This window comes from Brucella pseudogrignonensis, from assembly GCF_032190615.1.
GTDB classification, from domain to species: domain Bacteria; phylum Pseudomonadota; class Alphaproteobacteria; order Rhizobiales; family Rhizobiaceae; genus Brucella; species Brucella pseudogrignonensis_B.
Window position 1 is genome coordinate 1,580,507 of the sequence record NZ_JAVLAT010000001.1, and the last position, 230,686, is coordinate 1,811,192.

Consider the following 230,686-nt stretch of genomic DNA (forward strand, 5'->3'; position numbering starts at 1 on the left):
GTTTGAGCCGGATATCGAGTTTCGCGGCGCTAAAATCAAGGTCTAATTTGTTAGCCTTGTTAAGTCTTACAACTTAACGCAACAATCGCGATACAATTTGCGCTGTGTAATCGACCATCGGCACGATGCGCGCATAGTTAAGTCGGGTCGGGCCGATCACGCCAAGCGCACCAACAACGCGCTGTTCACTATCGCGATAGGGCGCCACTACCAGAGAAGAGCCTGAGAGAGAGAACAATTTGTTTTCCGAACCGATAAAGATTCGCACGCCCGAACCCGATTCAGCCAGATCAAGCAGCTGAATCATGCCGTCTTTTGTTTCGAGATCATCAAACAGATGACGCAGGCGTTCAATATCTTCCTGAGCATGAATGTTCTCAAGCAGATTGGCGCGGCCACGAACAATCAAACGCGCGGGTTGGTCAGACCCCGCGCCACTCCAGACGGCGATGCCTTGCTCCACCAGTTCTTGTGAAAGCTGATCGAGTTCCTGTCTGGTTTCTTGCGAAAGCTTTTCGAGTTCCGATTTTGCTTCCGAAAGCGTATGCCCGTGAATATGCGCATTGAGAAAGTTCGATGCTTCCACCAACTGCGACGCAGAAATTCCGACTGGCAGATTGATAACGCGGTTTTCCACATCGCCATTCTGCATGACGAGAACTGCCAATGCGCGGGTGGGTTCAAGACGCACAAATTCGATATGCTTGAGCGCACCCTCTGTTTTGGTGGCAAGCACAAGGCCCGCGCCGCGCGACAGGCCAGACAGAACCTGGCTGGCTTCTGTCAAAACGCTTTCGACCGAATTGTTCATCCCCGCCGAGCGCACCTGTGCTTCAATCGATGTGCGTTCATCAGCGCGCAGATCGCCCACTTCCATAAAAGCATCGACGAAGAAACGAAGCCCTATCTGCGTTGGCAGACGCCCGGCAGAAATATGCGGAGCATAAATGAGACCGAGTTGCTCCAGATCGCTCATCACATTGCGGATGGTCGCAGGGGAAAGACTGTGCGGCAACAGGCGCGATAGATTGCGGGAGCCGACCGGATCACCATCATTGAGATAGCTGTCAACAATCAGTCGGAAAATATCGCGTGACCGCTGGTCGAGCGAATTAAGCAGCTGATGTTCCGGTGATTTGATCATGGTCTTAGAGCGAAGCCTCTGAATTGCATGCTATAAATATAAGCGCACAACCCAAGGCGTCAAAGGCTTTGCGCCAATAATGACAGTTCTCTCAACATCTCTCTTGAAGGATCATGCGAAATTCCTTTCCATTCCTGCACGACAAGCCTAAAAAGCCGCAACGAAAAACGAATTGAGGAAATACAATGCGTCCATCCAAGCGCGCTGCTGATGAAATGCGTGCCGTCTCTTTCGAGCGCGGCGTCTCCAAACATGCAGAAGGCTCATGCCTCGTAAAGTTCGGTGACACCCACGTTCTTTGCACCGCAAGCTTAGAGGAAAAGGTTCCGGGCTGGATGCGCAATTCCGGCAAAGGCTGGGTCACAGCGGAGTATGGCATGCTGCCACGCTCGACCGGCGACCGTATGCGCCGCGAAGCAGCAGCCGGCAAGCAGGGTGGCCGCACGCAGGAAATCCAGCGTCTGATCGGCCGCTCGCTGCGCGCTGTCGTCGACCTTCAGGCATTGGGCGAATACCAGATCACGGTTGACTGCGATGTCATTCAGGCTGATGGCGGTACACGGACGGCTGCGATTACCGGTGGTTTTGTCGCCTTGCATGATTGCCTGCGCTGGATGGAAGCACGTCAGATGATCCGCATCGAAAAAGTGCTCAAAGACCATATCGCGGCCATTTCGTGCGGTATCTATGAAGGCCAGCCTGTGCTTGATCTTGACTATGCTGAAGATTCGGCTGCTGAAACCGACAGCAATTTCGTGATGACCGGCAAGGGCGGCATTGTCGAAATTCAGGGCACGGCTGAAGGTGCGCCATTCTCGGAAGAAGAGTTTGCGGCTCTCATGAAGCTTGCCCGCAGCGGCATTCAACAGCTCGTCGAGTTGCAGAAGGCAGCATTTGCCTGATAGTTTGGGGCTTCTCCTGTTTGTGAGAGGCTAGACGATGCAGGCAACCCGCATTCTTGAAACCGCGCTCTATGTTCGTGATGTTGCTGAAGCGATTGCGTTTTATCGCGACATTATCGGGCTTGAGCCGGTGGGCAAGGTGAGCGAACGCAATGCATTCTTCCGCTGTGGTGACGGCATCTTGCTGTTGTTCAAAGCGGAAGAAACGCTAAAACCACCTCTGCCGGGGTCGCTGCCGGTGCCACCACATGGGGCTGCGGGTCCGGGACATATATGTTTTGCTGCCTCACATCATGAAATCGATGATTGGCGCAGCTATCTCGAAAAGCACAACATTGCTATCGAGGCCGGTTTCGAATGGCCGAATGGTGCGCGTTCGATTTATTTTCGCGATCCTTCTGGCAACTCGCTGGAATTCGCCGAGCCGAAACTTTGGAGTTAAAGCATGATCCCGAAAAGTGGGTATCGGTTTTCGGATAAGATCACGCGTAAAAAGGTAGAACTGAAATGAGACACCTTGAAAAAGGCAAACTGATCGTCGCATCGCACAATGCAGGAAAGTTGCGTGAGTTCGATGGACTGATTGCGCCCTTTGGCTTTGAGGTCAGTTTTGTTGCGGCTCTTGGCTTGCCGGAACCGGAAGAAACCGGAACGACTTTCGAGGAAAACGCTTACATCAAAGCATTCGCTGCTGCGAAGGCAACCGGCCTGCCATCTCTGTCTGATGATTCCGGCCTGATGGTTGATGCACTGGACGGCGATCCGGGCGTTTACACGGCTGACTGGGCGGAGACCGAAGACGGCACGCGTGATTTTAATATGGCGATGCAGAAGGTTGAAGATCTTTTGCAGGAAAAGGGTGCAACCACACCGGACCAGCGTAAGGCGCGTTTTGTTTCGGTCATCTGCCTTGCATGGCCGGATGGCGAAGCTCAATATTATCGCGGTGAAGTGGAAGGCACGCTGATCTGGCCTCCGCGCGGCGATATTGGTTTTGGCTATGACCCGGTTTTCAAGCCGGAAGGCTACGAAAAGACCTTTGGTGAAATGACTGCTGATGAAAAGCATGGCTGGAAGCCGGGCGATGCGTCCGCACTTTCGCATCGTGCACGTGCTTTCAAGCTGTTTGCTGAAAAGGCGCTTGGTGTTGTTTCGGATGAGCTCGAATGAACCATCACTTTTCTCCATCCGCTGATATTTTGCCGATTGCACGCGCGGACGGAGAAACCGCGTTTGGTGTTTATGTGCATTGGCCGTTTTGTTTGGCCAAATGCCCCTATTGCGACTTCAACAGCCATGTACGTCATCAACCGGTTGATCAGGATCGCTTTGCGGCCGCCTTTAATCGCGAGATGGACACACTGCGCGCCCGCACAGGTTCGCGTACTGTCACGAGTATCTTTTTGGGCGGCGGCACGCCATCGCTCATGCAGCCTTCGACGGTTGGCAGTCTGCTGGATGGCATTGCCGCGCGCTGGTCGGTTGCTCCTGATATTGAAGTGACGCTGGAAGCCAACCCGACAAGCGTGGAAGCAGATCGTTTTCGCGGCTATCGCGCGGCGGGTGTTAATCGCGTCTCGCTCGGCATTCAGGCGCTGAACGCCCCTGATCTGCGTCGTCTCGGACGCATGCATTCGGTCGATGAGGCCAAGGCCGCAATCCGGCTGGCGCGTGAGATTTTCCCACGGTTATCGTTTGATTTGATCTATGCGCGGCCCAACCAGACGATTGAGGCATGGCGCGAAGAGCTGAAAGAAGCCATTGATCTGGCTGCCGATCATCTATCGCTCTATCAATTGACGATTGAGGAAGGCACGCAGTTCTATAATCTCTGGAAGGCTGGAAAGTTGACTACGCCAGAGCCGGATCATGCTGCGGCTCTTTATGAAGAGACGCAGAAGATCACGGCAGAACACGGCCTGCCTGCCTATGAGATTTCAAATCATGCTGTGCCGGGACGCGAGTCCCAGCACAATCTGGTTTACTGGCGTTATGGGCAATATGTTGGCATCGGTCCCGGTGCGCATGGGCGTTTTGTCGAGAACGGCACGCGCACGGTTACAATGACCGAAAAGCATCCCGAAACATGGCTCGAAAAGGTCGAGACCAACGGTCACGGCATCATTGAAGAAGAATATCTCAATGGCAATCAGGAAGGCGATGAGTTCCTGATGATGGGGCTGCGGCTGCGCGAAGGCATCGATCTTGCGCGTTATCAGCGGCTGACGGGACATGATATTGATCGCAAGCGCCTTGAACGGCTGATTGCATCAGGCATGATTGAAAAGATGGATGGTACTTTCATCCGTGCAACGCCGGATGGTTCGCTGGTGCTTGATGCACTCGTGGCCGATCTGGCTGCTTAGCGCATGTCGCGGAAAAGTGGGAACCGGTTTCCCGATAACGACATGCGAAAAGAAGGAATTTAGATGAGCGAATTTTTGGACGAGCAGAAACGCGAATTTGTTGTCGGTGGCACCGCCCAGCGTGCGCGCCCAATTGAACCCGCGCTCTATATCGTCTCGACACCTATCGGCAATCTTGGCGACATGACGCTGCGCGGGCTGGAAGTGCTGGCAAGTGCCGACATTGTTGCCTGTGAAGATACCCGCGTGACCCGTGTCTTGCTGGATCGCTACGGCATTGCGCGCCGCCCGATCAGCTATCACGAGCATAATGCTGCCGAAGCAGGCGCAAAGCTGATTGCAGCCTTGCAGGCTGGCAAGAGCGTGGCGCTGGTTTCCGATGCTGGAACGCCGCTTGTGTCCGATCCCGGTTTCCGGCTTGTGGGTGAAGCGCGTGAGGCAGGTATTCGCGTAGTGCCGGTTCCGGGCGCTTCCGCACTTCTTGCAGCCCTTGCTGCTTCCGGGCTTCCGACTGATGCTTTCATGTTCTGCGGCTTTCTGCCGGTCAAACACGGCCAGAAAACCTCCAAGCTCGAAAGCCTCAAGAATATCGACGCAACGCTGGTGTTCTATGAATCACCCAATCGTGCCGCCGCGACGCTTGCCGATATGGCTGATGTGTTTGGCGATGCGCGTGAAGCAGCGCTTTGCCGCGAACTGACAAAGGCCTATGAAACTATTGTCACCGCCACTCTGGGCGAGTTGAAAAAGCAATTTGATGGCGAAGATCGTATTCGCGGTGAGGTCGTGCTGCTCGTTGGACCACCAACAGGCGAGGCTGGACCGCAGAGCGAAGAAGACATCGACAAGCTGCTGCTTTCACTCTCGCAGGAATTGTCTCCATCCAAGGCGGCAGGCGAGGCCGCAAAGATGACCGGCGGGCAAAAGTCAGTGCTCTATCAGCGTCTGATGCAGTTGAAGGCGCAAGGTTGATGAGTGATTTCCGCGAGAAAAAGCGACTTGCTTTCTTTCGCGGACACAGCGCTGAACGTCTGGCGGCTTTCGCGCTGATGCTCAAAGGTTATCGTATCGTCGCGCGCCGCTATCGCACACGGCTAGGAGAAATCGATCTCATTGCCCGACGCGGCAATCTCATTCTTATTGTTGAAGTGAAAGCGCGGACCAGTGTGGAAGCGGCACATCTGGCCGTCACCCCGCAAGCCATGCGGCGGATCGAGGCGGCGGCGGATATGTGGCTGCAACGCCAAACGGATTACGCACAATTATCACTGCGCTTTGATCTCGTGGCTGTCTTACCACGACGCTGGCCAAAGCATGTGCCAGCATTTTTTACGTCGGGCAATTATAGCTAGTTGATTGATAATCCTACAAAAATTATGGGATATAATTTGAGGCAAACAGGAATTATAATCCTCAAAATACCTTTTTAGAGGAAAAGTGATGCTCCGCGCGATTTGCGCGCGCAAGCCCGTTTCTTATAAATTTTGACCAGCCCGGGGATAATACCAGCAGCTCTAAAAAGGATACTGCTGTGGCTCTCGCGTCCCAACGACTTCTTGCTGATTTTCCTGCCTTCTTCCGTGTTTCGGGAGAGGTGGTGGTTATTGTTGGCGGTGGCGAAGAAGCGCTTAACAAGGCGCGGCTCGTGGCACAGACGTCAGCTCGTTTGCGCATCGTTGCGGAAGAGTTTGAGCCAGCCTTGGCGAGCTTCATCGAAAGCCATGGTGCAGAGCAAATCCGGCAAGCTTTTGAATCAAAACATCTTGAAGGTGCGAAGCTGGTTTTTGTTGCGACCGGCGATGAACAGACCGATCGCGCAATTGCAGCGATAGCCAAAGCGCATAAGATTCCTGTCAATGTTGTTGATCGTCCTGCACTCTGCGATTTCCTGACACCGGCTATCGTTAACCGTGCACCGATTGCAATTGCCATTGGCACGGAAGGTTCGGCGCCTGTGCTAGCACAGATGGTGCGGGCGCGTATTGATGCGGCTTTCTCACCACGTCTTGGTGAGCTTGCACATTATGCCGAAAGCTGGCGCGCGCATGTTGAAAAGCTGCTTCCAAAGGGCTTGGCGCGCCGCAGCTTCTGGCGCGGGTTTTTCTCCGGCGCCGTTGCGCGGGCTGTTGAAAACGATGACCGCGAGGAAGCCGATAGAGCAGCAAATGCATTAATTGCAGAGCCGCAGAATGCTGCCGGTTATGTCTGGCTGGTTGGCGCTGGTCCGGGTGCAGAAGATCTGCTGACCCTGCGTGCGCATCGTGTGCTGATGGAAGCCGATGTGATTGTGCATGACGCGCTGGTGCCAGAAGGCGTTATCGCCATGGGTCGCCGCGATGCGGAGCGTCTTTCGGTCGGCAAGCGCAAGGGATGCCATTCCAAAAGCCAGAACGAGATCAACGATCTCCTCGTCAGCCTTGGTCGCGAAGGCAAGCGCGTGGTGCGTCTGAAAGCGGGCGATCCGCTGGTCTTTGGCCGTGCGGGCGAAGAAATGGCGGCGCTGCGGTCGGCGGGTATCGGTTTTGAAATCGTGCCGGGCATCACCTCTGCTTTCGCTGCCGCAGCCGATATGGAACTGCCGCTGACACTGCGCGGCGTGGCGTCCTCGCTGGTGTTCACCACTGGCCACGACATGGCAGGCGATGTCTTGCCGGGCTGGGCCAAGCTTGCCGTCTCGGGCGCAACAATCGCCGTCTATATGGGCTCAAGTGTTGCTGCATCCGTTGCAAGCCGTCTGATTTCTGCGGGACTGCATGAAGATACGGCTGTCGCGGTTGTTGAAAATGCCAGCCGCAAGGACAAGCAGCTGTTTCATGGAACATTGAAAGATCTGCCATCGCTGGAAGAGCGCAAAGAGCTTGCGGGTCCGGTCATGGTCATCATCGGCGATGCTGTTGCAGGTGCCGCTATCGATAAAGCGCAAGCGCTGGCGGTTCGTCCCGTTGCAGTCGCCGCTTAAATCAGGGGTTGGAAAAATGGTTGTAAAAGTTCTCACCGCAAACCGGCTCATTGATGGTCAGGCCGTGTGGCTTGGCGCTGATGGTTCATGGCAGGAAACGATTGATGGCGCGCTGGTTGCCCGTCATGCGGAAGCCGTTAGCGCTCTCGAAAATGCTGGCAAGGTTGCTGCCAAAGCCAACCTGGTTGTCGATGTGAATGTGATTGATGTCGAAGAGCGTGACGAAGGGCTCTATCCCATTCGCCTGCGCGAGCGCATCCGGCTCTCCGGCCCCACCATCGTTACGCTTGGTCAACCGCATGGCTCCCAAAAGTGGGAACCGGTTTTGGGATAAAGCCATGCGTGAAAAAAGCCTGAAGCAAGCCTCCTGATCTGGATATCGGAAATTACCATGTATCGTTATGATGAATTTGACCGCGATTTTGTTGCGGCCCGCGTTGCACAGTTCAAGGATCAGGTTGAGCGCCGCCTTTCGGGTGAAATGACGGAAGACCAGTTCAAGCCGTTGCGCTTGATGAATGGCCTTTATCTGCAATTGCACGCCTATATGCTGCGTGTCGCAATCCCTTACGGCACATTGTCGAGCCGCCAGTTGCGCAGGCTTGGCTCTATTGCGCGCGAGTATGACCGCGGTTTTGCGCATTTCACAACGCGCCAAAATGTTCAGTATAACTGGCCAGCACTAAAAGACGTGCCACGCATTCTTGAAGAACTGGCCGAAGTCGAAATGCACGCCATTCAGACTTCGGGCAACTGCATTCGCAATGTGACCGCTGATCACTTTGCAGGGGCGGCCGCTGATGAAGTGGCCGATCCGCGCCCGCTGGCAGAAATTCTGCGTCAGTGGTCGTCGCTGCATCCCGAGTTTTCTTATCTGCCGCGCAAATTCAAGATTGCGATTGTTGGCTCAGAGCATGATCGTGCGGCCATTCAGGTGCATGATATCGGTTTGCAGCTGAAAAAGAACGAAGCAGGCGAGCTAGGCCTTGCTGTCTATATTGGCGGCGGGCAGGGGCGCACGCCGATGGTCGCCAAAAAAATCCGCGACTTCCTGCCGCTTGAGGACATGCTGACCTATGTGACAGCGATTGTCCGCGTTTATAATCTCCATGGACGCCGCGATAATAAATACAAAGCGCGTATTAAAATCCTCTTGCATGAAACTGGCATTGAGCCGCTGGTGCAGGAGATTGACGCTGAGTGGGAACAGATCCGTTACAGCGATCTGCAACTGCCGCAGCGCGATATTGATGCGATTGAAAGCTATTTCCGTATGCCGGATTTGCCGCAGCGTCCCGAAGGCTGGGAAATTCTGGCTGTCACGCAGAAGGCTGATGCCGATTTTGCCGCCTGGACGCAGCGCAATGTGACGCCGCACAAGAACCCGGATTATGCGGTCGTGACGATCTCGCTCAAACCCATTGGCGGTATTCCGGGCGATGCGAGTGCTGAACAGATGGAATTGGTAGCGGATATTGCGCAAACCTATTCTTCTGATGAAATCCGCGTCAGCCATGAGCAGAATCTGGTTCTGCCGCATGTGGCCAAGGCCGATCTTCCGGCGGTCTATGACCTGCTTCAATCGGACGGACTGGTGACGGCCAATGCGGGTCTGATCACTGATATTATCGCATGCCCCGGCCTTGATTATTGCGCGCTTGCCAATGCGCGTTCGATCCCGGTCGCGCAGCGCATTTCTGAACGCTTTGGCAATCAGCAGCGCCAGCTGGAAATTGGCGATCTCAAGATCAAAATTTCCGGCTGCATCAATGCCTGCGGCCATCACCATGTCGGTCACATTGGTATTCTTGGTGTCGAAAAGAAGGGTGAAGAACTCTACCAGATCACGCTTGGCGGTTCGGCGGATGAATATACATCCATCGGCGACATTACTGGACGCGGCTTTTCGTCAGAAGAAGTGGTTGATGCCATAGAAACGGTGGTCGATACCTATCTTGGCTTGCGTGAGCATGCGGATGAAAGTTTCATTGCTGCCTATCGCCGGGTGGGTATGGAGCCTTTCAAAAGGGCACTTTATGGCGAGGTGAACCGTGCAGCCTGACGCCGATGAACGCGCAGCCGCGCAGGCGCGGCTGTTGGAGGGAAATCATGGCGCGTCCTCTCCGCAGGACGTGATTGCGCTCAGCACCCATGAACTCTTTGATGGCCAGATTGCAGTCGTTTCGTCCTTTGGTGCTGAATCGGCTGTCCTGCTGCACATGATTTCGGAGATTGATCCGGCAACGCCGGTTCTGTTTCTTGATACAGGCAAGCATTTCCGCGCGACGCTCGATTATCGGCATGATCTTGTGGACCGGCTGGGGCTTCTCGACGTGCAGGATATTTTGCCACTTGCGGACAGCGTGAAAGCGGATGATCCGTTTGGTGCTTTGTCGATGACCGACAAGGATCGCTGCTGCTTTATCCGCAAGGTTGAGCCGATGGCGCGAGCTGTTTCTCCTTATCGTGCATGGATGACCGGTCGGAAGCAGTTTCAGGCATCGACCCGCAATGCATTGCCGGTTTTTGAATCGGTCGGCCCACGCATTCGCATCAATCCGCTGGCGCGGATGAGCGCGGATGACTTGCGAAACTACGCGCAAAAACATGATCTGCCTGTCCATCCACTGACGGTGCAGGGCTACCGTTCAATTGGCTGCATGCCTTGTACGCGACCCGTGAGCGAGGGTGAAGACCAGCGCGCCGGGCGCTGGTCGGGATCGGAAAAGACCGAATGCGGCATCCATCTGAGCGGACTTGCTGATAGTCTAAAAAATCATGGAGCTTTGGACCGGAAATGAGTGAAACAAAACTTTGGTCCGAGCAGGGCTTTCGTGAAGACGATTATATTTTTGGCGATGATCTCGAAACCGCAGGTGACGCGCCCGCGATCATCATTCCGCTGGCTGTCTGGTTGGGGCTTGATGAGGAGCTGCGCCGCGCCTCCAATCGCCGTATCGGTGTTTCGGTGACGCCGGGTGAGAAAATTGATCCGCTGTTGGATCATCTCGAAAACCTGCCAGTCATTGCTTTGGAGTTTCCGGCCTTCAATGATGGTCGCTCCTATTCTAAGGCCGAGGTTCTGCGTCGTGCGGGTTTTGTGGGCGAGCTGCGGGCGACGGGGGATGTGCTGATTGATCAGGCGGCACTGATGCTGCGCACAGGTTTTGACAGCCTGCAAGTGACCAACAAACTCGCGCAATCGCGCCTTGGCGAGCAGCGTCTTGTCGATACGCCCGGCTATTATCAACCCGGCCGTGGTTCGGTTCAGCAGGAAGGCGGGTTCGCCTGGCGGCGGGTAAAGGCCGTCTAAATATTGCTTTTAGGTATTTAGCTGTTTTGCTTCGATGGATGATAGGGTAGATACGCCGCATCAATCATTGGAGACAAGACGTGATCCGCCACATTGTTTTCTTCAGCGTCAAGCCCGATCAGGACATCGATGTCGTCCGCAAGGGCTTGGAGCAGTTGGGTACTATTCCTTATTCCGACGTGTTTGAAGTTCTGCCGAATTCCAAGGTCGACCCGATGGGCAACGCGATTGATCTTGTGGTCTATGCTGAGTTCAAGGACGAAGAAGCGCTGTTCGCATACAAAAACCATCCCACCTATGATGCGTCCACCCAGTATGTGCGCCCGATGCGTGAATTGCGTTTTTCCGCAGATGTCGTGACCGACAAAAGCTAATCAGCCTCCGGTGGAGCCTGCAACGGTAATCCACCAAACAAGTCGGGCTCCGCTGACGTTCTCGCACGTTCAATATTCAGCAGCCGCAACTTGGTGGCTGTACCACCCGCCGCCGAAAAACCTCCAACCTTGCCATTGGAACCCAAGACCCGATGGCAAGGCACGATGATCGGAAACGGGTTTTTCCCCAGTGCATAGCCCACTGCCTGCGAAAGGCTGACATCGCCAAGCCTGCGTGCGATTGCGCCATAGGTGATTGTCTCGCCCGCTTTTAAAGCGAGAAGGATTTCATAGACTTTCCGGTTGAGTTCCGGCAACGGATCAAGCGCAAGCGGTGTTTGCGAAAAATCTGGATTTCCACCCTCGAGAAGCGCGCGAACCTTATCAATCGCTGCGCTAACATAGGCGGGCGGCGCGGCTTCGTTCGCGTTTGAAAAGCGTGATCGCAGACGATAACGTGTTTCGCTTTCATCTAGGTCGCCGATTTCCACACCGATAATCTTGTCGGTGTGCCATGCAATCCCGCAAGGGCCGATAGGCGTTTCGAATATGTTGATACCAGTCGAATCCATAAACAGCGATATAGCATAATTCGCAACAATTGCTGCGGATGGTGTTGCGAAATGGTTGAAGAACGCAGCAAATAGTGATTGTGTGGAAACAACCGCCATGGGCATGACGAGGATTCATGTCTTTAAATGGCCAAATGACAGAGCGATACCTTCCGGAGCATGTTGCATGTGATCGGAACGAGGAAGTTTAAATGGACGATTACGAACGCTATGCCACAGGGCTGATGATCGTTTTTGGTGCGCTGATTGTCGGCGCGCTAATGGCAGCCAATCTTTACCATGGTGATAAGCCCGGATTTCTTTTTGCGCTGGGTGCAGCGGTGGTGGGCTGGTTTTCTGCTTTTGCCGTACTTTTCGACAAGCCTCGCGTCTATGGCGTGATGATCGCCGTGGCTATCGGCTTGGTCGCAGCCTCCATCGGCGCTTTCGTCACCTGATCTTTGACATAAATATTCTTATGAAAAGCCCCGGTTTTCCGGGGCTTTTTGCTTAAATATAAGGCGAGTAGCACTGGCGACGCGGGCCGTAATTAGGCTGGAATGTATTGTCGTAAGCCCGGTATGACCGATAGCGATTATAGCACCAGCGCACATGCGCATTCCCGCCTCCCCGGTAGACAGGTCCAGGGCGATAGCGCGGTGGGTGATGACGATAGCGTGGCGGCGGGCCCCAATTCCGATGGTGTGGTCGGTAGTGCCTGTAGCCATCGCGATAACGCGGCGGATGGTGGCGCCAGCCGCCCCGGTCTCCACGATAGTCGTAATATTGAACAGTCTCGATCGGAGCCTGTGCATCCTGGCTGACGGTGGCTGCCAGACGGGGGACTGGCTGTGCCGCATCGGCGCTTGCAGTGACGGCAGGCACGCCTAGGCCAAGTGATAGACACGCCGCGAAAAAGGAAGATGCTAATTTCTTCATTGGGGTCTCCCTATCTGAATTCTTATCTCAACGTCCCTCGTGCGATTTTGATCCTGCATTGTGGCGTGCCGGTGGCTTTGAAAGCTCACTTTTTCTTCAAACCAGCAATAGTTTAGTGAAAACGCGCGCTGCGATTAATCGAGTGGCGTCAGAATTGACATAAAGATATGTTTATGTCATTAAATCGACTTTGTGCGCTGTGCGCTCGTCTAGAGCGTCCCAGCGTGTATTCAATAAAGCAATCCAGGCATCGTCTTTTCAGAAAGTCCTTTGCGGATTTCGGGCTCTGCTGTAGCGATGAAGCGTATCAGAACACAGGCGGTAATCCCCTATGACGTCTTCCCTCGATAATCTTTTTGGTTCAACGGCAGTCAAGCCAGACGGTTCGGAAGTGCTCGCAGCACTCACCAAAGCCGCAAGTGAACGGATTCTGATTCTTGACGGTGCTATGGGGACGCAGATTCAAGGCTTGGGCTTTCACGAAGAGCATTTTCGCGGTGAGCGTTTCGGTTCCTGCGATTGCCAGCTTCAGGGCAACAACGACCTTTTGACGCTCACCCAGCCAAAGGCAATTGAAGAAATTCATTATGCCTATGCTATGGCCGGAGCTGACATTCTCGAAACCAACACATTCTCGTCGACGACGATTGCGCAGGCGGATTACGGCATGGAAGATGCCGTTTATGAGCTCAACCGTGATGGCGCGCGCTTGGCTCGTCGCGCAGCCATCCGCGCGCAGCAGAAAGATGGTCGTCGCCGTTTTGTTGCCGGCGCACTTGGCCCAACAAACCGTACCGCTTCGCTGTCGCCGGATGTCAACAATCCCGGTTATCGTGCCGTCACCTTCGATGATCTGCGCATTGCCTATGCCGACCAGATCCGTGGTCTGATCGATGGTGGCGCCGACATTATTCTCATCGAGACGATCTTCGATACGCTGAACGCCAAGGCAGCTGTCTTTGCGGCTGAAGAAGTGTTCATTGAGAAGGGCGTGCATCTGCCGGTGATGATTTCCGGCACGATCACCGATCTTTCGGGCCGCACACTTTCCGGTCAGACCCCAACGGCGTTCTGGTATTCACTGCGCCATGCTAAGCCTTTCACCATCGGGTTGAATTGCGCGCTCGGTGCCAATGCAATGCGCGAACATTTGGCCGAAATCGCTGGTATTGCCGATACATTTGTCTGCGCCTATCCCAATGCTGGCCTTCCAAATGAATTTGGCCAGTATGACGAAAGCCCGGAAGCCATGGCAGCTCAGATTGAGGATTTCGCGCGCGAAGGTCTCGTCAATGTGGTCGGCGGCTGCTGCGGTTCGACGCCAGAACATATCCGTGCGATAGCAGCTGCTGTTGCCAAGCATCCACCGCGCAAGCCCGTCAAGGTGCCGCCGCTGATGCGTCTGTCGGGTCTTGAGCCTTTCACGCTGACCAAGGATATTCCTTTCGTCAATGTCGGCGAACGCACCAATGTCACGGGTTCCGCGCGTTTCCGTAAGCTCATTAAGGCTGGTGATTATTCGACAGCGCTGGATGTGGCGCGTGATCAGGTGGAAAATGGCGCACAGATCATCGACATCAACATGGATGAAGGTCTGATCGACAGCCAGAAGATCATGGTTGAATATCTCAACCTGATCGCGGCAGAGCCGGATATTGCGCGCGTTCCGGTGATGATCGACAGCTCGAAGTGGGATGTGATCGAAGCTGGCCTGAAATGTGTTCAGGGCAAGCCGATCGTCAACTCGATTTCGCTCAAAGAAGGCGAAGAAGCCTTCCTGCATCATGCGCGGCTGGTGCGTGCCTATGGTGCGGCGGTTGTCATCATGGCATTTGACGAAACGGGGCAAGCGGACACGGAAGAGCGCAAGGTCGAAATCTGTACCCGCGCTTACAAGATCCTGACCGAGCAGGTTGGCTTCCCGCCGGAAGACATCATCTTCGATCCGAACGTCTTTGCCGTCGCAACGGGCATTGACGAGCACAATAATTATGGCGTCGATTTCATCGAAGCCACGCGCAGGATCACCCAAACACTGCCGCACGTCCATATTTCGGGTGGGGTCTCAAATCTGTCCTTCTCGTTCCGCGGCAACGAGCCGGTGCGTGAGGCGATGCACGCTGTCTTCCTCTATCATGCCATTCAGGTTGGTATGGATATGGGTATCGTCAATGCCGGGCAGTTGGCGGTCTATGACACGATTGATCCGGAACTGCGCGAAGCCTGCGAAGATGTGGTACTGAACCGTCGCGATGATGCGACCGAACGGTTGCTCGAAATTGCAGAACGTTTCCGGGACAGCGGCACCAAAGAAGCGAAAGCGCAGGATTTAAGCTGGCGCGAATGGCCGGTTGAAAAGCGCCTTGAACATGCGCTGGTCAACGGTATTACCGAATATATCGAAGCCGACACGGAAGAAGCCCGTCAAGCGGCAGCACGTCCGCTGCATGTTATTGAAGGCCCGTTGATGGCCGGTATGAATGTGGTCGGCGATCTGTTTGGCTCGGGCAAGATGTTCCTGCCGCAAGTGGTCAAGTCTGCCCGTGTGATGAAACAGGCTGTGGCGGTGCTTCTGCCCTATATGGAAGAAGAAAAGCGCCTGAGCGGTGGTGAAGGTCGCCAGAGTGCCGGTAAGGTGCTGATGGCAACCGTGAAGGGCGACGTACACGACATCGGCAAGAACATTGTCGGCGTGGTGCTGGCTTGCAACAATTACGAGATCATTGATCTTGGCGTGATGGTGCCAGCGCAAAAAATTCTGGATACGGCGAAGGCCGAAAATGTCGATGTCATCGGCCTTTCAGGCCTTATCACCCCGTCGCTCGACGAGATGGTGCATGTGGCGGCTGAAATGGAGCGTGAAGGCTTTAACGTGCCGCTTCTGATCGGTGGTGCGACGACCAGCCGTGTGCATACGGCTGTGAAAATTCATCCACGCTATGAGAAGGGGCAGGCGGTCTATGTGATCGATGCCAGTCGCGCCGTGGGTGTTGTTTCAAATCTGTTGTCGCCTGAAAACAAGGGCGCTTATGTCGAGGGCATTCGTGAGGAATATGCCAAGGTTGCGGCAGCGCATGCCCGCAACGAGGCAGAAAAGAAGCGTCTGCCCCTGGCTCGCGCGCGCGAAAACGCCCACAAGTTGGACTGGGACGCCTACACACCGCCAAAGCCAACATTTCTTGGCACAAAGACCTTTGAGAACTATGATCTGGCCGAGATTGCGCGTTACATCGACTGGACGCCCTTCTTCCAGACATGGGAGATGAAGGGGCGCTATCCAGCCATTCTCGAAGATGAAAAGCAGGGCGAAGCAGCACGCCAGCTCTGGGCGGATGCACAGGCCATGCTTGCGAAGATCATCGAAGAAAAGTGGTTTGCGCCGCGTGGCATAATTGGTTTCTGGCCTGCCAATACCGTGGGCGACGATATTCGTCTCTTCACCGATGAAAGCCGCAAGGAAGAACTCGCTACCTTTTTCACCTTGCGCCAGCAGTTGTCGAAGCGTGATGGTCGCCCGAATGTCGCTATGTCGGATTTCGTGGCACCAGCCGATAGCGGCAAACAGGACTATGTTGGCGGCTTTGTCGTCACCGCAGGTATTGAGGAAGTGGCAATTGCCGAACGCTTTGAGCGCGCAAATGACGATTACTCATCCATTCTCGTGAAGGCACTGGCTGACCGCTTCGCTGAAGCCTTTGCTGAACTAATGCATCAGCGCGTGCGCAACGAGTTCTGGGGCTATGCGCCGGGCGAAGAGCTTTCAAACGATGATCTGATCCACGAGCGTTATGCCGGTATCCGTCCGGCACCGGGCTATCCGGCGCAGCCTGATCACACCGAAAAGAAGACCTTGTTCGAGCTTCTGGATGCAACAGCGCAAACCGGCGTCGAACTGACGGAAAGCTATTCCATGTGGCCGGGCTCGTCGGTGTCTGGCCTTTATATCGGCCATCCCGAAAGCTATTATTTCGGCGTTGCCAAGGTCGAGCGTGATCAGGTCGAAGATTACGCGAACCGCAAGGGCATGAGCGTGGAGGAAGTTGAACGCTGGCTTGGGCCAGTTCTCAATTATATTCCCGGTCAGGCACCGGAGCCGGTTGAAGCTGCTGCATAACCGTAGCGCATCTGAAAATCATAAGCCCCGCATTGCGGGGCTTATTTATTTAATTTTACTTAATTTTTATCTAGCTGAAATAAGTATTATTTTTATAAAAAATATGAAAATATTGAAATCAATATGTGTAGATGACCTGTAAATCATATGGTATATAATACAGGTGGCTCACGGTCTTGTGGTCGATAATAAAAATTCGGGTTCCGGCGCCATAGAATCCTAAAAAATTAGTATTTGTTTGTCTGGTCGGTTCAATCGACACAGAATGTGTCTGTTTATCCAAATTTTATCGAATTATCTGGTTCATCGAAACAATATTGGGATTCAAGTTATGCAATGGGAAGATTTTTACGAGACCATCCAATCATCCGATAATGCCGAAACCCTGTTCGAGCAGATTAAGACCTATGCCGCAAAACTTGGATTTGCCTATGTGTCTTATTCCATGTGTGTCCCGTCGCTGGATAGTGTATCGCGCTGGATACGCTTTGAGACCACGCCTGATGCTTGGCAGAAACAATATGCGGCGAAGAAATATGTCGAAATCGACCCTGTCGTGCGGGGCGGAATAAACAGCATTGAACCGCTCGTTTGGTCGCAGAAGCTTTTTGTCGAGACGCCCCAGATATGGGCAGATGCGCAGGGTTTCGGGCTTCGTGTCGGGATCTCTCAGCCATGCTGGGCTGCACAAGGGGTCTTTGGCATTCTCACATTTTTGCGTGACAAGCCTGCTTTATCAGAAGGTGAAATCTCGATGCTGCGTCGCCAGATGCAGATTGTGACCAATCTCTTGCACCTCGCCATGTATGAACATCTTAATGTTCCAAAAATCAACTGCGTATCAGAAGTGAATCTGACTGCACGCGAGCGTGAAATCCTGCGTTGGACAAGCGAAGGCAAAACCGCCGAGATTATTGGAACCATCCTCAGCATTTCAACGCGCACTGTGAATTTCCATATTAGCAATGTTCTCACCAAACTTGTTGCCGTCAACAAGGTACAGGCCGTCGCCAAAGCGCGTACATTTGGCCTTCTCTAACGACGTTTGATCCTTTGGCGGTTTGGCCCGAAGGACATTTTACTCCTTAAAAATCGGCTTAATACCACAAATTTAGTAGTATTTTCCGCAGCTTGGCTAAAAATTGCACTTTTCGATCTGGCGCAAGTTTGTTTCCGTTATCGCGTCAAAACAGGCACGTTTTCGCTTAACCCCGTCACAATACGCGATAGCATACTTTTCCTTTTGCTCTGTCTTTCACGACAATGCGCGGAGAGTGGTTTTCCAACGCCTGCGCCGGATCAAACCTCCCGTCATTATTCTTTTCGAGCTGGTTTCCGGGAGAAACAGACGTGCATCACGCATCCCTGAGCAAGAACCTGACGCATCTTGAGCGTCTGGAAGCAGAAGCAATTCACATTTTCCGCGAGGTTGCCGCGACTTTCGAAAACCCGGTCATGCTCTATTCGGTGGGCAAAGATTCCTCAGTCATGCTGCATCTGGCGATGAAAGCATTCTATCCGGCTCCGCCGCCATTCCCGTTTCTGCATGTCGATACGACCTGGAAATTCCGCGAGATGATCGAGTTTCGCGATGCCCAGGCCCGCGAAAAGGGTTTTGAGCTGCTGGTTCATATCAATGAGGACGGCGTACGCGATGGCGTTGGTCCATTCACGCATGGCTCAAACGTCCATACCCATGTCATGAAGACAGTGGGTTTGCGGCAGGCGCTCGATAAATATAAGTTTGATGCCGCTTTCGGTGGTGCACGCAGAGATGAGGAAAAATCCCGCGCAAAAGAGCGCATTTTTTCGTTCCGCAACGCGCAGCATGGCTGGGACCCAAAGAACCAGCGTCCTGAAATGTGGAAGGTCTATAATACCCGCGTTGCAGCTGGTGAATCGATCCGCGTCTTCCCGCTCTCGAATTGGACCGAGTTGGATATCTGGCAGTATATCCTTCAGGAAAACATCCCGATTGTACCGCTTTATTTTGCAGCGCCTCGTCCGGTAGTCGAGCGCGACGGCATGTTGATCAAACTCGATGATGACCGCATGACGTTGCGTCCCGGTGAGAAGGTTGATGAGCGGATGGTGCGTTTTCGCACGCTTGGCTGCTATCCGTTGACGGGTGCAATTGAATCCAGTGCCACCAATCTCTCCGATATTGTCGAAGAAATGTTGATCGCCCGCACCTCCGAGCGTCAGGGCCGCGCCATTGATCGCGATGAAGCCGGTTCGATGGAAAAGAAGAAGCGGGAGGGCTATTTCTGATGAACGCCCTATTGAAACCCTCTGTAACAAGTGCCGCCGTCAGCGATTTTCTCGTTGATCAGGAGCGTAAGACTCTGCTCCGCTTTTTGACTTGCGGTTCGGTCGATGACGGAAAGTCCACGCTGATCGGGCGTCTTCTCTATGACACCAAACTGATCTTTGAGGATCAACTTGCGACGCTGAAGAACGACAGCCGCAAATTTGGCACCACGGATGACGATTTTGATTTCGCGCTGCTGGTCGATGGCCTTGAAGCCGAACGCGAGCAAGGCATCACCATCGATGTGGCCTATCGCTTCTTTTCAACGCCGCGTCGTAAATTTATCGTGGCCGACACACCAGGCCACGCGCAATATACGCGCAACATGGCAACAGGCGCTTCGACGGCTGATCTAGCAGTGGTGCTAATCGATGCGCGGCAGGGTGTTCTGACGCAGACTCGCCGCCATAGCTTCATCGCTTCGCTTTTGGGTATCCGGCACATTGTCGTGGCCGTCAACAAGATCGATCTGGTTGATTTTTCGCAAGATGTTTTTGATCGTATTGTTGCTGACTATATGAGCTTTGCCAAAGACTTGGGCTTCGCCAGCATTCAGACAATCCCGCTTTCTGCGCGGTTCGGCGATAATGTCAGCAGCCTTTCACCGCGTATCGGCTGGTATGAAGGCCCTTATCTGCTGGAACATCTGGAAACAGTGCGTCTTGATACGGATAGTATCGGCAAGCCATTTCGCTTTCCGGTGCAATATGTGAACCGGCCAAATCTCGATTTCCGTGGCTTCTCCGGCACTGTTGCCTCAGGGTCGATTGCAGAAGGCGATACGGTTGTTGTCGCAAAATCAGGCAAGCAATCGAAGGTGAAACGCATCGCCGCCTATGACGGCGACCTGGCCCGCGCAACCGAAGGGCAGGCGGTGACGCTCGTTCTTGAAGACGAGATTGAAGTCTCTCGTGGCAATATGCTGGTGGGTACAGAGGCGCGGCCAGAAGTGGCGGATCGCTTTAGCGCCAATATCGTCTGGTTTGGTGAAGAAGCTTTGCAGCCGGGGCGTTCTTATCTGCTGCGCACTGAAACAGATCAGACGCCGGTGACGATCAGCGAGATCAAATACCGCACCGACGTTAATACATTTGCGCGCGAAGAAGCGACACGGCTTGATCTCAATGAAGTTGGTGTTTGCCATCTTCAGACAGCGGACCAGATTGTTTTCGATTCCTATTCGGACAATCGCGTGACCGGCGCTTTCGTGCTGATTGATCGTCTCACCAATGCGACGGTTGGCGCCGGTATGATTGATAGCGCATTGCGTCAGGCAACCAATGTGCATTTGCAGGCTTTTGACCTCGACAAACAGGCACGTGCATCGCAAAAATTCCAGAAGCCGGCTGTGCTCTGGTTCACGGGCTTGTCCGCTTCGGGAAAATCTACCATCGCCAACCGGCTCGAACAGCGACTTCATGCGCTTGGCAAGCACACCTACCTGCTGGATGGCGATAATGTCCGGCATGGCCTTAACAGCGATCTTGGTTTCTCGGATCAAGACCGCGCCGAGAATATCCGCCGCGTAGGCGAGGTAGCAGGTCTTATGGCCGATGCCGGGTTGATCACGCTGGTCTCGTTCATTTCGCCATTCCGATCTGAACGCGACCGCGTGCGGTCGCGTTTGCCGGAGGGTGAATTCATCGAAATCTTCGTTGATACGCCGATTGAGGAATGCATGGCGCGTGATCCAAAGGGGCTTTATGCGCAGGCACTGCGTGGTGAGATCAAGGCGTTTACCGGCATTGATTCGCCCTATGAAGCACCGCATTCCCCGGAAGTGCATCTTCACACCGCCGGGCGTGACATTGACGAACTCGTCGCGGAAGTAGAAAAGTATCTGGCCGAGCGCGGTGTTATCGGCAGTTATGGCAGTGATTCCTGGTCGATTTGAGACATGACAGCAGTAGCCTTTCCGAAAACTGATTCCGACAGCAAAGCTTTGCTCGCTGCACTGGAGAATGCTGCGCTTGAGGCTGGTCGTGTTATCATCAAGCATTATACGCAAGGATGCGCAGTTCATTCCAAGAAAGATCAGTCGCCAGTAACCGAAGCTGATCACGCGGCTGAGGCGATTATTCTTGCGGCCCTTGCGTCGTTTGCGCCCGATATTCCGGTTGTGGCTGAGGAGGAGGCTGCCGCAGGTCGACTGCCAGCGCAATTGGGCCGACGTTTTTTTCTGATTGATCCGCTGGATGGGACGCGGGAATTTCTGCTGCGCAATGGCGATTTTACGGTGAATATTGCGCTGATTGAGGACGGAGTGCCTGTTTTGGGGCTGGTCTATGCGCCTGTGCGCAACCTACTTTATGTGGGCAGTCGTGACGGTGCGCAGGAAGTGACAACATCTGCCGACCATCAAATCATAAGCAGGCGTGCGATTACAGCTCGCATTGCACCAGATGAAAAGACCGTGGTGTGCAGCCGCTCTCATTTGACGCTAGAAACCGAGCAATTTCTGAAAAACAATCACAGTGGCAAATGTGTTTCGGTGGGGTCGTCGCTGAAATTCTGCATGATCGCGCGTGGCGATGCCGATCTTTATCCACGCTTTGGCCCGACAATGGAGTGGGATACGGCAGCGGGCGACGCGGTGTTGCGTGCAGCCGGTGGCATGACAACGACTTTTGACGGAAAGTCGATGATCTATGGTGCGCGTTCTGATGGAAGCGTGAAAGGCTTCGCCAACCCGGATTTTGTGGCTTTTGGGGCGGGAGAAGCGCCAGTTTTCAACTAAATAAGCCAGCTCATTATGCCGTTGAAAAAAATAGCTGAAAAAAAGCTGTTGCATCCCCTTGCAGGTTCAAAAGAGCGGCGCTATAAGCCGCTCACAGCAAGACGAAAGAGTCTCGCTGATATGGATACGGAGTGTAGCGCAGTCTGGTAGCGCATCTGGTTTGGGACCAGAGGGTCGGGAGTTCGAATCTCTCCACTCCGACCATTTTCCCCTCAAATAATGCTTAAATAGATTTGTCGAAAACTGACATGCGCATGAACGCGCCGTCATATTCGGCAATTTGCACCAATCTTTGCCGGTCGAGAATTTCAACTCTGTAAGATTTGAAGACCACCAGCCCTTCTTCACGCAACTCTCTCATCATGCGGTTGAGATGGATAGGGGTTAGACCCAGAGCATCGGCAAGCTGATATTGCGTAAGCGGACAGTAAAATGAATCCGGTTCGCCCATACCGCAGGATTTCACACGGTCGGACAATTCCAGCAGGAAATGCGCTGTGCGAACAAAAGCGCTGCGGCAGCCAACATTGGTTAAATGCTCAACAAGCATGGCGCGTTGTCTGGACAGCATCTCGATGAAGAGTAAGCCCAATCGGGGTGTTTGTTTGATTGTTTGTTCCAGCGACGCCAGCGGGATTTCGTAAATAGACATAGGCGTCAGTGTTTTAATCGTATTGTAGCTGTATCCGCCAGCAGTTCTTAATCCAACAAAGTCGCATCGCATTGGAAAATCGATAATCTGGCGCTCTCCACTGGAAAGATCGCGATAAACGCAGCCCCAGCCCGTGCGTACCATATGAATGCTGCGGATCGATGCACCTTGATCGATGATAATTGCATCAGCTGGGTAGCTGTTCTCGGAAATTGCCAGGGCCTGCATGGCCTCTTTTTCGCGCGAATCCAGCTTGGCAAGAATTGGAGGCGATTCCAATAAGTTGACCAAGCCGTCGATCAGTAAAGCAGTGGTGTGTTGGTTCCCACTATGCATTCGCTGCCCATGCTCAACGAAAGTTATAGAATTTATAACTTTCTGTTCCCGAAGTCGTTCTTATGGCGAGCACATTTTTTTATAAACCGCTAACATAAGTTAATGACACGTTTATTTGCTGGTATCAATATTTAGACCAGTCTTCAGCGGGGTTGGCAATGAAAATCCCAATAAAGTGCCGAAGTTTTTATCGTAACTAGTGTTTTGTATCGAGTAAAAACATGAGTAGTAGAGGAAACTAAGCAATGCTTCAAATAAGAGAGCCTCACTTATGGGCAGCATCCGATGGTAGTCGTGAGGGTGCTTTTACTTCTTTCGGGGAAAAAAAAGAGAGTGAAGAAATTGCAACGGGTTTATCTGTTCAGGATGAGCCTCATCTTATGCTCCTCTGTAAAAGTAACCTTGAACGGGAATGTCTTTTTAACGGACTGATGATGAATGGTCTGAAACTTCCCGTTGTCAGTTATGCCGCGGCCTACAAAAATATGCCGCTGAACGGCGCCATTGTTGTGCTTATGCATATCGGCTCTAAACGTCTTGCCGACCCGTTTTTTTCGGATGAAGTAGAGTCTGCCGTAAAAGCTTGGCATCCTATACCCGTGGTGTTGCTGGCAGAGCGTGAAGAGTGGTCACAGGTTTTGCGTGCAATGGAAATCGGTGTGCGTGGCTATATTCCGACATCGGTTGATGTTCGCATTTGCGTAGAAGCTATTCATCTTGCGCTCGCTGGTGGCATGTATGTGCCGGCCTCCATGCTAATGAAACCGCCGTCTGAGGAAATGACGGACGATGTGCTGGGCGAGTTGCTGACTATGCGTGAGATAGAGGTCGTTCATGCAATCAGAGTCGGTAAATCCAACAAAATTATCGCATTCGAGCTGGGAATGAGTGAAGGCACGGTCAAAGCTCATGTCCATAACATCATGCGAAAGATCGGCGCTGCCAATCGCACGGAGGTCGCTTGCAAATTACACCAGATGTACGGCAACAAGTTCGGCGAGGAATGAAGTCGGTAGCAAGATACAGTATTAATTCCGAAAACCAAGAAGCGTCGCCTGATAGTGGCAGACGACACTTCTTGGTTTTTTGCACCTCTGTTGAGTGATATTCTTTAAGAATGATATCGGTGTAGGGGCAGATTTTCACCTGCCCCTACAGAATGAGAGTGGGTATCCTTTGAGGGGCTCTCATTCTTTGCTTTGTGGAAGCCTGTCGAATATTCTTCCATCTTTATTTTTTGTGCTGGAAAAACTCTCTGTCGAGCTTTTGCGGTTTTCGTTTTTTCTCAACAGGTAACCGCTCCAGTTCCAGTTCATTTGATTTTTGTTAGCGTCGAAGGCTGATACTGCCGGATGATCCGCCGGATGTGGTGCCGAAGGCTGTGCCTGCCGAACTCCCGCCAAGAAAGCCTGTCCCAGATTGTGCCATGGCAGCGGACTGACCGCCTGAGCCCGAGGTGAAATAGCCGGAGCCTATTCCTGTGCTGCCGCCATAATGTCCGACCTTGCCGCCAATGCCGACGACTGTGCCCTTGCCTTCGGCCCAGCCGGTTGTCGCTGCCTGACCAGCTGCGGTAGAGCCAGCGCCGAACGCAAACCCGCCGGTAACAGCTGAACCCGCACCACTGGCACCGCCAAAACTGCCATTCCAGTTTACTGTTTGCGCGGCAGCTGGCAGAGCGCCTGCCGCAAGAAGTGCGATAGAAGCGATTATGATTTTCTGCATGATGAGATGTCCTCCGCGTGTTGAATGAGTTCTCAATCCGATTTCGGTAGGCATATCCGAACGATACACCCCGCTGCCCATCCGCATTCGGCCGTGCTGCATGTGTAAGGGGCTATATCGTAGGGTTGCCGGCCCAAGACTTCTCTGAAAGCCTTTTTGGGCCGGGCATATGTGCTGATGATCACATCAGAGGGCGCGAGCAGTACCAAGCCTGTCCTTTGCTTGCCGTACTGCGTAGAACACATCCCTTCGCGCGCAGCTGATCCGAACTCAGCCCGAGTGCTTTGGCAGAATACGTCCGCTTGGCCGTCATCGGTTGTGATGATGCAGTCCTCGTGTGGGCGCTGGCTGGAATTGCCGCGGGTTCCTCACTTGATACAGATGCAAAAAGCGGGGCCTGTTTTGCCGGACGCGGCGCTGCTTGTGTGCTCGCAAGCCCCTGAGAAGGGCAAACAACGCCTGTCGCGTTGAGCGATGCTCTGACTTCTTTGTTAAGACAAATCAGATCAAGTGCCGCTCTGTTTTGCCCCATGCCGAGAAGTGCTGCGGCATAAGCACGGCGGTTGCATTCGCGCATTTCGTAGGTGCTGCCAAAGCCGAGACCCCAGCCTGTTGCACCCACACCAACGCTCGTTGAACCCGCACATGAATGAACCCCTGCTGCAACAAGTCCTGGTGCAAAAGCCGGCACCGTGGTTTTGATTTTATCTGGCGAGTTTCCGCCCCCGCCGATAGAAATCGCAGTTGCTCCGGCTTGTGATGATGAATTTGTGTTGTTGTCTACGTTTACTGTTTGAGCAAATGCACTGCTTCCGATAAGAAAAAGTGCGCAGGAAGTCAAAATGATACCCAATTTAGACATAGCTAACCCCTTCCGTTAAGAAGATTTATTTCAGATTGACTGCTATGATAAAGGCGCGTCTTATCATTTATATTTAAATCCTTTTTATGAAAAAGAGGATTTATTGAATAATATTTAAATTATCGATCCGGGAAACATGTTTGTTTGGCTTAATTCTATTCGGAAGGTGTAGGAGTTCTCAAAAATCGTGAGGCTTTTTGCTATCTTTTGAACGGTATTTTTCGGAAATAAAAAACTTTAGGATTTGAAATAAACTGACGTTTATTTGGCGATACCTCTAAGGAGGGACAGAGAGGGTGAGTTTCTGCCTGTTTTGTCATCAGGTGGTTGCTTTCTTTTGCAAAACAGCGAAATTACGAATTGATTGTTAGTATAATTCCATACCGGGAACACCATGCAGCTTACCCCTCGTCACAATGCAATTTTGGATATCGCGCGCCGACAGGGGCAGGTTCTGGTGGATGATCTGGCGGTTGCTTTCGATGTCACGCCACAGACAGTGCGCAAGGATCTCAATGATCTCTGCAAGGCGCGTTTGCTGCGTCGTATCCATGGCGGTGCGCTCTATCCTTCGGGCGTGGAGAATATGGAATATGAAGCGCGGCGTCGGATAGCAGCCCATGAGAAGGAACTGATCGGGCGTGCGGCAGCCGAAATGATTCCCGATGGTGCGTCGCTTTTCATCAATATCGGCACGACCACAGAGGCCGTCAGTCATGCGCTGATTGATCATAACAACCTGATGGTCATCACCAACAATATCAATGTTGCCAATACGCTGCGGGTTTATCCCGAAATCGAAGTGGTGATTGCTGGCGGCGTGGTGCGCGCTTCCGATGGTGGCATTGTGGGTGAGGCGGCGGTGGATTTTATCCGTCAATTCAAGGTTGATTATGCAATCATCGGTGCATCGGCGATGGATGCAGATGGTGCATTGCTCGATTTTGATTTCCGCGAAGTGAAAGTCGCACACGCAATCATCGCCAACGCGCGTCATGTCATTCTGGTGAGCGACTCAACCAAGCTGGAACGCACGGCACCTGTGCGCCTTGGGCATATATCCCAAGTGCATACGTTTATCACCGATCACTGTCCGTCGCAGCAGTTGCGCGATTTATGCCGTGAAAATGAGGTTGAGTTGATTGAAACAGCCCGGCTTAACGCTTCCGAAGAGAAAGAATTGTAGTTTCGTTTCATTTTCGTTTTGCTTTCGTATTAAATAAATTATATTCGTTTTGGTGGTTGAAGATGATCTTCAGGGTTCACCATGGCGCAGCATGAAATATTCGACATTTTCGTAATCGGTGGCGGCATTAATGGCTGCGGCATTGCACGCGATGCGGTTGGCCGCGGTTTTTCCGTCGGTCTTGCCGAGATGAACGACCTCGCCAGTGGCACGTCCTCGCGTGCGACCAAGCTCATTCATGGTGGGCTGCGCTATCTGGAGCATTATGAGTTTCGTCTGGTGCGCGAAGCACTGATGGAGCGCGAAGTGCTCTGGGCCAATGCGCCGCATCTGATCCATCCGATGCGTTTTGTGCTGCCTTTTCATAAGGGCGGTGTGCGTCCAGCTTGGCTTTTACGCCTTGGTCTGTTTCTTTACGATCATCTGGGTGGCCGCAAAATGCTGCCTGCTACGCGCACGCTCGATATGCGCACAGATCCTTCGAGTGCACCGCTTAAGCCGCTTTTTACCAAGGCTTTCGAATACTCGGATTGCTGGGTGGATGATGCGCGTTTTACCACGCTCACAGCGCGTGATGCTGCTGATCGCGGTGCGATGATCCGCACGCGCACCAAGGTTGTCTCTGCACGTCGTGACCATGAAGCGTGGACGGTTACGCTCGAAAACATCGATACAGGTCTGCGGGAAGAGTTTCGTGCGCGTTTGTTGATCAATGCAGCCGGACCGTGGGCAGACAAGGTGCTGGAAGGCGTCGAAGGCGATCGGCAGCTGCATAATGTGCGGCTGGTGCAGGGCAGCCATATCATAGTGCGCCAAAAATTCTCTGATCCGCGTTCCTATTTCTTCCAGAACAATGACGGGCGCATCATTTTCGCAATCCCTTACGAGGATGATTTCACGCTGATCGGCACCACGGATCAGGATTATAAAGGTGATCCGGCGAAAGTTGCGATCAGCGATCAGGAAACCGATTATCTCTGTGCTGCCGCCAGCGAATATTTTCGCGAACCGGTGTGCAGGGAAGATATTGTCTGGACCTATTCCGGCGTCCGCCCGCTTTATGATGATGGTGCCAGCAAAGCGCAGGAAGCAACGCGTGATTATGTGCTCAAAGAAGATGCGCCGCAAGGCGTGGCACCGCTGATCAATGTGTTCGGCGGCAAGCTGACCACAGCACGTAGACTGGCCGAACATATGCTGGAAAAGATCGAGCATCACTTGGGTAAGAAAGGTGCTCCTTGGACCCACGCCGCGTCTCTGCCGGGTGGTGATTTCGAAGCGACGGCTTTTGATCGTGAATTGGAAAAGCTGAAAGCCGATTATCCGTTTTTGTCAGCGATCCATGCCCGCCGTCTGTTCAAGCTTTACGGAACGCGCGCGCGCATTTTGCTTGGCAATTCCAAGTCTCTTGCCGAGCTTGGCCAGCATTTTGGTGCCGATCTCTATGAGGCGGAAGTCCGCTATCTCATGGAGCATGAATGGGCGCATACGGCTGAAGATATCCTCTGGCGCCGGACCAAACTTGGCCTGCGGATGAATGCGATGGAAGTCGCAGCGCTTGAGACTTTCGTCGAACCTGCGAAAGTCGTGTAACGGGTCGCTTGCAACCCGTCCGATAAAAAGTCATTATCCTTCCAGAGCATAATCCGACCGGAGTGAAACGAGGATCGATAAGATTATGCTTAAGGTAAAAAGAGTTAGAGCGCCGATCTGATAAAATCAGATCGAACGCGCTCTAATAGGCGGTTTCCAGCCTTTCTGGGAGGAAAACATGGGTGCACCGCAAGACAGGATTCATGCTGAGCGTATTCAGTCCGCAATCGATACGGGCGGCGCAGCGCGGTCTGCACTTGTCGCCTCGTGGCGACGGTCTTCCCGCCTCTATGGTCTTGATCCTGCGGAAGTGGGCTCTGTTCAAACGCTTTCCGATCATGAATTGCGCACGGCCCGCCAACGTATGGAACGTGTCATCAATATTGCTCAAGCCAGCATGGACCGCCTTTATATGGCTGTCGGTGGTGTTGGCTGCTGCGTCCTTCTTGCTGATAGCGATGGCGTGCCGGTCGAGCGCCGCGGTGCTGCCGGCGATGACGATACGTTCTACGATTGGGGGTTGTGGACGGGAGCCGTTTGGAGCGAAGCCGTTGAAGGCACCAATGGTATTGGCACTTGCATTGCCGAGCAGCGCGCGCTGACGATCCATCGCGATCAGCATTTTCACACCCGCAATATCGGACTTTCCTGCACGGTTGCGCCCATTCACGATCATCAGGGGCGGCTCGTGGCAGCGCTTGATGTCTCGTCCTGCCGCAGTGATCTGACAGAAGCCTTCGTGCAATTGATTTCGGTTGCTGTCATCGACGCCGCACGGCGGATTGAGGCTGAGAATTTCCGTCAGGCGTTCCCGGATGCGCGCATCATGCTTGCGCCGAGTGCTGACAGAACAGGTGGCGCGTTGATTGCTGTCGATAAAGACGATTTGGTGATTGGTGCAACCCGTGCGGCTCGTCTCTCGCTGGATCTGACCGATGATGCTCTTTCGACTGCATTGCCTGCCGCTGATCTTCTTGGCTGGAACGCTGATCCGCGTGAAGATATGGCAGAGTCTGAGCGCAGCGTCATTCTGCGCGCCATAGCACGTGCCGAAGGCAATGTCTCCTCTGCGGCGAAGCTTCTTGGCATCAGTCGTGCAACGCTTCATCGCAAGCTTAATCGCCTCAAAATCATAAGACCCAATTAGTTTTTGAATTGTGTCGCATTATTGAGACACATTGATGCAGCATATTATCCAGCGCTGGATGACTCCTCCCAAGAGCCGCGCCACATTGTATCTGAAACGCCGTAGGAGCGGCGTTGAATTTCGGGAGGAATACCATGAACAAGGTTGAATTTCATCGCTCTGTGAAGCCTGAATTTGCCAAACGGTATGGCAATTTCATCGGCGGCAAATGGGTTGAGCCCAAGTCTGGCCGTTATTTCGAAAATACGTCTCCAGTCAACGGACAAGTGCTCTGCGAAGTCGCTCGCTCCGATGCAGCGGATGTCGATGCAGCCCTAGACGCAGCACATGCAGCGAAAGAAGCCTGGGGCAAGACCAGCCCGGCTGAACGCGCTGTGATCCTCAACAAGATCGCAGATCGGATCGAAGCAAACCTGCCAAAGCTAGCGGCGGCAGAAACATGGGATAACGGTAAACCGATCCGCGAAACCACAAACGCCGATCTGCCGTTGGCCATTGACCATTTCCGCTATTTTGCTGGCGCAATCCGTGCGCAAGAAGGCGGCATTTCTGAAATCGATCATGATACCGTTGCCTATCATTTCCACGAGCCGCTTGGCGTGGTCGGCCAGATTATTCCATGGAATTTTCCGCTGCTGATGGCTGTATGGAAGCTCGCACCAGCCCTCGCTGCCGGGAACTGCGTGGTGCTGAAGCCCGCAGAACAGACACCGGCTTCGATCCTTGTGTTGATGGAGATCATTGGCGATCTGTTGCCTGCCGGTGTGCTTAATGTGGTCAATGGCTTTGGTCTTGAAGCAGGCAAGCCGCTGGCATCAAGCCCGCGCATTGCCAAGATCGCGTTCACAGGTGAAACGACAACCGGTCGTCTCATCATGCAATATGCCAGCCAGAACCTTATTCCGGTCACGCTGGAACTCGGCGGCAAGTCGCCCAATATCTTTTTCTCGGACGTAACAGCCGAAGATGACGACTATTTTGACAAAGCGATTGAAGGCTTCGTCATGTTCGCGCTCAATCAGGGTGAAGTCTGTACCTGTCCGAGCCGTGCGCTGATCCATGAAAAGATTTATGATAAGTTCATGGAACGCGCGCTGAAGCGTGTTGAAGCCATCGTTCAGGGTGATCCGCTTGATCCGGCAACCATGATCGGTGCGCAGGCGTCCAGCGAACAGCTCGAAAAGATCCTCAGCTATATCGATATAGGCAAGCAGGAAGGCGCGGAAGTGCTAACCGGCGGCGGGCGTAATGAACTGGCAGGCGATCTTGCGGGTGGCTATTACGTCAAGCCCACTGTGTTCAAGGGCAACAACAAGATGCGGATTTTCCAGGAGGAAATCTTCGGCCCTGTTGTTTCTGTCACCACCTTTAAGGATGACGCAGAAGCGCTCGCGATTGCCAATGACACGCTTTACGGTCTTGGTGCTGGTGTCTGGACGCGTGACGGCACACGCGCCTATCGCTTTGGTCGCGCTATTCAGGCAGGCCGCGTCTGGACGAACTGCTACCACGCCTATCCGGCCCATGCGGCTTTCGGCGGTTACAAGCAGTCGGGTATCGGTCGCGAAAACCACCTCAAGATGCTCGATCATTACCAGCAGACCAAGAACATGCTGGTGAGCTACAGCCCGAAGAAGCTTGGCTTCTTCTAAAAAGAGAAAGCGGCCTGTTGCCTTGGAGCTTCGGGCCGCTAATTCATTTTTCACCGCGACTTCAATTTTGATCTGTATGAGGTCGCTTTCCCAGCCTGTTTCCTCCCAGGAAAGGGTCGGGTCGGCAGGCCTTGGTTGCCTTGCCAATCCGACCCATGACAGCGCATCCAACCAAATACCAAATAATGTTTGGTAACCATGCGCGACAAACAGAAGGATGTTTTCGTAATGGCTAAGACAATGAAAGCTGCCGTGGTTCGCGAATTCGGCAAACCATTGACCATTGATGAAGTTCCGATTCCGGTGCCGGGCGATGGCCAGATTCAGGTGGCAATTCAGGCGTCCGGTGTATGCCATACTGATCTTCATGCCGCCGAAGGTGACTGGCCCGTCAAGCCCAATCCGCCCTTTATTCCCGGACATGAGGGCGTTGGTTTCGTGTCTGCGGTTGGCAAAGGCGTCAAGCATGTGAAGGAAGGCGATCGCGTCGGCATTCCGTGGCTTTACACCGCTTGCGGTCATTGCGTGCATTGTCTGGGTGGTTGGGAAACGCTTTGCGAAGAGCAGCTCAATACCGGATATTCGGTGAATGGCGGCTTTGCAGATTATGTTGTCGCCGATCCGAATTTCGTCGGACATCTTCCGAAAAATATCGAATTCAATGAGATTGCGCCCGTTCTCTGCGCAGGCGTGACGGTTTACAAGGGCCTCAAGGTTACAGACACAAAGCCAGGCGACTGGGTTGTGATTTCCGGTATTGGTGGGCTCGGCCACATGGCCGTGCAATATGCAAAGGCCATGGGCCTCAATGTTGCAGCTGTCGATATCGACGATAAGAAACTTGATCTGGCCCGCAAGCTCGGTGCGACTGTGACGGTTAATGCCAAGACGCACAATGATCCGGCAGCCTATATCAAGAAAGAAACAGATGGCGGCGCGCAGGGCGTGCTTGTGACGGCTGTTTCACCGAAAGCCTTTGAACAGGCCATCGGCATGGCCGCACGTGGTGGAACGATTGCACTCAACGGCCTTCCCGCTGGCGAATTTCCGTTGTCGATCTTCAATATGGTGCTGAACGGCGTCACCGTGCGCGGCTCCATTGTGGGCACGCGTCTTGATTTGCAGGAGTCGATTGATTTTGCCGCAGACGGTAAGGTCAAGGCGACGATCCGCACTGACAAGATAGACAATATCAATGCGATCTTTGACGAAATGCGCGCAGGTCAGATTGAAGGCCGCGTCGTGATGGACCTGACGCAGTAATGCTGCGATATTAAAGCATGTCTCCCAAAAGTGGGAACCGGTTTTTGGGCAAAAGACATGCGCAGATACAAAGAAGTAAAGCCGCCGTAGCGATGCGGCGGCTTTGTTAGAGCATAGTCCGACCTTCGTTCAACGAGGGTCGATAAGATTATGCTTCAAGTAAAAGACTGTAGAGCGCCGATCTGATTTGATCATATCGAAACGCGCCCTAAGGGAGGAGGAACCATGCCGCAAGACTCTCAACTAGAGCAGGTCACTGCCACCGATGCAGCGCTGGAACTGATCGCCGAGTTGCAGGCTGAATATGGTCCGATCATGTTTCATCAGTCGGGCGGCTGTTGTGATGGATCATCGCCGATGTGCTATCCGCAGGGCGACTTTCTGCTGTCTGATGCCGATGTCAAGCTGGGCGAGATTGGCGGCGCGCCATTTTATATCAGTGGTTCACAATACGAAGCCTGGAAACATACAGAACTTATCATCGATGTCGTGCCGGGGCGCGGTGGTATGTTCTCGCTCGATAATGGTCGTGAAAAGCGCTTTCTCACGCGTTCCAAGATATGCTCGATTTAGCGCTTTGCGTTGATCTGCAAAGCAGATACTAAATTGGCCATATCACTGGGGAGAGTGCATAACGGCCATGGCCGCATCCAATAAGAGAGCAACGATCCACGATGTGGCGCGTCTTGCAGGCGTTTCAATCAAGACAGTTTCGCGGGTCTATAATGACGAACCCAATGTCCGCGATACGATCCGCGAAAAGGTTAAACTGGCAGGCGCTGAATTGCGCTATCGTCCCAATGCCGCGGCGCGTAATCTGGTTGAGCGCCGCTCGCATCTGATTGGGCTATTCTTTGAGAATCCGAGTCAGAGCTATGTGACCGAATTACAGATTGGTGCACTGGATCGGTTGCGTGGCACACGTTACCGGCTCTTGATCTTCCCGGTTGAAAATCGCGATGATATTCGTGGCTCATTGATTGAAACTGCCCACGCTTCGGGACTTGATGGAATTATCGTAACGCCGCCTATGTCGGATGATCCTGAAATTTTGCAGGAACTGATTGCATCTGCAATGCCCTTCACCCGCGTGGCTGGTGATTTTGGCGTGCATCCGACGGACAGTGTTGCCATTGATGACGAGAAAGCCGCCTGCCATTTGATGCAATATTTGCTCGATCTGGGGCACCGTAAGATTGCAATCGTCATTGGCGATCTGACGCATCGCTCGGCACAGCTGCGTCTTGAAGGCTATCGCAAGATGCTGGATCAGGCTGGCATCGCTCACAATCCCGATTACGAATTTGAAGGTGGCTTCAGTTTTGCAAGTGGGTTGGAAGCTGGCCGTAAACTCTTGTCGTTGAAGAACAGACCCACTGCGATTTTTGCCTCTAATGATGATATGGCGGCAGCCGTTCTGCAAATTGCCTATGATCATAAGATCGACGTGCCAAATGAGCTGACCATTGTTGGCTTTGATGATAGTGCGATTTCGAGCATGGTCTCGCCGCAAATCACTACGGTTCATCAGCCAATCCGCGAAATGACCTATGATGCGGTCGATATGTTGCTCAGCCAGATAGAAACGGGCGAGGCATCGCCTTCGCGGCATATCGATTACAAGCTGATTATTCGCCAATCATCGGGCAAAGTTTTCAAATAAAATGGGCCGGTTTCCCGGCCCACTTTTTATGGCAAATCAAGACCTTTGGTCAGTTCCAAGGCCTGCCGTTCGAACATACGGCGATAGATGCCATCAGGCTTCCGGATAAGCGCATCGTGATCGCCTTCTTCGACGATATTGCCTCTGTCAAAAACCAACAGCCGATCCAGCGCACGGACCGTTGAAAGCCTATGTGCAATGACAAGTGTGGTACGACCGATCATCAGCCGTTCCATTGCCTGCTGGATCAGTACTTCTGATTCTGAATCAAGGCTTGATGTTGCCTCGTCCAGAATAAGAATTGGTGCATCAGCCAGAAATGCACGGGCAATTGCGACACGCTGACGTTCACCACCCGAAAGCTTCACACCGCGTTCACCGACAAGCGTTGCATAGCCCTTTGGCAGACGCATGATGAAATCATGCGCGCTGGCAAGCATTGCCGCATGCTCGATCTGGGCTTGTGTTGCACCGGGGCGAGCATAGGCGATGTTTTCAGCCAGCGTGCGGTGAAACAGGATTGGCTCCTGTTGCACGATAGCAATCTGCGATCGGAGTGATGCCTGAGTGACTTCGGCAATGTTCTGTCCATCGATTTTGATCGCGCCGCCACTCACATCGTAGAGACGCTGGATCAGCTTGACGAAAGTCGTCTTGCCCGAACCTGAATGGCCGACCAGACCGACCCGCTCACCAGCCTCAATCCTGACCGAAAAGTCACGATAAAGCGCCGTGTCGTGGCTGCCATAATGGAAGGTGACGTTCTCAAACGTGATCTCGCCATTTCCGATCTGGATTGCACCTGCGCCGGGCTTGTCTGCGATGCCATAAGGCTCCGCTTCGATCTGCACCAGTTCTTCCATGTCGTTGACCGAACGTTGCAGATTGCGGATATGCATGCCCACATCACGCAAATAACCCTGCAACATGAAGAAGGCGGTCAGAACGAAGGTAATGTCACCGGCAGTTGCCTGGCCCTGGCTCCAGAGATAAAGCGCAAAGCCAATCACCACACCGCGCATGATGAGCAGGTTTGCACCCTGAATGAAACCATTGAGCGTACCGATCAGCCACGTCCGGCGCGTGCGCGAGCACCACTTGGTGACTACCTTGGCAAGACGTCCATCTTCGCGTGTTTCAGCACCGAATGCTTTCACAACGGCATTGCACGAAATGGCATCGGCCAAAGCGCCGCCCATGCGCGTGTCCCAGCTGTTAGCAAGTGTTGCGGCAGGCGCAACAAAGCCGAGTGAAATCACAATCGTGCAGACGATAAACAGCACAGAGCCGATGGCAACCAGAACGCCCATCATCGGCCAATACCAAGCGAGAAGCGCGACAGAGCCGAGCAACATCAGGATGGACGGCAGCAGCGCAAGCAGCAGCGTGTCGTTGAGCAGATCAAGCGCCCACATGCCGCGCGAGACCTTACGCACGGTCGATCCGGCGAAGGCATTGGCATGCCAGTCGGTCGAAAAGCGTTGAAGCTTGTGAAACGCACTCGATGCCATGCCGCTCATGATCTTCAGCGTGAAATCCGTGATGACATAGAAGGTAAGCTGACGCGTGATCAGCGCCAATGCGCCCAGTGCAAGCAGGATGATCAGCGCGTGAATGGCAGCATCCCATGCGCTATCCTGCCCGACCGAAAGCGCATCGACCAGCTTTCCTGAGTAGAGCGGTGTGAGGACGTCTGCGGCCGTTGCAAGCAGCATGCTGATAATGATCAGCGTCAGCCGCAGAGGCTGACATCGCCAGTGACTGAATGTGTAGCCGAGGACCTTGCGGAATACAGGCCCCCGGAAATTGATACGAAACCGAGTCATATGAATAATACCAGCCCGTATGAAAACGGATTCTGGTTCCTTTAAATTCATCTTCAGCAAAAAGTGCGGTGCGGTTTTGCGCCGACAAATGCGTGAAAACGAAGACAAAACAAACAGCTGAAAATAGCTGCGGCAAATTTGGAAGTGTTTAGGAATATGCCCTTTTGGGGAGGGCGGTCAGGCCTTAGCCTGCAACACGGGCCAAGAACTTAAAGCTTGGAAGCGCCCGCATTAACACCGGGCACCGACGGAAATGGATAGGATCGCATCTCATACCTCTTGCCAGTGTTTCAGATGTCTGCACAATAAATGAGCAAAAGCATTTGCCAAGTGGCAAAATGCAGAAATTTAATTTCAATCTATTGAGTGTGGCAAAAATGCTGTCTTACAGTTTTTTAGGCCATGCTGCCAGCTTGCGCGAAAAATGCGAGATGGTTGCATGTAAAAGCATGGTGAAGGCTGCCAGCACAAACAGGCTTGCGAACATCAGATCGACCTTGGCACGACCATTGGCGAGCAGCATCAAGTAGCCAAGCCCGCGCGACGCACCCACCCATTCGCCCACGACTGCACCAATGGGTGCATAGACGGCAGCAAGGCTTAACCCTGAAGCGAGCGAGGGGAAAGCTGCGGGAATGCGCACACGAAACAGAATTTGCGGGCGTTTTGCGCCGAGATTTTCAGCGGCATCCACCAGTGTCTGATCCGTCCTTTGCATTCCATCAAGGAAAGTGGAAGCGACCGGAAAAAAGATCATCAGAATGGTGACGGCAATTTTCGACGCCGGTCCATAACCGAGCCAGAGTGTTAAGATCGGAGCGAGCGCAAATATCGGGATCGCCTGAGAGAACACCATCATTGGCATGACAAGCCTTTGTGCCAATGGTGACATCATCAGCCCGATGGCTGTGAGTACCCCAATCGCAGAGCCCAGAAACAGCCCGCCCAGCACTTCTCCAAACGTGACGACTGCATTATCCGCAATCAGTTGCGCATTGCTGATGAGCGATTGCACCACATCGAGCGGACCCGGCAGGATGAAGCGCGGCATCTGCCAGATGCTCACCACAGCCTGCCAAAGTGCCAGCACAGCAAACGCCGACAGAAACCCGTCGGCGATGCGTTTTTTGCGCGAACGAGGAGCGATGTTCGTCATGCTCCTTTAAGGCCTCCCTTTAGGCCCATTGACCAGAAGTTCGCTTCAAGCCTGCTTGCCGTTGCAAAAATCTGGCAGAGCTTTGGCCAGCGCGGGCTGCTCTCGAAATCTGGTCCGATGCGGGCTTTTGCGGCCTGATCAAAAAGCTTGCCAACGGTGTGGCACATCTCTTGGTAGTCCGCGCCCGCATAGGTGTTGATCCACTCCTGATAGGGTGTGCCGGTATGGGCAGTGGCTGCGAGATTGACCCCGATTTCGCCATAGCCATGCGCGCAGGGAACAAGGGCTGTCAGCAGGTCGAGAAAATCGCCCGCTTGCCCGCAATCGAGCACATAGCGCGTATAGGCGAGATTTTCCGGCTCTTCTTTTGTGTTGTAAAGATCATCTTCGGTGATGCCTTCGCGTGCGCAGATGCCCACATGCAGCGGCAGTTCCGTGACAGTCAGCCCATGCATGATTTCGGCGCAAAGTCGCGTTTCCTGCAAGCTGCCTGCCTTCACGACACCCAGCGCAAAGGCGCGGGCATAGTGATGCAGATAGACGTAGTCCTGCCTGAGATAATGCAGGAATGCCGATTTCGGCAGCGTGCCATCGCCCAGTCCGCGGACGAACGCATGATCGATATAGGGATTCCAGTCATCAAGCGTCGCCGCACGCAGGCGGGTGAATAATTCGGATGAATAAAGCGTGTCACTCATGACTTATTGCCTCCCGCGTTGACGTCGATTGCAAATTTCTCGACAGGCAGGATCGAAGGCACGAGACCGTTTTCCTTGAGATAGGTCTCGTAACGGCTCCAGCGTCCATAATCGAGGCTGGCAGGGGCGCGTGAGAAACGGGCAACCGTATCTTTCCATGCAAGCTGGTTCAGCTCGTCTTTGAGTTCAGAACTATAAGACGCGAACAGGTCGTAGCTTTGCTCTGGATGATTGACGATATATTGCGCGGCTTTTTCGGTGGCTGCCAGAAAGCGCGAAATCCGTTCTTTTTCGTTCGCATCCAGCTTGTTTGAGTTGGCGACATAAACGAGCTCGTCATAGACCGGCACGCCTTCCTCTTCGACGAAGAAACATTTGCCCGCAACCCCTTCAACCGTCATCTGGTTGAGTTCGATATTGCGATAGGCACCCATTACTGCGTCAACCTGTTTCGACATCAAAGCGGGTGAAAGGGAGAAATTCACATTGATGAGTTCGACATCTGAAAGCTTTATGTCGTGGTTTTTGAGAATGGTGCCAAGCAGCGTTTCTTCAACACCAGCGACTGATAAGCCGATCTTCTTGCCTTTGAGATCGGCAATCGAATTGACCGAGCCATCATCACGCACCATCAGGCAATTAAGCGGGGAATCGACCAGAGTGCCGACGCGGATCAGCGGAATATCGGCATGAACATCGAGATGCACCTGCTGCTGATAGGAAATTGCCAGATCAGCCCGTCCAGCCGCAACCATTTTGGGTGGCACGGATGCGTCTGCAGGGGCGATGATTTCGAGATCGAGACCGGCATCCTTGAAGTAGCCGAGCTTGTCGGCCACGATGATCGGCCCATGATCCGGGTTCACATACCAGTCGAGTATGAGTTTGAATTTATCATTCGCCTGAGCTGCCTGAGCTGATATCAGGGCAAACGAAGCCGTGGCGCTGAAAAGCGCAGCAAAAATCAGTTTTTTCAATGTTTCCTCCTGAAACTAAATTACATAGGCACGCGTCATGTCGATCCATTGGCGCACGCGGCCTTCGGGATCGGGATTAAGAGTGATGTCAGTGACGACAGACACAATGTCAGCTCCGGCTTTAAAGACGCCCGGCGCGCGCTCCACATTCATGCCGCCAATGCCAACGAGCGGAATAGCGCCAAGTGTGGCTTTCCATTGGGTGACGCGGTCCAATCCTTGTTCATGCCATTTCATCTTTTTGAGAATGGTCGGATAGACAGGGCCGAGCGCGATATAGGCTGGCTTTAGCGCAAGAGCGCGATCCAGTTCGGCCTCATCATGGCTGGATACACCGAGTTTAACGCCGCTCTCGCGAATTGCATCAAGATCGGCTTCATCAAGGTCTTCCTGACCGAGATGGATAAAGTCGCAGCCTTCCTCAATTGCCAGTTTCCAGTAGTCATTGATGATGAGCTGGCAATCATATCGGGCGCAAATTGCGCGGGCTGCGCGGATTTCTGCGCGCAGTTCAGCGTCGTTCTTATCCTTGATGCGCAGTTGCATGAGTTTGATGCCAAGCGGCACCAAGCGCTCACACCAGCTGGCGCTGTCAAAGATCGGGTAGAACGGATCAAGGGCCATTACAAAAATGCCTTTCCGATGAGGGGAGTGGAGGGGGTTGCCATGTCGCGGGCTTCAATCGGATCGGCTTCATAGGCGATGCGACCAGCCTCAACAGCGAGCGCAAATGCGCGGGCAATAGCGTCTGGATCACCCGCTTTGGCAACCGCGGTGTTGATCAGCACGGCATCAAAACCCAGTTCCATGGCACTTGCAGCGTGCGATGGGACGCCAATACCGGCATCCACGACCAGTGGAATATCGGGGAAATGCGCGCGCATGGTTTTAAGCGCATAAGGATTGTTGAGGCCGCGACCTGAGCCAATCGGCGCACCCCATGGCATCAGCACTTGGCAGCCTGCCTCAATCAGTTTTTCGGCCACCACCAGATCGTCATTCATATAGGGAAAGACGTCAAAGCCTTCATCGCAGAGAATACGGGCGGCTTCGACCAGCCCGAAAGGATCGGGCTGCAATGTGTCGTGATCGCCGATGACTTCAAGCTTGATCCAGTTTGTGCCGAAAATCTCACGCGCCATTTTTGCCGTTGTCACCGCTTCGCGTGCGGTATGGCACCCGGCAGTGTTGGGCAAAACCGAAACACCGAGCTCTTTGATCAGTGTCCAGAAGTTCTGACCGGCACGCATGTTTCCGCTCTCGCGTCGCAGCGAAACCGTCACGATTTCCGTCTTTGACGAGCGGACGCTGTCAGCAAGGATGGCGGGAGATGGATATTGTGCCGTTCCCAAGAGCAGGCGGCTTTCAAAGGTTTTTCCGTAAAATTCCAGCATCTTAACCTCCCTGCATGGGTGCGAGCACTTCGATACGGTCGCCGTCTTGGATCAATGTTTCCTCGCGCTCGCTGCCTGTAATGAATTCGCCATTGAGCGCGGTAGCGACGACAGCCTCATCCAGTTCGATTTCTGTAAGCAGGGCCAAGAGATTGGTGCTCGTGGTCTCAAAGACCTCGCCGTTAAGAACAATGGTCATGCCAGTTCCTCTAAAAATTCAGGTTGTTGTTCGGCCTCGGTTGCTGCCGCAACCGCCATGCGCGCAACCGCAGGCGAGAGCAGAAAGCCGTGCCGGTAAAGCCCGTTGATATAGATGGTTTGGCCGCGTTTACGCACACGCGGCAGATTGTCGGGGAAGGCGGGGCGGGCATCGACGCCGGTTTCCAGAATTTCCGCCTCGCCAAATGCCGGATGCAGCGCGTAAGCAGCACTCAGCATTTCCAATGTCGAGCGAACGCTGATGCCGCCTCTTTCATCGCTTTCGATCATGGTTGCACCAATCATGTGGATGCCGTCGCCGCGCGGCACGATGTAGAGTGGAATGCGCGGATGCAGAAGGCGCACAGGGCGCGAAAGATTGATGTCGCGGGAGCGAACCACCAGCATTTCGCCCTTCACACCGCGCAGATCCTGCAACTGATCGCGTGCTGCAAGGCCGCGTGCATCGACGGTGATATCGGTATCGATATTTACGTCTTTCGCATCCTGCCCGAGATGAAAGACGACGCCTTTCATTTGCAGGTTTTCAGCAAGTTCGATCAGCGTCTTGCGCGGATCAAGGTGGCCTTCCTCGGCAAAGAAAAGCCCCTGCCGAAAACGGCCTGCAAGGTCCGGCTCCAGCGCATCAATGTGTTCGGAATCAATTGTTTCAAAGGCTTCCGTGCGACGGGCGAAGCGGCGCAATTCAGTCGCATCGCGTGTGTGTGAAATGACGAGCGTGCCCTTGCGGTTGACGGTTGAAACATGCCGTTCCCACCAGCCAATCGCCTCTTGTCCCAGCCTGACGACGGGTTCTTCCGCACTTTCGCCTTCGCACCATGGGGCCAGCATTCCGCCAGCAAACCACGAGCAACTGTCGGAGCCAATTGCCTTGCTTTGGGCGATCACGGTGACAGCATGGCCCTGATCATTGAATTCTGCGGCACAGGTAAGACCTGCAACACCCGCGCCGATGATGGTGACGCGCATTATGCAATCTTCCACAAGGCGTGGAAGTGATGCACGGGGCCGTGCCCGCTTCCGACCTGCAATGTGTTAGCGGAGCGGATGGCCGCTTGCAGATATGTGTGCGCTTCACGAAGGGCTTGTTCCAGCGAAAGGCCTTTGCCAAGTCCCGCCGCAATTGCGGATGAAAGCGTACAGCCGGTGCCATGGGTATTTTGCGTATCGATACGTGGCGCTGTCAGCGCAAGAGTTGGAAATTTATCGCTGATGAGGAGATCGGTACAGATGTTGCCATCGGCGTGTCCGCCTTTCATCAGCACGGCCTCAGCGCCAAGCTTGAGGAGTGCGCGCCCCTGTTCTTCAGCCTCGCCATCGGTGCACGCAACTGCACAATCGAGCAGGCAGGCTGCCTCTGGTCTATTCGGCGTCAGAAGGCTTGCAAGCGGAATCAGTTTGTCACGCAATGTCGAGATTGCGGCTTCGCTTAAAAGCCTGTCGCCAGATTTCGCCACCATCACCGGATCAAGAACCACCGGTCCCGAGAAATCGACGAGTCCTCTGGCGATTGCCTGAATGGTTTCCGGCACCGACACCATGCCGATTTTTACCGCTGCGACATTGAGATCGCTGAAGACGGTATCAATCTGTGCTGAAACGACTTCGGAAGGAATATCGTGGACTGCCGTGACCGCTAATGTGTTCTGCGCCGTGATCGCCGTAATGACGCTCGCACCATAGACGTTCAGTGCTGAAAAGGTTTTGAGGTCGGCCTGAATGCCAGCGCCACCGCCGCTGTCCGAGCCTGCAATCGTTACGCAAATCGGCACTGACGCAGCATGGCTGGCGGTTATGTTGGTTCGGGAGAGGCTTCGTCTTAAGTCCATCATGTCGTCTCTCATTCCGAACGGAAAATTGAGACGTCATGAACTTGTTTTTTGGGTTTTACCCCACGGAGGATAGATTCCTCCTTGTTCGCGACGCGCCAAACTCCGTTCCCTACGCAGGTATTACCCGGATCAGGTTCAATGGGTTAACGCGATCAGCGTCTCTCAGCCTTTTGTGTCGCAAGATAGGATGGAAAACCGCAATGCACTTTTCCTGACCTTGCTCCGAAGGCACCCCAACGAATTTTGTGCTTTAGGCATAGGCCGGAACGAAGAGCCGGTCAAGCGGTGCCGATTATTACAATTTGCGAATAAATTTATATTCTCCGCAAGTTTGTATATAATTTCTTTAAGGGGCATGCATTAATCCAGCTTGGAAAAGCTTCGTCCTGCTACAGACGAGTTATCTGATTCTTGGGGCATGGTCCTTTTTTTAAGGCATGAAATATTGGGTCAGGATCAGGCTGATGAGGGGACAATGATGAGGGATCGGAAAGCCGGTCAGGCTCATTCGGATGATGCGCGGGTGCGCACGTCCGATGCGGATTTTCGCATTCTGTTTACAACTCATCCCACACCGATGTGGGTGTACGATCCCGATACATTGCGTTTCATCGTCATGAACGAAGCAGCCCACGCGCTTTATGGCTATTCGGCTGATGAAGTGCAGGGTATGACGGTACTCGATATTCGTCCACAAACCGAGCGTGACCGTATGTCGATAGCGGTTCGCGACCGGAGTGATCTTGAGCGCCCTGAACGCTGGAAGCATCTGAAAGCCAATGATCAGACGATTGATGTTTTGACCTATGGCCGTGAGGTTGTGTTCGATGGCCGGATGGCCATATTGGCAATTGTGCGGGATATGACCGAGCTTGACGAGGCGAATCGTCAGGCCAGTCATGCGCAGACATTGCTCGATAGCCTCATCAACAATATGCCGCTTGGTGTCTTCGTCAAGGATATGCAGGACGGGGGGCGTTACCTGCTCTATAATCAGGCTGCATCAACCATCAGCGGCCACAAGATCGATCATGTTGTCGGTTCAGTGGATACGCAAATCTTTCCGGCTGAAGAAGCCAGGCTTCTGACCCAGCAAGACAGCATTGCAATGCGTCGCGGCAGCGTTTTGACAATCGAGCGCGATATTCGCTGCGCAGACGGAACACCGCGCATATTGCGGATCATCAAGCGTTCCATTCCACCGATAGAAGGCGATGAATCGCGCTATCTCATCGGGCTTGTTGAGGATATAACCGAGCGTCGTTTGATTGAGCAGCGCATGACGCATATTGCAATGCACGACAATCTCACGGACTTGCCGAACCGGGCTTACTTCTCTCAGCATATTGAAGCCGTGCTGAAAAAACGTGAAAGCGCACTGGCTTTTGCGCTTTTCTATCTCGATATTGATCACTTCAAAAACATCAATGACAGCCGCGGGCACCAGATCGGGGATCGCCTGCTGCAACAGGTTGCAAAGCGTCTTAAAACCATTGCTTGCGATCATTTTCTGGCGCGTTTGGGTGGTGATGAGTTTGCGATCATTTATCGCTGCGCTGCCGTTTCTCAGATCGCGATGTTTGCCGATCAGCTTCTTTCCCTATTTCAGGATCCGTTCGATCTTGGCGATACGCTGGAATTTGTCTCATGCAGTATCGGGATCGCGCAGGCGCCATTGCATGGCGATGATCTTGACGTGCTGATGCGCAATGTTGATCTGGCGCTTTACGCTGCCAAGGCTGATGGCCGGCGCACTTTCCGCTTTTATCAGCATTCACTGCGACTGGCTGTTGAGAAACGTCATGCCATGACCACGGATTTGCGGCTGGCTTTGACGGAACAGCAGTTCGAGCTGCATTACCAGCCAATTTTCAATCTTCAAACCGGCCACATTTCTGGCTTTGAGGCTTTGTTACGCTGGCGTCATCCCGTGCTTGGCATGGTCTCGCCGGTTGAATTCATTCCAATTGCCGAAGAGGCCGGGCTCATTGGACCGATCGGCGACTGGGTGTTGAAACACGCCTGCCTTGAAGCGGCTTCGTGGCCGCATGGCATCAAGGTCTCGGTTAATCTATCGCCCGTGCAGTTCCAGCAGACGGCTCTTCTTGATTCAGTCACCGATGCACTGGCTGTCGCGTCCTTGTCGCCTGACCGGTTGGAACTCGAAATCACGGAATCGGTCTTCCTGCAAAACAGCAAACATAATATCGAATTGCTGTTCGAGTTGCGGCGTCTGGGCGTCCGGATTGCTATGGATGATTTCGGCACAGGCTATTCATCACTGAGCTATCTGCGTTCGTTCCCCTTTGACAAAATCAAGGTGGATCGCAGTTTCGTTTCGGGCATTGAAGCCGATACGCGTGATCTCGCAATTATTCAGGCCGTCGCCACACTGGGAGCCGGTTTTCGGATTGTAACGACAGCAGAAGGTGTGGAAACAAAGCAGCAGCTTAACTGCCTGCGCGAACAGAATTTTTGCGAGGTGCAAGGCTTTTTAATGGGACGCCCCATGCCTGCTGCCGATGTGCCGGAATTCATTCGCACACGATGCGGTTCAATTCTTGAGATAATCGAGCCGGATAGCGCAATGGCCGTTTGATAACGCTTGACCTTCCAACGGTGGGAAGGACTATCTATCATGCAACTCATAAGATTGCTCGTCGAAAAGAGCGAAGTAGCATCTGGCCAAAAGTCGGAACCGATTTTTGGAAAGCAGGAGCGCTTTAGAAGGGATTGCCATGAACAAGCCTGTAAAATCCGACGCCACAAGTTTTGCCATTCCTGTTGAAGGTATGAGTTGCGCGTCCTGCGTATCATCGGTTGAAAAGGCAGTGTCAAAAGTTCCGGGCGTGGACAAAGTCTCCGTCAACCTCGCAACAGAACGCGCTGACGTCACCTTCAAGTCTGCACCTGATATGCCTGCTGTGATCGATGCAATTCGCAAAGCTGGCTATGATGTGCCGTCGGGCAGTGCCGATCTCGCCATTGAGGGTATGAGCTGCGCGTCTTGTGTGAGCAATGTCGAAAAAGCTTTAAGCGCGGTTCCGGGCGTTTCTCGTGCCAGCGTCAATCTCGCGACTGAGCGCGCGCATGTTGAGCTTGCAGGGCAGGTCGCAGTTGGTGATCTGATAAAAGCGGTTGAAAAGGCGGGCTACGAGGCGCGTTCGCTTGATGAGACACGCAGTGATGCCAAGCAGGAAACACAATCAGACAAGCGCGACGCGGAAGCGGTTGAGCTGAAAAAGAATGTCATTCTGGCAGCCGTTCTCACGCTTCCCGTGTTCATTCTGGAAATGGGCTCGCATCTCATTCCCGCTGTGCACATGTTTGTCATGGAAACAATCGGGATGCAGAACAGCTGGTATTTCCAGTTTGTGCTGACAACACTTGTCTTGTTTGGTCCGGGCATGCGCTTTTTCAAAAAAGGCATTCCCGCTCTGCTGCGTGCCGCCCCCGATATGAATTCGCTGGTTGTTGTTGGCACAACGGCTGCATGGGGCTTTTCGGTTGTTGCTACCTTCTGGCCCGACATTCTTCCCGATGGCACCGTCAACGTCTATTTCGAGGCCGCAGCCGTTATCGTGACGCTGATCCTGATTGGCCGTTATCTGGAGGCACGTGCCAAGGGGCGGACTTCGGCGGCAATCAGCCGTCTTGTCGGCCTGCAGGCAAAGTCAGCACGCGTCATGCGCAATGGTCAAGCAGTTGATGTGCCGCTTGAAGAGGTTCGCGCGGGCGACATTGTGCAGGTCCGCCCGGGTGAGAAAGTCCCCGTTGATGGCGACGTGATTGAAGGCTCATCCTATGTGGATGAATCGATGATTACCGGCGAGCCCGTGCCTGTTTCGAAGGAAGCCGGTGCGGAAGTGGTTGGTGGGACGATCAACAAGACGGGTGCTTTTACCTTCCGCGCAACCAAGGTTGGCCGCGATATGGTCATCTCGCAGATTGTGCGGATGGTTGAAGATGCGCAGGCCGACAAGCTGCCCATTCAGGCCAAGGTTGATAAGGTCACGGGCTGGTTCGTGCCCGCGGTTCTGGGTGCTGCACTCATCACCTTTATTGCATGGCTTTTAATCGGCGGTACGGCGATGATGGGCTACGCGCTGGTGAATGCGATTGCTGTCGTTATTATTGCCTGCCCATGTGCGATGGGACTTGCAACACCGACTTCAATCATGGTCGGCACAGGTCGCGCTGCCGAATTTGGCGTGTTGTTCCGCCGTGGTGATGCGCTGCAAACCTTGCGCGATGCATCGGTGATTGCGGTCGATAAGACGGGCACACTCACACAGGGCAAACCCGCTCTGGCACATTTTGCTGTCGTTGATGGTATCGACAAGGACGAAGCACTGGCGCTCATCGCTGCTGTCGAAGCCCGTTCAGAGCATCCGATTGCCGATGCGATTGTGACGGCTGCAAAGGAAAAGAACCTCAAACTTGCCGATGTTTCGGCTTTCGAATCCGTTCCGGGTTTCGGGCTCAAAGCCAATATTTCGGGTCGAGAAGTCGCTATTGGTGCAGATCGTTACATGGCAAAGCTTGGCCTCGATGTGGCAGTCTTTGCGGATGATGCAAGCCGCTTTGGCGATGAAGGGCAGACACCACTTTATGCGGCAATCGATGGTAAACTGGCTGCAATCATTACAGTAGCCGATCCAATGAAAGAGACCACACCTGCCGCCATTGCTGCCATGCATGAGCAGGGCTTGAAGGTTGCGATGATCACTGGTGATAACCGCCGTACAGCGCAGGCCATTGCCAAACGCCTTGGTATCGATGAAGTGGTTGCGGAAGTGCTGCCGGATGGCAAGGTTGAGGCCTTGAAACGCTTGTCAGCGGGCGGAAAACGCATTGCCTTTGTGGGCGACGGTATCAATGATGCACCAGCTTTGGCTTCCGCCGATGTGGGTATTGCGATTGGCACCGGAACGGATATTGCGATCGAGAGCGCCGATGTGGTGCTGATGTCGGGCGATCTGCGCGGCGTGGTTAATGCGATTGCCATCTCAAAAGCCACGATCCGCAATATCAGCGAAAACCTGTTTTGGGCTTTTGCCTATAACGTCGCGCTGATCCCTGTTGCAGCCGGCATTCTATACCCTGTGACCGGCACCCTTCTCTCGCCAGTATTGGCGGCGGGTGCTATGGCGCTTTCGAGCATTTTCGTGCTGAGCAACGCACTGCGGCTGAAAAGCTTCACGAGTCCCCTGGCTTGATCATTCAGCCGTATCGGCAATCCAGCGGGCTGCAGATACGGCTTTGATTCTTTTGCATAGTCACGACTGGATTTTTCATTTTGCCGCCTATTTGTTTGGGCAGGCAGTGTTGTGTTGTTTGCAAAGCCGTTTGCAACAATATTTCCACCAAACTCGGGAACGCCTCGATTTTTCTCTTTCCGTGCAGCTGTGCCAGCCGCATTGCAATGCACGGCAAGGTCATAGTCACTACTCGAAGGGGGTAATGTCTTGCTTGTTTCTCTCACGGCTATTTTGCTTTTATTGATTGGTGTTGGACTAGGTGCCGCGGGCACCTATCTTGTCACGCTGGGCGGCAGCTGGTTCTTCGTCATCGCTGCCATCGGCTTTCTACTGACAGCCTTTTTCCTCTTCAAAAGAAGTGCAGTTGCGCTCTGGGTTTACGCGCTCGTCATTCTTGGTTCGCTTGGTTGGGCTGTGTCAGAAGTTGGCTTCGACTGGTGGGGCCTGGGATCGACCGGCGGCGTAATCGTTCTTCTCGGCCTGTGGCTGTTGACCCCGTGGATCAGAAAGCCGCTCAATGGCGGCGGTTTGCCACTGACCGTTGCCACGCTGGCCGCTCTGGTTGTCGCGGGTTATTCGATGACGCAGGATCCTTGGAATATTTCGGGCGATCTGCCAACCGAAAAGGTGGCTGCATCTCCTGATCTGGGTGGCAATGTCCCCGATGGCGAATGGCATCAATATGGTCGCACGCCTTATGGGCAGCGTTATTCCCCGCTGACGCAAATCACACCGGAAAATGTCTCCAAGCTTCAGGTCGCATGGCAATATCAGACCGGTGATGTGAAGCAGCCGGAAGATGTCGGTGAAACGACCTATCAGGTGACGCCGCTGAAAATTGGCGATTCGCTTTATCTTTGTACACCGCATAACTGGGCTATTGCGCTCGATGCGGCAACGGGTAAGGAAAAGTGGAAGTTTGACCCAAAGGTCGGCTTTAACACCGATCGGCAGCACCAGACTTGCCGTGGTGTCAGTTACTGGAAGGACACCGCAGCAACGGCTGGTGCCAAATGTTCAGAACGGGTCTATCTGCCAACCTCGGATGCTCGCCTGATCGCGCTCGATACGCAGACAGGCGAAATCTGCACCGATTTTGCCAATGGTGGCACGCTCGATCTTGGCCATGGCATGAAATATAACCCGGCTGGTTATTATTACTCAACTTCGCCACCGGCGGTCGTCGGAGACAAGATCATTGTCGGCGGGGCAGTCAATGATAACTATTCGACTGAAGAGCAGTCGGGCGTTATTCGCGCCTTTGATATCCGCACTGGCGATTTGCTGTGGAACTGGGATTCTGGCAATCCGGATGTCACGACACCGCTGCCTGAAGGCGAGCACTACACGACCAATTCGCCAAACAGCTGGTCTGTTTTCAGTGTTGATGAAGGACTCGGCCTGGTCTTCATTCCGCTCGGCAATCAGGTTCCTGATCAGCTCGGCATGAACCGCAGCGATAATGTTGAGAAATATTCTTCCTCCATCGTAGCACTTGACGTAAACACCGGACAGCCCAAATGGGTGCGCCAGACCGTACACCACGATCTATGGGACATGGATGTGCCTGCACAGCCTGTTCTTCTGGACATTAATGGTGTGCCTGCGCTGGTTGGACCAACCAAGCAGGGCGATATTTATGTGCTTGATCGCCGGACGGGCGAGCCGATTATTCCGGTTCGTGAAATCCCCGCACCGACGGGTGCAATCCCCGAAGATCACACATCGCCGACGCAGCCGATTTCTGATCTGACATTCAGTCCCGCACCACTGACTGAAAGCAGCATGTGGGGCGTAACCCTGTTTGATCAGCTGGCATGTCGTATCGCTTTCCGCAAGCATTTCTATGAAGGCCGATACACGCCACCTTCGTTGAAGGGGACGATTGTCTATCCGGGCAATTTCGGTGTCTTCAACTGGGGTAGCGTGGCGGTCGATCCTGTTCGTCAGGTTATGTTCGGCATGCCAACCTATTTGGCTTTCACATCGCAACTTGTTCCGCGTGCCGATATCCCGCCACGTGGTCAGGATGAGAAGGGCAGCGAGCAGGGTCTGAACCGCAATGACGGCGCACCTTATGGTGTGTTCATGGGGCCATTCGTCAGCCCGCTTGGCATTCCTTGCCAGACACCGCCATGGGGCTTTGTCGCGGGTGTGGATCTGCGCACAGGCAAAATCGCCTATAAGCATCGCAATGGTACGATTGAAGACATGGCCCCTGTTCCGCTGCCGCTCAAAGTTGGCGTTCCGGGCATCGGTGGTCCAATGATCACCGCTGGTGGCGTTGTGTTCCTTGGTGCAGCGGTGGATGATTATCTGCGCGCTTATGACCTCACCAATGGCAAGGTGCTTTGGCAGGCACGCCTGCCTGCGGGCGGTCAGTCTACACCGATGACCTATACGGTTGGTGATCAGCAGTTCGTGCTGATGGTGGCCGGTGGTCATGGCTCGGTGGGCACCAAGCCCGGCGATTATGTAATCGCCTATACGCTGCCGAAATAAAGCGAACAGTAATAAAAAACGCCGGGACGTTCCCGGCGTTTTTTATGAGTGTGGATTAGATTTTGCCGTGCAGCAACTCGCCCTTTCGCGGCGATGAAGAATGATCTTTATTATTCGCAAGCTCATGAATGATGGGGCAGTCAGGGCGATTGTCGCCATGGCAATTATGGGCGAGATGGCGCAGCGTGTCAGCCATGTTCTGCAATTGCTTCATTTTCGCTTCGAGGTCTTTGACGTGTTGAAGTGCAACCTTCTTCACATCCGATGACGCCCGATTGCGATCACGCCAGAGCGTGAGCAGTGCCTTAATCTGTTCAACCTGAAAGCCAAGGTCTCGGCTGGAACGGATGAAACGCAGCGTTTCGACATCTTTTTGGGTGTAAACGCGATAGCCGGAACTAGTCCTGTCGGCAGCCTCGATAAGCCCGATGGTCTCATAATGGCGAATCATTTTCGCCGATATGCCTGATGCGGTTGCTGCCTGGCCGATATTCATGCCGTTCCTCTCAAACTATGAGCTTCGGATATAGGAACGAGACATATTCATTCAAAGAGGTTTCCGCCGGAAAATCCGGCGAAAACGGAAGCTTTTGCTCGACTCTTAAGGCCTTAGAGCGATCGTTGTGCGCCCAAGAGGGCGCATGGCGCTCTGGTTAAGCCGTAAAATCGCTCTGGGTGCCGTGTGCTTCAATGGCCTGTGCAAGTCGTTGCAGGGCGTGCACATAAGCGGCAGAGCGGACAGAAACCTTGTGCTCTTTCGCGTGGTTCCAGATTGCGCGCCCTTCACGTTCCATGATGGTCTTCAGGCGCTCATGAATTTCTTCCAGCGTCCAATAATACCCCTGACGATTTTGGACCCATTCGAAATAGGAAACCGTGACACCACCAGCATTCGCCAGAATGTCTGGCAGAACGACGACGCCGTTCTTTGCGAGGATTTCGTCAGCTTCTGGCGTCACAGGGCCATTGGCCAGTTCGACAATCAGCTTTGCATTAATAGACGCGGCATTGTTGGCATGGATCATGTTTTCCATGGCGCTTGGCACCAGAACATCGCATTCAGCTGCGATCAACTGATCCGGCGTGATCGCTTCATGACCATTCTTGCCAGCGGTGGAAACAACCGACTTGTTCTGTGCTTTGGCCTCCAGAAGCGCATCGAGATCAAGACCGTTTGCGCAGTAAACCGCGCCGGACGAATCCGAGACGGCAACAATCTTGTGACCATCGCTTGCCATCAGCTTTGCGATGAACTGGCCGGCATTGCCGAAGCCCTGAACCGTGACGCGAAGCGTTGAGGCAAGTCCGAGATCTTCCGCGAGATGACGCACGAGATAAAAGCCGCCACGTGCCGTCGCATCATTTCGGCCGAGCGAGCCGCCGAGCGCCAGAGGCTTGCCTGTGATAACAGCAGGCGAAGACTGGCCAACGATCTGCGAATATTCGTCTGCCATCCAGCCCATGATCATGGAGTTGGTATAGACGTCCGGTGCGGGAATGTCGCGATCCGGGCCAATAATGCCGGAGAAAGCTTGAATGTAAGCGCGCGAAAGGCGCTCAAGCTCAGCCTTGGAAAGCTGGCGTGGGTCAACCTGAATAGCACCCTTGCCGCCGCCATAAGGCAGATTCATAACGGCACATTTGAAAGTCATCCAGAAAGCGAGCGTTTCAACTTCTTCAGCTGTTGCTTCCGGATGGTAGCGAATGCCGCCTTTGGTTGGTCCGCGCGTGTCGTCATAACGGCAGCGCCATGCAAGAAAGGATTTGCGCGATCCGTCATCCATACGGATCATCAAGCGCACTTTCATGGTTTCACGGGCGTATTTGAGTTTTTCGATAACATCCGGGTCAATATTGATGTGGCTTGCGGCCTCGTCCAGACGAACGAGTGCGCTTTCGAGTAGATTCTCCTTAGTCATCAAATCACCTTTCTTGCTTTTGCCCCTCTTTAAACAGGGGTTTATGAACGCTTGAGTAGCGCCTCACGCAATAAAAGGAAAGAGAAAAGGACAACAATATTGTCCTATTTGGCAGCTATGTTTTGGATCTTTTCTAATATTACTTGATGCTAATATTTTATCTGTAAGGCAGCTTGACCGATCGTGAACGTGATGTCGCGAAATGGTGGCCGTGTCGTATTTATGACGTCTTATGACGCAAGCCTGCTTTCTATTATCCGCCTGAATCAATACAAATATGGTCAAAGGTTTTTCATGCGCCACAGAAGAGCATGAACCGTAAGACTGGTGGTTTGTATATGTCCCGCTTTTCGCTCGCTTCTATCGTTGGCAACGCGCTGACCGGCAACAAGAACTGGAAGCCCCAATGGCCGAATGCCGAACCCAAGGCCGAATATGATGTGATCATCGTTGGCGCCGGAGGGCATGGTCTGGGCGCTGCCTACTATCTGGCCAAGGAACATGGCATCACCAATGTCGCGGTGATTGAAAAAGGCTGGCTTGGCGGCGGCAATACCGGGCGTAACACGACCATCATCCGCTCCAACTATCTCTATGATGAGAGCGCGCATCTCTACGAACATGCGATGAAGCTGTGGGAAGGGCTGAGCCAGGACCTTAATTACAATGTCATGTTTTCGCAGCGCGGCGTGATGATGCTGGCGCATACGGTGCATGATGTGCAGAGCTTCAAGCGTCATATCCATGCCAACCGTCTCAATGGTATCGACAATGAATGGCTGACCAAAGAGCAGGCGAAGGAATATTGCCCGCCGCTCGATATTTCAGCCAATGCGCGTTATCCGGTTGTTGGTGCCACCTTGCAGCGGCGCGGCGGCGTGGCCCGTCACGATGCGGTTGCATGGGGCTATGCACGCGGTGCGACGGAGCGCGGCGTTGATATCATCCAGAATTGTCCGGTGACGGCTATCCGCCGCGATGCATCAGGTCGCGTGACCGGTGTTGATACGCCACGCGGTTTTATCAAGGCGAAGAAGGTGGCGGTGTCTGCTGCTGGCAGCACATCCATTGTCATGGATACGGCAGGCGTTCGTATGCCGCTTGAAAGTTACCCGCTACAGGCGCTTGTGTCCGAGCCGGTCAAGCCGATCTTCCCTTGCGTGGTCATGTCCAACACGGTTCATGCCTATATCAGCCAGTCCGACAAGGGCGAGCTGGTGATCGGCTCGGGTACTGACCAGTATGTGTCTTACAGCCAGCGTGGTGGCCTGCCGCTGATCGAGCATACGCTTGCGGCCATTTGCGAAGTTTTCCCGATTTTCACCCGTATGCGAATGCTGCGCAAATGGGGCGGCATCGTTGACGTCACGCCGGATCGTTCACCGATCATTGGCAAGACGCCGGTTCCGGGCCTGTTTGTGAATTGCGGCTGGGGCACGGGCGGTTTCAAGGCGACACCGGGTTCAGCGCATGTCTTTGCGCATACGATTGCCCGCGACGAACCACATTGGATCAACGCGCCGTTCACGCTGGAACGCTTCACCACGGGCCGCCTGATCGACGAAGCGGCTGCCGCCGCTGTGGCTCACTAAGGAAATAGGGGAAACAACAAATGCTTCTTATCCGTTGCCCTTATTGCGAGATGGAACGTCCAGAGCTTGAATTCGCCTATGCGGGCGAAGCGCATATTGCGCGTCCAGCCGATCCGTCGACGCTTTCCGATGATGAATGGCGTGATTTCCTCTTCACGCGCTCTAATCCACGCGGCACCCATTTTGAGCGCTGGCGGCATATCAATGGCTGCGGGCGCTTCTTCAATGCGGTGCGCGACACGGTGAGCGACAAGTTTGTCACCACCTACAAGGCCGGTGAACCCCGTCCTGCTTTGGCAGAAACTCCGGCTGCGGAGACGAAATAATGACCGATATGCGTATTCACAACAAAGGCCGTATTAACAAGGCCAAGTCCGTGCGGTTCAGCTTCAACGGCAAGACCTATTCCGGTTTTGAAGGCGATACACTGGCCTCCGCTTTGCTGGCCAATGGTGAACATCTGGCCGGTCGTTCGTTTAAATATCATCGTCCGCGCGGCATTCTTTCTGCCGGTTCCGAAGAGCCAAATGCGCTGATGGGGGTCTCGCGTGGACCGGGCCGCTATGAGCCGAACACCCGCGCAACGGTGCTGGAACTCTATGATGGTCTCAAGGCTGAAACCCAGAACCATTGGCCATCGCTCAAGCACGATGTCGGCGCGATCAATGATGCGCTCTACATGTTCTTCTCGGCAGGCTTTTACTACAAGACCTTCATGTGGCCGAAAAGCTTTTGGAACAAGGTCTACGAGCCTTTCATCCGTGGCGCTGCCGGTCTCGGCAAGTCGCCATCCGAGCCAGACCCGGACACCTATGCCAGCCGCTATGCGTTCTGTGATGTACTGGTTGCCGGTGGCGGACCTGCTGGTCTGGCTGCTGCTTTAGAGGCTGCAAAGAGTGGTGCGAAGGTTATTTTCGTTGACGAACAGGCTGAATTTGGCGGCTCGCTTCTGTCGGAACCAGAGCCGGTCATCAATGGTCGTTCTAGCTGGGACTGGCTCAATGAAACGATAGAAGCGCTCAAAGCCAATCCGAATGTCACGCTTTTGCCGCGCACAACGGCCATTGGCTATTATCATCAGAACATGGTCGGCCTTTGTGAGCGCCTGACGGATCATCAGGCAAAGCCCGGCACCAATGCGCCGCGTGAACGCATGTGGCGCGTGCGCGCAAAGCAAGTGGTGCTGGCGCAGGGCGCGATTGAAAAGCCGCTGGTCTTTGCAGGCAATGACCGTCCCGGCGTGATGCTGGCTTCCGCTGCGCGCACCTATCTCAATCGCTATGGCGTTAAGGTCGGTAATCAGGCTGTCGTCGTCACTTCGCATGACAGCGCATGGCTTGCGGCTTTTGATCTCGCGGTCGCAGGCGTAAAAATTCCGGCCATCATCGATGTGCGTTCAAGCGTTGCCGATAGCCTTATCAACCGCGCCAAAATGCTCGGCATTGAAACGCTGACCGGCTGGACTGTGACAGACACCGGCGGGCGCCATCGCGTGTCGTCGGTTCGCGCTAATCCGGTTTCTAACGGATCGGTCGGTGCTGCGCGCACGATTGCCTGCGATGTGCTGCTGATGTCTGGCGGCTGGAATCCGAGCGTGCATCTGTTCTCGCACACGAAAGGCTCTCTCGTATGGGATGAGGCGCGTCAGATCTATTTGCCGGGCGAACGAACCGAGGAAAGCCGCTGTGCTGGTGCAGGCAATGGTAATTTCGATTTGCAGGCCGCTCTTCGTGAGGGTGCACAAGCGGGTGCCGCTGCGGCCTCGGATGCCGGGCATAACGCCAAAGCATCTGAATATGCGGTTGCCGGTGATTTCATCTGCGACGGCGTAAGCTGTCGCGAACTGCCGACCGATCGCGATCCGGGCAAGGCCAAGGCTTTCATCGACTTCCAGAACGACGTGACCGCCAAGGATATTCGTCTGGCTGTGCGCGAGGGTTTCCACTCTATCGAGCACGTCAAACGCTATACCACCAATGGCATGGCGACCGATCAGGGCAAAACCTCGAACATCAATGGTCTGGCTGTTGCCGCCGACGCACTCAAGCGGCCAACGCCGCAGGTTGGTCTTACAACGTTCCGTCCGCCTTATACGCCGACGACTTTTGGTGCATTCTGCGGTTATAATCGTGGAAAGCTGTTTGATGTCACGCGCAAGACGCCAATTGATAGCTGGGCCGAGCAGCATGGCGCCGCTTTTGAGCCGGTTTCGCTGTGGCGTCGCGCATGGTATTTTCCGAAAACCGGCGAAGACATGCATCAGGCCGTGGCACGTGAATGTCGTGCTACACGTGAATCATTGGGCATGTTCGATGCCTCTACACTCGGCAAGATCGAAGTGGTCGGCCCGGATGCAGCGGAATTCATGAACCGCATGTACACCAACCCATGGACAAAGCTTGGTGTCGGGCGCTGCCGTTATGGTCTGTTGCTTGGAGAAGATGGCTTCATCCGCGATGACGGTGTTGTCGGTCGTCTGACGCAGGATCGTTTCCATGTGACGACCACAACCGGCGGTGCCGCGCGTGTTCTCAATATGATGGAAGACTATCTGCAGACCGAGTGGCCGGACCTGAAAGTGCGGCTGACCTCGACCACCGAACAGTGGGCCGTGGTCGCAATCAATGGCCCGAATGCGCGTAAGCTCATCGAGCCAATGGTTGAAGGTCTGGATATTTCTGACGAAGCTTTCCCGCATATGTCGGTTGCGGAATGCAAATTCCTGGGCGTTCCAGCGCGTCTCTTCCGCATGAGCTTTACCGGCGAGCTGGGCTATGAAATCAACGTGCCCGCCCGTTACGGTCTGTCGCTGTGGAAGGCGCTTTATGAGGCCGGTCGGCAATATGATATCACGCCTTACGGCACCGAAACCATGCACGTTCTGCGCGCGGAAAAAGGCTATATCATTGTCGGTCAGGATACGGACGGCACAGTAACGCCTGATGATGCAAGCCTTGGCTGGGCCGTCGGCAAGCAGAAGCCGGATTTCGTCGGCAAGCGTTCGCTGGCCCGTCCGGATATGCTGAAGAAGGATCGCAAACATCTGGTTGGTCTTTTGACCAACGATCCGAAGCTGGTGCTGGAAGAAGGTGCGCAGATCGTTGCCGATCCGAAGCAAGCCGTGCCAATGACCATGCTTGGCCATGTCACTTCATCTTATTGGAGCGAGGCGCTGGGCCGGTCTATTGCCATGGCCGTGGTCTCTGGCGGCAAGGATCGGTTGGGTGAAACGCTGTATATGCCGATGCCGGATGGCAGCGTGCATGAGGCTGTGGTTTCGGGCATGGTTTTCTATGACCCTGAAGGTAAGAAGCTGAACGGTAACGGATAAGGATTGAACCATGCTTGTTGAAACCAAACCTTATTCGAACCGCAAGGTCGTCATTCCCGGTCGTCTGGAAATCCACGCAGCCGATGACGCTGCCCGCTTTGTCCTACGCATTGAACCGGAAAAAATTGCACTGGCTGAAAAGGCATTGAGCGCAAAAATCCCGGCGAAGATTGGCGATCTTGTTCGCACAGGTGACATTGCCGTTGCCTGTCTTGGACCCGATGAATGGTTTATCTGGGCCGACGAAAGCAAGGGCATCGCCATCACGCAGGCTTTCGCGAAACTTTATGAAACTGAACCGCATAGCCTGACAGAAGTCAGTCACCGCGAAACCGGCATTGATATTTCCGGCCCGCAAGCAGAATGGTTATTGAATGCCGCTTCGCCGCTTGATCTTTCGCAGATGAAGGCTCCGGGTGCCGCTCGCACGATCTTTGATCACGCCCAGATTATTTTGTTGAAATGGGATGCCGATCATTATCGTATCGAAGTTTGGAATTCATTCGCTGATCATGTCTGGACATTGCTGGAGCAGGTCAGCGTTGAGGTCTGATAGTCAACTCATTTTCTTAGAAAACGCCGCCCCACCGGGCGGCGTTTTTGCGTTAGAGCGCATCCCGAAAACTGTGAAACGGTTTTCGGAAAAACATGCGCGTCAAAATAAGAGATTAGAGCGTCAATCTGATCAAATCAGATTGAAATGCGCTCTAATACACCAATTTCAGCCTTGCCTTCTATAAATCCATATGTGAAGACTATATTCACATAAGAAATTCATGAGGAGGGAATTTCCCGATGTCGGAAAGCGAACTGCCGCTGAGCGGGCTTGTCGTTGTCGATATGAGCCAGTTTCTGTCGGGGCCTTATTGCTCGTTGCGTTTGATGGATCTTGGTGCACGCGTCATCAAGATTGAACGGCCTGATGGTGGCGATCTTTCGCGTAGGCTTTATCTCAGCGACACGGAAATCGGCGGCGATTCCACGATTTTTCATGCGATCAATCGCGGCAAGGACAGCCTCGCCATTGATCTCAAAAATCCTGACGATCTGGCGGCGTTGAAGAAGCTTCTCACACAGGCTGATGTGCTGATCCAGAATTTTCGCCCTGGTGTCATCAAGCGTCTTGGTCTTGATTATGAGGCCGCCAAAGAGATTAATCCACGTCTCGTCTATGCATCGATCAGTGGTTACGGTGAAGAGGGGCCATGGGTCGGGCGTCCGGGACAGGACTTGCTCGCACAGGCGCGTTCGGGCCTCATGTGGTTGAACGGTGATGAGGGTCAGGGACCAGTGCCTTTCGGTCTGGCAGTTGCGGATATGCTGGCAGGAGCTGCGGCCGCTCAGGGCATCCTTGCAGCGCTCGTGCGCCGTGGCATCACCAATAAAGGCTCTCATGTCGAAACCAGCCTTCTTGAAGCGCTGGTTGATTTCCAGTTTGAAGTGCTGACCACGCATTTGAACGACGGCCGTCGTCTGCCAAAGCGTTCCGAGTTCCGCAGTGCGCACGCCTATCTCGCAGCACCCTATGGTGTCTATCCGGCGGCGGATGGTTATCTCGCAATCGCCATGATGCCGATCGCGAAGCTGGCACCACTGCTTGAAACAGATACGCTTGCGCCTTTCATGGCCGATGCGAAACTGGCTTTTGCCAAGCGCGATGAGATCAAGCGGCTGATTGCCGCGCGCATTGCCGAGAAAACTGTCGATGAATGGCTTGCCATTCTGGAACCGGCTGATATCTGGTGCGCGCGCGTTCTCAACTGGGAAGAACTGCTTGCAAGCGAAGGTTTTTCAACCCTCGACATGCTCCAGACGGTGACGCGTGAAGATGATGTTTCCATCACCACTACCCGTTCCCCATTGCGCATCAACGGACAGCGCCCGAAGGTGGCTCGTGCAGCACCACGCATTGGCGAGAACAGCAAAGAAATTCGCGAGGAGTTCGGTCTATGAGCACGATCAAGCTGAAAGGCATGACCTGGAGCCACCCGCGCGGCTATGATCCGATGGTTGCCGGGGCCGAGCAGTGGCTCGCGGACACGGGTGTTGAGATCGAATGGGAAAAGCGGTCGCTACAGGATTTCGAGACATTTCCAGTTGAGGAACTGGCACGCAATTTCGATATGATTGTGATTGACCATCCGCATGTGGGCCAGATCACCAAGGAGGGCTGTCTGCTGCCGCTTGATGTGGCGGGCCGCGAAACAGAATTGAAAAAGCTTGCCGATGGCTCTGTGGGGCAGTCTTTCCCAAGTTATAACTGGCAGGGGCGGCAATGGGCGTTTCCGCTCGATGCGGCAACACAGGTTCAAGCATGGCGTCCTGACCTGATGGACAACCCAGCAACCTCATGGGGCGAGGTGCTGCGTCTGGCGCGCGCCGGGAAAGTTCTGCTGCCACTGCGCTCGCCGCATTCGCTGATGTGCTTTTATACACTGGTTGCCAATGCCGGAACACCATGTTCGGTGGAAGGCGAGCTGATTTCGGTTGAAGATGGCTCACAAGCTTTCGAGCAACTGCGCGAGATTGCCTCGCTGGTAAAGCCAGAATGTTTTGGCATGGACCCGATCGCAGTGTTTGAGGAAATGGCAAAGTCCGATTCCGAGATTGCTTGTTCACCACTGATTTATGGCTATGTGAATTATGCCATGCCGGGTTTCCGTGATCGCCTGATCCGTTTTGCGGATATTCCCGCGGGTGCGGCGGGCGTTGCGGGTTCCGCATTGGGTGGCACCGGCATTGCAGTTTCTGCCTTCAGCAAGCATCCTGAAGCAGCAATTGATTTCGCCTACTGGATCGCCAGTGGGGCCTTGCAGAAAGGGCTTTACGCGGCTTCCAACGGCCAGCCCGGACATGCGGATGCGTGGGAAGACGATACCGTAAACAATGCAACTTCAGGCTTTTATCGCGATACGCGCGCGACCCTTGAAGGTGCATGGGTACGTCCGCGCCATGACGGCTATATGTCGTTTCAGGAAGCAGCTTCAGAACGGATCAACAAGGGCTTGCTGGACAAGGAGAAGGCGGAGGTCGTCGTCGCCGATCTTAACCGGCTTTTCCGCGAAAGCTTCTGATCAATACTGTTTGGCTGGCGGTTAATCCGCCAGCCTTTCGGTTTAAATCTTCCAGATGCGCTGCGCATTGTCCGCAAGAAGCAGCGCCTTTTCGTCTTCGCTGCATCCTTTAAGCAGCGCATGGGTTGTCGCCACCCATGTCGAAAGCCCGGCATCAACATTGCTTGCAAGTGTACAAACCGGCCAGTCACTGCCCCACACAATCCGCTCCCAGCCGAAGGAATGGATCACATGCTCGACATAGGGGCGCAGCGTTTCAACAGTCCAGCTTTCAGCGTCGGCATAGGCAACCACACCCGAAATCTTCGCTACGACGTTGTCGCGTTTTGAAATCTCGGTAATGCCGCGTTGCCAGTTTTCCAGAGCGCCTGATTTAATATCGGGAACGCCGCAATGATCGAGAACGAATTGCAGGTCCGGCGCGAGGTCGGCGAGTGCTACCGCTTTGTTGATCTGGTGCGGCAGCGTGCAAAGATCAAAGGTCAGGCCCGTGCCTTGCAAACGTCTGATATTTTCCCGGAACAATGCGCCCTCAGAAACGTCATCCGGCACCACATGTAGCACACGGCGAAAGCCCTTCACGAAAGGATTGCCCAAGCTCTGTTCGAGATAGTCAGCAAAGCCCGGTTCTTCCGGGCGACATGAGGCTATTGCACCTTTGATAAAGCCGCCGTTGGCAGTTGCTATCCTCTGTACATGATCAGTCTCGGTCTGAATATTATCGGCCGAAACATCCACTTCCATGTGCAATGCGGCTTTGATCCCGCAGCGCTCGGCCTGCTGTCTGTAGGTCTGAAAAAGGAAGTCGCGGTTAAGCGCCGGAACATCGCTTAGCCATGGATAATTGAGCGCGCTTTTGTCGATCAGGTGCAGATGGGTATCGATAATCATAAAAAACTCTCCTCCGATGTCATACTTTCAAAAAAGAAGAGAGTTTTCAAATAAGAATTATCAATCTTGATTAATCTGTTGTTCCAATATCGGACCCAACCAGCTTTGAGAGGTCCTTGACGGTCTTTTGCAACAGGCTAATGGTCTGTGTGATGTCGGGTGCGGAGGCTGAATTGACGAGCGTCACATAAGGGCAGGTCAGCGCTGCAATGCAGGACCCGTCAGGGCCGAGAATCGGCGCTGAAAGGTTATAGACGCCGGCGACCTGCGCACTGGGCATCATTTCATAGCCGCGCTCACGGATCTGGTCGAGCCGCTCATAGAAGCTATCATCGAGATTGCCACTTTCGCCATGTTTGACATATTCAGCAATCATCATCTTGCGCTCCTCCGGTGAGCGGAAGGCCAGCAAAGTGTGGCCGGAACCCGTATCAAACAGGCTGATATGCGAACCGACGCGGATCGAAATCCCCCAGTAATCCGGGGCTTCTTGCTGTGCAATCACCACGACAGAGCCCCGGTCAAACACAGCAAGCTGGTTGGCCTGTTTCGAGCGGTCGGCAAGTTCACGCATGAAGGGCGTGGCGAAAGACGCCAGTCTGCGCACCGGCGCATGAAGATGCGCAAGGCCGAACAGTTTTAGGGTCAGCGAATAACGGTCGCCTTCAAGCTTGGTCACGTAACCGCGCTTCACCAATCGGTCGAGCATGCGGTAAAACTCATTTGGGCTACGGTCGAGATATTTGGCGATCTCGGCCTGACTCAAGCCGCCATCGACGCTGGCCAGCAGTTCGAGAATATCCAGCCCTTTGTCCAAAGCAGGTGCGCGGTAGCGATCGTCTGTTTCCAAGTTCTGTCCCCTTATGAATATCTCATTTTATATGCGAATACCGTCGACGATGAAAGACGGGATCAAATCGAATGCGCCTTGACCGATTGTGAATATTATGTTTGCATATAAATATAGAATTCACAATTGGGGGCGGATATGGGAGTGTCCGTCATTGAGGAGGAAAGCATGAGGAATTTTACGACATCTGTGCTGGCGGGCTCAGTTCTGCTGGCGACAGGGATGATTTCTGCGGGGGCTGCAGATCTTCCGGGTAAATTTGAAGGCGTGACAATCAACGCCAAGCTGATCGGCGGTCAGCAGTATGAGGCGCTCTATTCGCGCATTGCTGAATGGGAAAAAGCGACCGGTGCGAAGGTCAATATTCTCTCCAAGAAAAACCACTTCGAGCTGGATAAGGAAATCAAGTCGGACATTGCTTCGCGTTCTATCAACTGGTGCGTCGGTTCGAACCACTCCTCATTTGCCCCACAATATCCCGACCTTTATGCAGATCTGACCGCTCTGCTGCCAAAAGAGGAACTGGAAGGTTTTGTTCCGTCCACGATCAAAGCTTCCACGCTCAACGATAAGCTGGTCATGCTGCCGCGTGCGCAGTTCGACGTGTCAGCGCTCTATTATCAAAAGAGTCTCTACGAAGACGATGCGAAGAAGGCAGCGTTTAAGGAAAAATACGGTTACGATCTCGCGCCGCCTAAGACCTGGAAGGAAGTATCCGATCAGGCTGTGTTCTTTGCTGATCCGCCGAATTTCTACGGCACGCAGTTTGCAGGTAAGGAAGAAGCCATCAATGGCCGTTTCTATGAAATGCTGGTCGCTGAAGGCGGCGAATATCTGGACGGCGAAGGCAAGCCAGCTTTCAATTCGGAAGCCGGTGTGCGAGCGCTCGACTGGTTTGTAAATCTTTACAAGGACAAGGCTGTTCCTGCTGGTACAACCAATTATCTATGGGATGAGCTGGGCGCTGGTTTTGCGTCGGGCACCATCGCGCTCAATCTCGACTGGCCAGGCTGGGCGACCTACTTCAACGATCCAAAGTCGTCGAAGGTTGCTGGCAATGTCGGTGTGGTTGTTGCGCCTGAAGGATCCGCTGGCAAGCGCACCGGCTGGTCAGGCCATCATGGTTTTTCGGTAACAGAATCCTGTGACAACAAGGACGCGGCTGCATCGCTCGTCTGGTTCCTGACCAACGAGGATTCGCAGAAGCAGGAATCGGCTGCCGGAACGCTGCCGACCCGTACCGCTGTTTGGGAGTACGTGGTCGAACAGGCAGCTTCCGATCCTTATAAGAAGGAAGTGCTTAAGGTGTTCCAAGAAACGGCAAAGACCGCATTCCCGGTTCCACAGACGCCTTCGTGGATCGAGATTTCCAACGCGGTCTATCCTGAACTTCAGGCGGCAATTTTGGGTGACAAGACCTCGCAGCAGGCCCTTGATGATGCAGCCAAGAAGGCAACGCTGATCCTTGAGGACGCAGGCGAGCTCTGATTTTGCCGCATCATATTATGGCCCGCCTTTGGGAAACCGATTGGCGGGCCGTTTTGACAGGGTTTCTCGCTGCTCCACTGCCTCGGAAGAACAATGTTTAAACGTATTTCCCCGCCGGTTCTGCTTTTGCTTCCGGCCTTCATCATTCTCGCAGCGGTGGTTCTGTTTCCCCTCGCGCTTTCGCTTTATTCGAGCTTCACGCCATTCCGGCTGACGCGCCCTGACAGTCTGTTTACCTTCATCGGTCTGCGCAATTATCAGCGCATCATGACCGACTGGGTGTTCTGGGCTGCATTCATTCGCACGGTTGTGTTCCTCACCATCGCGCTTAATCTGGAAATGCTGCTCGGCCTAGGGCTGGCGCTGCTCATCAACAAGGCCACCCATGGCCAGCGCGTTTTGCGCACGCTGATGATGTTCCCGATGATGTTTTCGCCGGTTCTCGTCGGCTTCCAGTTCAAGTTCATGTTCAACGACAATATCGGTCTTGTGAACAATGCACTGCAATCGCTCGGTATTACCAGCCAGGCTATTCCGTGGCTGATCGATGGCAATCTGGCGCTGATTGCCATCATGCTGGCAGAAGTGTGGATGTCGACTTCCGTATTTGCGATCCTTATTCTGGGTGGTCTTCTGTCGATGCCGCAGGATCCGGTTGAGGCCGCGCGCGTTGATGGTTGCACGCCATGGCAGACGTTCCGCTATGTCATCTGGCCTTATCTGATGCCATTTGCTTTCATCGCGATGACCATTCGTTCGCTTGATGTGGCGCGCGCTTATGACATCGTGAAGATCATGACCGATGGTGGCCCGGCACGACGAACTGAGCTGATCTGGACGCTGGTGGGACGCACCGCCTATTCGGATGCGCAGATGGGACTTGCCAATGCCATGGCCTATGTCGCGATCCTGCTCTCGATCCTCTTCACCGTAATGTTCTTCCGCAAGCTTGCAGCCGCACGCGCGCAAATCGGAGCGGAGTGGTAATCATGGCTTCCAAAACACTCTCTAATGATCAGCATCGCCTGCTGCGTCGCGTCAAGAAAGTCGCGTACCTCATTGGCCTGTTTCTGGCGATGGCAATCATCTGCCTGCCCGGTTTGTGGATCGTTTTGTCCTCGCTGCGTCCGCCGGTTGAAATCATGGCAAAGCCGCCGGTCTGGATACCGCAGGAAATCACGCTTGATGCTTATTATGCGATGTTTTCTGGTGCTGGCGGCGGCGGCATTCCGGTCTGGGATTATTTCCGCAACTCGCTGATTATCTCGGTCACCTCCACCATCATCGCGCTGATTGTCGGTGTTTCGGGTGGCTATGCCTTTGCGCGCTTCCGTTTCTGGGGCAAGTCAACAACCTTTCTTGGCCTCATGTTGACGCGCTCGGTGCCGGGCATTGCGCTTTCGTTGCCGCTCTTCATGCTCTATTCGCGCATTGGCATCATCGACACGCATTTCGGCCTGATCGTCACCTACGTGGCGCTCAATGTGCCGTTTACGATCTGGCTGATTGACGGCTTTTTTCGTCAGGTGCCGAAGGATCTGGCGGAAGCAGCACAGATTGACGGCTGTACGCGCTGGCAGGCTTTCTGGCAGGTGGAATTTCCGCTGGCCGGTCCCGGCATTGCGACCGCAGGCATCTTCGCCTTCCTCACGTCCTGGAACGAATATGCGCTGGCTTCCCAGCTTACACGCTCGGTCAATTCCAAGACCCTTCCAGTCGGTCTTCTCGATTACACCGCTGAATTCACCATCGACTGGCGTGGCATGTGCGCGCTGGCGGTCGTGATGATTATTCCGGCGCTGACCCTCACATTCATCGTTCAGAAGCATCTTGTTGCTGGTCTGACGTTCGGCGCGGTTAAAGGTTGATAGTACAATGGCTCAGCTTTCCATTAAAAATCTCGTTAAGCGTTATGGCACTGTTGAAGTGGTGCATGGCATCAATCTCGAAATCGCCGACAAAGAATTTGTAGCGCTTGTTGGCCCGTCCGGCTGTGGCAAGTCCACGACGCTGCGCATGATCGCAGGTCTTGAGAGCATTTCCGATGGTGCGCTCGAAATCGGCGGCAAAGTGGTCAACGATCTGCCGCCGCGTGATCGAAACATCTCCATGGTGTTCCAGTCCTATGCGCTTTATCCGCATATGTCGGTGCGTGAAAATATGGGCTTCTCGCTCAAGATCGCCAAACAGCCACAGGCGGAAATTGACCGCCGCGTTAATGAAGCCTCTGCCATTCTTGGCCTCGAAGCCTTGATGGAACGTCGTCCGGCACAGCTTTCGGGCGGTCAGCGCCAGCGCGTTGCTATGGGCCGCGCTATTGTACGCAACCCGGAAGTGTTTTTGTTCGACGAACCGCTTTCCAACCTCGATGCGAAGCTGCGCACGCAGATGCGCACGGAGATCAAGAAGCTTCATGCCAAGGTGCAGTCAACCGTGGTTTATGTGACGCATGATCAGGTTGAGGCCATGACACTGGCCGACCGCATCGTCATCATGCGCGATGGCCATATTGAGCAGGTGGGCACACCGGATGAAGTGTTCAAGCGTCCAGCCACGCAGTTTGTTGCGGGCTTTATTGGCTCGCCGCCGATGAATATGGCCGAGGCAACCGTTCAAGGCGCGGAACTGGTCTTCGCCAATGATCAGCGCTTGCCGGTGCCACAGCAGTTTAAAGCGAATGTTACCGACGGCGCGAAAGTCACATTTGGTTTGCGCCCCGACGATCTTTTCCCGACTGGCCACGGCCTGTCGTCGGGTGATGCCGGAACATCGTACGAGCAGGATTTGCGCGTATCGATCACCGAGCCGCTTGGCAATGAAACGCTGGTCTTTGTCGAATTTGCGGGCAAGGAATGGGTGGCGCGTATGCTCAACCCGCGGTACCTTAATTCCGGTGAAGTGATTTCCATGCATTTTGATCTGTCGCAGGCGCATCTGTTTGATGCGGCGAGCGGCAAGAGCTTGGCGGTTTAATCATGGCACGGATTGAAAAAGTCGAACTGCGCATGGTTGACCTTCCGCCGAAGGTCAAACGCACCGATGCGATCCAGAGCTTTGTCAGTCAGGAAACACCAATCGTCACCATCACCGACAGCGATGGGGCGGTGGGTACGGGCTATAGCTATACCATCGGCACCGGCGGCTCGTCCGTCATTCGTCTGTTGAACGACCATCTGGTACCGCTGATCATCGATGAGGATGCGGATTGCATTGAGGCGATCTGGCGCAAGCTCGAATTTGCGACCCACGCCACAACCATTGGCGCGATTACCGCTTTGGCGTTGGCTGCAATCGATACGGCCCTCTGGGATCTGCGTGCGAAGAAACAGAACCTGCCGCTGTGGAAGCTTGCAGGTGGTGCCAAAGATCGCTGTCCGCTTTACACGACCGAAGGCGGCTGGCTGCATATCGAGAAAGAAGCACTGGTCGAGGATGCATTGCAGGCCAAGGCCAAGGGTTTTTCCGGCTCGAAGGTCAAGATCGGCAAGCCGCATGGTTCGGAAGATTATGCACGTCTTTCGGCTGTTCGTGCAGCCGTGGGTGACGGCTTTGAAATCATGACCGACTGCAATCAGGGCTTTAGCGTGGATGAAGCGATCCGCCGTGCCGAGCGCCTCAAAGAACTCGATCTTGCATGGATCGAAGAACCACTTCCGGCCGATGATCTGGACGGCCATATCCGCCTGACCCGTTCCACCCCGACACCGATTGCGGTGGGTGAATCGATCTATTCGATCCGCCATTTCCGCGAATATATGCAGAAGGGCGCTTGCTCCATCGTGCAGGTGGATGTGGCGCGTATCGGTGGCATCACGCCATGGCTGAAAGTGGCGCACGCTGCTGAAGCCTTCGACATGCCGGTCTGCCCGCACTTCCTGATGGAGCTGCATGTCAGCCTCACCTGTGCCGTGCAAAACGGGCGCTACGTCGAATATATTCCGCAGCTTGATGACCTGACCACCAAGGGCATGGAAATTCGCGATGGCCACGCCATTGCGCCGTCCGAACCGGGTATTGGCATTTCGTGGGATTGGGATGCCGTGCGCGCGCGGTCGGTTGCCGAATTCACCCGCGAGATCGTGAGGTCGTAATGACGCAGCGCCAGAAGCAAAGAATGGGCATGGTTATCGGGCTAAAGCCTGAGAAGATCGCAGAATATAAGAAGCTGCACGCGAGTGTCTGGCCAGAAATTCTTGCGCTCATCTCGGAATGCAACATCACCAATTACACGATTTTTCTCAAAGAGCCGGAAAACCTGCTGTTTGGCACATGGGACTATGTCGGCACCGACTTTGATGCCGATATGAAGAAGATGGCTGCAAGTCCTAAAAATCAGGAATGGTGGTCTGTTTGTATGCCATGCCAGATGCCGCTCGAAACCCGCAAAGAGGGTGAGTGGTGGGCGATGATGGAGGAGGTGTTCCATCATGACTGAGGTCTTTGATCCGAAAACCCTGCGCCAGTGGTGGGCTAAGCCTGCTAAACCAAAACCAATCGTGATTTTCGGCGCAGGCAGCATTGTCGGCGATGCGCATCTGCCAGCCTATAAAAAGGGCAGCTTTCCGGTTGCGGGCATTTTCGATCCCAATTTCGAGAAAGCCTCAGCGCTTGCCGACAAATGGGGCGTGAAGGCTTTCGCAAATCTTGAAGAAGCACTTGCCGTGGAAGGCGCGATCTTCGATCTGGCAACGCCGCCCTCAGCCCATGCTTCGATCCTGTCGCAACTGCCGGAAGGTGCAGCGGTCCTCATTCAGAAGCCGATGGGCAGTGACTTGGATAGCGCAACGGAAATCTTGAAAGTCTGCCGTGCGCGCAATCTCAAAGCTGCGGTGAATTTCCAGCTTCGTTTCGCGCCGATGATGTTGGCACTTTACGATGCCGTTGATACGGGCTTGCTTGGCGAAGTGGTGGATTTCGACGCATGGCTGGCGCTTGCGACCCCTTGGGGTCTGTGGCCGTTCCTCAAAGGTCTGCCGCGTATTGAGATCGCCATGCATTCAATCCATTATCTGGATTTTGTGCGCGGTCTGCTCGGCAATCCGCAAGGCGTTCACGCTAAGACGCTCGGCCATCCGAACCACGAAGTCGCACAGACCCGCACAGCCGCAATCCTCGATTATGGCAACCGCGTGCGTTGCTCTTTGTCGATCAATCACGACCATGATTTTGGCCGCAAATTTCAGGCCTGCGAATTCCGCATTTGCGGGACTGAGGGTGCGGCCTATGTGAAACTCGGCGTCAATCTCGACTATCCACGCGGCGAACCGGACGAGCTTTGGATCAAGCCAAAAGGCGGCGACGATTGGGTGCAGGTAGAGCTTCAAGGCGCTTGGTTCCCGGACGCATTCTTAAACCGCATGGCGCAGTTGCAGCGCTTCGCCACTGGTGAAGATGCGGAGCTGATCGGCTCGGTCGAAGATGCATGGCACACCATGGCACTGGTTGAAGCGGCCTATCAGTCGAGCGCTGCGCCTGCGACGCCGCTTGCTGCAAAACCGGAGTTTTGATCATGTCTGAACAGGTAATCTATTTTGAAGATTATGAGCTTGAGGCTCAGCGCATAACCTATGGCCGCACGATCACCGAAACCGATTTCGTGGTTCATGCCGGTCATACGGGCGATTTCTTTCCGCACCACATGGATGCGGAATTTGCAAAAACTCTGCCTGGTGGTCAGCGCATTGCGCATGGCACGATGGTCTTTGCAATCGGCGTCGGCCTGACTGCGACGCTTATTAACCCTGTTGCGTTTTCCTATGGCTATGACCGCCTTCGGTTCGTGCGTCCGGTGCATATTGGCGATACGATCCGCACGCGCGTGACGATCAGTGCAAAGGAAGACGACCCGAAGCGGGCAAATATGGGCCGCGTGACCGAGCGGTGCGAAGTGCTTAATCAGCGGGATGAAGTGGTGCTTGCTTGCGACCACATCCTGCTTGTTGAACGGAAGGCATGACTATGACGATACGATTTGATGGAAAAACCGCACTCATCACAGCGGCTGCTCAGGGCATTGGCCGTGCGAGTGCGCTGGCATTTGCGGAAGCGGGTGCCAAGGTCTATGCGACCGACATCAACGAGAGCGCTCTCAAGGAACTCGAGGGCGTTTCGGGAATCATCACCCGTAAGCTCAACGTGCTTGATGATGCAGCCGTGAAGGCACTTGTTGCCGAGATTGGTCAGGTCGATATCCTGTTCAACTGCGCGGGCGTCGTCCATGGCGGCTCGATTTTGGAAATGAAGGACGAAGACCTCGACTTCGCGATCAATCTCAACATCAAGGCGATGATCCGCACCATTCAGGCCGTGCTGCCGGGCATGTTGGAGCGCAAGGATGGCGCCATCGTCAATATGGCGTCCGTTGCTTCGAGCGTCAAAGGCGTACCGAACCGCTTTGCCTATGGCGTCACCAAGGCAGCTGTCATTGGACTCACCAAGGCGGTTGCTGCCGACTATGTTGCCAAGGGTATCCGCTGCAACGCCATTTGCCCCGGTACGGTTGAAAGTCCGTCGCTGCAGGATCGCCTGCGTGCGCAGGGCGATTATGAAGAGCAGCGCGCGGCTTTCATCGCGCGTCAGCCTATTGGCCGTATCGGTCAGCCGGAAGAAATTGCCGATCTCGCAGTCTATCTCGCAGGTGCGACTTACACCACCGGTCAGGCCTACAACATCGACGGTGGCTGGACCATTTAGGGTGGCCGATATTCAGTCTCTGGCGGCCTGCAAATGGCGTTTTTCTACGCTTGCCTAGGCTCATGTACCTTTAAGTACACTCCGCTCCGGTTCTCGAAAAATACCATTTTCGGCACACCATAACCAGAATCTCAACCAGCCTTAGGCGCCCTATTGTTACCAATTCAGCATCCCCACAAGGAGTAAACTTATGAAATTTCTTCGCTATGGCGAAACGGGTCAGGAAAAGCCAGGCCTTCTCGATGCAGACGGAAATATCCGTGATCTTTCCGCCCATGTCAGCGATCTGTCAGGTGCGGTTCTCAGCCCTGAAACTCTTGCTAAGCTTGGTTCGCTCGATGTGAATGCACTGCCGAAGGTCGAAGGCAACCCGCGCCTCGGCCCTTGCGTTGCAGGCACCGGCAAGTTCATCTGCATCGGCCTCAACTATGCTGACCACGCAGCAGAATCCGGCATGGCTGTTCCGCCAGAACCAGTTATCTTCATGAAGGCAACTTCGGCCATCGTAGGTCCGAATGATGATCTGCTCATCCCGCGCGGTTCGGAAAAGACCGACTGGGAAGTCGAACTCGGCATCGTTATCGGCAAGACTGCGAAATACGTTTCTGAAGAGGATGCGCTTGATTATGTCGCTGGCTATTGCACGCTGCATGACGTCTCAGAACGCGCTTTCCAGATCGAACGTGCTGGTCAGTGGACCAAGGGCAAATCCTGCGACACGTTCGGCCCAACTGGCCCATGGCTGGTGACGAAGGACGAAGTTGCTGATCCGCAAAACCTCAAAATGTGGCTCACCGTCAACGGTGAAACCATGCAGGACGGCTCGACCAAGACCATGGTCTATGGCGTGCGTCATCTGGTTTCCTACCTGTCGCAGTTCATGTCGTTGCAGCCGGGTGACATCATCTCCACTGGCACGCCTCCCGGTGTTGGCATGGGCATGAAACCACCGCGCTACCTCAAGGCTGGTGACGTTGTCGAACTCGGCATCGAAGGTCTCGGCACACAGAAGCAGAACGTGCGCGCTGACGTTTAATTCTTTTGAACATGCTCCCTGAACCCGTTTCGCGGGAAGGGAGCATGCTCTGATCACGGATAAATTATGACGAAAATCACTGATCTGCGCGTCTTCGATCTCCGCTTCCCGACTTCACAAAGTCTGGACGGCTCTGACGCAATGAACCCGGACCCGGATTACTCGGCAGCTTATGTCATCCTCGATACGGATGACGAGGCACTGAAAGGCCATGGCCTCACCTTCACCATTGGTCGCGGCAATGATATCTGCTGTCAGGCCATTCTCGCCATGCGCCATCTGGTTGTCGGCTCCTCGATGGATGATTTCCTCGCGGCCCCCGGCAAGTTCTGGCGTTACCTGACTGGCGATAGCCAGCTGCGCTGGATCGGCCCGGACAAGGGCGCGATGCATCTCGCCACCGGTGCCGTCGTCAACGCCTTCTGGGACCTCGCTGCAAAGCAGGTGGGAAAGCCCGTCTGGCGGCTCGTGGCCGATATGTCGCCGGAAGAAATTGCCGATATCGTCGATTATCGCTATCTCACCGATGCGCTGACGCGCGATGAAGCGATTGAGATTCTGCGCAAAGCAGAGAGCGGCAAGGCTGAGCGTATCGCGAAGCTAGAAGCTACCGGCTATCCTTGCTACACGACCTCGGCGGGCTGGCTGGGCTATGACGACGACAAGCTGCGTCGTCTGTGTCAGGAAGCGATTGATGAAGGCTTCAACCACATCAAGATGAAGGTTGGCCGCGACCTCGAAGACGATATTCGCCGTCTTACCATCGCGCGCGAAGTGATCGGCCCGGATCGGTATCTGATGATCGATGCCAATCAGGTCTGGGAAGTCGATCAGGCGATCGAGTGGGTCAACAAGCTTGCTTTCTCGAAGCCCTTCTTTATCGAAGAACCAACCAGCCCGGATGATGTTGCAGGTCATCGCAAAATCCGCGAAGCCATTGGCGACGTGAAGGTTGCGACCGGCGAAATGTGCCAGAACCGCATCATGTTCAAGCAGTTTATCGCCGAAGGCGCCATCGACATCGTGCAGATCGACAGCTGTCGTATGGGTGGTTTGAATGAAGTTCTGGCCGTATTGCTGATTGCTGCAAAATACAACAAGCCGGTCTGGCCACATGCAGGCGGTGTTGGCCTGTGTGAATATGTGCAGCATCTATCCATGATCGATTATGTTGCCGTTTCCGGCACCATGGATGGTCGTGTCATCGAATATGTCGATCATCTTCACGAGCATTTCATCGAGCCGTGCATTATCAAGGATGCGGCTTATATGCCGCCATCGCTGCCGGGCTTCTCGATTGAAATGAAACCACAGTCGATTGCGGAATATACGTTCAAGTCGTGATCCTGTTCTTGGATGATCAAGGCCGCGCTGTCGAAGATATTTCGCAGCACGGCCTTGCCTTTTTTTATTTTTCTCTAGTCGCGCTAAGACCGGACTAACCCGCATTTTTAAGTTCTATTTTTATTATTGATCGCTTACGAATAGTCTGTTCCTCGCAAGACTGCGGAATGTGATTTGGAAAAAGGGGTCATGATGAAAAAGGCAATTTGGGCGCTTGGTGTGTCTGTTCTTCTTGCAACCGCCACTTCTGGTTATGCGCAGGTGAGTGCAGAAGTTGGTGTGCTTTCCTGCGATGTTTCTGCGGGCATTGGCCTGATCATTGAACAGAAGCAGAAGGTCAGCTGCACACTTTCCAACGGCAATGGCCTGTCACAGCAATACAAGGGTTCTATCGATCAATATGGTCTGGAGCTTGGTGAAACCACTGGCGGCCAGATGACATGGACTGTTCTGGCTGCAACGACCACCGTCGAACCGGGCGCACTGGCCGGGACCTATGCCGGCGCTGAAGCAGATGCAAGCCTTGGCCTCGGTGCAGGTGTGCAGGTTTTGGTTGGCGGAACTGGTCAGGCATTCACACTTCAGCCGCTTGCTGTAGACACCGAAAAGGGTACTGCGCTGTCAGCTGGTGTTGAAACGCTGACGCTGGAATATGTTAAGCAGTAAGCTTGTATTTTCTAAAAGACAAAAGCGCGTCAGATCAATGGCGCGCTTTTATATAAGCGCAACCCGAAAAGTTGGAAACGGCTTTCGGACAAAGTTGCGCTTAAGAATGGACGATAAAGAAAGCAGCTCATCAGAGCGCCAGCCGGAAGCACGAAAGCGCCTGCAATGCGCCCGGCAGTGATTTCACGAATAGCCATATCCGTTCGGTTGTGCGTGACGGTTTTAATCAGGGCTTCAGCAATACAACGAATCAGGCCCATTGCGCTGTGCACGGGATAGCAAGCAGGCGAACCGGATAGGCTTGGTGCGGCAATAAGGGGTCGGCTTCGGCGCCGTCCCCTTTTATCACTGGATCATAGGGCCAATGTTGAAGGGCTAACGTGATGTTTTGCCGCATATGGAGTGGTTATGCCCCCGAACTTCGTTATAAAATAGATGAAGTGAAAAGCATCGGATCGACCGCTGATCAGGGATACGTCGTGACGCTCCCATGACATTTGCATCTCATCAAGAAGCTCTTCAAAAGAGTGAGAAGGTGTTGCGGACCAAAAGCTCGCTATGCCGCCTGGTCTCAATGCATTTATAACAGTTGATAGCCCTTCTTTTGCATAGATTGCATCATTTTCATTTCTGACCAGAAAATCCGGTCCATTATCTGTATCCATCAAGATGAGATCAAAGCTTGAGCGACTTGCTTTCAGCGTTTGCATAACGTCGGCAACTTCGATGTTTACACGAGGGTCATTGAGCGGAAAATTCGCCAGATGGCCAATATTATGACGGTTCCAATCGACGATTTCAGGTACGAATTCGCACACTGTCACGCTTGTTCGTGCGGTGAGCATGTCTAAAGCTGCTCTCAGTGTGAAACCCATACCTAGGCCGCCGATCAAAACATTCTTAGGCGATGTATCCAATAATCGGATTGAACGCTCCGCCAGAACCGTTTCTGACTGGAAGTTTATATTCGACATGAGTTCGAGGCCGTTGTACCGGATTTCGAAAATATCATCCCGTTGACGCAATAAGATCTCGTCGCCAGCAATGTTGCTGGCCCGAGCAAGCTCAGTCCAGATAGCCATGATAAATCCCAACCATGGAACTACCTTAAAAAGGTAGAACTTCGATAATTCAGGGTGATTGGTTTTTGGGGTCGCTGGCCGCTTAGCGGTGCAGCAACCCGATGGCATCGTCTGAGCGAGCATCCATCATCAAAGGAAAGACGGACTGATTGTTCGAGATCGCAGACAACATTAATCTGTTCTGAAATTTTGTCGTCATGAGCTCATAAATCCCGTAGCAGGTCTACGTCCAATGGGCTCACACGTAGGAAATAGCTGGAACGAATGCAACCACTTGTTTATTGCGCTGCCGAAGTCATGGCCTTTCCAACGTGTCTAAGCAATTGCTGGAAGAGGGGCATCCTGTATGATGCTTTATTAAGGCCCTGATTCTTATGAACTCCTTCACATTGAACCGATGTAACGCGGGTATCTCACTCAAGCAACCGATACCCAAAAACGTCAAACACCAGGGAGCAATATTTTTCAACATACAAAATATTGATTTTTTTAAAAGCGATGGTGCCCGGAGACGGATTTGAACCGCCGACACGCGGATTTTCAATCCGCTGCTCTACCAACTGAGCTATCCGGGCATCCTGCAGGCGATTTCTCACCGTGTGGCGGTGTTGGTGTCCGCCGGAAGTGGGTGCGTTATAGCATTAAATTTCGCGCTGTCCAGCACCCTATCGCACTTTTTATAATATTTCTTATAAACACGCTAAAGCACCGTTTTGATTGTGGAAATTATAGCATGTCTCCCAAAAGTGGGGACCGGTTTTGGGATAGAGACATGCTTAAAAAACAAAAGGCTAATGCGTGTTGTTTGATTAAGACAAAATGCAACGCGCATTAGACACAAGAAAACGTCAGTTGTCGTTTTCTTCCTCTTCTTCAATCGTTTTTCCTGGAATGACATAGCTTCCCGAAAGCCAGCGATTGAGATCGATGCTTTTACAGCGCGGCGAGCAGAACGGATAAGAATCACGCGTCGATGGCTTGCTGCATTCAGGGCAGGGGCGTGTCGGACGCAACGGTGTGACACGTGCGTCCGGTGCTGTCGATATGTCTTTCTTGTCGCTCATAGAAATTTCAGACCTTGCCGCTTTCCCAGTTTGCATAAACCGGATAGTCACCGTCAGCCAGCAGGCTTACAACTTCCTGAAGCGGCAGCCCGACAACATTGGTGTAAGAGCCAACCAGCTTGACCACAAAGCTGCCAGCAAGGCCCTGAATGGCATAGCCACCAGCTTTGCCGCGCCATTCGCCGGAAGCGAGATAGGCATCCATTTGTTTGCGTGTCAGGCGCTCGAAACGCAAACGCGTTTCAACAAGCGTCTGGCGCAAATTGCCATTGGGCAAGATCAGGCAGACGCCGGTAAAAACCTTATGTGTGCGCCCCGACAGAAGACGCAGACATTCCCGCGCTTCGTCCGTGATTTCTGCTTTGGGCAGAATACGGCGACCAACCGCGACAACCGTATCAGCTGCCAGCACAAAAGCTTTGGCGAAATTTTCATCGCCCTGCAATTGTTCCTGTGCAGCCTTTGCCTTCTCGCGCGCAAGACGACGCGCGAGCGAACGCGGATGTTCGCTACGCTCAGGCGTCTCGTCAATATCAGCCGGCTGAATATGATCCGGCTCAATGCCGACTTGCCCCAGAAGCTCAATCCTGCGGGGAGAGCCGGAGGCAAGAACCAGCTTATGTTGCGCGCTCATAGACACCAGTTTTCCTGAAAAGCGAAGTGAGGCTTACTTGAAGCGGTAGGTAATACGGCCCTTGGTCAGGTCGTAAGGGGTCATTTCAACCAGAACCTTGTCGCCTGCGAGAACGCGGATGCGGTTTTTGCGCATACGGCCAGCAGTGTGAGCAATAATTTCGTGGTCGTTTTCGAGCTTTACGCGGAACATTGCATTTGGCAGCAGTTCCGTAACAACACCTGGAAACTCTAGGACTTCTTCTTTCGGCATACGATACCTATTTCTTTCTACGATAAATTGGCCTGAAACCGGGCCATAGCTTTAAATTTGGCCGGAACCTATATGATTAGACGGCATTTGTGAACAACGGAATTGGATTAGGCTGTGAGGCTGTTAATTTGGGGCCAAACGCTGCGTAATTTGGCGCTTTAGCCGGTCGCGCACATCACGATAAGCATCCATGATCTGCTCGCGGCTGCCTGTCACAAGCGTTGGGTCAGGTGTGGGCCAATATTCCACATCAACTGAGAAACCACGCATTTTTTCAAGCACTGTATGATGTGCAAGCGGGGTCAGTGTAATGATCAGGTCGAAATAACCATCTGCCAGTTCTTCCAGCCCGCGTGGTTGACGGTCATCAAGCGACAAGCCTTCTTCAACAAGCACAGCATCAACAAAGGGATCGCGCTCGCCGCGCTGCACGCCGGCGGAAGCAATGAACATATTGGATGGCAACAGTTTTCTGGCAAGAAGTTCGGCAATGGGTGAGCGTATCGCATTCTTTCCGCAGACAAAAAGCACAGAGGTTGGCCGTTTGGCGGCTTTCACTTCTTCTGATGGTGCAGTCACGTCCTCAATCGGCATCAAGGATCAGCCCCGCCAGTGCAGCACGCAAACAAGCGTGAAAAGACGCCGTGCGGTGGTGAAATCGACTTCGATTTTGCCGTTCAAACGGGTTTGCAGAACTTGCGATCCTTCATTATGCAAGCCACGTCGTCCCATATCGATGGCTTCGATCTTGCTGGGGCTGGCGGAGCGGATCGCTTCATAATAGCTTTCGCAGACCATGAAATAATCGCGCACCACGCGGCGCAGAGGCGTCAGCGACAGAATGTGAGTCGCAACAGTGTCGTCGTTTTCGCGCATGATCGAAAAAATCAGGCGTGATTCCATCAGCGACAGTTTGAGCTTGTAGGGACCGCCCACATCGTCGCCGACCGGGTAGAATGTGTTTTCCTCAACCAGATCAAAAATCGCGACCGCGCGTTCATGCTCGACATCAGGCGTCGAGCGTCCGATGGACTCATCCAGCTCGATGTCGATCAATCGGGCATTAGGAACGCCAGCGGTCATGATTCCTCATAGATTAAGCCGAATGGCGACGGATTGTGCGTGAGCATCAAGGCCTTCGGCACGGGCAATTTCAATGGCAGCCGGTCCGAGTGCGCGCAGCTGATCGGGGCCGAGCTTCAGAAGCGAGGTGCGCTTCATGTAATCCAGAACCGACAGGCCTGACGAGAACCGTGCCGAACGTGCCGTTGGCAAAACGTGGTTGCAGCCGCCGACATAATCGCCGATCACTTCTGGCGTATAAGCGCCGATAAACACTGAACCAGCATTGCGAATTTTTGGCAAAAGCGCTTCCGGGTCAGCGGTGGCGATTTCAAGATGTTCAGCAGCAATCCGATTGGCCAGCGGAATGGCCGCTTCAAAATCATCGACCAGAATGACTGCACCAAAATCGCGCCAGCTTGCGGCGGCTGTTTCAGCACGCGGCAAAGTTTTGAGCTGACGTTCGACGGCTTCTTCGACAGCCTTTGCGAAGGCCTCGTCATTGGTCATCAGGATCGATTGCGCAGCCGTGTCGTGTTCGGCCTGTGCTAGAATGTCTGCGGCCAGCCAGTCTGGATTGTTGTCCTTGTCGGCAATCACCAGCACTTCCGATGGTCCGGCGATCATGTCGATGCCGACCGTGCCAAACACGATGCGTTTGGCTGCGGCCACGAAAGCGTTGCCGGGGCCAACAATCTTTGCAACCGGGGCAATGGTCTCTGTGCCATAGGCGAGTGCCGCAACAGCTTGCGCACCGCCAACACGATAGATTTCCGAAACACCGGCCAGACGTGCTGCCACCAGAACCAGCGGGTTCAGCTTGCCATCGGGCGAGGGGACAACCATCACGATGCGCTCGCAGCCTGCAACCTTTGCTGGCACGGCATTCATCAGCACCGAGCTTGGATAACTTGCCGTGCCGCCCGGAACATAAAGCCCGACCGCTTCGATTGCCGTCCAGCGCGAACCGAGTTCCACACCAAGTGCATCGGTGTAGCGGTCGTCTTTTGGCAGCTGACGCGCGTGGTGCTTTTCAATGCGCTCATGGGCGAGCTTCAGTGCCTCGATGGTCGAGGCTGGTGCCTCTTCAAAAGCCGCATCGATTTCAGCTTCCGTCACACGAATGCCGGTCTTCTTCAGATCAATGCGATCAAAACGCTGCGAATATTCAATCAGTGCAGCATCGCCTTCGCGGCGCACACGATCAACGATGTCGCGCGCAGCACGATCAACATCTTCCGAAACTTCGCGCTTGCCTGTGAGGAAAGCTGCAAACGTCTGTTCAAAATCAGGATCGTTTTGTCTGAGCGTCGTGGCCACGCTGGTATTCCTTTAATTATCAGTCATTTTCAGTCTGGGCAAAGCCCCTATGGTCAAAGCGGCAATCAGGCTTCGTGTTTTGGCACGGAGGCTGTTTCCCATGCTGGACCAAGATCTGTTAGCTGCGCTTCAATGCATTCTACATCGAGACGGATAGCGGCATTTGCCGAGAAAGTCAGTTCCAAAGTTCCGGCTGGTGCTTCGCCTGCGATAAAGCGGATAGCCAGCAGCGAAAGAACTTCTTCGGTTTTCTGCCGGTCAACGCCGCTGCCTTTCACCGCCGTAACGCGATTAAAATGCAAAGCGGTGCGGCGACGCTGATATTGCGGCTTGCGGAACAGCTTTGGCTTGGCTTTTTCCCACGCGAAACGGTTGAGCGTGAGGACAAAGCGCTTATCCGTCGCCAGATATTGCAGGTCTGATACTTTCAGAACCGCATCCTGAAGATGGGCGGACAGGACCTGCAAGTCTTCCTCATCCAGCGCCACAAGCTTCAACATTTCCATATCTGGTATCATTCCCTGCTATTCTCAAAATGATGCTGGAAGTAACTTTACATGTAGCCACAAAAAAATCGACAGGCTTTTCAGCCTGTTGATGAATAAGCTAAAGCATGTCGCGGAAAAGTGGGGACCGTCTTCGCGGGGAAATCAGTCCACTGGACTGATTTCTGATCCCGCTACGATCCGATAACGACAAGCGTAAAAACAAAAAGATAAAGCGTGTCGATCGAATACGATAAATTGCGACACGCTTTAGGTGCGAAAGAAAGGCCGGAAACTGATTTCCGGCTTGTAAATGATTAACCGCTGATGCGTTCGACATTCGCTCCGCAACGCGAGAGCTTTTCTTCCAGACGTTCAAAGCCACGATCAAGGTGATAGACGCGGTTGACGATGGTTTCGCCTTCGGCTGCAAGCCCAGCGATTACCAGCGAAACTGAAGCGCGCAGATCGGTTGCCATAACCTGCGCACCCTTGAGGCGCTCGACGCCTTCGACAGTTGCAGTCTGGCCGGACAGCGAAATCTTTGCCCCAAGACGTGCCAGTTCCTGCACATGCATGAAGCGGTTTTCAAAGATTGTCTCGGTAATATGCGAGGTACCCTTGGCCATTGTCATCAAGCCCATGAACTGTGCCTGAAGATCGGTTGGGAAGCCGGGGAATGGATCCGTGGTAACATCAACCGGATGAATACCATGGCCATTGCGCACAACGCGAAGACCGCTATTGGTTTCGTTGATTTCCGCACCAGCCTTGCGCAGGACATCAAGTGCTGCGGTCAGCTGACTTGCCTCTGCACCTTCGAGCACAACATCACCGCCAGTCATTGCCACAACCATGGCATAGGTGCCGGTTTCGATGCGGTCAGGAATGACGCGAACGCGCGCGCCCGACAGACTGGTTACACCCTGAATGTGGATTGTCTCGGTGCCAGCACCCGTGATTTTTGCACCCATTGCGTTCAGGCAGTCGGCAAGATTGACGACTTCCGGTTCGCGGGCAGGATTCTCGATAATGGTTTCGCCCTTGGCAAGCACCGCTGCCATCAGCATGACATGGGTTGCACCGACCGAGACTTTCGGGAAGCGATAGCGTGCGCCAACAAGACCACCCTTGGGCGCGCGTGCTTTGGCATAACCGTTTTCAATGTCGATCTGGGCACCAAGCGCCTGAAGGCACTCAAGCAGCAAATCAACCGGGCGCGTACCAATCGCGCAACCGCCAGGCAGCGATACGGTCGCTTCGCCCATACGCGCCAGAAGCGGTCCGATAACCCAAAAGCTTGCACGCATCTTGGACACCAGTTCATAAGGCGCGACGGTATCGACAATTGTGCGGGCCGTGAAATGGATGGTGCGCGAATAGGAACCGTCCTGATGTTCGCGGCGGCCATTGACTGAATAATCAACGCCGTGATTGCCCAAAATACGGATGAGCTGCTCGACATCGGCGAGGTGTGGCACGTTTTCAAGCGTCAGCGTATCGTCGGTGAGAAGCGAAGCAATCATCAGCGGAAGTGCTGCATTTTTCGCACCAGAGATAGGAATGACGCCATTAAGCTTATTGCCGCCGACGATTTTGATGCGATCCATGCTGTTTCACCTTCTGGGCCGAAGCCGTTGCCCGGTAATCGATAATTGCAAAAACTGCGGTCTTGGGACTCGCAGTGTTGCAATATGAAATTGACTGATCCTGCGGCGAAATTACGTCGATCACGAATCATAGTCGTGCAGTGACGCCAGCAAGAGATTAATTGCGCTTTTATAACAGCTCCTCCCTATCTTCAAGGAAGGCTTCACAACATACGTATTCGCTAAAAAAACAGTTTCTAAAGTTGCAAATCCTGATTAAGCGCAACAAATCTCAATCCTGATCCTGTTTGCCGGCCGTAATGCCGTCATTACGCTCGTCTGCATCGCCCGCTCGCCGGGAGCGCGACTGCACTTTGCGGCGCATCAGATTCGCGCGCAGTTGCTCTGCGCGCCGTTTTTCACGCGGGTCCGGTTGGCGCTGCTCGTTGTTTTTGGTGTCTTTTTCACTCATGGGGTCTTTGTACTACGGCGCATTGCCCGCGAAAAGTGGGTTTTATAGCTGCCTTTGGGAGATTTCCACATTATGTCAAAATAATTGCATTTGGTTGCTTGCGATTTGTGCGATGATGTGTCAGAAGTCCGCCGCGTTCAAGAGAATGCTGCGGTAGCTCAGTGGTAGAGCACTCCATTGGTAATGGAGAGGTCGAGAGTTCAATCCTCTCTCGCAGCACCAGTTTTTCTCCTTTTTAAGTATAGAGCGCTTTTCAATAATATCTATGAATGTTTATTCGTGTCGTTTCGCGCGCGATTTTCTGGCTTTTTAAACTCGATTATTATTGCTGCCATGATATTGTGTGCAATATTCATATAGACTTACAGTAAAAATAGACCAACTTTAGACATTTTTCGTTTATAGAATAGGTTAATTTATAAAATTAACTTTAAATTTAATGATATATTTGGAGTCTTGTTGTTGATGAAATTGAATATATTTCTTGTTTGTTTTTCCGTGTTGTTTGCATCCGGTTGTGTCAGTTCAGGTTCGGCTAGATTGTCGGAGCGTGAGGTGATGGTGCAATCTAGTGCTGACCCTGTTTGTGGAGCGCACGGCGCTTTGATCGCTGCACAGAAACAGGCTGCGGTTGAGACCATTAAAGCTGGATATGACAAATACATTGTTTTGGGCGCATCGAGCTCCAACAATGTGCAAACGCACATTTTACCCGGAGCTACTAAAACGCGTGCTAAAGCTGATTTTGATGATGAGACATTGTCTTATAAAGTCACGACTCGGCATAGGTCCGACATTGTCACGACGGGCAGCTTTGATCATGAGTTCATGATACGCATGTTTAGGGAGGGGGAGCCGGGCGCATTTCAAGCAGTTTCTGCAAGAGCCATTCTCGGTCCTCAATGGATGGAGATTGTGCATACAGGCGTCTTTAACTGCATGTAGCGCTATTCATTATTCTCGTCTTCAAATGAATTGATTCTGAGCTGCTACCACATGTGATTGCATTGTAAATATTTGATCGCGTTTAGAGCATCTCCAGTTTTCATTGGATCATTAGAGATGCTCTGCCTCTTTGTTTTGCAAGCGCATCTTGTTCCGAAAACCGTTTCACACTTTTCGGGATGCGCTCTAGCAGTTTTCAGATTGGGAAAATAAACGTGGCGCTTCTAGCTTATCTATCAAACGTAAATGACGTTCAAAGCTGTTACCGATAGAAATTCAGGATGTTTTTAAGGTAAATAAAACAATCGTTTTAACTATTGAACGATATGTTTTTAAAGAGAAAATGGCGCACCCGAAAGGATTCGAACCTCTGACCCCCAGATTCGTAGTCTGGTGCTCTATCCAGCTGAGCTACGGGTGCTTGCCTGTGTGCCGCGTCGTCTGCGGCGATGGGCGGTTGATAATCGGACCCATGGCTAAATGCAAGCGCCTTCTTGGAAAAAAATGCGCTTATGTGAAGTTTTCTTTACAAGCCGCGGTTTTCCGGGCTTTTTCAAACCCTTCGCAGCTGGGGAAAACCCGTATTGCGCGCCGGAAATATTCAAATCAGCTGATGAAACCCTCTTCATTGAGGGAATCATGCTGCAAAATTTTCTAAATAGCGCCGTTTGCGTGCTGGTTAGGGCGTCTTTCGTTCATGTGCGGCAAGTCGGGGAGACGAATCTCGAAATGTGCGCCGATGGGGCGATCTTCACGTAACTCGATTGTACCGCCATGGGCGCGGACCAGTTCTTGGGCAATCGCGAGCCCCAAGCCAGTCCCGTCGCTACGTGTTGAGCCTTTGAAGGCCTTAAATAGGTGGTCGCGTGCTTTTTGTGGCAGGCCGGGGCCGGTGTCCTCAACACCGATGATCGCCGTGGTCCCGATACGACCTGCAGAAAGGGTCAGGCGCTTGACGGTGGCAACATCGCTGGTGTGGTCGCGCTCCATTGCCTGCACCGAATTGCGGCATAAATTACAAAGCACACGGAACAGCTGCTCGGAATCAGCGTCGAGTTCGAAATCCTCCGCTATCAGGTTTTCAAATTCGATTCCGGGATGCTGGCTGAGATTGAGTGTCTCCTGAACATCAAGAACAACAGCATGAAGCTGGATACGGCGCGGCGTTGGTGGCAGTTCCTGCGAGCGCCCATAAGCCATCACGCTCTCGGAATAACTGATCGCACGGCTAAGCGTGTGAATAAGCTTCGGCGCAAAACGTTTGACTGCCGGGTCTTGCGTGTCCGCGAGCCGATCAGACATCAATTGCGCTGAAGCAAGGATATTGCGCATGTCGTGGTTGATCTTGGAAACGGCGAGACCCAAATCAGCGAGATGTTTTTGTTCTTTCAACGTGCGTTGCAAATCTGCCTGAATATGGGCGATCTGACGCTGAGCCACACCGAACTCGTCTTTGCGATCTTCTGGAACCAGGATCTTGGTTGGATTGTCAGGCGATAACGCAAAGTCGATCATGTTGCGATGCATCAGGCGGACAGGCCTCAGCAGCATTTCATGGATGATGAGATAGATAAGGCTCGCCGCAATAATGGAGATGAGCAACGAGATGAGAGCGACGTTACTCGCATAACTGAGCATCGCATGGCGAAGCGGTGCGTCAGATGTGACGATTTCAATAATCTGCCCTGATGGGTCGTTGGGTGGAACCGATCCATAAATTCGTAAAGTCCGGTCGCCGCCATTAAACAGTGTGCCAAAGGCATCCCAGATGGCAGCCGCTTCGCTGATATTATTAAGATCAATCACCTGATCGATCGGGCCAGGCATGTCGCTCATAGCAAGCAGGTTAGAGGCACCAGCATTTCGCAGGGCAATCGCTTTGGTGCCGGTGGCAAGCAGAACCTTGTCCTGCACTTCACGCGGAATATCGATATTGCCGCTGGCAACCAGCACTTCGCTGACTGCTTCCACCGTATCAAGACGTGCGTTCATCCAGCGCACGCGCATGTTGGCCACAGATGGCACAAAAATCAGAACTTCGGCAATCAGAACGGCAAGTGCCGTTAAGATAAGAAGTTTGCTGGACAGGCGGTTACGCCAGCGCAGCCGGGTAAACTGTTTGGGCGATGTATTATCGTCTTGTGCTGAGGCCATAGCCGGTGCACGCGCAGCAATCTCTGCTGCAACTCCACCGGATTCCATGGTCTTTTCTATGGCCGTCATACGCACAATCCATATCGACGGATTGTTCGCAGGAGATGCAACATTCCATCAGGGGAGTTTCTGAATGAATAATATCGTTACAAATGTTGCCATCTATATATGCCTGCAAAAGATAATTCCAACGGCAATTGCGGTTCCAAGTTTAAACAATCTGGTTCTGGAGCATTGTCAGCATTACCGAAATTTAACTCGACGTGCTGAATCGCCACGTGCAAAATCACAAATGGGAAAATCCGTGATGATGCAGCTTGTGCATGGCGATGCAACCTATTGGCGTGATCATCATTTAGATACGCTTTGCGGGTATAAGCTGCGAGCATGAATATGAATATTTAATCAGATGCCTTTCGAAGCACTCGATAGCGCTCTGTCGGAGAGTTGAATGAAGTCGTGGAAGCAGATTGTTTTGTGCCTGCTTATAATCGGAGCTGCCGCAGGCGGCTGGTATCTCTATAACAACAAAGACTCTTCAACACAGACTGCTTCAGGCAACAACGCTCCCACACAGCAATCGCATGGCGGTTCCGGTGCCCGTCCGGCGCCTCTTGTTGTGGTGGAGCCAGCAGGCGAGGAAACAATCAACAGTCGCCTGACTGCGATTGGTTCGGCGCGCGCGTTGAGTACGGTTTCGGTCACGCCCTATTCCAGCGGTAATATGAAAGAACTGCTGGTCAAAGCGGGTGACGTCATCAAGGTGGATGACCCGATTGCAATTCTGGACAATGAAACAGAGACAATCGCGGTTAGCAAAGCGCAGATTGCGCTCAAAGATGCGGAAGCCGCACGGGATCGTATCACGCGATTGCGCGCTACCAACACGGCAACGGTCGTTCAGGAAGTGGAAGCGGATCTCGCTCTGGCCAATGCAAAACTGGCCCTTGAAGATGCGCAGCTGGCGTTGAACCGTCGCACGGTACGTGCGCCGATTTCCGGCGTGGTTGGCATTCTCCCGGTCAATGCAGGCAATTATGTTACGGCGCAAACGTCGATTGCGCGCATTGATGACCGTTCGAAAGTGTTGATTGATATCTGGGTACCGGAACGTTTTGCACCACAAATCAAGGTGGGTCAGCCACTGACCGCTGAGTCTACCGCTTTCCCTGGCGTGCGCTATCAGGGGACGATCAATGCGGTTGATAACATGCTTGATGAGGCAAGTCGCACACTGCATGTGCGGGCTGAAGTCAACAATGACGATGATCGACTGCGCGCAGGTATGTCGTTTACAGTGACGCTTCTCTTCCCCGGTGACAGTTATCCCGCTGTCGATCCTCTGGCCATTCAATGGGGCGCTGACGGTTCCTATGTCTGGCGTGTGGAGGATGGCAAAGCAAAGAAAGTCCCGGCTCGCATCGTGCAGCGCAACGCCGCCAGTATCCTGATCGACGGTGCGGTTAAAGAAGGCGATATGATCGTGACACAGGGTGTGCAAACCGTTCGTGACGACGCGCCGGTGCGCGTGCAGAATGCGCAAGGGACCGCTTATGCTGATCCATCCGCCAAAAGCCGCGTTGCAGGGTGAGGATAAAGCGTGAGCAATCCTAATTCGAATCCCGGAAATCAAGGCGGATCGACTGCACTTTTTATTCGACGTCCTGTTTTTGCTTTCGTCATCAACGTTTTGATTATCGTCGCAGGCCTTGCTGCCTTCACTGGCGTCGATATTCGCGAGTTGCCGGATGTTGATCGTCCGGTTATAACGATCAGTACCGATTTCAAGGGCGCGTCAGCTGAAACGATCGACCGGCAGCTGACACAGGTGCTGGAGAATGCCGTTGCACGCGTTTCAGGCGTGAAGTCGATTTCTTCTTCATCCTCGTTTGAACGCAGCCGTGTCACTGTTGAATTCAATGACGGCGTCGATCTCAACGTCGCCGCTGCGGACATGCGCGATGCAATTTCACGCGTCACCAACAATCTGCCGGACGAGGCCGATCCATCGCGCATCATCAAGGCTGACTCCAACGCCGATCCGGTGATGCGCCTCGCCGTGACGTCTGACACGATGGCTGTCGATGACATGACGGTGTTGGTGGAAGATCAGATCGAGGATGTGCTTTCGGCAGTGCCAGGCGTAGCCGATGTTCAGATCAACGGTGACCGCGATAAGATTTTCCGTATCGATATCGATCAGGCGCGCCTCGCAAGCTATGGTCTGACCATTGCCGATATCTCCAGCGCTCTTTCGTCAATGGGGCTTGATGCGCCTGCTGGTTCGTTGCGCAGTTCCGATCAGTCGATTGTTGTGCGTGCAACGGCCAATCTTGAGCGGCCCGAAGACTTTGAAAATGTCTATATTAAAGGCCGTACGCAAATTCGCGATGTGGCAACTGTAACGCTTGGGCCTGATATCGAAAGCTCTGCCGTGCGCTCCAATGGCAAGACAGCAATCGGGCTTGGCATTGTGCGTCAGGCCCAATCGAACACACTCGACATTTCCGACGGCGTTCGTGCGGCGGTTGCCAATCTTCAGGCCACTTTGCCGGCAGGGGTGAGCGTCACCGTGACCAGTGATGACGCAAACTTTATTAAGGGCGCTATCCATGAAGTGGAAATTGCGCTGATCGCTTCTGTGGTCATCGTCGTCGTTATCATCTTCATGTTTCTGTGGGATATCCGCGCAACACTTATCCCCGCATTGGCGATGCCGGTGGCCCTGATTGGTACGATTGCCGCCATTTATCTCAGCGGCTTCTCGGTCAATATTCTCACACTTCTGGCGCTTGTGCTGGCAACAGGCCTCGTGGTGGACGACGCCATTGTTGTGCTCGAAAACATTGTACGACGGCGCAATCAGGGCATGGGGCCACGCGCGGCTGCCGTGCTTGGCACGCAGGAGGTGTTCTTTGCGGTGGTCGCAACCACCCTAACCCTTGTGGCGGTTTTCGTGCCGATCTCGTTCCTGCCGGGGCAGGCGGGGGGGCTATTCCGTGAATTCGGTTTTGTGCTGGCGATTGCCATCCTGCTGTCATCGATTGTGGCATTGACGCTGTGCCCAATGCTTGCGTCGCGCTTTTTGAAAGAAGGCAGTGAAGCTGGAGAACATGGTCACGGACCGAAATTTCTGCGGCGGATCGGCGGCGGTCTGGCAAGTTTCTATCGAAGGAGCCTTCATGCCTGTCTTTCAGCGCCGTTCATTGTCGTGCTTGCAGCTGTCCTTTTTGCCGGCGCATCTTATATCGGCTTCGGACAACTCAGGCAGGAACTGACACCAACGGAGGACCGTGCGGTTGCTCTTCTGCGTATCAATGGCCCGCAAGGGATAAGTGTCGAATTTCTTCAGTCGCAGATCGACAAGATCGAGGAACAGCTTCAGCCTCTGCGTGAGAGTGGCGAAATCCTGACCACCTACGGCATTGCAGGTGCTGGCGGTTCTTCCAACAATGGCTTCATGGTGCTGACTTTGGCGCCTTGGAAAGAGCGCAGCCGGTCACAGCAGGAAATCATGGCGGATATTAATGCCCGTCTGCGCAACATTACAGCGGTTCGCATTTTCACGGCACAGCCCAACAGCCTCGGTATCCGCGGTGCTGGTAACGGTTTGCAATTTGCCATCGTTGGCAATGACTATGCAAAGATCGGACCAGCTGCCAATGCCCTTATTGCGGCTCTTGAAAAAGATCCGCGTTTCGTGCAGCCACGTTTGACGGTGGAGCCGACCCAGCCGCAGCTTTCTGTCGAAATCAACCGTGAACGCGCATCCGATCTCGGTATCGATATCACCGGGCTTGCCAATGCGGTGCAGTCCGTTCTCGACGGTCGCAAGATCGGCTCGGTCTATGTGGGCGACAGAAGTTTTGATGTGAAGCTTGTTTCCACCACCAATCCGATCAACGATCCGACTGATCTTGAAAACGTCTTCCTCAAGACGGGCGACGGTCGTTACGTACCGATGTCGTCTATTGCTACCGTGGTTGAAAAGGCTGTGCCGCCGCAGTTAAACCGGGAAGAACGCCAGCGCTCTGTTGCAATCACAACGGATCTTCGCAGCGATTTTGCGCTGGGCGATGCCTTCGCTGCGGTAAAGGAAATCGCAGCACCATTGCTTCCACCGGGCAGTCATATCATCCCGCTTGCAGAAGCGTCGACGCTTAGTGAAACTTCCAGCGGTATCGCGCTTGTCTTCGGCTTTGCGGTCATCATCATTTTGCTTGTGCTTGCTGCCCAGTTTGAAAGCTTCATCAGTGCGCTGATTGTTATGGCGACAGTGCCTTTGGGTCTTGGCTGCGCGGTGTTTGCGATGATCCTCACCGGCACAAGCCTCAACGTCTATAGCCAGATCGGCCTTGTGCTGCTGGTGGGCATCATGGCCAAGAATGGTATTCTGATCGTCGAATTTGCTGATCAGCTGCGCGACAAGGGTATGAATGTTCGTCAGGCGATCGAAGAAGCGGCCAATATCCGGCTGCGTCCGGTTTGCATGACGATGATCTGTTCGGTTCTGGGTGGGGTGCCGCTGGTGCTGGCAAGCGGTGCGGGTGCCGAAGCGCGTGTGTCTCTGGGCTGGGTTATTGTTGGCGGTCTTGGACTTGCAACAATTGCCACGCTGTTTGTAACACCGGTCGCCTATCTTTTGCTCGGACGCTTCACCAAGCCAAAAATTGAAGAAGAAGCGCGGCTGGAACGTGAACTGGTCAGGGCGGTCGCTCTGGAAGAGAAGCTGAAATAAACAAAGACCCAGAAGAAAGGGGGCCCGGAAGAAATCCCGGGCCCTTTTTCTGCGTTTGTTTTTACTTTTTCATCGCGTCGGTGACCTTTGCGGTCCATGCGCCTTCCGGTTTCTTGGTGATAACGGGATCAGAACCGCCACCAAGCAAAGTTTCGACGGTGCGGTCGGCGGCTGCCACATCCAGCGTTCCGTCCGATCCGTCGATCAGCTTGGCGATTTCCTTGACCATGCGCTCCTGAACTTCCTGTGTCTGCGCGCCGGAAGAATCATTTTCGAGGATGATCTCGGCGGCCTCATCAGGATGTTCTGATGCATATTGCCAGCCCTTCATCGAGGCGCGGACAAAGCGAGCCAGCTTGTCAACCATAGCCGGATCTTCAAGGCTCTTATCCAGCACATAAAGCCCGTCTTCAAGCGTGGCGACGCCCTGTTCTTCATAAGGGAACACGACGAGTTGATCGGCCGGAATACCGGCGTCGATCACCTGCCAATATTCATTATAGGTCATGGTCGAAATACAATCGGCCTGTTTCTGGATCAACGGGTCAACGTTGAAACCCTGCTTCAATACAGTCACACCGTCAGCGCCACCTGTGGTGGGAATATTGAGATGGCTCATCCATGACAGGAACGGATATTCATTTCCGCCGAACCAGACACCCAATGTGCGTCCTTTAAAGTCTTCCGGCTTAGTAATGCCGGTCTCCTTGCGGCAAGTCAGCATCATGCCGGATTTCTTGAATGGCTGCGCGATATTGACGAGTGGCACACCTTTTTCGCGCGTGGCGAGGGCGGACGGCATCCAGTCCACCACCACGTCAGCGCCACCACCGGCAATCACTTGGGGTGGAGCCACGTCCGGTCCGCCTGGCTTGATCTCCACATCGAGATCTTCTTCTTCGTAAAAGCCCTTATCGTTGGCGACATAATAGCCAGCAAACTGTCCCTGCGTCACCCATTTAAGCTGCAAGGTCAGCTTGTCAGCTGCCATTGCCGAGCTGCTCATGAGTGCGAGCGCCAATCCGGCTGTTCCAAGGCATAATGATAGTGCCTTCTTCATTTCAGTTCTCCTCTGGTTCTTTTTATTCCGCGCATTTTACCCGAAATTGGCTTTGCAATTTTCGGAATGCGCTTTGGTCTGCATTATTCTTGCAGATGCCAAATCGTCAGGCTGATGCCCTCCTGTATGAAGGGTGCCAGAATGTCATCTTGCGCTCGATCAGCGCGATCAGCCCATAAGAGAGCGACCCCGCGAGAGCGGCTACAAAGATTTCGGCCCAGACCATATCCACATTCATACGCCCGATTTCAGCCGATATGCGGAAGCCCATGCCAACAATCGGCGTGCCGAAGAACTCGGCAACAATCGCCCCGATCAGCGCCAGTGTGGAATTGATCTTGAGTGCATTGAAGATGAAAGGCATGGCCGCCGGCAGGCGCAGCTTGATCAGCGTCTGCCAATAATTCGAGCCATAGCTCTGCATGAGATCACGTTCCATTGCCCCGCTTGCAGCAAGCCCCGCCACCGTATTCACCAGCATCGGGAAGAAGGTCATGATGATCACAACCGCTGCCTTCGACTGCCAGTCAAAGCCAAACCACATGACCATAATGGGCGCCACGCCCACAATGGGGAGGGCGGCGGCCAGATTGCCCAACGGCAACAAGCCTTTGCGCAGGAAGGGAATCCGATCCGCAATGATTGCCGTGATGAAGCCCAGGCCGCAGCCGGCTACATAACCGATGATGACGGCTTTCAAGAAAGTCTGCTGGAAGTCGGCCCAAAGGATCGGCACGGATGAGCTTATTCGCGCACCAATGATTGATGGCGCGGGTAAAAGCACGGACGGAACCTCAAAAATCCGCACGGCCACTTCCCACAACACCAGCATGGCAATCCCAAACAGGGCAGGCACCGCAATATCGATCAGCTTTTGGCCTTGCGCATTGCGGATTTTCACACTCGCCAACCCCTGTACGACAAACCACGACACAGCAATCAGAGCGAAAATGATAGCAATATTGATGATCATGATGCCGCCTTTTCCGGCTTGATGCCCATGCGTCGCTTGGCCATTGTGGCCGCAATCCCGACCAGCCCGACAAGAATGGATGCCATGAAGGCTGCAAGCACCAGTGCGGCCCAGATTTGCACCGTCTGCCCGTAATAGGACCCGGCCAGCAAGCGCGCACCAAGACCTGCAACTGCACCCGTCGGCAATTCGCCAACGATGGCACCGACAAGGCTGATCGCAACGGCAATTTGCATCGAGGTGAACAGAAACGGCATCGAAGCGGGCCAGCGCAATTTCCAGAACACCTGATTTTTCGAGGCATTATAGGTGCGCATCAGGTCGAGATGCATCACATCAGGCGAGCGCAGGCCTTTGACCATGCCCACGGCAACCGGGAAAAACGACAGATAGGTGGAAATGACCGCTTTCGGGAAGAGCCCGGAAATACCAATCGCATTCAGCACCACGATAATCATCGGAGCGATTGCCAGAATGGGAATGGTCTGCGAGGTGATGATCCACGGCATCAGGCTTTTATCAAGCGTTGTCGAATGCACGATCCCAACCGCCAGCAACACACCAAGCGTCGAGCCAAGGACAAAGCCAAGCAAGGTTGATGAAAGCGTCACCCAGCCATGATAGACGAGGCTGCGTTTGGAACTGGGCTTGACGACAAAGACTGTTTTCCAAAGCTCATTTGCCACCTGATGCGGCGCGGGCAGCACCGGGCGATCCTGCTGCATTGTGTTGGCCACAAGCGTTGAAAACCCGATTTCGGTTCCGGCACGTTGCGCCTGATCACGCTCAAACGGTGCATTGAGGTAGACCGCAAAAGCATACCAGAGCGCAATCATAACCACCAGAACGGTGGCAACCGGCAAAAACTTGTCGCGAAAAAAAGCCATCATGACAGGCTTCCTTCAACAGGTAATTTCGGGTCATTCGTCATGCGCGTGCCCCAGCCGAAGCCCTTCGCGCACACGATGGGCGATTTTGAGAAATGCTTCCGTCTCACGGATATCCAGCGTGCGATCTGGTCCGAGATCGCAGTCGATGACTTCATGAATGCGGCCCGGACGCGGACTCATCACCACGATCTTGGTCGACAAAAACACCGCTTCGGGAATGGAGTGCGTTACGAAAATCACGGTCTTCTGCGTTGCTGCCCAAAGCTTCAAAAGCTGTTCGTTGAGATGGTCGCGCACGATCTCATCCAGTGCGCCGAACGGTTCGTCCATCAGCAGCATGTCAGGGTCAAACGACAGCGCACGCGCAATCGATGCGCGTTGCTGCATCCCGCCGGAAAGCTGCCATGGAAATTTCTTGCCAAAGCCGGAAAGGTTCACCAGCGCCAGATTTTTCTCAATCCGGGCTTTTCGCTCGGCTTTTGAATGGCCCATAATTTCAAGCGGCAGGCTGATATTGTCTTCAATCGTGCGCCACGGAAACAATGCCGCTGCCTGAAACACATAGCCGTAAGAGCGGTCCAGCCGCGCCTGTTCCGGTGTCTTGCCGTTGACGGTTACAGAGCCGGACGTGGGCTGTTCAAGATCAGCCACGACACGCATCAAGGTGGTTTTGCCGCAACCAGACGGCCCAATAAAAGAAACAAACTCGCCACGTTGAATCGCGAGATTGATGTCGGACAGGGCGTGAACCGGGCCGTCATTGGTTTCAAAAACCAATGACAGGTCCTTAATGTCGATGACTGTTTCTGCAGTCTTCAGGCCCCTTTCCGGGGCAACGCTGTTTTCTGAATTCATGCGCATTTCCCGAAATTGAGCCAGAGCCATGGTTCAGACCCCTATCGGCATATGTTCGGCGCTGCGTTCCACCTTGCGGGGTGCTACGATTTCTTTCCACTGCGACAGCGCCTTGTTGGCAGCGCCATTCGGTTCACGTTCGACAAAGCGTCCGTCGCCCGGCTGTGCCGTCACATGGCCATTGTCAAAGGCAAGACGTCCGCGCGAGAATGTCTTGACCGGCAGGCCTTTCAGCTCAAAACCTTCAAACACATTGTAATCAATGGAAGAATGCTGCGTCTTGGCAGAAACCTTTTTGGTCGCCTCCGGGTCCCATATGATGAGATCAGCATCGGCACCCGGCAGGATCGCTCCCTTCTGCGGATAGATATTGAGAATTTTTGCAATATTGGTCGAAGTCACGGCCACGAACTCGTTTGGCGTCAGACGTCCGGTGCGAACGCCGCGCGTCCAGAGCACGGGCAACCGTTCTTCAAGGCCGCCGGTGCCGTTCGGGATCTTGGTGAAATTGCCAATGCCATGACGCTTCTGCTCCGAGGTGAAGGCGCAGTGATCGGTTGCAACGCATTGCAGGCTTCCGGCGGCCAGTCCGGCCCACAGGCTGTCCTGGTTGATCTTGTCGCGGAATGGCGGCGACATCACGCGGCGTGCAGCATAGTCCCAATCGCGATTGTGATATTCGCTTTCATCAAGCGTCAAATGCTGGATCAGCGGCTCGCCATAAACCCGCATCCCTTTCTGGCGTGCGCGGCGGATGGCTTCATGCGCCTGCTCGCAGGATGTGTGCACCACATAAAGCGGCACGCCGGCCTGATCGGCAATCATGATGGCGCGGTTGGTCGCTTCGCCTTCGACTTCCGGCGGGCGTGAATAAGCGTGCGCCTCCGGTCCGTCATTGCCAGCGGCGAGAAGCTTTGCCTGCAATTGCGCAACAATATCGCCGTTTTCCGCGTGAACCAGCGGGATGGCACCCAGCTCCGCACAGCGCTGGAATGATGCGAACATCTCGTCATCATTGACCATCAATGCGCCCTTATAGGCCATGAAGTGCTTGAATGTATTGATGCCCCGCTTCACCACTTCCGGCATTTCGTTGAAAGCGCGTTCGCTCCAGCCGGTGATCGCCATGTGGAATGAATAATCGGTGCGGGCCTTGCCTGCCTTCTGGAACCATTCCTGCAATGCATCGAGCAGATTGCCTTCCGGTCCCGGCAGTACGAAATCGACCACCATGGTTGTGCCGCCAGCGAGCGCTGCTGCGGTGCCGGTATCGAAATCGTCAGACGAATAGGTGCCCATGAAAGGCATCTGCAAATGCGTATGCGGATCAATGCCGCCGGGCATGATGTAACAACCCGAAGCATCAATCGTTTCATTGCCGGTCAGATTATCGCCCACGGCAACAATCTTCTCGCCTTCGATAAGAACGTCGGCTTTGAAGGTGCGGTCAGCCGTAATTACGGTGCCGCCTTTGATGACCTTACTTGCCCCAGAACTAACCATGTTCGCGTTCCCCTTTTTGGTTTTGTTTCGAACATTCAGCAGCATTGGATGGGCTGGAAATTAACTCACAATTTCAGCACTCTCCAATACGGCATGAAGCAGCACATCAGCGCCAGCCGATGCCCACTCCTTTGAGATTTCTTCGTCTTCGTTGTGGCTGAGACCATCGACGCATGGACACATGACCATCGCCGTTGGTGCTACCCGATTGATCCAGCAGGCGTCGTGACCGGCACCGGAAACAATGTTGCGATGGCTGTAACCAAGCCGCTCGGCTGCATTGCGAATGGCTGTGACGCAGCCGTCATCGAAAGTGACAGGGTCAAAATGACCGGCCACTTCAATCTCAATCCCGATGCCAAGGTCTTCCGCGATCTTTGGCGCTTCCGTTTCAAAGCGCGCTTTCATGGCATCGAGTGTTTTCTGATCTGGCGAACGGAAATCGACGGTAAAGACGATTTGGCCCGGCAGAACATTGCGAGAGTTCGGCGAAACTTCAATATGGCCCACGCCACCGACCGCATCCGGCTGATAGTCCATCGCAATTTCATTGACGAGTTGCAGAAGCTTGCCCAAGCCAAGGCTTGCATTTTTGCGCATCTTCATCGGTGTGGAGCCGGTATGCGCCTCCTTGCCGGTCAATGTGACCTGCAACCACCACAGGCCCTGCCCATGGGTGACAACGCCAATATCCTTGTTTTCAATCTCCAGGATCGGGCCTTGTTCGATGTGCAACTCAAACATCGAATGAATTTTGCGCTTGCCGACCGGCTCGTCGCCCTTCCAGCCAATACGCTCCAGCTCATCGATGAATTTCTTGCCTTTGGCGTCGGTACGCGCATAGGCCCAGTCTTGCTCAAGCTCTCCCGCAAAAACGCCGGAAGCAAGCATAGCAGGCGCAAAGCGTGTGCCTTCTTCATTGGTCCAGTTGACCACCACAATCGGGCGTTTTGTCTTGATATTTGTGTCGTTCAATGTGCGCATGACTTCAAGTCCGCCCAGCACACCAAGCACCCCGTCATATTTGCCGCCTGTCGGCTGCGTGTCGAGATGGCTGCCCATATAGACCGGATCAGCATCGGCGTCTTCGCCGGGGCGAAGAAAGAACATATTGCCCATCGTGTCGACGGTCATCGACAACCCGGCCTGTTCGCACCATTTCTGAAAAAGCTGGCGACCTTCGGCATCTTCATCGGTCAGCGTCTGTCGGTTATTGCCACCGCGCAGTCCGGGGCCAATCTTGGCCATATCCATCAGGCTGTCCCACAGCCTGTCGCCATTAACCTTGAGATTGCTGCTGAGCGCCATATTGCTCTGCCTCCAGATTTCAAGCATGCAATAACAGTGGCATTGCTGCCAGCGCCTCACATGTTATGTTGTTCCCGCGACCCGGCTCTTTGGCCTCAATCTTCTTGCCCTCAATCTTGATGCGATGATTGCAAAAACTTGACTAGTTGGTCAAAATGCAGGCTAGAAGAGCGTTCGGCACCGGTCAAGCGGTTTTAAAAAATTTTGCCTCACGAAAAGGTGCTAAATGGTCACAGATGCGGAACCTGTTACGGAAAGCGAGCCTCTTGAAAAGACAGAGGGTTCAACGCGAATACAGAGCATCAATCGCAGGCTGATTCTGGATGCAGCGCTTGAGGTTTTTTCCGCTTATGGCTTCCGTGGGGCAACGATTGACCAGATAGCGGAAAAGGCGGGCATGTCGAAGCCCAATCTGCTGTATTATTTTCCGCGTAAGCAGAATATTTATGTAACCGTTCTTCAGGATACGATGGTGACGTGGATGGAGCCATTCGAGAATATCGACCCTGATGGAGATCCCCTTGAAGAGCTACGGCGCTATATCGCAATCAAGTTGGAAGTTTCTGTTAGCAAGCCTGAAGCATCCCGGTTGTTTGCCAATGAAATTCTTCATGGTGCACCCGCCATGTCTGAATTTCTGAATGGGCATTTGCGGGAACTGGTCGATGAAAAAGCGGCAGTTATACAGCGCTGGATTGATCAGAAGCGTCTCGCGCCCATTGATCCTTATCACCTAATTTTCACGATTTGGGCGGTAACCCAGCATTATGCCGATTTTGCGGTGCAGGTATCGGCACTTCTTGGCAAGCGTGCGGATGCACCCGATTTTTATAGCGAAACAGTCAAATCAATCAGCGCTCTTCTGCTTGACGGTATCCGTGTTCGCGACGATGTTTCGCCCCTATGAAAACGATTCTTATTGCAGCAGCCATTATCCGCGATGAAGCGGGCCGTTTCCTCCTCGTGCGCAAGCGTGGCAGCGAGATTTTCTTCCAGCCCGGCGGCAAAATCGATGCGGGCGAAGCGCCCGAAACAGCCCTGATCCGCGAGATTGAAGAAGAGCTTGGCATTGTCATTGACGACAGTCAGTTAACTTATGCCGCACGCATGTCTGCACCTGCAGCCAATGAGGTGGATTCGATCGTCGAAGCGGAGCTTTTCCATCTCACTTTGAGGGATGGGCAAAAGCCTGCGGCTTCAAGCGAAATCGAAGAGCTGATCTGGGTTAAGGCGGGGGATCCCTCCCGTCCGGTTGCGCTGCTCTCGCAAAACATTCAGGCCCGGTTCTCCGAAATGGCTTAAATCCATATTCGCAGATGAATAAGTTTTTCGTTTGCGCATTGATTGTCTTCCTTTTATCAGTCTCTCCGCGCTCTAAGGCGTCAAAGCATAGATTCTGGAGGAGATATCCATGCAATTTAAAGCATCCGAGAAGCGTTTACTTGGACGTACTGGTCTCAGCGTAACAGCTCTTGGTCTGGGAACGGCGCCTTTGGGCGGCCTTTATGCACCCGTTTCCCGTGCTGACGCAGACGCGTTGCTGGAAGCCGGTTGGGAGAGCGGCATCCGCTATTTCGACAGTGCACCGATGTATGGCTATGGCCGTTGCGAGCATCTGCTGGGCGATATGCTGCGCGAAAAGAGCGAACGCGCGGTTGTTTCCACTAAGGTCGGACGTCTGATGACCAATGAGCGTGCTGGCCGCACGCTGCCACCAGCGCCGCCAAAGAATCCACTTGATTCGGGATGGCACAATGGCCTCAATTTCCGTGAGGTCTTTGACTATAGCTATGACGGCGTGATGCGCAGCTTCGATGACAGCCAGCAGCGTCTTGGCTTTCCGGAAATCGATCTGCTCTATGTCCATGACATCGGCCGCGTGACCCATGCCGACCGGCATGAGCTTCACTGGAATGCGCTGACCAAAGGCGGCGGCTTCCGCGCACTGACCGAGTTGCGCGATGCAGGCAATATCAAGGGCTTTGGTCTTGGCGTGAACGAATGGCAGATCATTCGCGATGCTCTGGAAGAGGCGGATCTTGATTGCTCGCTTCTCGCTGGCCGCTATTCGCTGCTCGATCAGGTTTCCGAAAAAGAATTCCTGCCGCTGGCGCAAAAGCGCGGTATGGCACTGGTGATTGCCGGTGTGTTCAATTCGGGCATTCTCGCAGCCCCGCGCGGCGGCGAACAGAAATTCGACTATGCCGATGCGCCTGCTGAAATCATTGCACGCACCAATCGCCTGCACGATATTTGCGACGGGTTCAATGTGCCGCTGGCCGCTGCTGCCATGCAGTTTCCGTTGCGGCATGAGGCTGTCAGCTCCATTCTGATCGGCGTGCGTTCGCCAGAACAAATTAGACAAAATGTCGTCTGGTTCGAGCAGTCGATCCCGGATGAATTCTGGCAGACTTTAAGCTCTGAAGGCCTGATTTCGTAATCATGACTTCCAAGATTCTCTGCGTCGGTGCCCTGACCATGGACACCATTTTCCGCCTTGATGTGCTCCCTCAAGCGGCAGGTAAATATCTGCCGCGCGAGGCCGTCGAGATCGCAGCCGGTATGGCTTCAAGTGCTGCCGCGGCTATTGCGCGGCTTGGCGGCGAGGTGACACTGTGGGCGTCTGCGGGAGCCGACCCTGTCGGTGATCGCGCTGTGGCAGAGCTCAAAGCCGAAGGCATTGATTGTTCGCATATCAGGCGGCTTGAAGATGCGCGAACGGCTTTCTCTTCGATCCTTGTCGATGCAAATGGCGAACGCATGATCGTGCCATTTTATGATCGCAGACTTGCAAGTCCGGCTGAAACCGTGCCGCCAATTGCAGCTGGAAACTATGCCGCTGTTATGACCGATGTGCGCTGGCCGTGGGCGGCTGAAACGGCGCTTCGTGCGGCACGAGAGGCGGGTATCCCGGCGATATTGGATGCCGATACAGCACCTGTCGAATTGCTGGAAACCTTGTTGCCGCTGGCAACACATATTGTTGCCTCTGAGCCTGCCGCAATCAGTGTCGCGGGAACGCCGGATTTGCCGGAATGTGTCCGCATTTTAAGCAATCGCTACGATGTGTTCACGTCTGTCACGGCTGGCGCAGATGGCTGCTATTGGACGGAAGGTGCTGGCAGGTCCGTTTCCCATGTACCGGGTTTCAAGGTCGATGCGGTCGATACGCTGGCTGCGGGCGATGTCTTCCATGGTGCTTTTGCGCACGGTCTGGTTGAAGGCAGGGAGATGACGGACATCATCCGCTTTGCCAATGCTGCCGCTGCTATCAAATGCGCACGCTTTGGCGGGCGTGCCGGTTCGCCAAGCCAGACGGAAGTCTTTTCCTTCCTTGAAACCGGCGTCGTTCCGACTCTGAAGTTTTAAAATACCCCTTCAAAAAAATGATGTTTACGCGCTGAACCCGAATTGACTATTTACTAACATGTTAGTATGTGCCAACTTACAGTTCAATCTTGGGAGGAGCCAGTTTTGGCACATGTTCATTCCGGGCAGGAGCGGTTCGGTCTCTCTGCAGCGCTTACGACACCATTTGATGTAGACGGCAATATCGACGTCAGTCGCGCGATAGCGCACGCTCGCGCCCGCCTCGACAGCGGCTGTTCAAGCGTGACTTTATTTGGCACAACTGGTGAAGGCTCTTCCATTGGTGATGCCGAACGTGCAGCGCTTCTTGATGCTTTTATTGCGCAGGGTTTTGCCGCTTCCAACATTGTTGTTGGTGTCATGGAAAACTCGATTGCCGATGCCGTCGCGCAGTCAGCCGATGCATTGCGCCGCGGTTGCAAGGCTATCCTTCTCGCGCCACCGTCCTATTTCAAAAACCTCTCCGATGAAGGCCTGTTCAACTGGTTTTCGGCGGTTCTCAAGGGCTTGGGCGAAGATGCTCGTGGTATCATCCTTTACAACATCCCGTCGGTGACGGCTGTTGAACTGTCGGTCGATCTCATCACGCGTCTTCGTTCGGCTTTTGGTGACGTCATCATCGGCGTGAAGGACTCTTCCGGCACCTGGTCCTACACGGAAAAGTTGCTTGCAGCGCATAAAGACATTGCGATCCTGATTGGCGATGAGCGTGATCTTGCAGCCGGTGTACGTCTTGGCGGACAGGGAGCGATTTCTGGTATGGCCAATCTGTTCCCGGACCGTCTTCTGCGCATGATCAACGAGGGGCTGGATGACAACGAGCTGGTTGGCGCCGTGCGCCAATTGCTCAACTATCCGGTCACTCCTGCGGTCAAGGCCATGGTTGCGCGTCATACGGGCGACAAGGAATGGCGCCGCGTCCGTGCGCCTTTGGTTTCGCTCAATGATGCGGATTTCGATGCAATTGGCAGTGTATTTGACCGTTTGCATATGGCAAAAGCGGCCTGATGACGGCATAAGCGTCGATAATGAAGAAGGAAGTGGCTTTGGCGGACGATCACAGCGAACCGGTAAAATTGCGCGATAAAGCTTATCAGAGCTTCACCGAGCATTTGCTGGCGCGTGATTTTCATCCAGGCCAGTTTGTTTCCCAGCGCCAGCTTGTCACGATGACGGGGCTGCCGCTGGGCGCGATCCGCGAACTGATTCCGCGTCTGGAAACGGAAGGTCTGATCAAGACGGTCCCGCAGCGCGGGCTTCAGATCGCACATATTGATCTCAATCTGATCCGCGAAGCCTTTCAGTTCCGCCTTTTCATAGAAAAGGAGTCGGTTGCGATTTTCTGCCAGTCGGCCTCGGACGAATTGCTTCGCTCGCTGCGTGCCGAGCATGAAGACACGCTCAATCGCGCAATGCGCGAGGGTGAAACGCCGGAGCTGGAGCAGCAGGCCCAGAATATTGACTGGAGCCTGCATGATACGATTGTCGGCTCACTCGACAACGACATCATCTGGCGGGCTTATCAGACCAACACGATCAAGATGCGGCTGATCAATCAGGAGCGTTTTCGCATCACCGGACGTGTGATCCCTGTCATGCAGGAACATCTCACGGTGTTAAGCGCCATCGAGACACGCGACCCGCAGACAGCCATGGATGCCATTGCCGTTCATATCAACAATGCGCGGAAGCTGGCTTTGCACATATGAGTATACAAGCTTGGCGAGAGGAGTCGCCAAGCTAAAACGCAACAGGGGAGGAGTAAGCAATGAATTTATTACGTCCGACACGCCGTCAGTTTCTGGCGGGAACCGCAGCAATTGCTGCAACCGGCATCACAGGCTTCACGCCGTCATTTGCCCAGTCCAATGTTGACTGGAAGAAATATGCCGGCACGACACTTGAAGTAAACCTTATCAAGAGCCCGCGTGGCGAACTCCTTCAGAAGCATCAGAAGGAATTTGAAGACCTGACCGGCATCAAGGTCAACTCCGAACAGATGCCGGAACAACAGCAGCGCCAGAAGGCCGTTATTGAGCTGACGTCAGGCCGTCCAAGCTTCGACGTCATCCACATCAGCTATCACGTTCAGAAGCGTCAGTTTGAGAAGGGCGGCTGGCTTGCCGACCTCACTCCGTTTCTGAAAGACCCGACGCTGACTGATGCGTCGCTGACAGAAGATGATTTCGCGAGCGCCGGTCTCACATTCGCCAAGGATGCCAATGGCCGCTTCGGTGCGCTGCCATTCTCGGTTGATTACTGGATCATCTATTACAATAAAGACCTCTTTGCGGAGAAGGGCCTTGAGTTCCCGAAGACCTTTGAAGAACTGGTCACAACTGCCGAAGCACTGACTGATCCGTCGACCCGAACCTATGGTTTCGTTGCACGTGGCATGAAGAATGCCAATGCGCCGGTGTTCACCAGCCTCATGCTTGGCTATGGCAAGCAGTCTGTCGATGCCGATGGCAATGTCCAGACCGATTCACCGGAAGGCATCGAAGCCGCCAAGCTCTATCAGCGTCTGATGACCAAATCAGCACCTCCCGGCGTTGCGGGCTTCAACTGGGCTGAATGCCAGTCGAACTTCCTGCAAGGTCGTGTTGGCATGTGGCTCGACGGTATCGGCTTTGCGCCACCGCTTGAAGACCCGAACAAGTCGCGCGTTGTCGGCAAGGTTGGATATGGCGTCATGCCAGCTGGTCCCAATGCACAGGCAGCCCCGACCACCGGCGACGGCATCGGCGTGACCGAAGCTTCCAAGAATAAGGAAGCCGCATATCTTTACTGCCAGTGGGCCATTTCCAAGGAAATGGGCGCGCGTCTTCTGCAATCGGGATCGGGCGTTCCATTCCGCAAGTCGATCATCGACGATGCAGAAGTCCGTAAGGGCGTCACAATGCCGGAAGGCTGGGTGAACGCGCTCTCGCAATCTGCCCCGATCAGCCAGCTCTGCCTGCCCGTCATTGTGCCGGTCACGGAATTCCGCGACATCATCGGTGTGGGCCTCACCAATCTGTTGAATGGTGCGGATGCAGAAACTGAAATGAAACGCGCGACGGAAGAATTCCGTCCGGTCCTCGCACGGAGCGAAGGGAAATGACATCTGCCGCCCCGATCGGTGCAAAAGCAGAAGCGGCCGCCAAGGCCGCTTCCGTTAGCAAGCCAGTCACAAACCGTTTGAGGCCAAGTTATTGGCCGTTCGTTCTTCCTGCCTTGATCACCGTCGGGGCGGTGATCGTTTTCCCATGGGTATTTACGCTCTGGATGAGTGGAAACCAATGGCAGCTTGGTGGTGAGCAAAGCTTTGTCGGCTTTGACAACTATCTGCGTCTTGCAGCCGATATGCGCTTCTGGGAATCCATGTGGCACACGGTTGTCTATACGGTTCTCTCGGTCGTGGCCCCGATGATATTGGGCACGATTGCAGCGCTGGTCTTTGACAGCAAACTACCGATGCGCGGCCTGTTGCGCGGTATCTTTGTGATGCCGATGATGGCAACGCCGGTGGCGGTCGCTCTGGTCTGGACGATGATGTATCATCCGCAGCTTGGCGTGCTGAACTATCTTCTGTCGCTGATTGGCATTCCGCCGCAGGAATGGATTTTCAACCAGAGCACGGTTATCCCGTCGCTGGTGATTGTCGAAACCTGGCAGTGGACACCGCTTGTGATGTTGATTGTGCTCGGTGGCCTTGCCTCCATGCCGCGTGATCCGTTTGAAAGTGCGGAGATCGATGGTGCCAATGGCTGGCAGAAATTCCGCTATATCACGCTGCCGATGATCCTGCCGTTTATCATGGTTGCCGTGATTATCCGCTCAATCGACGCTCTCAAAAGCTTCGATATCATCTATGCGATGACACAGGGCGGACCCGGAACGGCATCGGAAACCATCAATATCTATCTCTATAATGTGGCGTTTTCCTATTACGATATTGGCTATGGATCGGCGATTGCCGTAGTGTTCTTCATTGTCATCATCGCCATGTCGATGGTTCTTCTGGCCCTGCGCCAGCGGACCAAGTGGAACTCGTGAGGACTGACCATGGCACGCAAGTCAATTCTTTCCAAGCTTGGCACGGCACTCATGGTTTTCGTGATCGTGTCGCCTGCAATCTTCTTCTTCGTCTGGATGCTGTCGCTTTCGCTGAAATATGAAATCGACAACGGCGCTTATCCGCCCATCCTGATTCCTGACCGCATTGCATGGTCCAACTATACCGGCATTTTCGAGACCAACGACTTCCTGCTCTATTTCTGGAACAGTATTCTCGTCACCGGAACGGCCACTTTGTTGGCGCTGCTGGTCGGTGTTCCGGCAGGCTACGGCATTGCCCGTCTGCGCGCCAACAAATCGGCAATTGTCATCATGATTGCGCGTATGACCCCGGGCCTGTCCTATCTTATCCCGTTGTTCCTGCTGTTCCAGACGCTTGGTCTTCTGGGCACGCTCTGGCCGCAGATCATCATCCATCTCGTCGTCACCGTTCCTATCGTGATCTGGATCATGATCGGCTATTTCGAGACAACGCCGATGGAGCTTGAAGAAGCAGCTACAATTGATGGTGCATCGTCGTGGCAGGTGTTTATGAAAGTGGCATTGCCAATCGCCAAGCCGGGCATCGTGGTTTCATTGATCCTCGCGGTGATCTTCTCATGGAACAATTTTGTCTTCGGCATCGTGCTCGCAAGCCGCGAGACACGCACTTTGCCTGTCGCAGTCTACAACATGCTGTCCTTTGAACAGGTCAGTTGGGGTCCGCTTGCCGCCGCAGCTCTTGTGGTGACGTTGCCGGTCCTGTTGCTAACCGTATTCGCACAGCGCCAGATCGTTGCAGGTCTGACCGCAGGCGCCGTCAAATAAGAGTTGAGGTTCAAGATGGCATCTGTATCCATCCGAAATGCAATCAAGAAATATGGCAATGTCGGCGTTTTGCATGGCGTATCCGTGGATATTCAGGACGGCGAATTTGTCGTGCTGGTCGGCCCGTCGGGCTGCGGAAAATCCACGCTTCTGCGCATGATCGCAGGACTCGAGGAAATCAGCGACGGCGAAATCGCAATCGGCCCGCGTGTCGTCAATGACCTGCGTGCTAAAGAGCGTGATATCGCCATGGTGTTCCAGAATTATGCGCTTTATCCGCATATGACGGTGGCCGACAATATGGGCTTCGCGCTCATGCTGAAAAATGCGCCCAAGGAAGAACGCGACAGCCGCGTAAATCGTGCAGCCGAAATCCTCGGGCTGAACAAGCTGCTCGACCGCTTTCCACGCCAGCTCTCCGGCGGTCAGCGTCAGCGCGTAGCCATGGGTCGCGCAATCGTTCGCGATCCACAGGTGTTTTTGTTTGATGAACCGCTGTCCAACCTCGATGCAAAGCTGCGCGTGCAGATGCGCGGCGAGATCAAGGGCCTGCATCAGCGTCTGAAGACCACCACGATCTACGTGACCCACGATCAGATCGAAGCGATGACCATGGCCGACAAGATTGTTGTCATGCGTGATGGTCTTGTGGAGCAGATTGGCGCGCCGCTCGATTTGTATGATCGTCCGGCCAATATGTTTGTCGCGGGCTTCATCGGTTCGCCATCGATGAACTTCGTCAATGGCAAGATCGAAGAAGGCTCGTTCGTGGCTGATGGCGGCTTCCGCATGCCGCTTCCAGACGGCGATTATGCCGGCCTTTCGGGCAAAGCCGTCTATGGCATGCGCCCGGAGCATATGAAAATTGCCGATAACGGCGTGCCGGTGACGGTTGAAATCGTTGAGCCAACCGGTTCGGAAATTATGGTCATGGGCAAGTTGGGCGATCAGCCGGTTACATGCCTCTTCCGCGAGCGCCTGACAATACGCCCGGGTGATACACTGACAATCGCTGTTGATCCGGCAACCAGTCATGTGTTTGAGCCCGAAAAAGGCAAATGCATCAGCCGCTAAATCACTTCTCTCAAATGAAAAACGCCGGGGTTTCCCCCGGCGTCTTTGACATTTGTTCTACGCGCATCTTATCTGATCGGAGCGGGAACAGAAATTAGTCCAGTGGACTAATTTCCCCGCGTAGGCGGTTCCCACTTTTCGGGATGCGCTCTATTCGGCCGCTTCCTTGACGGCCATCGGATTGTTCGGATGGGTCGTCCAGTTGGCATATTCTGCCGGGATCGGTGCCTTGGTGCGTGGATCGAAATCGCCGATCTGCTCCATGGTGATGCAATCCTCGACCGGGCAGACATTGACGCAAAGATTGCAGCCAACGCATTCCTCATCGATCACCTCAAAGTGTCGCGCACCATTTACAAGACTGGTGATTGCCTGATGCGAGGTGTCTTCGCAGGCAATGTGGCAACGACCGCACTTGATGCAGGAATCCTGATCAATCCGTGCCTTGGTGACATAATTGAGGTTGAGATACTGCCAGTCGCTGACATGCCCCACAGCCATGCCGCGGAAATCATCCAGCGTCTGATAGCCTTTGCTGTCCATCCAGTCGGAAAGACCGTCGATCATTTCTTCAACGACCTTGAAACCATAGGTCATCGCGGCGGTACAGACCTGAACCGTGCCACAGCCCAGTGCGATAAACTCTGCCGCATCGCGCCAGGTGGTTATGCCGCCAATGCCAGAAATTGGCAGGCCATAGGTTTCAGGATCGCGCGCAATTTCCGCCACCATGTTGAGCGCAATTGGCTTGACGGCTGGTCCGCAATAGCCGCCATGGCTGCCGCGACCATCAATGGATGGAACCGGCGACATGCTGTCCAAATCAACCGACACAATCGAATTGATCGTGTTGATCAGCGACACAGCATCGGTGCCATTGGCCTTTGCACCACGCGCTGGCTTGCGAATATCGGTGATGTTTGGCGTCAGCTTGGTGATCACCGGCATCCGGCTATATTGCTTGCACCATTTCACGACCATGCCGACATATTCCGGCACCTGACCGACAGCCGCACCCATGCCGCGTTCGCTCATACCGTGCGGGCAACCGAAGTTCAGCTCGATGCCGTCTGCACCCGTTTCTTCCACCAGTGGCAGGATAGCTTTCCATGCCTCTTCTTCGCACGGCACCATGATCGAAGCGATCAAGGCGCGGTCGGGCCAGCGCATTTTCACTTCTTTCATTTCGCGAAGGTTCACCTCAAGCGGGCGATCCGTGATCAGCTCGATATTGTTCAGACCCAACAATCGCCGGTCAGCGCCATGGATCGCGCCATAGCGCGGACCATTGACATTGACGACCGGCGGGCCTTCGGAGCCGAGCGTTTTCCAAACCACGCCGCCCCAGCCAGCCTTGAAAGCCCGTTCGACATTGTAAGCCTTGTCAGTCGGCGGGGCAGATGCCAGCCAGAACGGGTTTGGCGACTTGATACCGAGGAAGTTCGTCGAAAGATCAGCCATGTCTACTCTCCTCAGCCCTGTTCCTGGCCCAATGGCACGCTGCGGTCACGGTAAGTCGTGGGGGTTGGCGCATGCAGCGCACCGCCCGACAGTACCGCATCGGCAAAGCCTTCAATGGCTTCGGGACGTTTTGTCAGCGTCGCATGGATGGATTCGGCGGCAACCTTGCCGTCCTCCACCGATGCAACAGTCAGATCCTGACCACCTGCAACGCAGTCGCCCCCCGCCCAAATGCCCTCAACGGATGTGCGACGCTCGTCATCGACGCTGATGCGTCCTTTGGAAAGTCCGATGCCAGCCCCGGCAATCGGTTCCGGTTCAAACTTTTGGCCGATAGCCTTGAAGACCTGATCGGCTTCGAGAATGAGATATTCGCCAGTGCCGGAAAGCTTGCCGCTATCGGCATTGGTATATTCAAATACAACCGCATTGACCGTGCCGTCCTCGCTCCGTTCAAGTGCGTGTGGCTGCAACCAGTGGCGGATCACCACGCCATGGATTTGCGCCAGTTCCTGCTCATAGGCGCTGGCATTCATGTTTTCTTGACCGCGACGATAAACGATGGTCACGTTTTCAGCGCCAAGCTTCTTGGTCTGGATAGCAACGTCCACGGCGGTCATGCCGCCGCCGATCACCACCACATTGCGGCCAACGGGCAGGAGCGATAAGTCTTTTGCCTGACGCAGATTGGCGATGTAATCCACCGCATCAATCACATTGGGAGCGTCTTCGCCAACAAGTCCCAGATCATTGACGCCCGGCATGCCCATGCCGAGGAACACCGCATCAAAACCTGCTTTCAGCGCTTCAATCGTGATGTCCTGACCGAGTGTCTGGTTATATTCGATATGGATTGCGCCGATTTTCAGCACGAATTCCAGTTCGCGCTGGGCGAAATTATTGACCGTCTTATAGGCGGCAATACCATATTCATTGAGTCCGCCGCCCTTGGGCCGCGCTTCAAAAATCGTCACCTGATGCCCATGCATCGCAAGGCGATGCGCTGCAGAAAGACCTGCTGGACCTGCACCCACAATGGCAATGTGCTTGCCGGTATCGGCTGCGCGCTTGAAGGGATGATTTCCGGTTTCCATCAGAACATCGGTGGCATAACGCTGCAATTCACCGATTTTGACAGGCTTACCCTCAGAAGTTTCGCGAACACACACTTCTTCGCAGAGCGTTTCGGTCGGGCAGACGCGGGCGCACATGCCACCCAGAATGTTTTCTGAAAGAATGGTCTTGGCGGCACCGATGGCATTACCAGTGTTAATCTGGCGAATGAAACGCGGAATATCGATGCTGGTCGGGCATGCATTCATGCAAGGCGCATCATAGCAGTAATAGCAGCGGTCAGATTCAACGAGGGCTTCATGCTTGTTCAGCGGCGGATGCAGATCATCGAAAACATGCGCATAGTCGGCCTTCTGAAGCCGCGAGCCATGGATATCAGGCCCGTTCGCGTGTCCCGGATTATCAATTGCATCAATAGGCGAATTCTCTGCTGATCTCATAGATCGCATCTCCCATTTTTGCTTGTTCAGGCGCGGGTTCCCTTTGCGCACCATAAACTCTGTTCCGGGCTGCGATCTTTATCGTCGCGTAGTGCCCGTTACTGACAGGATGACAGATTTTCATAGAAGGTCAAATTTTTTATCATCTGGTCAATTTATGACAAATCAGCGCATCCAGAAAAGTGGGAACCGGTTTTCGGGATGCGCGTCAAAGAAAGTACATTACAAATGTCGAAAAGGCCCGGCTTGGGAAGCACGGGCCTTTTGAGCAAAGCAGGAGTATAAAATCAGATGGTCTCTGACTTGATAATAGTGCTGTCAGAGGTTTCGTCTGTCTCGGCGCCCGGGAAAGCTTCCGCTTCTTTTGGCAGCGATGGGCGTGAGCTGAGCACCAGCGCACAGCCAGCAATGATGACGGACGCTCCGACAAACTGGATGATGGAGAGCTGCTCTTTCAAGAAAACCGCACCGACCAGAACCGCAATCACGGTCACTGCAAATTCGACGCTAATGGCTTTTGTTGGTCCGACATTTCCGACCAGTCTGAAATAAAGCACATAGGTGAGGGCGCTCATAACGCAGGCCGAAACAAGTAGATAGACAACATCAACCAGTCCCGGTGTTGTCGGTACCGGAATGGCGAAAATCAGTGGCAGCGTCAGAATGCCGCCAAAGACGAATGCGCCGATTGTGGTTTCCCACGAGCCGGTTGTGGACAGACGGCGGCTTGCATAATTGCTGCCGAAGGCTGCCGAAAAGCATGAAAACATCACGGCAATACAGCCCATGATAAATTCAGGCGTTACGGCCACGGCTGGGAAGCCAACCAGCAGCACGATGCCGGTGACACCGAGCAACAGGCCGATCAAGCCGCGAGAGGTGATGCGTTCAAGGCCCCATAGCTGGCTGATAACCATCGAGAAAAGCGGAATCGATGCAACGCAGATCGCAGCCATCGCCGTGCCAATCAGCGGTGTGCCGTAGGAAAGGCCGATCAACTGGCCTGCCACGGTTGTCGCCCCCACGATCGCAAATGGCTTCCAGCCCGCGTGAAAATCAAGCTTGCGCCCGGATAGTTTTGCAATCGCAAAAAGAGTTCCTGCGGCAATGAAGGAGCGGAATGCAACCGCACCAACCCAGCCAAAGGCTTCGACCACGCGCAGCACCACGAGGAACGATAGTCCCCATGCAATGGCTAGGAAAACATAGGTCGCTGTGTCTCTGGGTTTCATGCCGATAGGCCTTCATCATGCTGCTGGATTATCGACTATCTCATAAGGACGAAAAGCAAAAACGCTTTCCCATCTATTCTCATACCATCTTGGAATGAAATTATGCCGTTTTTGCAGCGGCATTATCCGCCGCTTTTTGCGCCGCTGCAGCACCGATATTGGCAAAGAAGCGATCCGCGATCTTGCGTGCGACCGAACCAAGCAGTTTCGATCCAAGCTGGGCGATTTTTCCACCGGCATCGCCACGGATCACGTAGCTCAGGATCGTGTCTTGACCATCTTCCGTCAGTGTCACATCCGTATCACCATGCGCAAAGCCGGCAATCGAGCCTTCGCCACGTCCGGAAATCGTATAAGACGCGGGCGGGTTCATATTGGAGAGCTCAAGCATCCCGTGGAAACGGACCTTGATCACGCCGAGGCTGACTTTGAGTGCTGCACGGATTTCCGTGTCTGAGATTCGTTCCAAATCTTCGCAGCCAGGAATGCAGCTTTTCAGCGTCTCAATGTCATTCAAGGCATCCCAGACGGCCTGTCGGGGTGCGCTGATTCTCTCTTCTCCGACGAGGTCCATGCTTTGACTAAACTCCTGATCAACCTAAATTGATGCATATGCATATAGGGAACCGCATCAAAATGGAAAATTTCTGTAATTTAACGGATGCAATTCTTGAATAAAATGCTTACTTATCCGCAATTAAATCGATTTGATTGACTGGAGTACCATCATGGCAAGAGACGCGGCGAAGCTGGAAGCAACGGTCGCAAAGTTGAAGAAGCACTGGGCGGAAGCAGCACCAAAAGACATGCGTGCGGCATTCAAAGCCGATCCGGGCCGTTTTGAGCGTTATTCGCTATCGCTTGACGATCTTCTGTTTGACTGGTCGAAAGCCCGGATCAACGACGAGACGGTTGCGCTTCTGACAGAGCTTGCAAAGGCGGCTGATATTGAAGGCCGCCGTGCAGCCATGTTTGCAGGCGAACACATCAACAACACCGAAGATCGCGCAGTCCTGCATGTGGCCCTTCGCGATACTACCTCAAAAGAAGTGCTGGTCGACGGCCACAACGTCCTGCCGGACGTGAAGGAAGTGCTCGACCGTATGGCTGCCTTCTCCGATGGCATCCGTTCGGGCGCGATCACGGGTGCGACAGGCAAGAAGATCACCGACATCGTCAATATCGGTATCGGCGGTTCCGATCTTGGTCCTGTTATGGCGACGATTGCGCTTTCACCTTACCATGATGGCCCACGCGCGCATTATGTGTCGAACATTGATGGCGCACACATTGCCGATACGCTCAACGTGCTTGATCCGGCAAAGACGCTCATCATTGTAGCGTCGAAGACCTTCACCACCATCGAGACCATGACCAACGCGCAGACGGCGCGCAAATGGATTGCCGATGCGCTGGGCGAAGATGCGGTTGGCGCACATTTTGCTGCCGTTTCAACGGCTCTCGACAAGGTTGCAGCATTCGGCATTGGCGAAGAACGCGTCTTTGGTTTCTGGGATTGGGTCGGGGGTCGCTATTCGGTCTGGTCGGCGATTGGCTTGCCAGTGATGATCGCTATCGGTGCAGATAATTTCCGCAAATTCCTTGCGGGTGCGCATTCGATGGACGTGCACTTCCGTGATGCGCCGCTGGAAAAGAACCTGCCAATCTGGCTCGGCCTGATCGGCTATTGGCACCGTGCAATCTGCGATTATTCGAGCCGTGCGGTCATTCCTTATGATCAGCGTCTGGCGCGTGTTCCGGCCTATCTCCAGCAGCTTGATATGGAATCGAACGGCAAGAGCGTGACGGTGGATGGCAAGCCTGTGTCCGGTCAAACCGGTCCGGTTGTCTGGGGCGAACCGGGCACCAATGGCCAGCACGCTTTCTTCCAGCTTTTGCATCAGGGCACGGATACCATTCCGCTCGAATTCATCGTCGCGGCGAAGGGCCATGAAAAGCACCTCGATCATCAGCATGAAATGCTGCTCGCCAACTGCCTCGCGCAGTCGGAAGCGCTGATGAAAGGGCGCACGCTCGAAGAAGCCCGCGCGCAGTTGAAGGCCAAAAACCTGCCCGACGCAGAAGTTGAGCGCATTGCGCCGCATCGCGTGTTCTCGGGCAACCGCCCATCGCTGACACTGGTTCACGACAAGCTCGACCCATTTGCCTTTGGTCGCCTGATCGCTCTTTACGAACATCGCGTGTTCGTTGAAGCGCAGATTTTCGGCATCAATGCGTTTGATCAGTGGGGCGTGGAGCTTGGCAAGGAACTCGCAACCGAGCTTCTGCCGGTTGTTTCGGGTGCAGAATCTGCTGAAGGCAAAGATGCTTCGACAGTCGGTCTCGTTGCGCATTTGCATGCACGCCGCAAAGCCTGATATTACAAACAGGTGGATAAGGATAAAGCCGGGTTTCACACCCGGCTTTTTTTTCGTCTAGGTATGAAGTGCTGAATGAAAATGGGAACGGAAATGAAGACCGAGATTATCAAGTTTGCCGGTGATGTACCGGGTAACGCCATTGAACTGCGTGTGCTGCGCTTTGCAGGCAAAGACAGCGATGCGCCGACGGCCTATCTGCAATCGTCACTGCATGGCGGTGAGCTGCCGGGACAAGCTGCGTTGCATTTTCTCGTTCCGATGCTGAAAAAAGCATCCGAAGAAGGTCGCATTCTTGGCAATATTACCGTGACCCCACAGGCTAATCCGATTGGCTCGAACCAGTGGCAGGCGCATCAGCATCTTGGTCGTTTTGAGTTCTTCTCGGCGGTCAATTTCAATCGCGCTTTCCCGCTTCTGCCGGATTTCGATACGTCTGAACTGCCCGGCCCGGATGCACCTGTTGCGCTTGCACAGCGTCTCAAGGCCACGCTTTTGAAGATGGCTCTCGCCAATGACATTGTGCTTGATCTTCACTGCGATGATGAGAGCGAAAACTACGTCTATATCGCCAAGGAATTTGTGGACGACATGAAGGACCTGGCCGTGGCGCTTGGCTCGACCGCGATCCTCGCCTGGGATACGACAGCGGACGCCGCTTTCGAGGAAGCCTGCGCGCATCCGGTTCTGCAATTGCCTGCTGACAAGCGCAATATGAAGCGCCGCGCCGTGACAACAGTTGAATTCCGGGGGTTGAGCGATGTCTATGCCGATATGGGCAGAGGGGATGCCGAAGGTCTTTATAAGTTCCTCGTTCATCGCGGCGTCATCCGCGATGACAGTGTGAAGCTTGATCTCGATTATAAGGGCCTCATCACGCCACTCGAAAATGTGGAAATGCTGCGCGCTCCCGAAGGTGGTATGGTGCTTTATCATGTCGCTCCCGGCGATGTGGTGGAAGCGGGCGCAAAGCTTGTGACCGTCGTGACGCGTCCGGGTGAGCCGGAAGGCGACATCACACTGACCGCACCACAGGCAGGCCGTATTCTCACCCGCCGCACATTGCGCTATGTCCGTCGTGGTGATGATCTGCTGAAACTGCTTGGCGCCAAGCCATCGGCAGTCAAAAAGCGTTCCGGCGCGTTAGAAGCATGAGCGCATTGCCTGCTCCCGAGAAACTAAAAGCGATCCGAGCCATCCTGTTCGACAAGGATGGCACTTTGATTGATTTCGACCGCACATGGTTTGCCGTGTCGTGGAACCTTGCACAGCGGACTGCCAACGGCGATGAGCATTATGCACGTTCGCTTCTTGATGCGGGCGGGTATGACTGGCAAGAGAAGCGGTTTCGCGCCAATTCGGTGATCGCCGCCGGAACGGTTGAAGACATCGTACAGCTTTGGCACCCGGATATTGATGAGGCGGGCTTCAAAGCCAAAATAGCCGAATTTGATAGCTATACGGTTGCCGAAGGCGCCCGTTCCGCCGTGGCAATTGAAGGCTTGCGGGAAACTCTGGAAACCCTGCGTGCAATGGGTTTTATCCTAGGTATTGCCACCAATGATTCCGAAGCTGGCGCGCATGCGACCGCCAAGGCATTGGGCATCGATCATTTTTTCGATGTGGTAATCGGCTATGACACAGCGGCACGCCCGAAGCCTTTTGCGGATCCATTGCTTTATTTTGCGAAAAAAGTCGGCCTCGAACCGGCGGCAATTGCCATGGTTGGTGATAATCTGCACGATCTTGAAACAGCACAGGCTGCAAAAGCCGGTCTTGGCATTGGTGTTCTGTCCGGCAACAGCCCCCGCGAGGCGCTGGAACCACACGCCGATGTGGTGCTGAATTCCGTCGCAGACCTGCCAGCCTTGTTCCGATAAAATGAAGAGGCCCTCTTAATCGAGGGCCTTTTGCTTTTTAGTTCCGCAACTCGCGGCGCAAAATCTTGCCGACATTGGTCTTCGGCAAGGCATCGCGGAATTCCACTTCACGCGGGCGCTTGTAGTTGGTGAGACGCTGCGCACAGAAAGACTTGACGTCCTCTTCCGTGAGGTTCGGATCACGGCGCACGACATAGAGCTTCACCACTTCGCCGGAATGTTCATTGGGAACCCCGACCGCTGCCGATTCCACAATGCCCGGATGCTCTGCAGCCACTTCCTCAATTTCATTCGGGTAGACGTTGAAGCCAGAAACAAGGATCATATCCTTTTTCCGGTCGACAATCTTGGTGAAGCCGTTTTCATCCATGAAGCCCATATCGCCGGTGCGGAAGAAACCGTCGGTCATGATCGCGCGTTCGGTTTCGTCAGGACGATTCCAATAGCCCATCATCACCTGCGGGCCGCGCACGCAGATTTCACCAACTTCACCCAACGGCAGATCCTTGCCGTCATCATCACGGATGGTAAATTCCGTTGAGGGCATGGGGAGCCCGATTGTGCCGCTGAACTCGGTCGCATCGAGAGGATTGGCAGAGGCAACAGGCGATGTTTCAGAGAGACCATAGCCTTCGGTGATGTGGCAACCCGTCATTTCCTGCCAGCGTTCCGCGATCGGTCGCTGCACGGCCATGCCCCCGCCAAGCGTCAGCACCAGTGGCTTGAAGTTCAGTGCCTTGAAATCTTCGTTGTTCATGAGGGCGTTGAACAGCGTGTTGAGGCCCGGGAAAATGTGGAATGGATATTTCTGCAGCTCTTTTGTAAAGGCCGGAATGTCGCGCGGGTTCGGGATAAGAATATTGCGAGCGCCTAGTTTCAGGCCGATCATCGCATTCACGGTAAGCGCGAAGATATGATACAGCGGCAGGGCGCAGACGAAGTTGAGTTCCTTCGGTTTGCCTTTGTTCTGGAAGGCGACATCCATCCAGAGCTGCATTTGCTCGACATTGGCCAGAATATTCCTGTGGCTCAACATGGCCCCTTTGGAGACGCCTGTCGTGCCGCCGGTATATTGCAGAAAAGCGAGATCTGAACTGTCAACTGGCACAGGATTGAATGATTTTCCACGACCTTGCGCCAGCGCATCTTTAAAGCGCACATGACCGGGAATAGTCCATTCCGGTACCAGCTTCTTCACCTTGCGCACCACAAGATTGATGATGTGGCCTTTCAAACCATGCATGTCGCCCATTGAGGCGACAATGATGTTCGGGACATGAATGGAGGCGAGAGACTTCTGCACAGTCGAGGCAAAGTTTTCGAGCACGATGAGCGCCTGCGCGCCTGAATCATTCAATTGGTGCTGCAACTCGCGCGGTGTGTAGAGCGGGTTAACATTCACAACCACGAAGCCTGCACGCAGAATTGCGGCAATTGCCACCGGATATTGCAGAATGTTCGGCATCATAATTGCAACGCGATCACCTTTGACCAGTCCGCGTGATTGCAGCCATGCAGCGAGTGCGCGCGAGTTCTCATCAAGGTCTTTGTAAGAAAGATCTTTGCCCATACAGGTGAAAGCCGGTTTGTCGGCAAACTGGCGGCACGCATTGGAAATCATGTCGCCAATAGAAGTCGTTTTACTCAGATCGATGTCGTATGGAACGCTTTTCGGATAAGATTTCAGCCAGACCTTGTCTAGCGCAGGCGTTGTTTGGCATGCCTTGCTTGACGCGGGTTGTGCTTCGGTTGCTTTTTTTGCCATGCCTTCTCCCCGGATCGCTCCGTCTCATATGCGAGCAGCAAGCCGCCACCCTTCTCCCAATGTGGCCTGACCTCAATGCAGGTCAGGCACTCCTCAATCCAGAATGTGGTCGACTTTCGTCTTAATCGCAAGAGTTACATTGACGTAAGCGTAAATTAAAATTTCAAGGGGGTAGCCTATTCTGGCAAGATATACAGGTGAGGCTGGTGTCTTAACTGCCTAAGGGATGAACTTGGGAGGCGCGTATCCGTCAGATGTCAGAAGCCCGGCGCATAGACTGAATGAGCGTTTTGATCGCTTTTCCGCCGTCTCCGACAAGGTCAAAATCCCGCTCGCTGCGAAGCCATTCGTTCAGCAAGCCGCCCAGAACTGCAAGCAAAATTTGCGCAGCCGAAACAGCTGTCCATTCTTTGGAAAGTTCGTCGCGACGTTCAGCAACGTCAAGAAGACCGGAAAAAAGTGACAACACATTGCCGCGTGCTTCGCGAAGATGATCGACAACGGGTGCTATTTCACCAACATATTCGCAGCGCTGATGAATAATTGTAAAAACATTCTGCTGCCGCTCATTGGTTATAAAATGCTCCAGCGCAGTTATGATTGATTGCTCAAGAACATAAAGCGGGTTAGGGTGGTCACACTCCGCAGCATGGCGCATAATTTCTTCATGCGGGAAGCATGTGCGGTTCAGAATTGCTTGAAATATGTCAAGTTTATCTTGAAAATGGAAATAGATTGCACCACGGGTAACGCCTGCCTGGCATGCGATTTGCATCAGAGTTGATTGAGTCAGTCCGTGATTAAGAAATACCTGTTCAGCAGCAGCTAAAATAGCATCGCGCGTTTCTGCGGCCTCAGCCTTCGTCCTTCGCATTCCGATTCTCTTAGCATTCCCATCGTGAGCCAAAGGTCAGGATGAAATGGATTTTTCGTTCACAAACAGGGTAACTCATTCGTGATACGTAACATTAGGTGATTGACTATAACACGGTAATTCGTATTTACAAACATTCGTGTATGTTTATTCGGCCGCACCGTGCGACATCAAGGGCAGCTCCCACTATGACCATGACCAGTTCCATTCGGATTTTTGCGGCGAGTGCCGCATTTTTCATTCTTACCGGGCAATCTGCCCTTGCGCAGGCTCCCGGAGGGGGTACGCCGCCGCCGCCACCAGTGACGGTCACTGAGATTAAAGCTGAGAATGTGGAAGTGCCGTATGAATATGCAGCGCGTGTCAGCGCCTTCCGCGATGTTCAGGTGCGCGCGCGTGTTGGCGGCATTCTTCTGCACCGTAATTTCGTAGAAGGCACGGAAGTCAAAGCTGGCGATTTGCTGTTCGAGATTGATCCCGCACCTTATGAAGCCGAAGTTGCTCGCGCCCAGGCGCAGGTTGCGCAGGCTGAAGCCACTTACCAGCAATCGATCCGCGATGCGGAACGCGCTGAACAGCTTGTGCAGCAGAAGGTGCAGAGCACAGCCGTCCGCGACACGGCTTTGGCGACACGTGATTTGAACAAGGCGGCGGTTGCAGCTGCCAAAGCACAATTGCGCACGGCAGAACTCAATCTGAGCTATACCAAAGTAACGGCGCCGATCAGCGGCATCACCAGCCTCGAGCAGGTTTCCGAAGGCAGCCTTATCGGCACCGATGCTTCATCGAGCTTGCTGACATCGATCACCCAGATCAATCCGGTTTACGTGAATTTTTCCTTCACCGACTCCGAAGCTGCGGAAATCCGCAAGCTGCGGGAAGCGCGTGGTGCCACCGGACAGGATGCTGATCGTTTGCGGATCAAGATCCTGTTCGGCGATGGTCAGGCCTATGACAAGGAAGGCATTATCGACTTCACGTCTTCTTCGCTCGACACTGAAACCGGAACGCTGGGCGCGCGTGCGGTTGTTGACAACCCGGATCAGCGGCTGATCCCGGGCCAGTTCGTCCGCGCAGCCATTCTGGGTGTTACGATTGACAATGCAATTCTGGTTCCGAAAGCAGCTCTGATGCAGAGCCCGCAGGGCCAGTTCGTTTATGTGGTCAACAAGGACAATGTTGCGGAAGTGCGTCCGATCAAGATCGCACGTGAACTCACGGATGACTGGCTGGTTAGCGAGGGCTTGCAGCCCGGCGACCGCATCATCACCGAAGGTGTGATCAAGGCGGCTCCGGGCAAGACAGTTCAGCCCGTTGAGCCGAAGGCTGCAACCGAAGCGGGCGCAGAAGCTGGTAAAGAACAGGCGGCAGACAAGCAATGAACAGGTTCTTCGTCGATCGTCCGGTCTTCGCCGCGGTCATTTCCATCATCATCGTGCTGGCAGGCCTCATCGCTATGCGGATTCTGCCTGTCGCGCAGTATCCCGAGCTGACGCCGCCGCAGGTTGTCGTCAGCGCCACCTATCCGGGCGCGAGTGCCGAAACCGTAACACAAACCGTTGCGGCGCCTCTTGAGCAGCAGATCAACGGTGTCGAGAACATGCTTTACATGCAGTCCTCGAGCCTCGGCAGCGGCACCATGCAGCTGACAGTGACTTTTGCTCTGGGTACCGACCCGGATCAGGCAACGATCAACGTCAACAATCGCGTTCAGCGTGCAACATCGTCTCTGCCGCAGGAAGTCCAGCGTCTCGGCGTCACCGTCGATAAGCGTTCCAGCACCATTCTCGGCATGGTGGCGATGTTCTCGACCTCGGACCGTTACGACCGCACCTATGTTGGTAACTACGCGCTTCTCAACGTCATTGACGATCTCAAGCGTCTTACCGGCGTTGGTGATGTTCAGCTTCTTGGCAACATTGAATATTCGATGCGCATCTGGCTGCGCCCGGACAAACTGGCACAGTATAATCTGACACCATCAGATGTGCAGACGGCAATTCAGGAACAGAATGCGCAATTCGCGGCCGGTCGTTTTGGCGATCAGCCTGATCCGCAGGCAGGCCCATTCACCTATACGGCGACCACACAGGGTCGCCTGCCAGATGCGAGCGCCTTTGAAAACATCATCCTTCGTTCGGATAAGAACGCGGCAACCCTTCTACTGAAAGACGTCGCGCGTGTGGAACTCGGCACGGAAAGCTATCTGGTTGACAGTGTGCTCAATGGTACGCCTGCTGTTCCGATTGCGATCTATCTTCAGCCGGGCGCAAACGCGCTCAACACGATGGAACTGATCCAGAGCCGTATGGCGGAGCTGAAGACCAGCTTCCCCGAAGGCATTGACTATTCCATTCCTTTCGACACCACCAAGTTCATCAAGGTCTCGGTGGAAGAAGTGATCCATACTTTCATCGAGGCAATTATTCTCGTTGTTCTGGTGGTTTTCATCTTCCTTCAAAACTGGCGTGCGACGCTTATTCCTGTGATCGCGGTTCCGATCTCGATCATTGGTACATTTGCGGGCATGTATGTGCTTGGCTTCTCCATCAACCTGCTGACACTGTTCGGTCTGGTTCTGGCGATTGGTATCGTGGTCGATGACGCCATCGTGGTGCTGGAAAACGTCGAGCGTATCATGACGACCGAAAAACTGCCGCCGCGCGAAGCTGCCATCAAGGCAATGAGCGAAGTGACAGGCCCGGTTATCGCGATTGTTCTTGTGCTTTGCGCCGTGTTTATTCCGGTCGCCTTCATGGGCGGTCTGGTCGGTGAAATGTATAAGCAGTTCGCTGTTACGATTGCGATTTCGGTGACGATTTCCGGTGTCGTGGCTTTGACGCTGACGCCCGCCCTCTGCGCGCTGATCCTCAAGCCCGGTCATCATGAACCGATGTTGCCGTTCCGCATCTTCAACCGCTTTTTTGATCGGGTGACGAAAGGATATACCGCTGGCGTGCGTTTCTTCCTCAAACGCGCTGCAATCGGTCTGCTGATTTTTGCAGGCATCCTTGGCGGCACATATTATCTCTTTGAGAAGGTGCCGGGCTCGCTGCTGCCCGATGAAGATCAGGGCTTCCTGTTCAGCGTCGCTATCCTGCCGCCAGCTGCATCGTTGGAACGCACAAGTGCGGTTCTGCATGAAGCGAGTGAAAATATCCGCAAGCATCCCGCAATCGAAAGTGTCTTTGAAGTCGCTGGCTTCGACCTGCTTTCAGGTGGTCTGAAAACCAGCGCGGGCACGATGTTCATCATGCTCAAGGACTGGAAAGAACGCACGACGCCTGACCTCGATGCGCGCAATCTTCCCGGTACAATCATGGGCATGAATGCGGGCATTCAGGATGGTCTGGTGCTGGCCTTCAACCCGCCGCCAATTCTGGGGCTCAGCACGACTGGCGGTTTTGAGCTTTATGTGCAGGACCGTACCGGCGGTGGCGTACAGTCGCTGACCGATGCGACGAACCTTCTGGTGGAAGCCGCCAACAAGCGCCCTGAACTCACCGGTGTCCGTACGACGTTCGATCCGAATGTACCTCAATATGACATTCAGCTTGATCGTCAGAAGGCAAAGGCGATGGGTGTTCCGATTAATTCGGTCTTCACCGCCATGCAGGCGACTTTCGGCAGCGTTTATGTCAACGACTTCACGCTCTATGGCCGGAACTATCAGGTCAACTTGCAGTCGGAAGCCGAATTCCGTCGTGACCCAAGCGATCTCAAGCATGTGTTTGTGCGTGCCGATTCAGGCAGCATGATTCCGCTGAGCGCTCTGGTAACGGTAAAGCGTATCGTCGGTCCGGATCAGCTTGAGCGCTTCAATGCATTCAACGCGGCCAAGGTTACAGGCAATCCGGCACCGGGTTACACATCGGGTGATGCGATCAAGGCGATGCAGGCGGTTGCTGCCGAAGTTCTCCCTCAGGGCTTCCAGATTGCGTGGACGGGTTCGGCCTATCAGGAAGTCTCCACAAGCGGCAGCGGCACGCAGGCTATGATCTTTGGTCTGATCATGGTGTTCCTGATTCTGGCTGCCCAGTATGAGCGCTGGAGCCTGCCACTCGCGGTTATCACAGCGGTGCCCTTCGCTATCTTCGGGGCGCTTCTGGCAACCGATCTGCGTGGACTGACCAATGACGTGTATTTCCAGATTGGTCTGGTCACGCTGATAGGTCTTGCGGCAAAGAATGCGATCCTGATCGTGGAATTTGCCGTGTTGCAGCGCGAAGAGGGGAAATCGGCCATCGAGGCTGCGGCCGAGGCTGCACGCCTGCGCTTCCGTCCGATTGTGATGACGTCGCTTGCGTTCATTCTTGGCGTGGTTCCGCTGGCAATCAGCTCCGGTGCAGGTTCGGCAAGCCGTCACTCGATTGGTACGGGCGTGATCGGCGGTATGTTGGCTGCGACCTTTATCGCAACCTTCTTCATCCCGATGTTCTACAGCCTTATTGCGCGTAAGCCGCCCAAAAAGCGTCCTGACGATACTGCTGTAGCGCCTGCACCCGCTGCGCCGGGCGAGGGAAGCGGCCCAGCCCATTAAAAATTGTCCCGGTGGGCCACTCAGCTTACCATCGGGAAACACCAGAACGATAAAAAGCCCCGCTCGTGCAGCGGGGCTTTTTCGTTATTGAAAGCTATCTAGAAAGGCAAATTTCAAAATCCAAGGCATCGCAATCAGTATGCCCAACACAATTCCTTTAGTATCCTATACGTCGCGCGTGACATTCAATAACGATCATCGAGGCTCGAAACCCTCATCGTCATCGCGTTCGATCAGCTAAAAGACAGAGCGATCAGTTCGGATTATCTTGAAAGCAACGGTTGGCCAAAAATGGATAATTGACGTTTCGTCGGAAGAACCCTCTTTGATGCCTTATCCGTTACCCGCTCCGGTAAATGTGGTTATAATCAATCTCGAAGCCGTGTGATGATCTTCACGCGGCTTATATAAAACAGAGTGCAAACAGCAAAAGCTTCACGCCTTCGAATTAACCTCAGAAATGCGTCATGATGCTTTGCGCAATTGCCCAAAGGATGATTGCCGCAGGAACTGTCAGGCAAGCCAGAAAAATCCCGAAGAATACATAAGTTGCTTCGTGTGGCGAACGCTGTGTCTGCGCAGGAGCCTTATGCCAATGAGTACTGATGCCCTGGTACATGAATTATTCCTCCTTATCCCTGATTTTTATTATCGATCAAAATAAAGAATCTGCAAGTGTAAATAAATGTCTGGATTTATTGAGAAAATATGATAAAAGCGACACGGAATTTATGGAATTAAGTGCTTGATAGCCCCGTAAAAATCAAAAAATCTCCGTTCAATATTTTGATTTCAAATAATTTTACTTATGTACTGTAAGTATCGAATAATCGGTATTTTCAATAATCACTGAAAATTCAGATGAGGTCGCACACATAGATGCGACAAAATGGCACAAAATAATTGTCGCTGTGACGATGACACGTGGGTGAGCAATGGCCGGCACAGATGCTGTGCGGGTCTTTTGAAAATATTCCTTACGGCCCATTAGAGCGCATCCCGAAAAGTGTTAAACGGTTTTCGGAACAAGATGCGCTTAATAAACGAAGAGATAGAGCATTTCTAATGGTTCAATGAAAACTGGAAATGCTCTAGTAGAAGCTATTTGGAAAATAGCGCAGATAAAGCTCCGTAAGCTTGCCCTGCTGTTGCAGTGATTGAAGTGCATTATTAAATGCGCTGGCCAGAGCCGCATCTTTCGGTGCAACAGCTATGCTCATTCCTTGGCCGAGAAATTGCGGCGCTAGATAAGGCCCGTCAGTGAACGAGCAGCAATTATTGGCTTCCTCGCTTTCGAGCCAGAACGACAGGGCCATTCCATCGTCAAACACAGCCTGAACTTCATCTTTTTGCAGCGCTTCTAAAAGAGTTTTGCGGTCTGGAAAAGGCTTTGCAATTGCAGTGGGGAAGTAAGCTTTAAGCAGTTGTTCGTGCGCAGTTGAGCCGATAACGCCCACGTGCATTCCATTGACAGCCTTTGCTGCGGGTTGCGCAAATATACGTGCTTTCAGCGTTACAAAACGCGCTGGCAGGCGCAAATAGGGGCGGGTGAAGAGCATCTTTTCGCGATGGTCCGCATTTATCTTCAATCCCGCAATGATCGCGTCGGCTTCACCGTTTTCGAGTTGAGCTGTTAGCTCTTGCCAAGGAACTGCTTTGATTTGACAAATGTCGGTTAGCCCCATCTGCGTGCAAAGTGCCTTCGCCAGATCAATATTATATCCCGATAATTGTCCTGCGTCGTTCAATGCATTGAAGGGCGGAAAGTCGAGCGTTGTGACGAAGCGCAGCCGGTTCAACCCTTGCAGAGATGGCAATGCAAGTCTTTCCTTATGATTGAAAAAATCTGGCGCTTTCGGAAGGCTCTGTGAGCCAGCAGGTGATAAGCCTGCGAGCGAAAAAGCCGCAACCAAGATGCTTAATAAGTGCCGTTTCATAGCGGCATTGTAGGGTGTCAGGCTATAATTTCGGGTTAATAGCGCAAACTGAGATAGATAAGCTTTTGCTGAGACGCAGTATCCGCTACGTCGAATTTACTAAGTAAAGATTCCTGTTTCTATTTTATAAAATATCGAATAGAGTTTCATTTGTTGGGTATATCGTAAATAAAGAATGATATTTAAAAATATACCCTAATATAAAAGAATTACATTTTAGATATATATCATCCATTAGTAGTGCGGGGGTACTATGAGTGAGGGATCGAATGCGTTCGATCTGGAGATATGCACAGCCATATCTGCCAGATTGGAGCGACGCGGTGTGCCGCGTGATTGCTTAAGGCAGGCTTATGAAGCAGCCGTGAACAATGGAACTGGTTTTTGTGAGGAGCTTCCACATCATTGTGGTGTGTCTGACGAACTGCTTTATTCGGCAATTGCCGAATTTCTGGAATTGCCATTTGTTGACAATATTGCTGTCTCGCGTGTCTTCGTGACAGGAGAAGAGACAGCTAAAATATTCTCGGATGCTGCGCAAATTATGGCGCTCGGGCGCGATGGGATATCTTATCTCTATATTGCGCCATCGGAAAAGCAGATTGTTCGCTTGCGCGATCATATACTGCAATCACCGGAGCTGAAGGCCAGGGTCAGAATTTGCACACCGTCGCGGATTAAGGAAATCCTGCGTCAGCGCCATCAGAAAGATCTCATAAACCGCGCTCACGCGATGACGCCGCAATTGTTCTCGGCAGCACGTGTTCTTGAAACACCACAGGCTTTCATCATCGCTTTGGGGCTTTATGCGTTTGTTGCCGGTATCGTCAATTGGCCGACGCTCACACTGTTGGTTTTGCATGTTTGTCTGACGTTGTTTTTCCTTGGTTGTGTCCTTATCCGCTTGTTTGCTGCCGTTTCCAGTCGTCGGTTAAATTTTCCGCAAATTATGCCGTTTAGCAAACGTGACCTGCCGGTCTATTCGGTCATGGTGCCGCTTTATCGGGAGCAGGCCGTTGTTGGCCAGTTGATCGCCTCCTTGGAGAGGCTCAATTGGCCGCGCAGCAAGCTGGATGTTAAATTGGTCTGCGAAAAGGATGACTTTGATACAATTGCTGAAATTCGCGGAAGAATATTGCCATCCAATTATGAACTGGTTCTGGTGCCTTCCGGCGGGCCGCGGACAAAACCCAAAGCGCTCAATTACGCATTGCAATTTGTGCGTGGGGAAATCGTAGCAGTGTTTGATGCGGAAGATCGTCCGCACCCGGATCAGTTGCTAGAGGCGTGGCAGGCCTTTCAACGCGGCGGCAAAACGCTTGCCTGTGTGCAAGCGCCATTGATTATCGGAAACTTTCGGCAAAACCTGCTCACACGTATGTTTGCGTTTGAATATGCCACATTGTTTCGAGGGCTTCTGCCATGGCTTGCCTCACAAGGATTGGTCATTCCGTTGGGCGGTACGTCCAACCATTTTCGGCGATCCTGCCTTGATGAGGTTGGTGCATGGGACGCTTATAACGTGACCGAAGATGCTGATCTTGGAATGCGGCTGGCCCGGTTTGGTTATGGCATTGATGTGATTACACGTGGCACCGTGGAAGATGCGCCGGAAGACTACTCCATCTGGCATAAGCAGCGCACACGTTGGATCAAAGGCTGGATGCAGACATGGCTTGTGCATGGGCGCAACCCCTATACAACGTGGACGGAGCTGGGATGGTGGCGTTTCGTCGTCAACCAGATTTATACACTCGGCATCATCGGTTCTGCGCTTTTGCACCCGTTTATGCTGATGACAGTTGCAGTCCTCGTCGGAGCCATGATTTTTGGTCCATTGAGCAATGAGAACATATGGCTGTTGCGCATCGATTTACTCAATATCTTGCTTGCCTATTTCAGCTTCTATGTGCTTGGCTCCAAGACAATGGAGCCCACAGAACTGGGCGGGTATGCCTATATATGTGCGATACCCGCCTATTGGGTGCTGATTTCGATCTCAGCGTGGCGCGCCCTGTGGCAGCTGGTGTTTAAGCCTCACCTTTGGGAGAAGACGCCACACCAGCCGAGTAAATTCTATTCGCTTGATGAGGTGGCGATGGGCGTTTTGGAAGCTAGGAACTCAGCGCCACGACCGATAATGGACTGATCTTCCGGGCCAATGGCTTCGAGGTCACGACCCGTATAGGGCAACGTCAAAAGGACGCGCCGGATTGCTGCCAGTCTGGCGCGTCGTTTGTCATTGGAGCGGATAATCGTCCATGGCGCATAGCCCGTGTCCGTGCGTTCAAGCATTGTATGGAGTGCAGCTGAATAATCGTCCCAGCGCGAGATGCCTGCTACGTCCATCGGTGAAAATTTCCAGCTTTTAAGCGGGCTGTGGCGGCGTTCGTGAAAGCGCTTGAGCTGCATTTCCTGACCAATATCAAGCCAGAACTTGAACAGGTGAATGCCCTCTGTCACCACCATACGTTCGAAGTCCGGGGTTTCTGTCAGGAATGTCTCAAGCTGTTCTGGTGTGCAGAACTGCATCACGCGCTCAACGCCTGCACGGTTATACCAGGAGCGGTCGAAGGTGACGAACTCTCCAGAGGTCGGAAAATGCTGGACATAGCGCTGAAAATACCATTGCCCGCGCTCCGTTTCGGTCGGTTTTGGCAACGCAACATTGCGCGCGGTACGTGGGTTCATGAACTCACGAAGGGTAAAAATCGTTCCACCCTTACCAGCCGCATCGCGTCCTTCAAAAACACTGATGACGCGACCGCCAGCCTCCTGCAGCCAGTATTGCAGCTTCACCAGCTCAATTTGCAGCCGTTCCAGCGTTTCCTCGTAATCCTTGACCTTCATTTTATCGGGATAAGGATAACCACCGGATTGCAGCGCATTGTCCTCAATCCAATCCGGAAGTTTCGGATCATTGATGTCGAACTTCTGCGTTTTGCCATTAATTTTCAGCTTGATGGGTTTTGTTTCGCCCTTATCGGCATTCTTTTTGTTAGCTGTCTTTGAACTGTCACCCACCGCAAGCTCCTTTGCTATATAGACAAAAGCATGTTTCAAACATGCTCATCCCTTTTGTTTACATGATATGGGCTGACTGTGATGGACGTAAAGGACGCAATGCTGATTTTTGGTGCATCTGCGTCGTCATGGCAAAGCGCGCATAATATAACTGAGAGAAGTCAGAATGAGTGAAAACAACAATCAAGATGCACCCGTTTCAAATGCGGATGAATCTTTTTTCGCGCCGCTTCTCCGGGTTAAAGGTGTGCTGATTGCAAGCCTTGTTGTGATCATCTGCGTGATGGTGCTGGATCTCCCATTGTGGTTCCGAATTGTGCTGTTGGTGCTGATCGTCGTTGGTGCGATCTGGGTTGCGAGTGCCACAAACGATGATGTCATCGTGCAAAAGCCGCAAAGCGTTCGCGCGATCAGCGGGATGGACCATGTTACCGGCGAGCGTCTGGCAGACCTGCTGACGGATCCGATGATCGTCTTTGATCATCGTGCAACCGTACTCTTTGCCAATGCATCGGCGCGCGATGCATTTCAGTCGCTTGAAAAGGACACCGGGCTTTATTTGCGTTTCCGCGCGCCGGAGATGCATGCGCTTATTCAGGGTGTGATCACAGATGGCGAGCCCCGCAGCATCGATTATTTCGAGCGCGTGCCGATCGATCGCTGGTATAAAGCGGTTGTGAAGGCGCTTCGTGGAGCCGATGGCAAGCCAGAATTGTTTGTCCTGCTGTTTCGCGATCAGAGTGAAACGCGCCGCATTGACCGCATGCGTTCGGACTTTATCGCCAATGCAAGCCATGAATTGCGCACGCCGCTGGCGTCGTTGCTTGGATTTATTGAAACGCTGCAAGGTCCGGCACGCAATGATGCGAGTGCACGCGAGCGTTTCCTTGGCATTATGCAGAAGCAAGCCGAGCGCATGTCGCGTTTGATCGATGACCTTCTGTCGCTGTCCCGACTTGAAATGCGCGCACATCTGGCTGTCACCGAATGCGTGGATATGACAGCGGTCGTCAATCATGTGGCTGATACGCTAAGCCCGCTTGCAGAAAGTCTCGATGTGGTCATTGAGCGCCATCTGCCAGATCATCCATTAAACGTCACCGGCACGCGTGACGAGCTTATTCAGGTGTTTCAGAACCTGGTCGAAAATGCCTGTAAATATGGGCAGGGCGGCAAACGTATCATTGTGAGTCTGAATGAGGAAGTGTCACAAGGTGGATCAGAAATTGTGGTCTCGGTGCAGGATTTCGGGCCGGGCATCGCAGCGGAACATCTGCCGCGTTTGACAGAACGTTTCTATCGTATTGATGTTGAGACGAGCCGCGCTCAAAAGGGTACAGGCCTCGGTCTGGCTATCGTGAAGCACATTCTCGCCCGTCATCGTGGACGTCTGGTCGTGCGCTCGCAGCTTGGCGAAGGGTCAACGTTTGTGGTGCGTTTGCCAAAACGCGCATAAACCAGTCACAGTCTGACACGCAAAGAAAAACCCCGGAGCGAAGACGCTGCCGGGGTTTGTATTTAAACGCTATCGAAATCGATCAGCGTGCGCGGCGACGTTCTGCCGTTGGCTGGAATGCCAGCTTCGAATGGTAGCCGCAATAGGGGCTGGATTCACCGGATTCACTGCCGCAGAAGTGGAAATCCTCATTGAGCGGATCGCCGATTGGCCATTTGCAGGTGCGTTCGCTCAACTGCAACAATGTCAGCTTGCGCGAGATTGGAACCACAACATCAGATGCCGGGCGAACAACGCGCTCGGTCACAGCATCTTCAACATATTCCATCTGAAGTGCGGTCGCGCCGACAGTCTGGGTTACGGTTGCAGTGCGAATAGTCGTAGTCGCTTGTGGGCGGCTGGCACCATTGCTGCTGCTGGTTGTTGCTGTAGCCGTTGGGCGTGGGGTTGCCGCAACGGTATTCACTTTTTTGCTGCGCGGAGCAGCGGTCGTTGTTTTGCCACGACCTGATAATTTCAGACGGTGCACTTTGCCGATCACTGCGTTGCGGCTGACGCCGCCAAGCTGCGCTGCGATCTGGCTCGCACTCAAGCCATCATTCCATAGCTTCTTAAGCAGTTCGACGCGCTCATCTGTCCAGTTCATCGCCCTGGGCTCCAATCAATCTTCGTTATCCGGAATCCACCAGCGCCCCCGGATTGCTCCAGGTGCAAACACTATATCTATCCGGGTGACTAGGTCCGCCGTACAAAATGTGGTTTTTTTACTTTAAAAATAAACTACATTATTGAACGACGCCATGACAAGGGATAGCCTTGTCAGGCGGATTCCATTTCTATGGTTTTCCCCAACTTGGGTGCTAAAGACGGTTTTTCTGAGTCACTTGCGCGTTTTTTGCAGCAGGTTTTCAGAGGCGCGCCCCGTCAGGGAGAACTTCTGGCGTCTCTATATCGCCCCGCTCCGCAAAATGCCACCCCTTCGGCCGCATAGGTGCCATCTTATAACTGGCAATATATATAAGGCGTGTTTCCAGCATCACCTCATGCATAAAGATGCTTGATTATCCGGGCTTGCTTTGATTGACATTTTTTTTGCGAGCGCCAATATACGCGCGGGATTAAATAATACCGCCTTGAGGGCGGTTTTTTATTTCCGCAGAGTAGTGCATCCTGAAAAGTGCGAAGCGGTTTTCAGATAAGATGCGCGTTTAAAATATGGGAAACGCTGCCTGACCGGCTTTGTCGGAGGCGCTGCAATAAAAAGGCTAATGGAGGCCTGACTGCAATGACCAACGTTACGACTGTGCAACCGCTTTACGACACTTATAATCGTGCGGCTTTGCGCTTCGAGCGAGGTGAGGGCATCTGGCTGGTTACCGAAAGCGGCGAGCGTTATCTCGATTTTGCGGCAGGCATTGCGGTCAATTCGCTTGGCCATTCGCATCCGCATCTCGTCAATACATTGAAAGATCAGGCTGACAAGCTCTGGCACCTGTCGAACCTTTATGAAGTTCCGGGTCAGGAAAAGCTGGGCCAGCGTCTGGTCGACGCGACTTTTGCCGACAAAGTCTTCTTCACCAATTCCGGTGCAGAAGCGCTTGAATGCGCGATCAAGACCGCGCGCCGTTATCATTATGTCAACGGTAACCCTGAACGTTTCCGCGTCATCACTTTTGAAGGTGCGTTCCACGGCCGTACGCTGGCTACGATCGCCGCAGGCGGTCAGGCCAAGTATCTTGAAGGCTTCGGCCCCAAGGTTGATGGTTTCGATCAGGTTCCTTTCGGTGATGAAGCAGCGCTGCGTGCTGCGATTACCGATGAAACGGCTGCAATTCTGCTTGAGCCTGTGCAGGGCGAGGGCGGTCTGCGCGGCTTCCCGGAAGAATTTATGCGTCTTCTGCGTAAGATCTGCGATGACAACGGCCTGCTTCTGATCCTTGATGAAGTGCAGACCGGCGTTGGCCGTACCGGCAAATTGTTCGCCCATGAATGGTCGGGCATTACGCCAGACATTATGGCAGTCGCCAAGGGTATCGGCGGCGGCTTCCCAATGGGCGCCTGTCTTGCGACGGCTGAAGCTGCGAAGGGCATGACCGCAGGTGTGCATGGCACGACCTATGGCGGCAATCCGCTTGCTATGGCTGTTGGCAATGCTGTGCTTGATGTTGTGCTGGCTGATGGCTTCCTTGAAAGCGTTCAGGAAACTGCTCTCACCATGAAGCAGGGCCTTGCCTCGATTATTGATCGCTATCCAAATGTTATTTCGGAAGTGCGCGGTCGCGGTCTGTTGATGGGCATCAAATGCGTTGTGCCAAACGTCACCCTTATTCAGGCTCTGCGGGATGAGCATCTGCTCAGCGTCGGCGCTGGCGACAATGTTGTGCGTATCCTGCCGCCGCTGGTGACAACACCGGAAGAAGCGCGTGAAGCACTGACGCGTATTGAAGCAGCCGTAGAGCGGCTTTCTGTTGCAAATCCGACCAGCAAGACGGCGTGAGATTATGGCGAATAATGGTATAAAGCACTTCATTGACCTCTCAGCTGTTCCGGCAACGGAACTGCGCGCGATCATGGAAGACGCCAAGGCTCGGAAGGCACGCACAAAAGCCGGCGAGATCGAAAAGCCATTCGCGGGCAAGGTGCTGGCGATGATTTTTGAAAAGCCCTCCACCCGTACCCGCGTATCGTTCGATGTCGGCATGCGTCAGCTGGGTGGCGAGACGATCATGCTCACGGGTTCGGAAATGCAGCTCGGTCGCAGCGAAACCATTGCGGACACCGCAAAGGTGCTTTCGCGCTATGTTGACGCGATCATGATCCGTACAACATCGCATGATCGCATGCTGGAATTGGCAGAACATGCGACCGTTCCAGTAATTAATGCACTGACCGACGATACACACCCTTGTCAGATCATGGCAGACGTTCTTACATATGAGGAACATCGCGGCTCGATCAAAGGCAAGACCTTTGCCTGGATGGGGGACGGTAACAACGTTCTTCATTCGCTTGTGGAAGCTGCGGCGCGTTTTGATTTCAACGTCAATATCGCAACGCCGGAAGGCAGCGAGCCGAAGCAGCAATATATCGATTGGGCAAAGGCAAACGGCGCGAACATCCTGTCCACGGTAGACCCGGACAAAGCTGTGAGCGGTGCAGATTGCATCGTCACAGACACATGGGTTTCCATGGGGCAGGAAGATCACGCTCGCGGCCATAATGTTTTCATGCCCTATCAGGTGAATGCACGTCTGATGGCTAAAGCTGACCCGAAGGCGCTTTTCATGCACTGCCTGCCCGCGCACCGCGGCGAGGAAGTGACCGACGAAGTGATCGACGGCCCGCAATCGGTCGTCTTCGATGAAGCTGAAAACAGGCTTCACGCGCAGAAAGCTATTCTGGCGTGGTGCCTGCAAGGCAGCTGATTGGGAGCATAATTTGTCTGACAAGATCAGCACAGAGCATAACGAAGCTGAAGTTGTTCATATTGATCTGAACAACTTCGAGTTCGCAGGTGATGACGCCGTTGTGCCTTTCCAGGTGGAAGGGCTCGACGTGCGTGGTCGCGCTGTGCAACTGGGCGCCAGCATTGACGCAATTTTGAAGCGCCACGACTACCCGGAACATGTTGCCCGCCTTCTGGCGGAAGCGACGGTTCTGACCACGCTTCTTGGCACATCATTGAAGTTTGAAGGCAAGTTTATCTTCCAGACCCAGTCTGACGGTCCGGTCGATATGCTGGTCGTGGATTTCCGCACGCCGAAGTCTGTGCGTGCTTATGCGCGTTTTGATGCAGAGCGCGTTGCGAAAGCCGTAAGCGCTGGCAAAACACGCCCCGAAGAACTGCTCGGTCGCGGAACGCTCGCGTTGACGGTCGATCAGGGTGCGCATACGCAGCGCTATCAGGGCATTGTTGCGCTTGACGGATCGACGCTGGAAGAAATTGCACGCACCTATTTCCGTCAGTCGGAGCAGATTGCAACCGATATGAAGCTAAGCGTTGCAAAGCTTGTCGAACGCGACAGTGAAGGCAAGCTGATTGAGCGCTGGCGTGCTGGTGGCCTGATGATTCAGTTCCTGCCGGAATCGGAAATACGTGCGCGCATGCCTGATCTTCCGGGTGGCGACGGCGATGAAAACACCGCCGTTCTTGGCCCTGACGATGATGGCTGGGATGAAGCGCGTTCGCTGGTTGGAACGATTGAGAGCTCAGAACTCACCGACCCACAGGTTGGCTCAGAACGACTGCTTTATCGTCTGTTCCATGAGCGTGGCGTGCGCGTGTATGAATCGATCCGCGTTGAGGATAATTGCTCATGCTCGCGCGAGAAGATCGAAGGTGTGTTCAATAATTTTTCGGCTGAAGAGATTGAGGACAGCGTCAAGGACGGCAAGATTTCGGTCACATGCGAATTCTGCTCAACGACCTACGAGTTCGATCCGGCGCAGTTTGCGAAGTAACAACTATTATAAGGCGGCTCTTACCAGCCGCCTTTTTTAATTCAGTGTCCGTCTTGTTTCTGGAATATCCAGCGAGAAGGCCGGAATGTCGACGTCAAATGAATTTCCATCAGGTGATTGCATCTGATAGCGCCCGACCATGACGCCTGATGTTGTGCTCAGCGGGCATCCAGATGAATATTGATAAGAGTCGCCGGGATTGAGTGTTGGCTGTTCGCCAATCACGCCAGCGCCGCGCACTTCCTCAATCCGGCCATTACCATCGGTAATCTGCCAATAGCGCGAACGAAGCTGAACACTCTGCGATGAATTGTTGGCAATGGTGATCCGATAGCCCCAGACATAGCGGTTTTCGTCCGGCTCGGACTGGTCTTCGAGATAAAACGGCTCAGCCGTTACCTCAATATCCCGTGTTACCGCTCTGTACATGCGCACCCGCCTTAAAATTATACTGTGTCATTGTCTTCTATCGCCAAACTTGCGGGTAAGGTCAACGATTTGTGGCTGCAACTGCCGGAATGTTCCGGCAATTGCTCTATTTGGCACTATCAATCAGCGCGCAGCGGCAAGCGCTTCCAGCACGTCTTCAACAAGATCATTCTGATCTTCAAGACCAACAGAAATACGCAGCATACCGTCAGAAATACCGAGTTCTGCGCGTGCTTCGTCCGAGAGGCTCTGATGCGTGGTTGTAGCCGGATGAGTGATGATGCTCTTCGCGTCGCCCAGATTGTTGGAAATGCTGAAGACCTGCAACGCATTCTCAAACTTGAATGCCGCTTCCTTGCCGCCTTCGAGTTCGAGCGCGATCAGTGTCGAGCCGCCGGTCATCTGTTTTGCAATAATGTCTGCCTGCGGGTGGTCGGCACGGCCCGGATAGATGACTTGCTTAACGCCTGCCTGACCGGCCAGCGCATCGGCAACGGCTGCCGCCGATTGCGTCTGCTGACGCACGCGAACGCCAAGCGTTTCCAGACCCTTCAGCATGATCCATGCATTGAATGGGCTCATGCCTGGCCCGGTGTGACGGAAGTAAGGCTGTAGCACTTCTTCGGTCCATTCCTGATCGGAAAGAATGATGCCGCCGAGGCAACGGCCCTGACCGTCAATATGTTTGGTGGTCGAATAGACGACGATATGCGCGCCGAGTTCCAGAGGCTTCTGGTAAAGCGGCGTTGCAAAAACATTGTCAACGATCAGCTTTGCGCCGATTTCATTGGCAATCTCTGCAACGGCTGCAATGTCGATCACCTCAAGCGTCGGGTTCGATGGGCTTTCGAGCAGCATCACTTTGGTGTTCGGACGAACAGCTGCCTTCCAGTTTTCAATCTTCGAGCCGTCGATGATGGAGAACTCAACGCCATAGCGCGGCAGCAGCGTTTCAATAATGTAGCGCGATGAGCCGAAGACGGCACGCGCACAAATGACATGCTCACCTGCGTGGACCTGACAGAGAATGGATGCGGCGACAGCCGACATGCCGGAGGTGAAGGCGCGTGCATCTTCTGCACCTTCGAGCGCGCACATGCGCTTTTCAAACATGTCGGTGGTTGGATTGGCATAACGCGAATAGATGAACCCCGGGTCTTCACCTTTGAAGCGCGCTTCTGCGGCTTCTGCTGTCGGGTAAAGAAAGCCCTGCGTCAGATAGAGAGCTTCGGACAACTCTGCAAAGCCGGAACGCAGCGATCCTGCATGAACGAGCTGCGTTGCCGGGCGTAACTTACGGGTAGTCTTATTCGTCATTTTTCCAACCTGTCGAAAGCTGGTCGGCCGGGACCTGGAAAAGCCTCGGCGGCCAATAAAAAACCGGCCTCGCGAACACGCAAAAGGCCGGTAACGAACCGCGGCCTTATTTTAGCGAATTCTTTAACGTGGCTGCAAGCCGGCCGGCCAAATCACCACGGAACGTTTTTTCCTTATGCCTGTTGCGCGAGGCCGTCAATGCTTGAATGGTCAGTTTTTAGGAAAAGCGCTGCCTGAGAACAGCGCATGCACTGTGATTCCTGCGGAAAACCCGCAAACCATAGGCCTTGAGGGTTGGCAGGAGCGCTTTGAACGGTCAATGGTCATAGACCGATTTTAAGTAATTCACGGAGTTCAGTGGTATGACACAGAGGGAAGCAGGAATTCTGGCAGATGCGGATATTGCCGCGCTGTTTGAAAGCGGTTTGCTCAAATCTGCGCGTCCATTGGATGCCGATCAGATTCAGCCTGCCAGCCTCGATTTGCGACTGGGTGCGAAAGCCTATCGTGTACGCGCATCCTTCATGCCCGGTCCGGGAACGCCGGTCATCGACAAACTGGAGCGCCTCAAGCTTCACGAGATCGATCTGACCGCTGGAGCGGTTCTTGAAACCGGCTGCGTCTATATCGTGCCTTTGCTTGAAAGCCTGTCGCTTTCGCCGGAACTGTCGGCTTCTGCCAATCCGAAAAGCTCGACGGGCCGCCTTGATATTTTCACCCGCGTTATCGCCGATGGTGCCCAGGAGTTCGACAAGGTGCCCGCTGGCTATCATGGCCCGCTTTATCTTGAAGTGAGCCCGCGCACTTTCCCGATTGTTGCGCGCACCGGTTCGCGCCTGTCGCAAATCCGTTTTCGTCAGGGCCGCGCACAGCTCACCGAAGCGGAACTTGCAACACTGCATCAGAACGAAACGCTGGTGGCGGCGGAACAGCCCAATATCTCGGGCGGCGGCATCGCACTTTCCGTCGATCTCTCGGGTGATAAAGACAAGCTGATCGGTTATCGTGGAAAGCATCATACGGCGGTTGTCGATGTCGACCAGCGTGCTGCGCATGATGTTCTCGACTTCTGGGAGCCGATCTATGATCGTGGGTCACGGGAACTGGTGCTCGATCCGGATGAATTCTATATCCTTGTTTCGCGCGAAGCGGTGCATGTGCCGCCGCTTTTCGCAGCAGAAATGACGCCTTTCGACCCGCTGGTCGGTGAATTCCGTGTGCATTATGCAGGCTTCTTTGATCCGGGCTTCGGTCACACCGCTGCGGGTGGAACAGGAAGCCGAGCGGTTCTGGAAGTACGCAGTCATGAAGTCCCGTTCATTCTCGAACATGGCCAGATTGTCGGCCGTCTTGTTTATGAGCACATGTTGAAACGCCCGAAAGCGCTTTATGGTATCGATCTTGGATCGAACTATCAGGCGCAGCAACTCAAGCTCTCCAAGCATTTCCGGTGATTGCGTTCTTCCTGATCCCGTTCGTATAAAAGGGGATATGGTGGAGGAGTGCAGAGGTGCAAAAAAGGAAGGATGAGGCTCGGGAAACAAGCACGGATGCGCCAGCGCGCCGCCTGTCCGTTGGTATTGTCGCGCTGCCGGGCTTTACGCTCACGGCGCTGAGTCTGTTTCTTGATCCGTTTCGTCTGGCGGCAGATGATCGCGACAAAAGTCGACAGATCCGTTGTGCATGGAAAATCTGCACATTGTCGGGCGACCCCGTCACCTCCAGTTCCGGCATGGTCATTGAACCGACCGCCCCCATTGGTGAACTGGACGAATGCGATTATGTGGCCGTTGTTGGTGGTCTTCTCGCGCAATATCGTCCGCGTCAGCAGGCGCTGGTCGATCTGATAAAGCGTGCCGACAAACGCGGCAAGACGGTTGTCGGCCTCTGCACGGCGGCGTTTCTGCTGGCCGAAGGTGGCTTGCTTGAGGATCGCAATTGCTGTGTCAGCTGGTTTCATCGGGATGATTTTCTCGATCTTTTCGATGGCTATTCAGCCGATACGACCAGTCTGTTTCACCGCAGTGGACGGCATTATACCTGCGCGGGCGGTCTTGGCGCTGCATCGCTTTCGCTGTCGATCATCCAGAATGAAATCTCCGAGGAACTGGCCCGCAAAAGCGCGTCCATTCTGATGATCCCGTATGAGCTCGTGCGCTCCGAGCAGCCTGCCTTGAGCTTCAACGGTGTCCGCTCGCCGATGATCCGCAAGGCGATCCGCATTTTTGAGGAAACACTGGAAGAGCCAGTGCCGATGATCGATGTTGCGCGCAAACTGGGCATCTCGGTGCGCCAGATGGAGCGCGGTTTTCGCATGGCGGTGGGGCGCACGGCGTTTGAAGTGCGCGAAGAATTACGGGTCAAGAAAGCGCGGGAACTGCTGTCTGAAACCGGGTTGTCATTGCTGGAAGTGGCCGTTGCCAGTGGCTTCACGGATACGCGCAGCATGAACCGCTCGTTTGTACGCCAGAAGCAGAAGCCGCCGCGTGATTATCGCAAAGAACGCTGAGAAATCGAGATTACTTGCGAATCCTGCACTGACCACCTATTTTCCGCGACGAAACTGCCGCTCTGGCAGATACTGAATGCAGGAGATTTGCATGTCTGATGGTGTGAACCGATTTCTTGGCGATACGCCTGCGCGCGTATTGATCAAGCTTGTGCTGATCTCGCTGGTGGTTGGCGTGGTGATGAGCGCGTTCCACTGGACGCCTTATGATATTTTTTATGGCATCCGCGATTTCATTCTGCGTCTTTGGAATATGGGCTTCTCTGCCATTGCCGGTTTTGCCGATTATCTTGTTCTTGGTGCAGCCGTGGTTATTCCGGTCTTTATTTTGCTCCGAATCCTCAGCTATCGTAAATAAGCAACAGCTTAGGACAACGATCAATGCAGCAGAACAATGCTTTCACTCTGTCACGGCGCGGCTTTCTGATCCTCGCTGGCGGGGCTCTCGCCTTTGCAGCACTGCCGAAAAGCTTTGCTGAAGCTGCGGCAGGAGATGTTGATCCAACGGCATTGTTCAATCAAATCCGCAAGGCCAATGGTCTCCCCTTGATGGCCACCGACAGCAAGCTTGAAAAGGCAGCCCTTTATCAGGCGCGTCGCATGGCAAGCTATGGCAAGATCGGGCATTCGGTCGGCTGGGGCAATGGTTTTGTCTCCCGGCTCAAGCAGGCGGGCATTCGTGGGCCCGCAGCAGAAAATGTTGCCTCCGGCCAGCCCAATACGCAAGCCGTTTTTGATGCGTGGATGAAATCGCCGGGGCACCGCAAAAATATGCTTGATCCGACCTTCAGACATTACGGGCTGGCATGGGCCACACCGGAAAACAATCCGCGCCGCCTCTATTGGGCGATGATGCTCGGTCTATAGATATCTTAAACGCGCATCACTCCTGACATCATGCTGTCAGGGCTGCGACAATGCGGTGGCCGAATTTTCTGTCGTTTTGAATGATTCCAGAATAGAGCTTTCCCTTATCTTGTTTGAATTTTGGGAAAGCCGGGGATCATATGCTGCACGACCAGAGCATTGTTTCCAGACCATTTGAAGTGACCAATCGCATGGTGATGATGATCGCCGTGCCGATGACACTTGCCGCCATCACCACCCCGTTGCTGGGGCTTGTGGACATGGGTGTGGTTGGCCAGATGGGGCAGGCGGAGCTGATTGGCGGCCTCGCCATTGGTGCGCTGGTGTTTGATTTTCTGCTGACCATGTTCAGTTTCTTGCGCTCTGGCACAACCGGGCTTGTCGCACAAGCAATGGGTGCGGAAGACAAGGCCGAAGAACAGGCCATTTTCTGGCGGGCTATCCTGATAGCAATTGCTGCTGGCTTGCTGATGATTTTAAGCCTGCCGCTGACGCTGAAAGTTGCATCGGACTTCATTCATCCGACCCCTGCCACGCAGGAAGCGATGATCATCTATGTGTCGATCCGTATGCTTTCAGCGCCGGTGGCGCTGATTAATTATTCGGTGCTTGGCCTGTTGCTTGGGCGCGGGCAGGGTATTCTGGGCTTGAGCCTTCAGGTGCTGATTAACGGTATCAATATTGTACTCTGCATTGTGCTGGGGCTGGAACTTGGCTGGGGTGTGGCCGGTGTTGCCTGGGCAACGGTGACGGGTGAAACGGTAGCGGCGATTGTCGGCCTCTTTCTCGTCATGCGGCATTTCCACAAGCAGACCGGGCGTCATCCTGACATCAAGCAGATTCTGGATAAGACAGGCATCGTCAGGATGGTGGCGCTCAACCGCGATATTATGATCCGCTCGATCCTGCTGCTCACAGCCTTTGCTTATTTCACCCGCGCAGGTTCCGAGCTTGGGCCGGTCACGCTTGCGGCAAACGCGGTTTTGATGAATTTCTTCCTCATCTGCGGCTTTTTCCTTGATGGAATGGCGGCCGCGGTCGAACAGATTATCGGTCGTTCGGTGGGTGCGCGCTATAGTCCAGCTTTCGTGCGCGGCGCAAAGCTCACCTTCGTCTGGGGGTTGGTCATGTCCGCCGCTATTGCGCTGATTTTGCTGATCTTTGGCGATGCAATCATCAGCCTTCTGTCCAAAGCTGAGGACGTGCGCGACGAGGCGATCAGATATCTGCCATGGGCGGCATTGACGGGGCTTACCGGCTTGCTCGCATTCCATATGGATGGGGTCTATATCGGCGCAACATGGTCGCGCGACATGCGCAATATGATGTTTTTCTCGCTGATATTCTTTTTAGCGGTTCTTTATGCAGCAAAGCCCGCGATGGGAAACCACGGGCTTTGGCTGGCAATCAATCTGTTCTTGTCCATCCGTGGCATCACGCTTCTGGCGTTACTGCCACGCAGATACAGGACTGAATTCTTCAAAGCATGATCCCGAAAAGTGGAAACCGGTTTTCGGAATAAGATCATGCTCAAGAGAAGTTTAATCGGGCAGACGACGCGCGGCCCACGCTTGTGTGTCGCGGTCGCGCAGATCAGAAATGCTGACCACACCTTCGGCTTTCACAGCCTTCGATAGCCCGCGCACGATGTCTGATGCAAGACCGGGGCCGCGATAGATCATGCCGGTATAAAGCTGGACGAGATCGGCCCCCGCTTTGATCTTCGTGAGCGCGGTTTCCGCACTGTCGATGCCGCCGACACCGATCAGCGGCATGTCAACGCCGACACGTTTCCGCATACGCGCCAGAACAATCGTCGAACGTTCAAACAGCGGCACACCCGAAAGGCCACCGGCTTCTTCGCGGTTCTCGCTACTGTTCAGTCCATTGCGCGACAATGTGGTGTTGGAAACAATAATGCCGTCAAGCTTCTGCGCAAGCGCCTCTGCTGCAATATCATCCAGCTCTTCGTCTGCAAGATCCGGTGCAATTTTCAGGAAAACCGGGCGTTTCAGCGTGCACATCTGGCCTTCTTCATCGCGTGCGGCCAGCACCCGGCAAAGCAGCTCGCGCAAAGCATCGCGCGATTGCAGATTGCGCAAGCCCGGCGTGTTGGGCGATGAAATATTGACGGTGAAATAACGCGCCAATTGATAGAATTTCCGAATACCCGCAACATAATCGCCGATCCGGTCTTCAGCATCCTTGTTGGCGCCGATATTCACGCCGACAATACCACTTTTGCCAGCGCGCTGCGACAGACGCTTGAACGCCGCATCATGGCCTTCATTGTTGAAGCCAAGACGGTTGATCACGGCATGGTCATCCACCAGGCGGAAAATGCGCGGACGTGGATTGCCGCTCTGTGGACGGGGCGTAATGGTGCCGACTTCGGTGAAGCCAAAGCCGATTTTCAAAAGCGCATCCGGCACTTCGGCATTTTTGTCGAAGCCTGCGGCCATGCCGACCGGGTTTGGAAACAGCAATCCTGCAATTTTAACACCAAGAGCCGGATCGTGTGGACGGCTACAGGTGACAATACCGGTTTTCAGCCCTGCGATCGACAGACCATGCGCTTGCTCGGCGTCGAGCGTAAACAATGCACGTCGACCGATTGCTTCAAAAAATCCGCTCATTAACCCTCAAGCTCCGGGAAGATGTGGAGTCCATTGTCGCCGAGCGGCAACGGCTCGACCTTTGTCACTGCCGATAATGGTAACACGGCGTAAAGATGCGGAAACAAGGCGCCACCGCGCGAGGTTTCATATTTCAGCGCATCGCCCAACGCCGCAGCATCCACGCTCACCAGCAGCAGATCGGCTTGCCCGGCAAAATGTTTGGCTGCTGTTTCACGCACCTGTTCATGGGTGGAGAAATGGATATAGCCATCGGCAATATCAACCGGTGCCCCGGTAAATTTGCCAGCCTCTTCTGCCTGCGCCCAGAGATCGCGCGGGGCGATCTTGTAGATGGTCGTTTTGGTCATGGCGGCTCTCTAGCCCGAATTTATTAGAAAATCAAAGCATGACTTGTTCGTTTTTCTTGCATAGCTCCCATATGATGGGGAGAGCTCAAGCGCATCCCGAAAAGTGTGAAGCGGTTTTCGGATAAGATGCGCTTAAAAAGTATTCTAAAGGAGGTCGACTATGACTGGCAAAATTCATGCAATCGCTGTCGCTTCAATGCTTGGGTTAAGCTTTGTTACAAGCAGTGCTTACGCTCAGGAGAATGGACGCTATCGCCTCGAAGGCACAGAAACCGGCTATGTGCGGCTTGATACGCGCACAGGTGCGCTTTCGGTCTGTAATGAGCAGCAGGGCCAGCTCATCTGCAAGATGGCGACCGAAGACCGTGAGGCCTATGAGAATGACATTTCCGATTTGCAGGACCGGGTGAAAAAACTCGAGGACAGGCTTGCGGCAATTCAGTCTGGTACTGCATCGGCCTCGCCGTCGAAACTACCGTCGGAAGCAGAGTTCGAACAGTCACTGGGCTATATGGAACGCTTCATGCGCCGTTTCATGGATGTGGCAAAGAGCTTTGACAGCGAGCCTGAAAAGCCGGCCGCTGGCACGCAGCAATAACCTTATGCCCCTATAGTCGCTCTTGCGCACCTTCGCTGAAAATGCTTGCCTTCCCACATCTGTTTGCTCAATAGGGGCTTAACAGGTGGGGAGGGAAGTCCGGCAATGCAGGGCTGGGGAATTTTAGGCGTCGCATTTCTGTATCTATTGATGTTGTTTGCCGTAGCAAGCATCGGTGATCGTCGCGCCGCGCGCTGGAGCAGTGCTCCGCGCCCTTATATCTATGCGCTCAGCCTGGCTGTTTACTGTACGTCATGGACCTTCTTTGGCTCCGTCGGACTGTCAGCTCAACGCGGACTGGAATTCCTGGGCATCTATATCGGGCCTATTCTGGTTTTCACGCTTGGCAACCGTCTGCTGCGTCATATCGTAAGGTTGGCAAAAGCTGAACATATCACCTCCATCGCCGATTTTCTCGCAGCGCGCTATGGCAAGAGTTTTGGCGTGGCGTCCCTTGCAACCTGCATCGCCGCTGTCGGCTCCATCCCTTATATCGCGCTGCAACTCAAAGCTGTTTCCGGTAGCGTCGGACTGGTTATGGAGCATTATGGCGCCGCTTTTGATCCGTCATCCTTTGTGTTTGGCGATATTTCATTGCCTGTTGCGGCTGTTCTGGCAGTCTTCGCCATTCTCTTCGGCACGCGCCATACTGATGCGACAGAACACCAGAATGGGCTCATTCTGGCTGTCGCACTCGAATCAGTGATAAAACTCTGTGCATTTCTGACCGTCGGTCTGGCCTGCACGTTCTTTCTGTTCGGCTCGCCGGGCGAGTTGATTGAACAGATTTCACAATCGCCAGCGGCCCTTGATGCATTCCACTATGAAACATCCATCGGTACATGGATTGTGCATACGATGCTGAGTGCTGCTGCCATTATCATGCTGCCGCGCCAGTTTCATGTGACAGTCGTTGAAAGCCGCAGTGAAAAAGAATTGCGCACGGCGTCGTGGCTGTTCCCGCTCTATCTGATCCTGATCAATATCTTCGTGTTCCCGATAGCGCTGATCGGTGTGATGACATTGGGAAATACGGTGAGCGGGGATCTCTACGTATTGGCTTTGCCGCTTTCCGCGGGGGCCCATTCGCTGGCGCTGGTCGCGTTTCTTGGAGGGCTTTCCGCTGCAACCGCCATGGTGATTGTCGCTTGTGTGGCGCTGTCGATCATGATCTCCAATCACCTTGTTCTGCCCTTGATCATCCGTTGGCTCGCTTTGCGTCACCCGAACGAACAGCGTGATCTGACAATGATCATTCTCAACACACGGCGGCTGACGATTGTCGCTATTCTGGCGTTGGCCTTCGCCTATTATCGTATGTCGTCGAACAATATTCATCTCGCATCGATCGGCCTTATTTCGTTTGCCGCGATTGCGCAGTTTGTGCCGTCCTTCATCGGCGGGTTGTTCTGGCGCAACGCCAATGGACGCGGTGCGATGCTGGGTCTTTCAGCGGGCTTTTTAATCTGGGCCTACACGCTGTTGCTTCCAACGGTTGCGCCGCAAGATGCCGCTATTTTGCGCGATGGTCTGCTTGGTTTTGCCATGCTGCGGCCCGAAGCGCTCTTTGGCACGGAAGCTCTGCCACTCACCCATGGAGTGATCTGGAGCCTCGCCGCCAATACGCTGTTTTATATTCTTGGTTCGCTTTCGCGTTCCTCAACGCCTTTGGAGCGCATTCAGGCCAGTATTTTCCTGCCGCGCTATTCGATTGCGGCACCCACGCTCAAACGCTTTCGCACGACTGTAACGGTCGAAGAATTGAAATCCACCATGTCGCGTTATCTTGGCGCTGAACGCGTTGAACGTGCCTTCATTCGCTTTGAGGGACGTGAGCAACGCAAGCTTGATCCCGGCATGATGGTCGATACGCCGCTGATCCGTTATGCCGAGCAATTGCTTGGAACAGCAGTCGGCTCTTCATCAGCGCGTCTGGTGTTGTCATTGTTGTTCAAGCGCAATGATGCATCGGCGCGTGATGCGCGGCAATTGCTCGACGATGCGTCTGTCGCTTTGCAACAGAATCGCGATCTGTTGCAGATTGCCCTTGATCAGATGGATCAGGGCATCACAGTGCTTGATAAGGATTTGCGGCTCACATGCTGGAACCGTCAGTTCAGAAAACTGTTGGATCTGCCGGATGAGGTGATGCAGGTCAGCATTCCGGTATCGGAAATAGTTGAGCATCTGGTACGCAGCGGCGATTTGAATGCGAATGCGCAGAATGCAGCGATCCGCTCGCTTGCGACCCTGCGTCAACCCTGGCGGCTCACGCTGAAATCCACCGGAAAGGTGCTTGAAATCAATTCCAATCCGATGCCGGATGGTGGGCTTGTTGCCACCTATACCGACATTACCGCTGAGGTCGAAGCTGACAGAATGCGTCAGCATGAGGCAGAAGTGCTTGAACAGCGCGTGGTGGACCGGACGGCGGAACTGACGCTGGTGAACCAGAAACTGGCCAAGGCGCAGAGTGTGGCCGAGGAGGCCAATCTTGGTAAAACACGGTTTTTGGCGGCGGCGGGTCATGACATTCTTCAGCCGCTCAACGCGGCCCGTCTTTACAGTACAGCACTGGCCGAAAAGCTTGGTCGTGCTGAAACAAGCCAGCTTGCGCGGAATATCGATAGTTCACTTGAATCGGTCGAAGCCATTCTGGGCATGGTGCTGGATATTTCCCGGCTGGATACCGGAGCACTGAAGCCCGAAGAAACGGTGTTTCGTCTTGACCGGCTTCTGAGCCAGATTGCGACTGATTTCACACCGATGGCACGCAACAAGGGATTGAAGCTGCGCGTGGTTCCCTCAAGCATTGTTGTGAAGACGGATCGCAATATGCTGCGTCGCGTTATCCAGAATCTGGTTTCCAATGCGATTAAATACAGTCGGAAAGGGGGGGTACTGTTTGGTGTTCGCCGCCGCGGTGGTTTCGTTGAACTGCAGGTGCTTGATACCGGGATCGGCATTCCCGAGCAGAAGCTGAAACTCGTTTTCCGTGAGTTCACGCGCCTTGATGAAGGTATGCGCGAGGCAGAAGGGCTCGGACTTGGCCTTTCCATTGTCGATCGAATTACACGGATGCTCGAATTGCCGCTGACATTTACATCGGCATCGGGAAAGGGAAGTGTTTTTTCGATCCGCATTCCAATAAGCGAGGAGACGGTTCCGGTCGAGGAAATTACCAGTCGCAAAGGCTTCACAAGGGCGTCGAGCCTTGCCGGGCTTGATGTGCTGTGCATCGATAATGATGCCAATATTCTGGCAGGTATGGATACCTTGCTGACGGGCTGGGGCTGCAACGTCACAACATTGCGCGGTGGTTCAGGCCTGAAGGTCTATTGCGTTGAACGGGAGGTCCCGCCAGACGTCATCATCGCTGATTATCATCTCGATCATGAAAACGGTCTGGATATGATCGGTTTTGCGCGTGAAAGTTTTGGCTGCGAGGTCTCTGCAATACTTCTGACAGCTGATCGCTCCAAGGAAGTGCGCAGACGGGCGGAAGAAGAGAACGTGACCGTTCTGAACAAGCCCTTACGACCGGCTGCATTGCGTGCGCTGCTATCGAGCGCACTGCATCAGCGTTCGGCTGCCGCCGAATAACTCAGCTTTGCTCGCTGGTCAGCGCATCGCTGCCAATGCGTGAGAGCAGGATGACGGCTTGTGTGCGGCTGTCAACGTCGAGTTTTTGCAGAATGGCTGAGACATGCGCCTTGACGGTGGCTTCCGAAACATTCAACTCAAAAGCGATCTGTTTGTTGAGCAGCCCTTCGGCCAGCATCGTCAAAACGCGGGTCTGTTGCGGGGTCAACGTTCTGATTTTCGCAATCAGCGTTTCGATCTCCGGGTCGCGGACGGCATCGATATCGACATCAGACGGCGTCCATATATCGCCAGCAAGAACGGCATGCACAGCTTCGCCAATAGCCTCCATACTCGCAGATTTTGAGATGAAGCCCGATGCGCCAAGCTCGATGGCATGCCGAATTGTGGAAGCATCGTCCGTTGCGGAAACGATAATAATAGGCAGTGCTGGTTCCAGCCCTTTCAGCGTTACCAGACCAGACAGGCCGGTGCCGCCCGGCATGGTCAGATCAAGCAACAGCAGATCAACGTCGTCGCGCTCCGCGACCAGCTTTTTGGCAGCCTCGAAATCTCCGACTTCAATGATAGTTGCCTCTTCTGGCAAGCTTGACAGAACCTGTCGCAGCGCACCTCTGAAAAGCGGATGGTCGTCAGCGATGATAAATTGCATAAGCCTCGCACGCCATTCTGAAAGTCCTCCCCGAGCGATGCATGGTGACATGCAGCTGTCTCGTTTTATGCCGTTTTTCGTCGCTAGCAACTAAAAATAGCATTCATTAGCCTGAACTTATGTCGCATTGCCCCCTTATGGCCGCATTATACGCTAATTTTGGGTTTGAAACAGCGACCTTGGTGACAATCAGAAGGCCTTACATGACACGCAATACGCTTTATCCGGAGATCGTGCCCTTCAAAGAAGAGATGCTGCAAGTATCGGCTTTGCATCGCATCTATGTCGAGCAATGTGGAAATCCTGATGGCAAACCCGTGATCATGCTTCATGGTGGTCCGGGTGGTGGGATCAGGCCAGCCATGCGCTGCCTGCACGATCCTGAAAAATACCGTATCATCCTTTTTGATCAGCGCGGCTGCGGCCGTTCAACGCCGCATGCGGAATTACGCGAAAACACCACATGGGATCTGGTTGCAGATATGGAGCGTATTCGCACCCATCTTGGCATTGATAAATGGCAGGTCTTTGGTGGTTCGTGGGGCTCGACACTTGGCCTTGCCTATGCACAAACCCATCCGCAGCAAGTGTCGGAACTCATCCTGCGCGGCATTTTCATGGTGCGTCGCTTTGAAGTTGACTGGATGTATTCAAACGGTGCCAGCATCATTTTCCCGGATCATTTTGAAGCCTATCAGGAGCATATCCCGGAAGACGAACGCGGCGATATGATAGCCGCTTATTATAAGCGGCTCACCGATCGCGACCCTCAGGTTCAGCTCGCTGCAGCGCGTTTATGGGCGCGGTGGGAGGGGTCGGTGCTGTCAATTCAGCCTGATCCGGCCCGCATCGAAGCGTTTGGAGACGATCATCATGCGATCGCTTTTGGACGTATCGAATGCCATTATTTTCAGAACCGCGGCTTCCTTGAAACTGACGATCAGCTTTTGCGCAATGTCGACCGTATCCGCCACATTCCCGGCGTTATTGTGCATGGCCGTTATGACATGTGTACGCCGTTTATCAATGCCTGGCAGCTCAAGAAGATGTGGCCGGAAGCCGATCTGCGGATTGTTGAGGACAGCGGCCACGCAGTGACCGAGCCCGGCATCACGCATGAATTGATCGCAGCGACCAAACGCTTTGCAGATTAAGTCAAGAAGCGGGGCACATTGCCGGCGCTCCGCTTTTTACAGATAATGAAAATCCACTTTCAAAGAGAGCTTTTGCAAACTTTATCTTTTCTTTGAATATTTTCGCCTACAATCTAAGGAGAGGACAATTGGTGTCAGCTTTGACTTCAATTGTTCATCCAAACGGTTTTTGGCGAAGCTTGTCCGTTAGCAAGGACGGCCCGGACTAAGTTCGTATTCGAGAGGGATGCAAGAATGCTAAAAGAATTCAGAGAGTTCGCTCTCAAAGGCAATATGGTCGATCTGGCTATCGGTGTTATCATCGGCGGTGCATTCGGTGGCCTTGTTAATTCCATTGTTAATGACATCATCATGCCGATCATCGGTTTGATTACCGGCGGTATCGACTTCTCCAATATGTTTATCCAGCTTGCCGGCGAACCAAGGTCGACACTGGCGGCTGCGCGTGAAGCTGGTGCAACCATTGCTTATGGTAATTTCGTTACCCTGCTTATCAACTTCCTGATCATTGCCTGGGTTCTGTTCCTTGTCGTCAAGGGCATGAATAAGCTTAAGAAAAAGGAAGAAGCAAAGCCTGAAACCGTTGCAGAGCTACCGCGTGAAGAAGTTCTTCTCGCAGAAATCCGCGATCTTCTGGCAAAGCAGAGCAAAGCTTGATTGCTTTCATATAGCCAAATTAGAACGGGGTCTTTATGGCCCCGTTTTTATTTGATCCATCAATTTGAATGATTGGATCATCACAAAAAACCACATGATTTCATGACTGTATCTTGCTAACCAGGAGCAATCAAAATTGAAATATGTGGGAACAAATGACGCTTTTTACTGATCTCCGTCGTGAAGCAGCTGAAGCACCGGATAGTGGTATTGTTGCTGTCGCCAATCATGGCCGGGGCAAGCCGGGAATTATCCCGCTCTGGGTCGGCGAGGGTGATCTGCCAACCCCTGATTTCATCCGTGACGCTGCTCAGAAGGCCATTGCAGATGGCGAAACCTTCTATACATGGCAGGCTGGTATCCCCGAATTGCGCGAAGCGCTGGTTCGCTATCACGGACGTCATTTCCCACAGCCGTTCAAGACAGAAAATTTCTACGTGACCGGCTCAGGAATGCACGCCATTGAAATGGCGCTGACCGCGACCACGGGTGCGGGCGAAGAGGCGATTTATCTGTCGCCCGCATGGCCGAATTTTGTCGGTGCAGCCGGTCTTGCGGGCGCGGTCCCCGTGCCGGTCGAGCTGGAATTTGGCGCCAATGGCTGGGTTCGCGATCCTGAAAAGATTGCAGCGGCGATGACACCACGCACGCGTGCCCTGTTCATCAATACGCCCGCAAACCCTACCGGCTGGACGGCTGACATCGAAACTCTGCGCTATATTCTCAATCTGGCGCGCGAAAAGGGTATCTGGATTATTGCCGACGAGATTTACACCCACTTCTATTATGGCGGTGGTCGTGCGCCTTCCTTCATGGACATCATGGAGCCGGATGATCGCATCATCTTTGTCAATTCATTCTCAAAGAACTGGGCGATGACTGGCTGGCGCGTGGGCTGGATGAATGTGCATCCGTCTATCGGTCCGGTCATTGAAAATATGATCCAATATTCAAATTCCGGTGTCGCACAATTCATGCAGCGGGGTGCTGTTGCAGCCCTTGATCACGGCGATGAATTCATCGCGATGCAGGTCGAGCGCGCACGCTCAACGCGGGATCGTCTTTGTGCAACCTTGCAGGAAACGGGCAAAGTCCGTCTGACCCCGCCGCAGGGCGCATTCTATCTGTTCTTTGGCGTTGATGGGGTCACCGACTCCGTCAAAGCTGCGATAGATATTGTTGATAACGCCAATGTCGGTTTGGCGCCGGGAAGTGCTTTTGGTGTTGGCGGTGAAGGGTATTTCCGCCTTTGCTTCGGGCGTGATCCAAAGCAGATCGACGAAGCGGCGGCAAGGCTGGTTCGCTGGATCAATGATCTCTAAAAATAAAGGCCGGTGAAAACCGGCCTTTTTCAATGCTGTGACGCTGAATTGGTCAGCCGCCCGCTTTGGAAACCATCAGCGGAATGATGCGGTCTGAATTTGCAGCCTTTGGTGCTTCCGGTTCAGCAAATGGAATACCGAGCGTGTTCCACACTTCCAGCAGTGCGTCTTTCAGGCCGTCAATCAGTGCATCGTCGTGCAATGGCGATGGCGTGATGCGCAAGCGTTCGGTGCCGCGTGGCACAGTCGGATAGTTGATCGGCTGAATATAGATGCCATGCACATCAAGCAGGCGGTCACTGGCCTTTTTGCACAGCTCTGGATCACCAACCAGAATTGGTACGATATGCGTTTCCGAAGGCATCACCGGGAAACCGGCACCGGACAGAACATCCTTGGCGCGCTGCGCCTGACGCTGCTGGCCATCGCGCTCAACCTGAGAGGCCTTCAGATGACGGATTGCCGCGGTCGCGGAAGCTGCGACGGCTGGTGGCAGTGATGTCGTGAAGATAAAGCCCGGTGCATACGAACGCACGGCGTCGATAATCGCACGTGAACCGGTAATGTAACCACCCAGAGCGCCAAATGCCTTCGCGAGCGTCCCTTCGATAATATCGATGCGATGCGCAAGGCCGTCGCGCTCGGTGATGCCACCGCCGCGTGCGCCATACATGCCAACCGCATGGACCTCATCAATATAGGTCATGGCGTTATACTTGTCGGCAAGATCGGCAATCTTTTCGATTGGCGCAATATCGCCATCCATCGAATAGACGGATTCAAACACGATCAACTTGGCGCGGGAACGATCCGCAGATTTCAGAAGCTGTTCGAGATGCTCAACGTCATTGTGACGGAAAATTTTCTTTTCTGCACCGGAACGACGCACGCCTTCGATCATTGAAGCATGGTTCAACTCGTCAGAAAGGATCAAGCAGTTGGGGAGCAGCCGACCAATGGTCGAGATTGAAGCTTCGTTGGAAACAAAGCCAGAGGTGAAGACGAGACCGGCCTCTTTGCCATGCAGATCGGCAAGTTCGGCTTCAAGCTCAACAAGCGGGTGATTGTTACCCGAAATATTGCGGGTGCCACCAGCGCCAGAACCTGTAGAATTGGCAGTGTCGCACATCGCCTTGATAACATCGGGATGATGCCCCATGCCCAGGTAATCGTTCGAACACCACACGGTGATCTCACGTGCGGTGCCATTATTACGCCAGGTAGCGCGGGGGAAACGTCCAACAATGCGTTCAAGATTGGCAAAAACGCGGTAACGCTTCTCGGCGTGCAGCTGGTCGATCGCTTCTTCAAAAAACCGGCGATAGTCCATTATACGCTCCTTGTTATCGCTCTAGTACCGCTTTTGCGCGGTTGCGTCCATGCCGCAATGACGGGCAATTTGCCACGCTTTCGTGAAGCTGCATTGATCAAAATCAAACAAATAGCAGGTTTTTTAGCATGTCGCGGAAAAGTAGGAACCGCCTTCGCGGGGAAATCGGTTCGCCGGACTGATGTCTGATCCCGCTTCGATCCGGTAGCGACATGCGTAGAAACAAAAAAGTTAGAGCCAGCGCCACGGGCACGAATAAACGCTGCGTGCTCTAACGGGTCATCAGGCGATAAATGAATTTTGCCGCTGAATCGCGGCGGCGAACATAGACCCTTGGCATGCCAAATGGATCATCCGTCGCACGTGCGCGTGCATGAACTGTTGTTGTTGCAGTTTCATATCCCGCTTCACGGCACATCTCGCGATGGATCGGCAGGTTGGCTCCATAGGGATAGGCGAAGTTGGTCACTTCTGAGCCAAGCATATCTTCAAGCTTGAGCTTGCATTCCACGATTTGACGGCGCGCTTCTTCATCCGGTGTTTTTTCCAGATTGACGTGATCAAGCGTATGCGCGCCCACTTCGTGACCAAGTGCTGCCCATTCGCGCATCTGTGCAGCTGACATGCAGGGCGACAGCGGTACGCCGACGGCATTGTCCCAGACATTGCTGCCGCCAATTTGGTTGGCAACAAAATAATTGGTTGCGGTGAAGCCGAACTCTGAGAGCACAGGAAGGGCATTCTCATAATTGTTGAGAAACCCGTCATCGAAGGTGATGACTGCAACCTTGCCAGTTTTTTCACCCTTGATGTAAGGCATGGCATCGCGCAGCGAGAGGCCCTGATAGCCGAGCCGTTTGAGCCATGCCATCTGGCTGCGGAATTTGTCCGGGTGCACCCAAAGCCCGCGAAACGGGATTTTCTTGTGCGGCAGCGGTGCAATCTGATGATAAAGAAGAACGGGAACAGCCATAGGACTCACTTCGATTTTGCAGAAAAGCTGCGCACACGCATCCGGTATATCGGACGCAGGATCTCGCGGGCGAGTTTGTCTTTGAAGGATTTTTTGTGCTGGATGGTCGTGCCGCCAAGCGCGGCCGAAATTTCTTTCACGCCACCCGGAATGACAGCGAGCGGCTGCAAGCCGGTAACCCAGCGCATCTGTAAGGTGGTATCAACGGGGCGGTCAAATTGCTCGGTGACAGCAAGGAGTTTTTTGGCGGCGTCAAAGCTGACAAGTTGCGCCACCATCCCAAGCCCGATCGGGTTGGGGATGATGATGCGAAGGTGATCATTGCGGAAAACTTCACGACCCTGTTCGCGGTCGCGGAACGTGAATCGTACAAAACTGCCCGGCTCGAAATGATTGGTGACGGCGTGAAAGGCTGCATTGAAAACGTCGGTCAGTTCAATGTCATCTTCAATCACAAAGCCCGCATCCAGCCCCTGATCGACAATCGCTTGCCATGCTTTGCGATGCGACAGGAAACAGGCGATTTCATTTTTGCTCAGCGCGAATGGATAGCGCGGTGCATGAAGTTTGCGGCGGTAAACGTGCTTTATGTCCGCATCTGACAAGGTCTGGCTATCAACGGCATCAATCACTTCCGTCTTAACGGGCAATTCCCGAATAAGCTTTTCGACTTGCGGCCTGCGATCCTTCGCGCGCGCCAAATGAATGATAAAGGCCTTGATGTTCATGATAAACCTGAGCGCACAAATATTAATATCAGCCGTAATACTGATCTATATCTGCTATCCACTCAGTTTCTGCAAGTCACTCGTATTAGCTTGCTTTTTGCAACTGGCCAGCGGCAATCTTGTCTTCAATCCATTTGCGTTCCGCCGCCCAATCGTGGCGTTTCCAGCCTTCCCAGCTAAAGCCGCAAATTTTGATGTCCCAATCGGGCAGTGAATATTTGCGAAGAACAAGCCAAATTCCGAAGAAACCTGTGCTGGGGAAAACCTTTTTCATTTTCTCACCGGTGATGCCGAGTTGCTCACACACCTCAAAATAATCCTGCGCGGGCATGATACGGATTTTTTTGCCAGCGCGACCGAAGTAGTCAATGGCTTCATTGGTCCAGTCGGCGCGGCGACCTTTCAGTCGGGACAGGATATTGGGCTGGTGGTGAAAGCGCTTGATAATACTAGGGTGGAAGGCGAACAAAACTTCCGGCGTATTACGCACAATATCGGAGTTTATGAAATCAGGATTTTTAATCCACTGCTCCATTTGTTTGCTCGACGTTGCGAGCATCAGCATGTCGGTTTTTATGCCTGTCATTCCCAAAGAAACACGCGGCTCGTTAAAGCGTAGAACGAGGTCTGCAGCATCGATTTCAGCGGAAAGATTACGATCGACGGGGCCGTTCCCGACAATGAAAATGGTTTTGTTCATGCGTTGGGGGTCTTGTCCTATTAGTTCAGTACAGGAAATTTAAGCAGAATGTGACAATTACAAGTGCCTAACTAAAATCCCGCTGTTTTGAGGGGTGCTGACCAATAACTTTTATGGATATGCCTGATTTATTGCGTGATCGCACGGGGCGATTGTGATCTCAACATAGCATTGCAGCCATGCAGTTTATGCACTTCTCAAACCGATTAAAAAGGCAGAAGCTTCATCATGGGAGGAAGGTAAAAATGCAGCACTGAAAAGGTGCTCACCATAAGGGGATACCAATATGAACCACCTTCGCACTCAGTTTTCCCGTTGGATGCAGTATCGCGAAAATCTGCGCGAGCTGAGCGGTTGCACCGACCGCGAATTGTCCGATCTCGGCCTGTCACGCGCAGATATTCGTCGCGTCGCTCACGAGGCTGCTTTCGCCTGATCGGCTCAGGCGTTAAACATCGCCCGGCTTCTTGAAGCGGATGTGAATATCATCGCTTGCAAGATCAAAACCGGCATAATTGCGCTGAAAGGCGATGAGGGCATCGTTGACGCCCTTTGAATAATCATCGTCGTGCACTTCAACATGATGCCGGTAAATGATCCTGTCGTCTTTGTAGAATATGACCTGACCTTCCATGATGGCCACCTCTTAAAGCCTTATGGTGTGTGCTGAGCAAAGCTCACTGATGTCGGTATAATCTATCGAGATAGGCGTGAGGTGCTGGCTTTCAAGTCTTGATGTCAGGTCTCGGCGTTGTTGTTTTCGCCTTTGCAAAGAGCAAGCCATGCTCTTGCGGCGTGCGAGAGAAACGCGCCCTTGCGCCAGACCAGCGCCATGTCCCAGTTCATTTCCACATCGCTGATATGATGGATGCGGATGCCGGGGCTCTTGCGTTGTTCAGCAATCATTTGCGGCAAGAAGCCAATGCCCATGCCAGCGGCCACCAGCTCGACAATAAAATCGATCTGGCTGGAACGAACGGCGACGTGCGGAAACAGTCCACGCTGATGACATGCATCGAGAATGATATGATTGAGCGCAAAGCCGCTTTCAAAAAGAATGAAGGGCAGGCTGGCAATATCGCGCAACGGAATGCCACCATCATTGGTGAAGCCGTGATTGGCTGGAAGCAATGCAACGACCGGCTCGCAGCGAACCGCTTGCCACTCGAAGCTTTCCTCAACCGGCAACAGCGATGCGGCCAGTTCGACATCGCCCGCCAGCAGCAGTTCTTCAAGGCGCTTGCTGCCATGCTCGACAAGCTGAATGTCGATGTCGGGATACAGCCTGGTAAAGGCTGCGAAGACCGGGGCGAACAACACACTGGAACCGATTGGCGGAAGGCCGAGCCGCAGAAGACCGCGCTTCAAGCCACGCAATTCGCCAAGTTCGCTCAGCATGTCGTCTTTTTCAGCCAGCATGGCGAGCGCGCGCCGATAGACGATCTCGCCCGCACTTGTGAGCCGGGGAGGAGTAACTTCACGGTCAAGCAGGATCAGCCCGAGTTCTTCCTCAAGCTGGCGAACCGTCTTGCTGACGGTGGATTGGGTGGCGTTGATGGTACGAGCCGCAGCCGAAAAGCCGCCCTGACGCACCACCTCCACGAAAGCCTGAAAGCCGCGTAAATTCATAAGCTATTCTATTATGGAATAGCTGCAATGAAATCAATTCATTTCTGGAATGGCAATGCTGCGCCTATAGTGAATTCACAACACCTGCATTGGAACGTAACCATGAGCACCCATAATCTGACAGTCCGTTTTCGCTATGCGCTGCACAACAGCCGCCTGATGCAGATTGCGACCTTGTTCGGTTTCTGGCTGGCTGGTGAAGCTTTTGTTCGTCTGGTTGGCTTGCCACTGCCTGGTGGCATTGTCGGTATGGCGCTGGTTCTGGTTTTGCTTTTAAGCGGACGCATCAGCCTGTTCAGCATGAAGCGTGGTGCAGAATGGTTTCTGGCGGAAATGCTGTTGTTCTTCGTGCCTGCGGTTCTTGCCGTTCTTGAGCATCAGGAACTGCTTGGAATGCTCGGCGTGAAGATCATGGCCGTCATTCTGGTTGGTACGCTCACTGTTATGACGGTGACCGCGCTAACGGTCGATATGTGCTACCGCCTGAGTGTGCGTTATGCCGCTAAGTAATCCTTATGTGGCGATGCTGTTCTGGTCGGCAGCCACAATCCTGCTTTATCTGGCGGCAAAGCGCGTTTATCGCCGCTTTCCGATGTGGTGGCTGACGCCGCTTGCCGTTACACCATTATTGTTGATGGGACTTCTCATCGGCATGAATGAAAACTACCGCAGTTATTTTGGCGCAACGCATTGGCTTGTGGCGCTGCTTGGTCCTGCGACTGTCGCCTTCGCTATTCCGATCTATCAGCAGCGGGCAACTATCCGCCGTTATTGGCCGGTTTTGCTGGTTGGCGTGGTGATGGGAAGCACGTCAGCGATGCTCTCTGCGTGGGGTTTGGCGCATTTGCTTGGTCTCAATGAAGCGATCAGTCTGAGCCTGATGCCACGCTCGATGAGTACGCCTTTTGCGATGACCGTTTCCGGTGATATCGGCGGTACGCCTGATCTGACAGCGATCTTCGTGGTGATTACGGGTGTGATTGGCGCGGCACTGGGTGAACTCATGCTCAACTGGTTGCCGCTTCGTTCAACACTTGCACGCGGTGCGCTGTTTGGCATGGGTGCACATGGTGCAGGCGTTGCCAAGGCGCACCAGATCGGCACGGAGGAAGGCTCGATCGCCGGTCTCGTGATGGTTCTGGTCGGATTGGTCAATGTTCTGGCCGCGCCCTTCATCGCGCATCTTCTCTGAAACACTGTTTTTGCAAAATAATTTTCTCGACCTGCTCATTCTGTGAGCAGGTTTTTTATATTCGTAATTTTGCAACAAACTTAAGCATCGGCGTATTTGCATAACTGTTATGCGTTATTGGCCGTTGTTGAATAAAGAGGCTCAGGGTAAACATTGGTCATCGGGTTCACTCCTCCTCCCAGAACCCGATGACGGATACGGCACTCCTCCTCCCAGCCGTATTCAAGATCAGGCCGCGCATCCTCCTCCCGCGCGGCCTTTTTCTTTTTTAAGCTTCCCCAAAAAAATCCCCGATCTGTTGACAGTGCGTTGCCACCGGCCTCTATGGGCAATCGCAACAATGTGAACTATTTCTCCTGCAACATCAGTTTTGCGGTAAACATGTTCATCAGGACATGTGCCGTTACGAAATGCGGGAGAGCGCAATCATGACCAGCGGCATTCATCACCTCACGCTGATTACGCGCAAGGTCCAGGCCAATGTCGATTTCTATGCGGGCTTTCTGGGCTTGCGTATCGTCAAGCAGACGGGTGGCTTTGAAGATGCCGAGCAGCTGCATCTGTTTTATGGCGACCGTTCAGGCACGCCGGGTTCTCTGATCACCTTCCTTGTCTGGGAAGACGGTGCACGCGGACGCATAGGGCATGGTCAGGTCAGCGAAATAGCGCTCGCCATTGATCGCGCCTCGGTCGGGTTCTGGCTGGAGCGCGCTTTGCGTCATCATGTGCCATCTGAAGGTCCAGTGCAGGAATTTGGCGAGCCGGTGCTGCGTCTGCGTGATCCTGACGGCGTCATCGTCAAGCTGGTTGGCAGCGATCTTGCAGCCAATGATGTCTGGGTGTCCGGCGACGTTCCGGCAGAACATGCGCTGCGCCGCATCCGGTCGGCCACGATCCTGTCCGAGCAGCCAGAGCAGACTGTCAGCTTTATCGAGCGCTTTTTCGGTTTCCATGCACAGGCGAAGGAAGGCACGATTGATCGTCTGGTTTCCGATTCAGGCGATGCCATCGACGTGCGAGATGCAACGGGCTTCTGGCCGGGCATTCCCGGAACAGGGATTGCTGATCACGTGGCTTTCCGTGCGGCTGACCTCTCGGAAATTGAACGGGTGGAAAAGGCGCTGTCCTCGCTCAATTCCAGCGAAACCAATGTCCATGACCGCAAATATTTTGCGTCACTCTATGTGCGTGAGCCGGGCGGCACCTTGTTCGAGCTTGCAACCGACGGTCCCGGCTTTGCAGTCGACGAGAGCGTTGAAAATCTCGGCCAGACGCTGTTTGTCCCTCCGGGCAACGAGGATAAGGAGACCGCAATCCGTATGCGGATGCCGCAATTCTCTGCTCCGGGCGAGGAACGGATCATCTATCGCGATCTGCCCTTCGTGCATCGTATCTACCGGCCGGAAAAGCCGGATGGTACGACGCTCGTTCTTCTGCATGGCACTGGCGGCAACGAAAACGACCTCATGCCACTCGCTCACAGCATTGCGCCCAACGCGACCCTTCTGGGCGTGCGTGGTCGCAGCACGGAAGAAGGCACGCAGCGCTGGTTTCGTCGCTTTACCATGGATCGGTTCGATCAGGCTGACATTCGTTCTGAGGCTGAGGCTTTCGAAGCTTTTGTCGAAGGTGCGATCAAATCCTATGGGCTTGATCCGCAGCGCACAGCGTTTCTTGGCTATTCCAACGGTGCAAACATGCTTGCGGCTTTCATGCGGCTTTATCCGCATATCGTGCGTAAGGCGGTTCTATTGCGCAGTGTTGAAGTGCTGGAACAGCCGCCGGAAGCTGATTTGTCGGATGCTTCTGTCCTGCTGTTGAACGGTGCGGATGATCTTTACGGCGCTATGTCTGGTCCGCTTAGAGAGGCGTTGGCCGAAGGTGGAGCGGATCTGAACGCTCAGCTTTTGCCGGGCATTGGTCATGCGCTGGTTGAGGATGATGCGCGCATTGCCCGCGACTGGCTGTGTGAAAAGCTTTAAAACTGAAAAAGCGGTGCCAAAAGGGACCGCTTTTTTGTGCGCACTGTGTAACCCAGATGTCGCATATGCAATTCTTTCCACAGCCCCCCGAAATTTAGGGCTTGGCTTATTCTCCTGGGTGAAGAATAGTAGTCGCATGTTTCGCCTGATCGGGCGCATTGCGGGTTTCGTCCTTTTGGGAGAGTTGAGTTTTGCGGAGCATCTTTCGTCGTACCGCCCCAGCATTGCTCATTGCCTTATCTCTCCTTGCGGGTTGCGCCAGCCGACCCGATGGCGTTCTTATTCCTATTTCTGAAAGTGTTCCCGGCGCATCGAAAGTTGATCTTCTGGTTGCGACGACGCGTAAACCTTCAGACAATCCGGGCCTGCTTTATTCCGGCGAACGCGATCAGGACATTAGTTTGACGGAGATCGTCGTCTCGATCCCTCCTGACAAAAATCGCAAAGTTGGCGAAGTGCAGTGGCCCAAGAAGATGCCGCCGAACCCGCTCAAAGAATTTGCGACGGTGGAAGTGAAGGCGATCAATACCGAAAGCGGCGCGCGGCAATGGCTTAATCACAGTCTGCCGAAATCACGTCGTGTGATGGTTTTCGTGCATGGCTTCAACAATACTTTTGAAGATTCTGTCTATCGCTTTGCGCAGATTGTTCATGATTCCGGTGCCGATGTTGCGCCTGTCATCTTCACATGGCCATCGCGCGGCAGTGTATTCGATTACAATTATGACAAGGAAAGCACCAATTACTCGCGCGATGCGCTTGAAACGGTGCTGCGCAAGATTGCCGAAGACCCGCGCGTCAAAGATATTACCATCATGGCCCATTCCATGGGCAGCTGGCTGACGGTGGAAGCGCTTCGCCAGATGGCAATCCGTGACAAGCGCGTGGACCGCAAGATCACCGACGTCATTCTTGCTTCTCCCGATCTCGATGTGGATGTTTTTAACAAGCAGTTCCGTGCGATGGGCAAGGAGCATCCGCGCTTCACGCTCTTCACATCCCGCGATGATCGTGCGCTTCGTGCTTCGCGCTTTATTTCGGGCAATGTTGACCGTCTTGGTCAGATTGATCCATCAATTGAGCCTTATCGTTCCGAGCTGGAAAAAGCAGGCATTACCGTTATTGACCTTACGCAGCTTAAAGCGGGTGACAGCCTCAATCACGGTAAATTCGCATCAAGCCCGGAAGTGGTCCAGCTGATTGGCCAACGTCTTGTAACGGGTCAGACAATTACTGATTCCGATATTGGACTGGGCGAACGTCTTGGCGCTGTGGCGCTTGGTACGGCGCAGGGTGTTGGTTCAGCGGCCTCGCTTGTGGTCAGTGCGCCGATTGCGGTCTTCGATCCGAACACACGCCGGACCTACAATGAGCAGATCGACCGGTTTGGCAGAACTGTGGGTGGCACAGTCAGCGGTGCGGTGGGCAACTAAACCCCGAAGCATCGTCTGCATCGGCAAAAGTGCAGTTGTCATCGTTGAGGGAGCGCTGTAAGGCAGAGGTCAAATCTGGTTGTTGGCAGGGAGACCCTCATGCAGATCGTCCATACGATTGAAGATTTGCGTCAGGCACTGGGCATAGAGCGCAAGAGTGGCAAATCCATCGGCCTCGTGCCGACCATGGGCTATCTCCACAAAGGGCACCTCGAACTTGTGCGCCGCTCGCGCGATGACAATGACGTCACCGTCGTTTCAATCTTTGTCAATCCGCTGCAATTTGGCGCCAATGAAGACCTTGATAAATATCCGCGTGATCTTGAGCGTGATGCAAATCTGCTCCGCGACGCGAAGGTCGATTTCGTCTTTGCTCCGGCCGTATCGGATATGTATCCGCGCCCGATGCAGACGGTTGTCGATGTTCCAACGCTCGGCAATCAGATGGAGGGCGAAGCGCGCCCCGGCCATTTTGCGGGCGTCGCAACCGTTGTCAGCAAGCTTTTCAACATCGTGGGCTCCGATGCGGCTTATTTTGGCGAAAAGGACTTCCAGCAGCTCGTCATCATTCGCCGCATGGTGGATGATATGGCGATCCCGGTTCGAGTCGTTGGTGTTGAGACAGTGCGTGAAGATGACGGGCTCGCCTGTTCATCGCGCAATGTCTATCTGACGCCTGAGCAGCGTGCTGCAGCCATCATCGTGCCAAGGGCACTTGATGAAGCCGAGCGGCTGTATCGCTCCGGCATTGATGACCCGGAAGCGCTTGAGGCTGCAATTCGTGCATTCATAGCGACTGAACCGCTGGCTACACCGGAAGTGGTCGTGCTCCGCGATCCTGCAACATTGGAGCGGCTGCCATCCGTTCAGGGCAGGCCGGTTCTGGTGGCGCTTTTCGTCAGGCTTGGAACAACACGTCTCCTTGATAATCGTGTCATAGAACCCGCTGCGCAGGAAAAGGCGGCCTGAAATGAGTGTCCCAGTCAAAGCAAAACGCCTTTCGCCAAAGGCAATTCAGGCGATGAAGGGTGAGCGCCCGATTGTCAGCCTCACGGCTTATACAACGCCGATTGCCCGATTGCTCGATCCGCATTGCGATTTGCTTCTGGTCGGCGATTCCGTTGGTATGGTGCTTTATGGCATGGATTCAACGCTTGGCGTGACGCTCGACATGATGATTGCGCACGGAAAAGCAGTCATGCGTGGGGCGGGCCATGCCTGTGTGACGGTCGATCTTCCCTTTGGCTCCTATCAGGAATCGAAAGAACAGGCTTTCCGCAATGCCGCCCGTATCATGCAGGAAACCGGCTGCGACGGCGTGAAGCTTGAAGGCGGCGAGGAAATGGCCGAGACGGTTGAATTCCTCGTCAAGCGTGGCATTCCGGTGTTTGGTCATGTCGGCTTGATGCCGCAACAGGTCAATACAGTCGGCGGCTTCCGCTCCCTCGGTCGTGACGATGCTGAAGCCAATCGCATCCGCCGCGATGCACAGGCCATAGCTGAAGCGGGTGCGTTTGCGCTGGTGATTGAAGGCACGGTCGAGCCACTTGCCCGCGAGATCACGCAAAATTTGGAGATTCCAACAATCGGCATTGGCGCGTCGCCTGCCTGTGACGGGCAGATTCTGGTTTCAGATGATATGCTTGGGTTGTTCCAGGATTTTACGCCGCGTTTTGTCAAACGCTTCACGGCGCTTGCGCCGCAGATTTCGGATTCAGCGCAAGCCTATGCGGAAGAGGTTCGCGCACGCACATTCCCGGGACCAGAACATGTTTTCGGCGCGAAACCGAAGCAATAAAAAGACCCACTCGCAAGACGAGCAGGTCTTCAATATTTACGCTGACTGCTGCCAGTAGCGATAAAGTGCTTCTACATCGCCGCTTGTCAGTATGGGCATTGCGGCTTTCAGCTTATCGTCAGGCCAGTCCCACCACTGCATTTCCAGCAACATGTCGACACTTGCTTCGTCGAAACGTGAGCGGATCGTGCGGGCAGGGTTGCCACCAACAATCGCATAGGGCTCGACATCACGCGTCACCAGAGCGCGGGTGCCGATAATCGCGCCATGGCCCACTTTGACACCGGGCATGATAATGGCTTCCGAACCAATCCAGACATCATTGCCGATAATCGTATCGCCTGCGGGAGCGTAACCATTTGCGCTGCCTTCAAAAATATCTACTTCCGACATGAAGAAGAACGGGAAGGTGCTGATCCAGTCGTGACGATGGCCTTGATTGCCTGCCATAATGAACGCGGCACCCGATCCGATTGAGCAGAAGCTGCCAATGATCAGCTTATCAGCCCCTTCATCGGGCAAAAGAAACCGGGCGCAGTCGTCGAAGCTATGGCCGTGATAATAACCGGAATAATAGCTGTAGCGTCCAACGATGATGTTTGGATTTGTGACCTGTTTGTCGAGCGTGATGCCCTTGAATGGGCTTTCGAAATAATTTTTCATAAGAAGACTCACTGCATGAGTGCCGATCTGAACGGCGCTGCTCGCTTGCGAATGGCAAAGCGAATCCCACGTAAGCAACAGGCTTGCTTACGCTCATGCTCCTGGTGCTTGATTGCTCAAATCACTGGAGCGCGATGCAGGGGGTACTCGAACATTTTATCATGGTCTGAGCATAAGGCTAAATGTGGGAAAAATAAAGGGAGGCATGAGCCTCCCTTTCATAGACGTATAGATCAGCGCTTACTTTTCGACGAAAGCCTTTTCGATGACGAAGTGACCGGCTTCGCTCTGGCTGCCTTCTTCGAGGCCAAGGCCTTCCAGAATGACGCGCATGTCGGCCAGCATTTCCGGGCTACCACAAAGCATCATGCGGTCGTCCTGTTCGGAGAATTTGGGCAGACCCAGATCTTCAAAAATCTTGCCGGAGGTGATGAGATCGGTGAGGCGACCCTTGTTGCGGAAGTCTTCACGCGTCACGGTTGGATAATAAATCAGCTTCTCGCGCACCATCTCACCAAGGAACTCGTCTTCTGGCAGTTCCTTGGTGATGAGATCGGCATAGGCCAGCTCGTTCACTTCGCGAACGCCATGCACAAGGATGATTTTCTTGTAGCGCTCATAGGCTTCAAGATCGCGGATGATCGACAGGAACGGCGCAAGGCCGGTGCCAGTCGAAAGCAGCCACAGATTATCGCCCGGAATGAGATTATCATAAAGCAGCGTGCCGACCGGCTTTTTACCCACGATCAGCTTGTCGCCTTCTTTGAGGTGCTGAAGACGCGAAGTCAAAGGACCGTCCTGCACCTTGATTGAGAAAAATTCGAGCTGTTCATCATAGATGCTCGAAGCAATTGAATAGGCGCGGAGCAGCGGTTTGCCGTTGACTTCAAGACCAATCATGATGAACTGGCCGCTCTGGAAGCGCAGGCCCTGATCGCGTGTGGTGCGGAAGGAAAACAGTCTGTCGGTCCAGTGGTGAACGTCAAGAACGGTTTCCTGATAAAAATTGCTGCTCATGTCGGAACTGTCTCTGTTTCGCTTTTCACGGTGTCCGCTCAAAACAAGCGAACTTCATTTATCGCAATCATGGGGGATCGCGTCTGGCTGCCTTCAGGGTGGCTTCCGCGGCTCGTGACTGGCTGGACTTTCGGCAAGATCACGTCAAGCCCGGCCAACGATTACGGAAATCGGAATAATCCTTATGCGCCGGTACATCAAGGGCTAATCAAGCTTTACTGGCTGCGCAATTAAATCGAATTTAAATGCAGCCTCAAGAAACTGCATTCTAATCGAAGTGGTTTGCGGAGCATGTTATGCCCCGCGAACCGTTTTCAGGTTTCAGCGTGAACTGCGCACCAGTGCAATTGCCGAAAGCAGCGCAATGCCTGACATGATGGCAAATCCACTGAACAGCCAGAGCGCTGCATTGGCGGTGCCTGCAACCCCGCCGGGATTGCTCAGTCCTGCGAGATTGGCCACCATGCCAGCAAGGGCTGCACCCATGGCCGTTGTGAACAGCTGCACCGTCGTCAGCGATGCCGAGGCCAAATTCTGGTCTGCCGCATCGGCGCGTTTGAATATCCGGGTGAGAAGATGTGGCCAAGTCATGCCGACACCAAAACCCACGATGATCATGGCAAGGCAAATCGGCAGCAGACTGGTCCAATTCCCCTCACTGCCCGGAGGAACGAGGGCCGCAAGCGTGATCATGCCGAGAATGCCCATAATGGGCGCTGCGAGGATGACGCGGTTCACGCTTTTGCCTGTCACACCGGATGAGCCGATGGAGCCAAGCGTCCAGCTTCCGCCCATCAGTGCCGCAAGATAGCCAGCAATCAACGGTGACTGGTTATGCAGAACCTGAAAGAAAAGCGGCACGAACACTTCAGAGCTCGTGACCGAACCACCCAGAAATCCCATGGTGAGATAAAGTGCGCCAAGACGGCTCAGGCTGAATGTGCCTTTCGGCAGAATGCGTTTTGTGGATCGGTGTTCGACGAAGACAAGCAACATCAGCACAGCCAATGCGATGACAACGCCTGCCACGTTCCAGAACGCACTTGGTGAGATACTAGCAGCCGAGATGATCAGCACCGCCATGGTCAGCAAAATGAGCTGCGGCCATGCCAGCCGGTCTTTGTTTTCGGTATTGCTGATCTGCTTGGGCAAAACAATCATTGCCATCACAGCGAAGATCGCAATCACTGGCACCAGCGACCAGAAGGCGGCGCGCCATTGGCCGAGTTCGGCGAAAATGCCGCCAACGGCAGGGCCTACCAGTGTTGCCACGCCCCACATGCCGGAAACAAGCGCGATGGCACGTGGCCACAGCCTTTCGCTGAAAACGATGCGGATCATCGCATAAGACAGCGCCAGCAACATACCGCCGCCAAGCCCCTGCACGACGCGACCGCCGAGCATGGCAGGCATGGAAGGCGCAAAGCCACAGGCGAGAGTGCCAATGGCAAAGATAATCGCTGCCACCAGATAAGCATTGCGCGGTGCAGCTTGCGATAGAAGTTTCGGCACAAGCGCCGAGCCAAGAATAGACGCGGTCACGAACAGCGCCGTGTTCCAGGCGTAATAATCCATGCCGCCAATATCGGCGACCACGGTTGGCAATATGGTTGTGGCAATGAAAACATTGATGGCGTGGAGTGCTACGCCGCCCACGAGCGTCAGCGAACGGATCGCGTTTTCGCCCGCAAACAATTCTCCCCAGCCTGCGGTAGCCCCTGCTGTTACAGTGGCGGCTGGATTTTCGGTCTGCATTTCTTTCCCTGGTCCTATCCCGCATTTCAGAGACGGGTTGATGCCCGTTGTCCGCACGCGTGTGCGGGTCTTATAAATCGGATTTTTAATCTTCGGAATGGGGGTGGAAGTAAAACAGCATGAATAAAAATCAAAAGGGGTTCAATTTTAAATGAAAAGCCCTATATCAAGCGTTGAAATATACCATCCGCCGCTGCGTTGGAGATTTTTTCTCAAAACGTCTGCGGCGGATTTGTGTTTCTGTCACAAGGTTCCTATAAGCCTGTGATTGTGAGGGCTAGATATAGCCGGATAACGTGCCCGCCAGTCAGCTGGACAGGCCACACTCCCCAATTGATGACGCGGAACGACCATGATCCAGACGCCTTACTATCTGATCGACAAGACCAAGCTTAAAAGCAACATGGAAAAAGTTGCTTATGTGCGCGAGAAATCCGGCGCAAAAGCTCTGCTGGCGCTGAAATGCTTTGCCACATGGTCGGTGTTTGATCTGATGAGCGAATATATGGACGGCACCACCTCGTCCTCGCTCAATGAAGTGCGTCTTGGCCATGAGCGTTTTGGTGGCGAAACCCATGCCTATAGCGTGGCCTATGCGGATCATGAGATCGACGAAGTTGTCAGTCATGCCGATAAAATTATCTTTAATTCGATCAGCCAGTTTGAGCGCTTTGCCGATAAGGCTGCTCATATCAAGCGCGGCCTGCGTCTTAATCCGGGCATTTCGTCTTCGAGTTTTGATCTTGCCGATCCGGCGCGCCCTTTCAGCCGCCTTGGCGAATGGGATGTGGCGAAGGTCGAAAAGGTGATGGATCGTGTCACCGGTTTCATGATTCATAACAATTGCGAAAATTCCGATTTCGGTCTTTTCGACAAAATGCTGACTGATATTGAAGAAAAGTTCGGCTCGCTTCTTCATCGGGTTGAATGGGTGAGCCTTGGCGGCGGCATCCATTTCACCGGCGACGATTATCCGGTCGATGATTTTTGCGCGCGTCTGAAAGCGTTCTCGGAAACATTTGGCGTGCAGGTCTATCTGGAGCCGGGTGAAGCCTCGATCACCAAGACCACGACGCTGGAAGTAACGGTTCTCGATACGCTTTATAATGGCAAGAACCTTGCCGTCGTCGATAGCTCAATTGAAGCGCATATGCTTGATCTGCTGATCTACCGCGAAAAGGCGAAGATGGCGCCGAACAATGGCGAGCACAGCTATATGATCTGCGGTAAATCCTGCCTTGCGGGTGATATTTTTGGCGAATTCAATTTCGACAAGCCGTTGGCTATTGGCGACCGTCTCTCCTTTGAAGATGCGGCCGGTTATACCATGGTTAAAAAGAACTGGTTTAATGGCGTGAAAATGCCAGCCATTGCCGTGCGTGAACTCGACGGCACGGTCAAGATTGTCCGCGAATTTGATTATGCGGATTTTGAAGCGGCTCTTTCCTGAGAAAGAGTTGGCCTGAACTGAAGTGAAAACATGAAAATGCGGGAAACCGCTGGAAGAGGAAGCATCGACAGAAAATGAAGAAGAACATTCTCATCATCGGCGCCGGGGGCGTGGCACAGGTTGTTGCACATAAATGTGCGCAAAACTCTGACATTTTGGGCGATATCCATATTGCGTCCCGCACGGTTGAGAAATGCCGCAAGATTATCGATAGCGTGCATGAAAAGAAGAGCCTCAAGACCGAGGTGAAACTGGAAGCGCATGCGCTGAACGCGATGGATATTGAAGCCACCAAGGCTTTGATTGAGAAGACCGGCGTTCAGATCGTCATCAATGTCGGCTCGGCCTTCCTCAATATGTCGGTCCTCCGCGCTTGTATCGATACGGGCGTGGCTTACATGGACACCGCCATCCATGAAGATCCAAAGAAGATTTGCGAAACCCCACCGTGGTACGGCAATTACGAATGGAAGCACCTCAAGGAATGTGAAGAGAAGGGCATCACTGCCATTCTTGGCATTGGCTTTGATCCGGGCGTGGTCAATGCCTATGCGCGTTTGGCGGCTGACGACTATCTCGATGAAGTCAAATCCATCGACATCGTTGACATCAATGCCGGTTCGCATGGCCGCTGGTTCTCGACCAATTTCGACCCGGAAATCAACTTCCGCGAATTCACCGGCACGGTCTATTCGTGGCAGGGTGGTCAGTGGCAGTCGAACAAGATGTTTGAAGTTGGCCAGACGTTCGATCTGCCAGTCGTCGGCCCAAGCAAGGCCTACATGACTGGCCATGATGAAGTGCATTCGCTGTCCAAGAACTACCCGAACGCCGATGTGCGTTTCTGGATGGGCTTTGGCGATCACTATATCAACGTCTTCACAGTGCTGAACAATCTGGGCCTTCTGTCCGAACAGCCGGTCAAGACCGCTGAAGGTCTGGAAGTCGTGCCGCTCAAGGTGGTCAAGGCTGTGCTGCCTGATCCATCGTCGCTGGCGCCGGATTACACTGGCAAGACCTGCATTGGCGATTTTGTTAAAGGTACCAAGGACGGTAAAGAGAAGGAAGTCTTCATCTATAACGTTGCCGACCACAAAGACGCCTATAACGAAGTGGGTAGCCAAGGCATTTCCTACACCGCTGGTGTGCCGCCCGTTGCAGCCGCAATCCTGATCGCTTCGGGCGAATGGGACGTGAAGAAGATGGTCAATGTGGAAGAGCTCAATCCAAAGCCTTTTCTCCACATCCTGAACCAGATCGGCTTGCCATCGCGCATCAAAGACGAAGACGGCGACCGCGCACTCGACTTCGCGTAAACCTTATTTGAAGCCATATATAACCCCCGCTCAAGGCCATGGCTTCGGGCGGGGTTTTTATTTCTAACTCTGTCAGCAGAAGAGAAATTAGCTTTCAAGATGTGTTGCTTCTTCATGCAACTCTGCTATCCATTGTGCTCCAATTTTGTGCAAATCGATGCGCAGCCCGCCTGGCTCCGGATCAGCCTCTGGAACATACACAACGTTCCCATCAGAGGCTGAAAAAACCGAAAAGTGGGAGCAGAGTCGCAATAGCGATGAAAGCTCTTAGCCGGCATGGGGCGATCGATATTCGTATCACGATGCTAAATTCCTCAGATTGACATGGTCTCTGACGTCATGGCGCGTGTTTCAGCTATGGAGTGTCCGGTGGATCGTCAGCCCCGGACAGTTCGGGGAGGGACTTGTGACCAATACAGTTGATGCAGGCTTTCACGAGCCACATTTGAACAGCGTACAGCGCTGGAGCCGCGAAATGGTCGTGGCTCTGAAGCTCGGCTGGCCGCTGATCCTGACCAATCTCTCGCAGGCTGCACTCACAGCCACGGATGTGATCTTCATCGGACGCCTTGGCAAGGATACACTTGCTTCCGCACTGCTGGCGACGAGTTTCTATCACACGCTGATGATTTTCTCGATGGGGCTGGTCTCGGCAGTTATGCCCATGATCGCTATCGCACTCGGTAAAAATCGTCATTCGGTGCGCGATGTCCGTCGCACGGTGCGTCAGGGCATGTGGTCGGCGATTATCATTTCAATCCCGATCTGGGTCGTGCTGTGGCATTGCGAGGAAATATTCATTTTCCTCGGTCAGCAGCCCGATATCGCGGCGCGCTCCACCGATTTTATGCACACGTTGCAATGGGCGCTGTTGCCCTATCTTTTCTATATCGTGCTGCGGTCCTTCTTCGCGGCTATGGAAAAGCCGATGTGGACGCTGCTGATCGCTGCTGCTGCCATTGGCTTTAATGCGCTTGCTGGCTGGACCCTGATTTTCGGTCACTTCGGCTTTCCGCGTATGGAATTGCATGGCGCTGGTATCGCCACCACACTTTCCAGCACCATGATGTTCCTCGGCATGGCCTTTATCACCATGCGCCATCGCCGGTTCCGCCGCTATCGTCTGTTTGGTCGTTTCTGGCGGGCTGACTGGCCGCGCCTGATCGAACTCTGGCGCATCGGTTTTCCGATGGCACTGACCTTTGTGTTCGAGACTTCCATTTTCTATGCGGCTGTCATCATGATGGGCTATATCGGGCCGACTGCCATGGCCGCGCACGCCGTTGCTATTCAGGTGGCGTCACTCAGCTTCATGGTGCCGCTCGGCTTTGGGCAGGTGGCAACGGTTCGTGTCGGTCGTGCTTATGGACGCGGCGATCCGCAAGCCGTGGCCTATGCCGGTTGGAGCGCCTATGCGTTGGGCGTCGGCTTTATGGCGATCATGGGATTGCTGATGATTTTGATTCCACGCGTGTTTATCGGCGTGTTTCTTAATCTCAAAGACCCGGAAAACTTTGCCGTTATCGAACTTGCGGTCACATTCCTCGCGCTTGCTGCCCTGTTCCAGATTGTTGATGGCGCTCAGGCTGTTGCAGCAGGCATGTTGCGCGGTCTGCGTGACACGCGCGTGCCCATGTATATGGCACTGGTTGGATATTGGGGTGTCGGCCTGCCACTCGGTGCGGTGCTGGCATTCCAATTTAAGCTCGGCGGCGCGGGTGTCTGGCTTGGCCTGGCGGCGGGGCTTGCGATTGTATCGGTTCTCATGACGATGCGCTGGCGGCGGTCTTTAGCGCGTCTTGTTATTACGTTGAAGCGACCAATCTAGTATGGCGAACCCGAAATTCGTTTCACCTTGAAGCAGCTCTCGGAGCGAAATTCGGCTTCTAAGCCATACGAGTAAACTTTTGAATCTCGTGTGGTTTACGGATTTAAAGTTCCTAAATGTGAATGCAACACAAATGATAGGAACTTCAAATCCACCACACTAGGGCATGTCTCCTGTCGGACTGAAACACGGATCGATAAGGCTGTGCTTCATATAAAACGGTTAGGGCGCGGATCTGATTCAAGCAGTTCAAAATAGGCTCTAAGGTGCCGCACAATCCGATCAGATAAGACCGCTTTCTGAGCTTTGAACCAAGCCTGCTCTAAACGAAAAGGCGGTACGACAGAGGTCGTACGGCTTGATTTTTGATGCTGCGGATATCGTACCGTATCGGCTAAAATCAAATGCCCGCAAATTATTTCGTGAGCGTAATAATACGGTCAAGTGCCGCGCCAAAACCTTTCAGCGAAATTTTAAATGCAACTGGCTGACTTGGGCTTAAGGCCGTAGCATTGACGTTTAAATTGGTTCCCGCTTTCAGAGCAGCGACTTGCTTGCTGTCGAAACTAACAGGTGCGAGGCACCCCTGAGGAAGACAGGTTGAAAATGTTAGGTTCGGACCGGTGGCTTCGTCGATTTTAAGTGTCGCGCCTTTTGAAAGATCAAGTCCGAATGGCATTAAAATAACACCATCGACTTTGCCACCTGACACGTTTTTTAATTCTACGGTAAGAACGCGTTGTCCTGTTTGGGCGCTGTTTTGATCCTGTCGAATAGCACAAAGAGTTGCATCTTTTGTTGACTGACAAGAAACGGTCCAGTCTTCATAGGTTTCTTGTAAAGTGCTTGCACCTCCGGGAAGAGTGGCAGCAAAGGCTGGCAAGCTGAAAAGTGTAAGTGTTCCGATTGCAGAAGCGATCAAACCGTATTTTCTCATAAAAATTCTCTTGTTATAGGTGTGTTTAAAATTATTAAATCTGCGCCTGATCTAGAATGAAGCATAATATAAATATGCATACAACAAAAAAATGAAGAATTTATATCACAATTAAAACATTTAATGGGGCTAAAATATTATATTATTGAGTATTATATTGTAATAAAGCGATCAAAAATATAAAGCGGCAATGTATTGTTGCCGCTTTGTATTTTCTATTATCGCGACAACTTCATGTGGCGGTTTACATCCTTATAAAGCAGATACCGGAACTTGCCCGGACCTCCGGCATAGCAAGCCTGTGGGCAGAAGGCACGCAGCCACATAAAGTCTCCTGCTTCCACTTCCACCCAATCCTGATTGAGACGATAGACGGCTTTGCCTTCCAGCACATAAAGCCCGTGTTCCATCACATGGGTTTCGGCAAAGGGAATGACGCCGCCCGGTTCGAATGTCACAACAGTCACATGCATGTCGTGGCGCAGATCGTTCGGATCAACAAAGCGCGTCGTCGCCCATGCACCATTGGTGTCGGGCATTGGGGTGGGGGCAATGTTCTTTTCGTTGAGGAAAAGCGGCTCCGGCACATCAAGACCGTCGACATATTCGTAGGCCTTGCGCACCCAATGGAAGCGCGCAACCGCGCCTGAATTGTTGCGCAAAGTCCAGCCGCTTTTTGGCGGCAGATAGGCATAGCCGCCTTCGGTCAGCACATGGTCTTTGCCGTCAAGCGTGACGGTGATTTCGCCTTCGACAACAAACAGCACGCCCTGTGCGCCGTCATCGAGTTCCGCGCGATCACTGCCGCCACCCGGCTGCACTTCCATGATATATTGTGAGAAAGTTTCGGCAAAACCTGACAGCGGGCGCGCAATGATCCATAGACGCGTCTTGTCCCAGAAGGGCAGAAAGCTCGTGACAATATCGCTGAACGTGCCTTTTGGAATAACCGCATAGGCTTCGGTGAACATTGCGCGATCAGTCAGGATTTGCGTCTGTGGCGGCAGGCCACCGGTCGGTGCGTAATAAGTACGGCTCATGGTTTTATCCTAGTAGAGTGTCTCAGGAAGAATATCTTTCAGCCGCAGGAGCGCGATGCGCTCGACCTGTTCGGAGGCTGTTTCCAGCTCTGCCTGCTTGCTGTTTGCAACGCGTCGTTTGAACGCGCTCAGAATCTCTTGGGCGTTACGGCCCTTCACCGCGATGATGAACGGGAAGCCAAATTTTTGCATATAAGTGTCATTGAGCTCGCTGAACGTCTGACGCTCAACATCCGTCAAGGCATCAAGACCGGCAGAGGCTTGCTCAGACGTCGATTCCGGTGTCAGCCGTTTGGCCGCTGCAAGCTTTCCCGCAAGATCGGGATGGGCGCGCAGCACGCCGAGTTTTTCATCGTCGGATGCAGCGCGGAAAGCACGCACCAGAACCGTGTGAAGACCGGATGCAGAATCCGCCAGTTCCGTCAGACCCATGTCATAGGCGCGTTCGGCGATCCATGGCGAATGCTCGAAAATCCCGCCATAACGGGCAACGAAATCTGCCTTGCTGGCCTTGGAGGGCATAATATCGACTTGCTTGGGTTTGTGATGTTCGTGCCAGTGCCGCGCAATATCCACGCGCTTGGCAACCCACACCTTGTCATGGCTCTGCACATAATCAAGGAAGCGTTCGAGTGCTGCCACACGGCCCGGACGCCCGACGAGGCGGCAATGAAGCCCAATCGACATCATCTTTGGCGCACCTTCTGCGCCCTCGCGGTAAAGCACGTCGAAGCTGTCTTTGAGGTAGCTGTAGAACTGATCGCCGGAGTTAAAGCCCTGCGGTGTGGCAAAGCGCATATCATTGGCGTCAAGCGTATAGGGTACGATGAGATGTGGACCCTTTGGTCCTTTTACCCAGTAAGGCAGTTCGTCAGCGTAGGAATCGGCTGAATAGAGAAAGCCGCCTTCCTCCATGACCAGCCTCAACGTATTGTCCGACGGCTTGCCCTGGTAAATGCCCAGAGGGCGCGTGCCGGTGATCTCCGTGTGCAGACGCACGGCTTCGCGGATATGCTCGCGTTCCACGTCTTCGGGAACGTCCTTATATTCCCACCAGCGCAGGCCATGACTGGCGATTTCCCAATCGGCCTCTTTCATCGCACTGACAGCTTCGGGATTGCGCTCCATGGCAAGCGTTACGCCATAGACCGTCACCGGCATGTTGCGTCGCGTGAAAGCGCGCCACAGACGCCAGAAACCGGAGCGGGCACCATACTCATAGATGGATTCCATATTGAGGTTGCGCTGGCCGTTCCATGCCTGCGCGCCGACGATTTCCGAAAGCAGGCATTCGGACGCCGGATCGCCGTCGAGGATGCAGCTTTCACCGCCTTCTTCGTAATTGACGACAAACTGCACGGCGATATTCGCTCCACCCGGCCAGCGTGGGTCTGGAGTGTTGCGGCCATAGCCAACCAGATTGCGTGGATAGCTCATATGGAATTCCCTCGATTTTCGTCTATTTTGCCTATGATAATAAAGAATTACGCAGACTATTCCCCCTCAAAATTTTGAAAGACATCCAACGATTATCATCTTTCCCAAGACAGAACTTCGGTAAATACTCAAAATCGGGAACAAGTGTGGTTAGCGGGCATTCACGCTTTGCATGAATTAAATCACACAAAAACAAGCGCTTGCAATAGTTCTGGCGGTTAGCAGATCGAATCGTGCAAGCGACAGGAGTACAAATGGGTCACGAAATGAGCGGTCAGGGCCGATTAACGACGCATGTCCTTGATACGGTCAGTGGTAAACCAGCTGCAAATCTCCGTATTGAATTGCGCCGCATCGAGAATCGGCAGGCAGAAATCTTGCGCGAAATCCGCACCAATGCGGATGGTCGCTGCGATGAGCCGTTGCTTGCAGGTGATGCGCTGCATAAAGGCTCTTATGAGTTGCTTTTCCATGTCGGCGAATATTTCGGCAAAAGCGATGATGTGATCCCGTTTCTGGATGTGGTGCCATTGCGCTTTGGCATTTCTGACGAAAAGGCGCATTATCATGTGCCGCTGCTGGTTTCGCCATTTTCCTATTCAACCTATCGCGGGAGTTAAGCGATATGGGCCATGCCGTTAGACATACACTCCGCTTTCTGCTGAATGACGAGACGGTTCAACTCGACCGCGTTTCGCCGACCGAAACTCTGCTTGATTATCTGCGTCTTTCGGCCAAGCTGCGCGGCAGCAAGGAAGGCTGCGGCGAAGGCGATTGTGGTGCCTGCACCGTGCTGGTCGGCAAGATCGTGGATGATGAACTTATCTATGAAAGCGTGAATGCCTGTATCCGTTTTGTCGGCTCGCTGGATGCCACACATGTCGTAACCATTGAGCATCTGCGCGGCTCCGACGGTGGCCTGCATCCGGTGCAAAAGGCGATGATCGATTTTCACGGTTCGCAATGCGGCTTCTGCACACCGGGCTTTGTCATGTCGCTTTACGCGCTCTGGATGCGCAATCCCAAGCCCGCCGATGCACAGATTGAAAAGGCATTGCAAGGCAATCTCTGCCGTTGCACCGGCTACGAAGCGATCATGCGTGCAGCGCGTGCGATTTCCGATTATGGCACGCTGGCTGATGATCCACTTGCGGCTGAACGCGCCTATGTCATCAGCCAGTTGACGGCCTTGCGCGATGGCGCGCGGGTTGAGGTTGGGAGCGGAAAAGACCGTCTGGTTGTGCCTGCCGATCTCGATGACTTTGCGAATATCTATGCAGCTGAAGCCAAGGCCACAATCGTTGCCGGTTCAACCGATGTTGGCCTTTGGGTCACCAAGATGATGCGCGATATTTCGCCGGTGGTCTTCATCGGCCATCTCAATGAACTGCGGACCATCAGCGAAAATGACGGTGTTATCAGCATTGGCGCGGGCGTCACTTACACGGAAGCCTTTTCGTTTCTGGCAAAACGCATTCCGGCGCTGGGAAGTCTCATCAATCGCATTGGCGGCGAGCAGGTGCGCAACATGGGCACCATTGGCGGCAACATCGCCAATGGTTCACCGATTGGCGATACGCCACCGCCATTGATCGCGCTTGATGCAAAGCTGACGCTGCGAAAGGGTGCTGAACGCCGGACGATCCGGCTTGAAGACTATTTCATCGCCTATGGCAAACAGGATCGTCAGCACGGCGAATTTGTGGAAGCCGTGCATGTGCCGGTGCCGCTTGAAGGCAGTCAGTTTGCCATTCACAAGATCTCCAAGCGTTTTGAAGAGGACATCACCGCAACGCTTGGTGCTTTCCACCTGATGCTCGGTGCGCAAAATAACGTCGCATCCATCCGCATTGCCTATGGCGGTATGGCCGCCACACCAAAGCGGGCGCTCAATGTAGAAGCAGCCCTTCTTGGCAAGCCGTGGAATGAGGCGACAGTTGAAGCAGCACTCGACGCCTACTGCCTTGATTATCAGCCTCTGAGCGATATGCGCGCAACAGCCGACTATCGTTTGCTGGTTGCGAAGAACTTGCTCCGCCGCTTCTATGCTGAAACGCAGGGCGAGGCTGAACCGTTGCGCCCAGTAGACATTGTCGCGGCATAGGGAGGATGACATGAACAAACATCCTGCAAATGAAATAAAAGCCGCCCGCATCAAGGGCGGCGTCGCGACTGATCAGCGTCATGATTCCGCCCACAAGCATGTGACGGGCGAAGCGGTCTATATCGACGATATTCCAGAACCCGAAGGCACGCTGCATATCGGCATTGGTTTCTCAACAGTCGCCCATGCCAAGATCATTGCTACGGACCTGTCTGCCGTGCGCGCTGCACCCGGTGTCGTTGATGTGCTGACTTATAAAGATGTGCCGGGCGAAAACGATGTTTCGCCATCGGGCATGCATGACGATCCGATTTTCGCGGTGGATAGCGTACAGTTTCACGGTCAGCCGATCTTCGCGGTTGTTGCCCGCACGCGCGATCAGGCGCGCCGTGCAGCCCGTCTTGCCAAGATCGACTATGCGGAAATGCCGGGCCTGTTCTCCATTTCCGGTCTCGATGGCACCAGGGACAAGCTGGTTTTCACGCCGCTGACGTTGAACCGTGGCGATGCCCGCAAAGCCATTGACGACGCCCCGCGCAAGGTCAAAGCCCGGATGAAAATCGGCGGGCAGGATCACTTCTATCTCGAAGGGCAGGCTTCGCTTGCCATCCCCGGCGAAGATGAAGACGTGACCATCTATTGTTCCACACAAGGCCCAAGCGAAACACAGCATCTGGTTGCCCATGCGCTCGGTGTGCCGAGCCATTCGGTGACGGTCGAAGTGCGGCGTATGGGTGGCGGTTTTGGCGGCAAGGAAACGCAGGCCAATCAATGGGCGGCTATGGCCGCAATAGCCGCCAAAAAGCACAAGCGTGCGGTCAAAATCCGGCTCGACCGTGATGAGGATATGACCTCAACTGGCAAGCGTCACGATTTCATGGTCGATTACGAAGTGGGCTTTGACGACGAGGGCAATATCCTCGGCGTCGATTATCTCTTTGCACTGAATGCCGGTTTCTCTGCCGACCTGTCCGGTCCGGTTGGCGATCGCGCACTGTTTCATTGCGACAATGCCTATTTCTTCCCGGCCGTTCATGCGCAGTCGGCACCGCTTTATACGAATACCGTGTCCAACACGGCATTCCGTGGTTTTGGTGGTCCGCAGGGCATGGTGGGTGCTGAGCGCGTGATCGAGGAAGTGGCTTTTGCTGTTGGCAAAGACCCGCTCGAAATCCGCAAGCGTAACTTCTACGATGCCATGGGCACGGACGGCACGCGCAATGTGACGCCCTATCACCAGAAGGTGGAAGACTGCATCATTCAGCGCATTGTGGCCGAGCTTGAAGAAAGCGCTGATTACGCCAAGCGCCGCGAGGCAATCCGCGAATTCAACGCGAAAAGCCGCTTCGTCAAACGCGGCATGTCACTGACGCCGGTGAAATTCGGCATTTCCTTCACCAAGACAGAATCCAATCAGGCCGGTGCGCTGGTGCATGTCTATAATGACGGCTCGGTGCATATGAACCATGGTGGCACCGAGATGGGGCAGGGGCTTCATCTGAAAGTTGCTCAGGTCGTGGCCGAAGAATTCCAGATTGATCTCGATCGCGTAAAAATCACCGCAACGACCACCGCGAAAGTGCCGAACACAGCACCAACAGCAGCATCTTCAGGCGCTGACTTGAACGGTATGGCCGCTCAGGATGCGGCGCGTCAGATCAAAAAACGGCTTATTGCTTTTGCCGCGCAGCAATATCAGGTGCCGGAAGATCAGGTGGTCTTCCTGCCAAACCGCATACGCGTCGGTAATCAGGAAGTCAGCTTCAACGATCTGGTCAAACAGGCCTATATCGGGCGCGTACAACTTTCAGCATCGGGCCATTATAAGACACCAAAGATTCATTGGGATCGCGCCAAAGGCAAAGGCCACGCCTTCTATTATTATGCCTATGGCGCTGCTTGTTCAGAAGTTTCCGTTGATATATTGACCGGCGAATATGTGGTCGAGCGTACCGATATTCTGCATGATACGGGTCGCTCGCTGAACCGTGTCATTGATATTGGTCAGATCGAAGGTGGCTTCGTGCAGGGCATGGGCTGGCTGACGACGGAAGAGCTTGTCTGGGACGACAAGGGACGGCTGCGCACCCATGCGCCATCGACCTATAAAATCCCGCTGGCCTCTGATCGTCCGAAGATTTTCAATGTGGCGCTGACCGACTGGTCGGAGGCTTACGAGCCGACGATCCACCGCTCCAAGGCCGTGGGTGAACCGCCGCTACCGCATGGCATGTCTGTGTTTTTAGCGCTTTCCGATGCGGTGGCGAGCGTTGCCGATCACAAGATCAGTCCGCGTCTTGATGCACCGGCAACGCCTGAGCGCGTTCTGATGGCAATCGAGCGGCTGCGGAGTCAGAAAGGCTAATCTTATGCTGGGCAGGCGGGACGACATAAGGGCGTTTCTCAATAAGCGGCCCGATAGTGTTCTGATCGAAGTCACTGATGTCCGAGGTTCTGCCCCGCGCGATGCAGGCGCTTGGATGCTTGTCGCGCGCGATATGATTTTCCGCACCATTGGCGGCGGCCAGCTTGAATATATGGCGATTGACCATGCCCGGAAGATTTTAGCGGGCGGCAAAGATTCCCCGATGGATGTTCCTCTTGGCCCCGAGATTGGCCAATGCTGCGGTGGTCGCGTGGCCTTGGGCTTCAAACGCGTAAACCGTGGCCTTGCAGAAGATCTTGTCGCCAAAGTGGATGCCGAAATAGCCACTCGTCCGCATGTCTATGTCTTTGGCGCTGGCCATGTTGGTGATGCGCTCGCCTATGCGCTATCTTTGACGCCGGTGCGCGTTATTCTGGTCGATACGCGCGAAGCCGAGCTTATGGCCGTCGATGCGCCGGGTGTTGAAACCTGCCTTGCAGCCATGCCCGAACAGGTGGTGCGCTCTGCTCCACCGGCAAGTGCATTTATCGTGCTGACTCATGACCATGCGCTTGATTTTCTGATCGTCGCCGAGGCTTTGCAGCGCCGTGATGCCGTCTATGTCGGCATGATTGGCTCAAAAACCAAAAAAGCCACTTTCAAAAATTGGTTGAAAAACGAATTTGGCAACTCTGATCTGTTTGAAAGCCTTGTCTGTCCGGTTGGCGGTGCGCTCGTCAAAGACAAGCGCCCGGAAGTCATTGCCGCGCTGGCTGCGGCAGAGGTTCTGACCGCCGTTCTCACCTCCAGTAATGTTTTGCAGAGCGTTTAAGCCAATATTTCCCTGATCATTCGCTGGCAGCGTTCTGTCATGAAATCGATAATCAGGCGCACTTTCGGATCCTGAAAACGCTTATGCGGATAGATCGCCGCAAGCTGGATTGATGCCGGCGGTGTACTTTCAAGAATCGGCACCAACCGCCCGTCACGGATATATTCCTTCACCTCAAACAGCGGCTTGTTGATGATTCCGCGTCCGCCGAGCGCCCATTGCGTCAATACGTCGCCATCGTCAGAGTCATAGGGTCCGGTGACTTCAAATTTGCGCAGACCATCGGGTGTTTGCAGCGACCAATAATATTCTTTCGAGCCGGGAAAGCGCAGCAAAAGACAATCATGTTTGTCACCCAGCAACTCATCGGGCGACTGTGGTGTACCATGTTTTTCCAGATATGCGGGGGCAGCGCAAATCACGCGCTCGCAGTTTAAAATGCCGCGCATTCGCAGATTAGAGTTTTCCAGGACGCCAAGTTTAAACGCAACATCGACGCTTTCGCTCATGATATCGATCTCATGGTCAGATAGTCGCAGGCGCACTTCTATATCCGGATATTTGTCGTGAAACTCCGGAATTCCCGAAGCAATCAGCCTTCGGCCCAGTCCCAGAGGGGCGGTAATTCGAATCGAACCTTTTGGATTTTTGGCCAATTCTGCCACAGCCGCCTCGGCCTCATCGACCGCTTCGAGTATCTTGATTGCACCATCATAAAAGATGCGGCCATGCTCCGTTGGGGTCAGTTTGCGTGTCGTTCTGTTAAAGAGCCGGACGCCCAAATGTTTCTCCAACTCCTTGATTCGATTGCTTGCAACGGCTGGAGAGGCGCGCTGGTCGCGACCTGCCGCCGACAGATTTCCCAATTCGACAACGCGCACAAATACACGCAGATTATCAAGGTAAGACATGCGTACGTTCCACCATTGTATAGTTTTTTTTGAAAGTGATGGTCTTGATGCGACGTTCACACAGGCGCAAAGCTTTGGCAAATACTAAACTAACAAAATATGGGAACTAAGAATGGGAGTGCCGCATGTATGATCTTGCCGTGGCCTGGGACTGGCTGGGCTTCGCTGCGCGGTGGCTACACGTCGTCACTGCAATTGCGTGGATCGGCTCGTCTTTCTATTTTATCGCGCTCGACCTTGGCCTGCGCCAGCGTCCCGGCTTGCCTGCTGGTGCGCATGGCGAGGAGTGGCAGGTCCATGGCGGTGGCTTCTATCACATCCAGAAATATCTGGTCGCACCTGCCGAGATGCCTGAACACCTGACATGGTTCAAATGGGAATCCTACGCCACATGGTTGTCGGGCTTCACGCTTCTCTGCATCGTCTATTATGCGGGCGCGGACCTTTATCTGGTCGATCCGAATGTGCTCGATGTCTCAGCCCCTACCGCAATTGCTATTTCGATTGCGTCGCTGGCTTTCGGCTGGATTGCTTATAACACCATCTGCAAGCTGATGCTGGGTAAGAGCGATACGCTGCTGATGATCATTCTATACGCCATATTGGTGTTCATGGCCTGGGGCTATACGCATCTGTTTACGGGTCGCGCCGCCTTCCTGCATCTCGGTGCTTTCACCGCGACGATCATGTCTGCCAATGTGTTCATGGTGATCATTCCGAACCAGAAAATCGTGGTGGCTGATCTCATTGCCGGTCGCAAGCCCGACCCGAAATACGGCAAGATTGCCAAGCAGCGCTCAACGCATAACAACTATCTGACGCTGCCGGTCCTGTTCCTGATGCTCTCGAACCACTACCCGCTGGCATTTGGCACCGAGTTCAACTGGATTATTGCCTCGCTGGTGTTTTTGATGGGTGTCACGATCCGTCATTGGTTCAACACCCGCCATGCCCGTAAAGGCAATCCGACATGGACATGGCTAGTCACAGCTATCCTGTTCATCATCATCATGTGGCTGTCGACGGTGCCGAAAATCCTCACAGGCGAGCCGGAAGAACAGAAAATTTCATCGCTACAGCAGAGTTTCATCTCGGACCCGCACTTTGATAAGGTGCGGGATACCGTTCTCGGACGCTGTGCGATGTGCCATGCTAATGAGCCCGGCTGGGAAGGCATCATCGCGCCGCCCAAGGGCGTCGTGCTTGAAAATGATAGGGAAATCGCGGCCCATGCCCGCGAAATCTATTTGCAGGCTGGTCGTTCCCATGCCATGCCGCCTGCCAATGTCACCGGCGTAAGCAATGAGGAGCGCAAGCTTCTTGCTTCCTGGTATGAATCTGCGACTGCTGGAGCAAAGCAACAATGACCAAACTTCTCATCCGTGGCCGCGTGCTGAGTTTTCGTGAAGAACCGCAAGCTTTGGATGACGCTCAATCCTATCATTATATCGAAGATGGTGCCGTGCTGGTTGAAAATGGCCGCATCGCGCGCCTTGGCGACTATGCCGATGTGAGCGCCGAAGTGGGCCATGATGTTGCGGTGGCCGACCATCGCCCGCATCTCATTCTGCCGGGTTTCATCGACACACATATCCACTACCCGCAGACGCAGGTTATCGCGTCCTATGCCGCCAATCTTCTTGAATGGCTCAACACCTATACATTCGTGGCAGAGCAGAAATTCGCCGATGAGCAGCACGCGGAATTTATCGCTGAGCGCTTTCTCGACGAGTTGATCCGCCATGGCACAACGACCGCTGTCGCCTATTGCTCGGTGCATCCGCAGAGCGTCGATGCCTATTTCCGCGCCTCGCAACATCGCAATATGCGTATGCTGGGCGGCAAGGTGATGATGGACCGCAACGCGCCGCCAGCACTCTGCGACACGGCAAAATCCGGCTATGATGACAGCAAGCAACTGATCGCCCGCTGGAATGGCAAAGGCCGCCTTGACTATGTGATTACCCCACGTTTTGCGATCACCTCGACGCCGCAACAGCTCGAAGCCAGCCAGGCGCTCGCCATTGAGCATCCTGAATGTTTCATCCAGACGCATCTTTCGGAAAATCACGAAGAGATCGAATTCACGAAATCGCTCTATCCGAATGCGCCGGATTATCTCGGCATCTACGAGCATTATGGGCTTCTCGGCCAGAAGACCTTGCTTGGCCATTCCATCCATCTTGAAGAACGCGAAGTGATGGTAATGGCTGAGACCGGCTCGATTGCCGTTTTCTGCCCAACCTCAAACTTATTTTTGGGTTCCGGCCTCTTCGACCGTGATCGTCTGAAAGCATCCGGCGTGCGCATGGCCGTGGCGACTGATGTCGGCGGTGGCACCAGCTTCTCGATGCTGCGCACACTGGACGAGGGTTACAAGGTTCTGCAATTGCGCGGCAACCGTCTCAATCCGTTCCAGTCGTTCTATATGATGACGCTCGGCAATGCGCGTGCGCTATCGATGGAAGACAAGATCGGCACGCTCGATGAAGGCACCGAGGCCGATATTGTGGTGCTCGATTCCTCAGCAACATCGCCGATGCGCCTGCGCATGGCAGCGGGTGCAACGCTCGAGCAGGAATTGTTCCTGCTGCAAACGCTGGGTGATGACCGCGCAATTGTCGAAACCTATGTGGCTGGCAAACCGTTGAAGGCCGAGTTGGTTTAAAGCTCTTCGGGCCGTTTGCCGCCCATCGCATGGGTCAGATCATCGGCTGTAGACCGGATCAGCGGTCCAAGCTCTTCAAGCTTTTGTCGGGGCAAACGCACGGCAGGGCCGGACACGGAAATGCCAGCAATCGCTTCGCCATATTCGTTGAAAATGGGCGCCGCGATGCAGCACATGCCGAGTGTGTGTTCTTCATCATCAATCGACCAGCCGCGGGTGCGGGTTGCCTGAATATCTTTGAGCAGCGCGGGCAGTGTATCATGTGTGCGCTGCGTAAACTGCTCAAGCGCTTTGCCTGAAATCATGCGCGCAATCTCAGTATCCGACCATGTGGAGAGAACGGCCTTGCCAATGCCGGAGGCATGGATCGGTCCGCGCCGTCCCGGACGATAGAAGGCGCGCATCGGCGCATGGCTTTCGACCTGCGAGATAAACACCACATCGCCACCATCTTCGATGCCGATATTGGCGGTCTCGCCGCTCGCTTCCATCAAGGATTTGAGATAGGGCCGCGCCAGAGTGCCAAGCTTGCGGAAACGGCGAAACGCATTGCCGATTTCAAACGCCTTCACACCAATTGTCCAGTCGCCGCTTTCCAGATCATGCGAAACCATGCCGTGATTGGCGAGTGAGGTGAGAAGTCGGTGCACCGTGGACGGTGCCATGCCACTGGCGTAAGCGAGATCGGTCAGTGTCGACCCATCATTGTCGGCAATCAGCGCCAGAAGTTTGAGGCTGCGATCCAGAACCTGAACAGATGAAGGCGCTGCATTTTCCGCAGCCTTGCGACCCCGTTTTGCTTTTGCCTGTTCCATAAGCCGCCTCCGATTCCCTACTCACTCATCACTACCGCATCAACGTTCCATCTGAAAGTGCATGCTGATTATCTCCATTTCGTTGAAAATCTTTATTTCCATATAATGGTATGCATTTCCATTTTTATAGAATAGCTTTTGAATATGGATTAGCTTTCCGTTGGAGGAGATCAACATGGCCAGAATGCGTGCAGTCGATGCAGCCATACTTGTGCTGGAAAAAGAAGGAATCGATTGTGCGTTCGGCGTTCCGGGCGCTGCGATCAATCCGTTTTATTCGGCAATGAAAGCGCGAGGTTCGATCCGTCACATTCTGGCGCGTCATGTTGAGGGTGCTTCGCATATGGCGGAAGGCTATACCCGCGCAAAACACGGCAATATTGGCCTGTGCATTGGCACATCCGGCCCGGCTGGCACTGATATGATTACGGGTCTTTATTCGGCATCTGCCGATTCAATTCCAATCCTCTGCGTCACAGGCCAGGCCCCCCGCGCGCGCCTCGACAAAGAGGACTTTCAGGCAGTCGATATTGCCAAGATCGCAGCCCCCGTCACCAAATGGGCGGTTACGGTTATGGAGCCAGCACTGGTGCCTTTCGTCTTTCAAAAGGCCTTTCATATCATGAAGTCGGGTCGCCCCGGCCCGGTGCTGATCGATCTGCCGATCGATGTCCAACTCGCCGAAATCGAGTTTGACATCGATACCTATCAGCCGATGGAGGCATACAAGCCATCGGCCACCCGCGCACAGGCCGAAAAAGCAATGGCCATGTTGAACGATGCGGAACGTCCGCTGATCGTTGCAGGCGGTGGCATTATCAACGCCGATGCGTCTGATCTTCTAGTTGAATTTGCCGAGATCACCGGCATTCCCGTTATCCCGACCCTGATGGGCTGGGGCGTTATTCCTGATGATCATCGCCTGATGGCGGGTATGTGCGGCCTTCAAACCGCGCATCGCTATGGCAATGCCACGCTGTTGGCTTCTGATATGGTGATCGGCATTGGGAACCGCTGGGCCAATCGTCATACCGGAAATGTCGAAACCTATAAAAAAGATCGCAAATTTATCCATATCGATATCGAACCCACGCAAATTGGTCGTGTGTTTGCACCGGATTTCGGCATTGTTTCGGATGCGGGCAAAGCGCTCAAACTGCTGCTGGATGTCGCCACCGAATGGAAAACCGCAGGCAAGCTGCGCGATTGGTCCGGTTGGGCGCAGGAATGCGCGATCCGCAAGAAAACCATGCTGCGCAAGACGCATTTTGATCAGACGCCGCTGAAGCCACAGCGCGTTTATGAAGAGATGAACCGGGCCTTTGGCCGCGATACTTGCTATGTCACAACGATCGGTTTGAGCCAGATTGCCGGTGCGCAGTTCCTGCATGTCTATCGCCCGCGCAACTGGATCAATTGCGGTCAGGCTGGTCCCTTGGGTTGGACTTTGCCAGCGGCACTTGGGGTTCGCGCAGCCGATCCGCATCGCCCAATTGTTGCCCTGTCGGGTGACTATGATTTCCAGTTCATGATTGAAGAGCTGGCGGTCGGCGCACAACACAAGCTGCCTTACATTCATGTGGTCGTGAACAATTCCTATCTCGGTCTCATTCGTCAGGCGCAGCGCGGCTTCAATATGGATTTCGAGGTCAGCCTGGCGTTTGACAACATCAATGCATCGGGCGATGCCGAAAAAGGCTATGGCGTTGATCATGTGGCGGTTGCCGAAGGGCTGGGCTGCAAAGCGCTCCGGGTGCGAAGCCCGAACCAGTTTGCCGAGAGTTTTGAACAGGCAAAGGCGCTGATGAACGAACATCAGGTGCCGGTAGTGCTTGAATTCATTCTCGAACGTGTCACCAATATCTCCATGGGAGCCGACATCGATCAGGTTGTCGAGTTTGAGGAACTGGCCGAGCGTGGCGAAGATGCGCCAACCGCAATCGCAATGCTTTTGGACTAATGAGAGCAATTGCAGGAAAAGTGTGAAGCGGTTTTCCGTTCGCAATTGCGAAGAAAAATGAGAGGGAGGCGGAAATGCCAAGATTTGCAGCCAATCTGACGATGCTTTTCAATGAAGTGCCATTTATGGAGCGCTTTGCACTGGCAGCCAAAGCCGGTTTCAAAGGGGTGGAATATCTCTTTCCTTATGACTTCAATCGTCATGAGCTGAAGGCAGCACTGGACCGTCATCATCTGGCACAGGTGCTGCACAATTTGCCCGCAGGCAACTGGGCTGGTGGCGAGCGCGGCATTGCGGTTCTGCCGGATCGGATTGATGAATTCCGCCGTGGTGTTGCCGATGCGATTGATTATGCGACCACGCTCAACTGCTCGCAGGTGAATTGCCTTGCAGGGCTTGCGCCGCAAGGTGTCGATCGGGACGTGCTGCGCGCAACTTTTGTCAGCAATCTTCGGCTTGCCGCACGCGAATTCGGCAAGCACGGCATTCGTCTGCTGATCGAGCCGATCAACCATTACGACATGCCGGGCTTTTATCTCAACACGGTCGAACAGGCCGTGTCGATCATCGACGAGGTGGGCAGCAATAACCTGTTCATTCAATATGATCTTTATCACCAGCAGCGCACGCGCGGCGAACTCATCGGCACTTATGAGCGCTACAAGCCGCTGATTGCGCATATTCAGCTTGCCGATAATCCGGGCCGTAACGAGCCGGGCACCGGTGAGATCAACTATCCATATGTGTTCGAGGCGTTGAAAAACGCTGGCTATACGGGCTGGATCGGCTGCGAATACAAGCCAAAAACCACGACTGAGGAAGGGCTTGGCTGGTTCACCCAAAAGAACATCGAGCGGTTAAGCGCATAGGGAGATTTGAAATGGCTAAAATTGGCTTCATCGGGCTTGGCATCATGGGCAAGCCAATGGCGCGGCATTTGCAAAATGCAGGTCATCAGCTTTTCACCTCCAAGCACTCAAAGGCAACCGATCAGGACTTGCTTGACGCAGGCCTCACTGTACTCGACACCCCAAAAGCGGTCGCGAGCGAATGCGAAACCATCATTCTCATGCTGCCAGATACGCCGCAAGTGGCGGACGTTCTGTTCAGCGAAAATGGCGTTGCGGAAGGTTTGGGCGAGGGTAAGACGCTCATTGATATGAGCTCGATCTCGCCGATTGAAACCAAGGAATTTGCGAAAAAGGTTCGCGCGACGGGTGCGGAATATATCGACGCGCCTGTGTCGGGCGGCGAGGTCGGTGCGAAAAATGCCAGCCTTTCCATCATGGCAGGCGGTGCGCAGGACGCTTTTGACAAGGCGCTGCCACTGTTGAAGCTGATGGGTAAAAACATCACGCTGGTTGGCGATTGCGGTGATGGCCAGACCACCAAGGTCGCCAATCAGATTATCGTTGCGCTCAATATCGAAGCCGTTGCCGAAGCGCTGGTTTTTGCGTCCAAAGCGGGGGCTGATCCGGCAAAGGTGCGTGAAGCGCTGATGGGTGGGTTCGCGTCCTCGCGTATTCTCGAAGTGCATGGCGAGCGCATGATCAAGCGGACATTTGATCCCGGGTTTCGCATTGCGCTGCATCAGAAGGATTTGAATCTGGCCTTGCAGGGCGCAAAGGCGCTCGGCGTCTCATTGCCAAACACTGCGAACGCACAGGAACTGTTCAACGCCTGTGCCGCGCATGGCGATGATGGTCTCGATCATTCCGGGCTGGTGCGCGCATTGGAACGCATGGCAAACCACGAGGTGGCTTAACTTTTGCTGAGGGGAGAAGATGGAGCTGGCGATCTGGAGGAGATGGCTGGCTCCATTGCTTTTATATGCGCAGCCCGAAATACTGCGCGTAAACGAAAATGAACAATGGGAATCGCATGACGGCCATCACCGATCCGAAAAAATTTCTGACCAGTCTGTTTGATGCAGCGGTTGCGGCTGCTGATCCTGAACTGGTGATCCGCGCCAATCTGCCTGCCAAGCCCAAAGGCCGGACAATTGTGATCGGTGCAGGCAAAGGCTCGGCGCAGATAGCAGCCGCCTTTGAGCGCGCATGGGCTGAGCGGCATGCGGGTGAGGATGCGCCCATCGAAGGCGTTGTCGTGACGCGTTATGGCTATGGCGCACCTTGCAATACGATTGAGATCATCGAAGCCTCGCATCCCGTGCCCGATGATGCGGGTCTCGCTGCGTCAAAACGGCTGTTCGATGCCGTGGCTAACCTCACGGAAGACGATCTGGTGGTCGCGCTTATTTCGGGCGGAGGTTCGGCTTTGTTGCCATCGCCGCCAGAAGATCTGACACTGGACGACGAGATTGCCGTCAACAAAGCTTTGCTTGCCTCTGGTGCACCGATCTCGGCCATGAATGCAGTGCGAAAACATCTCTCGATCATCAAAGGCGGGAGGCTGGCAGCGCACGCACATCCGGCCAAAGTCTTCTCGCTGGTCGTGTCTGACATTCCGGGCGATAATCCGGCCTTTGTCGCCTCCGGCCCGACGGTACCTGATGCAACGAACCGCGACGAAGCGCTTAAAATTATCGAACGCTACAGACTTGAACTCCCTGATGCGGTGCTCGCACATATCAAAAGCGAGAAGGCGCATGCACCAAAGCCCGATGATAAAATCTTTGCTAATAACGAAGTGCGGGTGATCGCGTCAGCAGCCGTTTCACTCGAAGCAGCTGTCAAAGAAGCGCAGCGCCATGGGGTCGAGGCTGTGATCCTGTCTGATTCAATCGAAGGTGAAGCGCGCGAAGTTGCCCATGTTCATGCCGCAATTGCGCGGGAAGTGGCGGATCGTGATCGCCCGTTTAAAAAGCCGGTCGTGTTGCTTTCCGGCGGTGAAACGACCGTCACCATCCGTGCCAAAGGCGGCAAGGGTGGCCGCAACAGCGAGTTTCTGCTGGCTTTCGCGCTCGATATTGACGGCTACAGCAATATTCACGCTCTAGCTGCGGATACGGATGGCATTGATGGCTCCGAGAATAATGCCGGTGCCTTTGCCGATGGCACAACCGCTGCGCGTTTGCGTGATGTGGGCGAAGATGGTGCTGCACGGCTGAACGGTAATGATGCCTGGAGCGCATTTGATGCCATTGGCGATCTGTTCATGCCGGGGCCAACTGGCACCAATGTGAATGATCTGCGCGCTATTCTGATAACAGATTAGCGCTCAAGCAAAGGGGAGGGGTGTTAAGTTATAACGACTCAGAATCCCTGTCCGGGATTCTGTTATAACGATTCATCCTTCTTTGCGGGAAAGCGGTCGTCATCGATCAAAATGCGGTTGGCGGCTCCGTCGAGGTCTTCATACTGGCCGTTTTTCAACGACCATAAAAATCCGGCAAGGCCCAGAACACCCAGGCCAAGCGCGATTGGAATAAGCAAAAGCAGTCCGCTCATTTATGCGCTTCCTTGAGAACGACAGCGGGTGCGACGCTGTTTTGCACCGGCTGTTTTTGCTTCCCGGCTCTAAGCCGCATGGCGTTGCTCACAACGACAATCGATGACAGCGACATGGAAAGTGCTGCCACCAGTGGTGTGACATAGCCGAAAATCGCAATCGGCACAGCTATTATATTATAGCCGATGGACAGTGCAAAATTCTGGCTGATTAACCGGCCTGCTTCTTTTGACACGGCAAAAGCCAGCGGCACTGCTGCAAGGCTTTCACGCAGGAATACGAAGTCGGCAGCGTTGCGGCCAATATCGGCAGCAGTTGCGGGTGCCATGGAAACATGCGCTGCAACAAGCGCTGGAGCGTCATTCAACCCGTCGCCGACCATCAGCACCTTGCGGCCTTCTGCGGAAAGGCTTTGCACAAGCTGCGCTTTATCGGCTGGAAGAACTTGACCCCGATATTGGTCAACACCAAGATAGGCAGCAAGCTTTTTAACGGCAGGCAGTTTGTCGCCGGAAATAATCTCAAGCTTCAAACCGTTGCGCTTGAGCGTACCAATCGCGGCGGCTGCATCGTCACGCGGCTGATCTTCAAAGCGGAAGGTTTCTGCCAGTTTTCCATTGATTGAAAGACAGGTTTCAGGGCCATCTGAAAGAGCCGTATTCCTATTGCTGTCGGCCCATTCGCGTTTGCCGAGCCGATAGGTGGTGCCATTCAGTTCGGCCTCAATACCTGCACCTGGAATTTCCTCAATGCGTGTAAAAGGCGTCATTGGCTTTGCGCCTGAAAACAATGCTAGCGCCCGCGATAATGGATGACGCGAATATAGAGACAGCTCCGATGCAATCTCAAGATGGCTTGTATTGATGCGCTCCGCATCGATCAGACGGGGCTGACCGAGCGTCAGTGTGCCGGTCTTGTCGAACACTGCAGTATCGACTTCCGCCATGCGCTCCATCGCGGAGCCGTCCTTGATCATGATGCCGTTTTCAAACAGACGACGCGCTGCCACCACCTGCACGATGGGTACGGCCAGCGCCAGCGCACAGGGGCAGGTAATGATCAGCGTGCAGATCGCAATATAGATCGAGCGATACCAGTCGCCGCCCGTATAAATCATCCAGCCGACAAAAGCCGCAAAGGCAATTGTGTGGACCATTGGCACGTAAAGTTCCGAGGCACGATCCGCGAGGCGGCGATAATAGGCGCGTCCACCTTCGGCCACATCCATCAGACGCACCATTTCAGCGAGGAAGGAATCCTTTGCTTCGGCGGTCGCACGAATGACGAGTGGCGCAGAGAGGTTCATCGTTCCGGCGCGAATATCCGAGCCGGGACCAACAGGAACCGCGTCGCTTTCGCCGGATGCAATTGCGCAATCGAGTTCCGAACGCCCATCTTCGACCTTGGCGTCAACCGGCACACGTTCGCCTGCGGCTAGAATAATGCGCATGCCGGGCCGGATTTCATTGACTGGCAGATAGTTGCGCTCGTCATTTTCGCCGATCACGACCGCACCACGCGGGCTTAATTGCGCCAGACCACGCACCGCAGAACGTGCGCGTGCACGCATCAGATAGTCGAGCGTGCGGCCGATCAGCAGGAAGAACAGCAGCGAAACAGAGGCGTCGAAATAGGCGTGTTCGCCATGGTTCATTGTTTCATAAACGCTCATGCCGAAGGCAAGCGAGATTGCGAGCGCAATCGGCACATCCATATTGACGCGGCGTGTGCGCAGCGCATTCCACGCGGAAACGTAGAAAATACGGCCCGAATAAATCAGTGTCGGCAGCGCGATCAGACCGGAAATCCAGTGGAACATATCGCGGGTCGCGGCATCCGCGCCCGACCAGACCGCAACCGACAACAGCATCACATTGCTGGATGCGAAGGCTGCAACGCCAAGCGCAATCAGCAGCCGCGTGAAGGTCGGGTCTTTGTCCTGCACCATATCGAATATATGGGCTTCATAACCGAGGCGGCGAAGCGGGTCGACGACATCGGGCGGTGTCTCGCCATCCTTCCAGCGAATGCTGACGCGGCGTGCCGTCAGATTGACGCGAACAAAAGAAACGCCCGGAATTTTGCCGAGCGTCTCTTCAATGGTTTTGATGCAGAGTCCGCAATGAACGCCGGGAACCGAAAGGTCGAGCTGGCGCAGACCATCACCAAGCCTGCGACTGGCGACGAGCATTTCATCGGGTGAAACAGACTGGATGACTGTGGCTATCTGTGCATTTTCAACGCAGCAGCTCATAAAATCCTCCCGTCCTTCACCAGAACACGAATGATGTGACGATAGGGGTCTTCAAGACCATAATCGTCCTTTGCGTCAGCATTCACTTCCATGATCCACGCCCCGTCATCAAGCGTCAGCGGAGCAGTCAGCAGACCATCGTCTGCGACTGAAAGGCTCACTTTGGTGTCCTGGGCATCGCCCACAGGGCGCTTGAATTCGACTGTGCCGCCCGTCATTACAACAGCCTTGCCATCACGATCAGCAAGACGCCATGAGAATATGCCTTCTTCCAAGGCGGGCTGTGACTGCCAGCCAAGGGCTGCCTGTATTTTCCCGGTCTCGGCCTTGTCGTTGAACTCCTGACTGGCAACATAGGTGTTCTTGACGACAAGTCCGCTCCAGCTGCTGACCGCCTTATAGGCCATGGTCATATTAACGGCGATGATGACACCGAAGAAAGCGAACATGATGCCCAGCATATGCCAGCCGGTGAAGCCATTGGTGGTTTTTGATTTCACTGACATTATCGCTTCTCCCCGATCGTTTCTGGAGCCATGAAGGTTGCTTTGTAACGTGCGTGTTCCGCGCCGTCCGCGTCCCGCACTTCGATTTCATAGTCGGAGCGCTGCTCCGTAATGGCGTCTTGCGGCAGGGTTACAAAAACACGCAGCGTTTTCAGTCTGTCGGGTTCAACCGGCACATCATAATTGCCTTCTGCATCGACATTTTCATCCTGCACGGTCAGCGTTGCCCCCGGCAGGCCTTCAATCGAAAGACGGAAAGTGCGCGGAACCGGGATCATGTTCAGCAGCTTGACCGTATAACCATTGCGGATTGAACCATCCGACAACAGCACATATTGCGGTGTGCGGTCATGCAGAACATTGATACCAATACGCTGACGCATCGAAAGCGAGATGACGAGAGTCAGGCCGATGAGTGCCCAGACAATGAAATAGAAAAGAATGCGCGGACGCAGAATCTTTTTCCATGACAGGTGTTCAACCGCAGACGAAAGCGTGTTTGGTGTTTCATAAACCCGCGCCGGATTTGTTGGAGCCGTGCCGTTGTTGGTGGCCAGCGCCATGTTCCAATCATAATCGGCAAGCGTTGCATAGGAAATGAGCCCGCGTGGCTTTCCAACCTTGTCCATCACACTGTCGCAGGCATCGATGCACAGCGCACAGGTGATGCATTCGAGCTGCTGGCCATCGCGAATATCGATGCCCATCGGACAGGCGGCAACGCAGGCATTGCAATCCACGCAATCGCCAACCGTTTCTCCGGCTGCAATGGCTTTTTTGGAATGGCGGGAGCGGGGTTCGCCGCGCCAGTCATTATAGGTTACAGTCAGCGAGTTCTCATCAAGCATCGCAGCCTGAATGCGCGGCCATGGGCACATATAGGTGCAGACCTGCTCGCGCATCAGCCCGCCAAAAACATAGGTCGTAGCTGTCAGGATTGCGACAGTGATGTAAGCAATCGGAGCCGCATGCCCGGTGACAAAGTCGACCAGCAGGGTGGGCGCATCAGCAAAGTAGAAAATCCATGCGCCGCCCGTCAGAATGCCGATAATGATCCAGATGGCGTGCTTGGTGACACGCTTCCAGATTTTATCAAAGCTCCATGGTGCCTTGTCGAGCTTCATGCGGGCATTGCGATCGCCTTCAATGGCACGTTCCACCACAAGATAAAGGTCGACCCAGACTGTTTGTGGACAGGTATAGCCGCACCACGCACGGCCAGCCGCAGATGTCACCAGAAACAGACCAAGGCCCGCCATGATGAGCAGACCTGCAACATAATAGAATTCCTGTGGCCAGATTTCGATGAAGAAAAAATAGAAACGGCGATTGGCAAGATCAATCAGCACAGCCTGATCGGGCGCATAAGGTCCACGATCCCAACGCAGAAACGGCGTCAGATAATAGATCCCCAATGTGATGAGCATGATGATCCATTTGAAGCGCCGGAAATTGCCGTGCACGCGCTTCGGAAAGACCTTTACCCGTGCCGCGTATAGCGACTTCCCGCTTTTGGGTAGCCGGGTCTTGGGGGAATTGACTGCCTGAACGTCTATCCGTTCGACATCGTCTGACATTTGCCTTGCTCCTCAAATACGATGCCGAAAAGACAGAAGCTGGCTTACCGGATGTGTCGCATTTGCAATGATTGAGAGCGGGGTGATGATTCGCCGTCCGTTCTTGTGCATTTTCTGGTGAACAGGCCCCGCTCCGCCGTCAGACCGGGACCCTATTTCAATGCGCTGACCCCGCTGCCGGGGGCAGCCTTGGCTATTCGCCGCCACCCAGAGAGTGGACGAAGATGGCAAGCTGCTTGACGGTTGCGTCGCCGAGGCGTGCTTCCCATGCAGGCATCACGCCATGTTTTGGACGTGCAACCTGCTTCGCAATGGCGTCTTCGCCCGATCCATAGAACCAGATGGCATCGGTCAGGTTCGGAGCGCCGAATTCCCGCAGGCCTTTGGCATCAGCGCCATGGCAGACCGCGCAGTTTTCAGCGAAAACCTGCTTGCCAGCCGGGATCATGTCCGGGTTGTGCGGGGTGCCGGAAAGGCTGACGACATAGGCCGCAACGTCACGAATCTGTTCCGGTTCAAGCACATCGACAAAGGCTGGCATTTCAGACACGCGGGTTTCATCGTCGGCTGTATAGCGAACACCATGGCGAATGGTCGTCAGGATGTCATCAACCGAACCACCCCATAGCCAGTCATCGTCATTGAGGTTTGGATAGCCCGGAGCGCCCTGTGCGCCGGTGCCATGACACTGCACACAGTTGACGCGGAAAGCTGCTGCCCCGCCTGCAATTGCATATTGGCGCAGGTTTTCATCCGCGATGATCTCATGCACGTCTTTGGCATTGATCTGGTCCATAATGCCCTGACGCTCAGCGGCGATCTGGGCATTTTCTTTCCAGAAATCACCACGGCTCGACCATTCGGTGAGACCTGCTGTCGAGCTTGAGATCAGTGGCCAGGCTGGATATGCGATCACATAGGCAATCGCCCAGACGATAGTGGCATAGAAGGTCCACAGCCACCAGCGCGGCATGGGATTGTCGAGTTCCTTGATCCCGTCCCACTCATGGCCGGTGGTTTCGACGCCACTGACTTCATCGATCTGGACTTCATCAATCTTTTTGTCAGTCATTTTTGTCGTCCTTGAATGGAATCTCCTTCGCTTCATCGGCTTTCTTTTTACTTCCCGGGCGGAAAGCAAAAATCACCACGAAGACAAAGAACAGAGCCATTGCGAGCAGGCCCCAACTATCGGCGAAAGTGCGCAGGGTATTGTAATCCATGGCTGTTACTCCGCTTTATCGTGCTTTGGGGGACTGGTCGTAGGTCGAGAAGTCGACGAGCGTGCCGAGCATCTGGAGATAGGCGATCAGAGCGTCCATCTCGGAAATGACCTGCGGATTGCCGTCAAAGTCGCCAACTTTTGCCTTGGGGTAACGTTCGAGAAGGGCTGTTGTATCGGCGTCTGGCTCGGCCTGCGCTTTCAGATCAGCAAGCGCGTTATCGACCATCTCCTGCGTGTAAGGCACGCCAACAGCAACGTTGGCTTTGAGATTGGCCGAAATATCGCTGATCTTCAGCGGGTTGTTCAGCAGGAAGCCGTAATTCGGCATGACCGATTCAGGCACCACGTCACGCGGACGCACCAGATGCTGCACATGCCATTCGTTCGAATAGCGACCACCGACGCGCGCAAGGTCTGGCCCTGTGCGTTTCGAGCCCCACTGGAACGAATGGTCATACATGGATTCCGCCGCCAGGGAGTAATGACCATAACGCTCCACTTCGTCGCGGAACGGACGGATCATCTGGCTGTGGCAGAGATAGCAGCCTTCACGCACATAGATGTCGCGGCCCGCCAGTTCCAGCGGTGAATAGGGACGCATCCCTTCCACCTTCTCAATGGTATTTTCGAGATAGAACAGCGGTGCGATTTCCACGATGCCGCCCACAGTCACAACAGCCAGCGAGGCGATCAGCAACAGTGTTGCGTTTTTCTCCAGTTTGGAGTGGTTTTTCAGAAAAGACATCAATCACACTCCTTATTTCGCTGGCTGCATGGTTGCGTCAATCACGGGCTGCGCACCGCCCATAGGGGCTTCCTTGCGCAGGTTTCCGCGAATGGTCTGATAGACGTTCCAGGCCATAACCAGCCCACCGGCGAGGTAGAGCACACCGCCCAGCGTACGGATGACGTAGTAAGGGAACATGGCAGCTACGGTTTCGACGAACGAGTAAACGAGGAAGCCTTGGCTGTCATATTCGCGCCACATCAGACCCTGCTGGATACCGGCAACCCACATGGCGGCTGCGTAGAGCACGATGCCGAGGGTTGCGAGCCAGAAGTGCCAGTTGACCATGCGGATTGAATAGAGGCGTTCGCGGTTCCACAGCTTCGGTGTCAGATAATAGACCGCAGCAAAGGTGATCATGCCGTTCCACCCAAGCGCACCGGCATGAACGTGACCAATGGTCCAGTCGGTATAGTGCGAGAGCGAGTTAACAGCCTTGATCGACAGCATCGGACCTTCAAAGGTTGCCATGCCGTAGAAGGCGATAGCAGCAACCATCAGACGGATGATCGGATCGGTACGAACCTTGTCCCAGGCGCCCGAGAGCGTCATCAGACCGTTGATCATGCCACCCCAAGAAGGCATCCAGAGCATGATCGAGAACACCATGCCGAGCGTCTGCGCCCAATCGGGAACAGCCGTATAATGCAGGTGGTGCGGACCAGCCCAGATGTAGAGGAAGATGATCGACCAGAAGTGCACGATTGACAGACGATACGAATAGATCGGGCGGTTCGCCTGCTTTGGCACGAAATAATACATCATGGCGAGGAAGGGCACGGTCAGGAAGAACGCCACAGCGTTATGACCATACCACCACTGCGTCACCGCATCCTGAACGCCTGCGAAAGCCGAATAGCTCTTCACGCCAAGGAACGAAACCGGGATCGCCAGATTGTTGACGATGTGCAACATGGCGATTGTGATGATGAATGACAGATAGAACCAGTTCGCAACATAGATGTGCGGTTCTTTGCGTTTGAGCACGGTGCCAAGGAAAACAGCCAGATAAGCGACCCAGACGATGGTCAGCCAGATGTCGACATACCATTCCGGCTCAGCATATTCGCGCGATTGTGTGATACCGAGCAGATAGCCGGTTGCAGCCATTACGATGAAGAGGTTGTAGCCCCAGAACACGAACCATGCGAGATCGCCGCCAAAGAGGCGTGCGCGGCACGTGCGCTGCACGACGTAAAAGCTTGATGCAAGCAGGATGTTGCCGCCAAATGCAAACACAACGCCCGATGTGTGCAAGGGACGCAGGCGACCGAAGTTGAGATATGGCTCAAAGTTCAAGTCCGGAAAGGCGAGCTGTGCTGCGATCAACACACCGACCAGAAAGCCAACGACACCCCAAAACACGGTCGCAATAACGCCGTAGCGGATTGGCCCGTCCATATATGTCGACTGATCGACTTTCTTGGACTTGAGGCTGTAATCTGCATTGCGCATCAGCAGAATGGTGAAAATGGCGAGTACGGCGAACAGAATCCACATATGGATTCTGAACAACTCATCATGAGAAAGTCCGGCCAGAAGCACAGCAAAAAGTGCTCCCAGACCAGACAGGACTGTTCCAGCGGCGTAGTTCATGTAATCCCCTCGCAGCAAAGTCAGAAGCTGTCCCCAAAAAGACAACTATAGCGATAGGGTCTCTATCGGCTCTTTGTGCGGGAGCGTCATTGATCTAAATCAAACACCGCTAATCGGGCCTGCGACGAATTGGGAGTTTGGGGAAATTAGTGCTGTTCAGTTTCTGCCACGAGAGCACGTCCAGAAAAGTATGAAACGGGTTCTGAATCAGATGCGTTCTAAATGGATCAGAATATCCACTTTGCCGATCCTATAACCTTCGGGTGGCGCAGGCAGTGGACCAACCCCAATGTCGCCGTGTGCGATATCGATAATCTGCTCCTGATCCGCAATATAAAAATGCGCATGATCTCCGGTATCGGTGTCGAAATAGGTGCGCTCACCATGAATGCAGATTTTGCGGATCAGGCCCGCATCTGCAAACTGATTGAGCGTGTTGTAAACGGTCGCAACCGATAGTTTTTCGCCAAGCAACAGAGCTTCCACGTTCAACATATCTGGCGTCACGTGCCGGTGCTTGTTTGTAAAAAGCATAGAACCGAGTGCAATACGCTGACGGGTCGGGCGTAACCCGACCCGTCTTAAAATTGCTTTGACTGCCAATGCCTGCTGCTTGCCAGAACGGGGAGTAGATTTTGACAAGAGCTGTGGGGCTTGTGGCCCGACATAAGGGTTGAGAAGCATGGACAGTCTCGGCTTGCTTGCTGAAAAGTTATGTCTGAAATACCGTAAATTATATTGACCTTAATTGCAAATAGTTTGCAATTGCATATTACAGCCAGCGCATTTTCCGTCAACCCGCAAGATCTAGGGGTTAAATTGCGGCCTGTGCGGGGATAATGACCATGGCCCGCAAGCCGCCTTCCGGGCGGTTCTGAAGGGCGACTTCACCGCCCATGCGGGTTGCGGCCATTTTGACGATAGCAAGGCCAAGGCCGCTCCCGTTTTTGCTTCTGTTTGCGCCGCGATAAAAGCGCTCGGTCACATGCGCCATTTCTTCAGGCGGAATGCCGGGGCCATCATCTTCCACTGTAAACACAAGCTGATCGTCCGTCTGTTCCAGGCTGCACCGCACGGATCCGCCCTCAGGCGAATGGTTGACGGCATTTTCGATCAGATTGCGCATGGCAAGCGTGAAGAGATGCGGATAGTGCATCGTGACAAGCGGCAGATTGTCGGGCAATTCGATCTTCACGCCCCGATGGGCTGCAAGCATGCGCATGTCAGTCGTAATCGAGACAAGCAGCTGGCACGCAGGCTCCGGTGCGGGTGGCTCGATCTCGTCGCCGGTCTCGAGCGCTGCAAGATCGAGCAACTGGTTGACGAGGCGGCTCGTCCGATCAACACCTGCAGCAATATGGCGGACTGCATGCATGCGCATGGCGTCGTCTTTGGCGCCTTCGGCGATTTGCGCCTGTGTTTTCAGGCCAGCAAGCGGTGTCTTGAGTTCATGTGCGGCAAAAATTGCGAAATTGCGCTCACGCTCGCGCGCCTCTTCAACCCGATGGAACAGATCATTCAAAGCCGAAACCACCGGGCTTATTTCGGAGGGTAACTTCTCTTCCGAAAGTGGTCGCAAATCCCGCGCATCGCGTTTTGATAATGTGCCCGCAAGATTGCTTAACGGATTAAGGCCCCGTCGCACGCAAAGCCAGATCAGGATGGCGAGAATCGGCAGCAGCAACAGCGCGGGCAGTACCACACCCGTCACCACATTTTGCACAAGCCGCTCGCGTACAGAAAGACTGTCGGCCACCATGACACGCAAACCGAGCTGCGTGTTCTCAACCGCAAAAACCCGCCAGCGATCACCCGCAACAACCGTATCTGAAAAGCCATTGGCAACATTGGTCAGCCGAACGCCCGGAGCACTTTCAGACCGCCCCACCAGCCGACCGTCAATCGCCCATATCTGACAGAAAAGCTGTCGGTCATAGAGTGGGAAATCGGGCAAAGGCTTGAGAGAGAGTTGCCCGCCATTGCCGTCGGGTCCCATGGCAACCCGTCGTTCGGTCAACATAGAGTTGACCATACGGGCTGCTTCCATCAGTCGTGCATCCAGTACTTTTTCCAGTTTGGATTCAGTGCTCAGGTGAATCCAGATCACGGCAAACACCCAGACAAGGCAGGTGACGCCGATCAATATGCCCGTCAGGCGGCTGCGAATGGAATTCATGTCTGTGCTCCGCCGAGCCTGTAGCCGACACCACGCACGGTCTCAATAAAGCTTGAGCCAAGCTTGGACCGCAGGTGATGAATATGCACCTCGACCGCGTTGCTTTCGACTTCTTCCTGCCACCCATACAGCGCTTCTTCAAGCGAAGCCTTGGAAACAGTTGCCGTCGGACGCTCCATCAAGCTGCGCAATATTGAAAACTCGCGACGGGTGAGACGGAGGGGCTCGCCCCTCAACAATACCGACATTTCAGCCGGATCAAGCGCCACACCCTGCCATTCAAGCGTGGCACTGGCACGCCCGTTGCCACGCCGGGCAATGGCACGAACGCGCGCCGCAAGTTCATGCAGATCAAACGGCTTGCCGACATAATCATCAGCCCCGGCATCAAGTCCCGCAATGCGTTCCGGCACTTGATCGCGTGCGGTCAGCAGCAGAACGGGCGTATCATCTCGCGCCTGACGCATGGCTTTCAGGATGTCTAGACCGGAACCATCCGGCAGCATCAGATCAAGCACAACAGCATTGTAATTCTGGGTTGAAAGGGCGGCTTCGGCATCGCCGCAGTTTGCGACAGCATCCACGGTGAAGCCAGCCAATCCCAGCCCCACGGAGAGCCCGTCAAGCAGGATTGCATCGTCTTCAACCACCAGAATGCGCATGTTGGTTCCTGCTTTCACCGTGTTTTATTGGTAGTTGAGCTTCTCGCTTCGTCAGCTTAAGGCTGCCTTAAGCTGGCAACAGCATTTGCTTTTTGCAACCTAATTCATTTTCGAGAATCAGATTATCCAAATGCGCTTTCTCGCGATACTCGTCGCTTTTATTTTAGTCGTCCTCTCCCCTGCGCTGGCTGCAAATCCGCTGCCGGTCGATGATGCCTTTCGTTTAAGTGTTGCGAAGGATAGCGACAACCGGCTTCTGCTGAACTGGCAGATTGCAGATGGTTATTATCTCTATCGCGATCATATCGAAGCAAAAGATGCCAAAGGCGCGGCGCTCGCCGTTGATACGCAGCCGGGCATCGCGAAAGATGATCCGAATTTCGGACGGCTCGAAGTCTATTACACACGCACGAGTGCCAGTGTTGCGCTGGGTGACGAACCTATTGAGCTGACCTATCAGGGATGTCAGGAAGACGGTATCTGCTATCGTCCTGAAACCCGGACCATTGATCCGGTAACGCTCGCGATCAGCTATCAGATGGGCAAAGCCTTTACGGATGGTTCGGTATTTACGGCGGCATCTGCGCCAATGGCCCAGAGCAAAGCTTTCGTGCTTGCCCCCGAGAAAGGCATGATCGACAATCTTCGCGATCAGGGCGGCTCCGCACTGGTGATTGCGGCCTTCCTTGCTTTCGGTGTGCTCTTGGCTTTTACGCCATGTGTGTTTCCAATCTATCCGATTGTTGCGGGAACATTGGCCCGGGAAGGTGAAAAACTGAACGCCCGACGCGGCTTTGTCCTTTCCAGTATATATGTTTTCAGCCTCGCGCTTGGGTTTGCTGTGGTCGGTGCAATTGCAGGCTGGTCGGGCCAGAATCTGCAAATGGTGCTGCAATCCAAATGGATGGCGCTGGCATTGGCTGGCATCTTCACATTGCTGGCTTTGTCGATGTTCGGCCTGTTCCAGCTACAGCTCCCATCGTCATGGGTCAGTGCAATCTCGGCTAAAACCGGCAAAGGCACTGGAAATAAGCGCACCGGCTCCAAGCGCTCGGCTGCAATCCTCGGCTTTTCTTCGGTTCTGATTGTCGGGCCATGCGTGACCGCACCTTTGGCTGGTGCGCTGCTTTATATTGCACAGACGGCCAATGTTGCACTCGGAGCCAGTGCGCTGTTTGCGCTCGGCATCGGCAAAGGTCTGCCATTGATTGCTTTTGCGACATTGGGGGCTGGCACTCTGCCGCGGGCGGGCGCATGGATGGAAGCCGTCAAACAGGTGTTTGGCTTTGGCTTCCTCGCCACCGCCATTTTCATGGCATCACCTTTGTTGCCAGCGGGTGTGGATATGGTCTTATGGGCCTTGCTGCTATTCGGGCTGGCAAGTTTTGCTTTTCTCAAAATCCCGCATCGCAACCTTGTCGCCCGCACGTTTGGAACGGCTGCGTTTGTCTATGGCGTCATTCTGATGGTTGGTGTTGCGTCCGGCGGTCGCGATCCGTTGCAACCGCTGGCAGCATTCGCTAATCGTGATGTTAACCATAATTCCGCGGCGTTGCGATTCGCGCCGGTTGAAACGGTTTCTGCCCTTCAGGAAAAGCTGGACGCGGCGCACGGCGATAAGCCGACGCTGGTCTATTTCACGGCAGACTGGTGCGTGAGTTGCTCCGCTGTGGAGCGGCGCGTGTTGCCGGATGCAGGCGTGAAGAAAGCGCTTGGTGGATATCAGCTCATCAAAGCGGATGTCTCAGACCTTAACGCGGGCAATGCCGATCTGATGGCGAAGCTCAAAGTGGCAGGTCCGCCGACCATGATTTTCTTCAACAATGCCAGCGAGGAACCTGAAGGTACACGATTGGTTGGCGATGTTTCGTCCGCAACAATTGAGCGTTCTGTTGAGCTTCTGAATACCACACAGAAGCAGGGCGCGCTCTGAATTCAATACGGCTTGGGCAAAGTAGGGTTGGGGAAATTGACGACACATTATCAAAAAGAAAAGGCGGCACGGTCTCTGGTGCGGCTGGTTTTTATCAGCCTTCTGCCATTTGCAGTAGCGGCCTGCTCGACAACCCAGGACAGGCCTGTTGTTGTTAACATGCCCGAACCCGTGGTCATAGCACCGGAGCCAGCGGTGGTTGCACCTGTCTTGCCAGAGCCGGAAGTTCAGACGGCAAAGAGCGAATATGAAGTGATGTATGGTGCTGTTACCGACGGCGGCAATCACATTGCAGCACTTGATCTGAGTAAAATTGCCGAACGCAATCTGCGCAAACAGGTCGATTACCCGACCAGCCATCCGGTCGGCACGATCATTGTCGACCCCTATAAACGCTATCTTTATCTCGTGCAGCCCGGTGGCAAGGCCATGCGCTATTCCGTTGGCGTGGGCCGTGCTGGTCTGACCTTCAGCGGCGAGGCACAGGTTGCCTATAAGGCGCAATGGCCACGCTGGACTCCAACGCAGAACATGATCAAGCGCAATCCTGATCATTACGCAAAATACGCCAATGGTCTGGAAGGCGGCATTCGCAATCCGCTTGGTGCGCGTGCGCTTTATCTTTATCGCGACGGCAAGGACACGCTTTATCGCATTCACGGCACCAACGAACCCTGGTCAATCGGCAAGGCCGCTTCGTCGGGCTGTATTCGTCTTTTCAATCAGGACATTCTCGATCTGCATAAGCGTGTTTCCCCCGGAAGCCGCGTTGTTGTCCTGAGCAAGTCTCAATCCGGTCAAGGAGAAAGCTAATGATGAACCGCCGCCAGATGCTCGCTACAACCGTAGCCGGAGCCGCAACACTTGCATTGTCTGGCGGCGCGAGCTTCGCCCAGCGCGCGCCGAGCGTCGCGGAAGTCCTTTATGATACGGAAATCCCGGTACTCGGCAATCCGAAAGGCGATGTGACAATTGTTGAGTATTTCGATTATCAGTGCCCTTATTGCAAAAAGGGCCATGCTGAACTGATGCGCGTTGTCGAGAAAGACGGCAATGTGCGTCTGGTGTTGAAAGACTGGATCATTTTTGGTGACAATTCGGCCTATCCGGCACGTCTGGTGCTGGCGGCAGAAAAGTCGGGAAATTACCTTAAGGCTATGGAAGCCATGATGCAGACGCCGGGACGTCTGACCAAGGAGCAGACCGATGCGGCTTTGAGAAAGGCTGGCCTTGATCCCCAAAAACTTGAAGCCGACTATAAGGCTGATGCAGCCCGGATTGACGGGATTCTTGCCCGAAACATGGAGCAGGGCGAAGCTTTCAATTTCAGTGGAACACCGTCCTTCGTTATCGGCACCCGGCTTTACGGCGGCGTCATGAAGGAGCAGAATCTGATCGACGCAATTAAAGAAGCGCGTAAGTCATAATTTGAAAGCAAGCGGCGGAGTGTTGTTTCTCTTGTCAGGAAATAGCTTTCCTTCATAGTAAGAAGGGAAACGGACATGGACCTGATGACATTGACCCACAGCACAGATGAAAGCCGTTGGCAAAAGGTGCTTTCGCGTGACAAAGCCTCTGACGGAGAGTTTGTCTATGCTGTACGCACGACGGGCGTTTATTGTCGCCCTTCGTGCCCATCGCGGCGTGGAAAACGCGAAAATGTTCAGTTCTTTACGGCAGCGGAAGATGCAGAGCGAGCAGGCTTTCGCCCCTGTATGCGGTGTAAACCGCATGTTGATGCAACGCTTGAGACACAAAACACTGCGCGTTATGCCGACATGGTGTCCGTGGCCTGCCGTTTTATCGAAGATGCAGATGAGGCGCCTGCACTTGAAGACATCGCGCGGGTCGCAGGGGCAAGTCCGGCACATTTCCATCGCATTTTCAAAAGCTTCACCGGTTTGACACCCAAAGCCTATGCCGATGCCCATCGTGCCGGAAAAATGCGCGCAGTCCTGCAGGAAAATAGCCGTGTGACGGACGCGATTTATGAAGCGGGTTATAATTCTTCCAGCCGCTTCTATGAAGCTTCCAATAAAATTCTTGGGATGAAGCCCAGAAATTTCAAGTCGGGCGGAGAAAACGAAACCATCCGCTTTGCCATTGGCCAATCCACACTTGGCGCTGTTCTGGTTGCGATGAGTGGCAAGGGTGTCTGTGCCATACTGATGGGCGATGATCCGCAGGCGCTGATCATCGATTTGGAAAAGAGATTTCCGAAAGCTGACCTTGTCGGAGCGGACCGCGCCTTCGAGGATCATGTTGCGCATGTGATCGGCTTTGTCGAACATCCAGGGATCGGATTGGAGCTGCCGCTTGATTTGCGGGGCACAGCTTTTCAACAGCGTGTTTGGCAAGCCCTGCGCGAAATCCCGCTTGGCGAAACTGTGAGCTACAGTGAACTCGCCAGCAAGATCGGCCTGCCAAAATCGACCCGCGCTGTGGCGCAGGCATGTGCTGCCAACAAGATCGCCGTTGCCGTTCCCTGCCATCGTGTTGTGCGCAGTGATGGTGGTCTGTCCGGTTATCGCTGGGGTGTGGAACGCAAGCGTGAACTGCTGGAGAAAGAACGTCAGATTTAAGCGCGAGAATCGCCTTTTGCGACGGAAAAGGGGATAAAAGTGGCGGCAATCTGATGTTGAGAATATGTTTCTGATGGCTATTTTGCGGCAAAAATGTGTCAAAAGAGCCTGCAACGGCATTATGCGGGTTGATGCGATGAAGAGCTGCTATGGCTCGGTTTATGATGTTCAATCGTGGCAACAGATTAAAGGAGATTGAAATGCGCGTGACGATCTATGGCATCAAGGCCTGTGACACGATGAAGAAGGCACGAAGCTGGCTTGAAGATCATGGCATTGATTATGCCTTTCACGACTATAAGAAGGACGGTCTTGATGGAGCAACAATCGACCGTTTTCTCAAAGACATAGAGTGGGAAAGGCTGCTCAATCGCTCTGGCACTACCTTCCGCAAATTGCCCGAAGAAGAGCGGCAGAATATTGATGCTACCAAGGCGCGCGCACTGATGCTGGCGCAGCCTTCCATGGTCAAACGCCCTGTTCTCGATAAGGACGGCAGGCTGACGGTTGGTTTCAAGCCGGATCAGTATGAAGATTTTTTCAAAGCTTAACTTATTGAAAGCCCGCCATAAATTGTATCTCTGATTATGACGGATAACAGGGCAGGCCATTCATGCATCAGCGGATAAACAGGGTTTTTCAGCAATGGTCGGCCAGTTGGCGCGATGCGCTGATTGCCTCCATCGGCGGTGGCGTGGCCTGGCTTATCTGTCAATGGATGCTCGGGCAGCCACGTCCGGTTTTTGCGATGGTAACGGCGGTAATCTGCCTGGCCCCTAATCTGCCCAATCATGGAAAACAAGCGATCGGGGTGATCGCGGGTGTCACGACCGGCGTCATTGTGGGCGAATTATCGCTGTTCGTCCCGGATACGATTATTGTTTTGCATATGAGTGTCGTCACCTGCATCGCCATGGTGATCGCGACGACTTTTGGTCTCGCGCCTGCCATCGCTATCCAGTCCGGCGTCTCTGCCATTCTTGTTTTGGCCATGGGGCCGCAAGTCGCTGGAATGACACGGTTAATTGATGTTCTGGTGGGGGCGGGTGTCGGGCTTTTGTTCAGCCAGATATTGGTGACGCCTGATCCGGTCAGGCTTATTGATCGTGCTGTTCGCGGGCTCGTGGATAATATCCTCAAAGGTCTCAAACAATCGGCAATCGCGCTGGAGAAACAGGATGTTGCGCATGCCCAAAGCGCCATCAACCAGTTCACCAACGCGCAACGTGCGGTCAACGCGCTCGGTGACGGTATTGCGCTTGCCCGCTCCAATGCACGCTGGTCGTTACGCGGCAGGCTTGTCGCAAGCGAAATCAGCGAAATGGCCGGCCGCTATGATCGCCGCGGCATTCGCCTTTATGCGTCCGCATTGCTGTTTGGCGAAGCTCTTGGTAATGCGTTGCGCAAGAAAGAAGCTGCGCCGCCGGAGTGGATAATACAATCATTGCAAATGGTTATCCATAATTGCGATCTCGGTGAAGGCGAGGGGCCAGAGCGTTTGCTGCCGATCCCACAAGACATCGATTTCAGCTGGCGCGATACGGCTTTTCGCTTGCAATCGGTCAATGAAACACTGTTGCATTTCCTCCATTCCGCTCAGCCGGACAGCGTGCCGTTGCGTACACCGATGCCAGAAAGTTGAACTGAATTTCTGTGATCGTTCGTATCAGAAAAATTCAATTGTCCGCTGGAAAGCGAGGCGTATTTTCCGCTCCATGAACACGATACTTCCCAATACATACCCGCAAAAATATGCCCTTCGCTATGCCCTTGGCGGCTTTTTCGCCATGATTGCGGTGATGGGAATTGGCCGTTTTATCTACACGCCGATCCTGCCGAGCATGATGGTGGATGTGGGTTTTAATGCGGCCGATGCAGGCTTTATCGCGTCTGCCAATTATGTGGGCTATCTGCTGGGAGCGATAGTTGCCGGCTATGGCTGGTCAGCGGGAATTGAACGCGCAAGTGTCCTGACTGGTTTGATTATCAGTGCCGTTCTTTGTGGGCTGATGGCAATTGTCGACGGTGTTGGGCTTTTCTCAATCATTCGTTTTGCAGCCGGATTTATCAGTGCTGTGACGATGATCTTGGCCACTGCAATTGTGTTAAGCCATATCACGAAGGCGGAAAAGCAAGGGTTGTCGGCACTGCATTTTGGCGGCGTAGGCGCTGGTATCGCGCTTTCTGCCATCATGGTCGCGGCGGTCCGCTTTCTTGGCTTCGACTGGCGCATCGATTGGATTGGTGCTGCTTTTTTAACTGCAATTCTGGCGGTTTGCGTGGTCTTTCTGGTTAAAGAAGGCCCAATAGGCGGAACCAATGGCAAACGCGAACCCGCTTTGGTAAAGAGTTTTGCTTTCAATGCTATTTCAATAGCTTATGGCATTTTCGGCTTTGGTTATGTCATCACCGCAACCTTCATTATCGCGATTGTCCGCGCCAATGAGGGCGGGGGGATGATGGAGGCAGGCGTGTGGGTGCTGACTGGGCTCTGCGCCGCGCCTTCGATCTGGTTGTGGTCGCCTGTTATCCGCAAATTCAGTCTGTTTTCTGCTTTCGCGATGACGGCTTTCATCGAAGCGGCGGGTGTCGCTGCAAGCGTACTGATAGCATCGCCTTGGGGGCCGTTGATTGGCGGTGTATTGCTGGGCCTGACCTTTATGGCACTGACGGCATTCGGGCTTCAGGCTGCACGTATGCTCGCCCCGCAATCACCAAAACGCGCATTGGCCCGCATGACAGTTTGTTTCAGTATCGGGCAGATTGCCGGACCGCTGGTTGCGGGTTTCATGGCGCAGCACTTTGGCTCGTTTACGCTTGCCAGCCTTGTCGCAGCCTTTGCTTTGGTTGTCACAGGCGTGATCGGTCTTGCCGCCGGGAAAGGTGCCAAGTGACGGGAAACCTTACAATTATTTAACTGGCAAATATGAGGGATCAGGAGTTAGTTGACGGAAACTGAGTATTCCCGGATATGCGACGATGTTCATTTCCTTCTTCCCGCGCCCCAAGCTTTTCTTCTCATCCGTGCTTTTGTGGAGTCTTCTGGCTATTCTGGGCTGGTATGAAGGGGGAGCGCACCTCGGTCATCTGATAGGGCTTCCACCGGCTGCTGCAGATGCCGCACCGATTATTGGTGCGCGCATTTTCTGGTCTGCACCTTTTGTGTGGTTCTATATCTATTTCGCCGTGATGGTTTTTGCGTTTTACGCTTTCTGGTCATGGTTTTCACCGCATCAATGGCAGCGCTGGTCAATATTGGGTTCAGGTCTCATCCTGTTCACGACCTATTTTAGTGTTCAGGTCAGCGTCGCCGTGAATACCTGGTATGGGCCGTTTTATGACATGGTTCAGAAGGGGCTAAGCACACCGGGAGCCGTGTCGGCGGCGGACTTTTATTGGGGAGCATTGGATTTTGCCGGGATTGCTTTTATGGCAATCTTTATTGGTGTGTTGAGCATGTTTTTTGTCAGCCACTACATCTTTCGTTGGCGCACCGCGATGAACAGCTACTACATGCTCCACTGGCAAAAACTTCGGCATATTGAAGGTGCTGCGCAGCGTGTTCAGGAAGATACAATGCGTTTCTCCACAACGCTGGAGCAGCTCGGTGTCAGCCTCGTAAAATCGGTTATGACTCTGATTGCCTTTTTGCCGATTCTTTTCACGTTCTCTGAGACGGTCAACGAACTGCCGATTATTGGCGTTATTCCCCATGCACTGGTTTGGGCCGCTATTGGTTGGGCGTTGTTTGGTACCGGCTTTCTGGCGCTGGTGGGCGTGAAACTACCGGGGCTGGAATTCAACAACCAGCGTGTGGAAGCGGCTTATCGAAAAGAACTGGTCTATGGTGAAGACCATGCGGATCGTGCAGAACCTGCAACGATGCGCGAGTTGTTTTCAAATGTGCGCCACAATTATTTCCGGCTTTATTTCCACTATGTCTATTTTAACGTTGCCCGCATTTTTTATTTGCAGGCGGATAATATCTTCCCGCTTCTGCTGCTGATACCATCGATTGTGGCAGGCAAGCTGACATTGGGTCTGATGAGCCAGATAACAAATGTTTTTGAGCAGGTGCGCGGATCGTTCCAGTATCTCGTCAATTCATGGACGACAATTATTGAGCTTCTGTCAATCTATAAGCGTCTGCGTGGTTTCGAAGCAGTTATTCATGGTGAACCGTTACCGACGCTCGATCAAGAAAACCTTGGCCTGACGTCATAATGCCTGCGATTTGCTTTCGGGCGGGTTGCCGCCCGGAGCACCAATGCTGTTGAGATAATCATTATAGGTTGTGCATTTGACATCTTGCTTGTTGCAGACTTCTGAAACAAGTCGCTCCATTGCCCGCCAGTAAGCGCCGTCATTCATCAGCACAAAGTGAAAGCCAAGCTGGAGCGGGACGCGCTCGCCATTATATTGTTTGTCGAACGCGGCACGGAATGCCTTATAGGTGCGTTCCTCAAACTGTGCAGCCTGTGCTGGCGCTTCCTTACCCTTGGAGTGGCGGACATAAAGGTTGTAATCCATCCCAATGATAGGCCGTTGTGATGGTCCTTCAGGAATAAGCGGCAGTCCAAAAGATGCAAATGCGCCATCGATCTTTGGCACTTCTGGCCCGCGTGCAATGGATGATGCCTGATAACGGAATCCTTCCGATTTCAGCGCATCCTGCACAGGTTTTGAGGCGGCAAGATAGGGCGCACGAAAGCCATTAATGCCGTGGCGTGCGAGTTCCTGCCAGCCTTCTGGCTCGCCTTCAACGCCGTTATTCTTGTATGCGTCGGCCGTAATGCGACGGAATTCTTTGATTTCTTTATCCCAGTCTGCGGTTGACCAATTGGTGCCGTCAAAATGGCCGCAGCCATGGCTGGCAATTTCATTGCCTTCCAGATGCGCCTGCCAGATATTGCCAAGTCGCGTCACAACTTCATCATGGCTTAAAGCAAAACCGACATTGGATGCACCAGCGCTTTTGCGTGGCGGATGGTAGTCGCGGCGGTTTTTCCTTTCCATCAGGAAGACGCAGGACAGGAAATAGGTGAAATGCGCATTGTTGTTTTTCGCCAGTTCCCGTGAGCGTGTCCAAAGCTTGTTGTCATGCGCACCATCAAAGGAAATCAGCACATATTGCGGCTTGGACGTTTCCGCCTGAACTGGATTTGTGACAAAGGCAAGTGATGCTGAAAGGGCGACAATGGAAGAAAGAACACGCATGGGATGATGAACGCCAGTATGGGGGAAAGGTTGCCTCCATAGCTGTTGAATAAGGCAAAGCTCGGACACAAATACAGATTGTTCGGGTAAGGTGCAGCTTATTTCGCTCTCGGGTCTTACATATGGCGCGAATTCCGATTAAAAGCGCCAGAACATACAGTTTAAGATCAACGGTTTTAAGAGCGCGGCTTATCAATTGCGCTCCACTCAGAGTGGCAGGTCCATGGCAGACGACAGTTTCATCCGCGAGGTAAACGAGGAACTCCGTTCGGAACGGGCGAAACAGGTTTGGAAAAACTTCGGCCCCATTGTGATCGGTGCGGCTGTTGCAATCGTCATCGCTACGGCTGGCTGGGTTGGTTATCAGCACTGGGCTGAAAGCAAAGCGTCGGCTTCGGGCGACAAGTTCCTTGCAGCGCTTGATTTGGCCGCAGCCGGCAAAAATGATGAAGCGATTGCAGCGCTCGACGATCTGGAAAAGACGGGTTACGGTTCTTATCCGGTTCTCGCGCGTCTGCGCTCGGCCTCAGTCTTGGCCGCCAAGGGTGATGCCGCCGCCGCTGTCGCAGCTTTTGACGCGGTTGCAGCCGACAATGCCGTCCCTGCGCCTATGCGCGACATTGCGCGTCTGCGTGCAGCCTATCTGCTGGTTGATTCCGGTTCTTATGATGACGTCGCAAAGCGTGTTGAAACGCTTTCGGCAGATGGCAATCCAATGCGCTCCAGTGCGCGCGAGACGCTTGGTCTTGCTGCCTGGAAGGCAGAGCGTTTTGACGATGCCGTCAAGCTCTATCAGCAGATTGCCAATGATACACTGGCCCCGGCGAATATTCGCCAGCGCGCCAATACAATGCTTGATCTCATGCGCGGCGCTGGTATCACTGTGCCAGAAGCTCAGGGCTGAGCTACACTAATTTCGGAGTAATACGAACCTATGGGTTTCACTCTCGCCATCGTCGGGCGTCCCAATGTCGGCAAGTCCACACTGTTTAATCGCCTCGTCGGCCGCAAGCTGGCGCTGGTCGATGACTTGCCGGGCGTTACGCGCGACCGGCGCATTCATGATGCAAAGCTCTACGATCTGAAGTTTCAGGTTATCGATACGGCTGGTCTGGAAGATGCCGCCAATGACAGTCTGGAAGCGCGTATGCGCGCACAGACCGAGGCCGCCATTCAGGAGGCCGATGCAATCTTGTTTGTGGTCGATGCCAAGGCTGGCATTACGCCAACGGATGCAACATTTGCAGAACTTGTCCGCCGCTCGAACCGTCCTGTCGTTCTGGTTGCCAACAAATCGGAAGCACGGGGCGCGCAGTCGGGTCTTTACGACGCTTTCCAGCTTGGTCTGGGGGAGCCGTGCCCGATTTCTGCAGAACATGGTCAGGGCATGCCCGATCTGCGCGATGCGATTGTCGAACTCCTGGGCGAAGAACGCGTTTTCGCGGATGAACGCGAAGAGGAAGAAGCCGACGAAGTCTTCACACCAAAGGCTGTAGGTGAGCTGATCGGCGACGACATAGAAGATCCGGATGAAGAAGATATTCCGGCTTACGATACAAGTAAGCCGCTGCGCATTGCCATTGTCGGACGTCCGAATGCGGGCAAGTCCACGATGATCAATACGATGCTTGGTGAAGACCGTCTGCTGACTGGACCCGAAGCGGGTATCACACGCGATTCGATTTCCGTTGACTGGGAGTGGCGTGGACGCAAGATCAAGCTCTATGACACTGCTGGCCTGCGTCGCAAATCACGGGTGCAGGAAAAGCTTGAGAAGCTCTCGGTGGCCGATGGCCTGCGCGCCATTCGCTTTGCGGAAGTTGTGATCATCGTTCTCGATGCGACAATCCCGTTTGAAAAGCAGGATTTGCAGATTGCCGATCTGATTATCCGCGAAGGTCGTGCGCCGATCATCGCGTTTAACAAATGGGATCTGATCGAAGATCGTCAGATAGTTTTGGCCGATCTTCATGAAAAGACTGCCCGTCTTTTGCCGCAGGTGCGTGGTATCCGCGCTGTACCGATCTCTGGCGAACGCGGTCAGGGTCTTGACAAGCTGATGGAAAACCTTGTCAAAACCCACGAGATCTGGAACCGCCGTATCTCGACGGGTCGTCTCAACCGCTGGCTTGCTGGCGTGATCGCGCACCAGCCGCCACCGGCTGTTTCTGGTCGCCGCCTGAAGGTCAAATATATGACGCAGGTTAAGACCCGTCCTCCGGGCTTTGTCGTGAACTGTTCGCGCCCGGATGCGATGCCACAATCTTATGTGCGCTATCTGGTCAATGGTCTGCGTGAAACGTTCGACATGCCGGGCGTTCCGATCCGCCTGTCGCTGACGACATCGGAAAATCCGTTCGCGGGTCGTGCAAAGAAGAAGAAATAAGCAAAAGCCCGGTCGCAAAACCGGGCTTTTTATTTGTGACCTCTTTACCCGAAGACGCCACCTTCATCGGCATCGACAGTGATCGACAAGGTCACATGGCGCGGGCGGGTGAGGGCAAACAGAACCGATTCGACGATATCGCGGCTGGTGGCAGCCTCTCCTTTTTCTCGAAGTGCCGAGGCTTCCCAGTTGTCTTCGAGCGGCGAGGCATCTTCCAGATAAGGTGGATGCACGACAATCGACCGCACCGGCGTTCCAGCCAGTTTCTGCCGCAGACCGTCTGCCAGTGCCGCCTGTGCGCGCTTTGCGGCATAGAACGGTACGGAAACGGTCTGCAATGGTGCGTTGGACAGGCCGCTGATCGAGCCGATGGTCACAATATCCGGTCGCGCGGATGCGTTGAGAAGCGGCAGCAGTCCCTGCGTGAACAAAAATGTTCCGGTGACAGCAGCATTGATGACACCCGCAACCTCCGCCTCTGAATAGTCTTCCTGCCGGTCTTCAAGCCACATTGCACCATTGTTGATGAGAATATCGATTGCGGAGGACTTCGCCTTTAGGGTTTCAACTGCTTTGGCGACGCTGGCATTGTCGGCGAGATCGACCTCAACAGTTTCGACCTTTCTTCCGGTATGTTCCGTAATGCTTTGCGCCGTGGCTTCAAGTGCTTTGACGCTGCGTCCGCAAAGCACCACATCGCATCCGGCTTCAGCCAGCGAAAAGGCGAGAGCAGCCCCCAGACCACGTGCAGAACCGGTTATAACTGCGGTTGTGTTTTCAAAGCGGGACATAGAGGCTCCTTTCCAATAATCAATTCTGATTGCCTCTTATTCAAGTTTCTTGCCTTGAGAAACTCTAATCGGTCTGCTACGCCGCCGCCTCCTGAAATTCCCCAATACCAGAGGCAGATTATGACGATAGTGAGCGAGAGCCAGTTCAGCGGTGTCACGATGGGCATCGATTTTGGCACGACAAACACGGTCCTGTCGCTGGCTTCCCCCGATGGTTCGACAGCGGTGCTGAGTGTGCCGAAGGATGGTGTTGATGTTACCGGCTATCGCTCGATTCTCTGCTTCTGGCAAGATCGCGAAACAGGTGAACGCATCACCGAAAGCGGTCCATGGGCGATGGATGCTTTTGTGAATGCGCCGCATTCGACCCGTATGCTGCAATCTTTCAAGACATTCGCGGCGCAGAAATCCTTCACTGACACGCCCGTGTTCGGCAAACGCTTCAAGTTTGAAGATATTCTCGAGACGTTTCTTCAATCGGTCGCAGCACGCCTTGGTGATCGCCTGCCGCCAAAGGGCAATCGGGTTGTCATTGGTCGTCCGGTTATCTTTGCGGGCGCAACACCCGATGAAGCGCTTGCTATGGAGCGCTATGAGAAAGCGTTCCGTACTTTCGGCTTCACCGATATTCACTATGTCTACGAGCCGGTGGCAGCGGCCTATTTCTACGCGCAGGAACTCAAGGCCGAATCGACTGTTCTGGTCGCCGACTTTGGCGGTGGTACGAGCGATTTTTCGATCGTCCGCTTTGATGTTGGTCCAGATGGCTTGAGCTTTACGCCATTAAGCCAGACGGGTCTTGGCATTGCTGGCGATACCTTCGATTATCGCATTATCGATAATGCCGTGTCGCCACTGCTTGGCAAGAATGGCGAATACAAATCCTTCGGCAAGCGCCTGCCGATACCGCGCCATTATTATGCGAACTTCGCACGCTGGAACACGCTGTTCCTGATGAACTCGCCCGCCACCATTCGCGCGCTGACTGATCTCGCGAAGAACGCTGTCGATCCAGAACCCTTGGAACATTTTATCAATTTGATCGAGAATGATTACGGCTATGAGGTTTATCGTGCCGTCTCCAATCTTAAGGTGCGCCTGTCATCAGAGCGTGCAGCCGAGCTGCATTTCAAGGCGGATGATTTCGAGATTCGCTCCGACGTAACCCGCAATGATTTCGACAACTGGATTGCTGATGACGTTGCCAATATTGAACGCTCCGTCGAGCAGGCTGTTGAAAATGCGGAGCTGACTTTCGATGGTATCGATCGCGTATTCCTGACGGGCGGCACCTCTTTCGTACCTGCCATTCGTGCGGCGTTTGAGAAACGTTTCCCTGACGCGATGGTTACAAGTTCGAACCAGTTTGATTCGATTGCCAATGGTCTGGCATTGATTGGTCAGAGCGCAGATATTGAACGCTGGGCCGTGAAAGCGGCTTAGGGTGTGATGATGATGGGGGTGCCATTTGGCACCTTCGACCAGATTTCTCGCATTTCAGCGTTGGTCACGCCGATGCAGCCATCGGTCCAGTCCCACAGATGATGCAAGGGTGCAAGCAGACCCCAGCCATTTGGCAGACCATGGATCATGATATTGCCGCCGGGCGCATATCCGCCAGCATCCGCCGCGCTCTGATCTTCCGCGTTAGGGTAGGAAATATGCAGGCTGAGATGCGCCATTGAGCGCGGATTGCGCCAATCGATCATATAAGCGCCTTCCGGTGTCTTCTGATCACCCTCACGCGCCTTGTGTCCGCCATCGCCATTGCCGCCAAGCGCAATACGATAGGTACCGATGACCTCATCGCCGCGCAGCAATGTCATGCGACGTTCACCCTTATAGACCATGATTGAATCGGCTTGCTGTTCAGCGGGCGCTGCGTCAGGCGGCGCACCAGAGCCTATCCGCGCCATGACTTTGGTATAGCCAAACAGAGCAACAGCAATGATGATGATGGCGAAAAGCACTTTTCTGATCATAATGCCCGCTTAATTTCGCTCTGTGGCCTGTTCAAGGCAGTCCGTGATTGTTGTTTTGCAGATGGGCGTGGTCTGGCGACTATCGGGGTTGTCTCGCCAGAGCTTGTAGGTGATCCAGAATTCAACATCCTTATAAGAATAGGTTTTGGCACGTCTGCTGTTGCGGCTGTTTTCCAGTGCCTCCGGCGTTATCACCATATGATAGGCCAGCCGTTTGAACACCCAAGGCTTGTCACCTTTCTTATGCTCGAATAATTCCAGATGGTAATAGGGATCGCTGAATGCAGGATCCGGTCCCTGATGAATAGTGGCCCAGCGTGTAATCTTCGGCGTATCTGCAAGGATGACAGTTCGCGGCGCATTTTCAGCACAAACAAATGAAGTCGCAAAGGGGAGGGTGATGAACCATGCCGCAAATGCGTTGCCGATCTTTTTGCGGATCATTTTAACTACCCCAAATATTTTGTTCTCTCCATTCGATATAGCGCGTTTGTATATGTTATTGATGAGGCTAAAAAAGCAAACAAAAACAAACCTCCATAATTGGCATTAATTCAAAATTAATCAATATTTTCAAATAGTAAACAAGCGCCCGTTAACGTTCCATCAAGGTTAATACTCCATTATTCGCTATAGTTAAGGTTTCGTTGCGAGTGGAGTTTGCGGTGCGTTTTGGTTCCATACGAGCGCTGTTTGGCCGGTCAAAGGCCGTGTCCGAACCGGTATGGCACTATCCGGTTACGGGCTATTGCCCGGAGGATGGTCGCTATTACGCTGTGCGTGCAAAACCGCGTCAGGTTGTTCACAAGCCACATCGTCTGGTGCCGATCATTCTGGCGGCCGTCACTTACTTGTTCAATTCCAATGCAATTGCGTTTCAGGATATGGCCAGCCTTGTGCCAGCGGCGGACGTGGCGGGTCATCGCTGGACGGCTTTTGTTGCGAAGGCTCCCGTCGGCTCGCTGCATCAGGCAGAAATGCCTTTTGTGGATGCAACGACTGTAACGGGCAGCATTTCCAGCGGCGGTATTGAAGTTCCGGGTATTGGACGTGTGGCTCTATCGGGCGGCAAGAAAACGGCCAAGCTCGGCGTCGATGATCCAAACCCCGATGAAAACCGGATCAATCGCTCCGATAAGACAAACCGCCTTGTTTCTGTGAAGCCGAAAGCGCCGGCACGGTCTTTCAATGCAGGCAGCATGTTTGATAAAATCAGCATGATCACCGCGCCACGTGAAAAGATTGATGCGCGCATGGCCTTCTCCAAGTCCAGTGTCGAGGGCAAGGAGGTCGAGATCGCAATGGCGTTTCATGCAGTCAAACCACCCAAACCCAAGCCGAATCTACCGGTCCAACTGGCAAAACTCATCAACAATGATCAGCCCGACGTTCTCGCGTTGGGCTATGCGCCTTCTAAGCCTGACTATGGCAAAACCTCTCCCTTCGAGAGCATCCTGACACCGGAAGCCGATAACGGCCGTTTTGTGCCACCGATCAGCGATCAGGACCATGCCTGGGCCGCGACCCCTCTGCCGCCGGAATCATTCGGGACCAAAGAACAAAAATGTCTTGCCGAAGCGGTCTACTACGAAGCACGTGGCGAGACGGTCAAAGGGCAGGTAGCAGTTGCACAGGTTGTGCTTAATCGTGTTCGCAATCCCGCTTATCCGGGCACGATTTGCGGTGTCGTCTATCAGAACCAGAATTGGCTCAATGCTTGCCAGTTTTCCTTTGCCTGTGACGGTCAGAAGCATCGCGTAACCGAGATTCCGCAATGGCGTCTGGCACAACAGGTTGCCAAAACCGTAACCGATGGCCGGATCTGGTTGCCGGAAGTTGGTTCATCCACGCATTACCATGCGACTTATGTCAGTCCTTTCTGGGCGCCGACCATGAAAAAGATGACGAAGATCGGTCTTCATGTGTTCTACCGCACCTATGGCGGCGGCTGGAGTTGATCAGGTTTCTGCCAGCGGTATCACTTTCGGACACATTTAATTGTCTATCGGCTCGCTTGAAACACGAGCACAATGATGAATCTATGTGCTGAGTGTGGCCCAATTCGATTCCAATTTTTCGGCCAAAATGCTGCCTGATATTCCACTTTGAGCGGAAAATGAGTCGCACCAACAGCTAAATATCTGTATTTACAAGAGAAAAAACCTTTTGAAGCAAGTGCTTCACCGCCTTGACTAGCGAGCGGTGTGTCAATATGTTGCGCGCAACTTGGAAATGGGCTTTTAACGCCCGCATTTCTTGCAAAAGGGAGCTGCCAATGACGAGCGGCACTGAGCCGGGAAAGACGCCCGGTGCAAGCAGGAATGTGGATGCTAAAACTGTTTCCGGGGGGTTGGATCAGCGTTTGAATCGCCTTGAGGCCGAACTGGCTAAAAAAGGTCTTCTTAAGCCACCAGCTTCCGAGGATGAGCGATCGGAAACATCCAGTTCTGTCGCCCAGGCCATGAAACTGTCCAGTGAATTCATCGCTGGTATCGTGGTCGGTGCGGTGATCGGTTGGGCTCTTGATCGTTACGCGGGCACATCGCCGTGGGGGTTGATCATCTTTCTCCTTCTGGGCTTTGGTGCTGGCACCCTCAACGTGCTCCGTTCCGCAGGTTATGTCGCCGATCAAGGCAACATTAAGTCTAACGTGGAAAAGAGCGATAAGGAATAAGTCTTCGCGGACATCACGAAAATGTTCGCGTATAGACCTTTGAAACAAGTGGGCGCTTTGCCCGAGACTGAAACGCCTTAGGGCAGGAACGACAGACGAGGTTAAGTTGGCCAACGATCCGATCCATCAGTTCCAGGTATCCCGGTTGATCCCGATCGACATCGGTGGTGTGGACCTGTCGTTTACCAATGTTTCGGCCTTTATGGTCGCAACCGTCGTGCTCGCATCAGGCTTTCTGTATTTTACGTCGTCGAGCCGTGGACTGATCCCAAGCCGTCTGCAGTCGGTTTCGGAAATGGCCTATGAGTTTGTGGCGTCGAGCCTGAGAGATTCGGCTGGTTCAAAGGGTATGAAATTCTTTCCCTTTGTGTTCTCGCTCTTCATGTTTGTGCTTGTTGCAAACTTCATTGGTTTGTTCCCTTATTTCTACACAGTCACCAGCCAGATCATCGTAACCTTTGCACTTGCTTTGCTTGTTATTGGTACAGTGATCATTTACGGTTTTTACAAGCATGGTCTGGGCTTTCTGAAGCTCTTTGTCCCAAGTGGCGTGCCGGGCATCATCGTGCCTCTGGTTGTTGCCATTGAAATCATTTCCTTCCTCTCGCGCCCAATCAGTCTTTCGGTTCGTCTTTTCGCGAACATGCTGGCTGGTCACATCACGCTCAAGGTTTTCGCAGGCTTCGTTGTCTCGCTGAGCTCGCTTGGTGCGCTTGGTGTTGGTGGCGCTATTCTGCCTCTGATCATGACGGTCGCGATCACCGCGCTTGAGTTTCTGGTTGCATTCCTCCAGGCCTACGTCTTCACCGTTCTTACCTGCATGTATATCAACGACGCAGTACATCCGGGTCACTAAAGCATGTTGCGGAAAAGTGGTTTGCCGGTTTTCCGAAAACAACATGCATTATGAAAAATTTAAAGCGCTTCGCATCAAAACTATAAGTGATGCGCTTTGAGGTTCTAGCCGGCGGGTTTCCGCCAGAACAGAAATCCGCACTAATTTGCAATCCAGAAGGAGCTTTAACATGGAAGCGGAAGCAGCAAAGTACATCGGCGCCGGTCTCGCCTGTTTCGGTATGGCCGGTACGGCTCTCGGCCTCGGCAACATTTTCGGTAGCTATCTCTCGGGCGCACTGCGTAACCCATCCGCTGCTGACAGCCAGTTCGGCCGTCTGGTATTCGGTTTCGCTGTGACGGAAGCTCTGGGCATCTTCTCGCTGCTCATCGCGCTTCTGCTCCTCTTCGCTGTTTAATCAACAGTTGCAAGAAACTGGCCTGCCGCGATCTGTATCTTGAAATGCAGCGCGGCTGGCCTTTGCATATGAAGTCTGAGTGAGCATGTTTAAAGCCGGGAATTGTTTCCGGTAAAAATATGCTGGATTAAAGGGGAAATCTGGATGTTCGTGTCCACGGCGTTTGCCCAAACCGCCACCGAATCGCAACCGGCACCAGCTGCTGGCGAGCACGGCGCAGCCGATGCTGTGCACACCGAAACCGGGGTCGCGCACGATGCCGGACACGGCAGCGGCGTATTCCCGCCGTTTGATTCCACCCACTACGCATCCCAGCTTCTGTGGCTGGCGATCACGTTCGGCCTTTTCTATCTGTTTCTGTCGCGTGTGGTTCTTCCGCGCATCGGTGGCGTGATCGAAAATCGTCGTGACCGCATTGCTCAGGATCTTGAGCAGGCTGCCCGTCTCAAGCAGGATGCTGATAACGCGATTGCTGCTTACGAGCAGGAACTGGCTGCTGCCCGCACCAAGGCTGCTTCGATTGCTGAAGCTGCCCGTGAAAAAGGCAAAGGCGAAGCTGATGCTGAACGTGCCGCTGCTGAAGCAGCCCTAGAAGGCAAGCTCGCTGAAGCAGAAGAACGTATCGCAGCCATCAAGGCCAAGGCCATGAGCGATGTCGGTACGATCGCTGAAGAAACCACGTCTGCGATTGTTGAGCAGCTTCTGGGAACCAAGGCCGACAAGGCTGACGTGACCGCCGCCGTCAAAACCGCAAACGCCTGAGGAGACGAAAATGGATTCAACATTTTGGGCGCTTGTTGCGCTTATTCTCTTCATCGCTCTGATTGTTTACCTGAAGGTTCCTGGCATGATCGGTCGCTCACTGGATGAGCGTGCTGAGAACATCAAGAAGGAACTTGAAGAAGCTCGCACCCTGCGTGAAGAAGCCCAACAGCTTCTTGCTGAATATCATCGCAAGCGCAAGGAAGCGGAAAAAGAAGCCGGCGACATCGTTGCCGCTGCTGAACGTGAAGCCAAGGCTCTGCTCGAAGACGCAAAGCGCGCGACCGAAGAATATGTCGTTCGCCGCAACAAGCTCGCTGAGCAGAAGATTGCAACTGCTGAAACCGATGCAATCAATGCCGTGCGTGCTTCAGCTGTTGATCTGGCTGTCGCCGCTGCTGGCAAAATCGTTGCCGACAAAGTCGATGCAAAGGTTGCGGGCAACCTGTTCAAGGATGCACTTGGTCAGGTTAAAACAAACTTGAACTAAGTTCAATTTTATAGAGTTTTGAAACGCCGCCTCAAAAGGGCGGCGTTTTTTTTGCTTTCTCATGTCATGCTGTTTGCTCCCAAAAAAGAGGATTTTGACGGGGCGATTTGCTCCCGTTACGTTGAGGTCGGGTGGAAAGTCAGACTCTATGGGAAACATGCATGACGAATGAAACGGAGCGCCTTGCGCAGGGCAAAGAGATATTTTCAAAGATACATAGTGAGCTCGGCGATAAAGGGTTGAGTGCCTTTGGTGATATTGCACCAGACTTTGTTCGCTACGTATATGAGTTTGCCTACGGTGACATTTATGGGAACTCAGACCTAGATTTAAGAAGTCGTCAGATCACGACATTAGCTGCGTTAACCGCACTCGGTCATGCTGCGCCACAATTGAAAGTGCATATCGTGGCGGCGTTGAATAACGGGCTTACGCAAAAAGAGATTGTTCAGATAATTATTCAGCTGGCCGTATATGCGGGCTTCCCCGTTGCTTTCAACGGCTTGATGGTGGCGAAAGAAGCATTTGCTGAATATGACCAAAACAAACAATAAAAAGGCATCTTTGTTGCTTGATTATAGATTGCTCCATGCCTCGCATGCCAATCGACCATTCTTGGACAGACTGTTAATCCTATAAGCCAAAACGACCCTTGATGGGCGCGAAAGTGTAGCGGTGGATTCCAGGTTGTGGTCCACCGGCTTCAATTGCATTGCGATGTTTTAGCGTTCCGTAACCGGCATGAACCTCAAAGCCGTAGACTGGATGCACTGCTCCGGCACGTATCATCATGCGGTCTCGCGTAACCTTTGCGACGATGGATGCAGCGGCAATAGAAATCGAGCGCTGATCGCCTTTTACCAATGCCGAGCCGGGACAGGATAGGCCCGGTGGAACATCGCGTCCATCGATCAATACGTGATCGGGGCGAAGTGTCAGTCCCATGAAAGAACGGCGCATAGCTTCGAGGGCCGCTTTGCGAATGTCGCTGGCATCAATGCTGCGCGCACTCAGGCTCGCAACGGAAACACTGATCGCTTTGGCCAAAATAACATCATAGAGCGCATCACGCTTGGCCGCCTTCAGCCTTTTTGAGTCATCAAGTCCCTTTGGCAGATCATTGGGATCAAGCACAACCGCTGCTGCAACAACCGGTCCTGCGAGCGGTCCACGACCAGCTTCATCAATGCCAGCAATATGCTTGAGCCCTCGCGCCAGATATTTTGTCTCTTCCGAGAAGTCTGGAGCAAGCGGAATTTCAAAGAGGAGCGGAGAATCAGAACTTAAGCGTTTCATTTGGCGGAAATGTTCGCACTGCTTCTGATTCTCCGCAAGGTCCCTGCCGAGGATATTGGCGTAAAAGCAGGGGCCTTCCGTCCGAAAAAATCAGACGGAGATGGAACGCACAACTGACAACTCATGCACACATAAACTTTAACGTATTATCGGAACCAGAACGCCACAGTATCGCGCTCTGATATTCAGAATTTAGAAAAGCGAAAGCTGCTTCCCATTTTTTTCGACGGGTTCAAACAGGTCTGTACGCAACGGAATACGCTTTGAATTAAAGCCGAGCTTGCGTGCGCTAATTTCGAAACGGCGCCCGATCTGCCATGCATAGGGACCAGTGCCGCGCATACGTTTTCCCCATTCCGCATCATAATCCTTGCCGTCGCGCATGGAGCGTATAAGCGACATCACATGGCGATAACGGTCGGGATAATTGCGCAGCAGCCAGTCCTTGAACAAAGGTGCGACCTCGAGTGGCAGGCGAAGCAACACATAGCCCGCTTCACGTGCACCTTGTGCGTAAGCTGCATCCAAAATGCGTTCAATCTCATGATCATTGATGCCGGGAATAATCGGCCCCATCATGACACTGGTTGGAATGCCGGCTTCTGTGAGTTTACGAATGGCTTGCAGACGCAGCGTCGGCGTTGAAGCACGCGGTTCCATTGTTCGTGCCAGATTTGCGTCTACAGATGTGACGGAAAGTGCGACCTTGGCCAGACCTTTTTCGGCCATGCGGCTTAAAATATCGATGTCGCGCACAACCAAAGCCGATTTGGTAACAATGCCAACCGGATGGTTGGCTGCTTCCAGCACTTCAAGAATTTCGCGCATGATGCGCCATTTTTTCTCGATCGGCTGATAGGGGTCTGTGTTGGTGCCGATAGCAATTGTCTTTGGTTGATAGCCCGGCTTGGCCAGCTCGCGCTCAAGCAGACGCGGCGCATCCGGCTTCGCAAACAGTTTCGCTTCAAAATCAAGGCCTGCAGACAAGCCCATATAGCTGTGCGTCGGACGTGCGAAGCAATAAATGCAACCATGTTCGCAGCCGCGATAAGGATTGATCGAGCGGTCAAAGCTGATGTCGGGCGAATCGTTGCGTGTGATAATCGTGCGTGGCTTTTCAACCTGCACGTCGGTCTTGAAGGCAGGCAAATCTTCGAGCGTTTCCCAGCCGTCATCAAATTCATGGCGTGTGGTGGGTTCGAAGCGTCCGGTTGGATTGATGCCCGCGCCGCGCCCGCGTCGGCGGGAGTGATCAATGCGCAGGCCAGCTTCACTGACAAGCGCGTTGGCGTGATCTGCACGTCCTGCTCCGAATGCTGCCTGATCTGCCTGCTGGATGATTTCCATAACCGACTCTTTCGTTTTCTATGTTCATCCTATCGCAATGATAAGAACAAAGCAAGAACACAAAATCTTGAGCCGATATAATAAAACACCGACGTGATCACGCACGCCGGTGTCTGGGGTCTTATTTTTAGGAGCGTGGCTGCTTCTTTGGCGGACGGCCTTGATTATGGCCAAGCTTGCCCGGGCCGCCGGGTCCACCCGGACGGACTTCATTTGGTTTGCCTGGGCCGCCAGGACGTCCGGGGCGGTTTGCTTGCGGCCTATCAGGACGACCCGGACGATGTGTTGCCGGGGGCTTGCCGGGACGGTGAGGGCCATTGTTCCAATGCGGCGGTCTTGGCGGCGGTGGCCGATGCCAGCCGTGCTTGTTGGAGCTGAGAATTGCCGCTGCAATCAGCGGGATGCCGATTGCAACTGCAGCAGTTCCAAAATTGTTGGAGTTTCTGGCCGACCCCTGTGAGAAGGCGAGATAATTGGACGATGCCCACCCGAGACGACCGCCGTAATCGACCTGACACCAGTTATAGCCAGTCGTGCAGCCAAGCACGTCAATGCCTGCACCATTTGGAATCGCACCAATTACCGGGTAATTCGTACCCGGACCCGTACGCACGTTCAGATTGGTTGTCGCTATGGCATTCGCTGCCTGTGCAACGGGTGCTGCAAGCATGGCCGTTGCCAGAACAATCGATGTAAGAGCTACCCTCATCCGCTCACTCCACAAAATATGGGGTTCATAACAGAATGGACTAAATCACTTTGTTTGCTGATTTCATATGTTATTTTTGGCTTATAATTAATACTAAAGAATGGAATGAATATTTGCGTTGCGCTGCTTTAGCAGGCAGCCTACTGTGATATAGAAAATAATGATTTCAGTTTTGCTCGTCACAAATAATTCTGAAAAAGCTTTGGCACAGACACTGGCCGGGTTGGTGCCTGCTGTTGTTGATGGGCTTTTGCGCCGCGTTATCGTCGTTGATCAAGGCTCGACAGATGATACTAAGCTCGTAGCAGAAGGCGCGGGTTGCGCGTTTTATAATGAAGACAATTTATCTGAGGCATTTCGGGAATTGCGAACGCACTGGTTGCTTCTTTTGCGGCCCGGAGCAACATTGCAGGATGAATGGATAGATGCGGTGGGCCGTCATTTGGCGGTCAGCAATTCTGCCGCGCGCTTTACATTGCCTCAAGAGGCCCGCTCCGGACTGCTGGGAAAGCTCTTCACCAGCAAACCCTCTTTAAACGCCGGATTGCTGATAAAGGCCGAAACGCTCAGGCCATTTCCATCGCGTTTGGACGAGCTTGAAGATTTGCCGCGTCAGTTGAAGCCTGTGCTATTATCGCCTGGCATTTCACTTCCAAATACAACAAAAGGCGGAGCCTGAGGGCTTCGCCTTTTTGTATGTTACCGGCTTGTGCCGATATTAGTTCTGGTAGCTTGATGGCGATGCGTCACCAAAGCGATGAGCCGAACCGTCCTGATAGGTCTTCTGGCCAATCGAAGCAGTGGCCGTGCGATCAACCGGCTGCGAAGCGACGGGTGTACGGTCATTGGCATAAAGATCAGCTGGGGTGCCCACATTTGGGTTTTCAGCGAAAGCAGCACCGGCGCTAAGGGCAACGGCTACGGCAGCGAGAGCAAACTTTTTCATTTTTCTATTCCTTTTCATAATCGCCCTTTGGATGGCATCAGTGCTTCCGGGGCACCGGGGTGGCGCCAATGCCATCCACCGGGGAGATAACTGGGTTGCCGTTCGGACTGTTCCGTCAGGCAGGATTGTTCACAAATTCGGTATTAGTTCTGAAAGCTCGAAGGCGATGCGTCGCCAAAGCGATGAGCGGAACCATCCATGACCGAAGCTTTGCCAATCGAAGCGGTTGCAGTGCGGTCAATTTGCTGAGCAGCGACTGGTGTGCGGTCATTGGCATAGAGATCGGCAGGGGTGCCCACATTTGGGTTTTCAGCGAATGCAGCGCCAGCGCTCAGAACAACAGCAACAGTAGCAAGAACAAACTTTTTCATTTTCTATCTCCTTGGATTGTGAAGCGGCGATGTGTTCGTCGTTTCGATGATCAAGAGATAGACCTTTCAATCGGCTGCGCATAGCCAGCGTTTGGTTCACGCATTGTATCTAAAATGGTAGACAATAAACCCTTGAAACCAGAGGATTGTTCTATAGGCAGCTATTTATTCAAGTATATGTGAACAGTATGAGGTGGGAAAGTGGCTGTTTTCGTCACTGCGCAGACGGGGCCGTATGGCTTGAAACCACAAACCAGTCAGGCTTATGCGAAAGGATACGCGATGCAGCTGTGTCTGCGCTCTGCTGGTCTTTAAAGATGGCAAAACAGGTTGCACCAGAACCAGACATTTGGGCAAAAAGAGCGCCATGGGCGTGTAAAATTGCAAGCGTATCGCTGATGTGCGGGGCAATTGATAGCGCTGCGGGCAGAAGGTCGTTTCGGGTTGAACTGAGATAGGTGCAGATGCTTTCAATGTCGCAAGGAACGCGGGACGGGAGAGGGGGATTGTCTCGCTTTGTCAATGCACGGAAGACATCGGGCGTTGCGATGGCAGTCCCGTCATTGACCAGCAGCATGGGGAGTGATGGCATTTGCGGTATGGCGCTCAGCTGTTCACCTATGCCGCATGCTATAAGTGGCGCACCATGGGCTGCACCATGCAGGCACATGGGCAAGTCCGCGCCGAGCTTGAGACCAAGTTCGGCCAGTGTGTTGTGATCAAGGCCAAGCTGCCAGATTTCATTGAGTGCGAGAAGCGTTGCCGCCGCATCGCTTGAGCCCCCACCAATGCCCGACGCAACTGGGAGTCTTTTTTCAAGATGGATTGCAACGGGTGAAAGCTTGCGATTGGTATGTGATCTTAAAGCGTCGCGTGCTTTGATAACCAGATTGCCGCTATCAAGCGGTATGCCGTGAGCAAAGCGCCCGCCAATGCTGAAGCTATCTTCTTCGGCTTTCCTAACAGTGATTTGATCGCCGTAATTAGCGAACACAACCAGCATGTCGAGCAAATGATAACCGTCATCTCTGCGCCCTGTCACGTGCAGCGCGAGATTAATCTTGGCCGGAGCAGTGTAGTGAACCGTTTGCGCGGCCTGAGCTTTGTTATGCATTTTAAAGGTAAGTCAGGACTAGTCTTTTTTGACGTAGTATTCGCCGGTTTTCGGATCCTGAACCAGAGTACCATGCGCGCGGTTCTGCGCTTCTTTTTCTGCGCGGCGGACGCGCTGCGTCACGCGGACTGCTTCGCGCTTGAACGAACGATAGCCGTACCAGGCGGCAGCGAGTATCAGCAGCAGAAAGATAAGCTGGGGCATGACCTCTAGTCCTCAGGCTGTCATACGATCCCGAAATGCCTTTTCGGGATCACACAGGGAAACTTAGTTGGAAGAACCATAACACTAATTTGCAGGATTATGCATCATATCATGGTCAAATGGTGAATTTTAAAGACCATATCGCGCCCAAAGCGCTTTTTCTTCAGCAACGGACAGAAGGCCGTCGCCGAGATTAGCCGCAATAGATGCTGGATCAAGGCCGTTAAGCGCGATTTCGACGCCGGGTGCTTTGCGTCCGAGCAGTCCGCGCTTGGGTTCGATGAGTTTGAGCTTTACCTTGTCGCCATAAGTCTTGCGCAGGAAGCTGCGCATATCGCCAAGCCCGTCAACGAGGCCGAGTTCCTTGCCCTTGGTGCCCGTCCAGAACATGCCGGTGAAAAGGTCATCATTGTCTGCCAGCTTGCTGCCACGGCGCTCTTTGACCATGTCGATAAAAGTCGCATGAATTTCCAGCTGAAGCGACTTGAGACGCTCAATATCGGCTTCTTTTTCCGGCTGAAATGGATCAAGCACGGCTTTGTTCTGGCCAGCAGTATAAACGCGGCGCTCGACGCCGATTTTTTTGAGCAGTTCCGGGAAGCCAAACGAGGCAGAAACAACGCCGATGGAGCCGACAATTGATGATGGATCGGCAATGATTTCGTCGCCCGCAAGCGCGATCATGTAACCGCCGGATGCTGCGGCGTCTTCAACAAACACAAAAACACGTTTCTGATGCTCGTCTGCGAGATCGCGTATGCGGCGATAGATCAGGCGAGACTGTACGGGTGAACCGCCGGGCGAATTGATCGAAATGGCAACGGCTGGCATTTCTTTGTCGCTAAAGGCCTTTTCCAGCACACCGGAAGCGCTCGCGAGAGAAAGCGACGGACGTAGCGATGAGCCACCGCTCATAATGGCGCCATGCAGACGCACAACAGGAATCTCAATTTCTTTTTTGCGAAAACGGCGCGGAATGAAACGGCAAAAAATCCCGGACAAATTAAACTCCAACTTGAAAATTCACGTTGCAGCGAATGTAGGAAGCAATTGTGCAAACACAAAGAGAAATGCCCGGAATTTCGTTCCAGGCATTGAATATTCGTTATTTTTTTGGCTTTGCCAGCATCCGAAGCAAGACATAACCGCATATCGCAGAAAGCGCCGAGCCGGTGAGGACGCCAATTTTCGTCTCGGCCTGCAACAATTCTGATGGATAGGACAAAAGCCCGATGAAAATGCTCATGGTGAAGCCGATGCCGCACAGGATTGCAACGCCATAAAGCTGCACCCAGCTTGCGCCCATCGGTTTTTGCGCAAAGCCCGCTTTAATTGCGAGCCATGCCGCACCAAAAACGCCGATCTGTTTACCCACAAAGAGGCCGAGCATGATGCCGAGCGGCAGCGTGTCGAAGATGATAGACGGCGTCATGCCTGTAAAGGAAATGCCCGCATTGGCGAAACCAAACACTGGCACGATGAAGAACGCAACCGGCTTGGCCAGCGCATGTTCCAGTGTATGAAGAGGTGAGGTCATATCATCCGGCTTCGCTTTGGCAGGTTTAAGCGGGATCATAAGTGCTGCAACAACGCCAGCGACCGTGGCGTGTACGCCGGAATTAAAGACCAAGAACCACAATAGAGCTGCACCAACCAGATAGGGCAGCAAGCGGGAAACGCCCATGCGGTTCATTACAAAAAGCACGGCTGCCGTTGCGAATGCCGCGCCGAGATAAGGTATGGATATTTCGGCAGTGTAGAAGACCGCGATGATGACAACTGCAGCGAGATCGTCAAGGATCGCAAGCGTTGCCAGAAAGACTTTCAGGCTCGACGGCACGCGGGATCCGAGCAGCGACAAAACACCAAGCGCAAAGGCAATGTCGGTTGCGGAAGGCACGGCCCAGCCGCGCACTTTTTCCGGGTCGCCATAATTGAAGGCAACGAAAATCAGCGCAGGCACGATGACGCCGCCAGCAGCGGCAATACCGGGTAAAATGCGATTAGGCCAGCTTGCGAGTTGGCCATCAAGAAACTCACGCTTGATCTCGAGTCCGACCAGAAAAAAGAAAATCGCCATCAGTGCATCATTGATCCAGTGCGACAGGCTGAGCGGACCAATATAAAAATGGAGAGCGTCGAAATAGGCTTTGGAGAAAGGCGAATTAGCGACAATCAGTGCTAACGCAGCTGCAGCCATAAGCACGATGCCGCCAGAAGATTCGTTATCCAGAAAACGGCGCATAATGGAGACAGGGCGGGCGGATTTTGGATGTGACGTCATTCTTCTTCTTTTCAGGTTATTTCTGGAGCGCCCACTTCATAGAGCATGAGATTGCGATCCGTTATGCCAAGCTTTGGCCATTCAGAACGCCATTTCTCTATGTGGTCTGAGATGAAGTGTTTGTCCAGTGAAACCCGATCGCGCCAGAGCTCTTTTACATGAATGAGACTTGGTTGAAGTATGTCCTGAGAATAGGTGTACTCGATACAGCCATTTTCCGCGCGGCTTGCTTCAATCATTTGCTGCATGACTGGACGCGCTTCATCAAGTTTTTCAGCGGGCAAGCGTATCGTTCCAATGATTAGCAGCATTTATTTGTTTTCCTCAAGCAGCGACGTCTGGCCATTGCTGATTGCTGTGGCGCGCTGCGTAAATTCATTGCCCTTATCGCCGTGCAGAACAAGCGCTGGCATAAGCGAAAGACCCGCCCGGCTGCCGCGGACGCCGGTAATCACAATGCGGATTGCAGCGGCATCGGGGCGCGGCAGGATTGGAATGATTTTCAAGCCGCCAAAACGCCGCTCCATTGCACTTAATATCGGCGCAAGCGAAGCAGGGCGTGCGATAATCGAGACGCTGCCGCCGGGGCGGAGCAAAGCCGATGCTGTGCGCAGCCATTGGTCAAACATACCTTCAGGCATGACATGGGCCTCGGCTTTCACGGGGTCGGGCGTTGCGCGGTCGCTGGCTTCGTTGAATGGCGGGTTCATGATGACATAATCGAAGCTGTTATCGATCAGTCCCGCTTCCGCGCGTGCTTTGCCGGTGAGCGCAACATCGGCCTCAAGAATATCAATGCGATCACGCAGGCTCGCATTCAGCGGATGGTTCACGCTTTTGTGCGCAAAGTTGAGCATGAAGCCGGAGCGTTCAATAAGCGTCACGCGTGCATCCTTGCAACGGGCCGCAACAGCGAGACCTGCAGCACCAGCGCCGCTGCCAAGATCAGCAAGGCACCCTTTGAAGTCACCCGGTACACTGCTTGCCAGAATCATCGCATCCACGCCCGAACGATGGCCTTTCATCGCGGGTTGCACGAGATGAAAAGCGCCACGATGAAACACATCGATGGTTTCTTCTCTTGGCTCAGGCACTCTATTTGCCATTGTCTCTAAGTTCATGTTCCAGACCAGCATCAATCAAGTAGCGTCTGGCTTCATTTACGCGGTCTTCTTCGACCAGAAAACGTCTCGGTATAATACCGAGTGAACCTTCAAGAATGCTCATATTGGTATCAGCGATGAAATAGACGATACCAGCTTCTTTCATCAGAGCTTCAGCAACTGACAGCAAAACGGAATCATTTGTGCGTATAAGTTCAATCATTTCGACACTGTGTATTCAATAGACCGCATTGACAACTGCCTCCTTCAATGGTGAACAGGCTCTGAATAAAAAAGCTTGGGCGTTGCAAGGGCTGTAAGCCACCTTGAGCGTTCTGATCCACGCACATAGTGTGGTCAGCAGCTAGGAGTAACGGAATTGGGTGTGGTTTTGAATCTTGACGGGAAAACGAAGCGGGAAGGATCGGTTCAGCCACTGGTCGATCTGACAAAGGCTGATATGGGTCGTGTAAACGAACTGATCCTGTCACGCGCCGGCTCCGATGTTGAGATGATCCCGGAGGTGGCAAACCACCTGATTTCATCCGGCGGCAAGCGCCTGCGCCCGATGATGACACTCGCAAGTGCACGCATGTTTGGCTATGAAGGCGATGGCCACGTCCGTCTCGCCACTGCTGTCGAATTTATGCACACAGCAACGCTGCTCCATGATGATGTGGTCGATGAAAGCGATCTGCGTCGCGGCAAAAGCACCGCACGCATGATCTGGGGCAATCAGGCAAGTGTTCTCGTTGGCGACTTTCTGCTTGGTCAGGCGTTCAAAATGATGGTCGATGTCGGCTCGCTCGACGCGCTTGATGTGCTTGCAACTTCTGCTTCGGTCATTGCCGAAGGTGAAGTCATGCAGCTTGCTGCCGCCAAGAATATGGAAACCTCCGAAGACGAATATCTGGCAGTGATCAAAGCAAAGACTGCGGCGCTGTTTTCGGCTGCTGCGGAAGTTGGTCCGATCATCGCGGATGCAAAGCCGTCGGATCGTACAGCCCTTCGTGATTATGGCCTTTACCTCGGCCTTGCGTTCCAGCTCGTTGACGATGCACTTGATTACGGCGGCTCGGCTGCTGATCTTGGCAAGAACACAGGCGATGATTTCCGCGAAGGCAAGATTACACTGCCAGTTATCCTGAGCTATCGTCATGGCTCTGATGAAGAGCGCGCTTTCTGGAAGCAGGCTATCGAAGAAGGTGCGAGTGATGACGCATCGCTCGAAAAGGCTATTGGCTTCATGCTGAAGCACGGCGCTATTGCGGAAACCGTTCAGCGCGCACGTGACTTTGGTGAAATGGCCCGCGATGCTTTGGCCCCATTGAAGGCGTCTTCTGAAAAGGATGCACTGATTGAAGTCATCGACTTCTGCATCAGCCGGGTGAATTAAGAACATTGTTAAAGTTTAAGAAAAGCATCCTTCACGGATGCTTTTCTTGCGCTTGGACCCCAAAAAGGCCATGCTTGAAGTTCCTCTGAGTAGGGGTGCTTATACGGAATCGGAAAGAGGACTGGGCTTTATGCGGCAGGGATCTAAACGTCGTCCGCTTTACGGATTGCTTCTTCTGGCTTTGGCTGGAGTGGCGATGCCGTCCAATGCGGCACTGGCTAAAACGAGTATAGATCCGGCCCCGCAAGTCCGCGCGGGTTCTTTTGCAGGCGCTTATCTTGCTGCGCTTACAGCTGAATCTGACAACAATATTTCCGCAGCTGTGGATTTTTATCGGCAGGCTATGGCTTTTGATCCAAGCAATGATCTTATCAAGCAAAATTTGCTGCTGGCATTGCTCACCGAAGGTCGTTTCAAAGAAGCATTGCCCATTGCTGAAGAGCTGAAAGATCAGCCAGAGATTGAGCGCTTTTCTCGCGTCGCGCTGGCGATTGATGCGATTTCCAAAAATCAGTATCGCAAGGCCGAGCCATTGCTGATGCTCTCGGTGAAGTCCGATATGGACGAACTCGCGACCGACCTTATCGGCGCATGGGTGAAGGTCGGGCAGGGAAACGCAAAAGAAGCGCTTTCCGATGTCGTCAATATCAAAGGGCCGGAATGGTACAATCTGTTTCGCATCTATAATGCCGCAATGATTGCCGATGTTGCAGGTCTGAGGCAGGATGCGCGAAACTATTACCAGCAGGCGGTTGATGATCGTGCGGGTGGCGCTGCGGCTCCGGATACTTACGAACGTATTGTCATGTCTTACGCCTCATTTTTGTTGCGTCGCGGCGACAGGGCAGGGGCTATCAAGCTGCTCAAAGACGCTGAAGAAGTCCTCAACGGTCGGATCACCATCACCGCATTGCGTGAAAAGCTTGAGGACGGCCAGAGACATCGCCGTCTCGTTAACAATGCGCAGCAGGGCGTTGGCGAAGTGCTTTATACGCTTGGCACCGCGATCAATCGCGGTGGCGCAGAAGCTTTTGCCAAGCTTTATCTGCAAATGTCGTTGCCATTGCGCCCGGACAACGACGCCACGCTTTATCAGCTTGGTGATATTTCGGCCAAGTTGCGCCAGCCAGAACAGGCTGTTCGATATTATGCGCGTGTGCCGGAATGGTCACCTTACCGGCGCGATGCCGAGATGCAGCGCGCGCTCAATCTCGCTGAAAATGAAAAGACTGGCGATGCAATCGGCCAGCTTAAAACGCTGCTAAAGCGCGATAAGACGGATATCCGTACCTATCTTGCATTGGGCGGCGTCTATGCGCAGGATAAGAATTTTGCCGATGCTGCAAAAATCTATGATGCGGCTGTTGAGCAAATTGATAAGCCTGAGCGCAAGGATTGGCCGGTTTTCTATCAGCGCGGCATCGCACATGAACGGCTGAAAGAATGGGATCAGGCGGAGCCAAATTTCCGCAAGGCGCTGGAGCTTTATCCTGACCAGCCACAGGTGCTCAATTATCTTGGCTATTCGTGGGTGGATCGCGGTGAAAACCTTGATGAAGCTTTGGGCATGATCAAGAAGGCCGTAGAGCTCCGTCCGCAGGATGGCTATATCGTCGATTCGCTTGGTTGGGCTTATTACAAGCTGGGCCGTTATCCGGAAGCAGTCGTTGAGCTTGAAAAAGCCGTGAAATTGCGCCCGGAAGACCCGACGATCAACGATCATCTTGGCGATGCTTACTGGCGGACGGATCGTCAGCTGGAAGCGACGTTCCAATGGAACCATGCCATTGCTGGCAAGCCTGAGCCGGAAGAACTGATCAAGATCGAAGAAAAGCTGAAAAAGGGCCTGGCGCCGGATCCGAACCCTTCTGAGGCGCGGGTTCAGGATAAGAGCCTTACCCCGGCAAAGACGCCCGAAAGCAAAACCGAATAGTTTTCAAGCCCGGAAGTCTTATCGATTTCCGGGCCGTTTTGAATGCTGATGAATTTGATCCATTAAAGCTCACAAAGTATGGCGTCATAATAACTTTGCCTTCTTTTAACAAACCTTGAGCTGTAGTGATGTTCCATATGTTGACGTGATAAAGCTTCACTTTTTGGCCTGTAATGGCTCCATGATCCCGGATCGTCCACCCATGGAGCATTTGCGGGCTGTCCGTTCCTCCAAAATTGTACAGATTTTTGCACTTTGGGATCGTGTCTATTGCGATATATCCAGCGTAGCTCAGAGCCAGATACGGAATCTGCGTCAGAATATCCCTGTCGAAAATAAAAATTTTTATTTATGACCATATCCATATTAATGTCATCTAGTATATAATGGACAGTATTTCCATTTTCCTTCGCCCAGTTGATACCTGCTTTGCACTTTCTGGAAAAGTATGTATTTCTGTCAAAGCTTTGACTAAAGGGGTTGGTATTTTCTAAAATATTTCTATATTTAGAATGATTGCGTACACTTATTTCAAAGCTCTCCGAAGAATTTATGTCAGGCTGAACATATCTGTTACTATATAATCTATCTACCGAGTTAAATCTATATTGATCTATTATACTTACATTTAATTGAGGGTTTGAGCCTCTGAATTGGATGTTGTTGTATATATAATTACCCCTTTGTTTTCTCATGCCATAAATCAAGTCGCCACTTTTAAATCCTATATTATTTATGGTGAGAGGTTGGTAATATGTGGTTGTATAATTATTTATAGAGTTATAATAGTCTCTCAAATAATCAAAATATAGTCTCATGTTTATTTTTCCGTTAAATTATATAAATATCTATTATATGCCTTGATTTGCAAACTGACAAAGATATCAATCGCATCTTCCATTTAACTATTTTGTCCGATGTGAAGATTTCGTCTTTCACTACGCATTTTTCAAAATGCCTATCATTGAAGCATGGAGAGCGCAGCGCAGCTTTATCGCTCTCTTCAGCGATCAAATGTCATGCTTGACCGTGGCAGGCGGACAAATTAGACCGGGCCAATCATTTCAATAACAAGGCCTGACCCCGTGTCCAGTACGTTGCCAGCACATATGCACCCCACCCGTTCCTTTCAGGGTCTGATCCTGACGCTCCATAACTATTGGGCGGAACACGGTTGCGCTATTTTGCAGCCTTACGACATGGAAGTGGGGGCGGGGACATTCCACCCTGCCACCACATTGCGTTCGCTCGGGCCGAAGCCTTGGAAAGCGGCCTATGTGCAGCCGTCGCGCCGCCCGAAAGATGGTCGCTATGGTGAAAATCCAAACCGCTTGCAGCATTATTACCAGTATCAGGTGATCATTAAGCCATCGCCGCCGAACCTTCAGGATCTTTATCTTGGTTCGCTGCGCGCGATCGGTCTTGATCCGACACTGCATGATGTACGCTTTGTGGAAGACGACTGGGAAAGCCCAACGCTTGGTGCATGGGGTCTTGGCTGGGAATGCTGGTGTGACGGCATGGAAGTGTCACAGTTCACTTACTTCCAGCAAGTCTGCGGCATTGAATGCTCGCCGGTTGCCGGTGAGCTGACCTATGGTCTTGAACGCCTCGCAATGTATGTGCAGGGCGTGGACAATGTCTATGACCTCAACTTCAATGGTCTCGAAGGCGAAGAAAAAGTCACCTATGGCGACGTTTTCCTGCAAGCTGAGCAGGAATATTCCCGCTACAATTTCGAAATGGCGAACACCGAAATCCTGCATCAGCATTTTATCGACGCAGAGCGCGAATGCGAAGCCATTCTGAAGGCAGGTGCATCACAAGAGGCGGGGAGTGCCGGAGGCACGACAGGGAACGTACACAAGTGCGTTTTCCCGGCCTATGACCAGTGCATCAAGGCATCGCACGTTTTCAACTTGATGGATGCGCGTGGCGTGATCTCGGTGACTGAACGTCAGAGCTATATTCTGCGCGTGCGCAATCTTGCGCGTCAGTGCGGCGAAG

Annotated in this window: 216 protein-coding genes, 4 tRNA genes and 2 riboswitches (1 of these 222 only partly in view); of the genes, 125 read left to right on the forward strand and 95 right to left on the reverse strand. The window is 53.6% G+C overall.

Features of this window, described 5'->3' with window-relative positions:
* Positions 1 to 73: 73 nt before the first annotated feature.
* Positions 74 to 1,144: a heat-inducible transcriptional repressor HrcA gene (gene hrcA, locus RI570_RS07625; protein WP_313827812.1), complete on the reverse strand. Its 1,071-nt coding sequence runs from the start codon at positions 1,142 to 1,144 to the stop codon at positions 74 to 76.
* Between the two features lie 185 nt (positions 1,145 to 1,329).
* On the opposite strand from hrcA, the gene rph reads away from it, so the two are divergent.
* The 12 genes from rph to RI570_RS07685 all read left to right on the forward strand — a co-directional run bounded on the left by rph (position 1,330) and on the right by RI570_RS07685 (position 11,058).
* Positions 1,330 to 2,046 (forward strand): ribonuclease PH, encoded by a 717-nt coding sequence (rph, locus tag RI570_RS07630; protein ID WP_313827813.1) that lies wholly within the window; start codon positions 1,330 to 1,332, stop codon positions 2,044 to 2,046.
* A 37-nt stretch (positions 2,047 to 2,083) separates the two neighbouring features.
* A complete protein-coding gene (locus RI570_RS07635; protein WP_313827814.1) occupies positions 2,084 to 2,488 on the forward strand; it encodes a VOC family protein in 405 nt (134 codons plus the stop codon).
* 65 nt (positions 2,489 to 2,553) lie between these two features.
* Positions 2,554 to 3,216 (forward strand): RdgB/HAM1 family non-canonical purine NTP pyrophosphatase, encoded by a 663-nt coding sequence (gene rdgB / locus RI570_RS07640; protein ID WP_313827815.1) that lies wholly within the window; start codon positions 2,554 to 2,556, stop codon positions 3,214 to 3,216.
* Positions 3,213 to 4,412, forward strand: coding sequence for a radical SAM family heme chaperone HemW (gene hemW, locus RI570_RS07645; RefSeq protein WP_313827816.1), 1,200 nt, complete (start codon positions 3,213 to 3,215; stop codon positions 4,410 to 4,412). The genes rdgB and hemW overlap by 4 nt, the downstream gene beginning before the upstream one ends.
* Before the next feature lie 63 nt (positions 4,413 to 4,475).
* Complete coding sequence (gene rsmI / locus RI570_RS07650; protein ID WP_313827817.1) at positions 4,476 to 5,384, forward strand: 16S rRNA (cytidine(1402)-2'-O)-methyltransferase; 909 nt, start codon at positions 4,476 to 4,478, stop codon at positions 5,382 to 5,384.
* Positions 5,384 to 5,764 (forward strand): YraN family protein, encoded by a 381-nt coding sequence (locus tag RI570_RS07655; protein ID WP_313827818.1) that lies wholly within the window; start codon positions 5,384 to 5,386, stop codon positions 5,762 to 5,764. Before rsmI ends, RI570_RS07655 begins: the two co-directional genes overlap by 1 nt.
* Before the next feature lie 179 nt (positions 5,765 to 5,943).
* A complete protein-coding gene (cysG, locus tag RI570_RS07660) occupies positions 5,944 to 7,371 on the forward strand; it encodes a siroheme synthase CysG (protein ID WP_313827819.1) in 1,428 nt (475 codons plus the stop codon).
* Positions 7,372 to 7,387: 16 nt separating this feature from the next.
* On the forward strand, positions 7,388 to 7,705 hold the full coding sequence (locus RI570_RS07665) for a DUF2849 domain-containing protein (RefSeq protein WP_313827820.1): 318 nt from the start codon (positions 7,388 to 7,390) through the stop codon (positions 7,703 to 7,705).
* Between the two features lie 57 nt (positions 7,706 to 7,762).
* Positions 7,763 to 9,433 (forward strand): nitrite/sulfite reductase, encoded by a 1,671-nt coding sequence (locus RI570_RS07670; protein WP_313827821.1) that lies wholly within the window; start codon positions 7,763 to 7,765, stop codon positions 9,431 to 9,433.
* Complete coding sequence (locus RI570_RS07675) at positions 9,423 to 10,172, forward strand: phosphoadenylyl-sulfate reductase (RefSeq protein WP_313827822.1); 750 nt, start codon at positions 9,423 to 9,425, stop codon at positions 10,170 to 10,172. Before RI570_RS07670 ends, RI570_RS07675 begins: the two co-directional genes overlap by 11 nt.
* The gene (locus tag RI570_RS07680) at positions 10,169 to 10,684 is read left to right on the forward strand and encodes a DUF934 domain-containing protein (protein ID WP_313827823.1); all 516 of its coding nucleotides are present in this window, start codon (positions 10,169 to 10,171) and stop codon (positions 10,682 to 10,684) included. The genes RI570_RS07675 and RI570_RS07680 overlap by 4 nt, the downstream gene beginning before the upstream one ends.
* An 80-nt stretch (positions 10,685 to 10,764) precedes the next feature.
* Positions 10,765 to 11,058 carry a Dabb family protein gene (locus RI570_RS07685; protein WP_313827824.1) on the forward strand — a complete coding sequence of 98 codons (294 nt, stop codon included), beginning with the start codon at positions 10,765 to 10,767 and terminating at the stop codon, positions 11,056 to 11,058.
* Here the strand turns inward: RI570_RS07685 and RI570_RS07690 are convergent.
* On the reverse strand, positions 11,055 to 11,630 hold the full coding sequence (locus RI570_RS07690) for a methylated-DNA--[protein]-cysteine S-methyltransferase (protein WP_313828591.1): 576 nt from the start codon (positions 11,628 to 11,630) through the stop codon (positions 11,055 to 11,057). The genes RI570_RS07685 and RI570_RS07690 overlap by 4 nt on opposite strands.
* Before the next feature lie 191 nt (positions 11,631 to 11,821).
* Between RI570_RS07690 and RI570_RS07695 the strand changes: the two genes are divergently transcribed.
* Positions 11,822 to 12,067, forward strand: coding sequence for a hypothetical protein (locus tag RI570_RS07695; protein WP_007873334.1), 246 nt, complete (start codon positions 11,822 to 11,824; stop codon positions 12,065 to 12,067).
* A gap of 52 nt (positions 12,068 to 12,119) precedes the next feature.
* Here RI570_RS07695 and RI570_RS07700 read toward each other — a convergent pair whose 3' ends face one another.
* Positions 12,120 to 12,548: a BA14K family protein gene (locus RI570_RS07700; RefSeq protein ID WP_313827825.1), complete on the reverse strand. Its 429-nt coding sequence runs from the start codon at positions 12,546 to 12,548 to the stop codon at positions 12,120 to 12,122.
* Between the two features lie 331 nt (positions 12,549 to 12,879).
* Here RI570_RS07700 and metH point away from each other — a divergent pair, with 331 nt between their 5' ends.
* The 6 genes from metH to RI570_RS07730 all read left to right on the forward strand — a co-directional run bounded on the left by metH (position 12,880) and on the right by RI570_RS07730 (position 21,914).
* Entirely contained in the window at positions 12,880 to 16,662 is a 3,783-nt protein-coding gene (gene metH / locus RI570_RS07705) for a methionine synthase (RefSeq protein ID WP_313827827.1), read from the forward strand.
* Positions 16,663 to 16,993: 331 nt separating this feature from the next.
* On the forward strand, positions 16,994 to 17,701 hold the full coding sequence (locus RI570_RS07710; RefSeq protein WP_313827829.1) for a LuxR family transcriptional regulator: 708 nt from the start codon (positions 16,994 to 16,996) through the stop codon (positions 17,699 to 17,701).
* A gap of 311 nt (positions 17,702 to 18,012) precedes the next feature.
* Positions 18,013 to 18,933 carry a sulfate adenylyltransferase subunit CysD gene (gene cysD / locus RI570_RS07715; RefSeq protein ID WP_313827830.1) on the forward strand — a complete coding sequence of 307 codons (921 nt, stop codon included), beginning with the start codon at positions 18,013 to 18,015 and terminating at the stop codon, positions 18,931 to 18,933.
* Entirely contained in the window at positions 18,933 to 20,867 is a 1,935-nt protein-coding gene (gene cysN / locus RI570_RS07720; RefSeq protein ID WP_313827831.1) for a sulfate adenylyltransferase subunit CysN, read from the forward strand. The genes cysD and cysN overlap by 1 nt, the downstream gene beginning before the upstream one ends.
* Positions 20,868 to 20,870: 3 nt before the next feature.
* A complete protein-coding gene (gene cysQ / locus RI570_RS07725; protein ID WP_313827832.1) occupies positions 20,871 to 21,710 on the forward strand; it encodes a 3'(2'),5'-bisphosphate nucleotidase CysQ in 840 nt (279 codons plus the stop codon).
* A gap of 127 nt (positions 21,711 to 21,837) precedes the next feature.
* Positions 21,838 to 21,914 (forward strand) — tRNA-Pro (locus tag RI570_RS07730).
* Positions 21,915 to 21,933: 19 nt separating this feature from the next.
* Here RI570_RS07730 and RI570_RS07735 read toward each other — a convergent pair.
* Complete coding sequence (locus tag RI570_RS07735; protein ID WP_313827833.1) at positions 21,934 to 22,698, reverse strand: Crp/Fnr family transcriptional regulator; 765 nt, start codon at positions 22,696 to 22,698, stop codon at positions 21,934 to 21,936.
* 245 nt (positions 22,699 to 22,943) lie between these two features.
* Between RI570_RS07735 and RI570_RS07740 the strand changes: the two genes are divergently transcribed.
* Positions 22,944 to 23,705: a response regulator transcription factor gene (locus RI570_RS07740; protein WP_313827834.1), complete on the forward strand. Its 762-nt coding sequence runs from the start codon at positions 22,944 to 22,946 to the stop codon at positions 23,703 to 23,705.
* 319 nt (positions 23,706 to 24,024) lie between these two features.
* On the opposite strand, the gene RI570_RS07745 is transcribed toward RI570_RS07740, so the two are convergent.
* Both RI570_RS07745 and RI570_RS07750 read right to left on the reverse strand, forming a co-directional pair.
* On the reverse strand, positions 24,025 to 24,423 hold the full coding sequence (locus RI570_RS07745) for a hypothetical protein (protein ID WP_313827835.1): 399 nt from the start codon (positions 24,421 to 24,423) through the stop codon (positions 24,025 to 24,027).
* 181 nt (positions 24,424 to 24,604) lie between these two features.
* Entirely contained in the window at positions 24,605 to 25,285 is a 681-nt protein-coding gene (locus RI570_RS07750) for a hypothetical protein (protein ID WP_313827836.1), read from the reverse strand.
* 394 nt (positions 25,286 to 25,679) lie between these two features.
* Here RI570_RS07750 and RI570_RS07755 point away from each other — a divergent pair, with 394 nt between their 5' ends.
* The 7 genes from RI570_RS07755 to RI570_RS07785 all read left to right on the forward strand — a co-directional run bounded on the left by RI570_RS07755 (position 25,680) and on the right by RI570_RS07785 (position 33,789).
* On the forward strand, positions 25,680 to 26,471 hold the full coding sequence (locus RI570_RS07755; protein ID WP_313827837.1) for a DeoR/GlpR family DNA-binding transcription regulator: 792 nt from the start codon (positions 25,680 to 25,682) through the stop codon (positions 26,469 to 26,471).
* A gap of 81 nt (positions 26,472 to 26,552) precedes the next feature.
* The gene (glpD, locus tag RI570_RS07760) at positions 26,553 to 28,064 is read left to right on the forward strand and encodes a glycerol-3-phosphate dehydrogenase (protein WP_313827838.1); all 1,512 of its coding nucleotides are present in this window, start codon (positions 26,553 to 26,555) and stop codon (positions 28,062 to 28,064) included.
* A 178-nt stretch (positions 28,065 to 28,242) separates the two neighbouring features.
* Positions 28,243 to 29,211, forward strand: a complete 969-nt coding sequence (locus RI570_RS07765) for a GAF domain-containing protein (RefSeq protein WP_313827839.1) — start codon at positions 28,243 to 28,245, stop codon at positions 29,209 to 29,211.
* Positions 29,212 to 29,345: 134 nt separating this feature from the next.
* Positions 29,346 to 30,863, forward strand: a complete 1,518-nt coding sequence (gene adh, locus RI570_RS07770; RefSeq protein WP_313827840.1) for an aldehyde dehydrogenase — start codon at positions 29,346 to 29,348, stop codon at positions 30,861 to 30,863.
* Positions 30,864 to 31,091: 228 nt separating this feature from the next.
* Positions 31,092 to 32,126, forward strand: coding sequence for an alcohol dehydrogenase AdhP (gene adhP / locus RI570_RS07775; RefSeq protein ID WP_313827841.1), 1,035 nt, complete (start codon positions 31,092 to 31,094; stop codon positions 32,124 to 32,126).
* Positions 32,127 to 32,351: 225 nt separating this feature from the next.
* Positions 32,352 to 32,699: a DUF779 domain-containing protein gene (locus RI570_RS07780; RefSeq protein WP_313827843.1), complete on the forward strand. Its 348-nt coding sequence runs from the start codon at positions 32,352 to 32,354 to the stop codon at positions 32,697 to 32,699.
* A 67-nt stretch (positions 32,700 to 32,766) separates the two neighbouring features.
* Complete coding sequence (locus tag RI570_RS07785; protein WP_313827844.1) at positions 32,767 to 33,789, forward strand: LacI family DNA-binding transcriptional regulator; 1,023 nt, start codon at positions 32,767 to 32,769, stop codon at positions 33,787 to 33,789.
* A 26-nt stretch (positions 33,790 to 33,815) separates the two neighbouring features.
* Here the strand turns inward: RI570_RS07785 and RI570_RS07790 are convergent, their stop codons facing one another.
* The 9 genes from RI570_RS07790 to thiD form a co-directional block, all read right to left on the reverse strand.
* Positions 33,816 to 35,615 carry an ABC transporter ATP-binding protein gene (locus tag RI570_RS07790; protein ID WP_313827845.1) on the reverse strand — a complete coding sequence of 600 codons (1,800 nt, stop codon included), beginning with the start codon at positions 35,613 to 35,615 and terminating at the stop codon, positions 33,816 to 33,818.
* 385 nt (positions 35,616 to 36,000) lie between these two features.
* Positions 36,001 to 36,771, reverse strand: a complete 771-nt coding sequence (locus RI570_RS07795) for an ABC transporter permease (protein WP_313827846.1) — start codon at positions 36,769 to 36,771, stop codon at positions 36,001 to 36,003.
* Complete coding sequence (gene tenA / locus RI570_RS07800; protein ID WP_313827847.1) at positions 36,768 to 37,469, reverse strand: thiaminase II; 702 nt, start codon at positions 37,467 to 37,469, stop codon at positions 36,768 to 36,770. The genes RI570_RS07795 and tenA overlap by 4 nt, the downstream gene beginning before the upstream one ends.
* The gene (locus RI570_RS07805) at positions 37,466 to 38,446 is read right to left on the reverse strand and encodes an ABC transporter substrate-binding protein (RefSeq protein WP_313827848.1); all 981 of its coding nucleotides are present in this window, start codon (positions 38,444 to 38,446) and stop codon (positions 37,466 to 37,468) included. Before RI570_RS07805 ends, tenA begins: the two co-directional genes overlap by 4 nt.
* 15 nt (positions 38,447 to 38,461) lie before the next feature.
* Positions 38,462 to 39,070 (reverse strand): thiamine phosphate synthase, encoded by a 609-nt coding sequence (locus RI570_RS07810; protein WP_313827849.1) that lies wholly within the window; start codon positions 39,068 to 39,070, stop codon positions 38,462 to 38,464.
* A complete protein-coding gene (locus RI570_RS07815; RefSeq protein WP_313827850.1) occupies positions 39,070 to 39,840 on the reverse strand; it encodes a thiazole synthase in 771 nt (256 codons plus the stop codon). The genes RI570_RS07810 and RI570_RS07815 overlap by 1 nt, the downstream gene beginning before the upstream one ends.
* Position 39,841: 1 nt before the next feature.
* Positions 39,842 to 40,039, reverse strand: a complete 198-nt coding sequence (thiS, locus tag RI570_RS07820; protein WP_313827851.1) for a sulfur carrier protein ThiS — start codon at positions 40,037 to 40,039, stop codon at positions 39,842 to 39,844.
* Positions 40,036 to 41,028 (reverse strand): glycine oxidase ThiO, encoded by a 993-nt coding sequence (thiO, locus tag RI570_RS07825; RefSeq protein WP_313827852.1) that lies wholly within the window; start codon positions 41,026 to 41,028, stop codon positions 40,036 to 40,038. Before thiO ends, thiS begins: the two co-directional genes overlap by 4 nt.
* Positions 41,028 to 41,888, reverse strand: a complete 861-nt coding sequence (gene thiD, locus RI570_RS07830) for a bifunctional hydroxymethylpyrimidine kinase/phosphomethylpyrimidine kinase (RefSeq protein WP_313828592.1) — start codon at positions 41,886 to 41,888, stop codon at positions 41,028 to 41,030. The genes thiO and thiD overlap by 1 nt, the downstream gene beginning before the upstream one ends.
* A 92-nt stretch (positions 41,889 to 41,980) precedes the next feature.
* Positions 41,981 to 42,137, reverse strand: a riboswitch (TPP riboswitch).
* Positions 42,138 to 42,369: 232 nt separating this feature from the next.
* Here thiD and RI570_RS07835 point away from each other — a divergent pair.
* From RI570_RS07835 to RI570_RS07845, 3 genes are all read left to right on the forward strand, one after another.
* A complete protein-coding gene (locus RI570_RS07835; RefSeq protein WP_313828593.1) occupies positions 42,370 to 44,490 on the forward strand; it encodes a putative bifunctional diguanylate cyclase/phosphodiesterase in 2,121 nt (706 codons plus the stop codon).
* A gap of 139 nt (positions 44,491 to 44,629) precedes the next feature.
* A complete protein-coding gene (locus RI570_RS07840; protein ID WP_313827853.1) occupies positions 44,630 to 47,110 on the forward strand; it encodes a heavy metal translocating P-type ATPase in 2,481 nt (826 codons plus the stop codon).
* A gap of 249 nt (positions 47,111 to 47,359) precedes the next feature.
* A complete protein-coding gene (locus RI570_RS07845; protein WP_313827854.1) occupies positions 47,360 to 49,654 on the forward strand; it encodes a glucose/quinate/shikimate family membrane-bound PQQ-dependent dehydrogenase in 2,295 nt (764 codons plus the stop codon).
* A gap of 55 nt (positions 49,655 to 49,709) precedes the next feature.
* Here the strand turns inward: RI570_RS07845 and cueR are convergent, their stop codons facing one another.
* Both cueR and RI570_RS07855 read right to left on the reverse strand, forming a co-directional pair.
* Positions 49,710 to 50,150 carry a Cu(I)-responsive transcriptional regulator gene (cueR, locus tag RI570_RS07850; protein WP_313827855.1) on the reverse strand — a complete coding sequence of 147 codons (441 nt, stop codon included), beginning with the start codon at positions 50,148 to 50,150 and terminating at the stop codon, positions 49,710 to 49,712.
* Between the two features lie 157 nt (positions 50,151 to 50,307).
* Entirely contained in the window at positions 50,308 to 51,573 is a 1,266-nt protein-coding gene (locus RI570_RS07855) for a Glu/Leu/Phe/Val dehydrogenase (RefSeq protein ID WP_313827856.1), read from the reverse strand.
* Between the two features lie 338 nt (positions 51,574 to 51,911).
* On the opposite strand from RI570_RS07855, the gene RI570_RS07860 reads away from it, so the two are divergent.
* The 6 genes from RI570_RS07860 to RI570_RS07885 all read left to right on the forward strand — a co-directional run bounded on the left by RI570_RS07860 (position 51,912) and on the right by RI570_RS07885 (position 59,570).
* Positions 51,912 to 53,165, forward strand: a complete 1,254-nt coding sequence (locus RI570_RS07860) for a sarcosine oxidase subunit beta family protein (RefSeq protein WP_313828594.1) — start codon at positions 51,912 to 51,914, stop codon at positions 53,163 to 53,165.
* Between the two features lie 20 nt (positions 53,166 to 53,185).
* On the forward strand, positions 53,186 to 53,491 hold the full coding sequence (locus RI570_RS07865) for a sarcosine oxidase subunit delta (RefSeq protein WP_313827857.1): 306 nt from the start codon (positions 53,186 to 53,188) through the stop codon (positions 53,489 to 53,491).
* On the forward strand, positions 53,491 to 56,496 hold the full coding sequence (locus RI570_RS07870; protein WP_313827858.1) for a sarcosine oxidase subunit alpha: 3,006 nt from the start codon (positions 53,491 to 53,493) through the stop codon (positions 56,494 to 56,496). Before RI570_RS07865 ends, RI570_RS07870 begins: the two co-directional genes overlap by 1 nt.
* Positions 56,497 to 56,506: 10 nt before the next feature.
* Positions 56,507 to 57,049, forward strand: coding sequence for a sarcosine oxidase subunit gamma (locus tag RI570_RS07875; protein ID WP_313827859.1), 543 nt, complete (start codon positions 56,507 to 56,509; stop codon positions 57,047 to 57,049).
* Between the two features lie 242 nt (positions 57,050 to 57,291).
* Positions 57,292 to 58,449: a CaiB/BaiF CoA-transferase family protein gene (locus tag RI570_RS07880; RefSeq protein WP_313827860.1), complete on the forward strand. Its 1,158-nt coding sequence runs from the start codon at positions 57,292 to 57,294 to the stop codon at positions 58,447 to 58,449.
* On the forward strand, positions 58,446 to 59,570 hold the full coding sequence (locus tag RI570_RS07885) for an extracellular solute-binding protein (RefSeq protein WP_313827861.1): 1,125 nt from the start codon (positions 58,446 to 58,448) through the stop codon (positions 59,568 to 59,570). Before RI570_RS07880 ends, RI570_RS07885 begins: the two co-directional genes overlap by 4 nt.
* 42 nt (positions 59,571 to 59,612) lie before the next feature.
* On the opposite strand, the gene RI570_RS07890 is transcribed toward RI570_RS07885, so the two are convergent.
* Together RI570_RS07890 and RI570_RS07895 are read right to left on the reverse strand one after the other, a co-directional pair.
* Positions 59,613 to 60,461 (reverse strand): amidohydrolase, encoded by an 849-nt coding sequence (locus RI570_RS07890; RefSeq protein ID WP_313827862.1) that lies wholly within the window; start codon positions 60,459 to 60,461, stop codon positions 59,613 to 59,615.
* Between the two features lie 70 nt (positions 60,462 to 60,531).
* Complete coding sequence (locus tag RI570_RS07895; RefSeq protein WP_313828595.1) at positions 60,532 to 61,326, reverse strand: IclR family transcriptional regulator; 795 nt, start codon at positions 61,324 to 61,326, stop codon at positions 60,532 to 60,534.
* A 153-nt stretch (positions 61,327 to 61,479) separates the two neighbouring features.
* Here RI570_RS07895 and RI570_RS07900 point away from each other — a divergent pair, with 153 nt between their 5' ends.
* The 12 genes from RI570_RS07900 (at position 61,480) to RI570_RS07955 (ending at position 72,538) form a co-directional block, all read left to right on the forward strand.
* Entirely contained in the window at positions 61,480 to 62,799 is a 1,320-nt protein-coding gene (locus tag RI570_RS07900; protein ID WP_313827863.1) for an extracellular solute-binding protein, read from the forward strand.
* A gap of 93 nt (positions 62,800 to 62,892) precedes the next feature.
* On the forward strand, positions 62,893 to 63,786 hold the full coding sequence (locus RI570_RS07905) for a sugar ABC transporter permease (RefSeq protein WP_313827864.1): 894 nt from the start codon (positions 62,893 to 62,895) through the stop codon (positions 63,784 to 63,786).
* 2 nt (positions 63,787 to 63,788) lie between these two features.
* Complete coding sequence (locus RI570_RS07910) at positions 63,789 to 64,667, forward strand: carbohydrate ABC transporter permease (RefSeq protein WP_250039051.1); 879 nt, start codon at positions 63,789 to 63,791, stop codon at positions 64,665 to 64,667.
* Between the two features lie 7 nt (positions 64,668 to 64,674).
* Positions 64,675 to 65,772, forward strand: a complete 1,098-nt coding sequence (locus RI570_RS07915) for a sn-glycerol-3-phosphate ABC transporter ATP-binding protein UgpC (RefSeq protein ID WP_313827865.1) — start codon at positions 64,675 to 64,677, stop codon at positions 65,770 to 65,772.
* Positions 65,773 to 65,774: 2 nt separating this feature from the next.
* Positions 65,775 to 66,890: a mandelate racemase/muconate lactonizing enzyme family protein gene (locus tag RI570_RS07920; RefSeq protein WP_313827866.1), complete on the forward strand. Its 1,116-nt coding sequence runs from the start codon at positions 65,775 to 65,777 to the stop codon at positions 66,888 to 66,890.
* A complete protein-coding gene (locus RI570_RS07925) occupies positions 66,890 to 67,234 on the forward strand; it encodes an L-rhamnose mutarotase (RefSeq protein ID WP_313827867.1) in 345 nt (114 codons plus the stop codon). Before RI570_RS07920 ends, RI570_RS07925 begins: the two co-directional genes overlap by 1 nt.
* Complete coding sequence (locus RI570_RS07930) at positions 67,227 to 68,306, forward strand: Gfo/Idh/MocA family oxidoreductase (RefSeq protein ID WP_313827868.1); 1,080 nt, start codon at positions 67,227 to 67,229, stop codon at positions 68,304 to 68,306. Before RI570_RS07925 ends, RI570_RS07930 begins: the two co-directional genes overlap by 8 nt.
* A 2-nt stretch (positions 68,307 to 68,308) precedes the next feature.
* On the forward strand, positions 68,309 to 68,755 hold the full coding sequence (locus RI570_RS07935) for a MaoC/PaaZ C-terminal domain-containing protein (protein ID WP_313827869.1): 447 nt from the start codon (positions 68,309 to 68,311) through the stop codon (positions 68,753 to 68,755).
* Positions 68,756 to 68,757: 2 nt separating this feature from the next.
* Positions 68,758 to 69,492 (forward strand): SDR family oxidoreductase, encoded by a 735-nt coding sequence (locus RI570_RS07940; protein WP_313827870.1) that lies wholly within the window; start codon positions 68,758 to 68,760, stop codon positions 69,490 to 69,492.
* A gap of 190 nt (positions 69,493 to 69,682) precedes the next feature.
* A complete protein-coding gene (locus RI570_RS07945; protein WP_313827871.1) occupies positions 69,683 to 70,528 on the forward strand; it encodes a fumarylacetoacetate hydrolase family protein in 846 nt (281 codons plus the stop codon).
* Positions 70,529 to 70,594: 66 nt separating this feature from the next.
* Entirely contained in the window at positions 70,595 to 71,872 is a 1,278-nt protein-coding gene (locus tag RI570_RS07950) for an L-fuconate dehydratase (RefSeq protein WP_313827872.1), read from the forward strand.
* A 189-nt stretch (positions 71,873 to 72,061) separates the two neighbouring features.
* Positions 72,062 to 72,538 (forward strand): DUF992 domain-containing protein, encoded by a 477-nt coding sequence (locus RI570_RS07955; RefSeq protein WP_313827873.1) that lies wholly within the window; start codon positions 72,062 to 72,064, stop codon positions 72,536 to 72,538.
* Positions 72,539 to 72,891: 353 nt separating this feature from the next.
* Here the strand turns inward: RI570_RS07955 and RI570_RS07960 are convergent, their stop codons facing one another.
* The 11 genes from RI570_RS07960 to RI570_RS08010 all read right to left on the reverse strand — a co-directional run bounded on the left by RI570_RS07960 (position 72,892) and on the right by RI570_RS08010 (position 80,498).
* Complete coding sequence (locus RI570_RS07960; protein WP_313827875.1) at positions 72,892 to 73,743, reverse strand: hypothetical protein; 852 nt, start codon at positions 73,741 to 73,743, stop codon at positions 72,892 to 72,894.
* Between the two features lie 376 nt (positions 73,744 to 74,119).
* Positions 74,120 to 74,195 (reverse strand) — tRNA-Phe (locus tag RI570_RS07965).
* A 273-nt stretch (positions 74,196 to 74,468) separates the two neighbouring features.
* Positions 74,469 to 74,684, reverse strand: coding sequence for a DNA gyrase inhibitor YacG (gene yacG / locus RI570_RS07970; protein WP_250039037.1), 216 nt, complete (start codon positions 74,682 to 74,684; stop codon positions 74,469 to 74,471).
* A 7-nt stretch (positions 74,685 to 74,691) separates the two neighbouring features.
* Complete coding sequence (locus RI570_RS07975; protein ID WP_313827876.1) at positions 74,692 to 75,318, reverse strand: Maf-like protein; 627 nt, start codon at positions 75,316 to 75,318, stop codon at positions 74,692 to 74,694.
* Positions 75,319 to 75,351: 33 nt separating this feature from the next.
* Positions 75,352 to 75,570 carry a translation initiation factor IF-1 gene (gene infA / locus RI570_RS07980; protein ID WP_007873428.1) on the reverse strand — a complete coding sequence of 73 codons (219 nt, stop codon included), beginning with the start codon at positions 75,568 to 75,570 and terminating at the stop codon, positions 75,352 to 75,354.
* A 123-nt stretch (positions 75,571 to 75,693) separates the two neighbouring features.
* Positions 75,694 to 76,164: a low molecular weight phosphatase family protein gene (locus RI570_RS07985; protein ID WP_313828596.1), complete on the reverse strand. Its 471-nt coding sequence runs from the start codon at positions 76,162 to 76,164 to the stop codon at positions 75,694 to 75,696.
* Positions 76,165 to 76,170: 6 nt separating this feature from the next.
* Positions 76,171 to 76,653, reverse strand: a complete 483-nt coding sequence (locus RI570_RS07990; protein WP_313827877.1) for a UPF0262 family protein — start codon at positions 76,651 to 76,653, stop codon at positions 76,171 to 76,173.
* Positions 76,654 to 76,659: 6 nt separating this feature from the next.
* Positions 76,660 to 77,952 carry a histidinol dehydrogenase gene (hisD, locus tag RI570_RS07995; RefSeq protein WP_313827878.1) on the reverse strand — a complete coding sequence of 431 codons (1,293 nt, stop codon included), beginning with the start codon at positions 77,950 to 77,952 and terminating at the stop codon, positions 76,660 to 76,662.
* A gap of 65 nt (positions 77,953 to 78,017) precedes the next feature.
* Positions 78,018 to 78,458 (reverse strand): DUF2948 family protein, encoded by a 441-nt coding sequence (locus tag RI570_RS08000; RefSeq protein WP_313827879.1) that lies wholly within the window; start codon positions 78,456 to 78,458, stop codon positions 78,018 to 78,020.
* 296 nt (positions 78,459 to 78,754) lie between these two features.
* A complete protein-coding gene (murA, locus tag RI570_RS08005) occupies positions 78,755 to 80,047 on the reverse strand; it encodes a UDP-N-acetylglucosamine 1-carboxyvinyltransferase (RefSeq protein WP_313827880.1) in 1,293 nt (430 codons plus the stop codon).
* A gap of 271 nt (positions 80,048 to 80,318) precedes the next feature.
* Positions 80,319 to 80,498, reverse strand: a complete 180-nt coding sequence (locus tag RI570_RS08010) for a hypothetical protein (RefSeq protein WP_313827881.1) — start codon at positions 80,496 to 80,498, stop codon at positions 80,319 to 80,321.
* Positions 80,499 to 80,645: 147 nt separating this feature from the next.
* Between RI570_RS08010 and RI570_RS08015 the strand changes: the two genes are divergently transcribed.
* Both RI570_RS08015 and RI570_RS08020 read left to right on the forward strand, forming a co-directional pair.
* Positions 80,646 to 80,720, forward strand: a tRNA-Thr gene (locus tag RI570_RS08015).
* A gap of 240 nt (positions 80,721 to 80,960) precedes the next feature.
* Positions 80,961 to 81,443, forward strand: coding sequence for a hypothetical protein (locus tag RI570_RS08020; RefSeq protein WP_313827882.1), 483 nt, complete (start codon positions 80,961 to 80,963; stop codon positions 81,441 to 81,443).
* 344 nt (positions 81,444 to 81,787) lie between these two features.
* Here the strand turns inward: RI570_RS08020 and RI570_RS08025 are convergent.
* Together RI570_RS08025 and RI570_RS08030 are read right to left on the reverse strand one after the other, a co-directional pair.
* Positions 81,788 to 81,864 (reverse strand) — tRNA-Arg (locus RI570_RS08025).
* 233 nt (positions 81,865 to 82,097) lie between these two features.
* On the reverse strand, positions 82,098 to 83,645 hold the full coding sequence (locus tag RI570_RS08030) for a sensor histidine kinase (RefSeq protein ID WP_409558653.1): 1,548 nt from the start codon (positions 83,643 to 83,645) through the stop codon (positions 82,098 to 82,100).
* A gap of 85 nt (positions 83,646 to 83,730) precedes the next feature.
* Here RI570_RS08030 and RI570_RS08035 point away from each other — a divergent pair, with 85 nt between their 5' ends.
* From RI570_RS08035 to RI570_RS08045, 3 genes are read left to right on the forward strand one after another with little or no spacing between them, the layout of a single operon-like run.
* Entirely contained in the window at positions 83,731 to 83,988 is a 258-nt protein-coding gene (locus tag RI570_RS08035; RefSeq protein ID WP_313827884.1) for a hypothetical protein, read from the forward strand.
* A gap of 60 nt (positions 83,989 to 84,048) precedes the next feature.
* Entirely contained in the window at positions 84,049 to 85,188 is a 1,140-nt protein-coding gene (locus tag RI570_RS08040) for an efflux RND transporter periplasmic adaptor subunit (protein ID WP_313827885.1), read from the forward strand.
* A 9-nt stretch (positions 85,189 to 85,197) separates the two neighbouring features.
* Complete coding sequence (locus RI570_RS08045) at positions 85,198 to 88,335, forward strand: efflux RND transporter permease subunit (RefSeq protein ID WP_313827886.1); 3,138 nt, start codon at positions 85,198 to 85,200, stop codon at positions 88,333 to 88,335.
* 61 nt (positions 88,336 to 88,396) lie between these two features.
* Here the strand turns inward: RI570_RS08045 and RI570_RS08050 are convergent, their stop codons facing one another.
* From RI570_RS08050 to RI570_RS08075, 6 genes are all read right to left on the reverse strand, one after another.
* Positions 88,397 to 89,395, reverse strand: a complete 999-nt coding sequence (locus RI570_RS08050; protein ID WP_313827887.1) for an ABC transporter substrate-binding protein — start codon at positions 89,393 to 89,395, stop codon at positions 88,397 to 88,399.
* 106 nt (positions 89,396 to 89,501) lie between these two features.
* A complete protein-coding gene (locus tag RI570_RS08055) occupies positions 89,502 to 90,368 on the reverse strand; it encodes an ABC transporter permease (RefSeq protein WP_313827888.1) in 867 nt (288 codons plus the stop codon).
* Positions 90,365 to 91,258, reverse strand: a complete 894-nt coding sequence (locus tag RI570_RS08060; protein WP_313827889.1) for an ABC transporter permease — start codon at positions 91,256 to 91,258, stop codon at positions 90,365 to 90,367. The genes RI570_RS08055 and RI570_RS08060 overlap by 4 nt, the downstream gene beginning before the upstream one ends.
* 30 nt (positions 91,259 to 91,288) lie before the next feature.
* Positions 91,289 to 92,113: an ABC transporter ATP-binding protein gene (locus RI570_RS08065; RefSeq protein WP_313827890.1), complete on the reverse strand. Its 825-nt coding sequence runs from the start codon at positions 92,111 to 92,113 to the stop codon at positions 91,289 to 91,291.
* A 33-nt stretch (positions 92,114 to 92,146) separates the two neighbouring features.
* Positions 92,147 to 93,616, reverse strand: coding sequence for a dihydropyrimidinase (gene hydA, locus RI570_RS08070; protein ID WP_313827891.1), 1,470 nt, complete (start codon positions 93,614 to 93,616; stop codon positions 92,147 to 92,149).
* Between the two features lie 60 nt (positions 93,617 to 93,676).
* Positions 93,677 to 94,924, reverse strand: a complete 1,248-nt coding sequence (locus RI570_RS08075; RefSeq protein WP_313827892.1) for a Zn-dependent hydrolase — start codon at positions 94,922 to 94,924, stop codon at positions 93,677 to 93,679.
* A 226-nt stretch (positions 94,925 to 95,150) separates the two neighbouring features.
* On the opposite strand from RI570_RS08075, the gene rutR reads away from it, so the two are divergent.
* The 10 genes from rutR to RI570_RS08125 all read left to right on the forward strand — a co-directional run bounded on the left by rutR (position 95,151) and on the right by RI570_RS08125 (position 104,233).
* A complete protein-coding gene (gene rutR / locus RI570_RS08080) occupies positions 95,151 to 95,831 on the forward strand; it encodes an HTH-type transcriptional regulator RutR (RefSeq protein ID WP_313827893.1) in 681 nt (226 codons plus the stop codon).
* Positions 95,828 to 96,226: an NUDIX domain-containing protein gene (locus tag RI570_RS08085; RefSeq protein ID WP_313827894.1), complete on the forward strand. Its 399-nt coding sequence runs from the start codon at positions 95,828 to 95,830 to the stop codon at positions 96,224 to 96,226. The genes rutR and RI570_RS08085 overlap by 4 nt, the downstream gene beginning before the upstream one ends.
* Positions 96,227 to 96,335: 109 nt before the next feature.
* On the forward strand, positions 96,336 to 97,364 hold the full coding sequence (locus RI570_RS08090) for an aldo/keto reductase (RefSeq protein WP_313827895.1): 1,029 nt from the start codon (positions 96,336 to 96,338) through the stop codon (positions 97,362 to 97,364).
* 2 nt (positions 97,365 to 97,366) lie between these two features.
* Positions 97,367 to 98,293 carry a PfkB family carbohydrate kinase gene (locus tag RI570_RS08095; RefSeq protein WP_313827896.1) on the forward strand — a complete coding sequence of 309 codons (927 nt, stop codon included), beginning with the start codon at positions 97,367 to 97,369 and terminating at the stop codon, positions 98,291 to 98,293.
* A gap of 105 nt (positions 98,294 to 98,398) precedes the next feature.
* Positions 98,399 to 99,301, forward strand: coding sequence for a dihydrodipicolinate synthase family protein (locus RI570_RS08100; protein WP_313827897.1), 903 nt, complete (start codon positions 98,399 to 98,401; stop codon positions 99,299 to 99,301).
* 20 nt (positions 99,302 to 99,321) lie between these two features.
* Positions 99,322 to 100,002, forward strand: coding sequence for a GntR family transcriptional regulator (locus tag RI570_RS08105; RefSeq protein ID WP_313827898.1), 681 nt, complete (start codon positions 99,322 to 99,324; stop codon positions 100,000 to 100,002).
* 59 nt (positions 100,003 to 100,061) lie between these two features.
* Entirely contained in the window at positions 100,062 to 101,396 is a 1,335-nt protein-coding gene (locus RI570_RS08110; RefSeq protein ID WP_313827899.1) for a sugar ABC transporter substrate-binding protein, read from the forward strand.
* Entirely contained in the window at positions 101,393 to 102,331 is a 939-nt protein-coding gene (locus RI570_RS08115; protein WP_313827900.1) for a sugar ABC transporter permease, read from the forward strand. Before RI570_RS08110 ends, RI570_RS08115 begins: the two co-directional genes overlap by 4 nt.
* 9 nt (positions 102,332 to 102,340) lie before the next feature.
* Complete coding sequence (locus RI570_RS08120; RefSeq protein WP_313827901.1) at positions 102,341 to 103,159, forward strand: carbohydrate ABC transporter permease; 819 nt, start codon at positions 102,341 to 102,343, stop codon at positions 103,157 to 103,159.
* Between the two features lie 15 nt (positions 103,160 to 103,174).
* Positions 103,175 to 104,233: a sn-glycerol-3-phosphate ABC transporter ATP-binding protein UgpC gene (locus tag RI570_RS08125; RefSeq protein ID WP_313827902.1), complete on the forward strand. Its 1,059-nt coding sequence runs from the start codon at positions 103,175 to 103,177 to the stop codon at positions 104,231 to 104,233.
* A 150-nt stretch (positions 104,234 to 104,383) separates the two neighbouring features.
* Here RI570_RS08125 and preA read toward each other — a convergent pair whose 3' ends face one another.
* From preA to RI570_RS08145, 4 genes are all read right to left on the reverse strand, one after another.
* A complete protein-coding gene (preA, locus tag RI570_RS08130) occupies positions 104,384 to 105,694 on the reverse strand; it encodes an NAD-dependent dihydropyrimidine dehydrogenase subunit PreA (protein WP_313827903.1) in 1,311 nt (436 codons plus the stop codon).
* Between the two features lie 11 nt (positions 105,695 to 105,705).
* A complete protein-coding gene (locus RI570_RS08135) occupies positions 105,706 to 107,217 on the reverse strand; it encodes an NAD(P)-dependent oxidoreductase (protein WP_313827904.1) in 1,512 nt (503 codons plus the stop codon).
* Positions 107,218 to 107,495: 278 nt separating this feature from the next.
* Complete coding sequence (locus RI570_RS08140) at positions 107,496 to 108,440, reverse strand: DMT family transporter (RefSeq protein ID WP_313827905.1); 945 nt, start codon at positions 108,438 to 108,440, stop codon at positions 107,496 to 107,498.
* Between the two features lie 100 nt (positions 108,441 to 108,540).
* Complete coding sequence (locus tag RI570_RS08145; RefSeq protein ID WP_313827906.1) at positions 108,541 to 109,014, reverse strand: carbon monoxide dehydrogenase subunit G; 474 nt, start codon at positions 109,012 to 109,014, stop codon at positions 108,541 to 108,543.
* Positions 109,015 to 109,168: 154 nt separating this feature from the next.
* On the opposite strand from RI570_RS08145, the gene pgi reads away from it, so the two are divergent.
* The 3 genes from pgi to RI570_RS08160 all read left to right on the forward strand — a co-directional run bounded on the left by pgi (position 109,169) and on the right by RI570_RS08160 (position 112,698).
* Entirely contained in the window at positions 109,169 to 110,818 is a 1,650-nt protein-coding gene (gene pgi, locus RI570_RS08150; protein ID WP_313827907.1) for a glucose-6-phosphate isomerase, read from the forward strand.
* A gap of 93 nt (positions 110,819 to 110,911) precedes the next feature.
* Positions 110,912 to 111,973: a succinylglutamate desuccinylase/aspartoacylase family protein gene (locus RI570_RS08155; RefSeq protein WP_313827908.1), complete on the forward strand. Its 1,062-nt coding sequence runs from the start codon at positions 110,912 to 110,914 to the stop codon at positions 111,971 to 111,973.
* Positions 111,970 to 112,698: an HAD family hydrolase gene (locus RI570_RS08160; RefSeq protein ID WP_313827909.1), complete on the forward strand. Its 729-nt coding sequence runs from the start codon at positions 111,970 to 111,972 to the stop codon at positions 112,696 to 112,698. The genes RI570_RS08155 and RI570_RS08160 overlap by 4 nt, the downstream gene beginning before the upstream one ends.
* Before the next feature lie 37 nt (positions 112,699 to 112,735).
* Here RI570_RS08160 and RI570_RS08165 read toward each other — a convergent pair whose 3' ends face one another.
* Both RI570_RS08165 and RI570_RS08170 read right to left on the reverse strand, forming a co-directional pair.
* Positions 112,736 to 114,463 (reverse strand): long-chain fatty acid--CoA ligase, encoded by a 1,728-nt coding sequence (locus tag RI570_RS08165; protein WP_313827910.1) that lies wholly within the window; start codon positions 114,461 to 114,463, stop codon positions 112,736 to 112,738.
* A gap of 250 nt (positions 114,464 to 114,713) precedes the next feature.
* A complete protein-coding gene (locus tag RI570_RS08170; RefSeq protein ID WP_313827911.1) occupies positions 114,714 to 115,337 on the reverse strand; it encodes a TetR family transcriptional regulator in 624 nt (207 codons plus the stop codon).
* A gap of 188 nt (positions 115,338 to 115,525) precedes the next feature.
* Here RI570_RS08170 and RI570_RS08175 point away from each other — a divergent pair, with 188 nt between their 5' ends.
* Both RI570_RS08175 and RI570_RS08180 read left to right on the forward strand, forming a co-directional pair.
* The gene (locus RI570_RS08175) at positions 115,526 to 116,719 is read left to right on the forward strand and encodes an efflux RND transporter periplasmic adaptor subunit (RefSeq protein WP_313827912.1); all 1,194 of its coding nucleotides are present in this window, start codon (positions 115,526 to 115,528) and stop codon (positions 116,717 to 116,719) included.
* Positions 116,716 to 119,877, forward strand: a complete 3,162-nt coding sequence (locus RI570_RS08180) for an efflux RND transporter permease subunit (protein ID WP_313827914.1) — start codon at positions 116,716 to 116,718, stop codon at positions 119,875 to 119,877. Before RI570_RS08175 ends, RI570_RS08180 begins: the two co-directional genes overlap by 4 nt.
* A 454-nt stretch (positions 119,878 to 120,331) precedes the next feature.
* Here RI570_RS08180 and RI570_RS08185 read toward each other — a convergent pair whose 3' ends face one another.
* Together RI570_RS08185 and RI570_RS08190 are read right to left on the reverse strand one after the other, a co-directional pair.
* Positions 120,332 to 120,496, reverse strand: coding sequence for a hypothetical protein (locus RI570_RS08185; protein WP_313827915.1), 165 nt, complete (start codon positions 120,494 to 120,496; stop codon positions 120,332 to 120,334).
* Positions 120,497 to 120,968: 472 nt separating this feature from the next.
* A complete protein-coding gene (locus tag RI570_RS08190; protein WP_313827917.1) occupies positions 120,969 to 121,814 on the reverse strand; it encodes a transporter substrate-binding domain-containing protein in 846 nt (281 codons plus the stop codon).
* A gap of 253 nt (positions 121,815 to 122,067) precedes the next feature.
* Here RI570_RS08190 and RI570_RS08195 point away from each other — a divergent pair, with 253 nt between their 5' ends.
* Positions 122,068 to 123,963 carry a glycosyltransferase gene (locus tag RI570_RS08195; protein WP_313827918.1) on the forward strand — a complete coding sequence of 632 codons (1,896 nt, stop codon included), beginning with the start codon at positions 122,068 to 122,070 and terminating at the stop codon, positions 123,961 to 123,963.
* Here RI570_RS08195 and ppk2 read toward each other — a convergent pair.
* Positions 123,891 to 124,838 carry a polyphosphate kinase 2 gene (ppk2, locus tag RI570_RS08200; RefSeq protein WP_313827920.1) on the reverse strand — a complete coding sequence of 316 codons (948 nt, stop codon included), beginning with the start codon at positions 124,836 to 124,838 and terminating at the stop codon, positions 123,891 to 123,893. The genes RI570_RS08195 and ppk2 overlap by 73 nt on opposite strands.
* A 166-nt stretch (positions 124,839 to 125,004) precedes the next feature.
* Between ppk2 and RI570_RS08205 the strand changes: the two genes are divergently transcribed.
* Positions 125,005 to 126,294 (forward strand): ATP-binding protein, encoded by a 1,290-nt coding sequence (locus RI570_RS08205; RefSeq protein WP_313827921.1) that lies wholly within the window; start codon positions 125,005 to 125,007, stop codon positions 126,292 to 126,294.
* Positions 126,295 to 126,376: 82 nt separating this feature from the next.
* On the opposite strand, the gene RI570_RS08210 is transcribed toward RI570_RS08205, so the two are convergent.
* Positions 126,377 to 126,940, reverse strand: coding sequence for a GcrA family cell cycle regulator (locus RI570_RS08210; RefSeq protein ID WP_250040037.1), 564 nt, complete (start codon positions 126,938 to 126,940; stop codon positions 126,377 to 126,379).
* A gap of 639 nt (positions 126,941 to 127,579) precedes the next feature.
* Between RI570_RS08210 and RI570_RS08215 the strand changes: the two genes are divergently transcribed.
* From RI570_RS08215 to RI570_RS08225, 3 genes are read left to right on the forward strand one after another with little or no spacing between them, the layout of a single operon-like run.
* On the forward strand, positions 127,580 to 128,791 hold the full coding sequence (locus RI570_RS08215) for an aspartate aminotransferase family protein (protein WP_313827922.1): 1,212 nt from the start codon (positions 127,580 to 127,582) through the stop codon (positions 128,789 to 128,791).
* Between the two features lie 4 nt (positions 128,792 to 128,795).
* Entirely contained in the window at positions 128,796 to 129,719 is a 924-nt protein-coding gene (gene argF / locus RI570_RS08220) for an ornithine carbamoyltransferase (RefSeq protein ID WP_313827924.1), read from the forward strand.
* Positions 129,720 to 129,732: 13 nt separating this feature from the next.
* Entirely contained in the window at positions 129,733 to 130,755 is a 1,023-nt protein-coding gene (locus RI570_RS08225; protein WP_313828597.1) for an Hsp33 family molecular chaperone, read from the forward strand.
* Positions 130,756 to 130,791: 36 nt separating this feature from the next.
* On the opposite strand, the gene apaG is transcribed toward RI570_RS08225, so the two are convergent.
* Both apaG and RI570_RS08235 read right to left on the reverse strand, forming a co-directional pair.
* Positions 130,792 to 131,184, reverse strand: coding sequence for a Co2+/Mg2+ efflux protein ApaG (apaG, locus tag RI570_RS08230; RefSeq protein ID WP_250040049.1), 393 nt, complete (start codon positions 131,182 to 131,184; stop codon positions 130,792 to 130,794).
* Between the two features lie 123 nt (positions 131,185 to 131,307).
* A complete protein-coding gene (locus RI570_RS08235) occupies positions 131,308 to 132,501 on the reverse strand; it encodes an O-succinylhomoserine sulfhydrylase (protein ID WP_313827925.1) in 1,194 nt (397 codons plus the stop codon).
* Between the two features lie 88 nt (positions 132,502 to 132,589).
* Positions 132,590 to 132,670: riboswitch (SAM riboswitch) on the reverse strand.
* Between the two features lie 193 nt (positions 132,671 to 132,863).
* On the opposite strand from RI570_RS08235, the gene RI570_RS08240 reads away from it, so the two are divergent.
* From RI570_RS08240 to RI570_RS08260, 5 genes are all read left to right on the forward strand, one after another.
* Complete coding sequence (locus RI570_RS08240) at positions 132,864 to 133,955, forward strand: 2'-deoxycytidine 5'-triphosphate deaminase (RefSeq protein ID WP_313827926.1); 1,092 nt, start codon at positions 132,864 to 132,866, stop codon at positions 133,953 to 133,955.
* 56 nt (positions 133,956 to 134,011) lie between these two features.
* Entirely contained in the window at positions 134,012 to 135,010 is a 999-nt protein-coding gene (locus RI570_RS08245) for a GlxA family transcriptional regulator (RefSeq protein WP_313827927.1), read from the forward strand.
* A 91-nt stretch (positions 135,011 to 135,101) separates the two neighbouring features.
* Positions 135,102 to 135,368, forward strand: coding sequence for a DUF6460 domain-containing protein (locus tag RI570_RS08250; protein ID WP_313827928.1), 267 nt, complete (start codon positions 135,102 to 135,104; stop codon positions 135,366 to 135,368).
* Positions 135,369 to 135,391: 23 nt separating this feature from the next.
* Positions 135,392 to 135,877 carry a CAP domain-containing protein gene (locus tag RI570_RS08255; protein ID WP_313827929.1) on the forward strand — a complete coding sequence of 162 codons (486 nt, stop codon included), beginning with the start codon at positions 135,392 to 135,394 and terminating at the stop codon, positions 135,875 to 135,877.
* A gap of 140 nt (positions 135,878 to 136,017) precedes the next feature.
* Entirely contained in the window at positions 136,018 to 137,367 is a 1,350-nt protein-coding gene (locus RI570_RS08260; RefSeq protein ID WP_313827930.1) for an MATE family efflux transporter, read from the forward strand.
* A gap of 51 nt (positions 137,368 to 137,418) precedes the next feature.
* On the opposite strand, the gene RI570_RS08265 is transcribed toward RI570_RS08260, so the two are convergent.
* Positions 137,419 to 138,513, reverse strand: coding sequence for a quinone-dependent dihydroorotate dehydrogenase (locus RI570_RS08265; protein ID WP_313827931.1), 1,095 nt, complete (start codon positions 138,511 to 138,513; stop codon positions 137,419 to 137,421).
* Positions 138,513 to 138,863 (reverse strand): DUF952 domain-containing protein, encoded by a 351-nt coding sequence (locus RI570_RS08270; RefSeq protein WP_313827932.1) that lies wholly within the window; start codon positions 138,861 to 138,863, stop codon positions 138,513 to 138,515. Before RI570_RS08270 ends, RI570_RS08265 begins: the two co-directional genes overlap by 1 nt.
* A 160-nt stretch (positions 138,864 to 139,023) precedes the next feature.
* Here RI570_RS08270 and RI570_RS08275 point away from each other — a divergent pair, with 160 nt between their 5' ends.
* The gene (locus RI570_RS08275; protein ID WP_313827933.1) at positions 139,024 to 139,461 is read left to right on the forward strand and encodes a hypothetical protein; all 438 of its coding nucleotides are present in this window, start codon (positions 139,024 to 139,026) and stop codon (positions 139,459 to 139,461) included.
* A gap of 105 nt (positions 139,462 to 139,566) precedes the next feature.
* Complete coding sequence (locus RI570_RS08280) at positions 139,567 to 143,064, forward strand: PAS domain-containing hybrid sensor histidine kinase/response regulator (protein ID WP_313827934.1); 3,498 nt, start codon at positions 139,567 to 139,569, stop codon at positions 143,062 to 143,064.
* Position 143,065: 1 nt separating this feature from the next.
* On the opposite strand, the gene RI570_RS08285 is transcribed toward RI570_RS08280, so the two are convergent.
* Complete coding sequence (locus RI570_RS08285; protein ID WP_313827935.1) at positions 143,066 to 143,716, reverse strand: response regulator transcription factor; 651 nt, start codon at positions 143,714 to 143,716, stop codon at positions 143,066 to 143,068.
* Positions 143,717 to 143,919: 203 nt separating this feature from the next.
* On the opposite strand from RI570_RS08285, the gene pip reads away from it, so the two are divergent.
* The 3 genes from pip to RI570_RS08300 all read left to right on the forward strand — a co-directional run bounded on the left by pip (position 143,920) and on the right by RI570_RS08300 (position 146,849).
* Positions 143,920 to 144,870, forward strand: a complete 951-nt coding sequence (pip, locus tag RI570_RS08290; RefSeq protein ID WP_313827936.1) for a prolyl aminopeptidase — start codon at positions 143,920 to 143,922, stop codon at positions 144,868 to 144,870.
* 234 nt (positions 144,871 to 145,104) lie between these two features.
* Positions 145,105 to 145,527 carry a large conductance mechanosensitive channel protein MscL gene (gene mscL / locus RI570_RS08295; RefSeq protein ID WP_313827937.1) on the forward strand — a complete coding sequence of 141 codons (423 nt, stop codon included), beginning with the start codon at positions 145,105 to 145,107 and terminating at the stop codon, positions 145,525 to 145,527.
* A 155-nt stretch (positions 145,528 to 145,682) separates the two neighbouring features.
* The gene (locus RI570_RS08300; protein ID WP_313827938.1) at positions 145,683 to 146,849 is read left to right on the forward strand and encodes a pyridoxal phosphate-dependent aminotransferase; all 1,167 of its coding nucleotides are present in this window, start codon (positions 145,683 to 145,685) and stop codon (positions 146,847 to 146,849) included.
* A gap of 52 nt (positions 146,850 to 146,901) precedes the next feature.
* Here the strand turns inward: RI570_RS08300 and hemA are convergent, their stop codons facing one another.
* From hemA to RI570_RS08320, 4 genes are all read right to left on the reverse strand, one after another.
* The gene (gene hemA / locus RI570_RS08305; protein ID WP_313827939.1) at positions 146,902 to 148,179 is read right to left on the reverse strand and encodes a 5-aminolevulinate synthase; all 1,278 of its coding nucleotides are present in this window, start codon (positions 148,177 to 148,179) and stop codon (positions 146,902 to 146,904) included.
* 271 nt (positions 148,180 to 148,450) lie between these two features.
* Positions 148,451 to 149,152, reverse strand: a complete 702-nt coding sequence (locus RI570_RS08310) for a polysaccharide deacetylase family protein (protein ID WP_313827940.1) — start codon at positions 149,150 to 149,152, stop codon at positions 148,451 to 148,453.
* Between the two features lie 5 nt (positions 149,153 to 149,157).
* Positions 149,158 to 149,880, reverse strand: a complete 723-nt coding sequence (locus tag RI570_RS08315) for a glycosyltransferase family 25 protein (protein WP_313827941.1) — start codon at positions 149,878 to 149,880, stop codon at positions 149,158 to 149,160.
* Positions 149,881 to 149,965: 85 nt separating this feature from the next.
* On the reverse strand, positions 149,966 to 150,580 hold the full coding sequence (locus tag RI570_RS08320) for a glycosyltransferase family 29 protein (protein WP_313827942.1): 615 nt from the start codon (positions 150,578 to 150,580) through the stop codon (positions 149,966 to 149,968).
* A 286-nt stretch (positions 150,581 to 150,866) separates the two neighbouring features.
* On the opposite strand from RI570_RS08320, the gene RI570_RS08325 reads away from it, so the two are divergent.
* Entirely contained in the window at positions 150,867 to 151,016 is a 150-nt protein-coding gene (locus tag RI570_RS08325) for a DUF1127 domain-containing protein (protein ID WP_310010906.1), read from the forward strand.
* Between the two features lie 12 nt (positions 151,017 to 151,028).
* Here the strand turns inward: RI570_RS08325 and RI570_RS08330 are convergent, their stop codons facing one another.
* The gene (locus tag RI570_RS08330; protein WP_313827943.1) at positions 151,029 to 151,214 is read right to left on the reverse strand and encodes a hypothetical protein; all 186 of its coding nucleotides are present in this window, start codon (positions 151,212 to 151,214) and stop codon (positions 151,029 to 151,031) included.
* Between the two features lie 104 nt (positions 151,215 to 151,318).
* Positions 151,319 to 152,209 (reverse strand): LysR substrate-binding domain-containing protein, encoded by an 891-nt coding sequence (locus RI570_RS08335; protein ID WP_313827944.1) that lies wholly within the window; start codon positions 152,207 to 152,209, stop codon positions 151,319 to 151,321.
* A gap of 102 nt (positions 152,210 to 152,311) precedes the next feature.
* Between RI570_RS08335 and RI570_RS08340 the strand changes: the two genes are divergently transcribed.
* From RI570_RS08340 to panB, 6 genes are all read left to right on the forward strand, one after another.
* Positions 152,312 to 152,719, forward strand: a complete 408-nt coding sequence (locus tag RI570_RS08340) for a CidA/LrgA family protein (RefSeq protein WP_313827945.1) — start codon at positions 152,312 to 152,314, stop codon at positions 152,717 to 152,719.
* A complete protein-coding gene (locus RI570_RS08345; RefSeq protein WP_313827946.1) occupies positions 152,706 to 153,401 on the forward strand; it encodes an LrgB family protein in 696 nt (231 codons plus the stop codon). Before RI570_RS08340 ends, RI570_RS08345 begins: the two co-directional genes overlap by 14 nt.
* A gap of 428 nt (positions 153,402 to 153,829) precedes the next feature.
* The gene (locus RI570_RS08350) at positions 153,830 to 155,383 is read left to right on the forward strand and encodes a VOC family protein (RefSeq protein WP_313827947.1); all 1,554 of its coding nucleotides are present in this window, start codon (positions 153,830 to 153,832) and stop codon (positions 155,381 to 155,383) included.
* A gap of 191 nt (positions 155,384 to 155,574) precedes the next feature.
* Positions 155,575 to 156,816 (forward strand): alpha/beta hydrolase, encoded by a 1,242-nt coding sequence (locus tag RI570_RS08355; protein WP_313827949.1) that lies wholly within the window; start codon positions 155,575 to 155,577, stop codon positions 156,814 to 156,816.
* 99 nt (positions 156,817 to 156,915) lie between these two features.
* Entirely contained in the window at positions 156,916 to 157,785 is an 870-nt protein-coding gene (panC, locus tag RI570_RS08360; protein WP_313827950.1) for a pantoate--beta-alanine ligase, read from the forward strand.
* Position 157,786: 1 nt separating this feature from the next.
* Positions 157,787 to 158,614: a 3-methyl-2-oxobutanoate hydroxymethyltransferase gene (gene panB, locus RI570_RS08365; protein ID WP_313827952.1), complete on the forward strand. Its 828-nt coding sequence runs from the start codon at positions 157,787 to 157,789 to the stop codon at positions 158,612 to 158,614.
* Between the two features lie 36 nt (positions 158,615 to 158,650).
* Here panB and catB read toward each other — a convergent pair whose 3' ends face one another.
* The 3 genes from catB to RI570_RS08380 form a co-directional block, all read right to left on the reverse strand.
* A complete protein-coding gene (gene catB, locus RI570_RS08370) occupies positions 158,651 to 159,277 on the reverse strand; it encodes a type B chloramphenicol O-acetyltransferase (RefSeq protein ID WP_313827953.1) in 627 nt (208 codons plus the stop codon).
* Between the two features lie 240 nt (positions 159,278 to 159,517).
* Positions 159,518 to 160,294 carry a ferredoxin--NADP reductase gene (locus RI570_RS08375; RefSeq protein ID WP_313827954.1) on the reverse strand — a complete coding sequence of 259 codons (777 nt, stop codon included), beginning with the start codon at positions 160,292 to 160,294 and terminating at the stop codon, positions 159,518 to 159,520.
* A gap of 321 nt (positions 160,295 to 160,615) precedes the next feature.
* A complete protein-coding gene (locus RI570_RS08380) occupies positions 160,616 to 162,049 on the reverse strand; it encodes an MFS transporter (RefSeq protein WP_313827956.1) in 1,434 nt (477 codons plus the stop codon).
* A gap of 352 nt (positions 162,050 to 162,401) precedes the next feature.
* Between RI570_RS08380 and nspC the strand changes: the two genes are divergently transcribed.
* The 3 genes from nspC (at position 162,402) to RI570_RS08395 (ending at position 166,643) form a co-directional block, all read left to right on the forward strand.
* On the forward strand, positions 162,402 to 163,499 hold the full coding sequence (gene nspC, locus RI570_RS08385; protein WP_313827957.1) for a carboxynorspermidine decarboxylase: 1,098 nt from the start codon (positions 162,402 to 162,404) through the stop codon (positions 163,497 to 163,499).
* Positions 163,500 to 163,573: 74 nt separating this feature from the next.
* Positions 163,574 to 164,815, forward strand: coding sequence for a saccharopine dehydrogenase family protein (locus tag RI570_RS08390; RefSeq protein ID WP_313827959.1), 1,242 nt, complete (start codon positions 163,574 to 163,576; stop codon positions 164,813 to 164,815).
* A 406-nt stretch (positions 164,816 to 165,221) separates the two neighbouring features.
* Positions 165,222 to 166,643, forward strand: coding sequence for an MATE family efflux transporter (locus RI570_RS08395; RefSeq protein ID WP_313827960.1), 1,422 nt, complete (start codon positions 165,222 to 165,224; stop codon positions 166,641 to 166,643).
* A 415-nt stretch (positions 166,644 to 167,058) separates the two neighbouring features.
* On the opposite strand, the gene RI570_RS08400 is transcribed toward RI570_RS08395, so the two are convergent.
* The 3 genes from RI570_RS08400 to puuE all read right to left on the reverse strand — a co-directional run bounded on the left by RI570_RS08400 (position 167,059) and on the right by puuE (position 170,057).
* Positions 167,059 to 167,580: an invasion associated locus B family protein gene (locus tag RI570_RS08400; RefSeq protein WP_313827961.1), complete on the reverse strand. Its 522-nt coding sequence runs from the start codon at positions 167,578 to 167,580 to the stop codon at positions 167,059 to 167,061.
* Between the two features lie 218 nt (positions 167,581 to 167,798).
* Positions 167,799 to 168,620, reverse strand: a complete 822-nt coding sequence (locus tag RI570_RS08405) for a bifunctional allantoicase/(S)-ureidoglycine aminohydrolase (RefSeq protein ID WP_313827962.1) — start codon at positions 168,618 to 168,620, stop codon at positions 167,799 to 167,801.
* A gap of 9 nt (positions 168,621 to 168,629) precedes the next feature.
* Positions 168,630 to 170,057: an allantoinase PuuE gene (gene puuE / locus RI570_RS08410; RefSeq protein ID WP_313827963.1), complete on the reverse strand. Its 1,428-nt coding sequence runs from the start codon at positions 170,055 to 170,057 to the stop codon at positions 168,630 to 168,632.
* 254 nt (positions 170,058 to 170,311) lie between these two features.
* On the opposite strand from puuE, the gene uraH reads away from it, so the two are divergent.
* From uraH to xdhC, 4 genes are read left to right on the forward strand one after another with little or no spacing between them, the layout of a single operon-like run.
* A complete protein-coding gene (gene uraH / locus RI570_RS08415; RefSeq protein WP_313827964.1) occupies positions 170,312 to 170,677 on the forward strand; it encodes a hydroxyisourate hydrolase in 366 nt (121 codons plus the stop codon).
* Positions 170,678 to 170,682: 5 nt separating this feature from the next.
* Complete coding sequence (gene xdhA, locus RI570_RS08420; protein WP_313827965.1) at positions 170,683 to 172,161, forward strand: xanthine dehydrogenase small subunit; 1,479 nt, start codon at positions 170,683 to 170,685, stop codon at positions 172,159 to 172,161.
* 10 nt (positions 172,162 to 172,171) lie between these two features.
* Positions 172,172 to 174,526: a xanthine dehydrogenase molybdopterin binding subunit gene (gene xdhB / locus RI570_RS08425; protein WP_313827966.1), complete on the forward strand. Its 2,355-nt coding sequence runs from the start codon at positions 172,172 to 172,174 to the stop codon at positions 174,524 to 174,526.
* 4 nt (positions 174,527 to 174,530) lie between these two features.
* On the forward strand, positions 174,531 to 175,358 hold the full coding sequence (gene xdhC, locus RI570_RS08430) for a xanthine dehydrogenase accessory protein XdhC (protein ID WP_313827967.1): 828 nt from the start codon (positions 174,531 to 174,533) through the stop codon (positions 175,356 to 175,358).
* Here xdhC and RI570_RS08435 read toward each other — a convergent pair.
* Positions 175,355 to 176,269, reverse strand: coding sequence for a LysR family transcriptional regulator (locus RI570_RS08435; RefSeq protein ID WP_313827969.1), 915 nt, complete (start codon positions 176,267 to 176,269; stop codon positions 175,355 to 175,357). The genes xdhC and RI570_RS08435 overlap by 4 nt on opposite strands.
* A gap of 125 nt (positions 176,270 to 176,394) precedes the next feature.
* On the opposite strand from RI570_RS08435, the gene RI570_RS08440 reads away from it, so the two are divergent.
* Complete coding sequence (locus tag RI570_RS08440; protein ID WP_313827970.1) at positions 176,395 to 177,636, forward strand: urate hydroxylase PuuD; 1,242 nt, start codon at positions 176,395 to 176,397, stop codon at positions 177,634 to 177,636.
* Positions 177,633 to 178,937 (forward strand): guanine deaminase, encoded by a 1,305-nt coding sequence (guaD, locus tag RI570_RS08445; RefSeq protein WP_313827971.1) that lies wholly within the window; start codon positions 177,633 to 177,635, stop codon positions 178,935 to 178,937. Before RI570_RS08440 ends, guaD begins: the two co-directional genes overlap by 4 nt.
* Here guaD and RI570_RS08450 read toward each other — a convergent pair.
* On the reverse strand, positions 178,934 to 179,752 hold the full coding sequence (locus RI570_RS08450) for an IclR family transcriptional regulator (protein WP_313827972.1): 819 nt from the start codon (positions 179,750 to 179,752) through the stop codon (positions 178,934 to 178,936). The genes guaD and RI570_RS08450 overlap by 4 nt on opposite strands.
* A 175-nt stretch (positions 179,753 to 179,927) precedes the next feature.
* On the opposite strand from RI570_RS08450, the gene gcl reads away from it, so the two are divergent.
* From gcl to RI570_RS08470, 4 genes are all read left to right on the forward strand, one after another.
* Positions 179,928 to 181,712: a glyoxylate carboligase gene (gene gcl, locus RI570_RS08455; protein ID WP_313827973.1), complete on the forward strand. Its 1,785-nt coding sequence runs from the start codon at positions 179,928 to 179,930 to the stop codon at positions 181,710 to 181,712.
* A 74-nt stretch (positions 181,713 to 181,786) separates the two neighbouring features.
* Positions 181,787 to 182,581 carry a hydroxypyruvate isomerase gene (gene hyi, locus RI570_RS08460; RefSeq protein WP_313827974.1) on the forward strand — a complete coding sequence of 265 codons (795 nt, stop codon included), beginning with the start codon at positions 181,787 to 181,789 and terminating at the stop codon, positions 182,579 to 182,581.
* Between the two features lie 11 nt (positions 182,582 to 182,592).
* On the forward strand, positions 182,593 to 183,477 hold the full coding sequence (locus RI570_RS08465) for a 2-hydroxy-3-oxopropionate reductase (RefSeq protein WP_313827975.1): 885 nt from the start codon (positions 182,593 to 182,595) through the stop codon (positions 183,475 to 183,477).
* A 116-nt stretch (positions 183,478 to 183,593) separates the two neighbouring features.
* Entirely contained in the window at positions 183,594 to 184,889 is a 1,296-nt protein-coding gene (locus RI570_RS08470) for a glycerate kinase (RefSeq protein WP_313827977.1), read from the forward strand.
* 62 nt (positions 184,890 to 184,951) lie between these two features.
* Here the strand turns inward: RI570_RS08470 and ccoS are convergent, their stop codons facing one another.
* The 11 genes from ccoS to RI570_RS08525 all read right to left on the reverse strand — a co-directional run bounded on the left by ccoS (position 184,952) and on the right by RI570_RS08525 (position 195,906).
* Entirely contained in the window at positions 184,952 to 185,122 is a 171-nt protein-coding gene (gene ccoS / locus RI570_RS08475; RefSeq protein WP_313827978.1) for a cbb3-type cytochrome oxidase assembly protein CcoS, read from the reverse strand.
* Positions 185,119 to 187,377 carry a cation-translocating P-type ATPase gene (locus RI570_RS08480; protein ID WP_313827979.1) on the reverse strand — a complete coding sequence of 753 codons (2,259 nt, stop codon included), beginning with the start codon at positions 187,375 to 187,377 and terminating at the stop codon, positions 185,119 to 185,121. The genes ccoS and RI570_RS08480 overlap by 4 nt, the downstream gene beginning before the upstream one ends.
* Positions 187,374 to 187,883 (reverse strand): FixH family protein, encoded by a 510-nt coding sequence (locus RI570_RS08485; RefSeq protein WP_313827980.1) that lies wholly within the window; start codon positions 187,881 to 187,883, stop codon positions 187,374 to 187,376. Before RI570_RS08485 ends, RI570_RS08480 begins: the two co-directional genes overlap by 4 nt.
* A complete protein-coding gene (gene ccoG / locus RI570_RS08490; protein ID WP_313827981.1) occupies positions 187,883 to 189,460 on the reverse strand; it encodes a cytochrome c oxidase accessory protein CcoG in 1,578 nt (525 codons plus the stop codon). The genes RI570_RS08485 and ccoG overlap by 1 nt, the downstream gene beginning before the upstream one ends.
* 193 nt (positions 189,461 to 189,653) lie before the next feature.
* A complete protein-coding gene (ccoP, locus tag RI570_RS08495; RefSeq protein WP_313827982.1) occupies positions 189,654 to 190,532 on the reverse strand; it encodes a cytochrome-c oxidase, cbb3-type subunit III in 879 nt (292 codons plus the stop codon).
* Positions 190,525 to 190,683 (reverse strand): cbb3-type cytochrome c oxidase subunit 3, encoded by a 159-nt coding sequence (locus RI570_RS08500; RefSeq protein ID WP_140904276.1) that lies wholly within the window; start codon positions 190,681 to 190,683, stop codon positions 190,525 to 190,527. The genes ccoP and RI570_RS08500 overlap by 8 nt, the downstream gene beginning before the upstream one ends.
* A gap of 15 nt (positions 190,684 to 190,698) precedes the next feature.
* The gene (gene ccoO, locus RI570_RS08505; protein ID WP_313827983.1) at positions 190,699 to 191,430 is read right to left on the reverse strand and encodes a cytochrome-c oxidase, cbb3-type subunit II; all 732 of its coding nucleotides are present in this window, start codon (positions 191,428 to 191,430) and stop codon (positions 190,699 to 190,701) included.
* Between the two features lie 12 nt (positions 191,431 to 191,442).
* Positions 191,443 to 193,068, reverse strand: a complete 1,626-nt coding sequence (gene ccoN, locus RI570_RS08510; protein WP_313827984.1) for a cytochrome-c oxidase, cbb3-type subunit I — start codon at positions 193,066 to 193,068, stop codon at positions 191,443 to 191,445.
* Between the two features lie 207 nt (positions 193,069 to 193,275).
* Entirely contained in the window at positions 193,276 to 193,752 is a 477-nt protein-coding gene (irrA, locus tag RI570_RS08515) for an iron response transcriptional regulator IrrA (RefSeq protein WP_313827985.1), read from the reverse strand.
* A gap of 130 nt (positions 193,753 to 193,882) precedes the next feature.
* Entirely contained in the window at positions 193,883 to 195,244 is a 1,362-nt protein-coding gene (locus RI570_RS08520; protein ID WP_313827986.1) for an ATP-binding protein, read from the reverse strand.
* The gene (locus tag RI570_RS08525) at positions 195,241 to 195,906 is read right to left on the reverse strand and encodes a response regulator (protein ID WP_313827987.1); all 666 of its coding nucleotides are present in this window, start codon (positions 195,904 to 195,906) and stop codon (positions 195,241 to 195,243) included. The genes RI570_RS08520 and RI570_RS08525 overlap by 4 nt, the downstream gene beginning before the upstream one ends.
* Positions 195,907 to 196,036: 130 nt before the next feature.
* On the opposite strand from RI570_RS08525, the gene dsbD reads away from it, so the two are divergent.
* From dsbD to sbmA, 8 genes are all read left to right on the forward strand, one after another.
* Positions 196,037 to 197,839, forward strand: coding sequence for a protein-disulfide reductase DsbD (gene dsbD, locus RI570_RS08530; RefSeq protein WP_313827988.1), 1,803 nt, complete (start codon positions 196,037 to 196,039; stop codon positions 197,837 to 197,839).
* Positions 197,840 to 197,875: 36 nt separating this feature from the next.
* Positions 197,876 to 198,652 (forward strand): L,D-transpeptidase, encoded by a 777-nt coding sequence (locus tag RI570_RS08535; RefSeq protein WP_313827989.1) that lies wholly within the window; start codon positions 197,876 to 197,878, stop codon positions 198,650 to 198,652.
* Complete coding sequence (locus tag RI570_RS08540; RefSeq protein ID WP_313827991.1) at positions 198,652 to 199,266, forward strand: DsbA family protein; 615 nt, start codon at positions 198,652 to 198,654, stop codon at positions 199,264 to 199,266. The genes RI570_RS08535 and RI570_RS08540 overlap by 1 nt, the downstream gene beginning before the upstream one ends.
* A 75-nt stretch (positions 199,267 to 199,341) precedes the next feature.
* Positions 199,342 to 200,421: a bifunctional DNA-binding transcriptional regulator/O6-methylguanine-DNA methyltransferase Ada gene (ada, locus tag RI570_RS08545; protein ID WP_313827992.1), complete on the forward strand. Its 1,080-nt coding sequence runs from the start codon at positions 199,342 to 199,344 to the stop codon at positions 200,419 to 200,421.
* 200 nt (positions 200,422 to 200,621) lie between these two features.
* Positions 200,622 to 200,972, forward strand: coding sequence for an ArsC family reductase (locus RI570_RS08550; RefSeq protein WP_313827993.1), 351 nt, complete (start codon positions 200,622 to 200,624; stop codon positions 200,970 to 200,972).
* Between the two features lie 62 nt (positions 200,973 to 201,034).
* Positions 201,035 to 202,063: an FUSC family protein gene (locus RI570_RS08555; protein ID WP_313827994.1), complete on the forward strand. Its 1,029-nt coding sequence runs from the start codon at positions 201,035 to 201,037 to the stop codon at positions 202,061 to 202,063.
* A gap of 73 nt (positions 202,064 to 202,136) precedes the next feature.
* A complete protein-coding gene (locus tag RI570_RS08560) occupies positions 202,137 to 203,315 on the forward strand; it encodes a YbfB/YjiJ family MFS transporter (RefSeq protein WP_313827995.1) in 1,179 nt (392 codons plus the stop codon).
* Between the two features lie 85 nt (positions 203,316 to 203,400).
* A complete protein-coding gene (sbmA, locus tag RI570_RS08565; protein ID WP_313827996.1) occupies positions 203,401 to 204,645 on the forward strand; it encodes a peptide antibiotic transporter SbmA in 1,245 nt (414 codons plus the stop codon).
* Here the strand turns inward: sbmA and RI570_RS08570 are convergent.
* The gene (locus RI570_RS08570; protein ID WP_313827997.1) at positions 204,640 to 205,638 is read right to left on the reverse strand and encodes a polysaccharide deacetylase; all 999 of its coding nucleotides are present in this window, start codon (positions 205,636 to 205,638) and stop codon (positions 204,640 to 204,642) included. The genes sbmA and RI570_RS08570 overlap by 6 nt on opposite strands.
* A 223-nt stretch (positions 205,639 to 205,861) precedes the next feature.
* On the opposite strand from RI570_RS08570, the gene RI570_RS08575 reads away from it, so the two are divergent.
* Both RI570_RS08575 and der read left to right on the forward strand, forming a co-directional pair.
* A complete protein-coding gene (locus RI570_RS08575) occupies positions 205,862 to 206,542 on the forward strand; it encodes a tetratricopeptide repeat protein (protein WP_313827998.1) in 681 nt (226 codons plus the stop codon).
* A gap of 30 nt (positions 206,543 to 206,572) precedes the next feature.
* Positions 206,573 to 208,024 carry a ribosome biogenesis GTPase Der gene (gene der / locus RI570_RS08580; RefSeq protein WP_313827999.1) on the forward strand — a complete coding sequence of 484 codons (1,452 nt, stop codon included), beginning with the start codon at positions 206,573 to 206,575 and terminating at the stop codon, positions 208,022 to 208,024.
* A 44-nt stretch (positions 208,025 to 208,068) separates the two neighbouring features.
* Here der and RI570_RS08585 read toward each other — a convergent pair whose 3' ends face one another.
* Positions 208,069 to 208,815 carry an SDR family oxidoreductase gene (locus RI570_RS08585; protein ID WP_313828000.1) on the reverse strand — a complete coding sequence of 249 codons (747 nt, stop codon included), beginning with the start codon at positions 208,813 to 208,815 and terminating at the stop codon, positions 208,069 to 208,071.
* Positions 208,816 to 208,935: 120 nt separating this feature from the next.
* On the opposite strand from RI570_RS08585, the gene RI570_RS08590 reads away from it, so the two are divergent.
* Entirely contained in the window at positions 208,936 to 210,258 is a 1,323-nt protein-coding gene (locus tag RI570_RS08590) for an Hsp70 family protein (RefSeq protein WP_313828001.1), read from the forward strand.
* Here RI570_RS08590 and RI570_RS08595 read toward each other — a convergent pair.
* Together RI570_RS08595 and RI570_RS08600 are read right to left on the reverse strand one after the other, a co-directional pair.
* Positions 210,255 to 210,797 (reverse strand): murein L,D-transpeptidase family protein, encoded by a 543-nt coding sequence (locus RI570_RS08595; protein ID WP_313828002.1) that lies wholly within the window; start codon positions 210,795 to 210,797, stop codon positions 210,255 to 210,257. The genes RI570_RS08590 and RI570_RS08595 overlap by 4 nt on opposite strands.
* 9 nt (positions 210,798 to 210,806) lie before the next feature.
* Positions 210,807 to 211,241 carry a DUF5086 family protein gene (locus RI570_RS08600; RefSeq protein ID WP_313828003.1) on the reverse strand — a complete coding sequence of 145 codons (435 nt, stop codon included), beginning with the start codon at positions 211,239 to 211,241 and terminating at the stop codon, positions 210,807 to 210,809.
* Between the two features lie 221 nt (positions 211,242 to 211,462).
* Here RI570_RS08600 and RI570_RS08605 point away from each other — a divergent pair, with 221 nt between their 5' ends.
* The 7 genes from RI570_RS08605 (at position 211,463) to RI570_RS08635 (ending at position 216,530) form a co-directional block, all read left to right on the forward strand.
* Positions 211,463 to 212,755 carry a cell wall hydrolase gene (locus RI570_RS08605; RefSeq protein WP_313828004.1) on the forward strand — a complete coding sequence of 431 codons (1,293 nt, stop codon included), beginning with the start codon at positions 211,463 to 211,465 and terminating at the stop codon, positions 212,753 to 212,755.
* Positions 212,756 to 213,072: 317 nt separating this feature from the next.
* Positions 213,073 to 213,471, forward strand: a complete 399-nt coding sequence (locus RI570_RS08610) for an AtpZ/AtpI family protein (RefSeq protein WP_313828005.1) — start codon at positions 213,073 to 213,075, stop codon at positions 213,469 to 213,471.
* A 106-nt stretch (positions 213,472 to 213,577) separates the two neighbouring features.
* Positions 213,578 to 214,327: a F0F1 ATP synthase subunit A gene (locus RI570_RS08615; RefSeq protein WP_187546163.1), complete on the forward strand. Its 750-nt coding sequence runs from the start codon at positions 213,578 to 213,580 to the stop codon at positions 214,325 to 214,327.
* Between the two features lie 169 nt (positions 214,328 to 214,496).
* Positions 214,497 to 214,724: a F0F1 ATP synthase subunit C gene (locus RI570_RS08620; RefSeq protein WP_007632966.1), complete on the forward strand. Its 228-nt coding sequence runs from the start codon at positions 214,497 to 214,499 to the stop codon at positions 214,722 to 214,724.
* A 144-nt stretch (positions 214,725 to 214,868) separates the two neighbouring features.
* Positions 214,869 to 215,486 (forward strand): F0F1 ATP synthase subunit B, encoded by a 618-nt coding sequence (locus RI570_RS08625; RefSeq protein WP_079211543.1) that lies wholly within the window; start codon positions 214,869 to 214,871, stop codon positions 215,484 to 215,486.
* A gap of 10 nt (positions 215,487 to 215,496) precedes the next feature.
* Entirely contained in the window at positions 215,497 to 215,976 is a 480-nt protein-coding gene (locus RI570_RS08630; RefSeq protein WP_313828006.1) for a F0F1 ATP synthase subunit B, read from the forward strand.
* A 161-nt stretch (positions 215,977 to 216,137) separates the two neighbouring features.
* Positions 216,138 to 216,530: a carboxymuconolactone decarboxylase family protein gene (locus RI570_RS08635; RefSeq protein ID WP_313828007.1), complete on the forward strand. Its 393-nt coding sequence runs from the start codon at positions 216,138 to 216,140 to the stop codon at positions 216,528 to 216,530.
* Positions 216,531 to 216,609: 79 nt separating this feature from the next.
* Here the strand turns inward: RI570_RS08635 and RI570_RS08640 are convergent, their stop codons facing one another.
* From RI570_RS08640 to RI570_RS08650, 3 genes are all read right to left on the reverse strand, one after another.
* Positions 216,610 to 217,272, reverse strand: coding sequence for a ribonuclease HII (locus tag RI570_RS08640; protein ID WP_313828008.1), 663 nt, complete (start codon positions 217,270 to 217,272; stop codon positions 216,610 to 216,612).
* A 192-nt stretch (positions 217,273 to 217,464) separates the two neighbouring features.
* Positions 217,465 to 218,619 (reverse strand): PA0069 family radical SAM protein, encoded by a 1,155-nt coding sequence (locus RI570_RS08645; RefSeq protein WP_313828009.1) that lies wholly within the window; start codon positions 218,617 to 218,619, stop codon positions 217,465 to 217,467.
* A gap of 127 nt (positions 218,620 to 218,746) precedes the next feature.
* Positions 218,747 to 219,328 (reverse strand): SH3 domain-containing protein, encoded by a 582-nt coding sequence (locus RI570_RS08650; protein WP_313828010.1) that lies wholly within the window; start codon positions 219,326 to 219,328, stop codon positions 218,747 to 218,749.
* A 160-nt stretch (positions 219,329 to 219,488) separates the two neighbouring features.
* On the opposite strand from RI570_RS08650, the gene RI570_RS08655 reads away from it, so the two are divergent.
* A complete protein-coding gene (locus tag RI570_RS08655) occupies positions 219,489 to 220,007 on the forward strand; it encodes a glycosyltransferase family 2 protein (protein ID WP_409558628.1) in 519 nt (172 codons plus the stop codon).
* Between the two features lie 39 nt (positions 220,008 to 220,046).
* Here the strand turns inward: RI570_RS08655 and RI570_RS08660 are convergent, their stop codons facing one another.
* The 9 genes from RI570_RS08660 to RI570_RS08700 form a co-directional block, all read right to left on the reverse strand.
* Positions 220,047 to 220,274, reverse strand: coding sequence for a hypothetical protein (locus RI570_RS08660; RefSeq protein WP_313828012.1), 228 nt, complete (start codon positions 220,272 to 220,274; stop codon positions 220,047 to 220,049).
* A 143-nt stretch (positions 220,275 to 220,417) separates the two neighbouring features.
* Positions 220,418 to 220,645 (reverse strand): hypothetical protein, encoded by a 228-nt coding sequence (locus tag RI570_RS08665; RefSeq protein WP_310010838.1) that lies wholly within the window; start codon positions 220,643 to 220,645, stop codon positions 220,418 to 220,420.
* Between the two features lie 214 nt (positions 220,646 to 220,859).
* Positions 220,860 to 221,759 (reverse strand): 4-(cytidine 5'-diphospho)-2-C-methyl-D-erythritol kinase, encoded by a 900-nt coding sequence (locus tag RI570_RS08670; RefSeq protein WP_313828013.1) that lies wholly within the window; start codon positions 221,757 to 221,759, stop codon positions 220,860 to 220,862.
* Positions 221,760 to 221,777: 18 nt separating this feature from the next.
* Positions 221,778 to 221,963, reverse strand: coding sequence for a hypothetical protein (locus tag RI570_RS08675; protein WP_007873680.1), 186 nt, complete (start codon positions 221,961 to 221,963; stop codon positions 221,778 to 221,780).
* A 129-nt stretch (positions 221,964 to 222,092) separates the two neighbouring features.
* Complete coding sequence (locus RI570_RS08680) at positions 222,093 to 222,965, reverse strand: S49 family peptidase (protein ID WP_313828014.1); 873 nt, start codon at positions 222,963 to 222,965, stop codon at positions 222,093 to 222,095.
* A gap of 103 nt (positions 222,966 to 223,068) precedes the next feature.
* Positions 223,069 to 224,247, reverse strand: coding sequence for a Na+/H+ antiporter NhaA (gene nhaA / locus RI570_RS08685; protein ID WP_313828015.1), 1,179 nt, complete (start codon positions 224,245 to 224,247; stop codon positions 223,069 to 223,071).
* Between the two features lie 11 nt (positions 224,248 to 224,258).
* Positions 224,259 to 224,558, reverse strand: coding sequence for a putative quinol monooxygenase (locus tag RI570_RS08690; protein WP_313828016.1), 300 nt, complete (start codon positions 224,556 to 224,558; stop codon positions 224,259 to 224,261).
* Positions 224,559 to 225,353 carry a tRNA1(Val) (adenine(37)-N6)-methyltransferase gene (locus RI570_RS08695; protein WP_409558629.1) on the reverse strand — a complete coding sequence of 265 codons (795 nt, stop codon included), beginning with the start codon at positions 225,351 to 225,353 and terminating at the stop codon, positions 224,559 to 224,561.
* Positions 225,343 to 225,573, reverse strand: a complete 231-nt coding sequence (locus tag RI570_RS08700) for a DUF2007 domain-containing protein (RefSeq protein WP_313828017.1) — start codon at positions 225,571 to 225,573, stop codon at positions 225,343 to 225,345. Before RI570_RS08700 ends, RI570_RS08695 begins: the two co-directional genes overlap by 11 nt.
* A 156-nt stretch (positions 225,574 to 225,729) precedes the next feature.
* On the opposite strand from RI570_RS08700, the gene RI570_RS08705 reads away from it, so the two are divergent.
* Complete coding sequence (locus tag RI570_RS08705; protein ID WP_313828018.1) at positions 225,730 to 226,746, forward strand: polyprenyl synthetase family protein; 1,017 nt, start codon at positions 225,730 to 225,732, stop codon at positions 226,744 to 226,746.
* Positions 226,747 to 226,876: 130 nt separating this feature from the next.
* Positions 226,877 to 228,679: a tetratricopeptide repeat protein gene (locus RI570_RS08710; RefSeq protein WP_313828019.1), complete on the forward strand. Its 1,803-nt coding sequence runs from the start codon at positions 226,877 to 226,879 to the stop codon at positions 228,677 to 228,679.
* Between the two features lie 62 nt (positions 228,680 to 228,741).
* Here the strand turns inward: RI570_RS08710 and RI570_RS08715 are convergent, their stop codons facing one another.
* The gene (locus RI570_RS08715; RefSeq protein ID WP_313828020.1) at positions 228,742 to 229,497 is read right to left on the reverse strand and encodes a hypothetical protein; all 756 of its coding nucleotides are present in this window, start codon (positions 229,495 to 229,497) and stop codon (positions 228,742 to 228,744) included.
* Positions 229,498 to 229,788: 291 nt separating this feature from the next.
* Between RI570_RS08715 and RI570_RS08720 the strand changes: the two genes are divergently transcribed.
* Positions 229,789 to 230,686, forward strand: the 5' portion of a protein-coding gene (locus RI570_RS08720; RefSeq protein WP_313828599.1) for a glycine--tRNA ligase subunit alpha. It continues 68 nt past the right edge of the window; the window shows 898 of its 966 coding nt (coding positions 1–898); it begins with the start codon at positions 229,789 to 229,791; the stop codon falls past the right edge of the window.

Coding starts and splice junctions, on each gene's coding strand:
- hrcA (WP_313827812.1), bottom strand. CDS start 1,144: ATGATCAAATCACCGGAACATCAGCTGCTTAATTCGCTCGACCAGCGG.
- rph (WP_313827813.1), top strand. CDS start 1,330: ATGCGTCCATCCAAGCGCGCTGCTGATGAAATGCGTGCCGTCTCTTTC.
- RI570_RS07635 (WP_313827814.1), top strand. CDS start 2,084: ATGCAGGCAACCCGCATTCTTGAAACCGCGCTCTATGTTCGTGATGTT.
- rdgB (WP_313827815.1), top strand. CDS start 2,554: ATGAGACACCTTGAAAAAGGCAAACTGATCGTCGCATCGCACAATGCA.
- hemW (WP_313827816.1), top strand. CDS start 3,213: ATGAACCATCACTTTTCTCCATCCGCTGATATTTTGCCGATTGCACGC.
- rsmI (WP_313827817.1), top strand. CDS start 4,476: ATGAGCGAATTTTTGGACGAGCAGAAACGCGAATTTGTTGTCGGTGGC.
- RI570_RS07655 (WP_313827818.1), top strand. CDS start 5,384: ATGAGTGATTTCCGCGAGAAAAAGCGACTTGCTTTCTTTCGCGGACAC.
- RI570_RS07665 (WP_313827820.1), top strand. CDS start 7,388: ATGGTTGTAAAAGTTCTCACCGCAAACCGGCTCATTGATGGTCAGGCC.
- RI570_RS07670 (WP_313827821.1), top strand. CDS start 7,763: ATGTATCGTTATGATGAATTTGACCGCGATTTTGTTGCGGCCCGCGTT.
- RI570_RS07680 (WP_313827823.1), top strand. CDS start 10,169: ATGAGTGAAACAAAACTTTGGTCCGAGCAGGGCTTTCGTGAAGACGAT.
- RI570_RS07690 (WP_313828591.1), bottom strand. CDS start 11,630: ATGGATTCGACTGGTATCAACATATTCGAAACGCCTATCGGCCCTTGC.
- RI570_RS07695 (WP_007873334.1), top strand. CDS start 11,822: ATGGACGATTACGAACGCTATGCCACAGGGCTGATGATCGTTTTTGGT.
- RI570_RS07700 (WP_313827825.1), bottom strand. CDS start 12,548: ATGAAGAAATTAGCATCTTCCTTTTTCGCGGCGTGTCTATCACTTGGC.
- metH (WP_313827827.1), top strand. CDS start 12,880: ATGACGTCTTCCCTCGATAATCTTTTTGGTTCAACGGCAGTCAAGCCA.
- RI570_RS07710 (WP_313827829.1), top strand. CDS start 16,994: ATGCAATGGGAAGATTTTTACGAGACCATCCAATCATCCGATAATGCC.
- cysN (WP_313827831.1), top strand. CDS start 18,933: ATGAACGCCCTATTGAAACCCTCTGTAACAAGTGCCGCCGTCAGCGAT.
- cysQ (WP_313827832.1), top strand. CDS start 20,871: ATGACAGCAGTAGCCTTTCCGAAAACTGATTCCGACAGCAAAGCTTTG.
- RI570_RS07735 (WP_313827833.1), bottom strand. CDS start 22,698: ATGCATAGTGGGAACCAACACACCACTGCTTTACTGATCGACGGCTTG.
- RI570_RS07740 (WP_313827834.1), top strand. CDS start 22,944: ATGCTTCAAATAAGAGAGCCTCACTTATGGGCAGCATCCGATGGTAGT.
- RI570_RS07745 (WP_313827835.1), bottom strand. CDS start 24,423: ATGCAGAAAATCATAATCGCTTCTATCGCACTTCTTGCGGCAGGCGCT.
- RI570_RS07750 (WP_313827836.1), bottom strand. CDS start 25,285: ATGTCTAAATTGGGTATCATTTTGACTTCCTGCGCACTTTTTCTTATC.
- RI570_RS07755 (WP_313827837.1), top strand. CDS start 25,680: ATGCAGCTTACCCCTCGTCACAATGCAATTTTGGATATCGCGCGCCGA.
- glpD (WP_313827838.1), top strand. CDS start 26,553: ATGGCGCAGCATGAAATATTCGACATTTTCGTAATCGGTGGCGGCATT.
- RI570_RS07765 (WP_313827839.1), top strand. CDS start 28,243: ATGGGTGCACCGCAAGACAGGATTCATGCTGAGCGTATTCAGTCCGCA.
- adh (WP_313827840.1), top strand. CDS start 29,346: ATGAACAAGGTTGAATTTCATCGCTCTGTGAAGCCTGAATTTGCCAAA.
- adhP (WP_313827841.1), top strand. CDS start 31,092: ATGGCTAAGACAATGAAAGCTGCCGTGGTTCGCGAATTCGGCAAACCA.
- RI570_RS07780 (WP_313827843.1), top strand. CDS start 32,352: ATGCCGCAAGACTCTCAACTAGAGCAGGTCACTGCCACCGATGCAGCG.
- RI570_RS07785 (WP_313827844.1), top strand. CDS start 32,767: ATGGCCGCATCCAATAAGAGAGCAACGATCCACGATGTGGCGCGTCTT.
- RI570_RS07790 (WP_313827845.1), bottom strand. CDS start 35,615: ATGACTCGGTTTCGTATCAATTTCCGGGGGCCTGTATTCCGCAAGGTC.
- RI570_RS07795 (WP_313827846.1), bottom strand. CDS start 36,771: ATGACGAACATCGCTCCTCGTTCGCGCAAAAAACGCATCGCCGACGGG.
- tenA (WP_313827847.1), bottom strand. CDS start 37,469: ATGAGTGACACGCTTTATTCATCCGAATTATTCACCCGCCTGCGTGCG.
- RI570_RS07810 (WP_313827849.1), bottom strand. CDS start 39,070: ATGGCCCTTGATCCGTTCTACCCGATCTTTGACAGCGCCAGCTGGTGT.
- RI570_RS07815 (WP_313827850.1), bottom strand. CDS start 39,840: ATGCTGGAATTTTACGGAAAAACCTTTGAAAGCCGCCTGCTCTTGGGA.
- thiS (WP_313827851.1), bottom strand. CDS start 40,039: ATGACCATTGTTCTTAACGGCGAGGTCTTTGAGACCACGAGCACCAAT.
- thiO (WP_313827852.1), bottom strand. CDS start 41,028: ATGCGCGTCACCATCATCGGCGCGGGTGTTGCAGGTCTTACCTGTGCC.
- thiD (WP_313828592.1), bottom strand. CDS start 41,888: ATGGACTTAAGACGAAGCCTCTCCCGAACCAACATAACCGCCAGCCAT.
- RI570_RS07835 (WP_313828593.1), top strand. CDS start 42,370: ATGAGGGATCGGAAAGCCGGTCAGGCTCATTCGGATGATGCGCGGGTG.
- RI570_RS07840 (WP_313827853.1), top strand. CDS start 44,630: ATGAACAAGCCTGTAAAATCCGACGCCACAAGTTTTGCCATTCCTGTT.
- cueR (WP_313827855.1), bottom strand. CDS start 50,150: ATGAATATCGGCCAGGCAGCAACCGCATCAGGCATATCGGCGAAAATG.
- RI570_RS07855 (WP_313827856.1), bottom strand. CDS start 51,573: ATGACTAAGGAGAATCTACTCGAAAGCGCACTCGTTCGTCTGGACGAG.
- RI570_RS07860 (WP_313828594.1), top strand. CDS start 51,912: ATGTCCCGCTTTTCGCTCGCTTCTATCGTTGGCAACGCGCTGACCGGC.
- RI570_RS07865 (WP_313827857.1), top strand. CDS start 53,186: ATGCTTCTTATCCGTTGCCCTTATTGCGAGATGGAACGTCCAGAGCTT.
- RI570_RS07870 (WP_313827858.1), top strand. CDS start 53,491: ATGACCGATATGCGTATTCACAACAAAGGCCGTATTAACAAGGCCAAG.
- RI570_RS07875 (WP_313827859.1), top strand. CDS start 56,507: ATGCTTGTTGAAACCAAACCTTATTCGAACCGCAAGGTCGTCATTCCC.
- RI570_RS07880 (WP_313827860.1), top strand. CDS start 57,292: ATGTCGGAAAGCGAACTGCCGCTGAGCGGGCTTGTCGTTGTCGATATG.
- RI570_RS07885 (WP_313827861.1), top strand. CDS start 58,446: ATGAGCACGATCAAGCTGAAAGGCATGACCTGGAGCCACCCGCGCGGC.
- RI570_RS07890 (WP_313827862.1), bottom strand. CDS start 60,461: ATGATTATCGATACCCATCTGCACCTGATCGACAAAAGCGCGCTCAAT.
- RI570_RS07900 (WP_313827863.1), top strand. CDS start 61,480: ATGAGGAATTTTACGACATCTGTGCTGGCGGGCTCAGTTCTGCTGGCG.
- RI570_RS07905 (WP_313827864.1), top strand. CDS start 62,893: ATGTTTAAACGTATTTCCCCGCCGGTTCTGCTTTTGCTTCCGGCCTTC.
- RI570_RS07910 (WP_250039051.1), top strand. CDS start 63,789: ATGGCTTCCAAAACACTCTCTAATGATCAGCATCGCCTGCTGCGTCGC.
- RI570_RS07915 (WP_313827865.1), top strand. CDS start 64,675: ATGGCTCAGCTTTCCATTAAAAATCTCGTTAAGCGTTATGGCACTGTT.
- RI570_RS07920 (WP_313827866.1), top strand. CDS start 65,775: ATGGCACGGATTGAAAAAGTCGAACTGCGCATGGTTGACCTTCCGCCG.
- RI570_RS07925 (WP_313827867.1), top strand. CDS start 66,890: ATGACGCAGCGCCAGAAGCAAAGAATGGGCATGGTTATCGGGCTAAAG.
- RI570_RS07930 (WP_313827868.1), top strand. CDS start 67,227: ATGACTGAGGTCTTTGATCCGAAAACCCTGCGCCAGTGGTGGGCTAAG.
- RI570_RS07935 (WP_313827869.1), top strand. CDS start 68,309: ATGTCTGAACAGGTAATCTATTTTGAAGATTATGAGCTTGAGGCTCAG.
- RI570_RS07940 (WP_313827870.1), top strand. CDS start 68,758: ATGACGATACGATTTGATGGAAAAACCGCACTCATCACAGCGGCTGCT.
- RI570_RS07945 (WP_313827871.1), top strand. CDS start 69,683: ATGAAATTTCTTCGCTATGGCGAAACGGGTCAGGAAAAGCCAGGCCTT.
- RI570_RS07950 (WP_313827872.1), top strand. CDS start 70,595: ATGACGAAAATCACTGATCTGCGCGTCTTCGATCTCCGCTTCCCGACT.
- RI570_RS07955 (WP_313827873.1), top strand. CDS start 72,062: ATGATGAAAAAGGCAATTTGGGCGCTTGGTGTGTCTGTTCTTCTTGCA.
- RI570_RS07960 (WP_313827875.1), bottom strand. CDS start 73,743: ATGCTCGCTCAGACGATGCCATCGGGTTGCTGCACCGCTAAGCGGCCA.
- yacG (WP_250039037.1), bottom strand. CDS start 74,684: ATGAGCGACAAGAAAGACATATCGACAGCACCGGACGCACGTGTCACA.
- RI570_RS07975 (WP_313827876.1), bottom strand. CDS start 75,318: ATGAGCGCGCAACATAAGCTGGTTCTTGCCTCCGGCTCTCCCCGCAGG.
- infA (WP_007873428.1), bottom strand. CDS start 75,570: ATGCCGAAAGAAGAAGTCCTAGAGTTTCCAGGTGTTGTTACGGAACTG.
- RI570_RS07985 (WP_313828596.1), bottom strand. CDS start 76,164: ATGCCGATTGAGGACGTGACTGCACCATCAGAAGAAGTGAAAGCCGCC.
- RI570_RS07990 (WP_313827877.1), bottom strand. CDS start 76,653: ATGACCGCTGGCGTTCCTAATGCCCGATTGATCGACATCGAGCTGGAT.
- RI570_RS08000 (WP_313827879.1), bottom strand. CDS start 78,458: ATGGAAATGTTGAAGCTTGTGGCGCTGGATGAGGAAGACTTGCAGGTC.
- murA (WP_313827880.1), bottom strand. CDS start 80,047: ATGGATCGCATCAAAATCGTCGGCGGCAATAAGCTTAATGGCGTCATT.
- RI570_RS08010 (WP_313827881.1), bottom strand. CDS start 80,498: ATGAGTGAAAAAGACACCAAAAACAACGAGCAGCGCCAACCGGACCCG.
- RI570_RS08030 (WP_409558653.1), bottom strand. CDS start 83,645: ATGGAATCCGGTGGAGTTGCAGCAGAGATTGCTGCGCGTGCACCGGCT.
- RI570_RS08035 (WP_313827884.1), top strand. CDS start 83,731: ATGAATAATATCGTTACAAATGTTGCCATCTATATATGCCTGCAAAAG.
- RI570_RS08040 (WP_313827885.1), top strand. CDS start 84,049: ATGAAGTCGTGGAAGCAGATTGTTTTGTGCCTGCTTATAATCGGAGCT.
- RI570_RS08050 (WP_313827887.1), bottom strand. CDS start 89,395: ATGAAGAAGGCACTATCATTATGCCTTGGAACAGCCGGATTGGCGCTC.
- RI570_RS08055 (WP_313827888.1), bottom strand. CDS start 90,368: ATGATCATCAATATTGCTATCATTTTCGCTCTGATTGCTGTGTCGTGG.
- RI570_RS08060 (WP_313827889.1), bottom strand. CDS start 91,258: ATGATGGCTTTTTTTCGCGACAAGTTTTTGCCGGTTGCCACCGTTCTG.
- RI570_RS08065 (WP_313827890.1), bottom strand. CDS start 92,113: ATGAATTCAGAAAACAGCGTTGCCCCGGAAAGGGGCCTGAAGACTGCA.
- hydA (WP_313827891.1), bottom strand. CDS start 93,616: ATGGTTAGTTCTGGGGCAAGTAAGGTCATCAAAGGCGGCACCGTAATT.
- RI570_RS08075 (WP_313827892.1), bottom strand. CDS start 94,924: ATGGCGCTCAGCAGCAATCTCAAGGTTAATGGCGACAGGCTGTGGGAC.
- rutR (WP_313827893.1), top strand. CDS start 95,151: ATGGTCACAGATGCGGAACCTGTTACGGAAAGCGAGCCTCTTGAAAAG.
- RI570_RS08085 (WP_313827894.1), top strand. CDS start 95,828: ATGAAAACGATTCTTATTGCAGCAGCCATTATCCGCGATGAAGCGGGC.
- RI570_RS08090 (WP_313827895.1), top strand. CDS start 96,336: ATGCAATTTAAAGCATCCGAGAAGCGTTTACTTGGACGTACTGGTCTC.
- RI570_RS08095 (WP_313827896.1), top strand. CDS start 97,367: ATGACTTCCAAGATTCTCTGCGTCGGTGCCCTGACCATGGACACCATT.
- RI570_RS08105 (WP_313827898.1), top strand. CDS start 99,322: ATGAAGAAGGAAGTGGCTTTGGCGGACGATCACAGCGAACCGGTAAAA.
- RI570_RS08110 (WP_313827899.1), top strand. CDS start 100,062: ATGAATTTATTACGTCCGACACGCCGTCAGTTTCTGGCGGGAACCGCA.
- RI570_RS08115 (WP_313827900.1), top strand. CDS start 101,393: ATGACATCTGCCGCCCCGATCGGTGCAAAAGCAGAAGCGGCCGCCAAG.
- RI570_RS08120 (WP_313827901.1), top strand. CDS start 102,341: ATGGCACGCAAGTCAATTCTTTCCAAGCTTGGCACGGCACTCATGGTT.
- RI570_RS08125 (WP_313827902.1), top strand. CDS start 103,175: ATGGCATCTGTATCCATCCGAAATGCAATCAAGAAATATGGCAATGTC.
- preA (WP_313827903.1), bottom strand. CDS start 105,694: ATGGCTGATCTTTCGACGAACTTCCTCGGTATCAAGTCGCCAAACCCG.
- RI570_RS08135 (WP_313827904.1), bottom strand. CDS start 107,217: ATGCGATCTATGAGATCAGCAGAGAATTCGCCTATTGATGCAATTGAT.
- RI570_RS08140 (WP_313827905.1), bottom strand. CDS start 108,440: ATGAAACCCAGAGACACAGCGACCTATGTTTTCCTAGCCATTGCATGG.
- RI570_RS08145 (WP_313827906.1), bottom strand. CDS start 109,014: ATGGACCTCGTCGGAGAAGAGAGAATCAGCGCACCCCGACAGGCCGTC.
- pgi (WP_313827907.1), top strand. CDS start 109,169: ATGGCAAGAGACGCGGCGAAGCTGGAAGCAACGGTCGCAAAGTTGAAG.
- RI570_RS08155 (WP_313827908.1), top strand. CDS start 110,912: ATGAAGACCGAGATTATCAAGTTTGCCGGTGATGTACCGGGTAACGCC.
- RI570_RS08160 (WP_313827909.1), top strand. CDS start 111,970: ATGAGCGCATTGCCTGCTCCCGAGAAACTAAAAGCGATCCGAGCCATC.
- RI570_RS08165 (WP_313827910.1), bottom strand. CDS start 114,463: ATGGCAAAAAAAGCAACCGAAGCACAACCCGCGTCAAGCAAGGCATGC.
- RI570_RS08170 (WP_313827911.1), bottom strand. CDS start 115,337: ATGCGAAGGACGAAGGCTGAGGCCGCAGAAACGCGCGATGCTATTTTA.
- RI570_RS08175 (WP_313827912.1), top strand. CDS start 115,526: ATGACCATGACCAGTTCCATTCGGATTTTTGCGGCGAGTGCCGCATTT.
- RI570_RS08180 (WP_313827914.1), top strand. CDS start 116,716: ATGAACAGGTTCTTCGTCGATCGTCCGGTCTTCGCCGCGGTCATTTCC.
- RI570_RS08185 (WP_313827915.1), bottom strand. CDS start 120,496: ATGTACCAGGGCATCAGTACTCATTGGCATAAGGCTCCTGCGCAGACA.
- RI570_RS08190 (WP_313827917.1), bottom strand. CDS start 121,814: ATGAAACGGCACTTATTAAGCATCTTGGTTGCGGCTTTTTCGCTCGCA.
- RI570_RS08195 (WP_313827918.1), top strand. CDS start 122,068: ATGAGTGAGGGATCGAATGCGTTCGATCTGGAGATATGCACAGCCATA.
- RI570_RS08205 (WP_313827921.1), top strand. CDS start 125,005: ATGAGTGAAAACAACAATCAAGATGCACCCGTTTCAAATGCGGATGAA.
- RI570_RS08210 (WP_250040037.1), bottom strand. CDS start 126,940: ATGAACTGGACAGATGAGCGCGTCGAACTGCTTAAGAAGCTATGGAAT.
- RI570_RS08215 (WP_313827922.1), top strand. CDS start 127,580: ATGACCAACGTTACGACTGTGCAACCGCTTTACGACACTTATAATCGT.
- argF (WP_313827924.1), top strand. CDS start 128,796: ATGGCGAATAATGGTATAAAGCACTTCATTGACCTCTCAGCTGTTCCG.
- apaG (WP_250040049.1), bottom strand. CDS start 131,184: ATGTACAGAGCGGTAACACGGGATATTGAGGTAACGGCTGAGCCGTTT.
- RI570_RS08235 (WP_313827925.1), bottom strand. CDS start 132,501: ATGACGAATAAGACTACCCGTAAGTTACGCCCGGCAACGCAGCTCGTT.
- RI570_RS08240 (WP_313827926.1), top strand. CDS start 132,864: ATGACACAGAGGGAAGCAGGAATTCTGGCAGATGCGGATATTGCCGCG.
- RI570_RS08250 (WP_313827928.1), top strand. CDS start 135,102: ATGTCTGATGGTGTGAACCGATTTCTTGGCGATACGCCTGCGCGCGTA.
- RI570_RS08255 (WP_313827929.1), top strand. CDS start 135,392: ATGCAGCAGAACAATGCTTTCACTCTGTCACGGCGCGGCTTTCTGATC.
- RI570_RS08260 (WP_313827930.1), top strand. CDS start 136,018: ATGCTGCACGACCAGAGCATTGTTTCCAGACCATTTGAAGTGACCAAT.
- RI570_RS08265 (WP_313827931.1), bottom strand. CDS start 138,513: ATGAGCGGATTTTTTGAAGCAATCGGTCGACGTGCATTGTTTACGCTC.
- RI570_RS08270 (WP_313827932.1), bottom strand. CDS start 138,863: ATGACCAAAACGACCATCTACAAGATCGCCCCGCGCGATCTCTGGGCG.
- RI570_RS08275 (WP_313827933.1), top strand. CDS start 139,024: ATGACTGGCAAAATTCATGCAATCGCTGTCGCTTCAATGCTTGGGTTA.
- RI570_RS08280 (WP_313827934.1), top strand. CDS start 139,567: ATGCAGGGCTGGGGAATTTTAGGCGTCGCATTTCTGTATCTATTGATG.
- RI570_RS08285 (WP_313827935.1), bottom strand. CDS start 143,716: ATGCAATTTATCATCGCTGACGACCATCCGCTTTTCAGAGGTGCGCTG.
- pip (WP_313827936.1), top strand. CDS start 143,920: ATGACACGCAATACGCTTTATCCGGAGATCGTGCCCTTCAAAGAAGAG.
- mscL (WP_313827937.1), top strand. CDS start 145,105: ATGCTAAAAGAATTCAGAGAGTTCGCTCTCAAAGGCAATATGGTCGAT.
- RI570_RS08300 (WP_313827938.1), top strand. CDS start 145,683: ATGACGCTTTTTACTGATCTCCGTCGTGAAGCAGCTGAAGCACCGGAT.
- hemA (WP_313827939.1), bottom strand. CDS start 148,179: ATGGACTATCGCCGGTTTTTTGAAGAAGCGATCGACCAGCTGCACGCC.
- RI570_RS08310 (WP_313827940.1), bottom strand. CDS start 149,152: ATGGCTGTTCCCGTTCTTCTTTATCATCAGATTGCACCGCTGCCGCAC.
- RI570_RS08315 (WP_313827941.1), bottom strand. CDS start 149,880: ATGAACATCAAGGCCTTTATCATTCATTTGGCGCGCGCGAAGGATCGC.
- RI570_RS08320 (WP_313827942.1), bottom strand. CDS start 150,580: ATGAACAAAACCATTTTCATTGTCGGGAACGGCCCCGTCGATCGTAAT.
- RI570_RS08325 (WP_310010906.1), top strand. CDS start 150,867: ATGAACCACCTTCGCACTCAGTTTTCCCGTTGGATGCAGTATCGCGAA.
- RI570_RS08330 (WP_313827943.1), bottom strand. CDS start 151,214: ATGGAAGGTCAGGTCATATTCTACAAAGACGACAGGATCATTTACCGG.
- RI570_RS08335 (WP_313827944.1), bottom strand. CDS start 152,209: ATGAATTTACGCGGCTTTCAGGCTTTCGTGGAGGTGGTGCGTCAGGGC.
- RI570_RS08340 (WP_313827945.1), top strand. CDS start 152,312: ATGAGCACCCATAATCTGACAGTCCGTTTTCGCTATGCGCTGCACAAC.
- RI570_RS08345 (WP_313827946.1), top strand. CDS start 152,706: ATGCCGCTAAGTAATCCTTATGTGGCGATGCTGTTCTGGTCGGCAGCC.
- RI570_RS08350 (WP_313827947.1), top strand. CDS start 153,830: ATGACCAGCGGCATTCATCACCTCACGCTGATTACGCGCAAGGTCCAG.
- panC (WP_313827950.1), top strand. CDS start 156,916: ATGCAGATCGTCCATACGATTGAAGATTTGCGTCAGGCACTGGGCATA.
- panB (WP_313827952.1), top strand. CDS start 157,787: ATGAGTGTCCCAGTCAAAGCAAAACGCCTTTCGCCAAAGGCAATTCAG.
- catB (WP_313827953.1), bottom strand. CDS start 159,277: ATGAAAAATTATTTCGAAAGCCCATTCAAGGGCATCACGCTCGACAAA.
- RI570_RS08375 (WP_313827954.1), bottom strand. CDS start 160,294: ATGAGCAGCAATTTTTATCAGGAAACCGTTCTTGACGTTCACCACTGG.
- RI570_RS08380 (WP_313827956.1), bottom strand. CDS start 162,049: ATGCAGACCGAAAATCCAGCCGCCACTGTAACAGCAGGGGCTACCGCA.
- nspC (WP_313827957.1), top strand. CDS start 162,402: ATGATCCAGACGCCTTACTATCTGATCGACAAGACCAAGCTTAAAAGC.
- RI570_RS08390 (WP_313827959.1), top strand. CDS start 163,574: ATGAAGAAGAACATTCTCATCATCGGCGCCGGGGGCGTGGCACAGGTT.
- RI570_RS08400 (WP_313827961.1), bottom strand. CDS start 167,580: ATGAGAAAATACGGTTTGATCGCTTCTGCAATCGGAACACTTACACTT.
- RI570_RS08405 (WP_313827962.1), bottom strand. CDS start 168,620: ATGAGCCGTACTTATTACGCACCGACCGGTGGCCTGCCGCCACAGACG.
- puuE (WP_313827963.1), bottom strand. CDS start 170,057: ATGAGCTATCCACGCAATCTGGTTGGCTATGGCCGCAACACTCCAGAC.
- uraH (WP_313827964.1), top strand. CDS start 170,312: ATGGGTCACGAAATGAGCGGTCAGGGCCGATTAACGACGCATGTCCTT.
- xdhA (WP_313827965.1), top strand. CDS start 170,683: ATGGGCCATGCCGTTAGACATACACTCCGCTTTCTGCTGAATGACGAG.
- xdhB (WP_313827966.1), top strand. CDS start 172,172: ATGAACAAACATCCTGCAAATGAAATAAAAGCCGCCCGCATCAAGGGC.
- xdhC (WP_313827967.1), top strand. CDS start 174,531: ATGCTGGGCAGGCGGGACGACATAAGGGCGTTTCTCAATAAGCGGCCC.
- RI570_RS08435 (WP_313827969.1), bottom strand. CDS start 176,269: ATGTCTTACCTTGATAATCTGCGTGTATTTGTGCGCGTTGTCGAATTG.
- RI570_RS08440 (WP_313827970.1), top strand. CDS start 176,395: ATGTATGATCTTGCCGTGGCCTGGGACTGGCTGGGCTTCGCTGCGCGG.
- guaD (WP_313827971.1), top strand. CDS start 177,633: ATGACCAAACTTCTCATCCGTGGCCGCGTGCTGAGTTTTCGTGAAGAA.
- RI570_RS08450 (WP_313827972.1), bottom strand. CDS start 179,752: ATGGAACAGGCAAAAGCAAAACGGGGTCGCAAGGCTGCGGAAAATGCA.
- gcl (WP_313827973.1), top strand. CDS start 179,928: ATGGCCAGAATGCGTGCAGTCGATGCAGCCATACTTGTGCTGGAAAAA.
- hyi (WP_313827974.1), top strand. CDS start 181,787: ATGCCAAGATTTGCAGCCAATCTGACGATGCTTTTCAATGAAGTGCCA.
- RI570_RS08465 (WP_313827975.1), top strand. CDS start 182,593: ATGGCTAAAATTGGCTTCATCGGGCTTGGCATCATGGGCAAGCCAATG.
- RI570_RS08470 (WP_313827977.1), top strand. CDS start 183,594: ATGACGGCCATCACCGATCCGAAAAAATTTCTGACCAGTCTGTTTGAT.
- ccoS (WP_313827978.1), bottom strand. CDS start 185,122: ATGAGCGGACTGCTTTTGCTTATTCCAATCGCGCTTGGCCTGGGTGTT.
- RI570_RS08480 (WP_313827979.1), bottom strand. CDS start 187,377: ATGAGCTGCTGCGTTGAAAATGCACAGATAGCCACAGTCATCCAGTCT.
- RI570_RS08485 (WP_313827980.1), bottom strand. CDS start 187,883: ATGTCAGTGAAATCAAAAACCACCAATGGCTTCACCGGCTGGCATATG.
- ccoG (WP_313827981.1), bottom strand. CDS start 189,460: ATGTCAGACGATGTCGAACGGATAGACGTTCAGGCAGTCAATTCCCCC.
- ccoP (WP_313827982.1), bottom strand. CDS start 190,532: ATGACTGACAAAAAGATTGATGAAGTCCAGATCGATGAAGTCAGTGGC.
- RI570_RS08500 (WP_140904276.1), bottom strand. CDS start 190,683: ATGGATTACAATACCCTGCGCACTTTCGCCGATAGTTGGGGCCTGCTC.
- ccoO (WP_313827983.1), bottom strand. CDS start 191,430: ATGTCTTTTCTGAAAAACCACTCCAAACTGGAGAAAAACGCAACACTG.
- ccoN (WP_313827984.1), bottom strand. CDS start 193,068: ATGAACTACGCCGCTGGAACAGTCCTGTCTGGTCTGGGAGCACTTTTT.
- irrA (WP_313827985.1), bottom strand. CDS start 193,752: ATGCTTCTCAACCCTTATGTCGGGCCACAAGCCCCACAGCTCTTGTCA.
- RI570_RS08520 (WP_313827986.1), bottom strand. CDS start 195,244: ATGAATTCCATTCGCAGCCGCCTGACGGGCATATTGATCGGCGTCACC.
- RI570_RS08525 (WP_313827987.1), bottom strand. CDS start 195,906: ATGCGCATTCTGGTGGTTGAAGACGATGCAATCCTGCTTGACGGGCTC.
- dsbD (WP_313827988.1), top strand. CDS start 196,037: ATGCGCTTTCTCGCGATACTCGTCGCTTTTATTTTAGTCGTCCTCTCC.
- RI570_RS08540 (WP_313827991.1), top strand. CDS start 198,652: ATGATGAACCGCCGCCAGATGCTCGCTACAACCGTAGCCGGAGCCGCA.
- ada (WP_313827992.1), top strand. CDS start 199,342: ATGGACCTGATGACATTGACCCACAGCACAGATGAAAGCCGTTGGCAA.
- RI570_RS08550 (WP_313827993.1), top strand. CDS start 200,622: ATGCGCGTGACGATCTATGGCATCAAGGCCTGTGACACGATGAAGAAG.
- RI570_RS08555 (WP_313827994.1), top strand. CDS start 201,035: ATGCATCAGCGGATAAACAGGGTTTTTCAGCAATGGTCGGCCAGTTGG.
- RI570_RS08560 (WP_313827995.1), top strand. CDS start 202,137: ATGAACACGATACTTCCCAATACATACCCGCAAAAATATGCCCTTCGC.
- sbmA (WP_313827996.1), top strand. CDS start 203,401: ATGTTCATTTCCTTCTTCCCGCGCCCCAAGCTTTTCTTCTCATCCGTG.
- RI570_RS08570 (WP_313827997.1), bottom strand. CDS start 205,638: ATGCGTGTTCTTTCTTCCATTGTCGCCCTTTCAGCATCACTTGCCTTT.
- RI570_RS08575 (WP_313827998.1), top strand. CDS start 205,862: ATGGCAGACGACAGTTTCATCCGCGAGGTAAACGAGGAACTCCGTTCG.
- der (WP_313827999.1), top strand. CDS start 206,573: ATGGGTTTCACTCTCGCCATCGTCGGGCGTCCCAATGTCGGCAAGTCC.
- RI570_RS08585 (WP_313828000.1), bottom strand. CDS start 208,815: ATGTCCCGCTTTGAAAACACAACCGCAGTTATAACCGGTTCTGCACGT.
- RI570_RS08590 (WP_313828001.1), top strand. CDS start 208,936: ATGACGATAGTGAGCGAGAGCCAGTTCAGCGGTGTCACGATGGGCATC.
- RI570_RS08595 (WP_313828002.1), bottom strand. CDS start 210,797: ATGATCAGAAAAGTGCTTTTCGCCATCATCATCATTGCTGTTGCTCTG.
- RI570_RS08600 (WP_313828003.1), bottom strand. CDS start 211,241: ATGATCCGCAAAAAGATCGGCAACGCATTTGCGGCATGGTTCATCACC.
- RI570_RS08610 (WP_313828005.1), top strand. CDS start 213,073: ATGACGAGCGGCACTGAGCCGGGAAAGACGCCCGGTGCAAGCAGGAAT.
- RI570_RS08620 (WP_007632966.1), top strand. CDS start 214,497: ATGGAAGCGGAAGCAGCAAAGTACATCGGCGCCGGTCTCGCCTGTTTC.
- RI570_RS08625 (WP_079211543.1), top strand. CDS start 214,869: ATGTTCGTGTCCACGGCGTTTGCCCAAACCGCCACCGAATCGCAACCG.
- RI570_RS08630 (WP_313828006.1), top strand. CDS start 215,497: ATGGATTCAACATTTTGGGCGCTTGTTGCGCTTATTCTCTTCATCGCT.
- RI570_RS08635 (WP_313828007.1), top strand. CDS start 216,138: ATGACGAATGAAACGGAGCGCCTTGCGCAGGGCAAAGAGATATTTTCA.
- RI570_RS08640 (WP_313828008.1), bottom strand. CDS start 217,272: ATGAAACGCTTAAGTTCTGATTCTCCGCTCCTCTTTGAAATTCCGCTT.
- RI570_RS08645 (WP_313828009.1), bottom strand. CDS start 218,619: ATGGAAATCATCCAGCAGGCAGATCAGGCAGCATTCGGAGCAGGACGT.
- RI570_RS08650 (WP_313828010.1), bottom strand. CDS start 219,328: ATGAGGGTAGCTCTTACATCGATTGTTCTGGCAACGGCCATGCTTGCA.
- RI570_RS08655 (WP_409558628.1), top strand. CDS start 219,489: ATGATTTCAGTTTTGCTCGTCACAAATAATTCTGAAAAAGCTTTGGCA.
- RI570_RS08660 (WP_313828012.1), bottom strand. CDS start 220,274: ATGAAAAAGTTTGCTCTCGCTGCCGTAGCCGTTGCCCTTAGCGCCGGT.
- RI570_RS08665 (WP_310010838.1), bottom strand. CDS start 220,645: ATGAAAAAGTTTGTTCTTGCTACTGTTGCTGTTGTTCTGAGCGCTGGC.
- RI570_RS08670 (WP_313828013.1), bottom strand. CDS start 221,759: ATGCATAACAAAGCTCAGGCCGCGCAAACGGTTCACTACACTGCTCCG.
- RI570_RS08675 (WP_007873680.1), bottom strand. CDS start 221,963: ATGCCCCAGCTTATCTTTCTGCTGCTGATACTCGCTGCCGCCTGGTAC.
- nhaA (WP_313828015.1), bottom strand. CDS start 224,247: ATGACGTCACATCCAAAATCCGCCCGCCCTGTCTCCATTATGCGCCGT.
- RI570_RS08690 (WP_313828016.1), bottom strand. CDS start 224,558: ATGCTGCTAATCATTGGAACGATACGCTTGCCCGCTGAAAAACTTGAT.
- RI570_RS08695 (WP_409558629.1), bottom strand. CDS start 225,353: ATGGCAAATAGAGTGCCTGAGCCAAGAGAAGAAACCATCGATGTGTTT.
- RI570_RS08700 (WP_313828017.1), bottom strand. CDS start 225,573: ATGATTGAACTTATACGCACAAATGATTCCGTTTTGCTGTCAGTTGCT.
- RI570_RS08710 (WP_313828019.1), top strand. CDS start 226,877: ATGCGGCAGGGATCTAAACGTCGTCCGCTTTACGGATTGCTTCTTCTG.
- RI570_RS08715 (WP_313828020.1), bottom strand. CDS start 229,497: ATGAGACTATATTTTGATTATTTGAGAGACTATTATAACTCTATAAAT.